Source organism: Nocardia sp. GCM10030253, from assembly GCF_042675075.1.
In the GTDB taxonomy this organism is placed as follows: domain Bacteria; phylum Actinomycetota; class Actinomycetes; order Mycobacteriales; family Mycobacteriaceae; genus Nocardia.
Window position 1 is genome coordinate 400,304 of sequence record NZ_JBHTDL010000004.1, and the last position, 228,482, is coordinate 628,785.

Consider the following 228,482-nt stretch of genomic DNA (forward strand, 5'->3'; position numbering starts at 1 on the left):
GGTCCGTCTTCCAGCAGCAGCTGAACGATGGACGCTCGCGTATGCCCCTCGCCGCCCGCGACGAGGGTCGCGGGGCCAGCCGAAAACGCGGCGCCGGTACGGCGACCGGCCCCCGAGTCCTCGTCATGCGGCAAACCCACGGTTTTCACAACACCAGTGTGGCGGAATTCCTTCCTGGAATCTAATAAGGGTGCCCTGACCCAGGGTGCTTATGACCTGCGAATGAACCCCTCCGAGCCCGACAATCGCCCGATTCTTCGGATTCCAGAAGTTTGCTCAGGGCCTCTACCTGCCCTCTGTGTGATCGAAAACACTGCACTACTGCAACCAATATCAGCGTCGTAAACTGCCAAGACTGCGAATCAACTCAATAGGGAATCATCGGTATCTAAAAGTTTGCCACTCACTCGGTGAGTGCGTCGGCGATGATCATTGCGACAATGACCACAGCATTTGCACTGGGCTCCCCAGCGGTGGCTGGTGCGACTGTTCCCTATACCGCGCCGACCAATGATTACGCCATGGGCGACACGGTCGACTACTACAGGAACTTCGAGGCCCGGGTCGAGCACGACGACGCCCGCCCCGAATCACCTCACCGCACCGCAACAAGTTTGAGGGGCGTCTCCAGCAGCGCGTCGACAGCCTCGTCCCACTTGGCCGTCGCCGTGGTCACCAACGATGGGTCGAAACGGCCGGTGGCGACGAGATCGAGGACGGCGGGGATGGCTGGGCGGACATGGGCACGGCCGGTGTGGAATGTGCAGCAGCGCATATACATGTCGAAGATCGGCAGCGGCACATCACTCAGCTGCACACTCACGCTGGTGCACCATCCGTCGTATCCGGCCGCATTGATCGCAGCCCGCAGCGCCGTGGCGCCACCGGCCGCCTCGACGACGATCGGGAAGCGACCCACCCGAGCATCGCGGGCGCCCTCGATGACTTCGGCGCCCAACTTCCTCGCGATTTCCAGCCGCGCCGGATCCGTATCCAGGTAGACGGCTCGCGCGGCTCCGAGGGCTACTGCGAGGCCTGCCGCGTACAGACCGATCGATGGGGCGGCAGGGCCGCCGATCACCAGCACCTCCGCGCCCGGGTAGTCCGCCAATTGTGGTGCGACAGAACGGTATGCGTCGGGGATGTTGTCGCTGGCGCTGGCAACGGCAACTGGATCGACACCGGCAGGAAGCGGCACGAGCATCGCATCAGCATGCGGGATCAGCGCGAGGTCGGCCCACAGGCCGCCCCAGCCGAGTCCGCCGACGGTGCCGAGCCCGAAGGTGGACAGCGGTGGATGGTCGGCGCAATTGCCGGTTCGGCCGCGCAAGCAGGGGCCGCAAGTACCGCAAGAGATTTGAAACGGCACCACGACGAGGTCGCCGACCCTTACGGTGCGGACTTCGTCGCCGATCGCGACGACCTCGGCGACACCCTCGTGCCCGAACGGGTAGGGCCCAGGCAGCGGGAACGCCCCGCGCAGCACCGCCGGGTCGATATCGCAGGTGGCCAGCGCCACCGGTCGGACAAGGGCCTGACCCGGCTCGGTCAGCTCGGGCTCAGGCACCTCTTCCCATCGCATCGCGCCGGGTCCGGACAACGTCAATCGCTTCATCGTCCGAGTCTGGCTAGAACGTTCTTTCTAGTCAATGCCACTGCGGCGAGTCGTACCGAGGCCATTCGAAACACCCGCATCCGCCAGCGTCATCCGGATCAACCGCTCCATCGCCACCGCAACGGTCCGCAACGGGGCATCCGAGCGGCGCACCCGAGCCAGAATCGTGGCGCCCTCATAAGCGGCGACCACCGTGGTAGCCAGCTCCTCGGCCTCCCCCGCGGCCAAACCCAACTCGGTCAGCAGGCTGGCGAACGCGCGCTCGATCTCCTCGAAGGCTGCGCCGCAGGCCGAACGCACCGCATCCACGTCACTGCCGCCGTCGAGGGCGGGCGTGCCCACCGCGCAGCCGTCGGTCCAGTCCGAACCGGCCAGCTTTGCGACCATGAATTCGAACATCGTCGCTGTAGTCGCGAACACATCCGTCGGCGCCTGCGCGATCAGCCGCCCGGAGACCACCCCGGTCCCCGTGATCGCCGCGACCGCGATCTCTTCCTTGCCGCCCGGAAAGTGGTGATAGATCGACCCGTACGGCAGGCCGGCCGCCTCACTCAATGCCTTCAAGCCGAACCCGTGATACCCGCGCCGCGCAAGCAACCCGGCCGCCGCGACCTCGATCCGTCGCCTCGATTCCGAAACCATGCCGCCAATTCTGCTCCACCGACGCTGGTCAACGACTCGGGATCGTCGGCTACCGTCCGCCACGGTGGCAGCACCCGCATTCCTCTAGGCTTCGTCTCGTGGCGGTACTCGAGCGCGCGCGGCGCGGCACAAAGGCATTCGGACGCCGGGTACTCGGACTCGACGCGCCAGCCGCCGATCACTCTGTCGCGGTACTGCATCGCGACGAATCGGAGGTGCCCGAGCTCGACCGCAAGGAGATGGCGCAGCTCGACCGGATTCGCCTGCTCGGCGCGACCGGGACGGTGCTGATGGTGATCAGCGCGCTCGGCGTCGGGGCACAACCGGTGCTGCAAAATCCCACCTCGGGCATCCGCATCATCGCGATCTTCGGCCGCGCGCACACCGGATCGCTCGCCGTGTGCATGGTCGGCACCACGATGGTGGTGCTCGCGTGGTTGCTGCTCGGCCGTTTCGCGGTAGGCGGTTTGGGTGGTTCGCCGATTCACCGCCTGACCCGTTCGCAGCTCGACCGGACACTGCTGCTGTGGATCGTCCCGCTCTGTATCGCGCCGCCGATGTTCAGCAACGACGTCTATTCCTATCTGGCGCAAAGCGAGATCGCCGCCCGCGGCATCGATCCCTATGAGATGGGACCCGCCCAGGCGCTCGGGAACGACAATGTGCTGACCAGAAATGTCCCGAACATCTGGCGCGAGACGCCCGCCCCGTATGGCCCGCTGTTCTTGTGGGTTGGACGCGGCGTCGCCGAGTTGACCGGTGACAACATCATTCTGGGCGTCTGGATGCACCGGATCCTCGCCCTGGTCGGTGTCGCGCTGATCGTCTGGGCGCTACCGCGACTGTCCGCACGCTGCGGGGTGGCACCGGTGAGCGCGCTGTGGCTGGGTGCGGCCAACCCGCTGGTGCTGTTCCATCTCGTCGGCGGCGTGCACAACGACGCGTTGATGCTCGGGCTGATGCTCGCCGGACTGGAGCTCTGCCTGCGCGCGATCGACATCGAACCGTTCGACGGACGCGCCTACGCTTTGTTGATCGGCGGGGCGGTGGTCATCACGTTGTCCTCCTCGATCAAGGTCACCTCGATTGTCACGATGGGATTCGTCTGGGTAGCGCTGGCCCGCAAGTGGGGCGGCGGTATCCGATCGCTCGTCATCTCGGCCGCGCTACTCGGTGCGATCGCCCTCAGCACCACGGCTCTGATCAGTTCACTGAGCGGCCTCGGGTTCGGATGGATCCATACGCTCAATACCGCGAGTGCGGTACGCAGTTGGATGTCGCTACCAACCGCTATCGGCATCGTCACCGGATTCGGCGGCGTGCTGCTCGGCCTCGGCGACCACACCACGGCTCTGCTCAGCATTACCCGGCCGATCGCGGCGGTGGTGGCGGCCTTTGTGACGGTGCGCATGCTGGTCGCGACCGGTACCGGGCGACTGCATCCGGTCGGGGCGCTCGGTGTCTCGCTCGGCGCGATCGTGCTGCTGTTCCCGGTGGTACAGCCCTGGTATCTGCTCTGGGCCATCGTGCCATTGGCGGCGTGGGCGACCCGCCCGATCTTCCGCGTGCCCGCCATCCTGTTCTCGGCGATCGTCAGCGTCCTGCAGATGCCGCGCGGGGGTGAATTCGAGGTCTTCCAGATTGTCGGCTCAGCGATCGTCACCGTGATCGTCTGCCTGCTGTTCATCGTGATCACCCGCAATGCGCTGCCGTGGCGCGGCCAGTCGGGGGTGTCGGCTCCGTCACAGCAGCCGACGTCCTACGGTGTGTCATCGTGACCGCAGCCTCCGGACCCGCCGTACGCATCGACGGTGTCGTCAAGCGCTATGGCGAGATCACCGCGGTCGACGGGATCTGCTTCGATGTCGAACGGGCGCAGGTGCTCGCGCTGCTCGGCCCGAACGGCGCGGGCAAGACCACCACCGTCGAAATGTGCGAAGGCTTCGTGACGCCCGACACCGGATCGGTGCGCGTACTCGGCCTGGATCCGATCGCCGACTCCGATCGACTTCGACCACGCATCGGCGTGATGTTGCAGGGCGGCGGCGCCTACCCGGGCGCGCGCGCAGGCGAGATGCTCGACCTGGTCGCGGCCTACTCCGCCGACCCGCTCGATCCCGAATGGCTGCTGAAAACCCTAGGCCTACAGGACAACCGGCGCACGCCCTACCGCCGACTTTCCGGCGGTCAACAGCAGCGGCTCGCGCTGGCCTGTGCGCTGGTCGGCCGTCCGGAGATCGTGTTCCTCGACGAACCCACAGCGGGTCTCGACGCACAGGCCCGGCTCATCGTGTGGGAACTGATCGACGCGATGCGTCGCGACGGGGTCACCATCCTGCTCACCACCCACCTGATGGACGAGGCCGAGCAACTCGCCGACCAGCTGGTGATCATCGATCACGGCAGCATCGTCGCCTCGGGCACGCCCGCCGAAGTGACCGCGCACGGCGCCGCCGGGCAGCTACGCTTTTCCGCCCCACCGAAACTCGATCTCCAGCTGTTGAAAACGGCCCTGCCGGAAGGCTTCTCGCCACGCGAGACCACGCCGGGTTCGTACCTGGTGGAGGGTGAAATCGATCCGCAGGTGCTCGCGACGGTGACGGCGTGGTGCGCCAGGGTCAACGTGCTGGCCACCGACATCCGAATCGACCAGCGCCGCCTCGAAGACGTCTTCCTGGAACTCACCGGACGGGACCTACGCGGATGAACCAGCCCGACCTTGTCGAAAACCGGTTCACGCCCGGCACCTTCACCCCCGACCCACGCCCGAACAGCTGGGTCTCGATGATGCGGGCGCAGACCAGGCTCGAACTGATCCTGTTGCTGCGCAACGGCGAACAGCTGCTGCTGACCATGTTCATCCCGATCACGCTGCTGGTCGGGCTGAGCCTGTTGCCCTTCGGCGATCTCGGCGACGATCGGGTGAACAAACTCGTGCCAGCGGTCATGATGGTGGCCGTCATGTCCACCGCGTTCACCGGTCAGGCCATCGCTGTCGGCTTCGACCGTCGATACGGCGCGCTCAAGCGTCTCGGCGCAACCGCGCTGCCGCGCTGGGGCATCGTGGGCGGCAAGTGCGCGGCAGTGCTGATCGTGGTGGTGTTGCAGGCCGTGCTGCTCGGCGCCATCGGATTCGCGCTCGGCTGGCGGCCGGACCTCGGCGGACTCGCGCTCGGCGCGCTGGTGATCGCTTTGGGGACAGCGACTTTCGCGGCGATGGGACTGCTGCTCGGCGGCACCCTCAAGGCGGAAATCGTGCTCGCCCTGGCCAACATCCTGTGGTTCGTGATGCTCGGCATCGCCAGCATCGTGTTCGCCTCCGATGATCTGCCGACCGCGGTGAACGTGCTGGCTCGGCTGGTCCCTTCGGGTGCGCTGGCCGTCACCCTCGAAGACGCGATGCGCAGCAGCGTCGACTGGTTCGGCATCGCCGTGCTCGCCGCGTGGGGCGCGATTTCCGCATTACTCGCGACGCGCTTCTTCCGCTTCGACTAACGCGCAGCCGACCAACGACGGAATGTAGTAGACCGGGTGCTCGGCCCCCAACCTGTCCCGCTACCATCGTTGCGTGCTGTATCGCGCATTTTTGCGACTCGTCGACAAGCTTCCGCTCCCCGCTCTGCAGGTGCAGCGTTGGATCGCGTTCGCCGTCATCCTGTCGCAAGCAGGCATTGCGGTCACGGGCGCGATCGTCCGCGTCACCGCCTCTGGTCTAGGGTGCCCGACTTGGCCGCAGTGCTTTCCTGGCAGCTTCACACCGATCGGCGTCTCCGAGGTCCCGGTACTGCACCAGACCGTCGAATTCGGCAACCGCCTGCTTACCTTCGCGGTGACCCTGTGCGCCGCACTCATCGTGCTCGCCGTCACCCGCGCCCGTCGCCGCCGCGAGGTGCTGGTGTACGCGTGGTTGATGCCGGGTGGCACCGTCCTGCAGGCGATCATCGGCGGCATGACCGTCCGCACCGGCCTGCTGTGGTGGACCGTCTCCGTGCACCTGCTCGTGTCGATGCTCATGGTCTGGGTTTCGGTCGTGATGTTCGCGAAGGTCAGCGAGCCCGACGACGGCATCGAAGTCATCCAGACCCCTGCGCCACTGCGCTGGCTCACCATTCTGAGCGGCGTCGCCCTCGCCGCGGTACTTATCGCGGGAACCCTGGTCACCGCCGCCGGACCACACGCTGGCGACAAGAGCATCGAGCGGCAGGTCGAACGGCTCCAGGTCGAGATCGTCACCCTGGTCCACCTGCACTCGCAACTACTGGTCGGCTACCTGGCCCTACTCATCGGCTTGGCGTTCGGGCTGTTCGCGGCCGGCATCACCCCCGCCGTTCGCAGCCGCCTGTTCGTCCTGCTCGGGCTGGTCGGCGCCCAGTCGCTTATCGGCATCGTCCAGTACTTCACCGACGTGCCCGCCGCCCTTGTGGCGATCCACGTCGGTGGCGCCGCCGCCTGCACCGCAGCTACCGCCGCCCTCTGGGCGGCGCTGCGCAGCCGCGAACGCGTCCCGGCGACTGTGCCCGAATCCGCCGCTCAGTCGGCGTAGCCCGACCGGTGGCCGGGTGCTGAAGCGGATCATCGTCCGCTCGGCGGGAATCTCGGCTTCAGTCGGCGTCCGGTGCTCCAGGTAGCCGGACACCATGCCGCGATCGTGGTTCCGGCGCGCCATCCCGAGCTATCAGAATTTCGATGTCTCTTATCGCCAATCCTATTGGTGCTCCGATGATTGGCTGCCTACCGTGGTCCTAGCGACGAACTGACGATCTGTCTACGAAATGTCAGCACGTCGACCGAATCACCGAACAGGAGGCACATGATGTCGAAGATCCTTTTCGTCATGACCGGCGTCGACTACTGGACGCTGGCAGACGGCACCAAGCACCCGACCGGCTACTGGGCCGAAGAAGTGGTCGCACCGTACAAGGCGTTCAAGGCGGCAGGCCACGAAATCGTGGTCGCCACCCCGGGCAGCGTGGTACCGACGGTCGACAAGGGCAGCCTGGCGCCCGAGGTGAACGGCGGCCAGCAGGGCGCGGCCGAGATCGCGAAAGTGCTCGACGAGGCATCCGAACTGCGGCAGCCGATACGCCTCGAGGACGTGGCCCTCGCCGATTACGACGCCGTCTACTACCCCGGCGGGCATGGCCCGATGGAAGACCTGGCGGTGAACACCGACTCCGGCGCGCTGCTCAATGCTGCGCTGGCCTCGGGCAAGCCGCTCGGCGTCGTCTGCCACGCACCTGCCGCACTGCTCGCGACCGCCACCGACGGCGACTCCCCGTTCGCGGGCTACCGGGTCACCGGTTTCACCAATGCCGAGGAAACACAGGCCGGCCTCGCCGACAAGGCCAAGTGGCTGCTGCAGGATCGGCTCGTCGACCTGGGCGTGGACTTCCGCGAGGGCGAGCCGTGGGCTCCGCACCTCGAGGTCGATCGCAACCTCTACACCGGCCAGAACCCCGCGTCGTCGGCGCCACTGGCGGCAGAACTCCTCAAAGCACTGGACTGACCGCGATGGCCGCCGACCGGACCGACGAGGTGCTCGACGCGACGCGGCGCTGCCTAGCGCGCTACGGCGTGCGGCGCACCACGATGGACGACATCGCCCGTGAAATGGGCATGTCACGGTCGGCGGTCTATCAATACGTGCGCAACAAGGAGGACGCGGTCCGCCAGCTGAGCGCACGCCTGCACAACCAGGCATTACAACGGGCAAAGGTTGCCGCGGCCGGGCACACCCCCGTCGCGCATCGCGTGTACGGGATCCTCTCGGCCAAGCTCGATCTCGCCACCGGCCCGTTCGCCGACTCCCCGCACGCCGCCGAATTGCTCGATGAGCAAGCACGATTGAGCGGTGACATCTGCCGCGACTTCACCGCCGAACTGCTCGCGATGCTCACCGACGTGTTCGCTGAGACGGACGTACCACGCCCCGGCGACGCGGCCGAGATCTGCTTGGCCATGCTCGTCGGACTGATCGGCACAGACCGAACCGAACTGCTGCGCCCTGCCGTCGAGGCCGCGGTCTCCGGGCTCGGCGCATCGACCGATGTCGCCTTCACCACCAGAGGATCGTGACTAACGGCCCTGGGCGCCTTCGGGTTCGGACCATTTGGATATCCAGCCGTTGTTCTCGGTGGCGATAACGTCCTCGCAGGAGCGAACGAACCCGTGCCAGTCGGCCGCGGCGCCGAGCCGCCAGTCCTCGACAAGTCTCTGCAAGCGACTGGCGGTGGCGAGATAGGTGATGATCATGTAGTCATATCGCTTGGCGACAAGATGGGCAGCGACACCGCCACTCAGCGTCGTGAGTGCGGCAACCCATGGCGCGAGCGCCGTCGCGCCGCTACCCGGCACTACCGACGCGACCGCCGCGACGATCGTGCCGAGGAGACCGAGCGCGAAGCCGACCCGACGCAGCCGCCGGGAACGAACAGCACTCGCGCGCGCCATCGGACGGTAGTACGAGTCGATCTGGGCCTGCACCCGATCGCTGATGTATTCCTCAGGAGTCAGCGCCCTCGGCGCCGCTTCGACAACGACGGCGGTCTGCACGAACTCCGGCAGCAGATCCGCTGCCGCGGTGTGGATTTCGGTGACACTGCCGCGCAGCTCGGCAATACCGGATCCGGCACTCGCACGAAACTCATAGACGGCGCGCTTGATGCCCTCCGATCCGGCTCGTGCTCGCGTCCAGTCGCGGACTGCCGTGGGAGTCAGAAAATGCGCGGCCGTGATGGTGGCGCACGCCAGGCAGACGGCACCGACAATACCGACGATCGTTCGGGCGACGCCCGCCGAACTCAACAGTGTCGCGGTCATCGTCGTCGCGATCGCGCCGAGACCGCTGAGGATCAACGCCGCCGCGCGTGCCGTGTCGACCCGCTTCTTCAGCCGATCGGCCGTCCTCGACCAGCAGACACGAGTCGCCCAGATCTCTTGAACGATCTCATCGTCGTTCGTCATGCGTCCTACTCATTCGATTGCCACAAGAAATACAGTTACGGCTCGTCGGCGGCGATGGGCAGCCCCGGACATGCCGAGACATAGTCGCTCTCGGAAGAGATCCATTCCTTCCACTGTTTCCTACTCATATTGGCCGACAGTTTCGCGCACAAGATGTCGCGCCACTTGCCCGGCACCGGCCACACGATGACGGCGTGATCCATTCCAGCAGAGGCGAAGACATCGCCCTTAGGACTGAACGAAATGTTGAACACCGGCATCGAGTGGCCTAGTTCGCCGGTATCGACATTCCACACCTCGATCGCAGTGCCGACGCCGCCCGCGACGCGCTGCCCGTCGACACTGAATGTCGCCCGTCGGTTGCGAAGTGCTGGAATGCTGGTGATCTTTCGCAGGTGCGGCGTGCCGACGACGGCGGCCAGCATTCCGCTTTCGGTCGACTCGGGATGCAGCGTGTAGGCGGTCAGCATTTCCTGTAGACCCCGCAGGTCACCGCCTGGCAGATCGCCCTCGATCATGCGCGGTGCTCGATCGAGCAGACGTCGCGCGATCGCTTCGCGGGTACGCGCGTCGGCGTTGTCGCGTGCGTTGCTCGCCTGCACGAATCCGACGACAGCGGTGGCCGCGACAAGAACGATCACCGCTACGACGGTGCGGCCGATCAGCATTCGTCGGCGGGCCGACTTTCGCCGCCTGTGCTCCCGCCGACGCGACGCCTCCAGCAGCTTCGGGACCGCGGGAAACCGATCGCCCAATCGTGCCTTCGTGGCCAGCCTTTCGGCCTCGCTCAGACGCGGATCTTCCAACAGCCATATGCCACAGTGTTGTTTGCGCTGCCAAAAGGAGGCGATACGGGGCAGATTGTCGACATCCGACAGACAGACCGACTCGACAGCCTGACGGGTCATGTCGGTAAGTTCGAGCTCCATCCGCGTTGCGTGGATCGCCGCTGCGAGCCCGTGATCGCCTGTGACAGCGGCGCGTTCGGGTCGGACGATATCCAGGACCAGAAACCGCCGGTCGTAGTGCTCCGCGCCGATCCCGGCGTCGGACAACCCTTTCCGCAGCCGCAGCACACCATCTTCGAGGAAGCGAACATGGTCGCCTCCAACCGTCACCGTGATCGACTTTCCGGTGCCGAACAGGTCGACTTGCTGCCACTCCCCGGTCTTTTCGCGGCTCGTGAGTGGCTCGAGTCGCGCACAGAAAATCGGCTTGTGCAGATATTCGGCGACTCGATACTCCGCGATACACTCGCCCGAAGACTCCCACTCGGGCGATAGCAGCACGATCACCGCCTCGCACCTGGTGTTCGCGTCGCGCAGGGCGTCCTTCCACTTCACACCGGTCGAGATCCCGGTATCGACATCCACATCGAGGAAGATGTCGTCCGCCAGACTCGGATCTTGCTCGATCAACCACTGCTTCAGCGCGCGCGCCCGCAGCGAATCGCGGCTCGAATGACTCAGGAAGATACGCGACACCACACCCCCGTGAATTAGGTCGACGAGATGCGAGCATATCGCCAACCGCGGCCGCCTGCGGGCCACAATCGACATCCGATCCGTCGCTGGATCTCGGCTCGACCTGATGCCACACCGAGTTCCGGGCATAGACGAGGCCGACAATGCGTTCTGGCAATGGTGCACCGTGCGATCCACGCCGCTCACACCACGACATACGCGCGACATTCGATGAATCGACGACTTGATCAGGGAGTTACCGTATGACCGCACAGACAACGTCTCGCCCGGCCGACGCTTCGGGCACCTTCACCATCGGCGGCGACCTGCCGATCAATCGCCTCGGATACGGCGCCATGCAGATCACCGGCCCCGGCGTCTGGGGTGACCCCAAGGACCCGGCCGAAGCCGTTCGCGTCCTTCGCCGCGCCGTGGAGCTCGGCGTCAACTTCATCGACACCGCGGACTCCTACGGCCCGTTCGTCAGCGAGAGCCTCATCCGTCTCGCTCTGCATCCGTACGCCGACGATATCGTGATCGCCACCAAGGGCGGTCTGACTCGCTCCGGTCCCGGCGACTGGCGGCCGGTGGGCCGGCCCGAATACCTGCGCCAGCAACTGCATTTGAGCCTGCGCCACCTCGGCGTCGAGCGCATCGATCTGTACCAGCTGCACCGTATCGATCCGGCCGTCCCGCTCGCCGATCAACTCGGCGCGCTCGTCGAGCTGCAGCAAGAGGGCAAGATCCGCCACATCGGCGTCTCGGAGGTGACCGTCGAGCAGTTGAAGCAGGCCCGCGAGATCGCCGATATCGTCTCGGTGCAGAACCTCTACAACCTCGCCAACCGCAACGCCGAAGACGTGCTGGATTACGCGACGGCCGAGAACATCGCCTTCATCCCGTGGTTCCCCATCGCGACCGGTGAACTCGCCCGGCCCGGCGGCCCGCTCGACACCTTCGCCACGGAGCACGGCGCGAGCCCGTCCCAGCTGGCGCTGGCCTGGCTGCTGCGCCGGTCGCCGGTCATCCTGCCCATTCCGGGTACCTCGAGCGTTGCCCACGTCGAGGAAAACACGGCGGCCGCGACCATCACTCTCACGGACGAGGAGTTCGCGGCGCTGAGCGCGGCCGTCTGAGTGTCCAGCCCCTCCTGAACGCGGGGGCGGCGCCGCGAGGCGTGGGCGCCGGGTTGATCATGGTTGAGCAGCGGACCCCGCCGACTGCGGGTGCGGCTGTCGGCCCGGTTCGACGTCGGCCCGGTGCCTTCTCGGCATCGGGCCGGTGTTCGTCAGGCCATCGCCCCCACATCCATTGGGGGCCGTCGGCCTGATGTTCATCTGGACCATCGGGCCGGCTCTGCCGCACGAGAACGATCCGCTGTCCACAGAATCGAGCAGGTATGGAAATCGGGTTCAGCACGTTCCTGACCGACGAGGGCATCAGCCCGACAGAGTTCGGCAGGGCCGTCGAGGAACGCGGTTTCGCGGCACTGTTCCTGGCCGAGCACACGCACATTCCAGTCGCGCGGGAGACGCCCTACGGCTCCGGCGAGCTGCCACGCGCGTACTTCCGTTCGCTGGACCCTTTCGTCGCGCTGTCGGCTATCGCGGCGGTGACCGAACGCGTACGGATCGGGACGGCGATCGCGCTTGTCGCCCAACGTGATCCGATCATTCTGGCCAAGGAGGCGGCGACTCTCGACGTGATCAGCGGTGGCCGATTCGAGCTCGGGGTCGGTGCCGGGTGGAATATCGAGGAGATCCGCAACCACGGCACCCGCCCAGGGACGCGGACGCGTCTGCTGCGCGAACGGGTTCTGGCCATCAAGGAGCTCTGGACGCGGGAACAGGCGGAATTCCATGGCGAATTCGTCGACTTCGATCCGATGTTCCAGTGGCCCAAACCGATACAGCACCCGCACCCGCCCGTGCTCATCGGCGGCATGGGCCCCACCGTGCTCCAGCGCGTGGTCGACTACGCCGACGGATGGATGCCGTTCGTGTCCTCGGTCGCCGCCATCGACAAGCTCGCGCACCGGATCGCCGAGTTGAACGACCTCGCCGAGCAAAAGGGGCGCGGGCAGATGCACGTTTCCGTCGTCGTGACCACCGCTGTGCCCGCCGACGACGCCTCGAAAGCCCTGGACCGGCTGGCCGATCTCGGCGCGCACCGCGTGATCTTCAACCTCGACGCACTACCCACCGATGAAACCCACTCGGTGTTGGACAAATACGCTGCTGCCGCGAATCACCTCGACTCGACCGAGTCGCACACCATGGGGTGAGCTGCGCCCGCATCTGCCAGTCCCTCATCAGTGCTTGCGCCTATTCACGAACTCGACTGCGGGCGGGGAACTCCCGTCGATCGGTTTACTGTCGGAACTATGGCAACCCCCGACTTCATCCACACCATCCGGGCCGACGCGGGCCAGCAACTGCTCTGGTTGCCCGGGGTCAGCGCCGTTGTCCTCGATGACCAGGACAGGGTCCTACTGGGGCGGCGGGCCGACACCGGTAAGTGGGCGGTCATCGCAGGGATGCCGGAACCCGGCGAGCAGCCCGCGGCGTGCGCGGTTCGAGAAGTGTACGAGGAGACAGCTGTTCGCTGTGTCGCCGAGCGCATCGTGATCGTCCGCGCCATGCCGCCGCACACCTACCCGAACGGCGATATCTGCCAGTTCATGGACATCACGATGCGGTGCCGAGCCATCAGCGGCGAGGCACGGGTCAACGACGACGAGTCGCTGGAAGTCGGCTGGTTCGACGTGTCCGCGTTGCCGGAACTGCCCGACTACGAACTGCTGCGCATCGAGCAGGCACTGGCGGATGGGTCGGTGTGGTTCGAACCCGCACCCTGAAACCAGCGTTCCGCCCATCGCGCACAGTTGCCCGATTGTCTGCGCTTCCGGTCGCTGATCAGCGCGTAGCGGCGGTCCCCTGCAATACGAGATCGACTGCGCTGCTGAGGTATTCCGGAGTCATCGGCTGATCGCGCAGCAGGATCCGGAACCAAATCGCGCCGGCGAGCAGATCCATGATCATGGCGGGATCCACCGAGGGTTGCAGTTCGCCACGTTCGATCGCGCGCTGGAACATCGGCTGTTCACGTGTGAGCCGTTCGGCAAAGAACGTGTGCGCGACTGCCGCCAGTTCTGGCCTGCGGGGTGCGGCGGCGAGGACGGTGGCAACGATCGGCGCGGTCTGCTCTCCGGTGAGCAGTTGGGTGATCTCCCGCGTCAACGCGAGGAGGTCGCCGCGCAGACTGCCCGTATCCGGCATTGCGAAAGCAAGCAGATCGGAGTGCACCAGCGCGGCGGCCAGTACCGCGTCCTTGGAAGGCCACCACCGGTAAATGGTGGTCTTGTTGACACCGGAGCGGCTGGCGATCGACTCGATCCCCAGACCTTCATAACCCTGTTCTGCCAGCAGATCGAGGGTCGCGGCGAAAATCGCCGAGGCTTGCCGGGGCCCTCCTGAGGCACGTGCTCCTTGTTCGCTCACCGCTCGATACTACAACGCAACGTTGCGTTGCACTGCCCGACGTTATACCGTCAAATGCAACGCAACGTTGCGTTGTTGATTGGAGTTGGGATGAGTCTTCCTTTGATATTCGTGCACGGCATTCGGCTCAGCGGTATGTCCTGGTCGGTGGTACGTGAGCAGCTCGGCCAGCACCCGTCTGCCGCCGTCGATCTGCCCGGCCACGGCGCGCGTCGCGGCGAACAGTTCACCTTGGCCGCCGCCATCGATACCGTCGCCGAAGCAGTGGACAACGTGGGTGGCCGCGCCGTGGTGGTCGGACATTCTCTCGGCGGATACGTGAGCATCGCCGCAGCCGCTCGCCATCCAGAGCGGGTAGCGGGGCTGGTAGTTGCAGGAGCGAGCTGCGTGCCCAATCGAGGATTTACGACTCCGTTCACGCTGATCCATCGAGTACTCTCCAGGCAACCGGACGGTGGCGAGCGAGCCAGCGGCCGCATCTTCGACGCCATGCTCCCACCGCAGGTGGCCGCGGCGATCAAACTCGGCGGGATCGCCACCGAGGTCATCCCCGATGTGATTCGAGCAAGCACCCAGTTCGACCCGCTCACCAATCTCGCCGCGTACCCCGGTCCCCTGTGGCTGATCAACGGCAGTCGCGACCACTTCCGCTCCCACGAACGCAGATTCCTGGCCGCGAGCACCAACGGCCGACTCCTCATCACCCCGCGAGCGGGTCACTACTTACCCCTGGCCCACCCCGCCGAATTCGCGCGGTCCGTCCTCGACATTTCCCATGCGGTGGCTGGGCAACGCAGCAGTACGTGGCCACCGGCAGCATCCACTCGGTGACGGCCAGGTCGACACCGAACGGCGGCAGCGATGTGCACGGCATCCTTCTTGCAAGGCGGAGGTCCCAACGGGGCCACGGTGCAATGCATTTCGCCCATCTGTGAGGGCGGCGGTGGCGGCAGTGTCGTTGCCGTGCGGTGCTGACGTGCGTTGTGAACGTAGGTGATTGGGCCCGACGACATCGGAGTGGTGGAGTGGCCTACGGTGAGCCGATGACGAATCCGGAGCCGCTCTCGCCGCAGTCGGTGAGCGCCCGCCGACAGAGCAAACCTCCCGGCCCGCGACTCGGGGGCTTCGCGGCCCTCTCCATCGGTGTGTTGGTCTGTCTCTACTACGACTGGTGGCCCTCCCGATTCGGTGACCTGAACTGGCTGGACCCCCTGCTGTGCGGGGGGCTCGCTCTGCTCGTCCTCACCGGGTCGATGCTGATCTGGGCGATTCGCACACTGTACGTCCTGGGATACGACCGGCGATGGTCGTGGTGGATCGTGCCGATCCCGGCCGTGGTGCTCATCGCCGCAACGACCGCGGCGTTGATACCGCCACGGAGCTTCACCGACCTGCGCCCGCAGTTCGAGCAGGTGGCAGCCGAACTCCTCGCCGGGCCGGAAACAACGCGCCAGGACCTGGAAATCGGCCCCATCGACATCATCTCGGTCCGTGAAACCGATGACGGCGTCGTCTACTTCATCGACGCCGACGGCGCCGGATACACCAACAGCAGCGGTTGGGCGTACGCACCCAACGGCCTCCCCGCGCCCGGACTCGCGAACTTCACCTGGATCCACATCGACGGACCCTGGTACGAGATCACCTCGACCACATGAGATCGACCGCCTTGGACAAGCTGACCACGCCGGTTACCTTCGCACCACGCGGCGCTCACGCGACGGAGTCCGTGCGCCCCTCGGCGGTCACTGCGCTGAGGACCTCCGACAACGTGTGGCACGGCATGCCGATCCAATCAGCCCAGGCGCCGAACTCGCGAGTGTCGTTCAACCGCGTCTCGCCTACTCGTGTGGCATTACCTGCCACACGTGAGTACGCGACTGGACCAGGCTCAGGAGTCGTTGCGCGCCTTCGGGAAACGCGTCTGGCGGGCGACCCAGCCTGCCATCTTTGCCCAGTGGCCCTTGCGCGGCGTGACGATGGACGTCAGCTCGCGGTTCCATTCGTCGGCCTCGGTGAGGCCGTCGATGGTGGCGATCAGCTCCTTGGCGGTGGCGAGGTCGGGGACGACCTGGTCGCCGAGGATGCCGTCGGAGCCGACGAGGGTGACGCGGACGCCCAGTCGGCCGATCGGCTGGAGGACGGCGGTTGCGGAGCCGCCGTGCTCGGCGACGAATCTCTTGACGGAGTCCACGAGGGAGCCCGACAGCTGCACTGGGGTCGGGGCGACAGGAGCACTCATGGGAGTTAGTTTACTGACCGGTACGTTCAGGTCCAGCGGCTGTGGGTGTAGAACGGATCTCATGCGCGCGATTCAGGTTTCCGAGCACGGCGGTCCCGAGGTCCTGCAGTTCGTCGAGGTTCCGGACCCGCAGATCGGCCTAGGTCAGCTGTTGGTCGACACGGAGGCCATCGGGATCAACTTCATCGACACCTATATTCGCACGGGGCGATACCCCCAGGCAGTGCCTTATATACCGGGCGCGGAGGGCACCGGGGTCGTGGCCGAGGTCGGCGCCGACGTGACCGAATTCGCCATCGGCGACCGGGTCGCCTGGGCGGCGGCGCCGGGTAGCTACGCCCAACGTGTCGCGGTGAATGCCGCGGTCGCGGTGGCCGTGCCCGACGGGGTCGACCCGCCGGTCGCCGCCTCCGCCCTGCTGCAGGGCATGACAGCGCACTACCTGATCGAGTCGGTCTACAAGCCCGAACCCGGTGAGACTGTGCTGGTGCACGCGGGCGCGGGCGGTGTCGGCCTGCTGCTCACCCAGCTTGCGGCCAACCGCGGGGTTCGAGTCATCACCACGGTTTCGTCCGATGCGAAGGAAAAGCTGTCCAGGGAGGCAGGGGCGGCGGAGGTCCTGCGCTACGGCGACGATCTCGCCGACCAGGTGCGGGCGCTCACCGGCGGTGTCGGTGTCGCCGCCGCGTACGACGGTGTCGGCGCGGCGACCTTCGAAGCCAGCCTGGCCTCATTGCGCATACGCGGCATGCTCGCGCTGTTCGGCGGGGCAAGCGGGCCGGTGCCGCCATTCGATCTGCAGCGTCTCAATCCCGCGGGCTCGCTGTTCGTCACCCGCCCGAGCCTGGTCCACTACACCCGCGATCGCGCCGAATTGCTGTGGCGCGCAGGCGATATCCTCTCCGCGATTGCCGACGACGCACTGCACGTCCGGATCGGTGCGACCTATCCCCTTGCCGAGGCCGCCCGGGCGCACCGCGATCTCGAAGGACGGAAGACGACCGGCTCTATCGTGTTGCTGCCGTAACCGAGCGTGTCAGCGCCCTGACGTCGCGCCGGCCGGGCGTGCGGGCGTATACGGTGGTCCGCCCGGGCGACATGGCGACCGGCCGTTATGTGGTGGATGTCGACGGCCACGCATTTGCCGCCTACGACGCGGTCGACGGCACTATCGTCCAAGTCCGGCCAGATGGATACATCGCTCGGCACGCCGCTGCCGACCGTTAGACGACTAGCCGAAGAAGCTGCCGATGGTGTCCCAGCCGAGCACCGAGTCCACCGCAAGACCGCAGAACACCACGGCCAGGTAGTTGTTCGACTGCAGGAACAGTCGCAGCGGCTTCACCGATTCGCCGCGCCGCACGCCTGAGTACAACTGGTGGGCCATGAGCAGGAACCACGCTCCGGCCACCAGCGCGACGGCGGTGTAGATCACGCCGGTCGCGGGTGCCAGGGCGAGCGTGGTGAGCACGGTGAGCCAGGTATAGATGACGATCTGCTTGGTCACCACCTGCTCGGTCGCGACCACCGGCAGCATCGGCACCCCGGCCGCGCGGTAGTCCTCCTTGTAGCGCATGGCCAGCGCCCAGGTGTGCGGCGGCGTCCAGAAGAAGATGACGCCGAACAGGGCGATCGCGGGCCAGCCGATGCTGCCGGTGACAGCGGACCAGCCGACCAGGGCGGGCATGCAGCCTGCGGCGCCGCCCCACACCACATTCTGCGAGGTGCGGCGCTTGAGACCGAGGGTGTAGACGAAGACGTAGAACAGGATTGTCGCGACAACAAGCACGCCACTGAGCAGGTTCGCCTGCCACCACAGCCAGGCAAAGGACCCGATGCCGAGCACTACACCGAAGACGAAGGCGTGCGAGGTGGGCACGGCTTCTCTGGCGAGCGGGCGTTTCGCGGTCCGCTTCATCACCTTGTCGATGTCGGCGTCGGCCACACAGTTCAGCGTGTTCGCGCTGGCCGCGCCCATCCAGCCGCCGAACAGCGTCGCGAGGACGAGGCGAATATCGATCGTGCCCCGGTCGGCAAGCAGCATCGTCGGAATGGTCGCGACGAGCAGCAGTTCGATGACGCGCGGCTTGGTGAGCGCAATGTAGGCCAGCGGTTTCCGCAGGATTCGGGACAGCAGACCATCACCAGTGAACCGGTCGGCCAGCGCCGTCGCGGAGGAGCCGTGCGCACCATTGCCACCCGGCTGTTGCCCAATCCGCACTGTCTCTCCTCGCACGCTGTGCATCACATCCGGCAATGGAACAAGCAGCGCGCGACCTGCACGGCGCGGCTACTACTACAGAGGATGGTAGACCCACGCCGGTGGTGTTCCCCCCATCGCCCCCTCGCGCGGCCGCGCGCAAAGCCCGGCGCGACCGGTCGGTACACGGCCGCGAATCGACCCCTTCGACGGCACGAAATGGCGCACGCCGGGATCGGAGCGCCCGATTCAGGACCCGTAAGCCGGGTTCCCGCCCAGCCGGTCATCGGGCACATCTAGGGTAGTTGGGGTACACCGGTGCGCATTCGCCGCCGCCGCGCGTCATCGCCGCCGCCAGTAACCACCACCGTCGACGAAACCAATGTCAGGAGAACCTCGGTCGTGTCAGTCACAGACGACATCCGCGCCCTCACTCAGCCGAACTACCCGGACGACTGGACGGATCTGGACACCAAGGCCGTCGACACAGTACGGGTGCTGGCCGCGGACGCGGTACAGAACGCCGGAAACGGCCATCCCGGCACCGCGATGAGCCTGGCGCCGCTCGCGTACACCCTTTACCAGCGCACGATGCGGATCGACCCCACCGATCCCAGCTGGGTCGGCCGGGACCGTTTCGTCCTGTCCTGCGGACATTCCAGCGTGACCCAGTACATCCAGCTCTACCTGGCCGGTTTCGGTCTGGAGCTGGACGATCTGAAGCACCTGCGCAAGTGGGGCTCACTTACCCCGGGCCACCCCGAGTTCCGGCACACCGACGGCGTCGAGATCACCACCGGCCCGCTCGGCCAGGGTCTGGCCTCCGCGGTCGGCATGGCGATGGCCTCGCGGCGCGAGCGCGGCCTGTTCGATCCGGATGCCGCGCCGGGCGCCAGCCCGTTCGACCACTTCATCTACGTGATCGCCTCCGACGGTGATATGGAGGAGGGCGTCACCTCCGAGGCGTCGTCGCTCGCGGGCACCCAGCAGCTCGGCAACCTCGTCGTCATCTACGACGACAACAAGATCTCCATCGAGGACGACACCACCATCGCGTTCACCGAGGACGTGGCCAAGCGCTATGAGGCGTACGGCTGGCACGTCCAGGTGGTCGAGGGCGGCGAGGACGTCATCGCGATCGACGCGGCGCTGGACGCGGCCAAGGCGGAGACCGGCAAGCCGTCGATCATCGTGCTGCGCACCATTATCGGCTACCCGGCACCCACCAAGATGAACACCGGCGCCGCGCACGGTGCCGCACTCGGTGCCGACGAAGTGGCCGCCACCAAGAAGATCCTCGGCTTCGACCCGGAGCAGAACTTCGAGGTCACACCCGAGGTCATCGCGCACACTCGCGCGGTCATCGAGCGCGGCAAGCAGGCGCATCAGGCCTGGCAGCAGCAGTTCGACGGGTGGGCGCAAGCCAACCCGGAGAACAAGGCGCTGTTCGACCGGCTCGCCGAGCGGAAGCTGCCGGCCGGCTGGGCCGCGAATCTGCCCACCTACGACGCGGATCCGAAGGGCATGGCCACCCGCAAGGCGTCCGGCAAGGTGCTCGCCGCGCTGGCACCGGTGCTCCCGGAGCTGTGGGGCGGTTCGGCCGACCTCGCCGAGTCCAACAACACCACCATGCCGGACACCGCGAGCTTCGGCCCCGAGTCGATCTCGACCGGTATGTGGAAGGCCAACCCGTACGGTCGCACGCTGCACTTCGGTGTCCGCGAGCACGCTATGGGCTCGATTCTGAACGGCATTGCGCTGCACGGCCCGACCCGCCCCTACGGCGGCACCTTCCTGGTGTTCAGCGACTACATGCGCCCCGCGGTCCGCCTGGCCGCGCTGATGCGGATTCCGGTCACCTACGTGTGGACCCACGACTCCATCGGCCTCGGCGAGGACGGCCCGACGCACCAGCCGATCGAGCACCTCGCCGCGCTGCGCGCCATCCCGGGCCTGAACGTGGTCCGCCCCGGCGACGCCAACGAGACCACCTACGCCTGGCGCACCATCCTCGAGCGCGACAGCAGCGAGCACACCTCGCACTTCTCGGTGTCGGAGCTCCCGCACCAGGACGGCCCTTCCGCGCTGGCACTGACCCGTCAGGATCTGCCGATCCAGGAGGGCACCAGCTACGAGGGCGTCCGCAAGGGCGGTTACATCCTGGCCGAGGCCTCCACCGGCACCCCACAGGTAATCCTTATCGCTACCGGTTCGGAGCTTCAGCTCGCGGTCGAGGCCCGCACTACGCTGGAGGCGCAGGGCATCGGAACCCGCGTGGTCTCCATGCCGTGTGTGGAGTGGTTCGACGCACAGGACAAGGCTTACCGGGACGAGGTGCTCCCGCCCGCGGTCGCCGCTCGGGTTGCCGTCGAGGCCGGTATCGCGATGCCGTGGCACCGGTTCACCGGTGACGCGGGCGAGATCGTGTCGATCGAGCACTTCGGCGCCTCGGCCGACCACAAGACCCTGTTCCGCGAGTTCGGCTTCACCACCGAAAACGTCGTTGCCGCCGCGCAGCGCACGCTCGAGAACGTGAAGGGATAAGCGCTCATGGCACAGAACGAAAACACCGCAGCTCTTTCTGTGGCCGGTGTCTCGGTGTGGCTCGATGATCTGTCCAGGGACCGGATCCAATCCGGCAACCTGGCCGACCTGATCGCCACCCGCAGCGTCGTCGGCGTCACCACCAATCCGACGATCTTCCAGGGTGCGCTCAGCCAGGGCCACTCCTACGACGCGCAGGTGAAAGAGCTTGCCGCCCAGGGTGCGGACGCGGACGCCGCGATCCGCACCATCACCACCGACGATGTGCGCGCCGCGTGTGACGTGCTCGCCGGAGTCTTCGAGGCGTCCGGTGGTGTCGACGGCCGCGTCTCCATCGAGGTCGACCCGCGGCTGGCGTTCGACGCCGAGAAGACGACGGCCCAGGCCGTCGAGCTGTGGAAGATCGTCGACCGGCCGAACCTGTTCATCAAGATCCCGGCGACCGAAGCCGGCCTGCCCGCAATCTCCGCGGTGATCGCGGAAGGCATCAGCGTGAACGTGACGCTGATCTTCTCCGTGCAGCGCTACCGCGCAGTGATGGGCGCCTACCTCGACGGCCTCGGCAAGGCCAAGATCGCAGGCCACGATCCGGCCAAGATCCATTCGGTCGCTTCCTTCTTCGTGTCCCGGGTGGACACCGAGATCGACAAGCGCCTCGAAGCCATCGGCACGCCCGAGGCCCTGGAACTGCGCGGCAAGGCGGCAATCGCCAACGCCCGCCTCGCATACGCCGAGTACCAGGATGTGTTCGACGGCGGCGCGCACACCTCCACCTACGCCCACCTGGCTGCCTCGGCAGGCGCGAATCGGCAACGGCCGCTGTGGGCATCGACCGGTGTGAAGAACCCGGAGTACTCCGACACCATGTACGTCACCGAGCTGGTGGCGCGGAACACGGTGAACACGCTTCCGGAGAAGACCCTCGAGGCCGTCGCCGACCACGGTGAGATCCGTGGCGACACCATCAGCGGCACCGCCGCGGCCGCCAAGGGCGTCTTCGACAAGCTCGCCGCGGTCGGCGTCGACCTCGACGACGTGTTCGACGTGCTGGAGCGCGAAGGCGTCGACAAGTTCGAGAAGTCTTGGGCGGAGCTGCTTTCCGCCACCGCCGAGGAGTTGAACGCCGCAACCTCCGGAAGCAACTGATCGGGATGGCCGGCACAGCAGCGGCAGGAAAATCGGCGGCAGCGGTCTGGAAGAACCCGCTGCGCGACGAACGGGACAAAAGGGTCCCCCGCATCGCGGGACCATGCAGCATGGTCATCTTCGGCGTCACCGGTGACCTGTCCCGCAAGAAACTGATGCCGGCCATCTACGACCTCGCTAACCGGGGGCTGCTGCCCCCCGGCTTCGCGCTGGTCGGCTTCGCGCGGCGCGACTATGCCGACGAGGATTTCGCCCGAGTCGTACTCGAGGCGGTGAAAGCGCACGCGCGCACACCCTTCCGCCAGGAGGTCTGGGACCACCTGGCCGAGGGAATCCGGTTCGTGCAGGGCACCTTCGACGACGGCGCGGCCTTCGCCAAGCTCGCCGATACGCTGGCGACGCTGGACAAGGAGCGCGGCACCGGCGGCAACCACGCCTTCTATCTCTCGATTCCGCCGAATATGTTCCCGGTCGTGCTGGACCAGCTCTCCGAGCACGCACTGGCCAAACCGTCCAGCACCGATGTCAACGGCCACAAGCCGTGGCGTCGAGTGGTGATCGAGAAGCCCTTCGGGCACGATCTGGAAAGCGCTCAGGAGCTCAACGCACTGGTGAACGGGGTGTTCCCGGAAGAGACGGTGTTCCGGATCGACCACTACCTCGGCAAGGAAACGGTGCAGAACATCCTGGCACTGCGCTTCGCCAACCAGCTCTACGATCCGATCTGGAACGCCAACTACGTCGACCACGTCCAGATCACCATGGCCGAGGACATCGGATTGGGCGGGCGCGCAGGCTATTACGACGGTATCGGCGCCGCCCGCGACGTCATCCAGAACCATCTGCTCCAGCTGCTCGCGCTCACCGCGATGGAGGAGCCGATCAGCTTCCAGCCCGACCAGTTGCAAACCGAGAAGATCAAGGTGCTCTCGGCGACGAAGCTGGTCGAGCCGCTGGACGAGACCACAGCCCGCGGGCAGTACGCGGAGGGCTGGCAGGGCGGCGAGCATGTGGTCGGACTGCTCGACGAGGAGGGTTTCGACCCGCAGTCGCGCACCGAGACCTACGCCGCGATCACCCTCGAGGTCGATACCCGGCGCTGGGCAGGCGTGCCGTTCTACCTGCGCACCGGAAAACGGTTGGGCCGCAGGGTCACCGAGATCGCAGTGGTGTTCAAGCGGGCGCCGCACCTGCCGTTCGACCAGACGATGACCGAGGAGCTCGGTCAGAACGCCCTGGTCATCCGGGTGCAGCCGGACGAGGGCATCACCACTCGATTCGGCTCGAAGGTGCCGGGGTCTGGCATGGAAGTGCGCGACGTCAATATGGATTTCAGCTATGGCGAGGCATTCACCGAGTCCTCCCCCGAGGCCTACGAACGCCTGATCCTCGACGTGCTGCTCGGGGTGCCGTCCCTGTTCCCGGTGAACGCGGAGGTCGAATTGTCTTGGCGCATTCTGGATCCGGTGCTCGAGCATTGGGCCGCTGACGGGAAGCCGGAACCGTACGAGGCGGGGACCTGGGGTCCGTCGTCGGCCGACGAGATACTCGCCCGCACCGGGCGCGAATGGCGGCGGCCATGATCGTCGACATGCCCGAAACCACCACCTCCGAGGTCACCAAACGGCTGGTGCGGCTGCGGGAAAGCAACGGTGTGATCACCATGGGCCGGGTGCTGACCCTGGTGGTGTGCACGCTGGACAGCTCCGAGGCCGAAGACGCCATCGACGCCGCCAATGACGCCAGCCGCGAACACCCTTGCCGGGTGGTTGTTCTTGCCCGTGGCGATCGTGAAGCCGAGACGCGCCTCGACGCCCAGATCCGTGTCGGAGGTGACGCGGGCGCCGCCGAGGTGATCGTGCTGCGACTGCAGGGCGAACTGATCAACCACGAGAGCAGCGTCGTCATCCCGTTCCTGCTCCCCGACACGCCCGTGGTCGCATGGTGGCCGCGCGGCGCCCCGGAGTTCCCGTCCAAGGATTCGGTGGGGCGCTTGGCTACTCGCCGCATCACCGATGCCACCTTCGCGCCCGATCCGCAAGCGACGATCAAGAAGCGGCGCGATTTCCACGCCTCCGGCGATACCGATCTGGCGTGGAGCCGGATCACTTACTGGCGGGCGCTGCTCGCAGCCACCATGGACGAACCGCCCTATGAACCGGTCGAATCGGTAACGGTGTCCGGGCTGCGCGAGGAACCCGCGCTGGACATGCTCGCGGGCTGGCTGGCCGCACGGCTCGGTTGCCCCGTGCAGCGGCGCACCGGCGAGCTGCGAGTGGAGGTGCACCGGCCGTCGGTTTCGATAGCCATCGCAAGGCCACAGACCGGCCGCACCGCGACACTCACCCGCACCGGGGATCCCGTCCAGCGAATCGCCTTGGCCCGCAGGGAAACTCGCGACTGCCTCGCGGAGGAGCTGCGACGGCTCGATGCCGACGATATCTACGCGGAGGCGCTCGCCGGAATCGAGAAGGTGACCTATGAGTGATACGGTCGAAGTCCTCTCCGACACCGACGCGCTGGTGACTGCCGCCGCGACCAGATTCGTCGAGGTCGTCGCGGCGGCCCAGGCTGCGCGCGGATCAGCATCGGTGGTGCTGACCGGCGGCGGTACCGGCATCGCATTGCTGGAACTGGTGCGCAAGTCGCCCGGCGCCATCGACTGGTCGAAGCTCGATGTTTTCTGGGGCGATGAACGATTCGTCCCGGCAGGCGACCCGGAACGCAACGACCTGCAGGCCCGCCGTGCCCTGCTTGATCACGTCCCGGTCGATCCCGCCCGCGTCCACCCGGTCGCGACCTCCGACGGCGAATACCCCGATCCCATCGAGGCCGCTGCCGAGTACTCCGCTGCGGTACACGCCCATCTGGCCGAACACGGCGCGTTCGATCTGCACCTGCTCGGCATGGGCGGCGAGGGTCACATCAATTCTCTCTTCCCACACACCGACGCGGTCCGCGAACAACACGAAGTCGTTGTCGCGGTGACGAATTCGCCGAAACCGCCCCCGGTCCGAGTAACCATCACGCTGCCCGCAATTCGCCGCACCCGGCACGTTGTGCTGGTCGTCGGCGGCGCGGCCAAGGCCGAAGCGGTCGCGGCGGCGCTCGCGGGCGCCGACCCGGTAGATATTCCCGCAGCGGGCGCCAAGGGACTCGAATCCACCACCTGGCTGCTCGATGCCGACGCGGCGGCGAGGCTGCAGTAGTCCGAGCCCGGAAAAATACCGCCGAATGAGTCGACCGAGCGGCGCCGAGTCCGGGATGATCGTTCGATGACCGAGCAGGGAGTCGACCTCGATGGCCGGTTTCGCACCGAGATCGCGGCGCTGACGTCGAGTCCGAGTCGTCCGGCTGAGCAGCCGATCGACCCGGGTGGGCAGGTTACGGGCGCGTTGTGCCTGGAACTGTTCGAATCGCAGGCGACGAGCAGGCAGCTCGATCTCGCGGCGCGCAGGCTCGGCAGCGCCCGACGCGGCTACTACAGCATCGGATCGTCCGGACATGAGGGCAACGCGGCTGTTGCCGCCGCGCTGCGACCGACCGATCCCGCGTTACTGCACTATCGTTCCGGGGCGTTCTTCGTGCATCGCGCACGCCAGGTGGCCGGTCTCGACCCGATCCGCGACGTGTTGCTCGGCGTTGTCGCGGCGGCCGCAGACCCGATATCGGGGGGCAGGCACAAGGTCTTCGGGAGCAAGGCGGCCGGTGTGATTCCGCAGACCTCGACGATCGCGTCCCATCTGCCGCGCGCGGTCGGGCTCGGATTCGCGATCGGTCGCGCGGCCCGACTCGGGGTCACCAGCGAATGGCCGACAGATGCCGTCGTGCTGTGCAGCTTCGGCGACGCGTCGGCCAATCACTCCACCGCGGCGGGCGCGATCAATACCGCGATTCATACTGCCCACCAAGGGATCCCGATGCCCGTCCTGTTCGTCTGCGAGGACAACGGGATCGGCATCAGCGTACCGACCCCACCGGACTGGATCGAGGACGCCTACGGCCTGCGCCCCGGTCTGGAGTACTTCTGCGCGGACGGCTGGGATGCGCTCGACGCGATGACAACCGCGAACGCCGCCGCGGACTGGGTTCGTGAAACCCGCAAGCCGGCCTTCCTGCGCCTGCGCACGGTGCGGCTGATGGGACACGCCGGCTCCGACGTCGAAGCCGCATACCGCCGCCCCGCCGATATCGCCACCGATCTCCTGCGCGACCCGGTCACCGAAACGGCCCGACTGCTCGTCACCGTCGGCGTGACGACACCCGACCAAGTCATCGACATCTACGACGACATCCGCGGCCGCGTCGCCGCCACGGCCGAATTGGTCTGGCGCGAAACCAAACTGACCTCCGCCGCCGCGGTCATGGCGCCGCTCGCGCCATCGCATCCGGACGTTGTACAAGCCGATGTGCTTCGGCGAGATCCTATCGACACCGATGCAAAAGCTCCCGCACTACACGGCCGGCAAACGAATCAGGACGCGACGGCTGTCGATTCGATGACGCTCGCGCAAGCGATCAATCACACCCTCGGTGCGCTGCTGGCGCGCGACCACGACGTGCTGGTGTTCGGTGAGGATGTCGGGCGGAAGGGTGGCGTGTACGGCGTCACCAAGGGACTGCAGAAAGCGTTCGGCGCACGGCGAGTCTTCGACACGCTGCTCGACGAGCAGAGCGTGCTCGGCACCGCCCTCGGCACCGCGCTTGCCGGTTTCGTCCCGATTCCGGAGATCCAGTATCTGGCTTACCTCCACAACGCGGCCGATCAGCTGCGCGGCGAGGCCGCTACGCTGCAGTTCTTCTCGCAGGGGCAATACCGGAATCCGATGGTGATCCGCATTGCCGGCTATGCGTACCAGAAGGGTTTCGGCGGGCACTTCCACAACGACAACTCGATCGCGGCATTGCGTGACATCCCCGGCATCATCCTGGCGTCTCCGTCCCGTGCGGACGATGCTGCCGCGATGCTCCGCACGTGCGTCTCCGCCGCCCGCGTCGACGGGCGCGTGTGCGTCTTCCTCGAGCCCATTGCGCTGTACCACACCCGTGACCTGCACCAGCCCGGCGACGGCGGCTGGCTCGCCGAGCCCGCGGCCGATCACGTCGAGATCGGCCGCGCTCGCGTCTACGGCGACGGCACCGACCTCACCATCGTCAGCTTCGCCAACGGTGTGCCGATGAGTCTGCGCGTCGCCCGGCGACTCTCCGAACGCGGCATCGCTACCCGGGTACTCGATCTGCGCTGGCTGGCGCCGCTGCCTATCGAAGACTTACTCCACCACGCCCGCGCCACCGGCCGGGTCCTCGTCGCCGACGAAACCCGCCGTTCCGGCGGCGTCTCCGAGCCCATCTGCGCCGCCCTCATCGACGCCGGTTTCGCCGGTCGCCTCGCCCGCGTCACCAGTGAGGACAGCTTCGTCCCCCTCGGCCCTGCCGCCGATACGGTCCTGCTGGACGAAGACCACATCGAAGCCGCAGCCGGAAAACTCCTTGCCGAGCCCTGATACCACCTGGCTAGGCTGAAGCCGTGCCACTAGTCGAGGTCACCTACGCTCCCCACGTCCCAGAGTCCGTCCTGCGCGACCTCGGAAAGCACCTGCCGCATATCGTGTCGGTGGCCGTGGAATGCCCGGAAGAGCCCTACGACGGTGACCTCCAGCCCGGCGACATCGAAATCCGCTTCCGCCAACTCGGCCCCTTCGACCAAAGCGGCCTCGACGCCGTCATCGAGGTCCGCTCCAAGTGGTTCCAGAGCCGAGCCGAAAACCGCCAAGACCGCTGCGACCTGCTCCACCACCTGGTCTCGGAAGCCACCCTCCTCGAAGACTTCGGCGTCTACCTGAACTTCCCCGTAGCCGCCTGGACCCAAACCGACGACTGACCTCCCCCACCTCGACCATCCGCATCCTTTGTCGGGTTCCGCACTCTCCGCGGGCACTTGGGTACGGACCTCGAGAAGGGATGCGGTTGTTTCCAGACTGTTGGGCGATTCGGATTCGGTTGGTGGCAACTGGAAATACAGTGGGTAGAACGGTAACCGGCAGTGGGAGGGCACGGCGATGACCACGATGTCCATGCTCGGCGAGGTGCGGCCCGAGCACGATCGCGCGACCGACGGCGATTTGGTGTTGCTGCATTACTTGCGGTCGTTTCGTAGGCCGGTGTTGGAGGTGTGGTCGGCGTGCACGGAGCGGCGGCAGTTGGGGCGCTGGTTCGGGACCGTGTCGGGGGCGGGTGGTGACCTGACGATCGAGCCGATCGATGGCCCGGCGATCGGGCCGATCACGGTGCACGTGGAGGAGTGCACCGCGCCGCACGAACTGGTCGCGCGGATCGACGGGTGTGTCCTCGAGGTGCGCATGACCCAGGTCGGCGTTGTCACGAATGTCGAGCTGATCCGCCGACATGTGTGCCCCACCGACGCCGGCACGATCGGGCCGCGCTGGCAGTACCTCCTGGACCGCCTCACCGCCTACCTGGACCGGCAGCCGCTCCCCCAGTGGCCCGAATATCCGGAACTGGCCTCCGAATACAAGTAGTCATCCTTCGGACTTGTCGGCCTGATCAGCCATTCGGGGCTCAGGCGCGGCGCGGCGCGCGCCGAACCGTCCGGCCGCACACGGCCTACACTCTGGCCGGCATCGGAGTCGTGGGAGCGTTGGGCGCCGCATTTCTCCCCGATCGTCACTCCGGAACAGGTACCGGAGCGAGCTCGCGCAGGTGGGCGGTGATCAAGGCGTTGACTTCTGCCGACCGCTCCAGCTGAACCAGGTGGCCAGCGCCGTCGATCTTGGTGACATCACGGAGGTCCGGGACGTTGTCTCGCAGGGTGGCCAATGGGTCTCGCCCGCTGAAACCCTCCATATCGGGGTCGCGGTCGCCGTAGAGGAAGTAGGTGGGCGGGGTTACCGTGGCTTCCGCGTAGTCGGCGGTGAGTTCCCAGTTGCGGTCGAGGGCGCGGTACCAGTTCAGGCCGCCGGTGAAGCCGGTGCGTTCGAAATCCTTTGCCAGGATGTCCAATTCGTCGCCGGACAGCCAGCCCCACGGCAGCGGTGGGGCTTCGGGCAGCACGTCGAGGTAGCCGGTGCCTTCCGGTGGGAAGCGCCAGGTGTCCAGATAGTGATAGTCGGCGCTGAGCGAGTAGTAGACGCGGGCCAGGAATGCCCTCGGGTCGGCGCCGAGTTCAGCGTCGGCGACACCGGGCGTTTGGAAGTAATGCAGGTGCAGGAAGTGGCGCTGCGCGGCTTTGGCCCACAGTTGCGACGGCGCGCGCGGTGGGCGCGGGGCAAAGGGGTTGTTGAGCACAATGATGCCGCGCACGCGTTCCGGCGCGCGTAATGCCAGCTCCCAGACCAACGCGGCGCCGAAATCCAAGCCGACGAACACGGCCTCCTCCGCGCCGATATCGTCGAGCAGGCCGAGGAGGTCGTCGATCACCGCGCGATTCGTGTATGCCTCCAACTCGGCAGGGGCTTCGGTGCGGCCATAGCCGCGCAGGTCCGGCGCGATGGCCCGGTAGCCCGCCGCCGCGACCGCTGCCAGCTGGCGATGCCAGATGAACCACGTATGCGGGAAGCCGTGGCAGAAGATCACCGGATGCCCTTCGCCCTGTTCGGCGACGTGCATTCGAATGCCATTGGTCGCCACGAACCGATGGGTCAACTCCACTGCGGCCTCCAAAGCATAGAACGTGTTCTTATTTCAAGGTAATGTCCCGAGATCGTGAACGGAATACCTCACTTACTCGGCGGCCGCGTAGCCGTCGTCACCGGAGCCAGCCGCGGAATCGGCAAGGGCGTCGCGCTGGAACTGGGCGCGGCAGGCGCGACGGTGTATGTCACCGGGCGCTCGGCCGCGGCCGGACGGCTGCCGGGGACGGTGCATGAGACGGCCGCAGAGATCGATGCCCTCGGCGGCCACGGGATACCGTTCGTGTGCGACCATCGCGACGACGACGCGGTCCAGCGCCTATTCACTCGCGTGCGCGATGAGCGCGGCCGACTGGACGTGCTGGTGAACAACGTCTACAACTCCCCTGCCGCCGCCCGCTGGCTCGGCAAACCATTCTGGGAGGTGCCGCCGACCGCGTGGGACGAGACGTTCGATGTCGGCGTCCGATCCCATTACGTGGCAAGCGCATTCGCCGCGCCACTGCTGATCGAGTCGGCGGGATTGATCGCCAACATCTCCTCGCCGGGTTCGCAGCGCTACATGCACAATGCCGTGTACGGCGTCGCGAAGACCGCACTGGACCGGCTCACCGCCGATATGGCCCACGATCTCGCCGATACCGGCGTCACCGTGGTCTCGCTGTGGCCAGGGATCGTGAATACCGAACTACTGCAGCTGGTTCCGGCAGATGAGCAGGGCCGGCGCTTGGTCACGCTGCCAGGCGAAGGCACCTTCGACCTCGACGCCGCCGAATCCCCCCGATTCCCCGGCCGCGCGGTCGTCGCCCTCGCCACCGACCCCGACCGCCGCGCCAGGACCGGCCTGACCTGGCGGATCGCCGATCTCGCCGAGCAGTACGGATTCACAGACGTGGACGGCCGCATCCCGCGCGCCGACTGACTCCCGGACCAGCGCACCTCACCTGCGCATCCAGACCCTCGAAGGCGCGGTACGAGCACGGACGCACTGTGCGTTGCCACAGTCGTAATACTCTGCGGCAGTGTTGCCCGTGTCTCGACTGGCGTTGCCTCTCAAGCGATCCCGAGAAAACGCTGCACCGACCGCGACGGGGCCGGCTTCGCGCGCCAGGTGAGATAGATATTCGAAGGTGGGGCATCCGGGATGTCGCGATAGACCACGCCGGGGTGCGGAGCGCGGGTGCGAGCCAGTGTGGGGACGCCGCCGATGCCCCGGTCCGCCGCAACGAGTTCGATCCATTCATCGAAATTCGTGCAGGTGATGATGGTGCGATCCGGGTCGGGTGGATCCCACGAACCAGCGTGGATCGTGCCCGATACGACATTGACGACCAACGGGTAGCGGGCGAGATCTGCCCAGCGCAGGTCGTCGGCGTGTGCGAGTGGGGAGTTCACCGAGACCGCGAGCATGCGGTCCTCGGTCCCGATGACACGCGACGCTAGGTGGCGCGGGAGTCGAATCTCCTTGCGGTGGATCGCTATGTCAATCGAGCGGTCCTCCAGCGCGGCCAACGGATCCTCGACGCGATGCAGCGAGATGCGGCCCCCGAGTGCCTCATAGCGAGTTCGTGTCTGCGCGAACCAGATATCGGGAAGCAGCCAGGAGAAACCGACGTCGAGGGTGGCACGCGAGCGCAGTTCGTCACGGACGGTGTCGATATCGGCGATGATCCTTCTACTGTGCGTCAGTAGTTCCGCACCTTCTTCGGTCAGCTCGAAGCGCCGCGACGAACGTTCGATCAACCGGCATTCGACGAGCCGCTCCAGCTGTTGGATAGTCCGGGTGAGCGCGGGCTGGCTGAGGTGCAGACGGGCTGCGGCGCGGGTGTAGTTCGCCTCCTCGCACAGCGCGAGATACGCCCTGAGGTGCCGCAACTCGATATCCATGCATCGAGCGTATACATCGTGCGTAGAAAGCATTTCACGGCCTGGTCGGCGGTCCGTACGGTCAGGTGGTGTGACCGATACAGCCGTAGCTCCCGCATCACGTAGCACCGTCGGACCGGCACTTGCGGCAGGCGCCGGATTGGCCGCGGCGGTGGGAGTCGGCCGCTTCGCCTACACCCCGCTGATGCCCGCGATGGTCGATGCGCACCGGATCGACGCACACGAAGGAGCGCTGATCGCCGCCGCCAACTACGCGGGCTATCTGGCCGGAGCCCTTCTACTGGCTCGGCGACCAGATCTGAACAACGCCAGATCTTTTCGCCTCGCCGCCTTAACTCTGGTGATGAGCGAAGCGCTGTTGGTGATGCCGGGACCGACGGTGCTCCCTACCGCGCTTCGATTGATCGCCGGGGTGGCCAGCGCGGTGCTCTTCGTCGGCTGCGCCGGGGCGATCGCCCGGCTCGGCGGGCACGGGCACGCGGCGGGCATCGCGTTCGGCGGCGTCGGCCTCGGTATTGCGCTGACAGGTCTGCTTGCCCTTGCCGCCCGGCCGGTGCTGCCGTGGCAGGCGCTCTGGCTGGGAGCGGCGGGATTGACGGCGGTGCTGCTGGTTCCCGCACTCCGACTCGACATCCATCCGGGTCATCGGGCCACCGAGACCTCGAGCAGACAACGATCGACGCGGGCTTGGCGTGCGTTGCTCGTCGCCTATTCCCTCGAGGGTGTCGGCTACATCGTGATCGGCACGTTCCTTGTCGCCGCGGTCGGCGCATACAGCGGCCCGACCGTTGGCTCGGCGATGTGGGTGATCGTCGGTGCGGGTGCGGCGCCGGTTGTGCTGTGGGGCATGGCCGCCCGCCGCTGGACACCGGCGGCGGCCTTGGTTGTCGCGCTCCTGGCGCAGTGCGGATCGGCAGCCCTGCTCACTCTGTCGACCGCGATCTGGCCCGCCATTGTTTCCGCGGCACTGTTCGGCGGCACCTTCATGGGCATCACCATGCTCGCGATCCGAGTCGGCACCGAACTGTCGGACCACCGAGCCGCGGCGACGCTGACCGCGGGCTACGGATCCGGGCAGATGCTCGGACCGCTCGTGGTTGCGCCGGTCATCGGCGACGGTTACACGGTGGCATTCGTGATCGCGACGGTAGTGCTCATCGCGGCTTCGGCCGCGGCCGTCGTTGTCGTACGGGAGGCCAGCCGACTTTCGCTTCGCAGCACAAATCGCCGCAGCTCACTCGAATTGTGAGCTGCGGCGTAAGACCGGCGTGCCGGTCAGGCGAACTTGATCTCCAGGCCGATGCCGAGGATGGCGATGAGCCAGACCAGGCCGGTGAAGATGGTGACGCGATCGAGGTTCTTCTCGACGACAGTGGATCCTGACAGGCTGGACTGGACACCGCCACCGAAGAGGCTGGACAAACCTCCACCCTTGGCGCGGTGCAGCAGCACCAGCAGCACCAGCAGCACGCTGGTGACGATCAGGAGGATATCCAGGAACATCCGCATGTCGGACAGTCTATGGGGTAGCCCCTGCCGTACCTAATGCGGCTCCACCGCGACGAGATGGGTGATCTTGTCGTCGCCGTTGGTGAACGCCGCCACGGCGCGTTCCCGCAGTTGATCTTGGGCGGTGAGCCGCACTTGATGCTGGTGCATGTGTTCGGCCCAGGAGCGCACCACGAACGCCTCCACATAGCGGTCGAGCACACCGACGTCGCGATACAACCGCCACTCCATCGCGCCGGTGCGCTGCCGCGAGCGCCCGACGAAGGCCATCGCAGCCATGAACTCGTCGACGTTCTCGGCGGGCACGTCATAGGTCCGCAACACCAGTACCGGGCCGTCGGCCGGATCCGGCTCGACCACGAGCTGCGGCTCGGGCCAGAAGGCCGACGGCGTCAGGTCCAGTTCTTCGGCGTTGTGCCGGATCGGCAGCCAGAGCGTGCTAACCGCGCAACAGGCGAGCAGCGCGGCAGAAATGAGCATGGTCGACACCGAGCCGACAGCACCGGCGACCAGACCCCAGACCAGCGACCCGATCGCCTGACCGCCCATGAACACCAGCATGTACACCGACAGCCCGCGCGCCCGGACCCACGCGGGTAACAACAACTGCATGGTCGAGTTCAATGTGGCCATCGCCATCAGCCAGGCCAACCCCGCGCCGACCAGCAGGACAAGCACCACCGGCACCGAGTGCAGCAATACCGTGCCCACCGTCGCTGCGCCGAACAGCACCGCGGCCACGGCCAGCCGGTGCGTCGGGGTCAGCATCGAGCGCAATCGCGACAACGCAAGTGCGCCGAGCACCGCGCCGATGCCGAGGGCGCCCAGCATCAGCCCGTAACCGGACGCGGACAGACCGAATCGGTCGCGCGCGATGACCGGAAGCAATGCCCACAACGCACTCGCCGGCGCGATGAAAAGGATCGCACGCAACAGCACGCGGCGAATCGCGGGAGCCGCTCGAATAAAGCGGGTGCCCGCCTGCAACGCCGCCAGCGGGCGCTCGGTCGGCAGGCTCTGGCCGGTCCGCGGGCGGCGCCACAGTGCGAGCGCCGCGACGATCCCACCGAACGACACCGCGTTGAGCGCGAAGACCAGGGTCGGCCCGGACACCGTCACCAGCACACCGGCCACCGCGGGACCGACCGCCCGGCCGATGTTGATATTCATGCTGCCGAGCGCGGCGGCGGACGTAATCTGTTCGCGCGGAACCAGTTCCGGCTGGATCGCCTGCCACGCGGGCGCGGTGAGGGCCTGCCCGCAGCCGAGCAGGAACAGCAGCGTCAGCAGCACCGCGGGCGTGGTATGCCCGGTCGCGGTCGACACCGTGAGCAACGCGGCGAGCAACGCCATCGCCGACTGCGCACCGAGCAGCAGTCTGCGCCGATCGACCAGATCGGCGAGCACCCCCGACGGGATGGACAGCAACATCACCGGCAGCGTGATCGCGGTCTGCACCAACGAAACCAGCGTCGCCGCATTCGGCTCGTCCACCAGAATCCACTGCGCACCCACGGTCTGCATCCAGGTGCCCAGGTTCGACACCAGCTGCGCGATCCACAGCGCCCGATAGACCGGCGATCGCAGCGGTGCCCAGGTGGATAGCGGGATCGTTGCGTCGGCGGTGGTCACGGGGCTGAGCTTAGCTGCGCTCGCCGAGCGCACCAGGACAGGGATTGCGCCTATTCACCAGTCGCGCCAGACGCATTCGGCTAGGCACGAAGCAGTGGGTCGGCCGCGATTCGGACTGCGGTCTCGGGGTCCGGCGGATAGGGGCGGGCGGTGAGAAGCCACTCGCGGCGCAGCTCGGGGATGACGACCTGGGGTTGGTCCCAGTCGTTTTCCAGTTCAGGACCCCAATTCATGGGTGCGGCGCCGGCTGTGAAGGCGGGACCGTCCGACAGACCGCTGGTGCGCAGGAGGTCCATGGTGACGCCGAGGTAGTCGTTCCATCGGGAGTACGAGGTGGTCAGGGTCTGGGAATCGGGGACGTCGAGCTTCAGCAGCCAGACGCCGTGCGCCCACTGGTCATCGCCGAGCAGCGAATTCGCCTGCTGCCGGATTCGGTTGCGCCGCAGCGCCCGACCTGGCCAACACCATATGGGCGGCGGCGCGCTATCGGAGATGATGTCCCGACGCCGCATCTCCGCGACCATCGCCCGGAACGCGGGCCGCCAGTTGACGATCACTCGATCCCATTCGGCCAGGTAGCGCCCATCGGACCGCACCGCGGCGACGACTTCCGGTGCTTGCAACGTCCACAACCGCATCAATGCCCTCCAGCTATCGCCGATCGCTCCGTGCGGGCACGACGCTCGCTCCAGCCGATTCCACCGGCACGCCCGCTTGCCCGAGGTGCTGCTTGCCCGATCGAACGACCGTAGCCCCTGCTCAATGTGGGGGGCACGCCATTTTCGCCATGCGCGGATCGCCCGCTAGTCCTCACTGGGCAGGGAATCGGCGTACGTCGTCAGCATGTCCTCGACCAATGCCAGCATCGATGCCTCGAGGTCGGGGCGCGAGTACACCGGACGAACGATTGCCTCACCCGAAAACAGGTGCAGGACAAGGAAGAACATGGCCTCGCGAAGGTGCGGCGGGAACCGGCGCAGTACGCCGGTTTGTTCGACGCCCGCGATGACCTCGGCGTAGTAGCTCGCTACCGTTGGCTCGATCCTCGTACGCAGCTCCGCGTCGGAACGGGCCGCCAGGTAGATCTCACGCAGCGCGTAGGTGAGGTAGGACGATTGCGCCTCACGCAGGAAGCGCAGCGCGACATCGAGTGAATCATCCTGTGCCCCAAGGTGTTCCATCAACGCCCGGTAAGCATCCAGCTGCCGAGCGAAGACCTCCTCCGAGGTCCGCACGATCAGATCCAGTCTGCTGTCGAACTGCCGGAACATCGCACCGACCGAAAGCCCTGCACGCCCGCAGATCTCCTGCACCGTGGCACGCTGATAACCCATATCACCGATCGCGGCGATGGTGGCGTCGACCAGCTTGGCCACTGTCGCGGCGCGGCGTTCCTGCTGGGTGCGACGCGGACGCGGGGATTCGGCGCTACCGGTCATGGCTGACCATCCTGCCCGGTGGGTCCGGCCAGGGTGCGCAGCGGGTCTACGTGATCGTTGATGCAGTGTCGCCCAGCACTTTACAGTCGACCCGCCTGTCAGGAAACGACGACCTCTTCTTATCGAGAGCCGATCGCGCAATCGGCGCGTTCGTCGACGCACTCGGTCAGACCCTTGCCTCGGCGCCGGGAATGCCGGTCCGGCGGTACACAATCGGATCGCACCCGGTCCCCGGCCACCGACAATATCCCGGTCGGCGAGCTGGATCGGAATGCCCGGCGGGGTCGCGAATACCGGTTTCGGCACCGTAACGTCGGTAGGATCGCAACATGTCGGCTAACTTCGTGCGTTTCGGTCCGATCCTCTTGCTCGCATTGTGGGCGGCTGCCTGCACCAGCGACTCGGAGAAATCTCCAGAGCATGCGCCGACCCCGATGGGCCACACCTACGTCTCCACCGATGTCGAAGGTGTGCCCATCCCTGGTGGCGGCCCGCTGACGCTCACGTTCGCGGCCGATCGGATCTCGGCCGCCGCAGGGTGCAACTCCTACAGCGGCGCGGTCGCCCTCGACGACCACAAGCTGAAGGTATCCACCCTGGCCGGCACCCTGATGGCCTGCGCGGGTGACCGCGCCGGCACCGACGAATGGCTCACGAACCTGCTGAACTCGTCGCCCGGCTGGCAATTGGACGACACCCAACTCACCCTGCACGGCGCCCACTCCACCGTGCACCTGCTCGACAAGAAGGTCGCCCAGCCCGACAAGCCGCTGACCGGCACCACCTGGATCGTCACCGAGACCATCACCCCCGACGCCAGGACCCGATCGCAGACCATCGACGAGGTGAAACCGACCCTCACCATCGCCCCCGACGGCGCCGTCTCCGGAAGCGGCGGCTGCAACCGGCTGACCGGCAGCGCCACCATCACAGGCGCTGACGTCACCTTCCAGGTCGCCAGCACCAGGATGATGTGTCCGCCAGAGGTGATGGAGGTCGAGACCGCCGTCCTCGAGGCCCTCGACGGCAAGACCACCGCCACCATCGACGCGGACACCCTCACCCTGCGCAACGACAAGGGCAACGGCCTGGCCTTGCGCGCCGAATAGGGCCGTCGAAACGAAGAGCCGGGCATCATATCGATGCCCGGCTCTTCGTCACGAAAACGCTTACGGCAGTGGGCCGCCCGCGGCGATCGCCGACAGGGTGGCGAACTCGTCACCCTTGAGCGAAGCGCCACCGACCAACGCGCCGTCGATGTCCGTCTGCGAGACGAGCTCACCGACGTTCTTGGCGTTCACCGAACCGCCGTAGAGCACGCGCACACCCGCCGCGACCTCCGGGTTCGCCAGCTCGGCCAGCTCGGCCCGTATCGCGCCGCACACTTGCTGCGCGTCGGCTGGCGTGGCGACCTTGCCGGTGCCGATCGCCCATACCGGCTCGTAGGCGATGACGACCTTCGAAATCTCTTCGACCGTCAGACCTTTCAGCGATCCGCGCAGCTGCTCGAGGTTGTACTCGACGTGTGTGCCTGCCTCTCGGACGTTGAGGCCCTCACCTATGCAGACGATCGGGGTGATCCCGTACTTCAGCGCCTGCTTCGCCTTGGCGAGCACCGTGGCGTCATCCTCGAGGTGGTACTGCCGCCGCTCCGAGTGCCCGACGACCACGAAGGTGCAGCCGAGCTTGGCCAGCATGGATCCGCTGATCTCGCCGGTGTATGCGCCTGCGTCGTGCGTGGATACGTCCTGCGCACCATAGGTGAGCAGCAGCTTGTCACCCTCCACCAGCGTCTGCACGCTGCGCAGATCGGTGAACGGCGGGACGACGGTGACGTCGACCTTGGCGAAGTACTTCTCCGGCAACGCGAATGCGATCTTCTGCACCAGAGCGATGGCCTCGAGGTGATTGAGGTTCATCTTCCAGTTGCCCGCGATGAGCGGCTTGCGTGCCATAGTGTCAGTCCTCCAGAACCGCGATGCCCGGAAGTTCCTTGCCCTCCAGGTATTCCAGCGACGCGCCGCCGCCGGTGGAGATATGCGAGAAACCGTCCTCGGGCAGCCCGAGCGCCCGCACGGCCGCGGCCGAATCGCCACCGCCGACAACGGTGAACGCGCCCTTGCCGGTCGCGGTCACGATCGCCTCGGCAACACCGCGGGTGCCTGCCTCGAACTTCTCGAACTCGAACACACCCATCGGGCCGTTCCAGAAGACGGTGCGCGCCTCGGTCAGCAGTGCCGCGAACCGGTTTACCGACTCGGGGCCGATGTCCAGACCCAGCCAGCCGTCCGGAATCTCGTTGGCCGCAACGATCTTCGTGTCCGCATCGGCGGCGAACTTGTCCGCGACGACGATGTCACGCGGCAGGTGGATGACGTCGGCGTAGCGCTCGAGCAGACCCTTGCAGGTGTCGATCATCTCTTCCTGCAGCAGCGACGCTCCCACCGGAAGTCCTTGTGCGGCAAGGAACGTGAAGCACATTCCGCCACCGATGACCAGCGTGTCGACCTTCGGCGCGAGCGCCTCGATGACGGCGAGCTTGTCGGAGACCTTCGAGCCACCGAGCACGACGGCGTACGGGCGCTCGGAGTTCTCGGTCAGCTTCGCGAGCACCTCGACCTCGGCGGCGACCAGCGTGCCAGCGTAATGCGGCAGCAGCTTCGCGACGTCGTAGACCGAGGCCTGCTTGCGGTGCACGACACCGAAGCCGTCGGAGACGAACGCCCCGTCGTCGCCGACCAACTCGACGAGCGCCGCGGCGAGCTTGGCCCGCTGGGCGTCGTCCTTGCTGGTCTCACGCGGATCGAAGCGGATGTTCTCCAGCAGCAGCACGTCGCCGTCGGTGAGGCCTTCCGAACGCGCGAGCGCGTCCTGGCCGACCACGTCACCGGCGAGCTGGACATTGCGGCCCAGTTCCTCGGCGAGCTTGGCGGCCACGGGAGCCAGCGACAGCGCCGGGTCCGGCTCGCCCTTGGGGCGGCCGAGGTGCGCGGTAACGACCACTTTGGCGCCGGCCTCGACCAGTGCCTTGATGGTGGGGACCGAGGCGATAATGCGGCCGGGGTCAGTGATCTGTCCGCCGCTAGCGATCGCTTGCGGGTCGCTCGAAACGGCACTGTCGAGGGGGACGTTCAGGTCGGAGCGCACCAGCACACCCCGACCCTCGACACCCTCGCTCAGCAGATCCTGGAGTGTCTTGACAGTCATGCGGTTCAGAGCGACTTGCCGACGAGACCGATGAGGTCGGCGAGGCGGTTGGAGTAGCCCCACTCGTTGTCGTACCAGCCGACAACCTTCACCTGGTCGTCGATGACCTTGGTCAGCGGCGCGTCGTAGATGCACGAGTGCGGGTCGGTGACGATGTCGCTCGACACGATCGGGTCCACGTTGTACTTCAGGTAGCCCTTCAACGCACCCTCGGCGGCAGCCTTGTAAGCGGCGTTGATCTCGTCGAGCGAGGCCGACTTCGACAGCTGCACCGTGAGGTCGGTGACCGAACCCGTCGGGACCGGCACGCGCAGCGCGTAGCCGTCCAGCTTGCCGTTCAGGTCCGGGAGCACCAGACCGATGGCCTTCGCGGCGCCGGTGCCGGTTGGCACGATGTTCAGCGCGGCAGCGCGGGCACGACGCAGGTCGGCGTGCGGGGCGTCCTGCAGGTTCTGGTCCTGGGTGTACGCGTGGATGGTGGTCATCAGGCCCTTGACGATGCCGAACTCGTCGTTGAGGACCTTCGCCAGCGGCCCGAGGCAGTTCGTGGTGCACGAGGCGTTGGAGATGATGTTCTGGCTGCCGTCGTACTTGTCGTCGTTGACGCCCATGACAACGGTCAGGTCCTCGCCCTTGGCGGGCGCGGAGATGATGACCTTCTTGGCGCCCGCGGCGATGTGGCCCTTGGCCTTGGTCGCGTCGGTGAAGATGCCGGTGGACTCGACGACCACGTCGACGCCCAGGTCACCCCACGGCAGGGCCGCCGGGCCCTCCTTGATGGCCAGTGCCTTGATCCGCTGCTCGCCGACCACGATGGTGTCGTCGCCGTCCAGCGACACGTCCTGCGGCAAACGGCCGAGGATCGAGTCGTACTTGAGCAGGGTCGCGAGGGTCGCGTTGTCGGTGAGGTCGTTGACCGCGACGATCTCGATGTCGGTGGTGCCGAGCGCCTTCTGCGCCTCCACCGCCCGGAAGAAGTTACGTCCGATACGACCGAAGCCGTTGATGCCTACCCGGACAGTCACGTTATCGCTCCTCAGCTTTCAAGCGGATTCATTCCGATGCCATAACCACACTAATGCCCGCCCGTAACCTCTCCGACACGCACCTTGGATTTGTGAGCTCGGGATACCTCACGTAGCACGACGCACTCGCCGTTGCGGCGGAAGCCGGAACCCAGCGGCAACCCGCGGGCACGAGTGCCGACAGGCGGTGTGCTCGGCCGAGCGCGGACTGTCGAGGGACTCCGTCCGGCTGTACCGAATCGGTACCGGCGGACGCCGGGTGCGGCAGAGCGTCGAATCAGGCGTCGTCGAGTAGCTCGGCGGTGACGGCCGATTCGGTGTCGGGCACGCCCAAATCCTTGGCACGTCGGTCAGCCATCGACAGCAAACGCCGAATCCGGCCCGCCACAGCGTCTTTCGTCATCGGCGGGTCGGCAAGCTGGCCGAGCTCCTCCAGCGACGCCTGGCGATGCTGGACGCGCAACTTGCCAGCGGCCGCCAGATGGTCGGGCACGTCCTCGCCGAGGATGTCCAGCGCGCGTTCCACTCTGGCCGCGGCGGCAACCGCGGCGCGGGCCGAGCGGCGCAGGTTCGCGTCGTCGAAGTTGGCCAGCCGGTTCGCGGTGGCACGCACCTCACGGCGCATCCGGCGCTCCTCCCAGGTGAGCCTGGTGTCCTGAGCACCCATCCTGGTGAGCAGCGCGCCGATCGCCTCGCCGTCGCGGACGACGACCCGATCGGTGCCACGCACCTCACGCGCCTTCGCCGTGATGCCGAGCCGCCGCGCGGCACCGACCAGCGCGAGCGCCGCCTCGGGACCGGGGCAGCTGACCTCCAGCGCCGACGAACGACCCGGCTCGGTGAGCGAGCCGTGCGCGAGAAACGCTCCGCGCCAAGCCGCTTCGGCGTCGCCGATGCTGCCGCCGACCACCTGGGCGGGTAGTCCGCGTACCGGACGACCGCGCACGTCGAGCAGCCCGGTCTGCCGGGCCAGCGCCTCGCCCTCCTTGGACACGCGCACCACATAGCGCGAGGTCTTGCGCAGACCACCCGCACCGAGCACGTGCACATCGGAGCCGTAGCCGTATAGCTCGAAGATCTCCCTGCGCAACCTGCGCGCAATGGAACCCATGTCCACCTCGGCCTCGACGATCACCCGCCCGCCGACGATGTGCAGGCCGCCCGCAAACCGCAGCAGCGCCGACAGTTCCGCCTTGCGAGAACTCACCTGCGAGACCGTGAGCCTGCTCAGCTCGTCCTTCACTTCGGCTGTCATCGCCACGAGACGCGCTCCTTTCCACCCAACCCGGAACGCACATCCTGACCCATGTGACGTCCCTCGACTCGAAGCCCTGCCATGTGTGGCCGAGGTTGCCGGATCAGCTGATCCAGTGCGGCGGCAAGCTTTCCGGGGTGATGCCGGTCTGTTCCCGCTTCGGCGACATCGGAGAAGGTTACTCGCGCCCGCAATTGTTCGGCAGCCCTGGCCACATGTTCTCTTTCGCGACCTTCCGGCACCGACCCGGAATCGACCAATACCTCGTCGACCACGAATTCCGGTGCGTGCTGGGACAATACATGCAGGTGCCGCTCCGCGGAGAACCCCGCCGTCTCACCTGGCTCGGCGGCGAGGTTGAGCACCAGCACTTTTCTGGCCCTGGTGTACACCAGCGCGTCGCGCAGCTCGGGCACAAGCACGTGCGGAATCACGCTGGTGAACCACGATCCCGGCCCGAGCACAATCACATCCGCGTGCTCGATGGCCGAGGTAGCCTCCTGGCTCGCGGGCGGATCCGACGGAATCAGCCGCACCCGCCGCACCTTGCCCGGTGTCGTCGCGATGGCAACTTGCCCGCGAATACAGCGGCTGACCCGCGGATCCGCTTCCAGCCCAGAGACATCCGCCTCGATGTCGAGCGCGATGGGTGACATCGGCAGCACTCTGCCGGTAACCCGCAACATCTTCGCGACCTCGTCGAGCGCGGCCACCGGATCACCGAGCACCTCGGTGAGACCGGCCAGTATCAGGTTGCCGACCGAGTGTCCGGCCAGCGCGCCGGTACCGCCGAACCGATGCTGGATGGTCCGCGTCAGCACGTCGTCACTGTCGGCGGCCAGCGCGGCCAGCGCCATCCGCAGGTCACCCGGCGGCGGTACACCTAGTTCGGCGCGCAGCCTGCCCGACGAGCCACCATCGTCGGCGACGGTCACCACCGCGCAGATCTTCGTCGTCAGCCGTCGCACCGCCGTCAACGTCGCGTACAGGCCGTGCCCGCCACCCAACGCAACGATGGCGGGATTCGATTCCCACCCGGTCATTCGCGCCCCAGATCCCGATGCACGATCCGCACGACATCGGCGGGACCGGATTCACCGGTCGCCGCGCTCATCAATTCGCCCAGCGCTTCCGCAATCGCGACGCTGCGGTGCTTACCTCCGGTGCAGCCCACTGCCACCGTCATGTATCGCTTCCCCTCTTGGCGGTAACCATTCGTCGTCAGGTCGACCAGGTGGTGGCAGGTGCGGAGGTAGTCGTCCGCGCCGGGGCGGGACAGCACGTACTCGCTGACCACGGTCTCCTGTCCCGAATGTTCCCGAAGTTCCGGTATCCAATGTGGATTAGGTAGAAAACGCACATCCAACACCATGTCCGCGTCCAGTGGAACCCCGTACTTGAACCCGAAGGACTGCACGGTCACCTGCAGCGCGGTGGGCGCGCCGCCGCCGTAGGCTTCTTCCAGCTTGCGGTGCAGTTGGTGGACCGACAGTTCGGTGGTGTCGATGACGAGGTCGGCGGCCGTTTTCACGGTGGAGAGGCGGACCCGCTCCGCGGCGATACCCGCCGAAAGGGTGCCGTCTGTGCTTTCGCTCTGCAGCGGATGGCGCCTGCGGGCAAAGCCGAAGCGTCGGATCAGCACGTCGTCGGAGGCCTCCAGGAACAGCACCCTGGTCCGCACGCCACGGGCCTGCAACTGTTCGGTGACAACGGAAAGATCACCGGTGAAGAACCGGCTGCGTACGTCCATGACCAGGGCAAGCCTGCGGATCGGCGGCTGTGCGGACGCGCCGAGTTCGACCATCCGCCCGATCAGCTCGGGCGGTAGGTTGTCCGCGACATACCAGCCGAGATCCTCCAGCACCCGGGCCGCGGTACCGCGGCCCGCACCAGATAGGCCCGTCACAATGACGGCCTCCACCTGCGGCAAACCCCCCTCGACCGGTACGGCTTCAGCATCCATCGGGCCGGCCCGCCCAGCGGTCGGCCGCGGGCTGCCCGCACTGTTGTTCGATTCGACGCGTGTCATGTCCTACCGGATCTGTTTCAGGTGCCTGTCGATCATCCCGCACCGGTTCCGGTATCGGGCGCAGACACACAACGTAGGCGACACGGAACTTCCGGCGGTTCCGAGGACGCTGTTCCTTATTACTCCTCTCGAAGCGCCGCAAGTACCGCTTTGGCAGTCGCCACGCCGATACCCGGCACTTCCGTGATCTCCTCGACCGTCGCCTCCTTCAACTTGGCCACCGAACCGAAGTGGGTAACCAACGCGGTCCGCCGCGCCGCGCCCAGACCACGCACCGAGTCCAGGGCGGACGCGGTCATCCGCCGCGAACGCTTGCTGCGGTGGAAGGTGATCGCGAATCGGTGTGCCTCGTCGCGGACTCGCTGCAACAGATACAACGACTCACTGTTGCGCGGCATGATCACCGGGTCGGTCTCCCCCGGCACCCACACCTCCTCCAGTCGCTTGGCCAGGCCGATCACCGCGACATCGGTGATGCCGAGTTCGTCGAGCACCTCGGCCGCCGCGGCGACCTGAGGTGCACCACCGTCGACGACATAGAGGTTCGGCGGGTAGGCGAACTTCTTCGGGCGTCCGGTGCGCGGATCGATGCCGGGTCGCGAGGTGGGTTCAGCTTCGGCGTCCTCGGATTCGAGGTCGATCATCATTGCTTCGAGGTCGACGACCGTGCCGGACGCCGAGACCTCCAGCTCAGTGCGTTCCGCCACGACGACGGTGCCCGGGGCGGCGTCCAGTTCGCTGCGCTCGGCGGCGTCCCGGTCGCGGCGCAGCCGGAGGAACCTGCGGCGGGTTACCTCCGCGATGCTGCCGACATCGTCCGAGCGGCCGTCGCCCGCGGCCTCCTTGATCGCGTAGTGGCGGTACTCGGACTTGCGCGGCAGACCGTCCTCGAACACCACGAGCGACGCCACCACATCGGTCCCCTGCACGTGGCTGATATCCACACATTCGATTCGTAGCGGCGCGCTGTCGAGATCGAGTGCGTCTTGAATATCTTGCAGAGCTTGGGATCTCGACGTCAGATCCCCCGCGCGCTTGAGCTTGTGCTGGGCGAGCGCCTCCATCGCGTTGCGCTGCACGGTCTCGGCAAGCGCCTTCTTGTCCCCACGCTGCGGCACCCGCAGGTGCACCGCCGATCCGCGCAGCCTGCTCAGCCATTCCTGGATCTGCTCGGCGTCGGCGGGCAGATCCGGGACGAGCACCTCGCGCGGCACCACGTTCGCGGGCTGCTCGTCCTCGCCCTGCTCGACCTGCGCCACCTGCTCGCCGTAGAACTGGGTGAGGAACTGCTCCACCAGGGCGGCCATTTCGCCACCGAACTCCGGTGCGTCGATGGCATCGCCGGACTTGTCCACCACCCAGCCGCGCTGGCCGCGCACCCGACCGTCGCGGACATGGAAGATCTGCACCGCCGCCTCCAACTCGTCGGTGGCGAAGGCGATCACGTCGGCGTCGGTGCCGGTGCCGAGCACGACGGCCTGTTTCTCCAGCGCCCGGCGCAGCGCTTGGACGTCATCACGCAGCCGGGCGGCGGTCTCGAAGTCGAGATCTTCGGCGGCGTCGAGCATGCGGCGTTCCAGTTGGCGCACCATCCGGTCGGTGCGTCCGGCGAGGAAATCGCAGAAGTCATCGACGATGTCGCGGTGCTCCTCGGCGCTGACCCTGCCGATGCACGGCGCCGAGCATTTGTCGATGTAGCCGAGCAGGCACGGGCGTCCGATCTGGTTGTGCCGCTTGAAGACTCCATTGGAGCAGGTGCGCGCCGGGAAAACCCGCAACAGCAGATCGAGCGTCTCGCGGATCGCCCAGGCGTGCGCATACGGGCCGAAGTACCGCACGCCCTTGCGGCGCGCGCCGCGATAGACGAACAGCCGCGGGTACTCCTCGTCGAGAGTGACCGCCAGCACCGGATAGGACTTGTCATCGCGGTAGCGGACGTTGAAGCGCGGATCGAACTCCTTGATCCAGTTGTATTCCAGCTGCAGCGCTTCGACCTCGGTCGAGACGACCGTCCACTCCACACTCGCGGCGGTGGTGACCATCTGCCTGGTCCGGGGGTGCAGTGAAGCGACGTCGGCGAAGTACGAGTTCAGCCTGCTGCGCAGGCTCTTGGCTTTGCCGACATAGATGACCCGCCCGTAGGAGTCCCGGAACTTGTACACGCCGGGTTCGACGGGAATCGTGCCGGGCGCAGGCCGGTACGTCGCTGGATCTGCCACCCATCAAGCCTATCGAGCGGGTCCGACAGGCCGAGCGGGGCCGACACCCACCAACCGCGCCACCGTCGCTACGAGAGGAATGGCCCGATCAGACCGCCGTGCGGAAGAACCATCCGGTCGACGCGGAACGGAACAGCAGCGCGACGATCGCGCCCGCGCCCAGGACGACCGCGAGCACCGGGAGGACTCCCACCTGAGACGGCAGCCCGGTGATGATCGTGAAGATTCCGATGAAAATCTGCACACTGGCGAGGATCACGGCGGTCACCCAGACCCAGAGTTCCCGCAGCCCGAAGATCAGGACGTTGGCGGCGAGCACCCAGCTGGCGAAGAACTCAGCGGAACTGGCACTTGCGGATTCGACATTGTCGAGCAGGCCGAGCAGGAAATGGCCGAGGGTGAAAGCCACCAAGAACCCAGCCCCCAGCCGCACCCTGCGCACCGCATCGGGCATGTTCGAGGTGACGACGGCGAATCTGAAGAAATGGCGGATCGTGGTGCTGGCATCGACCATTCGGCGAACCTTGGACAAATCCCCGACTACCGGAACAGCTTTCGCGTTGTCCACGACAGCAACATTCGAAACCACGATCACTCCTCATCGAGCTTTGTGCCACAGCCTTACCGACGTGCAAATCGGACGCTATCGGAACGTTCGCTCTGCTTACAATCGAGTAAGTGCGCTTATGATGAGGCCCACAGCGACGTTCAACGGGCGACATAATGTGACCCACGTGACATATCTCCGCGCAGCGGCAAGAAGATCGCCCACCGATTCGCCACGAAATACAAGCCCCACAATGTGTCCCGTGTCGCGACGGAAGCTGCCGCTATGACACTCGCCGACGAGGGCGCTGAGCGGCGGAAACCCTTCGCTCAGCACATCGGTCGTGAGACACCCGTGGCAAACCACGCTTTTGCCACGGGTCGCCGAAGCAAATAGGCGATGGCCGCGCAGACACCCATGGAGTACAGCACCGTCGCAATCCAGAGCAGGGATGGAATGGCGTCGTCGTGGGCTCGCAAGCAGACGACGGCCTGCAGGATCGCCAACACCATCGCGATGGTGTCCGCCCGGTACCGGCGGCCCGCGAATCCGAAGGCGACAAGCCCCAATATCCAGCTGAGGGAGAACTGGATCGACGCCGCCCTTGCCGCGTCGGCACCGATGATCAGGCCCATGATCGCCGGATAGGCGATTCCGAATCCCGCCATGCCCCAGGCGGCCTCACGGGCTTCACGAACCTGCACGGGCGTGCCACCCAGCATTCGGATGGCCACCGCGATGGCATGATTCTCCGCAGAAGAGTCCGCGTACACGGCGCTCCCCCATTTCAACGATGAAACCAGCGACACCCCCGACGGGCACGCAATTCGCACGGTAAATCTGTGCGGTGGCCCAGGCATTGCTATCCCGCACTACTGTGACGCAGGACACATTCAAGCTGGTCTGTCTATATCACCCGCACACGGGCCCCGATAGCGAGCGTTCGATCAGCCGAGTTCGTAATGCTCCAGAACCCGCAGCAGCGCGTCCCGGCGCTGGGCTGTCGGCAGTGGGTCGACGAGGGCGAAGCGGCATCCGAGGGTGGTCGCGCCGCCGTCGGCCTCCGCGCTGTCACCGACCATCAGCGTCGCGGTGGCAGGCGCACCGAGCTCGTCGAGCGCGGTGCGGAAGATTCGTGGATCCGGTTTGACCGCACCGATCTCGAAGGACAGCGCGAAGCTGCCGACCAGCCGGTCCCAACCCCGCGCGGCGAAGGCGGGGCGCACGTCGAAGGCGATATTACTGACCAGGCCGACCGGAATATCCCGTGCCGCGAGCGTTTTCAGGACATCCTCGGTATCGGGATACGGTGTCCACGACATCGGGTCGACGAGCCTGCCGTACAACCGCTCCGCTTGCCGCACCGTCGGCACCCCGGACTGCCGCAGCACCTCGAAATAGGCCTTCCGATGCAGTTGTGGATCCAGATCCCTTTGCTCCCAAGCGATCTGGCCTTCGGCATCGAACTGCACGTACTGCTCGACCGGGGCCGTCATCCGCCGCATGATCTCGGCCGTTTCGTGCACATCGAACGGTTGCCCATCGGTGTCGATCAGGTCATCGGCCCAGGATTCGTCATCCTCCAGCCGAAACAGCGTCCCGGAAAAGTCGAAGAGCACCGCGGCTACCGTCACCGAGCCAGCCTACCGACCGTCACGACCTTCCCAGCGGCGGGGAAAACCGCGCTGTGGGCGGCGGCGGGGCGATACAGTCCGTGGATGCGCGTGCGACACATCTGGACTGGGGCCTGCGCGGCCCTGATCCTCACGGTGGGACTGGTGACAGGTTGTTCGTCCGATAGCGGCAAGGCGGCGGCATGTGCGAGTGTGCCGAATGGGACGCCGGTGACGGCCGCGCCCGGCGCAGCGGGTGCCACCACCTCGCAGAACATCAGCACCAACCCTGAGATCGCGTCCGGGTACCGCAGCAATATGACCGCGGTGCGGACCAGTTCGTACGCCGTCGCGACAGCCAACCCCCTCGCCACCGAGGCCGCGTGTGCGGTGCTGAACAACGGCGGCACCGCGGCCGATGCGCTGATCACCGCGCAAACGGTGCTCGGTCTGGTGGAGCCGCAGGCGTCCGGGATCGGTGGCGGCTCGTTCCTGCTCTACTACGACGCGGCGGCCAAGACGGTCGATGCCTATGACGGGCGCGAGGTCGCGCCCGCGGCCGCCACCGAGAACTATCTGCGCTGGGTCAGCGACACCGACCGGACCGAACCCAAGCCGAACACCCGCGCCAGCGGCCGCTCCATCGGAGTCCCCGGTGTGCTGCGCATGCTGGAACTCGCACATCAGGAACACGGCAAGACCGGCTGGCGCGAGCTGTTCGATCCCGCCGTATCGCTGGCCGATCAGGGATTCTCGATCAGCCCGCGACTGGCAGGGCAGATCGCCGATTCGGCCAAGGATCTCGCCATCGACGAGGCCGCGAAGGCGTACTTCCTCAACCCTGACGGCTCCGCCAAACCCGCCGGTACCAAGCTGGCCAACCCGGCGATGGCGAAGACCTTGAGCGCCATTGCCTCCGAGGGCGCGCAGGCGTTCTACACCGGCGCTATCGCCCGCGACATCGTCGATGCGGCCACTTCCGCGTCGGGCGGCCGCACCCCGAGCCTGATCACCGCGAACGACCTGGCCGGTTACCAGCCCAAGAAGCGGTCCGCGCTGTGCACCGGTTACCGCGCCCACGAGATCTGCGGAATGCCCGCACCGTCCTCCGGCGGCATCGCCGTCGCCGCCACGCTCGGCATTCTGGAGAACTTCGACCTGGCCGCACTGCGGCCGGACAGTATCGACCGCAACGGCGGTAAGCCGAAGGCCGAGGCCGTGCACCTCATCTCGGAGGCGGAGCGGCTCGCCTACGCCGATCGCAACAAGTACGTGGCCGATACGGATTTCATTCCGCTGCCCGGCAATTCACCCCAGACGCTGCTGAACAAGGACTACCTGAAGCAGCGTTCTTCGCTGATCAATCCCGGTCGCAGCATGGGCACCGCGCAGCCGGGTGATTTCGGCCCGGTCCCGGTCGGCGTCGGCCCGCAGCCGCCCGAGCACGGCACCAGCCACATCTCGGTGGTCGACAAGTACGGCAACGCCGCCTCGATGACGACGACGGTGGAAGCGGCGTTCGGCTCGTTCCATCTGGTCGACGGATTCGTTCTCAATAATCAGCTCACCGATTTCTCCGCCGATCCGCTCGGCACCGACGGCGCGCCGGTGGCCAACCGTGTGCAGCCGAACAAGCGTCCACGCAGTTCGATGAGCCCCACCCTGGTCTTCGATCGCGCCGCCGACGGCTCCCGCGGTGACCTCACCCAGGTCGTCGGCTCCCCCGGCGGCTCGGTGATCATCCAGTTCGTGCTGAAGTCCCTCATCGGCGTGCTGGATTGGGGCCTCGACCCGCAGCAGGCGGTATCCGGCGTCGACTTCGGCGCGGCCAACACTCCGGCCACCAACGTCGGCGGCGAACACCCGGCCATCAACGCCACCGATAGCGGTGACCACGACCCGCTGGTGCTCCGCCTACGCGAACTGGGCCACCAGGTCTCGGTTGCGCCACAGACCAGCGGGCTCAGCGCCTTGCAGCGCGACGGGACAAGCGGCTGGGTCGGCGGCGCCGACCCCCGCCGCGAAGGCGCTGTCCTCGGCGACACACACTGACCGATCGGTGTCCGAGTTCGGGGAGCACTTCCCGAACTCGGACACCAGCTTTCGGAAATCGCAATCCGCCGACCTCAGCATAGGAAACGCAAGAGCGCGAGCAGCTCAGACCGGCAGCTCGCGCTCTTCTTGTCTCGGTTGCCGGCACCGAGTGGCACACAGTTGTGCCACTCGGCGCCAGCGGTCTGCTGGCCACCAGGTGAGTTCGCAGGTGTGCGCCGGAATCGTTGCGGCGATCAGTGACGCAGCATTATTCGGCGGGCGGGGCGGTGTATTTCGCGCCGAGTTCGCGGAGGCGATCCAGGGCGCGGGCCGCGTGCTCTTTGTCATTGGACCGGATGGCGAGCAGGGGGACGTAGTCGTCGTCGATCAGTTCCAGGCGGGCCCAGGACTTTTTATCCTGGAAGGAGACGCCGCGGATGTGTTCCCAGGGGAACTCGGTGTCGCCGAGGATGTTTCGGACCGAGACTCCGCGCGCACCGACGCGCAGGCGGGGCCTGGTCAACAGCAACACCGCGGCGGCGGCGAGCAGGCCGATGCCCATCATCGCCAATTGATCGGCGGGTCGAAAGTTCACGCCGGTCGAGCCGGTGCGCAGCCAGATGCCGCCCGCGATGAAGAACGCGGCCAGTAGCACCGCGACGATCCAGGCGGTGCGGACCGAGCGACGCGGGCGCACCTCGAGTTCCCACTCGGGTGTGTCGCCCTGTGCCGCAGCCGAAGCGGCGTGCGTGGCTTTCCCAGCGTGCGGGTTCCTTCGCCAGATCCGGACGACTGGCATCGGCCTACGCGGACTGACGCAGGGTGCGCAGGGTCAGCGCGGCGTCCAGCGCGGCCGCGGCGGCCTGTTCACCTTTGTTCTCGGCGGATCCGGGCAGCCCGGCCCTGTCCAGGGCTTGCTCCTCGTTGTTGGTGGTCAGTACACCGTTCGCGACGGGCTTGCCCGCGTCCAGCGAGACCCGGGTCAGTCCGGCGGTCACCGCGTCGCAGACGTACTCGAAATGTGGCGTGCCACCGCGGATGACGACACCGAGGGCGACCACCGCGTCATGCGTGCGGGCCAGCTCCTGGGCCACCACCGGCAGCTCCATCGCGCCCGCGCAACGCACCACTGTCACGTGTGCGACGCCGGCTTCCTTGGCGACCCGCTCCGCGTTCGCGACCAGCGTGTCGCAGATCTGGGTGTGCCAGCGCGACGCGACGATGCCGAGCTTGAGCTCCTTGGCATCCTCGAGCGCGAATGTCGGTACGCCGGTACCACTCATCGAAGTCCTTTCGGGCTCTCGTCGACAGCGTGGGTCACTGTGCGGTCTCGCCGAGGTCGAGCTCGTCGAGGCCGATCAGGTCATGGCCCATCCGGTCCCGCTTGGTCCGCAGGTACCGCAGGTTTTCCGCGTTGGCGCGCAATGGCATCGGGACGCGGTCGGTGATCTTCAGCCCATAGCCGTCCAGGCCGACGCGCTTGGCCGGATTGTTGGTGAGCAGCCGCATCGACCGGATACCGAGGTCGACCAGGATCTGCGCGCCGGTGCCGTAATCACGGGCGTCCGCGGGCAATCCGAGTTCCAGGTTCGCATCGACGGTGTCGTGACCGGAATCCTGCAGCTGGTAGGCCTGCAGCTTGTGCATCAGGCCGATGCCACGGCCCTCGTGCCCGCGCATGTACAGCACCACACCGCGCCCCTCCTGGGCCACCATCTCCAGCGCGGCGTCGAGCTGCGGACCGCAGTCGCAGCGCAGCGAGCCGAACACATCACCGGTGAGGCATTCCGAGTGCACCCGCACCAGCACGTCCTCGCCGTCGGTGATGTCGCCGCGCACCAGCGCGACATGCTCGACCTCGTCGTAGATGCTCTGGTAGCCAACGGCCATGAACTCACCGTGCGCCGTGGGGATCCGCGCCTCGGCGACCCGAATCACGTGCTTCTCGTGCTTGCGCCGCCAGGCGATCATGTCGGCGATCGAGATCAGCGCCAAGTTGTGCTCGTCGGCGAAGACGCGCAGCTCCTCGGTGCGGGCCATATGGCCCTCGTCCTTCTGGCTGACGATCTCGCAGATCACACCGGCGGGACGCAGGCCAGCCATCCGGGACAGGTCGACCGCGGCCTCGGTGTGGCCGGGACGACGCAGCACCCCACCGTCCTTGGCGCGCAGCGGCACCACGTGGCCGGGCCTGGTGAAATCGTCGGCCTTCGCTTCCGCCGCGGCGAGCAGCCGCATGGTTGTTGCGCGGTCCGCGCCGGAGATGCCGGTGGTGATGCCTTCGCGGGCATCGACCGACACGGTGTAGGCGGTGCCGTGCTTGTCCTGGTTCATCGCGTACATCGGCGGCAGGCCGAGCCGATCGCAGTCGTCACCGGTCAGCGGCACGCAGATGTAACCAGAGGTGTAGCGAATCATGAAGGCCACCAGCTCGGGCGTCGCCTTTTCCGCCGCGAAGATGAGGTCGCCCTCGTTCTCGCGATCCTCGTCGTCCACGACGACGACCGCTTTACCAGCGGCGATATCGGCGACTGCGCGCTCGATGGTGTCGAACCTGGTCACGTCTGCTGTGCTCCATCTCGAAAAGGGTGCGTCACTAACACTACGGCCTCGGCCGTATGTCTCCGGCGGCGCATACGCGCCCGGCCGGTCAGCCGCGTTGCTGGAGGCGCTCGACGTATTTGGCGATCACGTCCACTTCCAGATTGACCGTGGTGCCTACCGTCGCGGCACCGAGGTTGGTCATCGAGAGGGTGGTCGGGATCAGGGAAACCTCGAACCAATCACGATTGCCGTCGGCGGCCGGTTCATCCGAGAGGCCGAGGCCGGAGACCGTCAGCGAGATGCCGTCGACGGTGATGGAGCCCTTCTGCACGACATAGCGGGCGATCGGGTCCGGCAGCGAGATCCGCACGACCTCCCAGTTCTCCGAGGGAGTGCGCGCGAGCACGGTGCCGGTGCCGTCGACGTGTCCCTGCACGAGATGCCCGCCGAGCCTGCTGTCGAGCGCCGCGGCCCGCTCCAGGTTGACCCGCGAGCCCGCGCCGAGGCCGCCGATGCTGGAGCGGTGCAGCGTCTCCTGCATGACGTCGACGGTGAACGAGTCGCCGTCGACCACGTCGACCACGGTCAGGCAGACCCCGTTCACGGCGATCGAATCACCGTGTCCGGCATCGGAGGTCACCAGCTTGCCCCTGATCGTCAGTCGAGCGGCGTCGGCCAACTGCTCGGTGGCGACGATCTCGCCGAGTTCCTCGACGATGCCTGTGAACATGCCTTGACTCCCTGTCGCGTCGTTTCTACCGGTTGCGGAACAGCTCGGACCGGGCCGCTATTCCCGCGGTCGGTGCGCTCCCAGCCTAATGTGCGCAGCAGATCGCGCCCGTCGTCAGTCCTGCGCTTGGACGAGCAGGCGAGGGCACCGCGCGATGAGGCAGGATCGGCGCGGCCACCACGGTTCCATCCAGCGGCCGGGCGAAACCTCGACCCGGCAGCACCTGACAGAAGCAGACCACGAGGCTGGTGCGATCGCCTCGAACACGACGCCCGCGGTTGTTCGCGACCAGATGCTGAATAAGCATGCGGAAATATCGCCATTTACCTATCGGCGATGAATATTGAGTCGCATTTCCCATACCGAGCGGAAGAATTTCACTCACGGCTCATAATGTCGGATTTGGATGGGTACCCAGCCGACACTCGCTTACACCGCGAGCTTGCGTCGGAGCAAAATTGGATGCAATATTGTTATGTAGCTGATTCCTTACGTTCAACTTCGACCCGAGCAGTTCAGTGCGGAGCGGTTCGACCCGAGGTCCGTTGCGGCCCCAGGGAGTTCGATCCAGGGAAATCCACCACTCGAGGAAGACGAAACAGCGCCGTGGGTCAAATAGACAGCACATTGGGTCAATTCATGTTCAACACACTTGGGGGTGTTGCGTGACCACACTTCTCGATTCGACGCTGGAAGTTCGCTGCGTGCAGTATCGGCGCGAATTCCATATGCCGGCATCAATCGATCCGACGTCGCGCCGCATATTGCTGCACATAGGCACGCACTACGGTGCCATCACGATGCCCGCTGATCTCGGCGAGCGAGTACAGCAGAAGCTCACCCAATCCCAGATCGCCGCGCCGGTCGTGCACCACCCGCGCGCCAGACGCTGGACGTTCATCACCGGACCCACCCGGCCCGACACACTCAGCACCGCCGTGTCCGCCGAGCTGTTCCGGCTGTACGCCACCGTCGCCTGCACCGGAAGCCAGGTCGTGCTTCCGTCACCGGATGACGAGCGCACCGGCTACCGGACCTGGATCCAGCCGCCGGAGAACGCAACCACGCTGCCGCCGCTCAGTGCGGTCGTCGAAGCGACCCGCGCCCTCGGCGCCATGAAAGTTCGCGCATCGTAAAGAGATTCGGGCGCCGTGAGACCGGACGCCCGAGCGACTAGACGCGCAGCGCGGCAGCCCGTTGCCGCAGCGCTGCCACGGTGGCGGCGGGATCGGCCGTGTTGTAGACGGCGGACCCGGCGACGAAACAGTCGATTCCGGCCTCGGCCGCCGCTTCGATCGTGTCGTTGTTGATGCCGCCGTCGATCTCCACGATCAGCCGCAGTTCACCCGCGTCGACGAGCCTACGCACTATCCGCGCCTTCTCCAGCACGTGCGCGATGAAGGACTGCCCGCCGAAACCGGGTTCCACGCTCATCACCAGCAGGGTGTCGAACTCGCGCAGGATCTCCAGGTACGGCTCGATCGGAGTGTTCGGCTTCACCGAGAGCCCGGCCTTGGCCCCCGCAGCACGAATGTCGCGGGCCACCGCGATCGGATCGTCGGTCGCCTCGGCGTGGAAGGTGACGTTATGCGCGCCCGCCTCGGCATACGGCGGCGCCCAGCGGCCCGGGTCATCGATCATCAGATGGCAGTCGAGCGGAATGTCGGTCGCCTTCAACAGGCTCTCCACCACCGGGAGCCCGATCGTCAGGTTCGGAACGAAGTGCGCGTCCATCACATCGACGTGCAACCAATCGGCGCCCTCCACCGCTTTTACCTCGTCAGCGAGGTGCGCGAAGTCGGCGGAGAGGATGGACGGGGCGATCATCGGAGCGGCCGGGCGTGAAAACGTCGAAGGGGACACACCGCGGGAGTCTAACGGTAGTGAGGGTTGCCTCGGCCGGGAGTGGGTAGCCTGCATAGGGTGATCAACATTTCGGCGGAACAGGGGCTTTACAGCACCCCGGTGGAGATTCGGGTGGCTGCGTCGGTGACACAGCTGCCCATTGTGCGTGGGCTCGCCGAAACCCTCGTCCTGCTCAGCGATTTCACCCTGGACGAGGTAGCCGACATCAGGCTCGCGGTGGACGAGGTGTGCTCGACGCTCATCGCGGTCGCGGCGCCGGACACCAGCCTGCACTGTCGGTTCACCGTCGGTGAGACCGAGTTGCTGGTGCGGGTCAGCGGAGTGGCGGGCAACGAGGGGCTGCCGGATCAGCGCAGCTTCGGGTGGCATGTACTGCGCACGCTCACCGATGCGGTGGAGGCAAAACAGGATTCGTACGATTCGACCGTCTCCGGATATCCGACGACGGTGGAGTTCCGTCGGGTCCGGGGGAAAGCGTAGTGGCGGACGAAAACGCTGTGTCTGACAAGAGCAACGCTGTGTCGGACAAAACCGCTGTGTCCGACGAAGGCGCCGTGTCGGATGAGAAGGTTGCGCCGGACGAGAACGTTGTGTCGGATGCCGAGGACAAAGACGAGGAAGAGGTCGAACCCGCCCCGGTGGAGGATTCCGCCGAGGTGGCCGAAACCCTCCAAGAAGCCGGATCGAGCGGCGGATACGACGACGTCGCCGCACTCTTCGAGCAACTCTCCGCAAGCACGCCAGGCACCGCGAGACACACCGCGCTGCGCGCTCAGCTGATCGGCCGCTGCATTCCGCTCGCCGATCACATCGCCCGCAAATTCAGTGGGCGCGGTGAACCGTTCGACGATCTGACCCAGGTCGCGAGAGTCGGGTTGGTGCATGCGGTCGACCGATTCGACGTCTCGCGTGGCTCGAACTTTCTGTCCTTCGCCGTACCGACCATCATGGGCGAGGTCCGTCGGTACTTCCGCGACAACACCTGGGCGATGCGGGTGCCGCGCCGGGTGAAGGAAACGCATCTGCGTATCGGCGCCGCCATCGATGCACTCTCCCAGTCGTTGGGTCGGTCCCCCACCGCGAAGGAGATCGCGGCGGAGCTCGACGTGGATCCGGACGAGGTGACCCAGGCTGTGATCGCGGGCAACGCCTACCAGCCGAGCTCCATCGATGCCGCCTCGCTCGGCCGCGACACCGATGCCTCGCTACTGGACACCCTCGGTGAGGAGGAATCCCAGTTCGACCGGGTGGAGGAATACGTCGCCATCCGGCCGCTGCTGGCCGGCCTGCCGGAACGCGAACGCCGCATCCTCACGATGCGGTTCTTCGAGTCGATGACGCAGACCCAGATCGCCCAGCGCATGGGCATTTCACAGATGCACGTCTCCCGTATTCTGGCGAAAACCCTTGCCCGGCTGCGTGAGCAGTCCGCACGGGACTGAACACGCCACATCGGATTGTTCCAGCCCACAAGCTCATAACGTCCAGTGCGATGAGGCGGTTGGTTGTCGAGCCGCCGCCCGGTTGTGGGGCGGCGACTCGGCCCACTCGGGTTGCTACTCGACTGGTTTGCGCAGTGCCGCAAGGAACATCGCATCGGTGCCGTGGCGATGTGGCCACATTTGCGCGCCGGGGCCGTCACCGAGGTCGGTGACGCCGGGGAGGAGGTCGCGGGCATCGAGCTGGGTTGCTCCGGTGCGGCGTACGGCGTCGGCGACGATCGCGACGGTTTCCTGCAGGTGTGGCGAGCAGGTCGAGTAGACCACGACGCCGCCGGGTCGCAGGAGATCCCATGCGGCGGAGAGCAATTCGCGTTGCAGGACCACCAGGTCGGCCACGTCGGAGGGGGTGCGGCGCCAGCGGGCTTCGGGCCTGCGCCGCAGGGCGCCGAGGCCGGTGCAGGGTGCGTCGACCAGGATGCGGTCGTATCCGGGAGTCAGACCGCTGCTGCGACCATCGGCTACGTGCACGTCGACGGGGAGGTTGTGCACGGCCTTGCGGACGAGCTCGGCGCGGTGTTCGGCCGGCTCGATCGCGTCGACGCGGTGGCCATCGATGGCGGCGAGAGCGCCGAGCAGCGCCGCCTTGCCGCCCGGACCCGCGCAGAGATCGAGCCAGCGGCCGTTGTCGGGACCGTCCAGCGGGGCGCGGGTGAGGGCGAGTGCGACCAACTGGCTACCCTCGTCCTGCACGGTCGCCATGCCCTCGCGCACCGGCTCCAGTTTCCCGGGGTCGCCGCCGCCCTCGAGGTACACCGCGTAGGGCGACCAGCGGCCCTCTTCGCCGCCGGTCACCAGCGCCAACTCCTCGGCGGTAATCTCACCGGGGCGCGCGACCAAGTGCACGATCGGGCGAGCATCGTCGGCCGCCAGGACCTCTCGCAGCTCGCCGGCCTCGGCGCCGAGCGCATCCGCGAACGCCTGCGCAATCCAGGTCGGATGCGCGAACTCGAAGGCCAACCGGCCGATCGGATCTCGCGGTGCGAGCGTGTCCACCCACTGGTCGACGGATTTCTCGCCCGCCCTGCGCAGCACCGCGTTGACGAATCCCGCCTTGCCCGCACCGAATTCGGCACGCGCGAGCGCCACGGAGGTGTCCACCGCCGCATGCGCCCCGATCCGAGTGCGCAAAAGCTGATACACACCCAACCGCAGCACATCGAGCAGCGGACCATCGATCTCGTCGACCGACCGACCGGCACCGCTGACGATCACCGCATCCAGTAGACCCCGCGACCGGCAGGTGCCATACGCGAGCTCGGTGGCCAGCGCGGCATCCCGACCGGAGATCTTGCGCTCCCTGAGCAGCGCTGGCAGAACGAGATTCGCGTACGCGTCGCGCTCACGAACCGCCCGCAGCACATCGAGCGCAACGAGCCGCACCGGATCCACCGCGGCGGCCCAAGCACGCTCATCTCGACCGGCCTTCGAGTCCTTCTGCCGCGCAGTACCTTTCGATGCGGGACGCCCAGCCGCACGGTCCGCGCCGCCTTTGTTCGATTGCGCACGCCCGCCCACAGACCCGGCGGCCTGCACCGCGCCCCGGTCACCGGTCCGCGTTCCGGTGCGTTTACCGGCCGCCTCGTTCGCGGGCCCACCTCGGGTTTCGCGCTGCTTCGATGCATCCGCCTGCCTACGAGAGCCCTTGGGCTGCGCCGAATCCCTCGGCTGCCTGCGTGGCCCACCTTTCCCCTGCGCTGAACTGTCGCCCGGTGCCGCGGTCTTGCGCTCTGCAGTCATATTCCGCCGCTCTGGTCGGGTCCGAGACGACTGGCCTCGGTTCTCATCGGTGCGTGCCCGCGGCGCTGTGTCCTGTTCCCACGCCGCCTTCCGCTGCGCCGGGCTGTTCATCGGCAGTGCGTCGTCGCGACCGGTTCCGCCGGTCTGGCCTGCCCGCCTGCGTTCGGCTGCCCGCCTGCGATCTTGGGCGGTCATTCGACCACCGCGCCGGGCTGCAGGCGCGCGCCGCGTGCCCAGTCGAGCGCCGCCATTACTCGTTTGCCTTGCGGCTGGACCTGATTCAGGCGGACCGCGGTGGTCGCGGTGCCCACGAAGACGCCGGACTTGCGAACCTCGATCACCCGCGGCGGCAGTTCGTCCTCGACCATTTCGACCGGTCCGACCTTCAGGCGGGCGCCACCGATCTCGGTGAAGGCGCCCGGGGCCGGGGTGACCGCGCGGACCCGCCTGCTGATGGCGAGCGCAGGCTGATCCCAGCGGATGCGACCGGCCTCGACCGCCACCTTGGGAGCGTAGGAGACACCGTCGGTCGGCTGCGGAACCGCCTGCAGCGTCTCGTCTTCCACACCGTCGAGGGTCGTCTCGAGCAGGTGCGCACCACTGACGGCGAGCTTCTCGAGCAGCGTTCCCGCGGTGTCGGTCACCGCGATCTTCTCGGTGATCACGCCGAAGACCGGTCCGGTGTCCAAGCCCGCCTCGATCTGAAAGGTGGAGGCGCCGGTGAACTCGTCACCGGTGTCGATCGCCGCCTGCACCGGCGCCGCGCCGCGCCAGGCGGGCAGCAGCGAGAAGTGCAGGTTGATCCAGCCGAACCGAGGGATGTCGAGCACCTGCTGCGGCAGCAGCGCACCGTAGGCCACCACTGGACAACAGTCGGGCGCCAACGCGGTCAGCTGCTCGATGAATTCGGGCTCTGACGGGCGGCGCGGGGTCAGCACCTGGATGCCGTGCTCGTCGGCCAATCGGCCGACCGGCGACCTTGTCACCTTGCGCCCACGCCCAGCCACCGCGTCCGGGCGGGTCAGCACGGCGACCACCTCGTGGCGCGGAGAATCTATGAATCGACGCAGCGACGGCACCGCCGGTTCGGGTGTGCCCGCGAAGACGATGCGCATCAGCGACCACGTCCGAACGGGCCGGCCTGGCCTGTCCCGAGCGCGCGCGAGCTGCGCACCGTGATACCCGCTGTGAACCAATCGGATTCGCGGATAGTGCGCATCGCCTCCTTGCGCGACGCCGGATCCAGTCGGTCGAGGAACAACACCCCGTCCAAATGGTCGGTCTCATGCTGCACGCACCGGGCGAGCAGGCCCTCGGCCGCGAATTCGATCGGCGCACCGTCCACATCGAACCCGGACGCACGCACTCGCAGCGCCCGCCGCGTGTCGTAGCGCACTCCGGGAATCGACAGGCAGCCCTCCGGCCCGACCTGCTCCTCCTCGCCCTCCACCACATACGTCGGGTTCACCAGATGACCCGCGGCGTCGCCGGTGTCGTAGACGAACACCCGCAGGCCGACGCCGATCTGCGGCGCGGCCATCCCGACCCCGCCGTCGTCGTGCATGGTGTCGATGAGGTCGGCGACAAGCTGACGCAGCTCACGATCGAACTCGGTGACCTCCGCAGCACGGGCGCGCAAGATGGGGTCGCCGAAGAGGCGAACGGGCTGAATGGTCACGGCGAACTCCCGGAAACGAATGAACACGGTCGTCTCATTCTAGTGAGGCGCCCCGATTATCCCGACGTCCCCGACACACGCGTCGAAAGCTGGTAGAACTCCAGTGCGGTCCGGGCGGGGTGTCAACCCCTCCGCCCGGCCGCCTGAAGATGACGATCAAAGTGCTCACCTGGTGTCTTCGTTCGGGGCTTGACCTTGCCCCAGGGGCAAGGTTCGACGATGGTGTGCATGAACAGCAAGCTGCACATCGTCGAAGCCCAGATCCGCGAGCAGGCCGCCGCCTACTGCGAGTCCAACGATGTCCCCGGTTTCGTCGCCGGCGTCTATCACGCCGGCGAGCAGATCGTCGTCGCACACGGCACCGCGAACGTCGCCACCGGCACACCGATGCTCCACGACACCGGATTCCTGTTCGGCTCGGTCACCAAGGTCCTGACCACCACGCTGGTCCTCCAACAGGTCGACCGCGGACTCCTCGACCTCGACACACCGGTAGTGAAGTACCTACCCGAATTCGCCATGAACGCACCGGACGCGGCGGACAAGATCCTGGTCCGGCACCTGATCTCGCATACCAACGGCATCGACGCCGACCTCTTCTTTCCCGATGCCAAGGGTCGCGACGCCGTGCGGACCTACGTCGAGGGCCTCGCGAAAAGCTGCGGCACCCTGTTCGAACCCGGCGAGCAGCTCAGCTACTCCAACGGCGGCATGATCGTCGCGGGCCGCCTGCTGGAAGTGGTGACCGGCCTGTCCTTTCCCGACTTGCTCGAGCGCGATATCTACGCACCCGTCGGCATGAAGGACTCCAGCACCTCCGCCGAGCAGGCCATCCTGCGCAGCACCGCTGTCGGGCACTTCCCGGACCCCGAGACCATGGCGGCCAAGCCCACCGCCATGTTCACGCTGCCCGACACCTGGGGGCCGGCCGGCGGCACGCCGATCGGCACCATCGCCGACCTGCTCGCCTTCGGACGCACCCATCTCGCGGGCGGTGTGTCCCCCTCCGGCGCACGCGTCCTCTCGACCGAGTCGACCGCGCTGATGCAGCAGGTCGCGTTCGATATGGCCAGCCCGAACGTCCCGCCGATCGGCCTGGGCTGGGTGCTGTATCCGTTCGGCGACACGACCGTCCTCGCCATGTCGGGCGCATCGCCGGGCGGCGGGTCCATCCTGTGCGTCATACCCGAACACGACCTGGTTTTCACCGCGTTCGCCAATACTTCGGGGGCGAGCATGCTGCACGACCAGATCCTGCAGCGGCTCCTGAGCGACCATCTCGGCATCCAGATCCCCACTCTGATCACCGAATCGGAGCCCGACGTCGACCTCACCCCCTACGTGGGCGTCTACCGTTCCAATCAGCTCCGCATCGACGTCAGCATCGTCGACGGTCAGCTCGAGGAGCGGGCGACCTACGAACCGGCCGACGAAACGCAGGAACACATCTTCACCCAGTTCGCCGGCGGCATGACCGCCGCCCCGCCGCAGCGCTACGTGCCGATCCGGCCCGGCCTTTTCGCGCCCGCCGGGTACCCACTGGAGACTTTCGACGGATACCTGCGACTGCTGCTTGTCTCCTACCACGACGTCCGCGACGGCCAAGCGCGCTTCCGCAACTGCGCCGACCGCCTGACCAGACGGGCCTGACCGTTCCGGCTGACCTGACCGCCGAGTGGAAAGATGTCGAGCATGCTCACGATCGGCCAGCTCGCGGACTACGCCGGAGTGACCAGCAAAGCCATCCGCCACTATCACGAGCGCGGTCTGCTCGCCGAGCCCGACCGCGACGCGTCGGGCTATCGGCGCTACACCGCCCAAGACGCCATCACCCTCGTCAAGATCAGGACACTGTCTAGTTCGGGCGTGCCACTGGCTCGCATCAAGGACCTCCTCGACGCCAACCCGGACGCGCTCACGGCAGCCATCGCCGAGATCGACCACAACCTCCGAGACCGCATCGCGCAGCTGGGGCGAACCCGCGATCAACTCGCCCAGTTGCGTGGCGGCGACCGGCTTTTCGTCTCCCCGGAAGTCGCCGACTATCTCGACGACTTACGCGATTTCGGCGTCAGCGAGCGCCAGATCCACCTGGAACGCGACGGCTGGATCCTCATGCAAACAGCCTCACCCGAGGACGCCGCGGTGTGGATCGCCGAAAACGCGAGCTCATAGCCCATCCCGAATTCCGGGCCATCTACCTCGAACATGACGCCGCCTACGACTGGTCGCCGAACGACCCCCGCCTCCCCGCTCTCGCGGACCGTACCCGGAACTGGTTCGCCAACCACCACACCCGATCCGAGACCCGCTCCGTCCACAACCCGACCATCGCCCGGCTGGCAGCGCTGTCCCAGCCCGGAGCCTCATCCCCAGCTTGGGACCGCCTCTCCCAACTCAGTATCGGATTGTCGTTTTGAACACAGGACGCTTCCGGTGCCGCCGCCGCCACTCGTGGATGAAACGCCGGCCCGCGCCGGATGGGTTAGCCAACTGTTTCCGGTAGCGACCGAGTGGTCGGAGCAGGGCGAGGTCACCCGCCGACGTTCCCGCTCCGGGATCAGTGCGGACCTTTCGACGCACACGGCTGAATCAGCACAGAACTGGTTCGATAGTGCACGTTTGCTATGGCCGGGCAACCGAGACCAAACCTGATCGCCGGTTTGCTGCGGCGCGGTAAATACTTGCCAGCGAAGGAGTTCGATTGATGCTGGATGGACGGTTCACAGTCCTGGGGCCGGTGGCGGTGACCGTCGAAGGCCGCGAGCTAGCGGGGATGGCGCCCCGTCATCGCGCGGTGTTGGCCTATCTCCTGATCAACGCCAGGACCGTGGTGGGTTTCGACCGGCTCATCGACGCCATGTGGGGACCGACGTCGCCCGACAGCGCACGAGCCCAGATCCACGCGGCGGTGACCGCGGTTCGCCGGGTACTGCGCGAGGCGGGTGTCGAACAGGTCATCGACACCCGAGCTGGTGGATACATGATCAGCCCGGTGGCCGGGCAACTGGACCTCGACGAGTTCAACACCCTGGTGGCAACGGGCGACAGCACAGATCGCGAGGATGCCGCTGCGCAGATCAGGGCGGCGCTCGAACTATGGCGTGGCGAACCACTCGCCGATGTGAAGGCCGACTACGTATTCAGCGCTCGGGCGCGGCTGATCGATCGCAGGCTGACCACGGTCGAACGGCTCGCCGAGCTCGAACTGGCCCTCGGCCGCAACGAGGAACTCGTCGACGAGTTGAGTGCCGAGGTCGCGGCGCATCCCCTCCGGGAGAAATTGGTCGGTCATCTTGTCCTTGCGTTGTATCGCGCGGGACGGCAGGCCGACGCCCTTGCGGTCGCTCGCACGTTCCGCGAGGCGCTGGCCGACCAACAGGGTCTGGATCCCGGGCGAGCGTTCGCCACCCTCGAAGCGGCAGTACTACGCGATGACCCCGGACTGACTCTCGACGCGGTCAGCGTCGAGAGCCGAACCTCTCGCGCCGAACCCGCGATCCGACCGGCGCGGCGGGCGAACTTCCTGCCATATGACACACCCGATTTCGCCGGGCGGTCGACAGAACTCGACCGATTGGCCGGCGAACCCGGCGACCGGGCGCAGATTGCGGCACTCGACGGAATGGCGGGGATCGGAAAGACCACGCTCGCCGTGCATGTCGCGAACCGATCGAGCGACCGCTTCCCCGATGGGCAGTTGTTCGTCGACCTGCAGGCACACACCAGCGGGCAGCGGCCGGTGGCGCCGAGCGAGGCGCTGGAGACATTGCTGTTGCAGCTGGGTGTGTCCGCCGAACGCATTCCGCCGGAACTGGTCGACCGCGCCGCGTTGTGGCGAGCCGAGCTGACCGATCGGCGGGTAGTCGTGGTCCTCGACAACGCCTTGGACACAGACCATCTCAAGCATCTGCTACCGGGGACGTCGGCGAGTCTGTTCCTGATCACCAGCCGCAGACGGCTGATCGGCCTCGACGGCGCCCGTGCACTGTCGGTCGACGTGCTGCCCGCCGAGGACTCCATCGACCTGTTCACCAGGATCGTCGGGGAGCGGGCGCACGCGGAACCTGTTGCCGTCCTGGATGTTCTGCAACTGTGCGGGTTTCTCCCCTTAGCGGTTCGGATCGCCGCAGCCCGCCTGCACCATCGGCCGCGCTGGACTGTCAGATACCTGGCTGACCGGTTGCGCCAGCAACGTGGCCGGCTCTCGGAGCTGTCCACCTCCGAACGCAGCGTCGCCGCCGCGTTCACGCTGTCCTACCGACAACTCGATCCCCTCCAGCAGCGCATGTTCCGGCTGCTCGGACTGCATCCCGGCCGAGACATCGACGCGCAGGCCGCCGGGGCGTTGGCCGCAATCTCCACAGAGCGTGCCGAACAAGTCCTCGAAGATCTCTTGGATGCGCACGTCCTGGCCCAGCACGAGCCAGCCCGCTACACCTTTCACGACCTGCTGCGCGAGCATGCGCACAGTCGCGCCGACGAACAGGAGAGTCCAGAAACCAGGCATGCGGCCAAGACCAGCCTGTTCGACAGCTATCGGTATCGTGCGGCAGCCGCGATCGACCTGCTCTACCCCTATATCCGACACCGAATGCCGAAACTCGCACAGCCGGACCCACCGGATGAAGTCCCGCGCGACCAGGACGCGGCAGTCCGCTGGCTGGAAGCCGAACGGGCCAACCTGCTCGCGGTCGCCACGCATTGCGCCAGGACCGAATGGCCCTCCCACGCAGGCGATTTCGCCACGATCCTGTTCCATTTCCTGGACCGGCGCGCGCATCACTCCGATGCCATGGTCCTGCATACCGAAGCGCTGCACGCCGCCCGCAGCCGGGGCGACACCGCCGGTGAGGGACGTGCGCTGATCGATCTCAGCGAAGTTCATTGGCGCCAGGGCAGGCCCGAGCAGGCCATGGCGGATGCGCGGTGCGCCTTGGAGTTGTCACGCGCGACAGGCGATCGGCTCGGTGAGGCGTTGGCGCACAACCGCCTTGCCTTCGGGGCATGGCGCCAAGGTGACTACGCCCAAGCGCACGACCGATATACCCGCTCGCTTGCCCTGTGCCGCGAGATCGGTGACCGGGTGGGCGAGGCCGCTGGGCTGGACAACTTGGGGACCGTTTTCGAGCGGCAGGGACGCTACGCCGAAGCGCTCGACCATCATCGTGGGGCCAGGGATATCTACCGCGAGATCGGCAGCACGCACGGCGAAGTCGACGCGCTGGACAATCTCGGGCTGGTGTACCGGCGGCTCGGTCAGTACGAGCAGGCTCGCACCCACCATCGGCAAGCGCTCGAGCTGTATCGCGAGCTCGGCTACCGCAGCGACGAGGCCGAAGCCCTCAACGGGCTCGGTGCGGTGGCTCGGGCGACCGGTGACGCAGCCCAGGCGGTAACCGATCACGGTGCGGCGCTGACGTTGGCGCGCGAGGTGGGCAATATGCCCGAAGCGGCATGCGCCCACGATGGACTCGCACATGCCCACCGCGCGTTGGGCCGAATAGACACTGCGCGTGAGCACGCCACCCACGCGCTCGACCTCTACGTCGAACTCGAACTTCCCGAAGCGCACGAGGTTCGGGTTCTGCTCTCGTCACTGCCAAGGAAAGGCGAGTGATATCCCGATCGATGTCTGCGCCCGTCTCTGTCGACCGGCCGGAAAGCGACCCAACGGCCGCGCGCGGTATGTCGAGAAGCCGCATCACGGTCGCGTCGTTCTCCGGCGCCGCAGTCGAGTTCTACGATTTCTACCTCTACGGCACAGCGGCGGCGCTCGTCTTCGGTCCGCTGTTCTTTCCGTCATTCGCACCTGCCACGGCGACGCTGGCGGCCTTCGCCTCGTACGCCGTCGGCTTCCTTGCACGGCCGGTCGGTTCGGTGTTGTTCGGCCACCTCGGCGATCGTCACGGGCGACGGCCGGTGCTGCTGATATCCCTGCTGCTGAGCGGGCTCGCCACGATGTTGGTGGGGCTACTGCCGACCTACGCTCAGTTGGGCGTCACCGCGCCGGTTTTGCTGGTGACATTGCGGTTGATCCAGGGCCTCGGGCTCGGCGGCGAATGGGGTGGCGCGATCGTGCTCACCGCCGAGTACGCGCCCGCGCGACGGCGCGGACTGTGGGTCGGATTGGTACAGGCGGGACCGTCTTTCGGCTTCCTGCTCGCGAACGGTCTGTTGCTGGTGTTGTCGGCGGTGCTGGCCGACGACCAATTCCTGTCGTGGGGCTGGCGGATTCCGTTCTGGCTTGCGGCAGTGCTGACCGTGCTGGTGGCGTTGCTGCGGCTCACGATCGAGGAAAGCCCGGTGTTCACGGCGTTGGCCGAGCAGCGGGCGACGGTGCGCGTCCCATTGGTCGAACTGTTGCGCGAGCATTGGCGAGTCGTTTTGCTCGGCGCCGGCGGTGTCGCAACGGGATTCGTGGTTTCTTACGCGATCACCACCTGGTCGCTGTACTACGGTACGAAGGAGGTGGGCGTTGGCAGGGGGACGATGCTCGGCTGCGTGATGGTCGCGATGGCGGCCAAGGGCTTCGGCACACCGCTGATGGCTATGCTCGGCGACCGCTACGGGCGCAAACGAATGTGCCTGGTCGGCACGGCGGCCATGGGGGCGTGGGCCTTCCCGATGATGTTCCTGCTGCAAACCGGCGCACCGCTATTGATCGGCTTCGGCTTCATCGTCGCCATGCTCGGCCTGATCACGATGCTGTCCGCCGTCGGCGCCTACCTGACCGAGTTGTTCGAACCCCGGGTCCGTTGCACCGGTGCCGCAGTCTCCTACGGCCTCGGCGGTGTACTCGGCGGTGCTATGACTCCGATCGTCGCCACCGCGCTGACCCAGAACAGCGGCAACGCGTGGCCGGTCGCCGGTTATATCGGCATGGCTGCGTGCCTGAGTGTGCTGTGTTTCTGGGCGCTTCCGGAAACCGGTGAGTCAGTTCAGCCGGTCGCCCATGCCGCTGACGCCGGAAAAGACTACGGCGAGGCCTTGGGCGGCAAGTACGTGACTTCGCGCGCGACAGCGTCGTCGACCTGCTCCGGGGTCAATAGAGCCACGGTGTGTGAGACCGCTGCTCCAGATGCCGCCGTGCGGATTGCGAGTGCGGCGGCAGCGACCTCGTCCGGAACATCGCCGATCACAAACAGGTCGTCTTCACCGAACGCAAAATAACAAGCGTCTACCTTGCCACCCACGCTTTCGACCATCTCCGTGATGGCCGCTCGGCGGGCGCTGCCGCCTTGCGCGAGCAGGCCACGCGCTCCCTCCTGGGAGTAGCTGACCCGCCACAGATACTTGGGCATCTCGCGTCGCCTCCTCCTCGCAGGACGTCGGCGTCCCGCATTCACTCGGCGAGCCCGAGACTACGGTCTCCGCCGCCGAATGAGCGGCCATGCCGAAGCAATACCAGCAATGATGCAGCAATGTAATGGTGACGATACAGCAGCGTCACCGAGGCGGTGCCCGAACCCAAGAGCGCGATGACATCCAGCGGCGACTTCAGGACGAGATGGTCGTGTACGAATCCTATTACACCCCAACCGAAGTCGTTCACTTTCTGCGGCATCGCCATGGATTTACGGTCGAGCTCACCGCACACCACGCCACGCTGGCATGCGGATGCCGCATCGGCGTGGTCGACTGCCCGCAGATCTCGAATGCCGGATCTAGTTCCTATTCAGCAACCAACGGGCGTTGCCGGTAGGTGTCTGCGGGTTTCGAGGTCGAAGTCAAGCCGCGGCTGATTTGCTAGACCACTCGCTGAAGCGCGCGCAGGTCTGCATCCAGCTTCCTGAACAACCAATAAACGGCGACGAACGCCAGCCCGGAGGCCGCGCACAACCCCAGAACCGAATCGCGCACGAGCGGAAGCTCCGCAGGTTCGAGGGCGCTGAAACCGGCCAGCACCCCGACCAGCGGCACCGACGCCGTTACCGCAAGGTAGACCGTGGTTCTTCGACGCAGCGCGCGCAGAACGGCGAAGTCGTGCGCCGTCGTGAGGCCGTGGCGCAAATAGATGGGATAGACACAGCGGACGACGTAGAACGTGGAAAGGAAGAACGTGTAGGCAACGGAGATGGTGCCCGCTACCAGAACGGTCGTCGCCGCATGCACCAGCAGCCGCGCCGGAAGGTCGGTGAACCAGCGAAGCAACATCACCCCCGTCACGGTTGCGCAGACCGCGGTCAGAAGGGTGTTCAGCGCACACAGGTCGCCCCAAAATAGTGTTCGCGACCGCACCCGCGCGAGCATTGCCTCGTCGTAGCGTCTGCCATCGCGCAAGCCGCGAGGAACCGCGAGCAAATCACGCGACATGTATGCGTAGATGAGGACGGCCAGCGGCAGGGCACAGAGGATGAAAACGATGACGCCCCTGTCGAGCTGCGAGTTGGTGGCATCGGACAGGCGCTCTCGCATCAGTTCCTGCACATGCACAGCCATATAGACCGTAGCCAGCCCGACGCCGACCAGCGAAGATAACCACAGGACGGGGGTGGGCCATCGCGAAAGTCGCGCCCGCCAACTGTTCGGCGGCGGATAGACAAGGTCGCGGGCCCTCTCCTCGAGGCACAAGTCGAGCTGCTGGGCCAATTCCGAACCGCACGAGTAGCGGTCTTCGCGGTCGGGCGACAGACACTTGAGAAGCACTCGGCGCAGCGCCATCGGGCAATCCGGCGGAAGCTCCGACAGGAACTTCGACTCGACGGGTCTGCGCCGCAGTTCGAGCATGCGGGCCAGCGACGTCTCCGACTCACCGGCAGAGGTTTCATCCGCGAATGGGCGACGTCCGGTGAGCAACTCCCACAGCATGACACCCAGCGCGAAGATGTCGCTTCGAGTGTCGAGGTCGGCGGCGGTCGCCGGCAGGTCCGGATGGCAGGCTTCGAGCTGTTCGGGCGACATGTACGCCAGCGACCCGCCGAAGTACGCCAGGGGACTTGTGCCCTTGATGCGTTTGCTGGAGCTGACGTTGAAGTCGGCCAACTTCGGAATTCCCTCGGCGCTCAGCAGCACGTTCGCGGGTTTGATGTCTCGATGCAACACCCCTCGTTCGGATGCGTGCTGAAGCGCGTCCGCGAGTCGGCGGCCCAGCCAGGCGACAGTCTCCGGCCATGTCAGTGCGGCGGTCCGTGTTCGAACAGCTGATTCGGCGGGCCGAACCTCGCCCCTATCGGCAAGTACCTCGTCGATGGCATCGAGCAGCAGTTGCCCACTGCGGTGCTCCGAAGGCGTCGAGCGCAGTAAGCGCACCACGTCGAGCAGCGTTCCCCCCGGTAGGTACTGCATATAGAGCAGCTTCAGCTCGCCATCGGCGATGAGTCGCTGGTCGAAAATGCGCACGATGTATTCGTGGTCCAATTGGGCGAGGGTCTGCGGCTCGATGCCGTGGTTGTGGGAAATCTTGACCGCGACCAGTCGCTGCATTGATTGTTGCCGAGCGAGATACACCTGGGCGAAGGCGCCGGCCCCGATCCTCATGAGGAGGTCGAAATCGTCGACATGGTCGCCGACATCGATGGCGTCGAGAACAACTTGGGCACTTGGACGAGCGATTATCGTGCTGCGGTAGTCGCTCGTGAGCTCTGCGAGCTCAGGGCCGGCCGCCTTGGCGGTAACCTCAGTGACCGTGGCAGCCGCATCGGCTGCGTGCGAACCGCGGCGTAGGGCGTGGAATTCCTCGTAGACCAGCTCGGCTGGAAGCGGACCATCTTGCAGCTCTGCAAATTCCGCTCGGTATTCGATCAGTCGTTTGGGAAAGTGATAGCGAAGCCAGCGGTATTCGAGGTCGATCTTGATCAGTTCGATCAGTATCGTGCGCCGCTCAGCCGGTTCGCGGGGTAGATATCCTGACAGGTCGGGTGGGGACCCGGACGCCCAAGCCTCTGAAAACCGTGCCACGACAGTGGCAAGCGCTGAGCGGGTTCGTTCAGCTGTATCGACCAGATCGATCGGCTCGTGCATCGGTAGCTCGGAGATCAGCCCGAGGCGATCACATGGCGGCTACGCGCGATGCGGCCTTGTATCGTAGTTGCCCCACATTATTTCCTTTCCGCCGAACCTCCCTGCTCAAGGGTATCGCTCCGGTACGAGGGCATGGGCGTCAACAGCGAGGATCGGCCGCGGCAGGCGGGAGCATGAGAGCCGCCGTTGTAACCAGCCATGAGAACCGCTACCCAGCTACCTAGGCCGTTTCCGCAGTACCTCGGTCAACTGCTCGCCGATCTCCGGTGTCAACCTGCCCGTCAGCTCGAACCCGAGCTGGTTGGCGACGTCCCAGGCGTACAGGTCGACCGAGGCCTCCACGAGGTCCGCGTATACCCCCACCGCACGGCGGATCCGACGGCGTGACACCAGCAACGCACACACCCCCGACACGAGCGCTGGCCACCAGTACACACCGACTGCCAGATAGGCCAAACCCCACACCGGGGTGCGGGCGGCGGAGGCACACCGTTCCTGGACCGCCGTCACCTCGGTCCGCGCCGCGTCGGGCAGCACCAGCCACAACCGCGGCCACGTCGTGGTCAGGTCGAGTCCCGTGCCACGGCTGACGCGGTCGTCCACGGTCCGCAGCCGGTCGCCCGCCCACGTCGGGCATGCCGGTTCGATCTCGGAGATCGCGTCGCGCCGCAGCACGGCCCGACGCGCTTCACTCTTGGCTCGCCGGTCCGATCGGTCGGCCAGCACGGCCTTGACCGCGGCGTCCGCCTTCGCCGCCGCATGCCGCCAACGGCGGTGGCGCAGCGCGACGAACGGCCTGCCGGCACCCGTGCCTGTCGCTCCCCACGCGGCGATCACGACGCCGCCGAGCGCGGTCATCGCCAACCCCACCACCGCGGTCGCGGCGAGGAACGCCGCCGCGGCCCACACCAGCGCGGGCCCGGTCGACACCGCCGTCACCCGCGTCCGCAACAGGTTGACATCGAGTGCGTGAGAGGGCCCGAGCACGACCGCCACAACCACAACGGCAACGAACACGGCGGCGGGTAGCGCGAGCGCGGAAGCCCAGCGGGTAGCCAGGTTCTTGCCGAGCTCGGTGAGAACAGGTTCACAGGTCAATCCTGGTCTCGCGGAACGGCTGCCCGATGAGCCGGCAGAACGCACGTTCGTCGGTCGCGGCACGCGTGCACGCACTCGTGGGGCACACCCATGCGGTGACCACGACGCCCCGCGCTCCCTTCCATGGCTCGAAGCCGCGGTGCGCCCGCGTCAGGTTGTCGATGCCGTGCCGGGCGAAGGCGCTGTCGAGCAGGTCGAGGTCTGCTTCGGATACTTCGCCTCGTTCGGCCGCCGCGACGATTCTGGCCAGCACGTCCGCGACGCCGTAGCGGGAAGCGCGTTCGGCCAGCGCCTCTCCGGCCTGCTCGCACAGGACTTCGACCCGAGGACCCGTCGTTGGTGCCATGCCGGCTCCGAACCTCCTTCTCCGCGAACCAGATCACGCTACCGTGGACCGAAAGGGATTGGGGGCGGCGCGTGTACGACGACGTCCGGTTGATAGTCGAGAACTTCGAGGACACCGGCGACGTCGGCGCACTGCTCGCCGCCGGCCTGCCGCCACCGCAGCAGTGCCCTCGGCACCTGCTGCCGCACCTCGCCCAAGCGCACTGGCACCGGTTCCAGGCGCAGAGCGGGTTCACCGGCTTGGTCGACCGGGAGATCGCGGCCGCCATCGCCGGCAGGCCGGGTGATCCCACAGTCGCGCGCGTCACCGCCATGCCGCAGTACCGGGCGCTGGACGAGGCACGCGAGGAGTTCCAGGACTACCAGGACCGCGAGTCGCTGGCGCTGTTCGCGAACGCCTACACGACGTTGATGAACGCGCTGGACGACGAGCGAATGAAGGCCGCGCTCACCGCCGACCACGCCGAGTTACTGCTCATGCTCGACGAGCACGACGGTACGGACGCCTACCGCGAGATCGTCCTCAACGGGCTGAACTGGACGATCGCACACACACCCCGCGACGATCCGCAGCGCGCCCGCAGGCTGGTCGACCGCGCCCGAGCACAGGTGAACGCGGGCAGGCGGCCGGGGAAGATCCTCGCCGACTACCGGGCCGCTGCCCAGCTGGCGCTGCGAGAACGCCCGGTGTGGCGCGACATCGTGCTCGAGTTCGCCCAGTACCAGTCCGATCTCTACGCGGGCGGTGGGGCGCCCATCCACCTGGCAGGTGCGCTGGTCGCATGCCGTGACCTCGCCGACGCGTTGGAGCGGGCCTTCGGCGACACGGCTACCGTGCCCGCGCTCCAGCCGCTCGAGCAAGAGGTAAGCAGCCGGATCGGTCCCGAAATAGCGCGGTTCCTGCTGACATGCCATCGCGATCCCCGCGCTCTCCAGACGCAGTACGACCTGATCGGGAGCCTGCAGCAGCAGTCGGTCACGCTCGATGTACTCATGCAGCGACGTGACCAGGCATGGGTGCTCGCCATCGGGCTGCCGCTGGACCACGACGGCAGGCTGGACGCACTGCTGGACCTCTACCACGCGCACAACGACCTCTGGGAGATCGGCGGCGACACCGATGCCATTGCGCTCGCCTACGACACGGTGACCGAAGCGCTGCTCACCACGTCACCGGAGGACGCAGGCCGAGCGGAGCTGTTGGAGGCACTCGCCAACTCCGCGACGACGGCCGCCATGCGGACCGGCTCCCGCGACGAGGCGAAGCATGCGGTCGACGCCGCCCGCACCGCGCTGGACTTGCCGACCGCAGACCATGGCCAGCGCGCACTCCGGCTCGCCACACTCGCGTCCGCGCTGATCATGCAGTTCCAAGTCGGCGGTAACCCCGCGGCGGGCCAGGAGGCCGTCACCGTCGCGGAGGAGTCCGTCGCGCTGACCCCACCCGGCGACTCGAACCTCCCGTTGCGCTGGTCGACGCTGTCCAGTGCGGCCGAGAAGGTGGCCGAGGCCGGTGACCACGGCATGTTCACCAAAGCGGTCGACGCGGGTGCGTCCGCCGTGGCCACCATCCCGGCGGACGATGTACGCCGGATCGGCATGCTCTACAACTACGCTGGCGCCGTGCAGACCCAGGCGGTCCACACGAACGTGACCGACGCGGAACCGTTCCGCGAGGCCGAACGCGCCTACCGGGCCGCACTCGCGCTGGTTGGTCCCGATCACCCCGACGTTCCGCGGATCGAGAGCACCATCGCCGACGTGCTGTACCACCGGTACCGGCAGTGCGGCGACCTAGACGCGCTGGACGACTCGCTCGAGCTCGCGGAGAAAGCCGTCGATCAGACACCGCAGGCCCACCACTGGTGGCCGTTGCGGGCGATCGCACTCGCGCGCTCGGCCCGTGAGCTCGCCATGTTCGGAGGGCCGCGTGCCGACCAGCTGCGCCAGCTCGCGATCACCCACTACCGGGCCGTCTCCGCGCACCCGGCCACCAGCGCGCAGCACCAGATGATCTGCGAACAGGCCCAGGCCGCGATGCTCGCCGAGGCAGACCCGGCGACATGGCTGGACGCGCAGGAACGCGTGATTGCCGCCATCCCCGCGACGGTCAGCCGGGCGCTGTCGCGGTACCGCAGGCTGGAGGCCGTGCGGCAGCTGGACGGACTCGCCGACCGGGTGGTGGACGCGGGCGTGCGGTCGGGCCAGCTCGACCGGGCGCTGGAGCTGGTCGAACAATGCCGCGGCGTCCTGTTCGGCGACGCGTGGGGTATCCGCCGCGGCTGGGCACGACTGCGCGAGACAAGGCCGCAGCTGGCCGATGAGCTCAGTGAGGTCGAGCGCAAGCTGGCTGATGCCGACGGGTACGCCGACGTGCAGTTCCACATCGAGGTGGAGTTCGACGGCCGGACTTCCACCCGAGACTGGGACCCGCGACCACAGGCCGTCGAACAGATCCGGCAGCTCGCGGTGCGGCGAGACCGGCTGCTCGCCGAGGCGCGGGCGATGCCGGGGTTCGAGGATCTGCTGGCGCCGCCGAACCTCGAAGTCCTGCGCACGCGCACGGCCGGGCACACCGCGGTGGTCGCCAGCGCCGCGGGCACCGCGCTCGTGGTTCCCGCCGACTACTGGCAGCCCGTCGAGGCTGTGCCGCTACTTCAGATGACCGAGACCACCGCCCGCGCCCAGGTCAGGCGGCTGCGAGCGGCGCTCCCCGACGTGAAGGACCCGGCGTGCTCGTTCGACCGGCGCGAGCAGGCCCAGCTGGAGGTGCACGCCGTGCTGGAATGGCTGTGGGACACCATGGCCGGGCCGGTACTGGACCGGGTCACGACGACACGGCTGTGGTGGTGCCCGATCGGAATCACGGCCCAGCTGCCATTGCACGCGGCAGGCAGGCACCGCGACGATGCGGGGCAGACCGTGTTCGACCGCGTCGTCTCCTCGTACACGCCGTCGCTGACCGCGCTCGCCGACACGTTGACTACGCCTCGGCCGCAACATGCCCGCCACACCGCTCTCGTCGTCGGTGTCGGCGAGCGGAAAGGCGTGCCCGTGCTGCCGAGCGCCCGCGCCGAGGCCGAGGCGGTGGCGAGGTTGCTGCCCGGCTCCACTGTGCTCATCGACTCCGCAGCCGACCTGAAGGCCATCAAGCAGGGCTTGCACGAGCACGCGATCGCCCACTTCGCCTGCCACGGCCAGGCGGTCAGCTCGGCCAAGCACCCCGACCAAGGTGGACTGGTGCTCAGCGACGGGATGTTCGTGCCCTCGTTCGTGCGCGACCTGCGCACCACGCAGGCACAGCTCGCGTTCCTGTCCGCGTGCGACACCGCGGGCCCCGACCCGGCACTGCTGGACGAGCCGCTGAACCTGGCGTCGGCGTTCCACCTCGCGGGCTTCCGCGGCGTCATCGGCACGCTGTGGCACACCGCGGACAGCACCGAGACCGCCGAGGCGGTCTACGGGGCGCTCACTGCGCACGGCACCCGCCCTGCCGACACGGCCGAGGCGGCCACCGCGCTCACCGAAACGTTGCGCCGCATGCGGAACGCCTATCCAGCTGTGCCGACCCGGTGGGCCGCCCACGTGCACGTCGGCGACTGAGCTACCCGCGGTGGTGGAACGCCTCGGCCACGAGCAGCCCGCTCTCGAAGGTCGGGGTCGCCGTAGTCGGGCCAACCAGCAGTCGGCGGGATCAGCAACTCATCGACTGTTGGTTAGCCGGGTAGCAGCACGGCATCAGGTTCGCAAGCCGAGCCCAATCCGTCGCCGCGACCAACGCCGACAGCGGGTCCGGCAAGAAATACCAACAGCCACAACCATTTACGTGATGCCCTGGGATCTGACCCCGTGAATCACGCTGCCGCTGAGCCCGCCGTGCATCGGGCGGCTCGGCTGGCCCGTGCCCGCCGCGAACTTCCTGGTGGATGCGGGCCGACGGCGGGCGACATCGAGAATGGCGTGGCCGGAGCGGATTCCGTGTCGTAGCGGTGTGCGTGGCCGCGGTGGCGTCGGGGTGGCCGGTGCCGGTGCACGCCGACGGTCCGGGGTCCGCTCCTCGGGTCGCTCACTTATGCGCGATTACTTCCACGGTTCGGTCGGGCTGACAATTCGCAACGTAAACATGATGGGTTGCCGTATCCACGGCGATTCCCCAAGTGCAGTGTCCGGACCGACCGGAGCGGCGCACGGCGGTCACCTTGCGGGTATTCGTGTCGATCATCGTGACGCTGCCGAACGCACCCCGACAGCCACTGCAAGGCCGATACCCCCGATGAGCCTTGTCTTGGAGCACATTCGCTGAAATCTAGCACCGGCGAGGTCGTGCCGGGATCTTCGCCCGCCGTGGGTGATCAGGTGGATCACCCACGGCGGGAACGGATTCCGGCGTCAGCCGGGACCGCCGCCGAGGGGACAGGATGCCGTCCGACTCCCCGGACAGCGGCTGCGGCAGCGCCAACGCAGAGCCCAAACCCTGCTCCTGTCAGCGGAACTCGATCCAGGGCAGGGCATCTGTAGCGACAGACATCACCGTCGCGATCACGCCGCACGGACACCACGCGACGCCCGCTGCCCATTGCCCGCTGTTTCGTGTCAGCCCGATGAACCGGCCGCCCAGCTGAACATTCTGAGCGGAGCAGTCAAACCTCGGCGGACCATCGCCGGCCGGCCCGGCGAAGGGTCGTGCCGTGGGGGTTCAGCCACAGTAACGGCGCACGCCGAACGCTTCCCGAATCGAACGAGTGCCGGCTGCGATGATCTGCGTATGCGCGTACTCATGCCCGTTCCCGACCACGACTTCGACGTCACCGAGGTCGCCGTGCCTTGGCGGATCCTGACCGACGCCGGACACGAGGTCGTATTCACCACCGAGCAAGCGGGTACGGTGCCCGCGGCGGATCCGCGGCTACTGACCGGAGTCATCTTCGGTCAACTCGGTGCCGAAGCCGAGCCCCGGACCTTCTACCAGCAGCTCACCGGCACACCGGAGTTCACCGCCACGGTCTCCTGGTCGGAGGTCGACGTGGACGACTTCGACGGACTGCTCCTACCCGGCGGACATGCACCCGGCATGCTGCAGTACCTGGGCTCGGAGACACTGCAGCGGCAGGTCGCAAAGTTCTGGACCCTGGGCCGGCCGGTGGGCGCCATCTGCCACGGTGTCCTCGTCCTCGCCCGGTCCGAAGATCCCGCTACCGGCCGTAGCGTGCTCGCCCAGCGCCGCACCACCTGCCTGCCCAAATACATGGAGCGCATCGCGTATTTCAGCACCGCATGGCGACTCGGCCGCTACTACCGCACGTATCCGGCCTATGTCGAGGACGAGGTCCGCGCGGCTCTCGACAACCCGGACACCCAATTCCAGCGCGGCCCACTCGAACTCACCAGACGCGGCACCGCCACCGACAACACCCCCGCCTTCATCGTCGAAGATCGCAACTATCTCTCCGCACGCTGGCCAGGAGACGCCTATCTTTTCGGACGCCGGTATCTTGCACTGCTGGAAGGCACCGAACGCTGAGATCATCAATGTAGTGACTGCGCAAGGTCGCCGACCGCCTCGAAGCCCTCATCAACTCCGACGGCACCTACACCGACATCGACCGCGCCCTCCGCGATAACCCGTTCACTTCCGGCCAGCTGTAGGTGGTCCCACGAGTGGCAACGTGGTGGTCCCACGACGGGGCACCGACACTCCGCCAGCGAATCCTGCCTCGAGGTGCACCCAGATGGTCTACACGACCTCGATCTGCGCAGGCTCGGGCAGCGTCTGTGGACGCACGTCCGTGTACCAGGCGTACTCGATTCCACTGAGCCTGCCGTGCTCGACCCATAGAATGACCTCGCCGATCGGTGCCCCGTTGCGGTCGGTGACCGCTCCACTGGCGAAGATTCCGTCCGCCGAACCGGATGCGGTCTCCACGCCAGGGGGCACCACCACATCGACGCTGGGCGAACCGACACCCCAGGTGGCGTTGACCTGTGCAAACGGAATCTGCGCCAGATAGTCGCCAGCACCAGCCTTGCCGGAGGACAGCAGTTTGGTGACGACGCCGGTTTCGAGCTCGGTCAGGGCCCGCGGCTCAATCGAGGTAATACTCATCGCCTCTCCTCGGTTCTCGCGCTACGTCACGGAATGTACGCGGTGCCGATCTTGAAGACACCGTTGATCATGGCGCCGCGAATTTCGACGGTCTGGCCGTTGATCGTGCACAGAACAGCGGTGTCCGCGGGGGGCACCCGATCGGCTTGCCGGGAAGGATGTCGATGTGACCGAGTTGCTCGACGACGCTCGCTTGGAACGGACTGCGGTAGTGGCGAACTCCGAGATGAACCGCGAGCGCCGCATCGCCGCATATCGCCGAGAGCTCGGCTTCGACCCGACAGCATGGCTGGCAGCGCGGCCGGCACCGCAGCGGTGGCTGGATGTGGGATGCGGTAGTGGTCGTGCTCTTTTCGACGCGGCAGCGTCGCTGTCCGGGCATGTCGAGATCATCGGCCTCGACCTCGTCGACTACTTCGCCGGACCCGACCACCCCGAAGTCGACCTGATCACCGGGTCGGTGCTGAGGTGGCAGCCGCAGGCGCCAGTGGACCTCATCACTGCCGTCCACGTCTTGCACTACGTCGGTGACAAGATCGCTGCGCTGACCCGGATGGCGTCGTGGCTCACCGCCGACGGACAGCTCGTCGCCAACTTCGATGCCTCCTCGATCCGGTGGGCCGACGGCTCCCCGATCGGTCGGCCATTCACTACCTCGCTGCGTCGCAACGGATTCCAGTACGACGCCAGGAACCATCGACTCACTCGTACGGGACACGGCGTGCCTCGCTGGGAGTTCCGGTACCTCGGCGCCGACAACCATGCAGGACCGAACTACACCGGACAGGACTCCGTCACCTCGCACTACCGCCGATGACCTTTGAGGCTGCGCCCGGCACAGGATGCAACAGCGCCGTGGTCGGGCGACACGCGGAAATGCCGAGTCAGGATGCTCGGTCCGGCTGCTGCGCGGATCTGTCAGGTCGGCCTTGTCCCAACTCCACAATCCAGGGATGGGCCCCGTCAAAGTGTTCCCACGCTCTCGAGTGGCGTGACGCACGTCACGCCGCGACGTGTCACGTTTCGGCGGTCCGCGGTGTCTCGAAGGCATGCCTGAACAAGACACACCCCACAAGGTCGTCGTCGTCGGCGGCGGTTACGCCGGAACGCTCGCGGCCAACCATCTGCGGATGCGTACCGATGTCGACATCACGCTGGTCAATCCGCGCCCGAAGTTCGTCGATCGAATCCGGCTGCACCAGTTCGTGGCCGGCACCGGCGACACGACGGTCGACTACGGCACTCTGCTCGGCGAGGGCATCCAGTTGGTTGTCGACAGCGCCACGCGCATCGACACCGCCGCCCGTAGGGTGCAGCTGGCGGCGGGTCGCGCGCGCTGGATTACGACCACGTCATCTACGCGGTCGGCAGCACCGCAGCGATACCGTCTACGTCCGGCGCGGCCGAGTTCGCTTTCTCCATCGCTGAATTCGAGTCCGCGCAGCGACTGCGCGCCAGGCTGGACGAGTTGCCCCTCGATCGCAAAGACGACACCGCGGTGAACCTCTACGTCGGCGGCCGCATGGGCGCGAGGATCAAGGAAGTGACCTGCAAGGTCGGGGTGGGCAAGATCCGCCGCGAGGCCCTCGAGCCAGGTTCCCTGATCTGGCCCAAGGGGGGCCCGCGGCCCGAGCAGCCGACCGGCGCTGCGCCGGTGGTCCCGTCCCCATGACAACCGACGAGCATGCCGAGCGGTTCACCCTGCTGCGGCCGCTGCTGTTCACGATCGTCTACGAAATCCTCGGCTCGGCAACCGAATCCGACGACGTGCTGCAGGACAGCTATCTGCGGTGGGCCGCGGTGGAGCTGGTGACGGTGCGGGACACCAAGTCGTATCTGGCACGGCTGGTGACCCGTCAGGCGCTCAACGCCTTGCGGGCCAGCGCGCGCCGTCGCGAGGACTACATCGGCCCGTGGTTGCCCGAGCCGCTGCTGCTCGACGAGCACGACGCGTCGGCTGACGTGGTGCTCGCCGAGTCGGTATCCATGGCGATGCTCGTGCTGCTCGAAACACTCACTCCCGACGAGCGTGCGGTGTTCGTGCTGCGCGAGGTGTTCGGCTTCGATTACAACGACATCGCCGCAGCGGTAGGCAAATCCACGATGACGGTGCGCCAGGTGGCGCACCGCGCCCGCGAGCACGTGCAGGCGCGACGTCAACGCTTCGAGCCCGTCGACGCGGCGAAGATCGCGCAGATCACCGAGCAGTTCATGACAGCGGCGACCACCGGTGATACAGAGGGGCTGCTCTCGCTACTCGCTCAGGACGCCACCTGGATTGCCGACGGCGGCGGCAAGGCCATCGCGGCGCGCCGGCCGGTGGTGGGCGCGGAGAAGGTGGCCTGGTGCCTCACGGACCTGTTCCACCGGGCGAGCAGGACGCCGAACCTGCGGATCGAGATGGTCAACTGCAACAACATGCCCGCGATAATCGTCTACAGCGACGACCACCTGGAAGGCGTCTTCCTGATCGAGATCATCGACGGCAAGATCACCAACTTCTACGCCATCCGCAACCCGGACAAACTCGTCACCGTGGCGGTTCCGCGTCAGATCAGCCGATAGGGAGCCGACAAGCCGCAGTGAAGTGACCCGACCCCGGCGGACTGCCGCACGCAAGCAACCAAGCCCGCTGTGAACAGCGATAACCACCCGAATGTTCATGTCAACCCGAGGAGTAGCCACATGTCGACAGCCCGAGCAACAAGCAACAAGGCGACGTTCAGCCGCCTCCATGACGCCGTCAACAGCGGCGACGCGGAGGTCATCTCGAAGACGATCGACGAGGTCGTCGAGCCGGACATGCTGTTCCACGCGCCGGTACCGATGGGTGCGACGGGGGCGCAGGCACTGAAGCAAGTGTGGGCGGTGCTCCTTCGCGCGTTCCCCGACATTCACGTTGCGGTCGAGGATGAGATCGCCGACGGCGACAAGGTCGTCTTCAGGAACACGGTTACCGGGACCCACCAGGGCGAGTACAGGGGCCTGCCGCCAACCGGCAAATCCGTCACGTACAACGAGATCTTCATCGTCCGCTTCACCGACGGCCGAATCGCTGAGATCTGGGGGGTCGTCGACGTCTTCTCACAGATGCAACAACTCGGCGCCATTCCGACCTGATCTCGTCAGGGTTGGTACTCGGACAGGCCAGTTCTCATTGGTTATGCCGTCGCATCTCATGAGCTGTGGCATAGAACGTCTTTCTATGCCACCCATCGCGCGGTCCTGAACGCGCGCACATCCGATTACCATGCAGGCTGGCTCGGTACCCGGTCAGGGGCGATTGTCGGTGAGATGTTCGCCGGCGACGGCAAGCATGTCGGTGGCCAGTTCGACGAACGGGCAGGCGCGCTGCTGGGACAGGCTGAATCCTCCTAGCAGCTGGCCAGACCGAAGGCGCTGGTCAACTCCGTCGCCATCGGCGTCGCGCCGCGCCCGAGAACCGAATCTGCGAACATTGCACTGGCCGAACGGATGTCCAGGGAAGCTGAATCCGGACTTCCGACGAACCTCATCCAGGGGACCTCCGCTGCTGGGGGTGGGTCATGGTTTTGTCGGCACATTCCGGTCGGCGACACCGCAGAGGGTGTAACTGAAGACGAATGGCACCGCACCATCGTTGAACCATGCGTGTGGTGTGCCGTTCTGGATCAAGCAATCGCCCGATCGCAGCGAGACATCGACACCGTCGCCGAGGCGCATTCGGCCTTGGCCGCCGAGCACGACAATGAAATCGATGCTCGCGGTGCTGTGCATGCCGGGCGCAGCGGGGTCGAAGGCCGCCATCATCCCAGGTAGTTTCGTCTCCGCTTCCGTGGTGACGGCGGCTATTGCTTCCTCGGACAGGTCGGCGTCGGGCTCATAGGTCAGCCCAGGAGGTATGGAGATGAATCCGAAACGCAGCCCGCCCGGGACGGGGAAGTAGCGCGTATCGGTCTGCGAAGGCATCCGGTCGACCGGCAGATCGGGTAGCTCGTCGAGTTCCCACATCCGATGTATCTCAGCGCCGGGCAGCAGCGCCAGTGTGAGCGGGTCGATACTGTCGTCTGCCAGTACCCGCCCCTGTCCGGTTCCGTCGTCGCCGACCACGATTCTGCGCATGTGAACTCCTTATTATCGTCCGCAACCAGCTGAATCGGGTCGGCACCGATAGCCACACCTGCCGATCCGGGCATCAGCTATTCGGACCGTAGCCACCGCTCACGCATACCCGCTTGTCTCGGAACGCACGAGCATTGTCCGAGTGCGTAGAACTCGAAGAGCGGCGGTGCTGATCCGGCTGTGGTCCGCGCGGGTTCCGCCGTACACTTCTGCTCGAATTGGGTTGGTGCCCAGGCCACCCATGATCGCCGAGCCGGGAGACGGTATTCATGGACCAAGCGGCTATTGCCGACTCGGCCACGACAAGTGTGGTGGATCCACATGAGCGCGCCGACTACTGGGCCCACTTGATTAACATGTACCACTGCCGACTGGGCTACCGGTTCCCGAGCCGCACCGACTTCCAGGGGCACACTCGACTGCGGCGCACGGACGCCTACCAGCTCGTCGGATGGGAATCGGACGCCGTCACCTACCTTCGCAACCCGAAGCTCATCCGTGCCGACCCCGATGACGACTATCGGCTGATCGTTCCTCTCGCCGGGCGGCTGACCTTCGGCTCCGACGACGGGCACGGGATCCTCACTCCGGCAACGATGTGCCTGGTGGCCATCGACCAGCCCTTCGCGATGTCCATGTCCGACGGCACGCGAGGGCTGATCATCACCATTCCGCGGCAGGAGATGCGGCATCGTCTCAACCACGTCGCGCCGCCCACCCGCCCGCTGGATCTCACGACCGGACTCGGGCGCGTGACGGCCGGGATGGTCAGCGGCCTGTACACCGAATGCGCCGCACTCACCGACCGCCAATTCGACACGGTCTCCGAACGGTTGGTAGATCTGCTGTGCATGCAGATTCTCGGCGATCCGGCGAGCTCATCCACCCAGCTCGCCGATGTGGAAGCGACCGCCCGCCGGTATATCCACAACCATGCCGGCGACCCGGACCTCACCGGCACGCGCGTGGCCGGTGCGCTCGGCTGGTCACTGCGTCAAATTCAACTGGCGTTCAGCGCCGCAGGCACCACGCCGAGCGAAGTCATCCGGGAAGAACGCCTGCAGTTGGCGCGCGACCGCCTGCGCAGCCCCGCCTACCAACGTTGCAGCATCACCGATATCGCCTCGGACCTGGGCTTCGGTTCGGCCAGCAGCTTCAACAAGGCCTTCCGTCGACGCTTCGACACCACGCCGAGCCAACTCCGCGGGGGACTGGCGGGCCACGTCCCAGGCAGCCGCACCCCAGGCACTATTTCTAGGGACAAGTAGCTGGTGTCCTGCGCCTGAAATCCGTTGAACGAGTAATTCGAGGATCTCTTCGGCGGTCTCTGTGCTCCGGTGTGACCCTGCTCCGCAATTAGTTCCAGGGTCTGGACATGCACCCTCCAACCGACGAGCAACTACGGGCAATGGATGTACGAACGCCGAATACGACTGGGATGTCAAGGGCTTCGGCCGACCGATGCCGTCGAACACCTTCCCGGTCTATTACGACGACGCCTACCAAGAGACCCTCGCAGCGCTGTTTCGGGAGCTGGTGGAGCACCGCAGGAAAGCGCGCAGAGACCATCTCGTCGAGGAAGCCGTGAATAACCGACCACAAGCTACTGTTACTACCCCGAGGTCGCCACGAAGCCTTCCTCGGCCTCACCACCTGCGTCATCTGCTACCGCCATGTCCGACGATTTTGTCAGGACCAGTTTTGTCCGATGAGCGCCGATGAGTTCGAGCGCGTAGGAGGTCTACCCGGTCATGAGGAAACTGATCTATGGGTTAAGTGTGTCCCTGGACGGCTACATCAACGACCGCGACGGCAACATCGACTGGACCAATCCGGACGAGGAACTGCACCAGTTCCACAACGACCGTTACCGCGAGATCGAGGTCTCGCTGCACGGCCGTCGCCTGTACGAGCTGATGGCCGAGTACTGGCCGCACGTGCCCGAGGACGCGCCGCGCATCGAGCGTGAGTTCGGCAGGCTCTGGACGGAGAAGCCGAAGGTCGTCTTCTCCCGGACGCTCACCGAGGTCCATTGGAACAGCACGCTGATCAGCGAGAACGCGGTCGAGGAGGTCCGCAGGCTCAAGGCTGGAGGCGATGGCGTCATCGAGGTCGGTGGCGCGAGCCTCGCGGCCTCGCTGATGCCACACGGGCTCATCGACGAGTACCAGCTGTTCCTCTTGCCCGTAATGCTCGGCGGCGGCACACCGTTCTTCCCATCGCTGAACACCCGCATCCAGCTCCGATTGGCCGAGACGAGGCATTTCAACACCGTGGTGATGCTGCGCTATCTCGCCGACTGAGATCCGTTCAACCGCAGCAGCCCCTGCTACGCTGCGGCGACCGTACCGGACGCAGAGCGAGAGTTCGGCGGACGCCCTCCTCCAATATTGCGTGTCGCGCGTCCAGCGGACGAAACATGCTGCGGGTCAATACATTCCGCAATATCGGACACCGAAGGTTTGCACGCACCACACCTTCCCCATCGAGCCTCCCCGGAGATGCAGGGCCATGTTCAGCGGCAACGCCTCGTTCGATGGGGCCACGTTCAGCGCCACGGCCAAGTTCAACGGGGCCAGCTTCAGCGGGAACGCCTGGTTCGGCAAGGCCACCTTCTGCGGCACCACCGAGTTCTACGGGGCCACGTTCAGCCACAACGCCGGGTTCCGGCGGGCGACGTTCCGCAGCATCGCCGAGTTCCGGCGGGCCACGTTCAGCGGCAACGCCTCGTTCAGCGAGGCCACGTTCAGCATCGCTTGGTTCGGCGGGGCCAGGTTCAGCGACATCGTCGAGTTCGGCGGGGCCGCATTCCGCGTCGACACCGAGTTCGACAAAGTTACGTTCGCGGGCCGGACCAGTTTCGCCGCGACCAACTTCGGTTCCGGACGAGTCGTTTTCACCGAGCCTCGAGCAGTGGGGCCGCCGCCACCGGAATTCGATTGGCGCGACGACGGTGTCGGCAAGCCACCGAATGTCGAACCCCAAGAGTGGCCGCCTTCGGTGTCGACACCGTGACCAGCGGCCAGGCAAGCTCCGAACGACACCGGTTTCGTTCGGAGCTTGCGTCTGGTTCCAGTTAGCCTCTAGCTCAAACATTTTCAACGGCTACGGAGGTCAACAATCATGCATGCATCGCAGGATCCTGCTTCCCCGACAGCTGGGCCGATTGCACCTGATGCCGCAGATTCCTCCGCGGCAATGCTGAAGCAAATAGTGGACTCGATCGGTGGACGAACCTGCGCAGCAACGGTTTTCGGCGAACCGATCACGGCCGACGGCATCACCATCGTCCCCGTTGCGCGCGCGGGCTTCGGATTCGCTGGTGGGGGCGACGGCGGAGGCGGAGGCGCTGATGTACGCCCAGTGGGCTACATCGAAATCAGTCACGGCGTCGCGCGCTACCACCCGATCCATGGCATATGGGGTCATGTCATCGTGCCGCTGACCGCGATCACTGCCGGGCTCGCCGCGCCGTGGATGATCCGCTCCGTGATCAAATTTCGCCGCACTCGTCATCGATAGCACCGCTGGACCTGAACCTGGGTGGGGACCGAGCAGGCGTGGAGGAATCGTTTGAGCTGTTCGACTCCTGATCAGCTCAGTGCGACCGGTAGCGATTGCAGCCCACGGAAGGACAGCCCCGATCGCCATATCTGTTCTCCCGCAGGCGCTATGGCGGGGAACCGGGCCAGCAGGCGGGGGAAGAGTTCGATGCCCTCCATGCGGGCCAGATGTGCGCCGAGGCAGAAATGGATGCCCGAGCCGAACGCGAGGTTCGGGGAGCCGGAGCGGGTGAGATCGAGGCGGTCGGGATCGGGAAAACGATCCGGATCGCGATTGGCCGCGCCGAGCAGCATGAGGATGGTGCGGCCCGGCTCGCACTCGATACCCGCCACGGTCGTCGGCTCCAGGACGGTGCGGCCGTCGGTCTGGACGGGGGCGTCGTAGCGGAGCAGCTCCTCGACCGCGCCGGGGGCGAGTTCCGGTCTGCTGCACAGGAGTTCGCGTTGATCTGGAAAGGCCAGCAGGGCGGCGAGGCCATTGCCGATGAGGTTGGTGGTGGTTTCGAATCCGGCGGCGAAGAGCAGGATGGCGCTGCCTACACATTCGTCGTCGTCGAGCACGTCGTCCCCGAGCGCGGTGGCGAGGCGGCTGAGCAGATCATCGGCCGGGTGGCGGCGTTTGGCCGCGAGCAGGTCGGCGAAGTATGCGGCCAGTTCGTCCTCGGCGTCGGCGGAGCGGGCGACGGCTGCGGCGTCCGAGCTCGGCTCCAGTGGCGCGAGCATGGCGCGAATCAATGGCGCGGCGGCGGCGCGGTCGCCCTCGGGTACGCCGAGCAGGTCGCCGATGACGCCGACCGGAAGGGGAAGCGCCAGTTCGGAAATGATGTCAACGGTATCGTGCTCGGCCAAGCCGTCGAGCAGTGTCTCGATCTGCGTGACCACGGCGGCACGCAATTCCTCCACGTGACGTCCGGTGAACGCGGAGGACACCAGCCGACGCAGCCGCGTGTGATCCGGCGGATTGCGAAACAGCATTGTCCGGCGGAAGCGGTGCGCGGCCCGCTGCCGCAGTTCCTCGGGAATCGGCGAGAGCCGGAAGCCGAGCGACTCGTCGGCCTTGCCGATCGCCCGATTACGTAGCACGGCATCACAATCCGCGTATCGGGACAGCACGAGTGTGCGACCACCGGTAATCAATACCGGGGCCAATTCCCGCAATCGCCGATAGCCGTCATAGGGTCCCGCGGCGCCGAAGTCGGTGAGCAGCACCTCCGCCAAGAGCTGTCCCGCCGGGGATTGCGGCTGATCGGTAGCGGTCATCGCGCATGCTCCTTCTCCGACAGCGCGGCCAATCTGTTGACACACCATGCACTGTTGTTAACAGACAGACTCGGTCCACGAACGCGGCGTGTCAAGCCCTCATCGGACAGACGCCCAGCCGGTCACATCGAAGCGCCGGGACCAATCAGCCCGCGCACCAGCGCCGTTACCACCTCGCGGCTCTCGGCGACATCATCGAAATCGACACTCACACGCGGCGTGAGCGCGACCGAGGCGACGAAGCGCGTGAGCATCTCGGCCGCCCGAACCGCCCGCCCCGGCGGCACACTCCATTCGATCATCTGGCTGGCAAACCACCGGCTCGACGCCTCCAACAGCGGCCCGGCCTCCAGCGTCAGATACGGCAGCAGTGCCGGTTCGGCCACCAGAAGTTTGCGCAGCAGAACACTATTCCGCAGGTAGGCAATGGTGTGCAGGATATTGCGTGCGGCACCCTCGACCGCGTCGCCGGGCTGCGGCAGTCGATGCAGTTCGGCATAGAACCGGAACAGCTCGCGGGCCAGCAGGTCGCGCACGACCGCGTCCCGGTTCTCGTAGTGACGGTAGAGCAGTACGCGGGAGATGCCCGCCTCGGCCGCCAGCTGTGACATCGACGTCGCCGAGACGCCTTGGGCCACCACCAAACGCCATGCGGTGTCCAGGATCTGATTCTTGCGATCCTCTGCGGGCGGGTCCGCCGCCACCGGACCCCACGGGGTCATCGGCACCGACACGGTTCACCTCCGGTTGACATCGCACTGCGCCGAACCCATGCTATTCCATTACAAACTACGCAAGACTGTTAACACAATGGAGGAACGGCGTGGCACGTGTGCTGATCGAGGACTACCCACACCGCCTCGGCGGCCACTGCGGCTCCGGGGCCCTGCGCGGCCTCATCGAATGGGCCGGACTCGGCTGGGCCGGGCCGCCCAGTGAGGCGCTGGTCTTCGGCATGGGCGGCGGGCTGAGTTTCCAATACCTGCAGATCCCCGGCCTCATGCCGCCGCTCTACTTCGTCGGCCGCACGGCCGATATGGAGCTGGATCTGTGCGCCCGCCTCGGCATCGACACCCGCCGCGACCAGACCGACGATCCCGCCCTCGCCTGGTCATGGGTCACCGGTGAACTCGACGCGGGCCGACCGGTCATGGTCTGGGCAGACATCATGGAACTCCCCTACCTGCGCGTCCGACTCTCCAATACCCGCCACGACATTGTCGTCATCGGCTACGACACCGACGCCGAGATCGCCTACATCGTCGACAACGACCGCGACGAAGTACAGACGGTCCCCCTACAGGCACTCGCGAAAGCCCGCTACTCCAACGGCTTTCCGGACCCCAACCAGCACGCCACCTATCCGATGCGCTTCCCGGACCGGCTCCCCGACCTGCTCTCGGCCGCCCGCGACGCCGCGGCGGCCGCCGTCGCGAACCTGCACGGCATTACCCAGGAACCGATCGGGACGGCCGAAGCGGCCCTCCCGCCCGGCTCCACCCGCACCCTCGGTCTGGCCGGAGTCGAGAAGTTCTGCCACGACGTCGCCCGATGGCCTGCGGACCTCACCCCCGACGAACTCGGCATCGCATTGCGCACCGTCCGCATTTTCGTCGAGAAGGCAGGCACCGGCGGTGGCTTCTTCCGCCGCCTGCAATCCGACTTCTGCAACGAAGTCGCAGACCTGACCGGCGACAAGCCCTACCGCGCAGCCGCTGACGCATACCGCGACTGCGCCAACATCTGGAGCCGCTTCGCCGCGCTCGCCACCACCGACTCCCCCGACCTCAACGCCCTGGCAGCCTGCGTAGCCGACCTACCCGCGGCCGAACACCGCGCCGCCGACGCCCTGGCCCTCGCCGCCGCACCCTGAGACGATCGCGACGACGCCGCAATCCGTCAGCCGGCCGCCCCGACCCGCGTTCAGGAGTTTCCTGCGATGATCACTTCCGGAATGCCGGTGCCGAGCGCGACGGGCATGCAGGTCGGCGCGGGGGCGTGCGCCGGATCAAGAACGGTGAGCAGGAGTTGCTGCACGAACGGGTCGTAGACCATGTGGAAGTGACCGGTCAGATTCTCCGCGCACAGGTCCTGCAGTGCGATATTGCGCGCACCGGGACCGCGCAATGCGATGTTCTCGAAGGGCTGGATCATCTCGTCGACCCGGCTGCCGATGGTGACGTACTGCACCCCGGGGACAGTGTCACCGCCCGCGTTGAGTTCGGTCATGATCGGCGAGCCCTGCGCCTGCTCTACCGCTGCGAGCGAGGTCACCAACTGGAACGCCTGCAGCCCGCCGGGAATCACCTGCGCCACCGGCACCAGCCCGTACATCACACCGCCGTAGCTCGGGGAGGCGATGCCGACCCACTGGCCGACCTTGGGTGCGCCGCCGAGCTTGTTGACGAAGAGGCGAGTCACATTGGCGCCCTGCGAGAATCCGACGAGGTCGACCTGCGTGGCACCGGTGGCGGCCAGCACGTCGTCCACGAACGCGCCGACCTGGTGCGCGCTCAACCACAGGTCCTCGGTGCCGTAGCTGTCCGCGCCCAGCTTGCCACCGTAGTTGAGCGCGAAGACGCAGAAGCCTGCCGCGGTGAGCTGCGGCGCGATGGCCGACCAGTCCGAATACGCGGTGGAATCGGTGCCGTGCGCGAGCACGACCGGCCGGGGGTGGGTGGCGCTCGGGGCGCAGTCGAAATTGTTGGTGCCCGCGGGAACCGCGTTCGGATGGGTCTTCAGATACGCCGCGGCGGCCAGGTGATCCGGCTGCGGCGGAGCGGCTGCGGTGGGCACGTTCGGCGGCCGATAGCCGGCCGGTTCGGCCCTCGCGACCGTCGGTGCCGCGCCGGAGCCGACGATGATGGCGCCGGCGAGCGCGCAAACGAGCGCGACTCGGCACAATTGTGAATAACCCCAACCCCACAATCCACGTGACTGTTCCATCTCACAATGATCTACCCGAGAGGGGGTGAAATGCGCGCCGGGAAGGGGTGTTTCACACTTCTGTTACGCACCGAGGGCTATGACTTCTCAGGGCTTTCGTCCTCCGCGAGGATGCGGTATAACGCCTTGCGCGCCTCGGTGAGGACCTCGGCCGCTTTGGTCGCCTGCTCGGGAGTGCCCGCCGCCGCGACCTGGCCGACCGCGCCCATCAGCTGACCGATCAGCCCGCGCAGATCGATGGCCTGTGCGCCGACGTCTTCCTTGATGTCCGCCCACGGGTCACCCAGCTCGTCACGATTCGCTGTGACGTACTCGGTGCCGGTTTCGGTGAGCTTCGCGGTCTTGCGACCCGCCACTTTCTCGATGAGCACCAGACCCTCGTCTTCCAGCTGCGCCAGCGCGGGGTAGATGGACCCGGGGCTCGGCCGCCAGACGTCGTCGCTGCGCTCCCTGATCTGCTGGATGAGTTCGTATCCGTGCATCGGCCGCTCAGTGAGCAGCAGCAGCACTGCCGCACGCACGTCGCCACGCCGACCTCGGCCACCTCGGCCGCGCCCACGTCCGAAATGCGGTCCGAATCCGGGACCGAAGCCCGGCCCGAACTCGGGGCCGAAGCCGTGCCGTCCGCCGCGCCGATGCTGACGCTGATGCCGCTCGGGCCCGCACTCTTCCGACCCCGGCCGGTTCCACCGGCCACGCCGTCCGAAATCTCGATTTTCCATGTTTTCCATGATTGCCTCCTCAGGCCTTCGTGTTCGTTTCATGTTATCGACGATATATCGTCAATGCATCGAAGACAAGAGTGGGAACGGACACAAACCACCGGACGGAAAGACCGAAGGCCGCGCACCGTGTCGATGCGCGACCTGCTAAGTGACACATGATCGACTACCCCACGGCGTATCAGCCGGGCGGAGCCGTCGACCGGAACGAGATCATGGCTGTAGTGAATCGATCCAATGCTCGAGGCGACGGCCCTCGGTGCGCATGAGCTCGGGGTCACGGAAGGCGTTGGTAAGCAACGATATTCCCTGATATGACGCAATCAAGGCCACCGCGAGCTCCCCCGCATCGCTACGACCCAGCGCCGCGAATTGCCGCTCGACCCATTCGATCAGCGCCCGCATATTCGCCGCCGACTCACGATCGAGGCCATCGGCACGCTTGCCCAGCTCGGTGGCCAATGTTCCGGTGGGACAACCGAACTGCGCTGCCACCTCACGTTGCTCGACCCAGCCCCGCACCAGCGCTTTCAGCCGATCTTGCGGCGCTTCGTGCTGTTCGAGCACGAGGATCAGATCCCGCAGCGACCGCGCGTGCGCGCCCAGCGCCGCCTGGACCAGCTGATCCTTCGTCTTGAAGTAGTAGTACACATTGCCGACCGGCACCTCGGCTGACGCGGCGATGTCGGCGATCGTCGCCTTCTCGACACCCTGCCGGTGAAACACCTGGGCCGCCGCGGCGGCCAGCCGCTCCCGCTTGCCTGCCGCCGGCGTCATGCGTCCTCCTTCGACTGAGTTAGTCATTCAACTAACTATAGACAGACCGGCGGTCCGTCGACTAGGTTCCTGTTAGTCAGTCAACTAACTCAGGAGTGAACGTGATCGTAGTGACCGGAGCAACCGGCAATGTCGGACGCACCCTCGTGCAGACCCTCGCCGCGGCGGGCGAACAGGTGACCGCCGTGTCCCGCGGAACCGAGCCCGCGCTGCCCGACGGCGTACGCCACCAGCAGGCCGACCTGACCCAGCCCGAAACCCTCGCCCCCGCCTTCGCTGGCGCGACGGCGCTCTTCCTGCACGACACCGGTACCAGTGCACATTTGATGGACCCCCGTGCCATCCTCGAGCTCGCGAAATCCGCTGGCATTCAACGAGTTGTGCAACTGTCGTCACAAGGAGTCGCCACCCGGCCGGAGTCGGCCTCGCACGGGCAGTTGGGGCGGTCGTTCGAGGAGGCCGTCCGAGCGTCAGGCCTGGAGTGGACGATCCTGCGGCCCGGCGCCTTCGCTTCCAATGCGTACGCATGGGTGGAGTCGGCGCGTAGCCAACGCACCGTCGCGGCGCCGTTCGGCGACATCGGCTTGCCGGTGATCGATCCGTCCGACATTGCCGAGGTTGCCGCTGCGGCCCTGCGCCAGGATGGCCACGCCGGGCAGATCTACACGTTGACCGGCCCCGCGCTCAGCACACCTCGACAGCGGGCCGATGATCTCGGCGCCGCACTCGGCGAGCCGGTTCGGTTCGTCGAGCAGACCCGCGCGGAGGCGCACGCGCAGATGGTGCAGTTCATGCCCGAACCCGTCGTCGAGACCACGCTGACCATCATCGGCGCGCCCACCCCGGCGGAGCAGCAGATCTCCCCCGACGTCGAAAGGGTGCTCGGTCGCGCACCGCACAGCTTCGCGGACTGGGCTCGGCGAAACATCGTCGCGTTCAAGTAGTTCGGTGCGTTGACGGTGTTCGCGCCCGCGAACACCGTCCACCTGCCGTGTGGCGCCAGGTCAGCAGACCGGGCAGGTGCTGGTCAGAAGACCCCGGCAGTGCCGGCATGCAATTCGCAACTGTTGGCGAAGGTCCGCTGCCATTGGACCGGCGTGCCGCGCCAGGTGCCGGTGGCTGCAACAGTCACCGGGTCGTAGATCTGAATGCAGACGGCGGTGGGATCGGCGGGAAGATCGCCGAAGGAGCCGTTTACCTTGTCCAGGGCGGCGCACGCAGCCTCCGGGCGCTCGTGCGTGCCGCCTGCCGGTTCGCACGTCACGGAGATTCGCTGAGCATCGGGCTTTGGCTGCTCACCCGTGCTGATAGTCAGCTCCAGGCTGGATTTCGGCAGTTCGGGGTCGGCGGTAGCGCAGGATCCCGACGTGATGGACGCCGCGATCGCAACGCACGCGATCGTGATGATCCGGTACTGCGGGTGAGTCGTCATTTCCCCACTCAACCACGAGATTTCTGCGAACCGTCGACGAACTCGCTCGACGCGCGTCTATCAGCCGATGTCGACCGGGTCTATTTGGACGCGCAGAGGTGCGTCGGAGCGATGGGTGCTCCGGACCGCCTGGGCGGCGGTGAGGGCTCGGGACAACGCGGCGCCCGAGATGCGGTCGACGCGCAGGAGCATGCGTTCGACCTCGGCGGGGCTGTCGCCGCCAAAGGGTTTGCGGGCGCCGGGCGGGAGCGGGACCGGGCCAAGTACGTCGACACCGTCGGGAAGGTTTGTGGCAGCGAGCAATTCGGCGACGGCATCGGCGGATCCATCGATGGCCGCCATACGAACCGCGGGCGGGAAGCCGACCTCGGTGCGACCGGCCATCTCGGCGTGCGCATGGCCGACCGGATCCCAGCGGAGCAGGGCCTGCACGGTGGGAATCGACGGCTCGGCCATGACGACGACTTGACCGTGCGCACGAACCAGGGTGGCGGCGGACATCCACCGGCGCAACGTGTCCTCAGCGGCGCGCAGGTCCGCGCGGCTCAACAGCGCCCAGCCGTCGAGCAGCAGCGCGACACCGTAGCCGCCGGGCAGCACCGGTTCCGCGCCGACCGTCGCGACCACGACCTGCGGCCCCGGCTCGACGGTATCCAGCATCGCGCCACCGCCGGAACCACGAATCGGCACACCGGGGAAGGCGCGACCGAGTTCCTCCGCGGTGCGGGCGGCACCGATCACCACCGCACGCAGGGCCCGCGACCCACAGCTCGCGCAGCGGAAGGCCGCCTCGACGATGCCGCACCAGCGGCAGCTCGGACTGTGCGCGACATCGTCGCGCGGCGACCGGACCTCCGGGAGTGCAAGCGGACCGTTGCAGTGGCGGCATCGCGCCGGCGTCCGGCATTTCGCACAGGCCAGCGACGGGATATAACCGCGCCGAGGCACCTGCACCAGGACCGCGGCCCCTTCTTTCAGCGCCTGACGCGCGGCCGCGAACGCCACCCCGGGGATCCGCACCGCGCGCGCGACCGGATCGCGCTCCATCGCCATGTCGGTATCCCCCGGAGCGCTGATCCGCGGCGAGAATTTGCGCACCAGCCCACGGTCGGGTATCAGATCGTGCGCCCACCCCGAATCGACGACGGACTGCGTCTCGGCCGTCCGCGCGAAACCCGCCGCGATGAAGGCCGCACCCGTCTCGTGCGCACGCAGCATCGCGACCTCACGCGCATGCGGGTACGGCGCTCTCGGCTCGGCATAGGTGTCGTCACCGTCATCCCAGATCGCGATCAGACCCAGATCGGTGGTGGGCGCGAACACCGCGCTACGCGTCCCGACCACCACCCGTGCGTTCCCGCGCAACGCTGCAAGCCACCGCCGATACCGCGCGGCCGGGCCCAACCCGGCAGCCAGCCCCACCGCCGAATCTCCCACCAGCCGAACACATTCCGCCAACACGCGATCCAGATCCCGCTGATCGGGCACTATCAGAATCGCACTGCGCCCACCCGCGACAACCACAGCGGCCAACTCCGCCAACCGCCGCGCCCACTCCTCCCCCGGCAGCGCCTGCCACACCGCCCGGGGCCCTCTGCCCTGCCCGAGCGCGGTCAGGAACGCGGTGCCATGGATGTACCGCTCCCACAGCGCCGGATCGACAGGCAACGCGGCAGTGGATGCTGCTACACCAGCTGTCCCGGCCACATTCCCGCCATCACTGTCGCCGGGGTCAGCACCCTGCGCTCGACGGATATCCGGATCCACGACCGCAGCCGGATCGGCGGAAACGACACCTCGTGCGCGACGGCGCGGCAGATCGGCGGACTCGGCCTCCGCCGCACCGTCTACCTCGGCTACCTGCGCACTTGTCGCGGTAGCAGTGCTCGCCGACCGCGAATCCGGCACGGAGGCAGACGAATCCGTCCGAAAAGTGACCGAACTCTCACCGGGCGAACTGCCGACCATCGGCGAATACGGCTGCGGCGCTGAAGTCTCAGCCGAGAGTGGCGCCGCATCGGACCCTGCGGCACCTGTGGGGGAATTCGTTTGCACACGAGCCGAATCCGTGGCGGCGGGCGTGCTGTCGACCACTGCGGGTGCATCGTCAGGCGTGGGCGCTGCGGCCGTGGTGGATCCACTGATCGCACCGGCGTCTTCGTCCGAACCGGACTCGGCGGCAACAGATGTCGCGATCGTTGTCGGGGCCGCGACATTCGGTGCGGGCGCTTCGGACGTCGCGGCTCCCCCGATCCGACCGGCGTCATCGGCATGCCCTGGCGTGGCCGAGTTCTCCGATTGCGCACCAGCGGGCGCGGGCGAATCTGCTTGTGCCGCTACCGGGTCGGCGGACTTCTTCGAACCGCCGGTTTCGGTGCGGGCGTGGCGAGGTGGGATGGCCAAGCGCAGCACGTCGGCGCGAGTGCCCGCGTAGCGGGCGGCAACGGTGGTTGCCAGTCGCAGGATTTCGGGGGTCAGGACTCGTTCGGGGGACACGACGCGTTCGAGTTTGACCAGCTTGCCGGAGTGGTCGCTGCGGGGCAGTCGAGCCAGGAGGTAGCCGTCGACGAGGCGGCCCGCGAAGCGGACGCGGACTCGGACGCCGGGTTGGGCGATGGCGTCGAGCTCAGGGGGAACCAGGTAGTCGAAGTCGCGGTCCAGGTGGGCGGGCGACAACAGCGGGAGCACCCGTGCGATGGGTGCTCCCGCTGCTGTCGAATCGTGTGCCGCCCTTGCTCCCGTGGAAACGGCGTCCGTGGGAGTGGCGGGGAGGTCCGCCGTGGGTTGGTTCACGCGGGCCAGGTCGACTTACAGGCCGATTGCCGCGCGCAGTTTGTCGGCACGATCGGTGTGCTCCCAGGGCAGGTCGACGTCGGTGCGGCCGAAGTGGCCGTACGCGGCGGTCGGCGCGTAGATCGGGCGCAGCAGGTCCAGGTCGCGGATGATCGCGCCGGGGCGCAGGTCGAAGACCTCGGTAATGGCCGTCGAAATGCGAATCGGGTCGACCTTCTCGGTGCCGAAGGTCTCCACGAACAGACCGACCGGAGCGGCCTTGCCGATGGCGTAGGCCACCTGAACCTCGACGCGCTCTGCCAGCCCGGCCGCGACGACGTTCTTGGCGACCCAGCGCATGGCATAGGCGGCCGAGCGGTCCACCTTCGACGGGTCCTTGCCGGAGAACGCGCCGCCACCGTGGCGTGCCATGCCGCCGTAGGTGTCGACGATGATCTTGCGGCCGGTCAGGCCCGCGTCACCCATCGGGCCGCCGAGCACGAACTTGCCGGTGGGGTTGACCAGCAGCCGGATGTTCGAGATATCCAGGCTCGGCAGGTCCAGATCGGCGAGCACCGAATCGAGGACCTTCTCGCGGATATCGGGAGCGAGCAGGTTGTCCAGGTCGATATCGGCGGCGTGCTGGGTGGAGATGACGACCGTGTCGAGGCGAACCGGGCGGTCACCGTCGTATTCGATGGTGACCTGGGTCTTACCGTCCGGACGCAGGTAGGGCAGCACGCCGGACTTACGGACCGCGGTGAGCCTGCGCGCGAGGCGATGCGCCAGCGCGATCGGCAGCGGCATGAGCTCGGGGGTATCGGTGTTCGCGTAGCCGAACATCAGGCCCTGGTCGCCCGCGCCCTGGCGCTCGATCTCGTCATCCGAACCCGCGGTGCGCGCCTCGTGCGAGGTGTCGACGCCCTGCGCGATATCGGGCGACTGCGCGCCGATGGCGATATTGACGCCACAGGAGTTTCCGTCGAAACCCTTTGCGGACGAGTCGTATCCGATCTCGAGGATCTTCTCGCGCACGATGTGCGGGATGTCCGCGTACGCCGACGTGGTGACCTCACCCGCGACGTGGACCTGACCGGTCGTCACGAGGGTTTCCACCGCGACCCGGCTGCGCGGATCTTCCGCGAGCAAAGCGTCGAGAATGGAATCGCTGATGGCATCACAGATCTTGTCCGGATGACCTTCGGTCACGGACTCACTGGTGAATAGCCGGCTGCCGGACGTGCGCACAGTTCTTCCCTCTCCCTCAACGGGTTACTCGTATCGGTTTGCGACAGTAGCGTGATGCCACCACCGCGCAAACCTTCATCTCAGACTATTCCAAACCACCGACGCGATGGACTCGCGCCCAGACGCTGTCTCAGACTATTCGGCGATCGACGCGAACTACCGGATCTTCATCCCGACATCGCGTCACTTACCTGAATATCTGCACCGCGACCAACCAGTCCGCGTCGGCGATTACCTCGACGCCGCAATCCGTACGGCCCCGCAACAAGACTCGAACGCTCCGAAGAATCGGCGCACGAAGGCTCAATGCAACAGCGGACCGAGCGCGTCGAGCACCCGACTTGCCAACAGCGCCTTCGACCCGTGATCGAGTGCCTGTTCGGTGCCATCCGCACCGAGCAGCCAGCCGTCGTTGGTATCGACCTCGAACGCCTTGCCCTCGCCGACCGCGTTCACGACCAGCAGATCGCAACCCTTGCGGGCTAGCTTTGCTCGCGCGTGGGTGAGCACGTCGCCCTGTTCGTCACCGGTCTCGGCGGCGAAGCCGACGATCGTGGTGCCCGCCAGCTGGCCGTCGCGTCGCGATTGCACCAGACCGGCAAGAATGTCGTCGGTCTTGGTCAGCGCGATCACATCCGGCTCGCCGGCACCCTTTTTGATCTTGGCCGCGGCAACGTTGGTCGGCCGGAAATCGGCAACCGCCGCCGCCATGATCACCGCGTCGGCGCCGACCGCGTGCTTCTCGACGGCGGTCTTGAGCTGTTCGGCGGTGGTGATGTGCACCAGGTCGACGGCAGCGGGAGCGGCCATCTCGATCGTGTTGCCCGCGATCAGCGTGACGTGGGCGCCGCGCTGAGCGGCGACCCTTGCCAGCGCATAGCCTTGTTTGCCGGAGCTGCGGTTGCCCAGGAAACGCACCGGGTCCAGCGGTTCCCTGGTACCGCCCGCGGTGATCACCACGCGGCGGCCTTCCAGATCACGCGGGATCGCGTCGGCCCGCTCGAGCAGCAACGTGGCAAGCCCGAAGATTTCCTCGGGTTCGGGCAACCGGCCTGGTCCGGTGTCGGCGCCGGTGAGCCGGCCCGACGCGGGCTCCATGACGATCGCACCGTGCGCACGCAGCGTCGCGACATTGGCGACGGTGGCCGGATGCTCCCACATCTCGGTGTGCATCGCGGGCGCGAACACGACCGGACATCGGGCCGTCAGCAGCGTGGCGGTCAACAGGTCGTCGGCGCGGCCGCTCGCGGCGCGCGCCATCAGATCGGCGGTCGCCGGGGCGATGACTACGAGGTCCGCCTCCTGGCCGAGCCGCACATGGGGTACCTCGGGCACATCTGCGAACACACCGGTGTGCACCGGGTTCCCGGACAGCGCCTCGAAGGTTGCCTTGCCGACGAACTGCAACGCCGACTCGGTGGGGATCACCCGAACCTGATGCCCGGTCTCGGTGAACCGGCGCACTATCGAGCAGGCTTTGTAGGCGGCGATCCCTCCGCCGACGCCGACGACGATCCGTGTGGTGGTCACTACGCCTCCGGCCTAGATGTGGTCACTGCGTCTTGCTCGAATTACTCGCCTTCGGCGTGCTCGAGCAGATCGGAGTGGATTTCACGCATCGCGACCGACAGCGGCTTCTCCTGCAGACCCGGCTCGACCAGCGGACCGACGTATTCGAGAATGCCGTCGCCGAGCTGGTTGTAGTAGTCGTTGATCTGACGGGCCCGCTTGGCTGCGTAGATGACCAGGGCGTACTTGGACGAGGTGCGCTCCAGCAGCTCGTCGATCGGCGGGTTGGTCAGGCCGATCGGAGTGTCGTATGCCGGGGCGGGCTTGATGTCCGTACTGCTCACTAGGTGCGCTCCTGCGGGGGTGGGGGGTCACGAACTCGAATTTGTGCTAACAAACAACGATACCAACTGCTCACACGCGCTGGTCACCTCGTCGTTCACTATGACGATGTCGAACTCGTCACAGGCCGCCAATTCCGTCCTGGCGGTTTCCAGCCTGCGCTCGATTACTTCGGGCGATTCGGTGCCGCGCGACCGCAGCCGGGCGACCAATTCGTCCCAGCTGGGCGGGGCAAGGAACACCAGCAGCGCTTCGGGAATGGCCTTGCGCACCGACCGCGCACCCTCGAGATCCACCTCGACGAGCACCGGCAGTCCGGCGGCCATTGCCTCACGCACCGGACCCGCGGGGGTACCGGAACGTTGCAATCCTCCGTGGATGTCCGCCCACTCGAGTAGTTCGCCCGCCTCGATCATGGCGTCGAACTCTTCTCGCGTGACGAACCGATAGTCCCGGCCGTCGACCTCCCCGGGCCTGGGGGCCCGGGTCGTTGCCGACACACTGAAGACCAAGTGGGGCAGCCGCTCACGGACGCAGCGCACCACAGTGGACTTACCCACGGCCGAGGGGCCGACCAGTACAACCAGTCGACCCTTCCGCGTGTGTCCGATCACCTTCGTTGTCAGGCGAAGTCGAATCGGGCGAGCAGCGCCTTGCGCTGCCGGTCACCCAGTCCGCGCAAACGCCGGGTGGGGGCGATCTCCAGCTCGCTCATGATCTCCGCCGCCTTGACCTTGCCCACCTTGGGCAGAGCCTCGAGCAGTGCCGACACCTTCATCTTGCCGAGAATCTCATCGGACTCGGCGTCGGTGAGGACCTGCTTCAGGTCGGTGCCGCCACGCTTCAGGCGCTCCTTGAGCTCCGCCCGAGCACGGCGAGCGGCAGCCGCCTTCTCCAAAGCAGCGGCGCGCTGCTCGTCAGTCAGCTGGGGAAGGGCCACGGTTCCTCCGTCTCATCGTTCATTGCATTAACTCCTGCCGGTAACCCAGCAGTCTCAGCGACCGTACCCACGACGTCCGCCGATTGCGAACCCACCCCCCAGGTCAGCGCATGATTCGCCGATGTCGTAGGGGCGGACCCGGCCGGATCCGTCCGGCCTCTCGCTCGCTGCGCTGATACTACCGCCGAATCACCGAAATGCCCCGTACGCAGGGCGTTTTCAGTCTCACATAGGGATAGCGGGGAGATTGCGACGGCACGACGTGTGGCCCCAGCAACTGGGCGCCCGTCCGACCAGGAACTTTCTCGGATTTTTCCGCGTGTCGCGCCGCCTTTCGCGTGTCGGGGCGCTCCGAACGCCGAGAACAGGGCTATGAGTCCGCCCGCGAACCGCCGAAATCGATCGCAGAGCCGCCCGATCCCGGCGACCACATCCGTGTGCCCCTTCGGCCCGAAACCGGCGTAGCCGGGCGGCCAGCCGCCCACACGCCCCATCTCGGCACCGGACCGATCACATCGCGGCGGCGTCGGCACGGAGATACTCGGGAATGGCAAGCACGCGTCGGTTGTGCGCCGCACTCGGGCAGGTCGAGCTCGGTGAAGACGGCGTCGATGCGCTTCGCACAGCGCTACGGGTGACGTACGACTCATCGCAGATCACCTCGGCGCTCACGCAGCAGTGTCGAATCGTCGGCCGGCGTTATGCGCATGGCACCTCCACGAGCAGCGCTCGGATCACCCTGATCAACACGCCGAGCACGACGCGCACTGCGAGTCAGCTTGCCGCGCGGTGACCGGACGGCCGGCGACGCAGCGCCATTCCCCATCACATCCACCGCCCAATCTGCGATGCCTGTGAGTTCGCTGCCGTTCGAATCCATTGTCGTATCCATGTCCTCGACGCTGGGAACACAGCGGCATCCGGACAGTAGAGCCGACCACCCTGGTCCGGTCGGTCCGACCGCAGCAAGGGGTGCGGCATCCGCAGCACATCGCGGGGATTACCGCATCGTCGTGGTGTTTCGGTCGGCCGGAGCGTCGAACACCATGCACAAGAAACCGATTCGAATCGCGGCGGTGCCCGGCTCGCTCATCTTCGTGTCGGCACTGACATTCGCGCAGGTCACGGCGTCGCCACGGGAGGAAGCCATGGCCGCTGGCGCGGCGCGGGTCGCGGCAACGTCGGCAACGGATGTCGTACTGCGAGTGTCGGATACGGCGGGCGCACGGGTGGGTGCGGCAAACACGGCTGGTCTCGCCCATCGTGGACAGCTCGGCACGAACAGTCACTTCCGAATCGGCAGCGTCGCAAAGACATTCGTCGGGACAGTAGTGCTACAGCTGGCGGACGAGGGCGGATCCGACTGGACGGACAGATCGCCGAACAGTTGCCCGGCGTCGGTCCTGACCGTGGTGGTCGCCTCGGCCGGAGCCTCGGACCTGCCGACCCGGTGGCGGCCACCACCGCCACGTTCGGCCTGACCTGATGTCAGCCGGTTCAGCGCTGCAGGAACGCGAAAGCTTCCTGGAGCTCAGCCGTCCTCGCGCACAGCGCCGAGACGGACGGACCCGCCGCGAGCACTTCACGCGAGGCAGTGGGCACGACCGCACCGAGGCTCGCGGCGGGCACCAGGGCGCGGATGGAGTCAGCTCCCCCGCCCTGCGCGCCGACGCCCGGCATGAGGATCGGCCCGTTGAGCTTGCTCAGGTCGGGGGCCTCGGTGAGGGTGGCACCGACAACGACTCCGACGGAACCGAACTCGGCGCCCGCATTGCGTTCGGCCGCCGCATCGACCATGGCCTGGGCGATGGTCCGGCCGTCGGCGGCGGTAATGCGCTGCAGCTGGGCGCCTTCGGGATTCGAGGTGGCCGCGAGGACAAAGACGCCGCGGTGGTTCTGCTCGGCCAAGCCGAATGCCGGGTCGAGCGAGCCGAATCCGAGATAGGGCGACACCGTCACCGCGTCCGAGCCGAGCGCGCCGTCGCCGAGCCAGGCACGGGCATAGGCGTCCATGGTGGAGCCGATGTCACCGCGCTTGGCGTCGGCCAGCACCAGGGTGCCGGAGGCACGCAGCACGCTGATCGTGCGCTCCAGCACCGCGATACCACCAGACCCATAGGCCTCGAAGAACGCCACCTGTGGTTTGACCAGCGCAACGCGACCGTCGAAGGCCTCGACACAGGTCTCGGCGAACGCTTCGAGTCCGTCGACATCATCGGTCAGGCCCCACGCGTCGAGCAGTTGCGGATGCGGGTCGATGCCGACGCACAGTGGCCCGAAATGCCGCATCGCGTGCCGCAGCCGGGTACCGAACGTCTTCATCGCACCGTCTCCTTCATCATTCGAGCGATCGTCAACCACGAAGCGCCGAATGCAGTTCCTGCAGGGAGCGCACCCCGATGCCACCGTTGATGGTCGCCTCGATGCCCTGCACGGCGGCGGCCGCGCCCTGCACCGTGGTGATGCACGGAATATTCACACCGACCGCGGCGGTGCGGATTTCGTATCCGTCGACGCGGGGTCCGGAATTGCCGTAGGGGGTGTTGAACACCATGTCGACCTCGCCGTCGCGGATCTGCTCCACGATCGACGCGATCGGCACCTCGCCTCCGGATGCCGGGTCCGAGTGCTTGCGCACCTGTTCACACGGAATTCCATTGCGGCGCAGCATTTCCGCCGTACCCTCGGTGGCCAGGATACGGAAGCCCAGGTCGTGCAGGCGTTTCACCGGGAACACCATGGCGCGCTTGTCGCGGTTGGCGATCGAGACGAACACGGTGCCCTCGGTGGGCAGCGAGCCATAGGCGGCGGCCTGGCTCTTGGCGAACGCGGTGCCGAAGTCGGCATCGATGCCCATGACCTCGCCGGTGGACTTCATCTCCGGCGAGAGCAGCGAATCCACACCGGTGCCATCGGCCTTGCGGAACCGGTGGAACGGCAGCACCGCTTCCTTCACCGCGACCGGCGCGTCCAGCGGGACGTGCCCGCCGTCGCCCTCGGCGGGCAGCATGCCTTCCTTGCGGAGCTCGGCGATGGACGCGCCCATCGTGATTCGCGCGGCGGCCTTGGCCAGCGGCACCGCCGTGGCCTTGGACACGAACGGAACCGTACGGCTGGCACGGGGATTGGCCTCGAGCACGTAGAGCACGTCGTCCTTGAGCGCGTACTGCACGTTCAGCAGGCCCTTGACGCCGATACCCTTGGCAAGCGCGATCGTGGACCGGCGGACGGCCTCGATATCGCTGCGGCCCAAGGTGATCGGCGGCAGCGCGCAGGCGGAGTCGCCGGAGTGGATGCCCGCCTCTTCGATGTGTTCCATCACGCCGCCGAGGTAGACCTCCTCGCCGTCGCACAGTGCGTCGACGTCGATCTCGATGGCGTCTTCCAGGAACCGGTCGACCAGCACCGGATGCTCAGGGCTGAGCTCGGTGGCGCGGGAGATGTAGCCCTCCAGGGACTGCTCGTCGTAGACGATCTCCATGCCGCGCCCGCCGAGCACGTAGGACGGTCGAACCAGCACCGGGTAGCCGATGCTCGCGGCGATCTTCTTGGCCTGGGCGAAGGTGGTCGCGGTGCCGTACTTCGGCGCGGGCAGGCCCGCGGCGACGAGCACGTCACCGAACTCGCCGCGGTCCTCGGCCAGGTCGATGGCGGCGGCGCTGGTGCCGACCACCGGGACGCCCGCGTCGGTGAGCCGCTGCGCGAGCCCGAGCGGGGTCTGCCCGCCCAGCTGCACGATGACACCGGCGACGGTGCCGGATTCGGACTCCGCGTGGAAGACCTCGAGCACATCCTCGAAGGTCAGCGGCTCGAAGTAGAGCCGGTCGGCGGTGTCGTAGTCGGTGGAGACGGTCTCCGGGTTGCAGTTGACCATCACCGTCTCGTAGCCGGCCTGCGACAGGGTCGTCGCCGCGTGGACACACGAGTAGTCGAACTCGATGCCCTGGCCGATCCGGTTCGGGCCGGAACCGAGGATGATCACCTTGTCGCGCTCACGCTGCGGTGCCACCTCGGACTCGGCGGCGGGATCCAGCTCGTAGGTCGAGTAGTGATACGGGGTCTTGGCCTCGAATTCGGCGGCGCAGGTGTCGACGGTCTTGAAGACCGGCCGGATACCGAGCCGGTGGCGCAGGGTACGCACGCCGGTCTCGCCCGCGAGTTCCGCACGCAGCGCGGCGATCTGACGGTCGGAAAGGCCGTAGTGCTTGGCACGCCGCAACAGCGACTCGTCGAGCACGGGTGCGTCGATGATCTCCTGGCGCAGCTCGACCAGTCCGGCGACCTCGGCGACGAACCATGGGTCGATGCCGGAGGCCTTGGCGACGTCCTCGATATTCGCGCCGAGGCGCAGTGCGCGCTCCACCTGGTAGATGCGGCCCTCGGTCGGGGTGCGCAGATCCTCCAGGATGGACTCGACATCGGTCCACTTGCCGTCTTCTTGTGTCCAGAAGCCCGCGGCCTTGGTCTCCAGCGACCGCAGCACTTTGCCGAGAGCCTCGGAGAAGTTGCGGCCCAGCGACATTGCCTCGCCCACCGACTTCATGGTGGTGGTCAGTGTCGGGTCGGCGCCGGGGAACTTCTCGAACGCGAACCGCGGCGCCTTGACGACCACGTAGTCCAGGGTCGGCTCGAAGCAGGCGGGGGTTTCCTTGGTGATGTCGTTGACGATCTCGTCCAAGGTATAGCCGATGGCCAGCTTGGCGGCGATCTTTGCGATCGGGAAACCCGTTGCTTTGGAAGCCAATGCAGACGAACGCGAGACGCGCGGGTTCATCTCGATGACGATCAGACGGCCGTCACGCGGGTCCACCGCGAACTGGATGTTGCAGCCGCCGGTGTCGACGCCGACCTCGCGCAGGATGTCGATGCCGAGGTCGCGCATCTTCTGGTACTCGCGGTCGGTGAGGGTCATGGCCGGTGCGACGGTGACCGAGTCACCGGTGTGCACGCCCATCGGGTCCACGTTCTCGATCGAGCAGACGATCACGACGTTGTCGCGACTGTCACGCATCAGCTCGAGCTCGAATTCCTTCCAGCCGAGGATGGATTCCTCGATGAGCACGTTCGCGGTGGGCGAGGCGGCGAGGCCGCCGCCGGCGATACGGTCGAGATCCTCGTCGTTGTAGGCCATGCCGGAACCGAGGCCGCCCATGGTGAAGGAGGGGCGAACGACGACCGGGAAACCGAGCTCGGCGACGGTGGCACGCACCTCGTCCATGGTGTGGCACACCGCGGAGCGTGCGCTCTCGCCACCGACCTTGGCAACGATGTCCTTGAACTTCTGGCGGTCCTCACCGCGCTGGATGGCGTCGAAGTCGGCGCCGATCAGCTCGACGTTGTACTTCTGCAGCACACCGCGCTCGTGCAGGGCGACAGCGGTATTGAGCGCGGTCTGCCCACCGAGGGTGGCGAGAATGGCGTCGGGGCGTTCCTTCTCGATGACCTTCTCGACGAACTCCGGCGTAATCGGTTCCACGTAGGTGGAATCCGCGAACTCCGGGTCGGTCATGATGGTCGCCGGGTTGGAGTTCACCAGCGAAACCCGAAGGCCCTCGGCCCGCAGCACCCGGCACGCCTGGGTGCCGGAATAGTCGAATTCACAGGCCTGGCCGATAACGATCGGGCCCGAGCCGATCACCAGGATGTGCTTGAGATCCTCGCGGCGAGGCATCAGGCTCCTTCCATGAGACCGGCGAAACGGTCGAAGAGATAAGCGGCATCGTGGGGTCCCGCGGCGGCCTCCGGGTGGTACTGCACAGAGAACGCGCGGCCGTCGATCAGACGGACACCTTCGACGGTGCCGTCGTTGGCACAGACGTGGCTGACCTCAGCGCGGCCGAAGGGCGTGTCGAACTGCTCCCCCGCTTCACCCTCCAGCGCGAAGCCGTGGTTCTGCGCGGTGATCGAGATGCGGCCGGTTTCCTTCTCGACGACCGGGATATTGATGCCGCGGTGGCCGAACTTCATCTTGTAGGTCTTGCGACCGAACGCCCGGCCGAGGATCTGGTTGCCGAAGCAGATGCCGAACAGCGGCAGGCCTTTCTCCAGCACGCCCTGGGTGATCGCGACCGCACCGTCCTGGGTGGCCGGGTCACCGGGACCGTTGGACAGAAAAACCCCGTTCGGGTTCAGCGCCAGAATCTGGTCCAGCGAGGTGGTCGAGGGCACCACGTGCACCCGCATCCCGCGCTCGGCGAACATGCGCGGGGTGTTGGTCTTGATGCCGAGATCGACCGCGACCACCGTGAAGCGGGGGTCGCCGACCGGCTCGATGGTGTAGAGCGCATCGGTGCTGACCTCTTGGGCCAGATCCGCGCCGAGCATCGAGGGCTGACCGTTCACCCTGGCCAGCAACTGGTCGGTGTCGGCAAGCGCGGCACCGGAGAAGATGCCCGCCTTCATCGAACCGCGGGTGCGCAGGTGGCGCACCAGAGCGCGGGTGTCGATGCCCGCGATGCCGACGACGCGCTGACGATCCAGCTGGTCCTGCAGTGTCCCGGTGGCGCGCCAGTTCGACGCGATCCGCGACGCGTCGCGGATCGCGTAGCCCGCGACCCAGATCTTCGAGGACTCGTCGTCCTCGTCGTTCCATCCGGTGTTGCCGATCTGCGGAGCCGTTGCCACCACGATCTGCCGGTGATAGCTGGGGTCGGTGAGGGTCTCCTGGTACCCGGTCATCGCGGTGCAGAACACCGCCTCACCCAGCGTCTCACCCACGGCGCCGTAGGCCGTGCCGCGGAACACCCGCCCGTCTTCCAGTACCAGAGCTGCTGCTTCGGCCGGCCCTCCCGTCGCCGGACCACCGCCCCCCGTCGAATCGCTGCGCGATCCTGCATTCATTCGTCTTCTCCCGTCGTCGCGCTGGTCGGATCCGCTCGCCAAGCCGGGTACACCGTCTTGTCGTCGCCCCGGAAACCGGTATCTACCTCGGTTCCGGTGGGCAGCTTCCAGCGAATTACCAGCACACCATCTTCCGTCATGACCTTGCCCGCGTGCCCGCGTTCGGTGCGCACGGCTGTGATGGACTCCTGTGGAATCCAGATCACCGTCGCACCGTCGCGTTCGAGCAGAATTCCGCGTTCGAACCTCGTGAGTTCCGCTGTGGCCCGGAAGCCCAAGTCGCCTACCGCAATCCGGTTCTGCCAGCTGGGCGCGAAGGTGCTGCCGAGATACATTCCGGTGGTCGGCTCCAGCAGTTGCGCGCCGCAGTCGGCCGGCACGCTCGGCAGCTCACCGATGCTCGCCGCTTGGCGCTCGGCCCGGCTCTGCCAGCCTCGGTACATCAGCCAGACACACAGCGCGAACAGCGCAAGCAGTCCGACCACCCACAGCGTTCTTTCCACTTACGGACCTCCTCGGTTCCCCACCGCTTTGCCCTCACGGGCAGTCACCACGCCCCGGAGCAACGTCGTTGTCACTCGGGCCGGGAACGTCATCGCCTCGAACGGTGTGTTGTTCGAGATGCTGGCGAGCTCGGTAGCTCGCACCGTCCAGGTCGCCTCCGGGTCGACCAGCGTGAGATTCGCCGGTTCGCCGACCTCGATGGGCCTGCCGTGTTCGTCTAGTCCGACGATTTCGGCGGGGCGCTCGCTCATTACGCGGGCAACGCCGCGCCAGTCCAGCAGCCCCGGCTCGACCATGGTCTGCACGATGATCGACAGCGCGGTCTCCAGGCCGAGCATGCCGGGACGCGCGGCGGCGAATTCGCAGCACTTGTCCTGTTCGGCGTGCGGGGCGTGGTCGGTGGCGACGCAGTCGAGGATGCCATCGGCCAGCGCCTGACGCAGCGCCGCCGCGTCGGAAGCCTCACGCAGCGGCGGGTTCACCTTGTTGACCGCGTCGTAGGTTTCCAGCCGCGAATCATCGAGCAGCAGATGGTGCGGGGTGACCTCGGCGGTGATCGAAATGCCTTGCGCCTTTGCCCATTTGACCAACTCGACGGTGCCGGCGGTGGAGGCGTGGCAGATGTGCACGCGGGCACCCGCATCGCGGGCGAGCAGCGCGTCGCGGGCGACGATCGACTCCTCGGCGGCGCGTGGCCAGCCTGCCAGGCCGAGCCGGGCGGCGGTCGGGCCCTCGTGCGCGACCGCACCCTGGGTGAGCCGCGGCTCCTCCGCGTGCTGTGCGATGAGCACGCCCAACGAGTTCGAGTATTCGAGCGCGCGGCGCATCAGCAGTGGGTCGTACACGCAGTGGCCGTCGTCGGAGAACATGCGCACCGCGCCGACTCCGGCGGCCATGGTGCCCATCTCCGCGAGCTGCTTGCCCTCCAGGCCGACGGTGACCGCGCCCACCGGGTACACGTCGACGAGTCCGACCTCTCGGCCGCGTCGCCACACGTGGTCGGTGACGACCACCGAGTCGGCGACCGGGTTGGTATTGGCCATCGCGAACACCGCGGTGTATCCGCCGAGTGCGGCCGCGGCCGAACCGGATTCGATGGTCTCGGTGTCCTCACGCCCTGGTTCGCGCAGGTGGGTGTGCAGGTCGACGAAGCCGGGCAGCAGAACCTGACCCTGCGCCGAAATCACCTCGGTGTCGTCGCCCGTGTCGAGATCGGTACCGATCGCGGCGATCACACCGTCGCGCACCAGCACGTCGACCGGCTCCCCCTCGCCGTACGGACGAACACCCCGCAGCAGCAGCTCTGTCATGCCACCGCCTCCTGGGTGCCGACCAGCAGCCGGAAAAGCACGGCCATCCGCATATGCACTCCGTTCGTCACCTGTTGCAAGATCGCGGACTTCGGTGAGTCCGCAACGGGCGAGGCGATTTCCATGCCACGCAGCATCGGCCCCGGATGCAGGACGACCGCGTGTTCGTCCAGCAGCGCCATCCGCCGCTCCGAGAGTCCGTAGTTCACCGAGTACTCGCGGGCCGAGGGGAAGAACCCGCCGTTCATCCGCTCCGCCTGCACGCGCAGCATCAACACCGCGTCGGCGCCGGGCAATTCGGCGTCGAGACTGCTCGAGATCCGCGCGGGCCAACTCTCCGCACCGACCGGCAGCAACGTGCGCGGCGCGACCAGCACCACCTCGGCGCCGAGCGTGGCAAGCAGGAAGACATTCGACCGGGCGACCCTGCTGTGCAGGATGTCGCCGACGATCACCACGCGCTTGCCCTCGATGTCGCCGAGGCGCTGCCGCAGCGTCAGCGCATCCAGCAGCGCCTGGGTCGGGTGTTGGTGAGTGCCGTCGCCTGCGTTGATGATCGCCGGACCCGAGCCACGGCCCGACTGCACCGCCCAGGCATCCATCCAGCGCGCGATCTGATGCGCTGCGCCGGAGGCCGGGTGCCGCACGATGAGCGCGTCGGCGCCCGCCGCGTGCAGTGTCAGCGCGGTGTCGCGCAACGATTCTCCCTTGGAGACCGAGGAGCTGCTCGCGCTGACGTTGATCACGTCGGCGCTCATCCACTTGCCCGCGACCTCGAACGACACCCGGGTCCTTGTGGAGTTCTCGTAGAACACCGTCATGACGGTGCGACCGCGCAGCGTCGGCAGCTTGTGCACCTCACGGCCGAGCAAGGCCTGCTCGAAACGTTCGGCCTCGTCCAGCAGCTCCGTCGCGGTGACGCGATCCAGATCGGTCACCGTCAGCAGATGCCTCACGCTTCTGCCTCCTGATGCAAATAGACGCCATCGCGGCCGTCGTGCTCGGTGAAAAGTACGGAGATGTCCTCGCTGCGCGAGGTCGGGACGTTCTTGCCGACGAAATCGGCGCGGATCGGCAGTTCGCGGTGGCCGCGGTCGATGAGCACCGCCAGCTGCACGCTGCGCGGCCTGCCGAGATCGCGCAGCCCGTCCAGTGCGGAGCGCACGGTGCGGCCGGAGAACAGCACGTCGTCGACAAGCACGACCAGCGCGTCCTCGATGCCGCCTTCGGGCACGGAGGTGCGTTCCAGCGGCCGGTGCGGGCGGCTGCGCAGATCGTCGCGGTAGAGGGTGATGTCGAGTGACCCGAGCGCCGGGCGCACACCGGAGAATTCCTCGATCTTCTCGGTCAGCCGGGCGGCGAGCGTGGTGCCGCGGGTGGGGATTCCGATCAACACGACGCGCGGGGCGTCGGGATCGCCCGAATCCAGGGCGGTCTTCTCGATGATTTGATGCGCGATACGTGCGACGGTCCGGCCGACATCCGACGGCGACAGCAGCTCGCGTCCCGCCTCCACCCACTCGGGTGCGTGTCGCTGCGATCCCTCGCCAGCGCCGGACTTGGCGGCCCGATCTTCGGGCACGGCCATGCCGACCTCCTTCCCCGCCTCACCGGACGGTCCGTTAAAGGATGTCTTACGGCAAGCAGCCTAGCAGCGCTCCGAGCACCGCTTTCACCAGGCATATCGGGCTGTGAGCCCGGCCACGACGCCGCTGTGGGCCCGGCCACGGAAACGACTTCCCGGCACGGACAATTCGGTCGGCGTCGCGGGCACCCGCGGCGCTGCGCCGCCCGACGGGTATCCCGATACAACCGTCGACGAGATATGACGGTCGAGTTCGGCGTCGCCGGCGCCCGCGCGCGACGCACCGTCCAGCACCTTTCCATACTGCGACATTCCGAGCATGGAACTAGCACATACGTTCGATTCGACGTAGATTCGACGTCATGTCGACACCATTCCAGGGTTCGCTGCTCGACGGGTTCGATGATGTCCACGTCGGGACGCTCGACCGGATCCGACGGACACAGCTGAGCAGCGGGGCCTGGGTGGATGTGCTGCCGGGTTGGCTCAGCGGTGCGGACACATTGTTCGAGCGCCTGGTCGACGAGGTGCCATGGCAGGCCGAGCGGCGACCGATGTACGACCGAGTGGTGGATGTGCCGCGGCTGCTCTGCTTCTACGAGGAAGACCACGCGCTGCCGGATCCGATACTCGACGATGCGCGCGACGCGTTGAGCAAGCACTACCGGCGCGAACTCGGCGAACCTTTCCGGACGGCGGCCCTCTGCTTCTACCGCGACGGACGTGACAGCGTCGCCTGGCACGGCGACACCTCCGGCCGCGGCGCCACCCACGACACGATGGTCGCGATCGTGTCGGTCGGCGCACCTCGCGCTCTACTGCTGCGGCCACGCGGCGGCGGCGAGAGCCTCCGCTACACGGTGGGCCACGGCGACCTCCTGGTCATGGGCGGCTCCTGCCAGCGCACCTGGGAACACGCGGTCCCCAAGACCCGCAAGCCTGCGGGACCGCGAATCAGCATTCAGTTCCGCCCTCGCAATGTGCGCTGACTCCGGGCCGGAAGGTTGTGGTGACTAACGGATCTCGACGCCCGTATGCGCGCTCGGCCGCCGCATCACCTGGCATCCGCCGATCATCGGCTGTGATCCAGACAACCGCGACCACATTTGACCTCAACCATAGTTGAGGTAGAAGGCTGATCGCCATGAGCACACCCACGATTCAACCGCCGGTCGTCGCGGACACCACCGTCGACCACACCTCCGACATCGCCGCGATAAGGCAGATCATCACCAATGTCGAGACCGGTTACAACACCAATAACGCCGAGTTGATGACCGCCGATTTCACTGCCGATGCGGCTGTGGTGAATGCAGTCGGCGTGCAGATCACCGGAACAGCGGCGCTGCTGGAAGCGAATCGGCAAGGGTTGGCGGGATTCCTGAAGAACGAGTATGTGCACTACGAGGTCACCGACATCGTGTTCCTACGGCCCGATGTCGCGATCGCGCACAAGGTCGCGCGGGCGACGACCGCGGACGGCGAGCTCATCGATATCGATCCCGCGATGATCGCGCTGTATGTGCTGGTGAAGCAGGAAGGCCGGTGGTGGACTGCGGCCAGGCAGAACACCTTGGTTCCGCAGGCGGGATAAGGACGGATCCAGTGCGGACCGCGCTGGCCTGGTCGTTGCGCAGATCGCCTGTCGTGCTGCCCGTTCCAGGCATTTCGTCGGTGGATCATCTGGCGGAGAACCTTGCCGGCGGTCGCATACAGGACAGCGCCGCAATAGATTTCGCTGTTGCGGCGCTGTTCGCGCTGGAGCGTGATCAGTCGACTACCGTGGGTTCCTCGATTGCCGGGAAGCGGCGGCGCCGGACTGTCGCGGCGTGCGACCATATGGCGCTGTCCAAATCCTCGATATTCCCGTTCCCGCGCGCGAGCACCTCGGCCCGAGCTTGGCTCGCGATGTTCACCTTCCGCCGATACTGGCGGAATATCTGGACCTCGCCGTTGTAGTCGGCCTCGTCCAGGTATGTGTAGTCCATGCCGTCGTAGGCATAGGTGCCGAGTGTCGCGAGATCGGTTGCCCAACTACGCAATTGATCGGGTGCACCGAAGATCGTGATCTGCCCGCCGAGGCGATCGACCCAGGCCGATCGGGGCGAGCGATCCCGGTGCGGCCAGATCCGCTCACCGGGGGCGCGCGATCGCCATTCCCGCAATTCGTCAACGGCCTGCCGCAGGCCGAAGGTCTGCCAGCGCACGGTGCCCTCCGAACGCTGCCGGAACGGCAGTTGCCGGTGCAGCGCTACCGCGGCGGCGCGCGTGAATACCGTCAGCTCCGAGGGCACCAACACGATCGGATCGGCGGGTGCCGCGTCGAACGGGTTCGGATCCAGGTGTTCCGGATCGATCACCACCACAGTGCCGGGCCGTCGCTGATACGCCAGACCCCACAGCAGCCTGGCCAGCACGCGCGAACCCCGCCAGTCCGACAAGACGTGCCAGGTGTCGTGAAAACGATTGGTGGAGAAGCGGAAATCGCTGCCGGGGCGCAGGCTGATCACCGTATAGACCCGTCCGTCCAGCACCATGGTGCGGCGGTGCAATTTCAACATCTCGTCGGTGGCCGAACCTCGTCGCGGCCGTTTGTCGTGCGCGGCCACGGTCACCTCCAGTTCCTGCCTCGCGTGCCTGACCAGAACACCACGAGTCACAGGAACCGGCAACGCATTTTTCGGCGACTCCGCCGGAGTGGCACAGAGCACAGCGCCGTCCACAGCCGCACCGATAGATTGACCGTATGAGCAATCCTGGGGCGGGGGTTTTGGCCGTGATGCCGCTGCATACGATCAGCGAGGTCTACGGCGAATCCGGACTGCGTGAGCGACTACTACTGGAAATCGCGGAGCTACCCGAGGCCGAACGGCTCACCCGAGCCCTCGACCTGGCCGACGAGCTGCACCGCGACGACCGCTACGGGCGGGAACCGTATCTCAATCATCTGCTGCGCGTGGCGATTCGGATCATCAGCCACTATGAGGTCCGGGATGCCGATCTGGTGGCGGCGGGCCTGTTACACGATGCGGTCGAGGATCACGCGACCGAGCTGGCAGGCGACCGCCTCGGCCCGGCGACCACCGCCGCGCTGGCCGAGCTGTCCGAACGATTCGGCGCTCGGGTGGCCGACATCGTTGCCGCCGTGACGAATCCGGAACCGGATCCGTCGATCGACCGGCACGTCCAGTACCGAGCACATGTCGCGGCCAATCTCGATCGGGCGCCGTGGGCCCGGGTCGTCAAGCTGTCCGACTTCACCGACAACGGCGTGGGCATCCTGTACGCCGACGGCCCCCACATGGCGAAGCTCGCCACCAAATACCGCCCGCTGACCGACGTTTATCGTGAGCTCGTCACCCGCGCGGATACCCCGCTCGCCGATCACGTCAAACGCCACATCCTCGACCAGCTCGACCGTGCCGACGAACGTTTCGACGCCATCCTGGCGCACGACTGAGCCACCGGGTTGCGCAATCCGGACCCGATCGCCGCTACCGAAGTCGGTTTTCGGCACGAACCTGGCGCACGACCGAGCGGGAACCGACGCGACGGGATGCGCGGTTCAGACCCGAATCGCGACTGCCGCAGTCTGTTTCGCCTCGAGTAGGACAAGCGGCGACGCTCACGGTATGCGCAGTACCGACTCGACCAGTTCCCGCACCGCAGCGCGCAGCCGCTCCGTTTCGCCGGAGCGGGCCATCTGCGGCACATTTGCGCCGCCTAATGCTCCGAGCAGCAGCCTGCCGACCACCTCGGCGTCCACGTCCGGGCGCGCCTCGCGCAGCAGTGCGGTGATGTGCGCATCCCAGAATTCGTGGATCTCGGCGGCCTGCGGGTGCGGCGGACCCTGCAGGTAGGCGACCGTCACCTCGATGTTGTCGGTCATCAATCGCACGAACGCGTCGAAGAAGGCCACCAGCCTGACATCGGCTGGAGCCCCTGGCCCGAGCGGCGGCGGACCGGTACGAACGGCGTCCATCAGCGCGAAGGTGCTCTCGGCGATCATCTCGTGCAGCAGTCCCGCGCGATTGCCGAAGCGATGGAAGATCGTGCCCTTGCCCACCCCCGCCGCGGCCGCGACCCGATCCATGGTCAGGGCGTCGGCACCGTGTTCGGCGAGCAGCGCGGCAGTCGCTTCGAGGATCGCCCGCCGGTTACGCGCCGCATCCGCTCGCTCCCTTGGGCGTTCGTCGGCCATTCCACCACCTTCATTGACAAGTTGACCGCCGGTCCATATCGTTGCCAACATCTGGACCGACAGTCAACTTATGGAGTTATCGATGAAGGCAATCGTAATGACGGGCATCGGCGGACCCGAGGTACTGGTCGCCCGCGAGGTTCCCGCGCCGCGGCCGGGACCGGGTGAACTGGTGATCCGCGCCGAGGCGATTCCGGTTCTCTTCCCGGAGACCATGCTGCGCTCGGGACAGTTCCCGATGCCCGTCGAGCCGCCGCTGGTGTTCGGCTTTCAGGCGGCAGGCGTGGTCGTCGAGGTCGGGCCCGGAGTCGATGCCGACCTGATCGGACAGCGAGTTGCCGTGGAAACCATGGGTTTCGGGGCCTATGCCGAACTGGTGTGCGCGCCCGCGGGTTCCGCGGTCCGAATTCCGGACGGCGTCTCGGCGGTCGACGCGGCATCGGTGCTGATGAGCGGATCGGTAGCGCTGCCGCTGCTGGAGACCGCTGCCCTCACCGGCACCGAGACGGTGCTGATCGAGGCGGCCGCGACGGGTGTCGGCAGTGCGCTCACGCAACTCGCCAAGGAGTACGGTGCGGCCCGCGTGATCGCGACCGCGGGCGGCCCCGAAAAGTCCGCAAGGGCTCGGGAACTCGGCGCCGACGAGGTGATCGATCACAATGATCCGCAGTGGCCGACCCGGCTGCGCGAAACACTCGGCGACGCCACGGTCGACGTCGTCTTCGACTCGATCGGCGGCCCCACCGCCGTCGACGTACTCGCCGCCATGACACCGCTGCGCGGCCGGATGCTCAGCTACGGCTGGCTCTCCGGTGCACCTGCCCAGGTCGGCGTCGCAGACCTCCTCACCCGCGGCCTGACCCTCACCGGCTGCGCAGGCCCGGATTGGCTGGCCCGAGTCGCGCAAGCCCGCACCGCAACGCTCGAGCGTGCGGCCTCCGGAAACCTCCATGCGCTCGTGGACGCGGTCCTGCCACTGAGCGAAGCGAGCCGGGCCCATCAGCTGGTTGACGATCGCTCCCCCGTCGGCAAGATCATCCTCCGCCCCGAGTCGATCGAGGCATGAGCCCGTGGTGGGCCATTGCCTGGCAATGGCCCACCGCATCACGCGACGCCGCCGAGACAATTCCGGATTCCGATCGCGGCACTCACTATCAGCTTCGATGGGCCACGTCGCCCGACACCGGGTGGCAGCGCGAAAGCGCCGGACGGATTCGGCGAATATCGTGGGTGCGGTGCAGACATCTGTGGTGCCGCATGTAGTCGCGGCCAATGATCTGACCGCGCGGTGGTGCGCCGCGGCAGGTGACGACGACTTCGTCGTGTCCGGCGCCGGTTTGTGGCCACTGTTGGCGCTGCTGACCGCTGCTGCGGAGGGTCGGGCGCGGTCCGAACTGGAAGCCGCTATCGGGGTGTCTGCCGACGTGGCTACCACCGCGGCGCTGGAGCTGCTCGGGACACTCGCCGCCGCCGAGGACGTATCGGCCGCCCTCGGACTCTGGGTCCGTGCTGACCTACCACTGCACGAGGATTGGGCGCGACAGCTACCTGTGGGCACCATCGACCGACTCGGAGAGCAGGGCGCCCTCGATGAGTGGGCCGACAAGCACACCGGTGGACTCATCGAGAAGTTCCCGCTGCGCATCGACCGCGACACCGTGCTCGTCCTCGCCACGGCCCTTGCGGCGAAGACCACGTGGGAAACACCGTTCGATGCGGTCGAGTTGGCGTTCGAAACCGGCCCTTGGCACCGGCACCGTGGGCCCGGTCTCGAACGCGTCACCAGCCGCCTCGCCGATGCCTCGATCCTCCATGGACCGACTCCGATCACCCGGGTGGTCGTGACCGGCACGGCCGACGTGGACGTGCACCTGCTGCTCGGCGCGGCGACCCCGGATGTCGTTCTCGCGGCCGGTCTCGGTGCGCTGTGCGGTGCGGTGCCGATCCGCACCGAGCTGCCCGAGGGAACCACCGGCCCCGGCCTCACAGTGCGCACGCACACCGGGCGGTCGCGGCGAGATCTGCTAGAAGTTCGCCTGCCGCCCTTCGAGATCCGATCGGCGCACAACCTCTGTGCACAGCCCGAGTTATTCGGTCTGGCAACAGCGACCGACAGCACCCACGGCCATTTCCCCGAGATCTCCCCCGACCCGCTGTACGTGACGCAGGGCGCACAAGAAGTGCTCGCGCGATTCACTCGAACCGGTTTCGAGGCCGCCACCGTCACCGCGTTCAACATGGCACGCGCTGCAAGCCTCCCTCCCGAACGCCTCGTCACCACCGTCTCCGTCGTCTTCGACCGCCCATTCGGTTTTGTCGCGGTGCACCGCCCGACCGGGCTGGCCGTCGTCGCGGGCTGGGTGGCCAACCCAGCCACGGAACCGATCGGCTGACTGAACCGTCCGACAACCTGTCCGGGGTACCTCGCACCCGGTCGCGGGATTCACACCCGCCCTTGGCTTGTGATCGACGGACCGGGTAGTCGTGCACCGAGTGTCGGCGCGGCGCGGCCGAGCGGATCAGGCTTCGCGACGGGCGAAGTCAGGGGCGTGTTCGGGCAGTATGCCGCGCGCGAGCAGGAACGGCAGAATGCCGCGGACGAAGGGGGTACGGCGGAATATTCGCAGTGGCAACGGCGCTCGGGCGGCGTTGGCGATGTCGATTCGTCCTGCCACTGCCGGTCGGATCACTCTGGCGTGCAGAAAGCGTTGCAGGCCTTGGGTTACCACGGTCGGTGCGGTGCGACGGCGTTGCACCGCGGCCAGCTGCGCTTCCGACACGGTGCCCGAACACAGCGGCGCGGCAAGAATTCTCGCGGCGGCGACAGCGTCTTGGACGGCGAGGTTGATGCCGACTCCCCCGGCCGGGGACATGGCGTGAGCGGCATCGCCGATACACAGCAGGCCGTCGGTGTACCACCGTTGCAGGCGATCGAGCTTGACGTCGAGTAGTTTCACCTCGTCCCAGCTGTGCAGGGCGTGTACGCGATCCCGCAGCCAGGGCGCGGCGTCGGCCATGCTGCGCACGATCTCGGAGACCGGGCCGCCGCGGACCGCCTGGTCGCTGCCCTTGGCGATGAGGGTCGCGCACTGCCAGTAGTCGCCGCGGTCGAGTAGCACCGCCGCGCGGTTGGCGTTGACGACGGCGATCGCGCCCGCAGGGTCGATGTTGGTGCGCGGCAAGCGGAACCACCACACGTCCATCGGCGTCGGCCAACTGTGCGAGCGCAGGCCCGCGGCAGCGCGCAGTATCGAGTCGCGGCCGTCGCAGGCCACGGTGAGGTCGGCGCGGATTTCTCCGGTGTTACCGTCGGCGGTCCGGTAGCCGACGCCGCATATCCGGCCGCCGTCCCGGATCACTTCCATCGCTTCGGTATTCATGCGCAGCCGGAAACTCGGCTCTTGGTCGGCCGATCGGGCAAGTAGGTCGAGCAGATCCCATTGCGGCACCATGGCGATGTATTTGTGCTTGCCTGGCAGATATTTCAGCGTGGCCAGCGGCTGTGTCGACCCGCCGATCGGCAGCTGGATCTGATCGAGCTTGCGTGCGCGCAGTTTCGCGAATTCCTCGCCGAGTCCTAGTTCGTCGAGTAGATCGAGGGTCGTGGGATGCACGGTGTCGCCACGGAAATCGCGCAGGAAATCCTTGTGCTTCTCGAGCACCATGACGTCGATACCGGCGCGAGCGAGGAGCAGTCCCAACACCATTCCAGCGGGGCCACCACCGACCACCAAACATGTCGTGCGATCCATCGACCGGCCTCCTCCGTGCTCACGCGCCCGAAGACATGTCACAGGCGCCGATGTGCAAACGTGTCGGTGATAACGCTCAGCCTGTGATCGATCGTAGTGCGGGTCGCGCGGCGGGAGGCCACAATCGTGCTGGTAGCGGCCGAACGTCGAGTCAGACGGTCTCTCGGCGCAGCACGAAGAAATACGGTTCGGTCATGCCGCGCAGATCCATCACCCCTAGCAGGGTGCGTTCGTCGACGCGCCGGAAGTGATCGATGATCGGCAGATGGTCGTAGATCATCCCGGCACTCAGCACGCCGCGATACTCGATATCGCGCAAACGTGCTGCGGGCGTGCGGGTTCGGAGCACCGATCCGACGACGCGCAGCGATTTGCGGACCATACGCACGCCCGCCAACGGCACTCGACCGGCGAGGCCGAGCGGGACCCGGCGCGGATCGACGGGGAACACGGTTCCGGACTCGTCGGCGAACAACAGCGGGTGGACGGTATCGGCGGTATCGAACTGCTTGCCGTACCAGCCCGATGCGACCAGCACACCGGCAAACGGATGCCGGGTGTCCAATTCTTCGCCACGCCAGCGTCCGGTCGTGATCTCCGCGGTCCGCACGGCGGGGAGGCGATCGAAGAGCTGCCACGCCTGCTGTGGCGTGCACCCGCCGGCCTGCAGCGCCGCCAACTCGGCGGTCCCCGACTCTGTGCGCTTCGTCTCGGCCATTCCGGATCTCCTCACCCGCGGCAACGTTGCAAGAAGGAGACTATCTCTCTCTCAGGCTGCCGTGTCGGTTACCCCGCCGGATCGATTCAGCGCCTCGGCTCACCCGCCGCGTGACGATCGGATGCCATCTCAGTATTTCGCCATCAAGTACGAGCCGACGATGATCATGGCGCACGCGGCGATTCGTTGGGCATTGATCCGGCGACGCGGGAACCCCATCACCCCGTAGTGGTCCATCGCTGTTGCGAGAAACATCTGACCGCCGATGATCAAGGCGTTGAACGTGCCGATTCCGACACTGGAGGCGACGGTGATCATTGCGAAGATCGCCGCGCCGCCGGTAAGGCCGCCGAAGGGCGCCCATTTGGGCATGGCCGCGAGGTCGGCTCGGGTCGGCCACTGTCGATTCGACGAAACCATAAGCGAGACAACGAGAATGATACCGACACCGATGAGGGCCACCGCATAGGAGACCACGCCGCACAACCACACGTTCTTCAGCGCCAACTTCAACGTGTTCTGACACCCGGCCTCGATGGACCGCAGCGCGCCGCCGGCCAGCAGGAACACGAAGACCAGGGCAAGTGCCGAGCGCGGCAGCGTCGGGCGGGTCTCGACCTCGGTCGTGGTTGTGGTTGTGGTAGTCATCGGGCGATCCCTTCGACAGGAACTGTGGTGCTGGAGGTGGGTTCTTGCTTCGCCGAGTCGCTGGCCATCACATAGACCGCGACCGTGATCAATATGGCGCCCACCACGCGGGGTGCCGTCAACTCCCTGGTGGCGAACCCCATGAGACCCAGGTCGTCCATCACCAGTGCGACCAGCATCTCGCTCACGATGATGACCGCGTTGAACGTTGCCACGCCGACATACTTGGCAACGGTGATCATGCCGACCACGGCCACACCGCCGATCAGGCCACCGAACGGCGCCCACCACGGCATGTTTCGCACGTCATCGAGGGTTGGCCACGCCGACGGTGCCACCACCCTCGATACCGCCAGGAAAATCAAAAACCCAGCCAACGCAACGCCATATGAGAACACCGCGCACAGCCACACGTTCCGCACATAGATCTTCTGCGTGTTCTGACACCCGACCTCGATGGACCGCAGCCCACCGGACACCAGGATGAATAGAAATATGAGCCCAAGGCTAATGGCGACCATGACGAGACACGTCCTTTGGTTCGGGAGCAAACGCCATCACGAACCGAGCGATGATCGGCTCGACCGACCCCTAGTTGGGAACCGCATCGCCGATTGCTATCGACACCACCAATCGTGACCCACATAACGTACCGTTAGTTAGTGGCACCGTCAATGGCGGGCCGTGGTTTCAGGCATACTACTTGCCCGCACTTGGCCCGCACGAAAACCCTTGCAGGAGAACCGTGATCGTCGAACTGGATGGGGGCACGCGATACCGGACCGGCGACCACCCGGCCCGCAACCAGCTCGTTCGAAAACAGAACCGCGGCCGTCATTGCCCTTTCTGAGAGGATGGCCAGCGTGCACGGCCAGATCGTTTCCTCCGCACCACCCCCTCTTTCGACGACGCCACCGCCGCGATGGCGACCGACCACCCTGGACTGGGTCCGGCTCGGACTGTTGCTGGCCGGCCTACTGTGCGTGCTGACCGGACTGCTACCCCGGGACGAGGCCGCCGACAATATGCGTCGCATCGGTCCACTCCTGCTGTTCCTCGGCAGTGTGATCGTGCTTGCCGAACTCACCAGACAGGCAAAGGTTTTCGATGTGATCGCGCACCGCATCGCCATCCTCGGCCGCGGCTACTATCCGGCATTGTTCGGGCTGTGCGTGCTGTTCGCGTCGGCCACCACCATCCTGCTCAATCTGGACACCACCGCGGTGCTGCTCACGCCGGTCGTGCTCGCGCTCGCGACGCCCGCCCGGATTCCCCCGCTGCCGCTGGCCATGACCACGCTGTGGCTGGCCAACACCGCGAGCCTGCTGCTACCGGTTTCCAATCTGACCAATCTGCTGGCGGCGGACCGGATCGCATTGGGCGCCACCGGTTTCGCCGCACGCATGTGGGCGCCACAGCTGGTGTCGATCGTCGCGACGATGATCTGCCTGTGGGTCTGGTACTGGCGGCGCGGCCGACGCGATGCCGATCGCTATGTGCCGCCGCAACCGGTCCGCCCGGAGAATGCCGAGCAGCGCGCGCTGCTACACACGACGGCGGGCGCCTGTCTGCTGTTCATCGTGGCCATTCCGTTCGTCGGCGATCACATCGGCGTCGCCGCCACCCTCGCCGCGGCCATCGCGGTGGCGGCCTTCGCGATCTTCGACCGCTCCGCACTGCGGCTATCGCTGATCCCTTGGCAGCTGCTGGTTTTCGTGGTCGGACTGTTCCTCGTGGTGCCAACCCTGAGCAGGCTCGGACTGTCCGACGCGATGCACTGGCTGATCGGCGCCGACCCGGGCGCCCTCGGTGCGTACCGCGCCGCGGGAGCAGGCGCGGCGCTGTCCAACGTGGCCAACAACCTGCCCGCCTACACCGCGGGTGAGGCCGTCATACCGGACGCGAATCGAAACCAGTTGCTGGCCTTGCTCATCGGCACGAATATCGCCCCACTGGTCACCCCCTGGGCGTCTCTCGCCACACTGCTGTGCCTCGAATTCTGCCGCACCCACGAGGTGCGCGTCCCCATGCTCCGCTTCGTCCTCACCGGCCTCGCCCTGGCAACAATCGCAACAACGGGTGCAGTGACAGCCCTGCTACTCACCAGCTAGCTCAGACCAACGCCCGACTACTGTCGCAACTGGCACATGACTGCGGGAAATCGCGAGAAGCCCCCATGCCACTCGTGGCGAACGACAGGTGGGGTGCCTGGCGGCTGCCGCACCGTGAGCTAAGGGGTTCGCGCCGGTGGGGAGATGGCGAATGCCCGACGCGGGGTGGCCTGCCCCACATCGCTTGACCTCGAGCGCAGTTGAGGAATGAAGATCGACACCGTGCGCAAGGCCGAAGGCACGGCATGAACCAGTCATGGTGAACCGACCTCGACCGCACACCCGAATCCGCGATCGTCGCATCGACGACTCGCGGTTCGCTCCCGCTGGGCCCGTACACCCACCAGCGGGAGCGTAGGGTGCGGCACGCCGATATAGCCATAGTCGCCGACCAGCCCAACTACCGAGCGGGTTTTCATCTTCTGCCTCCACAAGATCGGCAGGTGATCGGAGTCCGTTCGACTGGCCTCCGAAACAGCAACAGCCGCACACCTTTCCGGTGTGCGGCTGTTACGGACGTTCGGGTCAGGCGGAGACGGCGATTTCCCACTCGTAGACCGTGAGTTGCGACGACCCGGTGGTGTGCACCGGGTCGGTGAACGCGATCTCGCGGGCGGCATCGAGGCTGTCGGCGTGGATGACGTACGCGCCGCCGGTGCCGTCGGTGAAGCGGCCACTCTCGACCAGCTGGCCACGTTCGAGCAGATCCGCCAGGAACGCGCGGTGCTGCTCGACGACGGCGGGGTCGAAGTTCGGCGTGCGCATAGCCATGACCAGGTACTTGTTCACCATGTCAGGCCTCAGGCTCCGGCCGAGGAGCCAGCGTCGCCGCGGCGGCGGCGCGCACCTGTGGGGCGACGAGCACGACCTGGCCGAGCACGCCGTTCACGAACGACGGAGAGTCGTCGGTGGACAGTTCTTTGGCCAGCTCCACTGCCTCGTCGACCGCGACCACCGGCGGAACATCGTTGGCGTGGAACAGCTCCCACACCGCGATCCGCAGGATGGCCCGGTCCACGGCAGGCAGCCGGGACAGCTCCCAGTCCTTGAGGTAGGACTCGATGGTGCCGTCCACCCGGTCGAGGTCGTCGGCGACGCCTTCGACGAGGGTCTTGGTGTAGGCGTGCACCGGGGCGACGGCTTGGTCGTGGGTGGACAGTTCGACGCGCTCGGAGACGAGGTCGGCCGCGTCGACGTCGCGGGCCTCCGCCTCGAAGAGCAGGTCGACCGCGCGACGCCGGGCCTTGTGCCTGGCGCCGAGCTTCTTGTACGTGGGCTTCTGTTCGGCCACTGTCACATCATCCCCGTCTGTACCCGATGGCGGCAGTAGTTGGTCGTTACTGTCGCGCCGAAACAGGCGATCAGGAGTTCACCCGGCCGAGGTAACTGCCGTCGCGCGAGTCGATGCGCAGCTTGTCGCCGGTGTTGATGAACAGCGGGACCTGCACCTCGGCGCCGGTCTCCAGAGTGGCGGGCTTGGTGCCGCCGGTGGAGCGATCGCCCTGCAGGCCGATGTCGGTGTGCTGCACCTCGAGCTCGACCGTGACCGGGAGCTCGACGTAGAGCGGCGCGGCCTCATGGGTGGCGACCTGCACGGTCATGTTCTCCAGCAAGAAGCGGGCGCCGGGGCCGATGGTCTCTTCGGTGATCGAGATCTGGTCGAAGGTATCGCCGTCCATGAAGACGTAGTCCGAGCCGTCGTGGTACAGGTAGGTCATGTCGCGGCGATCGACCGTGGCGGTCTCGACCTTGACACCCGCGTTGAAGGTCTTGTCGACAACCTTGCCGGACAGCACGTTCTTCAGCTTGGTCCGCACGAACGCGGGGCCCTTACCCGGCTTGACGTGCTGGAATTCGACGATCTGCTGGAGCTGACCGTCGATCTTCAGCACAAGGCCGTTCTTGAAGTCGCTGGTGTCCGCCACTGTCCTCGGATCTCCTCGTTCGTAATATCTACGGTCTCGGCAACCGGCGTCATTCGACGACGGTCAGGTCTTTGCTGGTGTTGGTGAGCAGTTCCGGGCCCCCCTCGCGCACCACGAGCGTGTCCTCGATTCGGACCCCGCCGCGGCCGGGGAAGTACACACCTGGTTCGACGGTCACCGCCACGCCAGACAGAAGTGTACCGGTTCCGGTTTTGGCGATTCCCGGCGCTTCATGGATCTGCAGTCCCACTCCGTGCCCGAGACCGTGCACGAACAACTTCCCGTGTCCGGCCGACTCGATCACCGCGCGCGCCGCCGCGTCCACGTCGGCCACCTGCGCACCCGGCTTCAATGCTTCGCGTCCGGCCCGCTGCGACTCTTGGACCAGTGCGTATACCTCGCGGTGCCAGTCCGTCGGGGCGCCGAGCACGAAGGTGCGGGTCATGTCCGAGTGATAGCCGCCGACCACCGCGCCGAAGTCGAGCTTGACGAAGTCGCCTGCGGCGAGCACGGCCGCGGTCGGCCGATGATGCGGGACAGCCGAATTCGCGCCCGTGGCGACGATCGTCTCGAAAGCCACCGCCTCGGCGCCGTGCTCGAACATGGCCCACTCGAGGTCCCTTGCCACCTGGCTTTCGGTGCGGCCAGGGCGCAGCGCGCCGCGTTCGAGCAACGCGGCAAGCCCGGCATCGCCCGCGGCACACGCGGCGCGCAGCTGCGCGACCTCGTAGGCGTCCTTCACCATGCGCAGCTGTTCGACAAGACCCGGAGTGGCGACGAATTCCAGGCCGCTGCGCTGCTCGACGAAACCATGGTGCTGGTCGACGGTGACGACGTGACTCTCGTAGCCGACCCGGCCGAGCTGCCACTCCCCCGCGAGCTCCACGATGCGTCGGGCGGTGGCCCGTGCGATCTCGGCCCGCAGGTCCGGCACCTGTTCGGCAACCTGGGTCAGGTACCGGCCGTCGGTGCCGATCACCGTGCGCTCCTCGGCATTGCGCATATCCCAGGAGTGCACGAGCAGCGCCGCGTTGGACCCGGTGAACCCCGTCAAGTACCTGATGTTCACCAGATCGGTGACCAGCAGCGCATCGACTTCGTTCTCCACCAGCAGACTCCGCAGCGCACCGCGACGCGCAGCGTAGTCGGGCACACGGCCCGCGTGATCAGCAGACATGTGTCAAAGCTACCGCCGACACACCACAACACGACACGCAACACGTACACCCGCAATCGGTGGATCCCCCTCGGGTGACGCGGTGGCCGGTCGACCACACCCGGGATACGGACAAACGCCGCAATAGGACGCGAACGAAATCCGCTCTGCCCCGCACAATTACGCACCGGCCGACTCGAAATGCCGGGTTGCGGCGCCGAGCGGACCGATCGTTGTTCACATATCGATCGGCTATCAACATTCCGTGCACGATGCTTGATCGGCGGCCACTCCCGACAAAGGCTGGTAGCCATGGACTTTGCCGCATTCTCCCTGCTCGTGGCCTGGTGCGGGGTGCTCACCGTCATCGATATCCGACACCGCAGGCTGCCCGACGCGCTCACCGGATCGGGTGCGCTGATCGTCTTCGGATACGCGCTGTTCACAACACAATTCACAACCGCGCTGCTCGGCGCGGCGCTACTGGCGATCCCCTACCTGATGGTGCATCTGATGACGCCGCGGGCGTTCGGCGCCGGAGACGTGAAACTCGCGATCGGGCTTGGTGCGGTGGCCGCGCTCGGTGGCGTGCAGGCGTGGGTGTGGGCGGCGCTCGGCGCGCCGATGCTCACCGCCGCGCTCGGCGTGGTGGCGCTGGCCGTCCGAAGGATGCGCACCGACGCCGACCGCGGGGAAGAACTCACGCTGCCGCACGGGCCTGCGATGTGCCTGGCGACAACGCTGGCTCTGCTCGTGGCACACGGCAGCTGACGCGACCGCAGACACGCCGGTCCGATCCACTTCGCCTCGGGCTCGGCGGCAATCTCGCGGCGACAACCTGGCCGGTGGCAGCGGGTGGTCCAGTGACCATGTCGCCGGACGGCCGACCGTGCCCGTGATCACGTCGGGCCGCGTGCCGGAGCAGCCGCGCCGACATGGGAAGATGGACAGCGTGTTGCGCTGGATAACTGCCGGAGAATCCCATGGTCCCGCTCTCGTCACCATCCTCGAGGGGATGGTGGCCGGTGTCGAGGTGACATCCGACGAGATCTCCGCGCAGCTCGCGCGCCGCAGGCTCGGGTATGGGCGCGGCGCGCGGATGAAGTTCGAAGCCGACAAGGTCACCATCGTCGGTGGGGTGCGCCACGGCCGCACCATGGGCGGACCGGTCGCGATCGAGATCGCCAACTCCGAGTGGCCCAAGTGGACAATCGTCATGTCCGCCGACCCGGTGGACGAGACCGAGCTCGCCGATCTGGCACGCAATGCGCCACTCACCCGCCCACGCCCCGGGCACGCCGACTACTCGGGCATGCTCAAGTACAACTTCGACGACGCCCGCAATGTGCTGGAGCGGGCCAGCGCCCGCGAGACGGCCGCGCGTGTCGCGGCGGGCACCGTCGCCCGCAACTTCCTACGGCAGGCGTTCGGTGTCGAGGTCGTCTCGCACGTCGTCTCCATCGGAACCGCCGCGAACACCACCGGCCTGGTCCCCACCGCGGGCGATCTGGCCGCCATCGACGAAAGCCCGGTACGCGCGTTCGACAAGGACGCCGAGGCCGCGATGATTGCCGAGATCGAGGCCGCCAAGAAGGACGGGGACACCCTCGGCGGCGTCGTCGAGGTCGTCGTGGCGGGTCTACCCGTCGGGCTCGGCTCCTTCATCAGCGGCGAGAATCGACTGGATTCGCGACTGGCCGCGGCGCTGATGGGCATTCAGGCGATCAAGGGTGTCGAGGTCGGTGACGGTTTCGAAACCGCGCGCCGCCGCGGCAGCCAGGCGCACGACGAGATGCAGCCGGGTCCCGATGGTGTGCTGCGCTCGACCAACCGGGCAGGCGGCCTGGAAGGCGGCATGACCAACGGCGAAGCCCTCCGGGTCCGCGCCGCGATGAAGCCGATCTCGACGGTGCCGCGCGCGCTGGCCACGGTCGACATGACCACCGGCGACGAAGCTGTCGCCATCCACCAGCGCTCCGATGTGTGCGCCGTGCCCGCCGCGGGCGTGGTCGCCGAGTCGATGGTCGCGCTGGTCGTCGCGCAGGCCGCGCTGGAGAAGTTCGGCGGCGATTCGCTGACCGAGACCCTCGACAACATCACCAGCTACGTCAAGCGCATCAGCGCCCGCCCACACGTGCCGCAATGATCGTCCAGACCGATCCGCGCGCACCGCGCGTGGTGCTGGTCGGACCGCCCGGAGCAGGGAAATCCACGATCGGCCGCAAGCTCGCCAGGGAACTCGGTGTCGAGCTGTATGACACCGATGTCGGAATCGAGCGCGAGACCGGGCGCACCATCCCCGAGATCTTCGCCACCGACGGTGAACCCGAGTTCCGCAAGATCGAGGAGCGGGTGGTGCGCCGCGCCATCCTGGCCGAACGTGGTGTGGTGTCGCTCGGCGGCGGCGCTGTGCTGTCCAAGGACACCAGGGCGCTGCTGCGCAACCGCACCGTGGTCTATCTGGAAATCAGTGTGGCCGAAGGACTTCGCCGCACCGGAGCCAGCACGGGCAGGCCGCTGCTCAATGGCGCCGATCCCGGCGCGAAATACCGGGAGCTGATGCGCAAGCGGCGGCCGCTGTACCGGGAGGTGGCCTCGGTCCGGGTGCGGACCGACGGTCGCAGCCCGGGGCGCGTGGTGCGAATGATCATGGCGAAGCTGGGCATGGATTCTGTCCTGTCCCAAGACGCGGAGCCCGACACGGCGGCGACCACGCCGGCAGACATCGCAACAGCTCGGGCCGCGGCACGCGCCCAGGGCACCGGAAATCCGCAGGGCAGCAACAGGTCACGTGCCCGGCGCGCGGCACGGGCGCGCGCCGCGGCTCGCCGCAAGGCCGCACAGGGCGAGCCGCAGCAGCAGAACACGACCGAGGCGACACCGGCGCCGCCGGAAACGTCCGGCGACACACCGACACCAGGCAGCCGGTCGCGGCGTGCTCGCGCCCGACGCGCCCGCGCACGAGCGATCAATCAAACGGCACGAACAGAATCGGAGCACACATGACCGAGCCGACTCGTCTCCAGGTCCGCACCGCCGACCCCTACCCCGTGATCATCGGCCGCGGGTTGCTCGGCGAACTGGTCGAGGCGGTCAGCGGCGCGACCACCGGCGTGCGGACGGTCGCGATCTTTCACCAGCCGCCGCTGGCCGAAACCGCGGAAGCCGTACGGAAGGCCCTGGCCGACACCGGCATCGACGCGCACCGCATCGAGATCCCGGACGCCGAGTCGGGCAAGGACCTGGCCGTCGCGGGCTTCTGCTGGGAGGTGCTCGGCCGCATCGGTCTGACCCGCAACGACGTCGTGGTGAGCCTGGGCGGCGGCGCCGCGACCGACCTCGCCGGGTTCGTCGCCGCCACCTGGATGCGCGGGGTCAATATCGTGCACGTGCCGACCACCCTGCTCGCGATGGTCGACGCGGCCGTCGGCGGCAAGACCGGCATCAACACCGAGGCTGGCAAGAACCTGGTCGGCTCCTTCCACGAGCCCGCCGCGGTGCTCGTCGACCTGGTGACGCTGGAAACGGTGCCGCGCAACGAGATCGTGGCGGGCATGGCCGAGATCATCAAGGCCGGTTTCATCGCCGACCCGGTGATCCTGGAGCTGGTGGAGGCCGACCCTGAGGCCGCGCTCGATCCCAAGGGCGAGGTTCTTCCCGAGTTGATCCGCCGTGCGATCCAGGTGAAGGCGGACGTGGTCGCCGCCGACCTCAAGGAGGCCAGCCTGCGCGAAATCCTCAACTACGGCCACACCTTGGGCCACGCGATCGAGCGGCGTGAGCGCTACCGCTGGCGCCACGGCGCTGCCGTCGCCGTCGGGCTGGTCTTCGCCGCCGAACTCGGCCGCCTTGCCGGTCGCCTCGACGATGCCACCGCCGACCGCCATCGCGCCATCCTGCAGAGCGTCGGCCTGCCGACCAGCTACGACGCCGACGCGCTCCCGCAGCTCCTCGACGCCATGCAGACCGACAAGAAGACCCGCTCCGGCGTGCTGCGGTTCGTCGTCCTCGATGGCCTGGCCAAACCCGGCCGCCTCGAAGGCCCCGACCCGACGCTGCTCGCCGCCGCGTACTCGGCGATCGCGAAGGAAGGCAGCCCGAGCAGCGGCGCGATTCTGCTGTAGCCGAAGACGCTGAACGGCGCATCTCCCTGTGGAGGTGCGCCGTTTCGTTGTGCCTGCCGATGTCCGGGTCAGGCCGGGGTCGGCTCCTTGGTGAGCGCGGTGGGTGGCGCGGACTGGTTGTCGTGACGGCCTGCCAGCATGCGGCCGATGGCGACACCGAGCAGGGCGGGCACGAAAATCAGCAGGACGATGAAGGAGGCGGAGGCGGTCAGTTCGAAGAGCAGTCCGTTGTCGCCGAGGTCGAAGCGGGGCAGCCAGTCCAGGATCCAGGCGACGAGACTGCTACCGAGGCCACCGGCCACCCCGGCCTTCAGCCACAGGATGGTCAGGTCGGAGCCGCGCTCGGGGTCGGGGTGGGCGGCGCGATCCTTGCGACCGTCCAGCACGCCCCAGCACACGATGACGCCGAGCAGGACGACCAGGGCCAGCATCCGCATCCACCCCCCGTGGGTCGGCCAGTACACCATCGCGAATCCCAGCACGGTGCGCAGGACGACAACCAGCGCACCGAGCACTGTGGCTCGCAACACCCAAGCATTCATGCCCAACACAATAACCTGCGCCGCGCGGATCCAAACTAGAACCGGTGTCAGATTTCGCGCGGCTCGAGAGACGCGGCCATTTCGGCGCGCGGAGCGGGACGCCCGGTGAACTGTTCTACTTGGCCGTAGGCCTGGTTCAGCAACATCTCGAGGCCGCTGACCACGGTGTGGCCCGCACGGGCGACTGCCGCGGCGAGCGGGGTCGGCCATGGGTTGTAGATGGCGTCGAGCACAACGGGGGCGGTGGCCACCTGGTCCGCGACGCCAGCGGCGGCCTCGGCGGGGATCGTGCTGACTACGGCGCCCGCTCGCGCGCACGCCGCGCCGATCGCGGCGGGGTCGAATCCGAGCACCGTGGCCGTCATACCGAGACGTTCCGCGAGATCCAGTGCGGTGCGTGCTCTTCCGGCGTCACGCGCGATAACGGTGACCTGCTGCGCGCCGAGCTCGGCGAGTGCCAGCAGGGCCGGGCGCGCGGTGCCGCCCGCGCCCAGCACGACAGCTTCGGCGAGTTCGGTGACGCCGCCGCCGCGCAGGGCGCCGATGACACCGTCCACATCCGTGCAGTCAGCGCGCCAGCCGCCACCGCTAGCGACTGCTTGCAGGTCGCTCGAAACAACACCGATTCGGACCAGCGTATTGGCCGAACCCACCAGGACCGCGCGCTCCGTGCGCTCGGTCGCGTACGCCAGGGCGGCCTCCTTGCCCGGCATGGTCACCGAGAGACCGACCCATTCGGGGCCGAGACCGTCGACCAGGCCGGGCAGCTGTTCGGCAGTGCATTCGATGCGGTCGTAGGTCCAGTCGAGGCCGAGCGCACGGTAGGCGGCCAGGTGTAGCTGTGGGGAGCGGGAATGCGAGATCGGCTTGCCGAGCACCGCTGCCCTGCGGACCGACGGCGCGGCCGATTCACCGCCCACTGTCGAGAATCCCGCTCTGCCTGGCCTTTTCGATATTCCGCAGGTGCTCGTTGTAGCTCTCGGTGAACAGCGTTGTCCCCTGCTTGTCGACGGTCACGAAGTACAGCCAGGTGCCTGCTTCCGGATTCTCCATGGCACGCAGCGCGTTCAGCGACGGCGCGGAGATCGGCGTCGCGGGCAGGCCAGGCATCGCGTAGGTGTTCCACGGCGTGCGCTTGGCCCGGTCCGTGTCGGTGGTGGCCACCTCGGTGCGATCGAGGGCGTAGTTCACCGTCGAGTCGAACTGCAGCGGCTGGTTGACTCGCAACCGGTTCACGATCACCCGCGCGACCTTGCCCATATCCTGTGGCAGCGCTTCCCGTTCCACCAGCGAGGCGGCGATCAACGTCTGATACGGATTCAGTTTGGTCTCGGCGCCCGATTGCAGCAGCCCGGTCGATTCGTAGCTGCGCGCGCTGTCGGTCACCAACTGCTTCAGGATCTGCTCCGGCGATCCACTCGGGTCGAAATCCCAGGTGCCCGCGGAGATCAGACCCTCCAGCTGCCGGCTCCGGTCGGGCACGTCCCGGACCGATTGCTCCGCCCAGGACGGCACACCGAGCGCGGCGAAATCCATGCTCGCACCCGCGGTATCGAGCTGTTCGTAGGACACGCATTTCTTCGCGGACCCGGTGCCGACGCAGCTGGCATCGGAGATCTTGCGGTAGATGCCCTCCTTGCGGGCCCCGGTGTTCACGTCCTGCTGGTCGTGCAGCTGCCGACCTTCGGAGACGACCAGGTTGCCGACCCGCGACTCCTTGCCGACCAGCGCGGTCACGGCCTGCATGGCCGGACTGTGGCTCGGTATCGCGTAATAGCCCGGCTGCACCGCGTTCATGTTCGAATTCCGTACGGCCGCCTCGATGAAGGCGGCACTGCTCGCGACGACGCCCTTGGCCAGCATCGCGTTGGCGATCTGGTTGGAGGTGTCGCCCGGCTGCACCTGCACCACGACCAGCGGTCCAGCCGGTCCCGCGAAATCCTCGGCGGGCCCGAATGCCGATTTCACCCACTTGTACCCGGCGAAGCCCGCGGCGGCGACGAACAGCAGCACGAAGACGCTGGCGATAGCCCACAGATTCCGGCGGCGCCGCTTACGCTCGGCCGCCTTCCTGGACGCGACGCGGGTGCCTCGCCTCCGCGATCCGCCACGTTGGTTCGCCGCCCGAGACTCCGCACCACGCGGTTCCGAACGACGGCCACGTGACCGCTGCGGCTCCTGGTCGTCACTCTCCGGCACCGCGCGGCGCGCACGCTGGCCACCGCCACGTTTCGGCGCGGGAGGCTCCAGCGGCTCCTCGTCGGTGTAGCGCGGGATGACCGTCGTGTCGTCCTCGTAGGCAGCCCAGGCGGCGTCGTCTCGCTTATAGCGGCGCGACTCGACCTCACGCTGTCGGAAGCGTTCCTCGGCCCGCGTCCATCGATCCGTCATGCATCGTCCCCGGACGACGCGGGACGCACCGCTCCGTGCCGCGAGCGCGGCACATCAGACGCAGTTTCGACCGACCTCAACACCGCACTCCGTTCGTCCAACCATCCTTGCAGGATCGATACGGCCGCCGCCTGATCGATTACCTGCCGCTGGCCACGCGCGCGAACTCCACTGTCCCGCAATGCACGTGCAGCTGACACCGTAGTCAAACGTTCGTCGGAAAGTCGGATAGGCACGGGGGCAATCGCCATCCGCAAATAATCCGCGAATGCCATAGCAAGGGTAGCCGCGGAGCCTTTTTCCCCGCGCAAAGTCCGTGGCAGACCCACGATGACCTCGACGGCCTCGTACTCCCGCACAATTTCGGCAATTCTGGCAATGTCAGGTGCCGGACCGCCGCCGCGGGTGTTCTGCTTCGCTCGAGGAACAGTTTCCACCGGCGTGGCGAGGATGCCGTCCGGGTCGCTGGCGGCAACGCCGATCCGGACACTGCCGACATCGACGGCAATCCGCCTACCGCGACCGGGATCAGTCGCCGCGGCGGGCCGGTCGGCTCCGGGACTCTCCGAGTCGGCCATCACCCGGCGAGTTCGGCCACCCGAGCACGGACCGAGACTAGGCCGACTTCGATACCCGAGGGATCCGAGCCCGCGCCCTGAGCCATCTCCGGCTTGCCGCCACCGCGTCCCGCGATGCTCGGCCCGAAGCTGCCGACCAGATCTCCCGCCTTGAAGCCGAGATCCTGTGCGGCCTTGTTGACGGTCACCACGAACGGCACCTTGCCGTCGGCGTTACCCAGCAGCACCACGATGGCGGCGTTGCTGCCGAACCGGCCGCGAATATCGGTGGCCAGTGTGCGCAGATCGCCCGCGGCGACACCCTCCGGCGCGGCGGCGGCGACCAGCAGCACGCTGCCGACCCGCTCGGCCTCTTCGACGAACTTGCCCGCGGCGGACAGCACGGCGGCGACCTTGGTGCGCTCGAGTTCCTTCTCGGCCGCCTTCAGCCGCTCGACCAACTGCTCGACGCGCGCGGGCACCTCCTCCGAGGGCACCTTCAGCGACGACGCGACACCGGCGAGCAGCGCACGTTCCTTGGCCAGATACTTGTACGAGTCGAGGCCGACGAAGGCCTCAACGCGACGCACGCCGGAACCGATCGACGATTCGCCGAGCAGCGTGATCGGGCCGATCTGCGAGGAATGCTGCACGTGGGTACCGCCGCACAGCTCCATCGAGAACGGGCCGCCGATCTCCACGACGCGGACTTCGTCGCCGTAGTTCTCGCCGAACAGCGCCATCGCGCCCATCTGCTTGGCCTTGGTCAGGTCGGTGACGAAGGTGTTCACCGGGAAGTCCGCGCCGATCGCGTCGTTGGACACGGCCTCGATGTCGGTCTTCTGCTGCTCGGAAAGCTGGCCCTGCCAGTTGAAGTCGAAGCGCAGGTAGCCGGGCTTGTTCAGTGAGCCGGCCTGCACCGCGTTCGGGCCGAGGATCTGCCGCAGCGCGGCGTGCACCATGTGCGTGCCGGAGTGGCCCTGGGTAGCGCCACGCCGCCAGGCCGGATCGGCCTGCGCAAGCACGACGTCACCCTCGGTGATCTGGCCCTGCTCGACGGTGGTCTTGTGCACCCACACCTTCTTGGCGATCTTCTGCACGTCGTTCACACGCAGCTTCACGCCGGAGGCGGTGATGGAACCACGGTCGGCGATCTGACCGCCGGCCTCCGCGTACAGCGGGCTGCGATCGAGGATCACCTCGACGTCCTGACCGACGGTGGCGACCGGAACCCGGACGCCGTCGGCGATCAGCGCGAGCACGTGCGCCTCGGAGGTCAGCTCGTCGAACCCGGTGAATTCGGTGGCGCCGCGGTCGACCAGTTCCTTGTAGACCGAGAGGTCGGCGTGCGCGTGCTTGCGAGCCTGCGCGTCGTCCTTGGCACGCTTGCGCTGCTCGGCCATCAGCGTGCGGAAGCCGTCCTCGTCCACGGCGAGGCCCGCCTCGGCGGCCATCTCCAAGGTGAGGTCGATCGGGAAGCCGTAGGTGTCGTGCAGGGTGAAGGCATCCGAGCCCGCAATGGTCTTGCTGCCCTTGGCCTTCACGGCCGCGGCCGTGTTGTCGAACAGGGTGGAGCCGGTGTTCAGGGTCTTCAGGAACGCCGTCTCCTCACCGACCGCGACCGTCTCGATCCGGCGGAAATCGGTGGCGAGCTCCGGGTAGGACGGAGACATGAGGTCGCTGACGACCTTCATGAACTCGCCCATGACCGGCTTCTCCGCACCGAGCAACCGGGCCGAGCGCACGATTCGGCGCAGCAGGCGGCGCAGCACATAGCCGCGACCATCGTTGCCCGGGTTGACGCCGTCGGCGATCAGCATGGCGCCGGTGCGCGCGTGGTCGGCGATCACCCGGAACCGCACGTCGTCCTCGTGCGTGACGCCGTAGGACCGGCCGGTCAGTTCCTCGGCCTTGTCGATGATCGGGCGCAGCAGATCGGTCTCGTACACGTTGTCCACGCCCTGCAGCAGGAACGCGACGCGCTCGACACCCATGCCGGTGTCGATGTTCTTCTTGGGCAGCGGGCCGAGGATCTCGAAGTTGTCCTTGCCGGTGCCCTCGCCACGCTCGTTCTGCATGAACACGAGATTCCAGATTTCGAGGTAGCGGTCCTCGTCGGCCTCGGGGCCGCCCTCGATGCCGTACTCGGGGCCGCGGTCGAAGTAGATCTCCGAGCACGGGCCGCACGGGCCGGGGATGCCCATCGACCAGTAGTTGTCGGCCATGCCACGGCGCTGGATGCGCTCGGCGGGTACCCCGACCTCCAGCCAGATCCGCTCGGCTTCGTCGTCATCGAGATAGACGGTGGCCCACAGGCGTTGTGGATCGAAGCCGTAGCCGCCGTCCTCGACGCTGTTGGTCAGCAGTGTCCAGGCGAAGGTGATCGCCTCGCGCTTGAAGTAGTCGCCGAAGCTGAAGTTGCCCGCCATCTGGAAGAAGGTGTTGTGCCGGGTGGTGACGCCGACGTTCTCGATGTCACCGGTGCGCACGCACTTCTGCACGCTGGTCGCGGTCGCGTAGGGCGGGGTCTGCTGACCGAGGAAGAACGGAACGAACTGCACCATGCCTGCGTTGACGAACAGCAGGTTCGGGTCGGCCAGGATCAGCGAGGCACTCGGCACCTCGGTATGGCCGGCACGGACGAAATGGTCCAGGAAGCGCCGTCGAATCTCGTGGGTCTGCACAGGTATCCAGCCTACCGGTGTGCCGCATCCGAATTTTCAGGGACCGGGGTGGTCCCCGCCACCATTCGGCTATCCCGGCGAACTGGTCACCCCGTCGGCGTCGCGACCGGGCTCCACCGGGTCCAGTACGGCCCACCGCAACGCTTGCGCCGACCACCCGTCGCCTCGGGCCGGACCGTCGCAGGCCTGCCCAGCACGTCGATCTGCCGGGACGCAGCCGACTGCTCGAATCGGCACCGGCTCCTGGTCCATCGCCGCCGTCCAGCACTATCCGCACCTCGAGGCCACAGTGCTCGAACTGCCCGCAATCGCGGCGGTCGCCCGCACGCATCAGCGTGGCCGGGCTCACCGATCGAATCTCGGTGCGCGAAGGCGATGCGATGTCCGGCGACCTGCCGACCGGTTTCGACACGTTCCTGGCGGCCGATCTCGTGCACTACTGGACCTCCGAGCAGAACCGATCGCTGCTGCGCCGTATCCGGGATGGCGCCCGTCCAGGCGCTTGGTTGCTGGTCGCCGATTTCTGGACCGATCCCACGCATACGGAGCCGGTGGCCGCCACCCGGCCCTATCGGCCGCGAACGATCTTGCGCAGCTTCTCGACCCGGCGTTGGATATCGCGTTCGACGCCGTGGTTGGTCGGGGCGTAATAGTCCCGGCCGACGATTTCGTCGGGCGGATACTGTTGCGCCAGTACGCCGTCAGGGTCGTCGTGCGGGTACTTGTAGCCCTTGGCGTTGCCCAGGGCGGCGGCGCCCGCGTAGTGGCCGTCCCGCAGATGCGGGGGCACCGAGCCCGCCTTGCCTGCGGAGATATCGGCGACAGCGGCACCGAGGGCGGCCGGCACCGCGCCGGATTTCGGGGCCGTTGCGAGGTGAATTGTCGCGTGGGTCAAGGTGAGTTGCGCCTCTGGCATGCCGATGAGCTGCACGACGTGCGCGGCCGCGACGGCGGTCTGCAGCGCCGTCGGATCAGCCATGCCGATGTCCTCACTCGCCGAGATCACCAGGCGACGGGCGATGAAGCGAGGATCTTCCCCCGCGCTGATCATCCGCGCCAGATAGTGCAGGGCCGCATCGACATCCGAGCCGCGGATCGATTTGATGAAGGCGCTCACCACGTCGTAGTGCTGATCGCCCGCACGGTCGTAGCGCACGGCAGCCTTGTCCACGCTCGCCTCGACAAGATCCACGTCGACGGTGCCGTCGAGCGAGGATTCCGCCGACGCCTCCAGCGCGGTGAGCGCCCGGCGCGCATCACCGCCGGCAATCCGCACGATGTGGTCCAGCGCGGCATCGGTCACCGAATACGCCCCGCCATAACCACGTGGGTCCGTGATCGCCCGGTCGAGGACGAGACGAATGTCGGCCTCGGTCAGCGACTGCAACTGCAACACCAGCGAGCGCGACAGCAGCGGCGACACCACCGAGAACGACGGATTCTCGGTGGTCGCGCCGACCAGCAGCACGATCCGGTTCTCCACCGCGGCGAGCAGTGCGTCCTGCTGGGTCTTGGAGAAGCGGTGCACCTCGTCGATGAACAGCACGGTCTGCTCACCCGCGCTGAGCCTGCGCCGCGCCACGTCGATGACCGCACGCACCTCTTTCACGCCGGCCGACAAAGCCGACAGCGCCTCGAAGCGCCGACCGGTGGACTGCGAGATCAGCGAGGCGAGGGTTGTCTTCCCGGTGCCGGGCGGCCCGTACAACAGCACCGACGCCGCGCCCGACCCTTCGATCAGCCGCCGCAGTGGTGACCCGGGGCCGAGCAGGTGCTGCTGACCGACCACTTCGTCCAGCGAGGCGGGCCGCATCCGCACCGCAAGCGGCGCGCCGGCATCGCGGCGCACCACGCTATCGATGGTGTGCTCCGAGGGCGCAGTGTCGCCGGGCACGTCGAACAGGCCTTCGCTCACGCTGAGCAGGTTACCGAGACGCACCGACACCGCTGCGCGGCAGCCGCGACAGCCGGTGTCCGCTGTGGCGGCGGGCGATTCGATTTGCTTGTCGACCACACTTCGGATGTGATCACTACCCGTGGCTGAAAACACGGTCGTTTCAGACCCTGGCTCCCTCGGTTCCCTTGCCCGGCGCACCCTGCTGAAAGGTGGTGCCGTGGCAGCGGCCACCGCCACCACGATGGTGGTGGCCGCACCGGCACGCGCCGCCGCTGCACCGGTGTTCCGGCACGGCGTCGCCTCCGGCGATCCGCTGCCCGACGGCGTGATCCTGTGGACGCGCGTCACCGTCTCCGACGACGCGACCCCGGGTTCCGGTGTCGGCGAAGCGGCGGCGGTGCGCTGGGAGATCGCCACCGACGAGCGATTTGCCTCACTCGCCGCGTCCGGAACCACCACGGCCGCTGCCGATTCCGATCACACGGTCAAGATCGACGTGAGCGGTCTCGCGCCCGACAGCGGCTACTTCTATCGCTTCACCGCCTTCGGCGTGAAATCCCCGGTCGGTCGCACTCGCACCGCACCCGCAGCCTCCGCCACACCCGACCGCCTGCGGTTCGGCGTGGTCTCCTGCTCGAACTGGGAGGCCGGATACTTCGGCGCCTACCGGCACCTGGCCGCGCGCACCGACCTCGACGCGGTCGTCCATCTCGGCGACTACATCTACGAGTACCGGCGCGGCCACTACGGCGGCCGCAACGGCTCGGTCCGCCCGCACGACCCGGCGAACGAGATCGTCACGCTGGCCGACTACCGGATCAGGCACGCGCAGTACAAAACCGATCCCGACCTGATGGCGCTGCACGCACTGGTGCCGTTCATCTGCACCTGGGACGACCACGAGTCCGCCGACAACTCCTGGTCCGGCGGTTCCAGCCACCACGACCCCGCCGTCCAGGGCGATTGGCAGGCCCGGCGTGCCGCGTCGGCCCGCGCCTACCTGGAGTGGATGCCGGTCCGCACGAGCGGCTCCGGCGGCGACGTACAGATCTACCGGCGGCTGCGTTTCGGCACTCTCGCCGAACTATCGATGCTCGACCTACGCAGCTACCGCGACCAGGAGACGAAGCCGGGCGCGGGCTGGCGCGAGGCGGACAACCCGGCGCGCACTATCACCGGCAAGGCCCAAATGGATTGGCTGACAGCAGGTTTGGCGTCCGCGCCGGTGCGTTGGAAGCTGGTCGGAAACTCGGTGATGATCGCGCCGATTGTCTTCCCGCCGCTGGAACCGGTAACCACCGCGGCCATTACGACCATGATGGGCGTGCCGCAGGCAGGCATTCCGGCCAACGGCGACCAGTGGGACGGCTACACCGCCGATCGGCAACGCTTGTTCCGTGCGATCACCGACCAGCAGGTCGGCGATGTGGTCTTCCTGACCGGCGACATCCACTCATCCTGGGCCGCCGACCTGCCCGTCGACGCCGCGAACTACCCGGGTGGACCCACCGTCGGCGCGGAATTCGTCGTACCGTCCGTCACCTCGTCCAGCCTCGGCGAAATCATGAAGGCGCCCTCGCGCACGGTCGCGATCCCGGTGGAAGAGTCGATCAAGGGCGCCAACCACCACCTGCGCTACGTCGAACTGGATTCGCACGGCTACGGCGTCCTCGAGGTCAACCCCGAGCAGACCCAGATGGACTGGTTCTATCTCACCGACGTCGCTGACCCGAATTCCGGCGTCCGCCATGGCGCCTCCTACGCCGTCCGCTCCGGCGGCCGACTCGAACCGCGTCGCCCATTGCTGCCCTGACGGCCGTCGCACCGAGGTCGGCCCGGCAAGTCGCGGCACGCGAACCGCGAATCGGGGCAGAATTCTTGCCGACGGTTGTCGATTTCCGTCGAACTCGCTCGTCGGGATGAGTACGGGACCCGAACGGCGGGTCCTGCTACCGAAGGAGCGCTGCCATGAGTCAGTATTTGGTGCTGATCTACGAAGACGAGAACGCGTACGCGACCGCTTCGCAGGAGGTGATGGGCGCGATCTACCAGGACCATGTGACGTTCCAGGAGATCGCGGGTGAGGCGCTGCAAGGCGGCAATGCCCTGCAGCCGACCCCCACCGCTACCTCGATCCGCAAGGGCGACACCGGCGATTTCTCCGTGACCGACGCGCCGTTCGGCGAGGCCAAAGAGGCGCTCGGCGGTTACTACCTGCTCGAAGCGCCGGATCTGGATGCCGCGATCGCGCTGGCCAAGCAGGTGCCCGCTCGATTCGGCGGTGTCGAGGTCCGGCCGATCATGGTGTTCGAATAGACCGATGTCGATCGACACCGAAGCGGCCGAGCGGGCGGCCGCGGCCGTCGAGCAGGCGCACCGTCGCGAATGGGCCTTCGTGCTCGCCGCGACGGTGCGGCTGGTCCGCGATTTCGACCTGGCCGAGGAGTGCGTGCAGGACGCATACGCGAAGGCGCTGACGGATTGGTCGACCGACGGTGTGCCCGCGAAGCCCGGCGCCTGGCTCACCACCGTCGCCCGGCACCGCGGCCTGGATCTGCTGCGCCGTGATTCGACCATGCGGCGCAGCCTGCCGTTGTTGGTCACCGACCAACTCGACGGCGACACAGCCGATCTCGCACTCGCCGCCCTCGACTGTGCCACCGATATTCCCGACGACCGGCTCCGGCTGATCAGCACCTGCTGCCACCCGGCGTTGGCCCGCGACGCTCAGGTGGCACTCACCCTGCGCCTGGTCTGCGGCATCACCACCGCGGAGGTCGCGCGGGCGTTCCTCATCAGCGAGTCGACCATGGCGGCCCGAATCACGCGCGCCAAGAAGAAGATTGCCCTGGCCCGCATCCCCTACCGGGTGCCGTCGGTGCGGGAACTCCCCCAACGCCTCGATGCCATTTGCGCCGTCATCCATCTGCTGTTCACCACCGGCCACACCGCACCCTCCGGCGACTCGCTGGTGCGTACCGATCTCGTGGAGCGCGCACTGCAGTTGGCGCGGATGATGCACGCGCTCGTTCCCGACGATCCGTCGATGACCGGCTTGCTGGCCCTGATCCTGCTCACCGACGCCCGACGGGCGGCACGGGTGGATTCGGACGGCGGACTGTCCACCCTCGCGCATCAGGACCGCTCCCGCTGGGACCGCGCGGCCATCGCCGAGGGCGTCGCATTGGTGAAACACGCGCTGCCGCATACCGATCGGTACACGCTGCAGGCCGCGATCGCCGCGGTGCACGACGAGGCGCCGAGCTGGGAGCAGACCGACTGGCGGGAAATCACCGGCCTGTACGTGCTGCTGCTTCGAGAATGGCCGTCTCCGGTGGTCCGCCTCAACTATGCGGTGGCAGTGGGGCTTTCCGGCAATCCCAGCCGCGCACTCGCGCTGTTGAACGACCTCGCGGTGGAGCCGGCGCTGGCGACCTATGGCTACCTCGAGGCCTCACGGGCGGCGTTTCTTGCCCAACTCGGCCGCACCGCCGAGGCCGCGACGGCCTATGAATCGTCGCTGCTCCTGACCGAGAACACCGTCGAGCGAGCCTATCTCGAAAGGCGTGCGGCCGAACTCGACCCGTAGCCATCGCACGGTCACCGCCGTACTCGAATGCCGGGCACATCGACCCCGACATTCGCCGACGAATCCTTTTCGCTCCAACCCTATTCGGACCGGACCGCTATTCGGACCAGCGCTCCTCGAGCATGGCCGAGACATCCTCGGCGAAGTCGCCGACGGCGTCGTCGCCTGTGCAGCGGGCATCCTCCGCGAGTGCCGCCCAGCGGTTGATCAACGCCTCCGAGCGCGGCACGGAGAGCCCGTGCTCACGGGCCGACGCGATGCGGGCGTGGTCCGCTGGCAGGAACCAGTAGGTGGACAGCCACACCCAGATCAGGCGGGCCTCCAGGATGCGCTCGGCGAGCACCTCGTCGTCGGCCAGTGACTGCCAAACGCCGACGACCTCCGAACGCCACGCCTCGACCATCTGCCTGGCGCGTTCGCGCGACAGTTCGAAGTCGCACAGGCAACCGGGGAACGACACCAACGCGTACGCGATGTCCAGGGTGGCATCGCGGAAGCCGCCCCATTCGTAGTCGAGGAAGCGCGCGCCCTCCTCGTTGAGGATGACATTGTCGGGGCACAGATCCGACGGGCTGAACGCGCGGAAGCGCCCCGCGGAGAACAGGCGGTTGCCGCGCACAATCCGCTCGGCGATCTCACCGGGCACCTCGATGCCGAGTTCGCGCTGCAGCATGCCGGGCACCTCGGAGATGGCGGCCTCGGCCTGCTGAGCGATGCCGTCGACCCGATGCACCACATCGACCCGGCGCAGCAGCGCGACGAAATCCGCTTCGCGCCCAACGGTTGCCGCGTGCATCCGGCCGAGCGCCTGTGCGAAGGCCATCAGCCCGTTGCGGGTCGCCGGTTCCGCGCCGGACTGCAGGACCGCTGTGATACTGGAGTTCTCACCGAGGTCGCTGAGGATGAGCAGCCGGTCCGGCAGGCTGTGCGCGATCAGGTACGCGCCGGGGCGCTGCTCGCGACTCAGCGCGGTGGTGAACTGGTAGGACACCGCCTCGCGCAGGAATGCGGAATCGATGCTGGCGACGCCGGGGGCCAGGCCACCGGTGTGGCGATCCTCGGCGGAGCCGCGGACCTGCTTGACAATCAGCGTCCGCGGCAACGAAAAGGCGTTCTCTGAAACACGTACGCGTAGGACTGTTGTCCTGCCACTGCCGCTGAGCTCGATAGGATCGCTCAGCTTTACCGGAGCACCCATTCGCTTGGAAAGCAACTGTTGCGCTGCGGACACGACTTCGGCGGCGCGTTCGGCCAATAGTGCGGTCATCGCCATTCAAGCTACTCGCACCGGGTCACTTCTAGCGAGCAGTTACACAACCTTTCCGCGTCGTTCGGCGTGTCTCGGTCGAGGTTGCGGAACGAGCGCTCCTTGCTTGACACCATTGCGCGCGTCCGGTTTTCTCATCGTCAACTGCCGTGCGCCACACCGCAAACCAGTTGCGTCGAAAGGTCTACGACAATGGCCGACACACCGTCTTCCACACCGAACGATCCAGCTGGCAAATCTCCCGAGCAGAGCGGTGGCGAGCAGTTCGCCGCACGGCCGGGTCAGCACGAAAGCCCCGACCCACAGTCGCCGGACACCGGCGCTGGACACGGCCGCCACGAGATGGCGGGTCCGGCGGGATACCCGCAGTTCGAGGGCCCGGGCGCGGCCCATTACGGCAGCGAACCGGTGGAGCCACCGCCGCCGGTGACACAGACGCCACACACCGCGGCGCCGCCATTCGCACCGCCGCAACAGCCCGCGCCACACCCGAGCTACGGTCCACCGGGAACCGGTCCGGCGGGTCCGCCGCCCGGTACGATGGCGCCGCCGCTCGGGATGGCGCCGTCATATCCCGGCGCCACGCCGCCACCGCCCAGCATCATGCCGACTCCGCCCGGTGGCCCACAGCCGACCTACGGTTACCAGGCCGCCGACGTCCCGCGCAGTCTCGACGTCGGCAACGCGTTGAGCTATGGCTGGGAGCGGTTCCGGGCGAATCCAGCGCCCTGGCTCGGTGTCACGGCAGTCGGGGTGCTCATCTATCTCGCCTTCGTGCTCCTCGTCCGGATCGTGAACCCGACGTCGCTGCTGTCGCTGCTGATGATCTTCCTGGTAGTGATGGTCGGGATCTGGCTGCTGCAGGCCGCGCTCGTCCGCGGCGCGCTGTACGAAACCGACGGCTACAAACCAGTTTTCGGGTCGTACTTCCATTTCGTGAACGCGGGCAATGTGTTGCTGACCGCGCTGCTGGCGTTCGTGCTCACCGGGATCGGGTGGGCGCTGTGCGTCGTGCCCGGGCTGATCGCCGGGTTCCTGTGCATGTTCGCGCTGCATTACGTCGTGGATCAAGATCTCGGCCCGTTGGCCGCGATCAAGGCCAGCGCCACCCTGGTCGTCACCAATATCGGGCCGGTGCTGCTGCTCGGTCTCGCGGTCATGGTGCTGACCTTCGTCGGCGCTGTCCTGTGCGGTCTCGGGTTGTTCGTGGCGGCGCCGGTGGCGACGATCGCGGTGACCTACGCGTACCGGACATTGACCGGCGGCATGGTCGCACCGCTCTGACCGCAACACCCGCGGTCGCTATCCGATCAGCGGCCGCATTCCGATCCACTGCTTGAAGCGCGCGATGGGTCCGCCCTCGCTGCCCGCGCGAGGGCGCAACTCCAGCACGATCACACTGGCCGCGACGATGCCCGCCAGGTTCACCGCGAGTTGACCCGCCGACATGAACGCGATACGCCATTCCCCCATGGTGGCCGCGACCACCGCGAATCCGGCGGCGGGCACCGTCGTCACCGAAATGAACACCCCGATGAGCGCGGCCGACTTCGCGGTGACCAGCGAGAGCATCCCCGCCCCACCGGCGAGCAGCGCGACAACGAGCGAGAATGGACCGACTTCGTAGATGAAGTCGACGTTCTTGATGTCCTGGATCCCGGCCAGGGTGATCCAGCCGAATTTGTCCCACGCCAGCGTCGCCGCCAGGGTGAACAACATGGCCACCGGGAATCCGATCGCCAGCGCGAGCGCCGAACGGCGCGCGAGCCGAAAATCGCGGCGCACCAACCCCACTGCGAACGCCGCCAGCGGACCGAACTCCGGGCCGACGACCATAGCGCCGACGATCGTCACCGCCGAGTCCGTCGCGACGCCGATGGCGGCAAGCAGGCAGGCGATGGTGAGAAAGGCGACGAAGGTGGAGTTGAGCGCAGACTCCTCGTGCACCTGCCCGAGCAGTTCCTCCCACACCACCGCATCGGTCGGAACCCCCGGTGCCTCGTCGATCGCGCGGTCCCCGGCATCGGAGAGCACGGTCTCCACCGGCCCGAGGGTGATACCGCCGGAATGGGTGATGCCGAGCGCGGTGAGGTCGGCCAGCACATCGTTGGCCGCCTCACGCGCGACATCGGCCTGCACCAGATCGCCCGCGGGCTCCAGCGCGGCCGCCCGAGCCAGGGTCACATGCGTGACGCCCGGGTCGGCGGCCAGCACCGCGAGCACCTTGTCGGTCGACTCCGGCGGACTGATCATGCGCAGGTGCAGCAACGGATTCCCCTCATGGTCGACGTCGGCCGTCGGATCGACGGAGCGAACTCGACCAGAAGGTACCGTTCCGGCGAGCACGGCCGCTATCACGGCCGCGTCGGCGCCGCTACGCGTCGGCGCCCTTCACTGCGTCGCTCTTGGCTGCGTCGCTCTTCTTCTGCTCCGGCTTCGCGTCCAAGCCCGCTTCCTTGCGCTGCTGCGGGGTGATCGGCGCGGGCGCGTCGGTCAGCGGGTCGACGCCGCCACCGGTCTTCGGGAAGGCGATCACATCGCGGATCGAGTCGAGTCCGGCGAGCAGTGCGGTGATACGGTCCCAGCCGAAGGCGATGCCGCCGTGCGGCGGCGCACCGAAAGCGAAGGCGTCCAACAGGAATCCGAACTTCTCCTGCGCCTCCTCATGGCTGATACCCATCACCTTGAAGACGCGTTCCTGGACGTCCCTGCGGTGGATACGGATGCTGCCGCCGCCGATTTCGTTGCCGTTGCACACGATGTCGTAGGCGTAGGCGAGCGCGGAACCCGGGTCGGTGTCGAAGGTGTCGATGGACTCCGGCTTCGGCGAGGTGAACGCGTGGTGCACCGCCGTCCAGGCCGAATAGCCGAGCGCCACATCGCCGCTCGCGGTCGCATCGGCCGTGGGCTCGAACATCGGTGCGTCCACGATCCACACGAACGCCCACGCGTTCTCGTCGATCAGGCCGACCTTGCGGGCGATCTCGCCGCGAGCCGCACCAAGCAGCGCGCGCTGCGCCTTGGCCGGACCGGCCGCGAAGAACACACAGTCACCAGGCACCGCGCCGACGTGCTTGGCCAGGCCCTCGCGCTCGGCGTCGCTGAGGTTCTTGGCGACCGGACCGCCGAGGGTGCCGTCCTCCTGCACCAGGACGTAAGCCAGACCCTTCGCACCGCGCTGCTTGGCCCATTCCTGCCAAGCGTCGAGCTGACGCCGCGGCTGGCTCGCGCCGCCCGGCATCACGACCGCGCCGACATACTCCGCCTGGAACACCCGGAAAGGCGTGTCCTTGAAGTACTCCGCGCACTCGGTGATCTCGACACCGAAACGCAGATCCGGCTTGTCGCTACCGAAGCGACGCATGGCCTCCGCGTAGGTCATGTGCGGAATCGGGAACGGGATCTCGTAGCCGACCAGCTTCCACAGCGCCTCCAGGATCTCCTCGGCGACCAGGATCACGTCCTCCTGGCGCACGAAGCTCATCTCGAGGTCGAGCTGCGTGAACTCGGGCTGACGGTCGGCGCGGAAGTCCTCGTCGCGGTAGCAGCGTGCGATCTGGTAGTAGCGCTCGATCCCGCCGACCATCAGCAACTGCTTGAACAGCTGCGGGCTCTGCGGCAACGCGTAGAAGTTGCCGGGCTGCAAGCGTGCGGGCACCACGAAGTCGCGGGCGCCTTCGGGCGTCGAGCGGGTCAGCGTCGGGGTCTCGACCTCGACGAACTCGTGGGAGGCCAGCACCGTGCGGGCAGCGGCGTTGACCTTCGACCGCAGGCGCAGTGCCTTGCCCGGCGTCTCACGACGCAGGTCGAGGTAGCGGTACTTGAGGCGGGCCTCGTCACCCGGCTGCTCGTCGAGCTGGAACGGCAGCGGAGCGCTCTCGTTGAGCACCTCGAGCTCGGCGACATTCACCTCGATGGTGCCGGTCGGCAGCTCCGGGTTCTCGTTACCGTCCGGCCGCAGCTCGACCACACCGGTGACCCGCACGCAATACTCGGCGCGTAGCCGGTGCGCCTGCGCGGCGGGCTCGCCTTCGCGGAACACCGCCTGCGCAACGCCCGACGCATCGCGCAGATCGATGAAGATCACGCCACCATGGTCACGCCGCCGGGCCACCCAGCCGGTGAGCGTGACGGTCTGACCGGCGTGCTCGCTTCGCAGCGAACCAGCCAAGTGGGTGCGCAGCACGGGATTCCTTTCGACGAATGTGACACCGGAAAGGCCACCCGGTGCGGTTGCCATCGTAGTGAGACACATTCCCCGAGTGAAAACCGATATCGCCGGACCCGTGCCAAGCTATACCGGCGGGGCATGACCGAGGCGGACGGACGAGCAGAAAGCGACGGCGATGACCTTCAACGAGGGCCTGCAGATCGACCCGGACCGAGCTTCGTCCGGCGGTGGGCCCGGCATGGGCGGCAAGCTCGCGCTGGGTGGCGGCGCGGGTGGTCTGATCCTGCTCGTCCTCGGTCTCCTGCTCGGCGGGGATCCCGGTTCGCTGCTCGGTCAGTTGAACGGCACCGAAAACGTGCAGGTGCAGCCGGGCACGGCGGGCACTCCGGAGCATTGCAAGACCGGCGCGGACGCCAATAAGTACGTCGACTGCCGCGTGGTGCTCACCGCGCAGAGCCTCGACTCGGTGTGGGGCGCCGAACTACCCAAGCAGACGGGCAAGCGCTACGTGCAGCCGAAGTTGGTGCTGTTCTCCGGCGCCGTCTCGACCGGCTGCGGCAATGCGACCAGCGCGGTGGGGCCGTTTTACTGCCCGGCCGACCGGACCGCATATTTCGACACCCGCTTCTTCCAGGAATTGGTCGACCGCTTCGGTTCCAGCGGCGGCCCGCTCGCGCAGGAGTATGTGGTCGCGCACGAAATCGGCCACCACATCCAGAACCAGCTCGGCGATATCGGACGCGCCCAGCGCGACCCGCGTGGACCGGAGTCCGGCGCGGTCCGCACCGAGCTGCAGGCCGACTGCTACGCCGGTATCTGGGCGCATTTCGCCGATAAAATGCCCGCGCCCGGCGGCGGCCAGCCGTTCCTGAAGCCGCTGTCCGAGAACGATATCCGCGACGCCCTCTCGGCCGCTTCGGCGGTCGGCGACGACCGGATCCAGCGCGCCGCGCAAGGCCGGGTAAACCCGGAGGCATGGACCCACGGGTCCTCCGATCAGCGCCAGAAGTGGTTTCTCACCGGCTACCGCACCGGCGAGATCAAGGCCTGCGATACGTATTCCGCACCGGACCTGAGCAATCCGCCCGCCCTGCGCTGAACGAACCCCGCTGACAACAACTCTCACCGATGACGGATGATCGACGCCACAGCACGTGTGGGCTGTAGCAAGCCCGCACGCTGCGATGACCGATGGCAGATTGCCTGTGGCACAACTACGATGGAGATTTCATGCGAAAAATGAAGTCGGCACTGCTGTTTCTCGTAGTGACACTGGCCGGCGGCTGGGGGGTCGCCGCGGCCGAGCCCGCACCCCCGACGCCCGCGGTACCCGCCATCGCGCTACTCACGCTGACCACCATGCCCACCGGCTGGCAGAGCCGGGTCGACCTGCGTCCGATGCTGGAGGTGTACCCCGACGGCCGCGCGGTCAAGACGCCCGACGCCATCGCCGCGGACCGTGCCCCCGACACCCCACCGCAGCGGCTGAACGGCGCTGTCCCGCTGGATGTGCTGAACGCGGCACTCGGCGAGATCAGAGCGCTGTCGACGGTGGACCTCGGCATGCCGAGCGCGACCGATCAGGGCAGCCAGATCATCGACGTCATGCCGGAGCAGGCGGACCAGGACGTGCACCTGATCATGTACGCGCCTGAGCTCACCGAGGGCCTGACCACCGAGCAGCAGACAGCCAGGCAGCGCTTCACCGACCTCTATCGCAAGCTCGTGGACTCCTTCGTACAGAGCTGATCCGACACCGCGTTCCCGGCCTCCCCGATTCCCTCGGCGGCGGCCGGTAGCGTTCCGCTGGCAATCGCAACGACAAGACCACCGAGGCCACGGCCGAATGATGGGGCAGGCCTACCTGCGACGGCAACAGCCATACCAACTCGGCCGCCATCGCCCCGCCGCCGACTCGAAGGCGAGTTTCTACACGGGCGGCAGTGTGACGGTGGTCGTCGTATTCCTCGACGACGAGGGCGAACCGCTCGAAGACAGCAGGCAGACCGCCCAGCTCACCCTCACTCGGAACGGTGCCCTCCGCCCGGACCGGGAATAGGGCACCGTCGTGAAATCACTTGCCTGCGTTCGGGTTAGAACTGGTCCTGCTCGTAGTCGGAGCTGACCATCTCGTCCGAGTGCGTCGCACCGATGACATCCGGCGTGGACTCGCCGAGCGGTCCGGTGAGATCGTCGTTGCCGGTCCGGCTCTGGTACGGGTCCACGTTGCGCGAGTGTTCCTCGTTGTCATTGCCGCGCTGGCCTGCCGCGGCGGGGCCACCACCCATGAAGTTGGAGCTGCCGGCACCGGCCGGGGTGGTGCCCAAGCCGGAACCGAGCGACGAACCAGGCATGCCCGCGACCGGACGCAGCGCCGGCGGCACCGCCGCGCCGGGCAAACCGCCCGCACGTGGCGTCGAGGGCGAGCTCGGGCTGCCCGGCGAGCCGGTCCGGCTCGGACTGCCGGAGCGGCTCGGACTGCCGAGCGCGCCGAGCGGGCTGCCCGTGCCGGAACCGCCCGGCGTGCTCGGATTCGCCGAGGCGGGGTTGGTCGGGCTCCCCAGACCGCTGCCGCTCGTATCGAGCGCGCTGGCCGCTTGCGTCGCGGTGTCCTGCGCCTGGGCCACGATCGGCTCGCCGATGTTCTGCATCACCGCCTGTGCGACCTCTTGCGGCTGCGGCAACCCGCCAGGTGCGATCAGCTGGTTGACCAGACCGGTCAGCTCGGCTGTCTTGCCCGCCAGGTCGCCGCGGGTCGCGTTGGCGACGCTCACCGCTTGGCCGAGGTGCTCGGTGGCGGTGGCGATCAGCGAAGCCTGCGCGGGCGGCGTCAGGATCAGCGGCGCGAGCGCGGTGGCCTGGGTAGCGAACGAGGTCGCGATCCCGGTCAGCTGCACGTTGCCCTGCTGCACTACGGCAGCGGCCTTGGTGGTCAGGTCGGAGATGTCGAAGCCGCGCTGGCTGGTGTCCTGACCCTCGGTATTCGCCTTCTGGCCCGCGACCTGCGCGTTGCGCGCGGCCTGCCCCTGCCACAGCTGGTCGACGGTCGCCATGCTGCCCTTGCCCACCTGCATCGCCGATTCGATGACCTTGGAGGACTCGCTGAGAATCTTGGTCGGGTCGAGGGCGCCGAGGATCCCGGTGCCGAAGCTGCCGAGCAGGTCGAGAATCGGCTTGAACAGCATGTCGACACCGGGCAGTGCGGGCAGCGACAATCCGCTCATCAGCGCCGCGACCGGGTCGGCGGGCAGAGCGGGCAGGGCGGACATGTCAGGCAGCGCCGCAGCGGCAGGAGTCGCGGCTGCCGCAGCGCCGCCACCGCCGCCGAGCGCACCCTGCGCCTGACCGAGCACCCCCTGCGCCGCGCCGAGCACGGGAGCCGCGGCGTGACCGATCGCGGCGTTGGCGCCATCGAGCAGACTCGACACATCCGACGGAATGCCCGCGAGGATGTCGTTCGGGTCGGATGCCGGATTCCCGGACAGGCCAGGCACTCCGGCCGGGACGGTGCCCAACGTCGGCGAGTCTTCGCTGATCTTGCGCGCGAGGTAGAACTCGGGCGCCTCGACCGGCGGCATATCGGCGGGCAGCTGCCCCAGCGGCACATCCACCAAGCCCTGGGACGGCACGCTCTGCGCAGCATTGATCGCCGACTGCTGTGCGGCGGCCGCGGTGTGATCGACCGCGGCGGCGGCCTGGTCGGCCGGCGCGATCACACCCGAATTCGCTGAGTCCAGCGGCTTCATACCGCGCCTCCGATCTGGTTGGCGATCGCCGCCATCGAGCCCGCGTTGCCGAGATCGGTACCGTTGATGGTGGCGACCGTACTGAAGGTGGCCTCCGACAACTTGGCGTACTTGCCCGAGAGATCATTGATATCCCTGGCCTGCAATACCTGCGCGGCGGCGAACGCCACCAGATAGTCGGCGCCGATCAAACCGAAGACCGGCGTCATCGCGGCGACATTGCCGACCGCGTCGAAATTACCCGCTCCCGCGATCTCACCGGCGATCCCGGCGTTCGTCGCGGCGAACGTCGCGACCCCTTCGGTCTCCATCGAGAAATCACTCATCGAGCTGCCCCCCAATCATCGTGAACATCAGCTTCGTGCACTCCCTGCCCGCGCGACCACGCCGCTTCGGATGGGCCCCAATATAGCGGACCCTACCGGCAAGTTTCGAGTCCAACGGGCCCTCGGAAACGAACCGGCCGCCACCCGAAAGTAACTGGAACGTGTTGCAAATTAGAACAAGTTCTATATTGTCGGTGCCATGAAGGTCGCAGTGACCGGCGCAGCCGGCTACCTTGGCACGAATCTGCTCAGCCTGCTCGTCGGGCAAGGGCACGAAGTCGTCGCCATCGACCGCGTGGCTCCCGAGCGCCCCGCGGATCCCCACGTCACCTGGGTGTCGGGCAACGTACTGGATCCGGAGTCGATGCGTACCGTGCTCGCCGGTGCGGAAATCGTGTACCACCTGGTCGCCGTGATCACGCTGGCCGAGAAGAACGACCTGGCCTGGAAGGTGAACACCGAGGGCGTTCGGGTCGTCGCCGAGGCCGCGCTCGACCTCGGCGTGCGCCGGATGGTGCACGCCAGCTCCATCCACGCCTTCAACCAGTACAGCTGCGGCGGCCGCATCGATGAAGGCTCGCTGCGGTCCACCGACGAGAGCCTGCCGGTCTACGACCGTTCCAAATGGGCGGGCGAGGTCGAACTGCGCAAGGTGATCGACAAGGGCCTGGACGCGGTGATCTGCAATCCCACCGGCGTGTTCGGCCCGGTCGATCACGGCACTCCGCTCTCGCGCATCAATCGCACCCTCAAAGACGCCGCGCGCGGCCGGGTACCCGCGATGATCGCCGGCGGTTTCGACCTGGTCGACGTGCGCGATGTCGCGCAGGGCCTTATCCTGGCCTCGGAGCGCGGCCGCACCGGCGAGAACTACCTGCTGGGCGGGTCCATGATCTCGATGCTTGACCTGTGTCACCTTGCCGCGGGCCACGGCGGAAGGAAAGGACCGAAGTTCTCGATCTCACCCCGCCTGATCGGCGGCCTCATTCCAGTACTCGAGCCGATCGGAAAGCTGCTCGGCACCGACATCATGTCGCGGGCCGCGCTCGGCGCGCTGGTCTCCGCACCGGTGGTCGATCACGGCAAAGCGGAGCGGGAAATCAACTACCAGCCGCGCCCCATCGACGAGACCGTGCGCGACCTGGTGGCCTTCTTCAACGATCCGAACCAGCTGACACCACCCGACACCAGGCAGATCGCCTGACACCCGTCGCTTGACAGGCATTAGAACGCATGTTCGACTGATGGGGTGCGGTGGCAAAGCCAAACCCTGGATGCCGACGACGGCGCCTTGCCCGGTCTCGACCGGGCCGGTTTCGTGCGCACCGTTCAAACGCCGGAATTCGAAGGCATCACCTTTCACGAGGTGCTGTGCAAGAGCGCGCTGAACAAGATGCCCGAGGGTGCGAGTCTGCCGTTCCATTGGACGATCAATCCGATGCGCGGCTGCTCGCACGCCTGTCGTTACTGTTTCGCCCGCGGCACCCACGAGTATCTGGAGCTGGACGCGGGCCGCGATTTCGATTCACAGATCGTGGTGAAGACCAATATCGCCGCGGTGCTGCGTAAGGAACTCGGTAGACGGTCCTGGCACCGGGAGCCGGTCGCGCTCGGAACCAATACCGATCCTTATCAACGAGCGGAGGGTCGATATCGGCTGATGCCCGGAATCATCCGCGCTCTCACCGATTCGGGCACGCCGTTCTCCATCCTGACCAAAGGCACACTGCTGCGCCGGGACCTGCCGTTGCTGACGCTGGCGGCGCGCCAGGTGCGGGTGAGTGTCGCGGTGTCCATCGCGATCCTCGACATCGATCTGCACCGCAGTCTCGAGACCGGCACGCCATCACCGAAGGCGCGCCTGGATATGGTGCGCGCACTGGCCGACGCCGGATTCGACGTGAATGTCATGGTGGCGCCGGTGATTCCGTACCTCACCGACAGCCAGGCCCACCTCGACGAACTGTTCGGCGCGATTGCCGCGGCGGGGGCTGCCTCGGCGATCGCGTTTCCGATGCACCTGCGCGGCAGCACCCGCGGCTGGTTCCTCGGCTGGCTGGCCGAGGCGCATCCGGCGCTGCTGCGCCGTTACCGGCAGTTGTACGGGCGCGGCGCGTACGTCACGCCCGAGTACTCGACCTGGCTACGCGGACGCACCGATCCGCTGCTGGAACAGCACGGCCTGACCCGCGAACAACCCGCGCAACCGCAGGCACGACCGGAGAGCCCGCGCGCGGCCGACGAACAACTGTCGCTGTTCGCCTGAGTACATTCGCCGCCCCCACCGAACAATTCTCATCGGACCGCGCGCTTCGCGGTCAATCGCCCGCACAGCGGAGTAGGTTGGCCAATGGCACCCTCTCACCGACGAGGAAGTGAAGCAGGCACATGGTTTCGCACCAAAATGATGTCGGCACAGCGAAATTGGAAAAGGTCGTAATTCGGTTCGCCGGGGACTCCGGGGACGGAATGCAGCTCACCGGTGACCGTTTCACGCATGAAGCGGCCGCATTCGGCAACGACCTCGCCACCCAGCCCAACTTCCCGGCGGAGATCCGCGCACCACAGGGCACGCTACCGGGCGTCTCGTCCTTCCAGATCCAGATCGCCGACTACGACATCCTCACCGCGGGCGACCAGCCCGACGTGCTGGTGGCGATGAACCCGGCGGCGCTGAAGGCCAACGTCGAGGACCTGCCGCGCGGCGCAACTCTTATCGTGAACACCGACGAGTTCACCAAACGCACCCTCGCCAAGGTCGGTTACACCGCCGACCCCCTCGAGGACGACTCACTGTCGGATTTCGTGGTGCACCGGGTGCCGATGACGTCGCTGACCATGGGCGCCACCGAACCCACCGGGGTCGGCAAGAAGGACGGCCAGCGCGCGAAGAACATGTTCGCGCTCGGGCTGATCTCCTGGATGTACGGGCGCCCGACCGATGGCACCGAGCGGTTCGTCCGCGATAAGTTCGCCGCCAAACCCGATATCGCCGAGGCGAACCTGCTGGCGCTACGAGCGGGCTGGAACTACGGCGAGACCACCGAGAGCTTCGCCACCACCTATGAGGTGGCGCCCGCCGCGCTGCCGCCGGGCACCTACCGGCAGATCACCGGCAATACCGCACTCGCCTACGGACTCGTGACGGCCGGGCAGCTCTCCGGTCTGCCCGTTTTCCTCGGTACCTACCCGATCACGCCGGCCTCGGACATCCTGCATGAACTCAGCAAGCACAAGAACTTCGACGTCATTACCTTCCAAGCGGAGGACGAGATCGCCGGTATCGGCGCCGCGCTGGGCGCCGCGCTCGGTGGCGCCCTCGGCGTCACCAGCACCTCCGGCCCAGGATTGGCGCTCAAAAGCGAGACCGTCGGGCTAGCGGTGATGACGGAGCTGCCGCTGATAGTCGTCGATGTACAGCGCGGCGGCCCGTCCACAGGTCTGCCGACCAAGACCGAGCAGGCCGATCTGCTGCAAGCGCTCTACGGCCGCAATGGTGAATCGCCCGTCGCGGTGCTCGCGCCCCGCTCTCCCGCCGACTGTTTCGCGACCGCGGTGGAAGCGGCGCGGATCGCACTCACCTACCGCACTCCGGTGCTGCTGCTCTCCGACGGCGCCATAGCCAATGGCTCTGAGCCGTGGTCGATTCCGAACGTGTCAGAGCTGGCTCCGATCGATCCGGCGTTCGAGCCGGACGCCGACGACGAGGGCGGGTTCCAGCCCTATGCGCGCGACCCCGATACCCTCGCCCGGCCACTGGCCGTGCCGGGCACCAAGGGGCGTGCCCACCGCATCGGCGGACTCGAAAAGGCCGACGGCAGTGGCAATATCTCCTACGAACCGGCCAACCATGAGCTGATGGTGCGCCTGCGCCAGTCCAAGATCGATGCGATCGCCGTTCCCGACGTCGAGGTCGACGATCCGGACGGGCGCGCCGAACTCCTGCTGCTGGGCTGGGGTAGTTCGTACGGGCCGATCGGTGAGGCGTGCCGTCGGGCGCGCCGTCGCGGTGTCCCGGTCGCGCAGGCACACCTGCGGCATCTGAATCCGTTGCCCGCCAACCTCGGTGACGTGCTGCGGCGCTATCGCACCGTGGTGACGCCCGAGATGAACAGCGGCCAGCTCGCGCTGCTGCTGCGCGCGAAATATCTGGTGGATGTGCAGCCCTGGACCAAGATCGCGGGCACCGCGTTCTCCGCCCAAGAGCTCGTCGGGGTGATCGATGCGGCGCTGGACGGCTCGATCGAGGATATGGAACTCGACAAGGCCTTCGCCGCGCGAGCGCGGGCCACTTACCGCACCGCCGGCGACGGGTCGCAGGTCGCTCGAAACAACACCGCTAGCACTGGGGGCAACGAATGACCATCGTGGAGACCTCACTTGTCGGAACAGATTTGGGGCTGACCGGACTGTCCGGTGTACCCACCGCCGACGGCCCGCAGAAGGTGAAGGAATTCACCACGGATCAGGAAGTCCGCTGGTGCCCCGGCTGCGGCGACTACGTGATCCTGGCGACCGTGCGCAGCTTCCTAGCCGAACTCGGGTTACGCAGGGAGAACCTGATGTTCGTATCCGGGATCGGCTGCTCCAGCCGCTTCCCGTACTACCTGGAGGCCTACGGCATCCACTCCATCCACGGCCGCGCACCCGCCATCGCCACCGGTCTCGCGGTGACCCGCCCGGATCTGTCGGTATGGGTGGTCACCGGTGACGGTGACGCGCTGTCCATCGGCGGCAACCACCTCATCCACGCCCTGCGCCGCAACGTAAACATGACGATCCTGTTGTTCAACAATCGGATCTATGGCCTCACCAAGGGCCAGTACTCGCCGACCTCCGAACCAGGCAAGATCACCAAGTCGACACCTATGGGTTCGGTGGACCACCCGTTCAACACGCTGTCCGTCGCGCTCGGAGCGGAAGCCGGTTTCGCGGCGCGTGCCTTGGATTCCGACCGCCCCGGCCTCACCGAGGTGCTGCGCGCCGCCGCCGAACACCGGGGCACATCGTTCGTCGAAATCCTGCAGGACTGCCCCATCTTCAACGACGGGTCCTTCGATGTGCTGCGTCGTGGCGACGCCGAATCCCGCCTGATCCGGCTGCACCACGGCGAGCCGATCCGCTTCGGCGCCGATGGCGAATTCGCCGTGGTACGAAACGGTTTCGCCCTCGAAGTGGCACGCACCGACGCGGTCGCGGAATCCGACATCGTCGTGCACGACGCCTACACCGACAATCCCGAATACGCCTACGCCCTGTCCCGCCTCTCCGACCAAGACCTCGGCCACGTGGTCACCGGCATCTTCCGCGCCGTCACCCGCCCCACCTACGATGACGGCGTCCGCGCCCAAGCGGCCACGGCCCGCGAACGCAAACCGGTGCACCAGGATTCGCTGCAATCGCTGCTGAACGGCCCGGAAACCTGGACGATCGTCGACTAACCGTTCGACCCGACGAGCCGGGCGCGCGGGCGGTCGGCTGGCCGGCGGGGGGAGCGACGTAATCCCGCTCGCGCCGAAATGTGGCTGGGTTTACGAAATGCGAATAGCCCCTGCACTTCTCACTGCCCTGCTGTTGACCTCGGTAACCGCCGCCGAGGTTTCGGCGCAACCCCCGTTGCCGTCGGGTTCTGCGCTGCTCCGACCGTAGTGGGACCTGCCCGCAGATACCGGTGCCGCCGTTGCGGCCGCCGGGCTACCGTTGCCGACAACGATCATGACGACGTTCCACTACCACGCCCACCTCGAGGTCATCGTGTACGGGCACCCGGTGACGGTTCCTGCCTTGGTCGGTATCGATGAGGCGCGAATGATGGGTTCTCCCATGCATACTCACGATGCGAGCGGGATCGTGCACCTCGAGTCCGGCGAGGACATCCCGTTCACCCTCGGGCAGTTCTTCACCCAGTGGGGCCGATTCAGTTGACCCCGCTCGAGATCGTTCACCTCTACATCAACGGTCAGCGCTTTCCCGGTGACCCCGCGTCCTATCGATTCGGCGCACACGATCAGGTCGTGCTGGTCGTCGGCAGCCGCTGGATGACTCCGGAGGTGCCCGCGAGCTACGAGTTCCCACCTGGACTCTGACCGGTACACGTCAAATCAATTGAGTCGCAACCCAGTTCATGTATCAGCTCCCACAAATGGGAGGGTTCACTCCTTGACGAGTGACCTGAAACACACCAAACTCTAATTGCTCCAGTAGTTCTGGAGACTTGTCGGCCGACATGGTGAGTTCTTAGCGAATCGAGGAACCGGGCTATGACGACGAGCATCGCGGCCGTATCGGCCGAAACCGAGGTACCCGCAGCGGATTTCGACACGACGCATCTGAAGGAGAACCTGCGCTGGGGCCACCTGTTCTGGCCGGGTTCCGCGGCGTTGACCGAGGAGCAGATCGACGATCGAGTAGCCCGCTACCAGCGGTCACTGGAGCGCTTCCGGGCCAGCGGCATGCAGGGCAACTACCTGCCCGACGATCTGGAAGTGGACTCGGCGTGGCATGCGCACCAGTGCGATCCGGTCGGGTACGCGGAGTTCTGCACCCACTATTTCGGCGGCATTCTCGCCCACACGGTAACGCTGTGTGTCTGCAAGTTGGTCGATCTCGACAAGAAGTGATACGCGCTTCGTGGTAGCCGAAACACATATCAACTGCAAGAATTGATCCGTTCGGCGTAGCTCCCCTGCCGGGGAGCTACGCCGTCGGCGGCATATATCCGACCGTACGTGCGTCCGGTGGCGACCGGACAGCTCGCTGCTCGCGTGGACCGACCGCGCTGTTTCCGCAGCAATGAATTGCAATACGGCCGTTCAGCTTTCGAGGAGCGAGCAATGAAGATCTCGATCGAGCAGCCGACGAGCCCGACCTCGGGCATGCGTCGCGCTCCGTTATCGGAACTGATCGACCCGCTCGACGTGGCGGGTCGCGCTCTCGATGAGGCGCTGGAGCAGATCGTCCCGAAGGACGGTGGTGCGATCCCGTCGCCCCGCCGTGGCTCATGTCGGGTCGCAGACTTTCCCGGCCGGTCACGATGACCACTTCCGGACGCATCACCCGAGAAAACTGGGCAGATGACTTCTTCGACGAAGGTTTCCGCGAAACATTCTCCATCCTGGGTGTCTACGATGACACCGATAGCGAGATCGAGGCGATTGTCGCTTTGCTCCAATTGCCCCTCGGAGCACGAATACTCGATGTCCCTTGCGGCTTCGGCCGTCACGCCGGACCGCTCAGTCGGCGCGGCTATCGCGTAGTCGGTATAGATAACTCGCCGAAACAACTCGACGACGCCCGCGGTCGATACCCTGACTGCACCTTCGTCCTGACAGATATGCGAACGCCACCTGCAGGTCCCTACGACGCGATTCTGAACCTGTGGACAAGCTTCGGCTTCTTCGACACCCCCGAGGAAGACCTTGCCACCCTCGCGGCCTGGGCCGACGTTCTCGCGCCCGGGGGCAAACTCGTCATGGAAATCGATACTCTCGAATGCTTCGAGCATCGTGTACGCAACGGTAGCGAATTGATCAGTACGCAGCTCATTCAACGGTCCGATCTCGTTGGTCACGCCCGATATGATTGGACCAACCAGGAACTCAGCCTCCACTGGAAGCGCCCTGGATGGTCCCGACAGTGCCGGCTCCACATGTACTCCCGCCCACAACTCGAGACAGCAATCTACGAAGCCGGATTCGGCCACGTGGCATTCGCAGGCGACTTTCATGGCCGTCCGGTGGACCTGGACAGAAGAACCGTCATTGTCGTAACCAAGTAGCGCGGCACCTTTCCCTCAGTCCGCAATGGGAGATGTGCTGAACTCGGATCCACTACAGTTCTGCGCGCGGTGCGGGCTCCACGATGGTCACCTACCGCTGTTCCGTCTCGAACACCTGTCGATGCCTGTAGAACGACTCTTCTTGCGACCTCATACCTCGGATACGCCCGAATGTTCGATTGGACCAAAGGTGTTGGGGCAATCCGGTTGTCGAAGGATCACGCTGTGCGATGGGTTGGCGTGCGGCTTGTTCGTGGCGGGCAGCGAGACGCGGCGGTCTCATTGCGTGGGTTGCCTCCGCACGGCGCAGGCCAGGTGTCCCGAAGACCCGGATCTCCTGCGTCTTATCGCCGAGCTGCGCACGGGCAGTGAACGGTTCGATGATCTGTGGCGCTCGGTGGGCACCTGCTGACGATGCCCACCGGCCTGGCGGATCGCCTACTTCTTCTCCATGGTCCTGGCGAGGATGCCGAGCGTGGCCCGCAGCCCGGATTCGGGAATGAGCGGGAAGATTCCCATTTCGCGGTAGGGCGCTGCGATCTGGCTCCAGTCGTAATACGACGTCACCAAGGTGCCGATTTCGCTGGGTTCCACGCGGTAGCCGTAGCGGTGTTCGACCGGCGCCTCGGTCACTCCGGTGACCGTCCACTCGATATGGGCGTCCTGTTCGAATGCGGTGATGATCACCGTGACGTCGTACCTTCCCATGGGAAAGTCATTGAGCGATTCACGGTCCATATGCACGACGAATTCGTCTCCGGCGGCGGTGACGGCTTCGCCTTCCGCGGACTGCAGCATGCCCGAGCTGTCGATCGTCACATGCCCTTCGGGCGAGCACAGCAGGGCGAAGATCTCGGCCGGCTGTGCCGCGATCTCCCGTCGGACCTCGAACCGTTCTTCACTCATGGGATCCATCCTCGCATAATCGTCGCGGGGACGCTGACCGAAATAGGCTTTCGTACAACGTATTTCGCTGAACTTCACCGCCTTCAGCTCTGTAGTTCGGATATCGTCCCCGCACACTGCCCGGCCTACTCCGGGCCGACCCGAAGCGGGCGGTGCGGGCAAATCCGGCACCGCCTCCTTTCACCGGGCAGTTCACGAAGGAATCGTCGTGGATAGCGAAACCTCTTCGACCTCAACCTCTTCAGTGTCGTATGGGCCACCTGAGCGGCGCTGCCGAGTCTGCTGGAACGGCGCGGATCGATCGTGAACATCTCCTCGATCTTCGCCCTGACCCCTACCCCCGGCCCGATCGGCTACAGCGAGGCCGAAGCCGCGCTGACTGCTCTCGGCAAACGACTCAGCGACGGGTTCGGCCCGCGCGGGGTGCGCGTCAACACCGTATCGCCGGGCGTGGTGCGTAACCCGCTGTAACGTGGTGCGGAGAGCATCGGAGCCAATGTCGCAGCCGCGCAGGGGGTTTCCCATGCCGAGCTGCTGGAGATCCTCGTTGATATCTTCCATGTCGCTTCCGGCCGGATCGCCGAGCCGGACGAGTAGCGGCACTGATCACCTTCCTCGTTTCCGATAAGTCCGCCAACATCGTGGGGGCGGACTTCGTTATCGACGGCGACACCATCAAGACTGCCTGATATCGGCACGAGCCGACCGAGGTGGGTGGCGGGATCATCGAAAGGGCGGCGGCCCGCATCCTGGGCAGGATGCGGGCCGCCGCCGAGATCGCCCTGTGCGGGGCAGTTGTGCTGCCTTCACGGCTGATGTCAGCCCTTGCCGTATCTGAGTTCACGTTTCAGGATCTCGCCGCTCCCTGCCTTGGGGAGATCACCGACGAACTCGACGATCCTCGGGCGCTTATAACTGGCAAGCCGACCCTCGAGCCAGCCGAGCAGTTCCGTCTCGTCGAGCTCCTGACCGCGGCGTAGCACCACGACCGCTTTCACGGTCTCACCCCAGTGCGGGTGGGGTACGCCGACGACGGCGGCCTCGAGCACCGCAGGGTGCGCGCCGATCGCGTTCTCGACCTCGACCGAGTAGATGTTCTCTCCGCCCAAGATGATCATGTCCTTGAGCCGGTCGCGGACGTAGAGGAATCCGTCGTTGTCGATCATCCCGATATCGCCGGTACGGAACCAGCCGTCGGCGGATATCGCGGCCGCGGTCTGCGAGGGTTTGTTCCAATATCCGATGGTCAGTTGCGGCGTCCGCAGCCAGATCTCGCCGTTCTCACCGGTGCCGACGTCGCGGTCGGTGGAAACGTCGACGATCCGGCACTCGCAGTTGGGCAGGATGCGGCCGACGCTACCCGGATGCTGGTCGACCTCCCCCCGGCGGAAGATCGGCGCGATCGCCACCCCGGCACAGGTTTCGGTCAAGCCGTAACCCTGCGAAAAGCCGGTCTGCGGCAGCATCTCCATCGCCTCGTCGATCAGCGAGCTGGTCGAGGGCGCCGAGCCGTAGACGATCACCTCGAGACTGGACAGGTCGAAGGCCTCGGCGGCGTTCTCGGCAACCAGACTGGTCAGCAGGGTCGGCACCAGGCTGGTGTGGGTGACACCTCGGTCCTCGACGGCGCCGGCGATCTCGGCGACCGAGGTCCCCGACGGGATGACCACCTCGCCGCCCAGGTGCACGCAGCACACCACCGAGCTCATCCCGCTCATACGAAACAGCGGCAGGCAGGCCATGTACCTCATCTCCGGGTGCAGCGCCCAGGCTGCCGCCGCCTGCTGGGCCATCTCCCGCAGATTTCGCTCGACGAGCTGGATGCCCTTGGGCTCGCCGGTGGTGCCGGTCGTGTAGGCCAGCAGCACGACGGACTCGTCGGTTTGGTCGACATCCGGCGCGTAGCCGGAATCTCCTGCGGCATACCAGCGCTCGAAGTCGGAGCCTTCGGGTCCGTCCAGCCGGACCACCGGGCACCCTGGGTCCAACCCCGATGCCAACTCCCGCTCGGCGAAGAGCAGGGACGGGTTGCAGTCCTCCAGAACAGCCCGGAGCTCGGCCGCCGTCAGCCGCCAGTTCAGACCGACCAGCACAATACCGGCCCAGGAGGCGGCGTAGACGAGCTGGACGTAGGCCAAGTCGTTGTGCGCGAGCACCGCCATCCGGTCTCCCCGGCGTAGACCGGCAGCGTGCAGCCGGTCCGCGATTCGCGCCACGTCCCCGGTGAACTCCGCATAGGTCTGCGACCCCGAAGGCGCGCTGACCGCGCGGTATCCGGCGCGGTCCCGGGCATGCCCGGCCAACAGGCCGGCCAGAGTCGGGGGGTGAGAGATGGTCATCGGCGTCTCCCTAGATCCTGGCCGCGACCGCAGCCATCTGCCCGGCGTACCGGATGGTCGATGTCCCATGCGTGCCAGATCACGTGGCCAGCGGCTCGATCTCGTCGACGACGAACTGCCGCACCCAGGCGACCCCTCGAGCGAACCCCAGGTCGGTCTCGAAGCTCGAGGACCTCCTGCTCCCTCTTCTGCATTCTTATCTCTCGCTGGTCGGAACGGTGCAGGCACTGATGCTCGGGCTCCGGGAAAGGTGACCACCGCGCAGGTGCCCACCGTCCCGCGATCAGTCGCGGGTCGTCGCCGGTCCCGAAGATGCTGTCGGGGATCGTATCCAGGAAATAATCGAGTTGTCACGCGATTCGAAAGGACGCTGGTTCCTCTGGGGTTCCCGGAACTGGCGGGGTTCCGGCTGCGACTTCCGTTGTGATACGGCGGTATTCGCGCCTCGCTTCGCTATGGGTGTCGTAAGTGAAGCGCTGACGGTCCCGGCTCCCATCCGGTTTGGGGCCCACATCGACCTGAAACCAGTACGTCACCTTGCCGCTGTTTGGCGATGCGATTGTTGTCGGTTCAGCACGACGGGCCGCCTTGGGGGCATTGCTTCGGTCATGTCGGGGTACATCAAGGTGGGCACCAAACCCAGGGCGATTCACCTGTCGATGCCTGTAGAACGACCGCTCCGAACGAGGACTCAGCCGTTCTTGGCGAAGCCGAGGTCGATGACCGCTTCCCGTTCCTGCTCCAGCTCGGCCACGCTGGCATCGATGCGGGCGCGGGAGAATTCGTCGAGGTCCAGTCCCTGGACGATGGAATATTCGCCCTCGGCACAGGTCACCGGGAACGAGCTGATGATCCCCTCGGGGACGCCGTAGGAACCGTCCGACGGGACGGCCATCGACGTCCATTCGCCGTCCGGGGTACCGAGCACCCAGTCGTGGATGTGGTCGATAGCGGCGCTGGCCGCACTGGCCGCCGATGAGGCGCCACGAGCCTTGATGATGGCGGTACCGCGCTGCTGCACGGTCGGGATGAACTCCTCGCGCAACCAGGCGTCGTCAGCGATGAGGTCGAGAGCACGCGTGCCCGCGACGGTGGCGTGCGTGATGTCCGGGTATTGGGTGGCCGAATGGTTACCCCAAATCGCCACGCCGGAGATGTCGGCTCCCGGCGCACCCGTCTTCTTGGCCAGCTGCGCGATCGCCCGATTGTGGTCGAGGCGGGTCATCGCCGTGAAACGCGCGGCAGGCACGTCGGCGGCATTGCTCATGGCGATGAACGCGTTGGTGTTGGCGGGATTGCCTACCACGAGCACCTTCACATCGCTTGCGGCGCTGGCATTGATGGCCGCGCCCTGATCGGTGAAGATGGGGCCGTTGGCGTTCAGCAGATCCGAGCGCTCCATCCCAGCCGTCCGCGGTCGCGCTCCGACCAGCAATGCGACGTTCGCGCCCTCGAAACCCACCCACGGGTCGTCACTGATGTCGATCGATTCGAGCAGCGGAAACGCACCGTCCTCGAGCTCCATAGCGACACCCTCCAGCGAAGCGACAGCCGCGGGAATCTCCAGCAACCGCAACCGCACCGGCGTATCCGCACCGACCATCGCCCCGGACGCGATCCGGAACAACAGACCATAGGCGATCTGCCCCGCAGCTCCGGTAACAGCGACAGTGACGGGCGCGGTGCTCACGACGAACTCCTTGCGGTAGGCGGACACTCGATCTCCACCCTATCGAGTCTCACCGCCCCCGAACCCGGGTGGTGAGCTACCCGACAGTTGCCCCCTGGAGGCGCTGCATACGTGACCTCTAGAGGCTTTGCGCACATCTGCCCGGTTCACACTCAAACGCTCGGTGCGCGCTGGCCTACGCCACATCGAGGCAGTGACGCGAAGGCCGGCACGTACCGCTCGACCGAATCGAGTCGCTACGTGCCGCGCGTTTCCATGGTGCACGTGAACGTCCGCTCACCAACTACTTGCCGATGCATCCCATACAACTCGTCGAAGTCAGCACACCTGGCCGGAGCCGGCGCAATTCAGCACAACGCCGCGACTTCCCCATCGGTCAGCACGATCGGCGACACGTAGTCCTTCTCCCGCGCCAGCTGCACCGCCCGATACAGCGGACGCTCCGTCAGTCCCGCATCGCGCGCCTCGGCGCGCAGCTGGTGGACCAGCATGGTCGAAACCGCGACGGCCGCGGCCAATGGGCATGCGGCCAGGGCGTCGGCCAGTTTGCGCAGGCCGATCAGGTGCAGTTCGCGACCGCTGCCCGTGTCGGTGTACATCGCCAGCGGAATGATCTGTGTGTCGGCTCCCGCGGTCACCCGCAGCACGATGCGGCTGAGGCGGGCCGGAAACACCAGGACCTCGACACCGGTCGCCGCGGCGATGTCGACCCGCTGCTCACCGAACAACCGGCGCGCGTGAATCATGGTCCCGGCCAGCCACATTCGCCGTCGGCGCAATGCCATCGCATATCCGACGGTCGGCACGCTGACGACAAGACCGATCACGACCGCAATCGGCCAGCTCACCAGGAACGCCGCCAACAGCGCGGCCCCGAGTCCGACCCCTATCGCGGCGAGGGCTAGTCGCCGCAGCATGGGCGCATACATCTCGGGTGCGACGAGGTCGAGTCCGACCGGTGAAACAGGCTGAGAATCCCCAGGATTCGACGGTTCTACAGTCACGGCAGCGCATTCAGACAGGTGTCGGTGTATCGGGGCACCGTACTACTCGGCGCGGGTCAGCGCGGCCGCGACGGCGGTAACCGTCTCGTCCAATGGGATCTGGCGTTGATCACCGGTCGCCATGTCCTTCATACCGATCGTGCCTTCGGCCAGGTCACGGTCACCGAGGACCAGCGTGAGCTTCGCCCCGGACTTGTCCGCCGCCTTCATGGCGCCCTTCACACCGCGCCCACCGTAGGCCAGATCCACCCGAATGCCCGCGGCCCGCAACTGCGCGGCCAGCACCACCAACCGTTGTTTGGCGGCGTCACCCAGCGACACACCGAAGACCTCGCAGCGTGCCGGGTCACCCGCCGACTTGCCCTCGGCGGCCAGCGCGAGCACGGTGCGGTCGACGCCGAGCCCGAAACCGATGCCCGACAGCGGTTGTCCGCCGAGTTCGGCCATCAGGCCGTCGTAGCGACCGCCGCCGCCGATACCGGACTGCGCGCCGAGACCGTCGTGCACGAATTCGAAGGTCGTCTTCGTGTAGTAGTCCAGACCGCGGACCATGCGCGGGTTCACCACATAGGGCACGCCGAGCGCCTCTAGATAGCCGAGCACCTGCTCGAAGTGCGTCTTCGCCGATTCCGACAGGTGATCGATCATCAGCGGCGCGTTCGCGGTCATCTCCCGCACCTCGGGGCGCTTGTCGTCGAGCACGCGCAGCGGGTTGATCTGCGCCCGCCGCTTGGTCTCCTCGTCCAGCGGCAGCTCGAGCAGGAACTCCTGCAGCAACTCCCGGTATTGCGGACGGCAGGTCTCGTCGCCGAGCGAGGTGATGTCCAGCCGGAAGCCTTCCAGCCCGAGCGCACGGAAGCCGGCATCGGCGATCGCGATCACCTCGGCGTCCAGCGCCGGATCGTCGACACCGATCGCCTCGACGCCCACCTGTTGCAGCTGCCGGTAGCGGCCGGCCTGTGGCCGCTCGTACCGGAAGAACGGTCCCGCGTACACGAGCTTCACCGGCAACTGGCCGCGGTCGAGGCTGTTCTCGATCACCGCGCGCACCACACCCGCGGTGCCTTCGGGCCGCAGCGTCACGCTGCGGTCGCTGCGATCGGAGAAGGTGAACATTTCCTTGCTCACCACATCGGTCGACTCGCCGACGCCGCGCGCGAACAGTTCGGTGTCCTCGAAGATCGGCAGCTCTACATGCCCGTACCCGGCGAGTCGGGCGGCGCGAAGAAGGCCGTCGCGCACCGCGACGAACTCGGCCGAGCCGGGTGGCACGTAATCCGGTACCCCCTTCGGGGCGGAGAAGCTGCTGGTCTTGGTCACGATGGTCCAGTTTCCACCACCACCGCCCGCCAAGTCCAACCGGTTAGCGCGCAACGCCGCGTCGGGCGCCACGCTCGACCATGTCCGCGTCGGCGTGGTGCAAGTCGCCGAAGCGGTTGCTGTGCTCACGAACGAGCCTCCCGCACGACGCTCCCGTCACATGCGGTCACACCAAAGCGCCTCATGGCCCCCAGGATGCTGACGGTATGGTGACCCCCATGAACACTCGCATGCAGCGAATTCGCCGCATGCCAGGTGTTCCTATTCCGGAAGTGACGGATACGGGAGGAACGTGGTAGTGCCGAGCAACGAACAGCGGCGAGCAGCGGCGAAACGCAAGCTGGAACGCCAGCTCGCCAACCGGGCCGATCGGGCGCGCAGGCGCAAGCAACTCACGATCGCCGGGTCCGTGCTCAGCGTCGTCGTGGTGGTCGCGGCGGTCACCGGCGTCTATTTCCTGACTCGCGGCGACGACAGCGAGAACAGCGCCGCCTCCGAGACCAAGGACGCCGCGCTCTCCGCCGCGGCGCCCCCCGCAGCGCAGGCCAAGCCCGCCTCGGTGAACTGCGCCTACCGCGACGGCCAGCGGCCCGCGGACAAGCCGGTGAACAAGCCCCGCACCGAGGGCATCCTGACCGACGGCCCCAACGCCAAGCTGAGCGTCAGCATGGAAACCAGCCAGGGCCCCATCGGCCTGACGCTGAACAACGCTGAATCGCCGTGCACCGTCAACAGCTTCGCGAGCCTGGCGAGCCAGGGCTACTTCGACGGCACCAGCTGCCACCGCATGACCGCGGGCGAGGGCTTGAAGGTGCTGCAGTGCGGTGACCCGACCGGCACCGGAATGGGCGGCCCCGGTTACGAATTCGCCAACGAGTACCCGACCGATCAGTACGCGCCCGGGGATCCGGCCGCGGAGTCGCAGCCGGTTGCCTACAAGCGCGGCGTGCTCGCCATGGCCAACGCGGGCCCTGGTCCCGACGGCGGCGGCACCAACGGCAGCCAGTTCTTCATCGTCTACGGCGATTCCGAATTGCCGCCGCAGTACACCATCTTCGGCACCGTCGACCAGGACGGACTCGCGACGTTGGACAAGATCGCCAAGGGCGGTCAGGACAATGCGAACGGCCCCGGAGACGGCAAGCCGACACTCCCGGTGACCATCTCTTCGGTGCGCCTGGACTGAGTCACACTGGCTGCCAACGGCTCGGGCCCACCGCCCTCGGCGGCGAGCTCGAGCCAGCTAGGGTAGGCGATCCTAATCATCCGGTAAGGGTGGGCTAAAACAGGAGATCCTACGGCGCTTTGCACTACGTGCCGGAATTGTGCGATATATGCTGTTAAGCGGCACGCCCGTACGGTTGTGTCGAGCTTTCTCGGGTAATCTCAAAACAAGGAGTTCCCGTAGCGTAGTAGGGAATGCCACGCCACGAGTCCTCTTGGTGTCCGCGTTTGCAGGCGGGGCATCGTGCGGCGGACTACAGTTCGCGTGGCGGTGTCCGTGACGAAACACCACAACATCCATAGTGATCACTGCAGCATCGGGGAGCAGCCATGTCCGAGGAACTGGACGACATCGGCCGGGAAACCGCGGCCATGATAAGGACTATGTTGCAGCTTGCGACTCTGGTCGCGCTGAAGACCCGTGAACGTGGTCAGAAAGAAGCCGAAGCCCGCGTCAAGGTGACCGAGGCCCGTATCAAGGAAGCCAGAGAGCTTCAAATACGTGAGGCCCGCGACTCCAAGGCCAAGGATCCGCGCAACCTGGAACTGGCCAGGATGGTCGAGAAGACGGTGCCCGCCAAGGGAATCTCCTTGGAGAAGGACCGATTCGCGGCGCAGGCCGAGGCCAGTCGTATGGCCGCGACCGCTTCCGCCATGGCCAAGCCGCTCGTCAGATACGACTCCGCCGAACGGCGCACGGCCATCGCGGCGCATCTCGCCAGGATCGGCATCTCGCCGGAGTTGGCGGCGGTGCGGATGCTGATCGAGGTCGGGCAGGCACAGCCACCGGAAGAAGCGGTCCGCATCCGCAATGAAGAGGCCGGAGCGGCCGCAACCCGGGGTCGGGAGCAGGAAGCCCGCGGCCTGGAGCGCGTCCGACAGTAAGAAACGAGAAAACGCCCGCTGATCCAGCGGGCGTTTCGTCATTCCGCGGACGGTATGTCCACGGTGCCTTCAGGATTCGCTCACATGCGGAAGTCGCCGACGGTCGGATCACCGAACAGCCCCTGGGCCGGGGATTTCAGCGGCAGTGGGCTCAGCATGTCCTTGTGCCCGTTGCGGACGCTGCAGTACTTGAACGGCCCACGAGGATCGAACAGCTTCGTCATGTGCGGGTCGGCATGGTCGAGGAACCAGACGCTGAGCCCGGTGCTCGGCTGCAGCCGGTAGTGCTCCCACGCGCGCCACAGCGCATCCAGCCGCGCCACCGCCTCGGCATGCTTCCACCATTCGGGGCACCACACCGTTTCGCTGATGTCGGTCACCTGGCGGCGGTAGACGAGACTCAGATAGTTCTCGACGAATTCCACCACGCTGGTGTAAATCATCGGCTGTTGCTGCTGTTCGGTCACAGCGGCCGGACCTCCTCGACTTGGCCGTATTCCGGTGGTGGGGTGACCTTGGTCAGCGAAGGCGAGCCGATCAGGTCAGCGATCTCGGTCTTGCGCCCTGGGAGATGGTGCTCGATCGACTTCTTCACGTCGGCAGAGTACTCGCCCTCCCACCACGGCACCGTGCGGATCAGCACCGCGGGCTGGCCGGAGGTGAATACGATCGCCCGGCCCTGTGGCAGGGTCGCCAACCCGTGCACGGTGAAGGTCTTCGAAGAGCCGAGCGAGCGCGAATAGCTCTTTCCACCTTTGGATTCGGAGACCGACGAGGAGATTGCTTCATATTCGCCGATCGCTTCGGAGCGGTCCCGCAGGAAGTTCATGTCGTCCACGCCGGGGCCGAGCACCTTGACATTCGCCGCCGACCACAGCGCGAGCATGCCCGCGTCACCCCAGCAGCGCGCACCCTGGGCCCACGACTGCAACACCGTCATCACCACAATGCCGCGCGACCCGAAGTGGCTGTACTGCTTGGGCAGATCCTTCCAGCGCACCACGTTGGCGGCCTCGTCGAGCACGGCGAGCATCGGAATGGGCAGGCGACCGCCCGGCGAGCGCGACGCCCGGCGCATGGCCACGTCGATCACGGCCTCGGTCAGCGCACTCACCAGTGGCGCCGCCGAGCCGCGGCCCTCCAGCGAGAGGCTGTAGAGGGTGCCGTTGGCCTCGATGAAGGCCAGTTCGTCGAACTGCTCCCTGTTGTCGCCGGGCAGGATCCAGGAGTGCACGTTCGACAGCTGCAGGCACCGGATCATCTTCTTGGCGGTACCGAAAATGCCGCTCTTGGTTCGTGGGTCGGCGTTGTACTGCATGGCAAGGCCCGACGCCGTGTAGTGCTTGCTGGCATTACGCAGCAGCTCGATGGGCTCCGAGTCACCGGGATTCGTCACCCAGTCCCACACCTGGACAATCGGCAGACCGCCGAGCGCGGCCGCCAAGAACAGCCCGGCGAGCAGATCCTCGGCCTCGGGGTCGAAGAACACATCGGACTTCGTTGAGTCCGAACCACTGTCGGCATCGGCGAAGTGTCCGGCCAGCCGCGCGGCCCGCATTTCGGCGCCGTCGTGATGAGCATCCACCCAGGCCAACGGATCCCAGTACCAGGTGGGTTCCTCGCCCGCCACGCCCTGCGGATCGAAGACAAAGGTCGGACTTCCCTTGGCCTTGCGCACATCCCGGGTCGCGTCCACCACGTCTCGTTTGTTCGAGGTGGCCAATACCGGCCCGATCGCGGTCAGGATCGCCGGAATCACCCGTGAGGTCGACTTACCCTGCCGTGGACCCCAGATATCCAGGTGCAGGTCCTCGTAGGAGCCGTAGAGCATCACCCCGTCGGCGACGCCGATGCCGATCGGCACACCGGGCGCGTCGTTGTAACCGAGCCGCACGCCGAGCATTTCGGCCTTCGCCCGCACCCCGGCCTCGGTGAGCGAGGCGATGGCGCCGCCGTTGCCCATTACGTCGGCCTTGTCGTCGATGGCCAGGCGTCCTTTGCCCTGCCGCTTCTTCAGCTGCTTACGCACATAGAAGTAGACGAGGATGGACACAACCACCAGCAGCACGAGCACCGTGGACGCGCGCGGCCACTGCAGGTCGCCGCGGGCGAGGTCGGCGACGATGGCGATCGGATTGATCGGGATGTCCTGATGGGTCACCGCCATCGCGTTGCCGAGATGCAGTGCGATCCACAGAGTCCCCAAGATCGCGAAACCGGCGTAGATCATGTACAGGGTGACATCGGGTCCGATCGCGGCCGGATCCTGCACCTTCTTTTTCTTCGCCATGTCTGCCTCCTGTCGGGACCGTGCGGTGTGGTCTGCGCTGTATCAGCGGAATGCGTCGAGCCGCCAGCCGTCCGGTGTGCGGACGACGGTAGCGATGACCGTGGCGGGCGGCAGCTTTTCCTTGCGCCCGTTCGGGTAGACGACGGTCTGCTCGATGCCGATCTTGAATTGTTGGATATTCGGGTCCGCGCCCGCGGGCGGCTTGTCCCCGGAGGCGAAGGTGAACGCCTCGACACGCGCCTTCGCCTTGGCCCAATCCGCCCACTGCAGTGTCGTCTTCGGCGTCTCCAGCCCGGTCGGTGAGCTGTCCAGCATCCGAATCATGCTGGGGCCGAGCCATTTTCTAGCCCTGGTCAACGAGGCGCCTTGATCCTCGGTGACAGGCTGCCAGGTATAGATCTCCTTCAGCGCGGCCACCGCGACACCATCGGGTGTCACCGGATCGGGCGCGGGCGCATCCTCCAGCAATCTGGTCGTGGACGTGGGTGGGTGCGACACACCGGAACCCGCGTCGTCACGGTCTCCGCGACTGCAGGCGACGCCCAGCATCGCGACGCTCACCACCAGCATCACCACCAGTTTCGCGCGGGCTTTCGCTTTGTCGTTCAAGACTAGTCGGTCATTCAAGGCTAGCCGCCGTGACCGACACATGGGCGCTCCGACAGCCTCGGGCGCTTCGGCGTGTTCATTCCCCCTGGTGGTCCCGGTGCTCACAGTACCCTCCTGGCCCGCGCGTCGCCCGGCACCGCGACCTCGGTCACGCCGCCGCGTGAGCGCGCATCCACACCGGGCACCGACTGGATCATTTGTCCATTGCCGGAATAGATTCCGACCTGCGCGGGACCCCGCGGACCGAACGAGCTGAACACCAGATCGCCCGGCGCCAGTTTGCCCATCGGCACCTCGACACCCGCTTCCCACTGTTGTTCGGCCGTCCGCGGCAGCGTCACGGTGCCGGAGGAAGCCGCGAACACCGCCGCCGAGGTCAGGCCGGGACCGTCCAGACCGCCACCGCTCGGCCCCTGCGGCCCGCCACCACCCCATACATACGGCTGGCCGAGCCATTCATGCGCCGCCTCGACGACATTCGCGCCGCTGGACCCCGCCTGCGGCGTGAAACGACCGAGCGAACCCGGCGCGCGGTACTGCGGCTCCATCGCGAGGATGTTCGCGACGTAGGGCTGGGTCTCGGAGTAGTGCGCCGCGAACTGATTCGGCATGCCACCTGAGGCGAGCACCGCGCCCTCACCGGCGTTGTAGGCGGCCAGAGTCAGCGCGGTGATGTCGCCGTGCACGCGGCCTTCCGCTTGCCAGGCCATGATCTTGTGCGCGATGGCGCACATATAGCGGCCTTGCCCGATGATCGCGTCACCGTCGTCCCACACGCTGGCGATACCGTTGCCGTCGGCGTCGATGACATAGGGCTGGCCGTCGTCGGGGTTCGTGCTCACCGCGGTGCCCGGCAGGAACTGCGCGAGCCCCTGGGCACCCGCGGGCGAGTTCGCACCGCGCTGGAACCCGGACTCCTGCCTGCCCTGGGCGGCCAACAGCGACGGGGTGACCTGCGGACACAGCGATCCTGCACGGCGATACCAGATTTCGAGCTCCGGTGGGACCTTGCCCGCGGCCAGCGCGCCACCGGCGGTACCGAAACCGCGGCTGCAGCGTGGATCGTTCGAAAAGGCTCGCGCACCACCGACATCCGGCGTCGGTGCGCCATCGAGCCACGGCAGCGGGTCGATCTGGCGTCCGCCGGTGAAGCGGCCGCCGGGAACGATCTCGAAATGCAGGTGTGGACCACTGGATTCACCCGCCGAGCCGACCTGCGCGATCGGCTGACCCGCGGTCACCGTGTCGCCGACGCGCACGTGCACGCCGCTGTCCCACATATGGCCGTACACCGCCGAATACGAACGGCCGTTGGTGTCCACCGAGTCGACGACGACCCAGTTGCCGAAACCCGATGCCGGACCCGCCGCGACGACGCGGCCGTCGGACACCGAGTAGATCGTGGTGCCGTCGGTGGCGGCCATGTCGACACCCAGATGCGCGCCACCGCGCGCACCGAAAACGTCCGATACGGTGAACGTGCCCACCGCGAGCGGCAGCGTGCGGCGAATCGGCCCACTACCGGCCGCCAGCGACGGCGTGCCGGTGACCGTCGACTTCGTCTGTGTCACGGAAGAATTCGGCGGCGTCGCCGTGGCGGTGCCGATCGCGGCAGCGGCTCGGGGATCACCCGGCGCGTAACTACCCAGCGAGGGCAGCATGGTCTGCGACGGCCCGAGCACCGAGTAATCCTCGCAGGCGTCGTCCACCGCGGGCATCACGACGACCACGACCAGGGTTATCAGCGCCAGTACCGCGCCGAGGGCGAACCATAGGATGGAGCGACCGGTCACCGCGGCACCGCCGCCTCACGGGAAATCGGCGCGGGCACCACCTGCTCAGCCGAATTCGACACCCGCGAAGGTGGATTCGGCACTGCTTGCGCAGATCGCAGACGGACCCGCACGCAGTGGCAGGTCACCGTTGGCGCCGGGATTCATTGAGGGTGTCGGCGAGTGTGCGATTCATTTCGGCGGCCGCGGCCAATTGCTGTTGCAGCAGCGCCACTTTGCGGCGCAGCGCTGTCGCGTCCAACCGCTCCAGGCTCGGTCCTTCGGCGGCACGCACCCAGTTGCGCACCGAATTCGTATGCACGCCGATCTGTTCGGCGACCACCCTGCATGCCTCCGATTCGCTGCGCAGCTTGCCGGTCAACGCCATGACCTGCTCCACCGCGGCATTGCGCACCTCCGGCGACACTCTCCGATAGGACCGATGCGGCATCATGCGACCCACCTCCCGCACGAACGCACAGGTCTGCACCGTCTCATGGCCATCGCATCCACTCTCATGCGGCACTCCCGCTCGGCGAATTAGAGCCACGCGCAGTGGATTCGGTGAACTCACTGAACCGCTGATTAGTGTCGTGGATTCCACTTTCCTTCTCCGAGAGGGTGAATTCCATATGGAATGGGATGCCGGGCCGCCGATCCTCACCGATCTTCAAGAGGAACTTGCCGGTGCCCGGCGGTGACGGCCGTTGCTGGCCGGGCTTGAGTGCCTCGCCCGTCAGCGCTTGCGGCGCGGACCATCCGGTCACCATCTCCTCCTCGGCGGATGTGAACGGAATGGTGCTGTCCAGTCGCTTGATCTCCTCGCCGGGCAGCGCGCCGAAAATCTTCGCGCGCGCCCGCTCCAGAAAACCGAGGGCCTTGGCAATCGCCGCTTCCGATCCGAGTGCTTGCAGGTCCTTGATGGTGTGGCTGATCATGATCAGCGCGGTGCCGATGCCGCGCTGCAGGCGGGTGAGCTCGTCGACCCGATCGATCATGAAGTCGCCGAGGCCGAGCACCTGCCATAGCTCGTCCATCACCACCTGGAAGTAGCGCTGCGAGCCGAGTTCGGCGTCGGCGAGCACGTGCGCGGCCTCCACCGAGGCGAATCCGTCGGCCCAGCAGGCCAGCATCACGGCCGCCTTGAGCTTCTTGTCGCCGGTGGGGATGTGCGAGACGTCGATACAGACCGCGACGGCGCTGGTGTCGATCGGCACCGTGGTCTGGCCGTTGAAGATCGCGCCGAACGGACCCTGGGTGAGCGCGCGCAGCGAGCGGCGCAGACCCTTGATCGCCACCTGGTATTCCTCCGGGTTGTCGGCGCCCGCGTCGAGCATCAATTCCTCACCGCCACCGACGATCACCTCCAGCAGGTGCTCCATGATGGGCGGCTGGTCCGGGGTGTAGCCGCTGCCCGGCCGGTACAGCACGCGCAGCGCGGTCGAGATCAGCGTCTCCTCGTAGTCGCGCACCCTGGCACCGCGCACCAGCTCGACCAGACCGGCGACCAGCGTAACCTGCCTGGCCCGCAGATCCTGGAGCACCTGTGTCTGCAACGCGGGCAGTTCGTCCAGCATCGGGACCACCGAGCCGAGCACGCCTGCGGCGAGCGGGTTGAGCTTGCCGTGTCCGTAACCGAGGTCGATCACCTGGCCGCCGACCAGTTCCACCATCTTGCGGTAGTCCGGTTTCACGTCGGCGAGGATGAGCGGGGTGATGCCCTGGGCGATGCCGCCGAGCACAATCCGGCGCACCAGCGACGACTTGCCGAAACCGTTGAGCCCCAACACGAAGAGGCTCGGTGCGGTGATGAAGCTGCCGCGCATGAACCAGTTCATCGGGTCGAAGCAGACCGGCGCGCCGGTGTGCAGGTGCGAACCGAGGGGGGTGCCGATCAGCGGCGCGCCCGCGCCGACCGACCATGGCCACAGGCCGGCGACCTGAGCGGTGGTAGCCCGGTACTCGACAGGCCGGCCGACCACGTTCATCCGGCCGCCACCCGGGCCCGCGTAGCCGCGATCGGTGAGTTGCGCAGTGCTGCGGTCGAATCCGTCCTCGAAGGTCTGTTCGGCGCGGGCGGCGTAATTGCGGCGGCGGATCTCGTCGGTACGCAGCCGGAAGGTCGCCCATGCCGCGCGTAGACCCGTCTGCTCGCGGCTGATCCCCTCCAGCCTGGTCCTGGTGACATCGTCGAGCAGCTGCGGACCGGACTGTTTGCGCTTGTCCGCCTTCAGCTTTGCCCGTTCCATCTGCGGCGTGCCCATCGCCCGGTCGGCGACCCGGTCGGCCTTGACCGGCCGCGGCACACCGCGCCCGTTGCGCGCACTGTTCCGCTCGCCCCGTACGCCACCGCGGTCCGCCCTGACACCGGTCCGCTCGGGCGGCACCGGCCGATTGCCGCGCACCGGACGTTCGCCCGCGCCGTCGCGCGGCGGCCGCGCGGTCCGGCCCTCGGCACGACTCGCGGAAGTGCGCTCGCCACGGCCGTTCTCGGCATGCGGCCGATCGGCGCGAGCACGGTCGGGATGTGACCGCTCGGGGCGGGCGCCGTCGGCGCGACCGGCGCCGGCCCGCGCGCGACGCTCGGCCGCCTCACGGGATGCTCGCCGTTCCCGATCGGCCATTTCCTCCAGGCCCGACCGATCGTCGCCAGTCACCCGCGACGCGTCCCGTGCGGGACGCCGAGGGCGGTCGGGCGTGTCCTCCAAGCCGTTGCGTTCACCGCCACGTGGCCGCGTGCCATCCGCATCGCGCGCTTGTGCGGCGTCCCCAGCTGGACGCTGCGGGGTGGCATCGACCGCGGGCCGGTGCGCCCAGTCGTGCTCCCCCTCCGGCTGCCGCGTGTCGCGGCGCGCCGGCACCCCGTCCCGTTCCCGTACGGGTGGCTCGTAGTCACGTGCCATGAATCGCTCACCCCGCCAGTGCTTTCGGAATTGTCGCGTGTTCCGGCAGGATCACACCACAGCCGAGCGAGGCCGCGAAGGCCGCCGACTGATAGCGGTAACAACGCCGGATCTTCAACCGCGCCTGCGTGGACAGGTCGCGCGTGATGGCTTCGATACGCGGCAGATCGCCGCGCAGGGGTTCGGTGATGGTCACCAACGCCCCGAAGCGGGTCACACCGTGACCCCGGGCTTGCTCCTCACGGGCCTGCTGGGTCGCGCCGACCCGCAGGGTCGCGGCCGCCGAGACGACCCCTCGTTCGCTCTGCTGAGCGACCAGTGCGTTCTTGAAATCGTCGTCCACGATCTCGGCGGCGTCAGCGGCCGAGTGCGGACGATAGACGATGGCGATGCGCTTGCGCGGCACTTCGGGATTCGGCGCGAGCAGCCGTTGCAGCACACGCTCGTCCACCGCGCCCTCGGGTGCGGCATCCATCTCCCAGGTGACCGAGCGGCCACCGTCGTGCACCAGGTGATCCCACTTCTCGTCGTGTGAGACCGGCCCGGCGTCGGCCCAATCCAGGCCGTGCCCTTCGGGTTCGCCCGCCGCGACCTCGAGGTCGGCCTGCGAGGCAGGGTCGTAGCTGCGTCGGATGAACGAGATGACCTCGTCGGCCGACATCGGCTGTGCGCGCACGCCTGCCTCGGCCAGCGCGGCACAGATACCCGGCAGCCTGCGTCCGATCTCGACCGCCTCTTCGGCGGGGTTCTTGCGGCGCTCGGCGGTGGTCGCCTTGAAGGTGATCGCCACCCGCGGCAGCAGTTGCACCCGCTCCTGCGGCAGCTCGGTGGCAAGCTCGTACATCACCTGCTGGGCCAGCTCCGGCGCATCGGGCCTCGTAATGGTGGAAACCTCGGTGAGCAAACGGTTTCCGGTCTCCGGCACGGTGTCGATCACGGGGACGACCGCGACGATGTCACTGGTCTGACCCACCGAGGCGAGGAAGGTGCCCCAGGCCGATACCCAGCGGTCGATGACCGGCTGGTCGACCGCCTCGTGGCCCTGCGGCCAGGCCCGCAGCACAACCGTGTACTGCGCGAACTGTGGTAGGTGGATCATGCCGAAGCTGTAACCGCCCGCATCGATGCCCTCGTATAGCTTCGAGGGCGCAAGCAGTCCTGGTAATCGGGTGACACCACCGGGAATTCGGGAGAACCGGCCGCCGCGGTACACGTGCTCGCCACGCTTACGCGAGCGCATCCAGTTGAACATCATTATTCCGTTCTCGTAGCCGGAGCGGCCCCCCGTCCGCCACACCAGTGGAACCATCACGACAACACCGGCGCCGCCCACGATCAGACCCCATTTGAACCCGCCGACCATGGCGCAGATCAGGGCCGTGATCACAACGACGAAGCCGAGCACGGTCTCCTCCCAGCGCAGACCGAAAAGGCCTGCGCTGCGAGGTTTCTGCCACAATCCGTATGCGCGGCGCTCGTAAGTATCGCTCGTCGTCATCGTCATCGCGGAATGGTGCTCCTCCCGAGGTCGGGTGAACGATTGGCCCAGCGATCGCCTGCCACGTCACCCATTGCTTGATCGGCTCCGGTCAGCGGGGCCGTCATGGCGCGCGCCGCACCGACCCGGCCCGCCGCTCTGGCCGCACCGGACGGTACTCCCGCCGCGCCCGCGGGCCCGGAGGCGCGCGGTGCGCCGCCCGGGGCACCACCGCCACCGCCACCGCCACCGCGTGGCGGCGCCGGACGCGGACCGCCGCCACCGCCACGAGTGGGCGGCGGACTTCCCGCACCACCGACGTAACCCGCCGAGCCGGGAGCCGCCGCGCTCTTGACCGCGACGGCCTTGGTGCCCATGGCGCCGAGGCCCGCGACGGCAAGCAACGTACCGCCGGTCGCGGTGAGACCGGAACCGCCGCTACCGACGACCGCGATCGCGGGCGTGACCAGACGCATCAGTGCGGGCAGCACGAACGCGACGCTACACAGCAGCACGATGGCTACCAGCATCCGTTGCGCCTGTTCACCTTCCGGAAGTCCGGAGGTGTCGGTCAGCGAGTCCACATGGCCCGCGGTGGTGAACGCGATCATGTAGACGATAGCCGCGACCGGTTTCCACAGCATGAACGCGATGATCCAACCGACCAGCTTCTGATAAGACGTCTTGCCGACATTCATCCCGGAAGCCGCTGCGGCCAAGGGCAATACGCCCGCCGCAATGATCAGCAGACCCTGCCTGACTATCGCGAGGATGATCTGCGCGAGCGCGCCGAGCAACCCGACGATCGCGATGATCAGTACCAGACCCGGCGAAAACGCCTGCAGCTTACTGGTCTTCACCATCAGCTCGGCCAGGTCCTTGGCATTGCCGTTGGTCGAGTCGTTGATGATCCACTCGGAGAACTTGTCCGAGGCCTGGGTGCCGGCGACGATGACGGCGCCGAGCATCCACGAGCTGAACACCACTCGGGCGAACATCCGGAATGATTCGGCCGCCTCGTTCATCGCTGCGCCACGTCTGGCCTCGGCCAGTCTTGCGCCGGACAGGATCACCGAGGCTATCAAGAGCAGTATCTGCGCCTGATAGGTGTAATCGTTGATCTTGGTGAACAGCGAACCCCCATCGCTGGCCACCTCGTTGGGCACCTTCATCCAGAACGTCAACGCCAGAATGATGGCCTCGCCGAGGCCCTTCATCAGCGAATCGACGACCTTGCCGAAGGTCGAATCCCAGGCCTTGTCCTTGACCGCGGTGGCCGCGCTGCCGGGATGCGAGGCGGCATTGCCCGCCTTGCACGCAGCCGACGCGGCATCACCGAGCGAGATCCCGGGCAGGCCGACGTTGTCGAGCGTGTCGTGCAGTTCGTTGCACGTCTCGTCGAAACCGTAGGAGGTCTGGCCGTAGGCCACGGTCGGCGTCGCGATCATCACCGTGAAGATGACCGCGAAAATTGTGACGATTCGCCTCACCATTGTGTCCACCCCTCGATGCTTCGCAGGGAATCGATCTGGACTTGCTGTTCGCCGCTCACCGCGGTGAGCTTCCAATCTCCGTCTCGCCACACGACTGCCAGACGCATGCCCACCCATGTTGGTTGGCCATCAACTGTTTCTCGGGCCTTTCTCGCAAACTGAATGAGCGCGGTATCTTCCGTATAGCTTTCGATTCGGAACGCATCCGAAGCGAACAGCAGCGGTCTCAACTTCTCGGGTAGCCGATCCGAGACTTTTCCTTCGGCGACCAGCCGGTCGTAGTCCGCCAGATAGTGCGGCGTCACCTGAACGAGGCGCACCAGCATGTCTCGATCGCGCGGGTTCGCGTTGGTACGCCAGTAGATCTGTTCGGCCGCCAGCGCGGCGCCCTGCGGTGTATGGGCGAATCCGACGGCGGCCCTGCCTTCGATGCGGGTGGGACCGTCGGATGTCGAGAACCGCACCACAGGTCCGCCGAACACTCGCTGCCACACGGCTTCTCCCTTCGCGGGGTGCGGCGCGGCCGTCAACCAGCCGGGTGTGCCCTGCTGCTGTTGACCGGCCGGATTCTGTTCCAGCGCAACACCTGCCGGGTTGCTCGGAACGTCGACGCGGCGGCCGAACACGTCGACCTCCGGTGTGCCGAATCCTGCGGAGCCGTTCGGTTCCGCGGCGGGAGCACCCTCCGACGTCGTCCCCGTCTTCGACACCTGGTCACCCTCGGCGGCGTTGTTGCGCACCGCTCCCACGGTCACCGCGACCGCGATCAGCACTGCGAGCACCGCATCCAGACCGGCCAATGCCAACGGCGAACGCGTGCGCTGCGGCCCGGATCCGGGCCCGATGGTCACCATTTCGTCCACCCCGACAGTGATTCGATGTATTCGGTCTGCGCGCTGCTGGAGGTGGCGGGTTTGAGCCGCCAGTCCCCCGCGTCCCACACCATCACCAGTCGCAGTGCCGCCCACAGTTGCTTGCCGTCGACTACGGGCCCGCGCGAGGCGAGCCGAATGATGGCCAGGTCGTCGGCGTAGTTCTCCACCTTGAACGCATCCGAGGCGACGAAGTACCGAGTCACCTTCTCCGGCTGCTGTTCCGGCAGCCGGTCCTGTGACAATGCCTTGTCGTAGGCGGCGATCTGCTGGGCCGAGACGCGCACCTGCCGGACGTACAGGTCGCGGTCGGCGGGTCTGGCGTTGAGCCGGTAGGTGATCTGCGCGGCGGCCAGCACCGAACCCTGCGGGGTGTGCGAGTAGCCGACAGCGAGGCCGTCTTCGATGCGGGTGGGACCGTCGGAGGTCGAGAACGGCACCGAGGCGCCGTACACCCGCTGCCAGCCGTGCGGTGCGGCCGTTCCGGTCGGCGCGGCGGTCAGCCAATCCGGGTCCGTCGACTTGCGCTGATCGCTCGGTTCCTGCGCAAGTGGTTGTCCGGCAGGGTTGTTCGGAACATCGACCCGCCTGCCGAAGATATCGACCTCGGGATCGGCGAACCCGGCCGCGCCGGAACCCGCGGCGGCGGCGGGCCCAACGGCGCCCGAACCCGAATCGTCGCGGCCGAGATACACGACAAGGCCGACGATCACGATGAGTGCGAGCACCGCTGCGGACGCGACGGCACCGAAGGAGACGCGATCGCGCGCGTACGGCTCCTTCTCGGTCACGACTCCGCCTCGCTGACGCTCGGCTCCGTCATGCCCGAGGGCCGCTGCGGCATGGCTAGCTCGCTGCGCTCCCTCATGTAGGTGCCTCCAATTTCACGATGTCAGTGGGCATTGCGTCGACCGCCTCGATAGGGCGCGCGGTCGATTCCGGGTCGGGCAGTCGTAATCTCCAGTCGTTGCCGAACCACTCCACGCTGGTGTGGTTCACCGCTCTCGAGTTGTCCGAATATTCGGTGTAGACGTCTACGCCAGACCTCTGGTCGGTGTATTCGGTGATCTTGTAGCCGAGCAGCCGCGGTGCGTATTCGGCCGACGCGGGCCCGGTGATCGAAAGCTGCACCCGGTTGACCGACCACTCGTCTCTGGCTGGGCCCGGAACAACCTCCAGGGCAACCACTTTCGACCACTGGTTGTCCGCGGCTACCGACAATCGCACCGTGTGGATGATCGCGGCGAGCGCCGCACCGGGTGGTGAATGCTCGAAACCCGTTGCGGCGCCATCGGCTTCCTTCTTCGGACCTTGGTCCGCGTGCGGCAATGCCACACCCTGGAACGGCTGCCACCGCACGTGTGTCGGCGCTGCGGCCAGATTCGGGCCGGGATCGCCGTCGCCACCGCAACCGACCGCCGCCATCAGCAGCGCGACACCGACCGCGCCCGCGGCGGGCCCGCGGGCGCCCCGCCGCAGCCCGGTACCGGTCATGGTTCGCTCGCTCACGTCGGCAGGAACGCCAGCGCGATCCCGGACGCGGTGCTCGCCACCGATGCGCCGAGCAGGCTCATCAATACCCCGTGCGAGGCATCGTTCATCGCCAGATCGCTGCGGAAAGCGATCCACAACCGGCCCGCGGACACGATCATCCAGGCGAGGCACACCAGCAGCACAAACCAGAGCAGCCAATTCAACAGGTGCATCAGTGGTTGCAGTACCTCGGCAGGCATCTGCTTGTACGCGAGGACCTCGCCTGCCGACATTCGCACGGTAGACATCGCCGACATCAGGTGCCGATGACGGCGTTCATGATGGTGCCGGCACTGGTGGCGACGACGCCGCCGATCATGGCTCCCGCGACCATCTTCGGCGACTCGAGCCCACCACCGGTCCACTTCTCCCATGCGAACTTGCCGCCCGCGTAGGTGATGCCGCAGATGCCGGACAGCAGGACGAACCAGGTGAGGTACCGAACCAGCTGCAGGATTTTCTCCGAGCCGGGAGGCGCCTCCGGTGTCGGGTTACCGACTTGAGCGAGGACAGTGCCGTACGTGTCCTGCACGGCGAGGAGGATCGTGCTCATCGGGTGCCTTTCTCGAAAAGTGTGCTGTCAACGGTCCGGTACGGCGCTGAATATGAACATTATTCTGGCCCTTCGTCGAAAGATGAAGCGGCATCCAGGTTTTCGCGCACTGCGGCGACGATGTCGGTGCCGAGATCCCGGACCTCGAGCGGAACTTCCTCGAGCGGGTCGATCTTTCGCTTCTTCTGCGGGAGCGCGTCACCGGGCGCCCACACCGGCAGCTTCTCCGGCTCGACGAGCGTCCACTCCTCGTACCACGGCACCTGCCACACCTGGCCCGCCAGCGAACCGACCACCTCACGGTAGCGCCGGATCTCGGCGGGCAACCGGCCCGGCCTGGCCGCCACCGTGATGAGTCCGAGCACCTCGGCGGCACCGGCAAACCCCGAATGATGTTGGCGCAGTAAGTCGTGGGCGCGAGTCAGTCCGGCGATGGTCTCTCTGGCCACCAGGACGACAAAGGGAGATTCGCGGTCGAAGACGCCGGGCCAGCGGCGGCCCGAATCCGCCGCGGGCGCAAGCACATGCGCGAGGGTACTGGCTCCCGCACCACCGTGCACACCCAGCAACCACACCAGCGGCGCTCTGCCGATACCCGGCACCGGACGGTCCCAGATCAGCGCGCGACGCGACTCCGGTGGGGCGACCACTCCGGCTTGCGCGGCCACGGGTTGACGATGAAGTTTCATAGCGGCGGTCATGATGCCACCCCGGCCAGCAGGCTCGCATACGCCCGGCGCGTCTCCGCGGCCAACGACGCGTGCTGGACGAGTTCACCACGGGCCAGGTGCGGGTCGTACGGGATCTCCCTGATGTCACGGACCCACCCGGACAGATGCGAACGCAAATGGTCGGCAACCCGGGCCTCACCGCCCGGCTGCTGGTGCGAGACAACGATCGTCGTGTCACCGACTATGCCGCTGCCCTGCCCCTCCGCCGCGTCGCCGAACTGGTCATCGAGCCATTCCAGCGTCACCCGCAGTCTGTTGGCCGCGTCGGCGCGCGCCGGAATGGCAAGCACCAGAGCAACATCCGAATCATCGAGCAGCGGCCGCAGCTGACGTCCGGCAATCGGGCTGCCACCGTCGTAGACACCGGTGAACCCGGCGTCGTAAATCGCCCGCGCCACAGTCAGATAGGTGGCCCTGCGACGCAGCGGTGCGGCATCACGCCACAGCAGGCCGATCCCGGAGCTCCCCTGCGACATGCACTCCTTCAACGGCGCCGGTTCGTCATTGCCGCGGCCGTACAACCACGACTGCAGGCTGATCGGGTACAGGTGCTCGTCGGCGCCGCGCAGCGCCAGATCGCTGCCTGCCGCCGTCGCGTCCACCGCCACCGTCGGGTTACCCGCCGAGGCCAGCTCGCCCGCGATCCCGAGCACCGTCGTGGTGGTTCCCGCGCCGCCGCAGCCGCCGACAACCAGAATCGGACGCTGCGTCGGTTCCGCGGCCACCGCACCGCTCTCCGCACGCTTGCCGCGCCGTAACCGCACTACCGGAGCCCTCGTGCGCGCAGGGCGACCCGCCGATTCGCCCTCTTCGGGCGCCTCGTCGAGCCAGCGGCTCCAGTCCTCTCCCATCGCCTCAGCTCTCTCTTTTATCCGGCCGCGATACCCGTGATGAGGGTCTGGCCGCCGACCACCGCTGTGGTGACCATCTGCTGGTTGTACGTGGCAGGCACACCACCGGGCCGATACTCGGTGATCTCCACCGAGTATCGGTTGTCGGTGATCGTCACGATGCGCACGCAGTGCCTGGTGCCCACCGGAATGGAGTCGATACCGCGCTGGATCACCGGGGCGGGCGACACGGTGGCCTCCGGCGCGACCACTTCCCTGGCCCGCTCACCGGAGCGTTCCACGTAGTAGCCGTACTGGAACGACAGCACCGCGTCCGGCCCCGAGCTGGTGCCGCCGGATTCGGCGCTGCGCACAACGTGATCGGCACGTTCGGTGGGGCACGCGGTGGACTCGCTCGCACCGGTGCCCGGTTGGGGCCTCGTCGCATAGTTGGGCTTGGCACCCACATCGGCCTGAGCGCTGCCCGCGGCGAAGTGCATCGGCGACGGAGCGGGTCCGGCCGCGCGGCGGTCGCCGGAGGAGCGCAACAGGAACACCACGCCCGCCGCGGTCACACCGAGCAGTACCACGGCAACGACCAGCACCACGATCACCCTGGCGCGGCGCGAGGACGGGTGAGCGCGCGCCTCCTGACGCAGTGCGCGAGAGGACGACACGGCGGCGCGCTCCTCGCGGTCATCGCCGAATTCGTCTTCGGGCCAGGGGAAACGCACGACGCCACTGTCACGCGGCGGTGCGTAGTCGTCATCCGGTCCCGGTGCGCGGCCCGCCACCCAGTCCGACCAGCCGCCGGTGAATTCGCTACGGCCCGACGGGAGATCGGTCGGTACGTCCGCGCGAGCGCGGACCTCGTCGGGATCGTCGTCGAGAATGTAGTGCGGATATCGGGCGGGCCCGTCGTCGTCGCCGAGCGCGGACGCACCCCCCTCGTCTGCATAGGCCGGGGTGGCCGAACCCGTCTCCGGCTCCAGCGGGCCGTACCAGCGCGATAGCTGTTTGTACGACTTCAACATTCCCCCCTTCCCGCGGAGCGAGCCACATGGCGCATCGTCAGACCCTCTCGGCGATCAGTTCGTGGAGAACGGGTAGGTGTTGGCGGTGCCGGGTCGATCGGCGGGCGGTATCGAAGTCTCGCCTCCGGATGAGGCGCCATCGGCTCCCGTCCCAAACGGAAATTGTCCCGTACCGGACGAATTCGGCACAGGCGACGCGCCGGAGCTTTCGCCGAAGAATCCGGTCGGCGGCCTGTCGCTGCCACCCTGCGGCGTGTCGCCACTGCCGAACTTGCCCGCGACGTCGCGCGCCACCGCGGCGAACCAATCGGCAACGAACTGGGTCGGCGCCGCACCGTTGGCGGACACTGCCGCGGTGCCGTACCCGGTGTGGCGCTGGACGGTGTCCCAGTAGCGCGTCCACGTGGTGATGTCGAGCAGTTCGCTGTTGTCGGTGATGTTTTGTACAACCGCGTCGAATGCCTGGGTGACAAGGCGAACGCCGGTGGTCGGCGGAATCAATTGTGGAATGGCACCGAGCAGCCTCGTCCCAAGCAACAACAGTCCGGCCACCGGATCCGCCAGCCCCGCGGTGGCGAGCTGCCCGATGGACGCCGGGTTGATGATGGCCTTGACCACGGTGACGACCGAGTTCAATCCGATCATGCCGACCTTCAGCAGGCCTTGGATCGCGGCGGGGATGTCCAGCGGGGTGCGCGGATCGGCGGCGTCGGCCAGCCGCTGGGAGATCGACTTCTTCGGCGAGAGTGACAGATTGGCGATCGAATTGCCCTGGATGTCCTCGCCTGCGACCTTGGTCACCGTCTTGATAGAGGTGAACGCCAGCGCCTGCGAGATCGACACCAGCGAGGCGATCGGGTCGCCGCCGCTGAGTTCGACCTGGCCGACGACATTGGCGACGGCCTTCAGGATCGGCGCACCCTGCGGTGCGTCGCACGCAAGGTCACCTGCCATACAGAAGCTCGCAACGCGACCGGTCAGCGCGCCGAAATTCGCCGCCTTGTCCCGCTCCGGACCGATACCGCCGCCCGCCGCGGGCGCCTGCGGCAATGCGGCGAGCGAGGCCAACTGATCGCCCGCGGTGCCAGGCGCCGCATCGGGCGCCGCCTTGCCGGGCGCGCCGGGAAACAGTGGCGCGCCGGGATTGCGCGTCGGATCGCCGAACAGCGCTACCGCCGCGACCTTCTCGGCGGGCAGCTCGCCACGTCCCTGGCCGATCTCCTGCGCGAACATCGATGCGACATGTGCGCCTTGGGAATACCCGACCACCGCGAACCTGGTGTTCGCGCACCGATCGGCAACGGTCTTGGCCATGCTCCGCAGCCGGGTCAGGCCGCCGGAGACGGACTCCGAATACGGCACCGCGCCACCGGCGGTCACGCCACCGAATCCGGCTTCGTACGGTACGTAAGCCCGATCGACCAGTCCGGGATCGGATGCCTTCGCCAGCATCGGCCGGAAGACCGTCGACAGCATCCCCGTGTCGGTGGTGGGCGCCGCGTCGGGCGAGGACTCCCCCGTGCCCTGAATTCCCAACGCGTACAGCGCGGGACAGCTATCGATCGGTACGTTTGTTGAGGGGCCTGCGGGATTCGACGGCGCCGCGGCCGAGGTGCCGGTGGTAGCGGTCACCACAGCAACGGAGAACGCGACCAGCATCCCCGAGATTCGAGCCGTGTACCTTGTCATAGCGATCCGCAATCAATCCGTGTTGCCGCAGTTATCCTCAACGCCATGAAACGCACTAAACCGTAACAGAATCCGGCAAACATCGCTGAGCCCGCGGAAAGTTTCCGGGAACCGCCGGACGACCCAGCACGCGCCCTGGCGTGGCGTGCCGGACCGGCCGACAACTTTCCGATCATGGTCACCCGAAGGCAATCGCCCGGCGACCTCCGGCAACTCGAATCATCAACCTGGACTTCACATTCCGGCGAACGCAGCAGCCCCGCGAACATTCATGCCCGAAAAATAGCCAGGCCACCGGTCGAACCCGGTGACCTGGAGCGATGTTCAGCTTGCTTGACGACCGTCGGCCACTCAGGTGGCCGAGGTGACGCGGTAGACGTCGTACACGCCTTCCACATTGCGCACCACGTTGAGCAGGTGACCCAGGTGCTTCGGATCGCCCATCTCGAAGGTGAACTTGCTGATCGCGACCCGATCGCCGTGCGTGGCCACCGAGGCCGACAGGATGTTCACCTTTTCATCGGCGAGCACCTTCGTCACGTCCGACAGCAGGCGGGTGCGATCGAGCGCCTCGATCTGGATGGCCACCAGGAACACCGACGACGGCGACGGCGCCCATTCCACGTCGATGATGCGCTCGGCCTGCTCGCGCAGCGAACCGGCATTGGTGCAGTCGGTGCGGTGCACACTGACCGCGCCACCGCGCGTCACGAAGCCCATGATCTCGTCGCCGGGCACCGGGGTGCAGCACTTGGCCAGCTTGGCCACCGTGCCAGGAGCGCCGGGGATCAGCACACCCGCATCGCCGGTGACACGTTGCCGGCTGGGTGTGGTCGATGGGGTGGAACGCTCCGCGAGCTCGTTCTCCACGTCACCGATGCCACCGAGCTGCGCCATCAGGCGTTGCACGACATGATGCGCGGACACCTGGTGCTCGCCGACGGCGGTGTAGAGCATCGAGATGTCGGTGTAGTGCAGTTCGTGCGCGACCGCGGTCATCGCGTCCACGCTCATCAACCGCTGCAGCGGCAGCCCGACCCTGCGAACTTCCTTACCGATCTGCTCCTTGCCACTCTCCAGCGCCTCCTCGCGGCGTTCCTTCGCGAACCACTGCCGAATCTTGGCCTTGGCGCGCGGGGACACCACGAAGTTCTGCCAGTCGCGGCTCGGTCCGGCGTTCTGCGCCTTCGAGGTGAACACCTCGACAACCTCGCCGTTCTCCAGCTGGCGTTCCAGCGCGACGAGCCTGCCGTTCACGCGGGCACCGATGCACTTGTGCCCGACCTCGGTGTGCACCGCGTACGCGAAATCGACCGGGGTCGACTTCTGCGGCAGCGTGATCACATCACCCTTCGGGGTGAACACGAAGATCTCCGGCGACTTCAGGTCGAAGCGCAGTGACTCCAGGAACTCGGCCGGGTCGGCCGCCTCCCGCTGCCAGTCGAGCAGCTGGCGCATCCACGCCATGTCGTCGACCTCGGTGGAGTCGTTGGAGTGCTTGCCGCGGGTCTCCTTGTAGCGCCAGTGCGCCGCGATGCCGAACTCGGCGGTGCGGTGCATGTCCTGAGTGCGGATCTGCACTTCGAGTGGCTTGCCGTCCGGTCCGACGACAGTGGTGTGCAGCGACTGGTAGACGCCGTAGCGCGGCTGGGCGATGTAGTCCTTGAACCGACCCGCCATCGGCTGCCACAACGAGTGCACCACACCGACCGCGGCGTAGCAGTCACGGACCTCGTCGCACAGGATGCGGATGCCGACCAGGTCATGGATGTCGTCGAAATCCTTACCTTTGACGATCATCTTCTGGTAGATCGACCAGTAGTGCTTGGGCCTGCCCTCGACGATCGCGTTGATCCGGGAGGCAGCCAGGGTGTTGACGATCTCCGCGCGCACCCGTGCCAGGTAGGTGTCGCGCGAGGGCGCCCGGTCGGCGACCAAACGCACGATTTCGTCGTACTTCTTCGGGTGCAGGATCGCGAACGCGAGGTCCTCCAGCTCCCACTTGACCGTGGCCATACCGAGGCGATGCGCCAGCGGCGCGATCACCTCGAGGGTTTCCTTGGCCTTCTTCGCCTGCTTCTCCGGCGGCAGGAAACGCATGGTGCGCATGTTGTGCAGCCGGTCGGCCACCTTGATCACCAGCACGCGCGGGTCCCGCGCCATGGCGATGATCATCTTGCGGATCGTCTCGGCCTCCGCCGCGGCGCCGAGATTGACCTTGTCCAGCTTGGTGACGCCATCCACCAGATGCGCGACCTCGGGACCGAAATCCGTGGTCAGCTGCTCGAGCGAGTACCCGGTGTCCTCCACGGTGTCGTGCAGCAGCGCCGCGACCAACGTGGTGGTGTCCATGCCGAGCTCGGCCAGAATATTGGCCACCGCGAGCGGATGGGTGATGTACGGGTCGCCGGACTTGCGGAACTGATGTGCGTGCCGTTCGTCGGCAACATCGAACGCGCGCTGCAGCAGCGTGAGATTCGCCTTCGGATACAGCTCCCGATGCACGCTGGCCAGCGGCTCCAGCACCGGCTTCACCGCCGCGATCCCGCGCTGGCCGGTCATCCGCCGCGCCAACCGCGCCCGCACCCGCCGCGACGCCGAAGTGGGCACCGCCGCCGACGTTCCCGGCTGCCGCATCGGAGCCGAATTACCGGCCGCAGGCTGCGCAGCAGGAGTGGCAGGCGTTGCCTTTCCTCCTGGGGTGGCCGCGGCACCATTCGTTGGCGAGGCCGCCGCCAATTGCTCGACATTCGCCTCGCCTAGATGCTGAGTCATGCCACCACCTCTCCACGCCGCGATCGGACCACCCTATCCGACGCCGCAACCGCCCCCATCAACTCTAGTCCCGCCCCGACTTCTCTGTCCGACCAGCGATTCCCAGGGACAACATAGGTGTCACCTGCGAGGAGCGAACCTCCGATTCCATTGAATACCTTTGCTCGCACAAAATCATCTGTGTGACCAGTGAGGAATTCGGACGGTACCCACGCTGGAACCGCGCTGATGCGGGGCGCACTATCCGACTGCTACAACTGCTCGACCGTCCCGAATAGTTCCCGGTGGGTGGGGAGCGTCGTTGCAGTCGGAGCCGGCGGCCGCCGGCGCTCGATCGACCGATGGCCTCGCAGGCGGACGCGCGTCAGTGGAGCCAGTGGGCGATTTCGGCGCCGGTCGCGGAATGCTAGCGGACCCCTTGCGACGTGACTACGTCGATAACCCCGGCATCGGCGTGGGGCCGGGTGCGCATGGAGTGGCCGTCGGAGGCGGGGTCGGGTGGAGCGCCGAGCAGGTCGAGCACGGTGGGAGTGATGTCGACCAGCGAGTAGCGGGTGCTGGTCGCGCCCGCGGGGAAGTCGGGGCCGCGCGCGATCACGAAATTCGTTGTCTCGTCGGGTGATTGGCCACCGTGACCGCCCTCGGGCAGATGACCGTGGTCGGCGGTTACCAGGATCGTCCAACTCTCGCCCGGATTCGCCCGTGCGCGAGCGTCGACGGCGGCGGCGATTCGGCCGACGAGAACGTCGATTCGCGTCACGGCATTGAGGTATTCCTCGGATGCGCCGCCGTGGCTGTGACCTGCACGATCGACCTGATCGAGGTGAGTGAAGAGGAAATCGGGCGCGAAACGGGTGATGGCGGTGACGACTGCGTTGGTGGTGACGACGTCGATCGTGGACTCGTCGGAGTCATTCGGGATCGGCTGAGTGGAAACGACCACGTCGGCGTGCGGGTCGCCACTCCCGGCCATCGTGGCAATCTGGTCCCAGGTGGCGATGGAGTGAGTTTTCAAGGCGGGGTTGGCGCGCGCGAGTTGCGTGAACACAGTCGGATACTTCGCAAACGGCGTGGCGTCGAACTGGTTGTTCCGGATGCCGTGCTTGTTATCCCACACACCGGTCAACACCGTGGCCCACGAGGGGCCGGAGATCGTGATGTGCGGTGCGATGGACGTGCGCCCGAGCATCCCTTCAGCGCTGAGCTGCAACAGATTCGGCGCCTGCACCCGCTGAATCTTCGAGTACATCAGCCCGTCCAGCCCGATCAGCACAACTTTGCGCACGCGAGCATCAGCGCGCGCGATACCGACCGCCCCACCGACGGGCAGCGCCGCAGCGGCCGCAACAGCAACAGCACCCAACAGCAACCGTCGACGGCTCGAGACTCCGCTGGTCCGCTCGCTGCGTTCCCTCATAATTCGAACCATGCGGCGCGGACGGGCACTCCGGAAGCCAGTCGCGCGACTGTTCATGGACGTTTCATCGGTCGCGCCACCGCACGTTGCCTCGCTGAACGGCCACTGAACATTCAATAGTGGGAAGCTATTCCAGCTGTTCGCAGCGGTTAACCTGCGCGACCGTTGCGAGATACCGATTGACACCCAGCCGGTCATGTGGCTGGCTGACGGACATGCAGTCAAGCGAGAACCGCAGCATCCGAGTCGCTGCCGTCGCAGATCTGCACATGCGCGACTCGGTGGTCGGAGCGTTCCGTCCTGCCTTCACCGACCTGGCCGCACACGCCGACGTGCTGCTGCTGGCGGGCGACCTCACCGAAGGCGGCACGCTGCGCGAGGCCGATCTGCTCTGCGCCGAAATCGCCGCGCTCCCAGTGCCGGTCGTCGCGGTACTCGGCAACCACGACCACGACCACAAGCAGGGCTACCGAATCGCCGCCATGCTCACCGCCCTTGGCGTCCACCTGCTCGACGGCGACGCCATCACCCTCGACGTAGCCGGCACCCAGCTCGGTATCGCGGGAGTAATGGGCGGCAGCGGCGGCTTTCCCCGCTACCCCGGCACCCCTGACGAAGGCACCATCGAACACCGCGCCCGGATGCGTCGCGGCCCCCTCGACGCCCTCCGCCTCCACCAGGCACTGGACACACTCACCTGCGAAACCCGAATCGCCCTCATGCATTTCGCCCCCGTGACCGACACCCTGGTCGGTGAGCCGCGCAAGATCTACCCCGGCCTCGGCTGCCACAACCTGGCCGAAGCAGTCGACGCGGGCCGCGCCACCCTGGCCATCCACGGCCACGCCCACGGCGGCACCGAATTCGGCCGCACCGCGGGCGGAGTCCCGGTCCGCAACGTCTCCTACCCCGTCATCGGTCGCAGCTACGCCGTATACAAAGTCGCGCCGGCCTAGGCGGACAATTTCCGCATCCTCGCCGCATACGGCGGCGTCTTCGTCGCGGGATCCCTCGCCTGGGGCATGGTCGTCGACAAATTCCACCCCCGACCGCTGGGACTACCTCGGCGCCACCATCTGCCTGGTCGGCGTAGCCATCATCATGTACACCCCCCGCAGCTGGCTCCGTCCACCAACTCACTCCCCGCCATCCGATACCACCAGAGCGCAAACCTTTCCGCGTCCTTGCGGCTTTGTGCAGTGCGGATTCTCGCGGACCGCACACTACTGTGGTGAGTTTATGCATAGATGCGCATATCCATGTATCGATATGCAATCGGCCGACCGCAAACGCCCTTCCGGGGTGCGCTCGTGCGGTGGTATCTATTCTCCGGCGGTGAAGGCCCAGACGGCGGCGGGGCGGCCGGTGGCTTTGACGCGGCGGCGTTCGGTGGTGCGTTCGAGGCCCGGAATGGCAGCCAGGGTGCGGTTCAGGTTTGCCGGGTCCGGGCGGGCGCCTTGCAGGGCGGTGCTGAGTTCGACGGCCCTGGTGGCGGGGAACTCGTCGCCGGTGAGCGCGCGTGTGAAAGATATGTCCTTCCACAGCAGGCGGGCGAGCAGGCCCTGTGCGGCATCGACGATTCGATTGTGGTCGAATGCCAACTGCGGCACGGCGTCGAACGACACCCACTCCGCCGGGCCCTCGTGCGGGCCGACCACCGCCCACATCGCAATGGACAAGGTCGGGCCGCGCGGGTCGCGATTCGGCTCATCGAAGGTGACCAACTGTCCGACCGCCCCGATCGCGGCCTCCGGCACCCCCAACTTGGCATGCACCGCCCGCCGCGCAGCACCGGCCAACCGCTCCCCCCGCCCCAACAAAACCCCGGGCAACGCCATCTCCCCGGTAAACGGCTCGAGCTCCCGCGGCGCGACACCGATCGTGACCCCCGCGTCCGCCCCCCAAAACCGCAACGCCACCACATCCACCGAAACAACAGATTGCTCCACGCCGACCCATCCTGCCCCAATCCCCCTCACCAGCCCTGCGGGGAGGGCCCCACCGACGAACGGGACACCAGCGCGGGCATTCTCGAGGCGGATTCACGCGGCCGACATTTGCCGCAGCCATGTCCCGCTCGCCCCTGGTTGCGGCATGGGCGCAGTGTTCAGCCGGGTGCGGTCGGTGCGCGCCGGGCCATGTGCGGTGAGAACGACGGGGGTGTCGAGTTGGTGTTCGAGCCAGGACACAGGGTCGGTGGGCATAGCTGTCAGTTGCGGGGTCACGGCGGCCAGCAGTTCGGTGAGGCGGTGCTGGCGGTCGAGGTCTTGCCATATCCCCGGCTCCAGGTTGGCGATGTTGCCGGTGGGGGTTGTGTATCCGGTTGCGGCATAGCGCGTTCCGGGCGCGTCCAGGTGGGTGACCGCGAGGCCATCGACGCCACCGGATACCGCGATGGCGTAGCGAAGCAGGATGGGATCGAAATGACCGAGGCGGAAGGGGCCTTGGTAGGGGCCGGTCGCGTTGTGCGACTCGGGGATCGCGAGGGTGCGATCCTCCGTCGGCAACGGGCCCGCCCCGTGGCGGGTCATGTAGGTGCGGGTCACGCCGAGCACGTAACCCTCGGCGCCGATGCCGGCGAGCATGGCACGGGCGTTGCGGGGTTCGACGGTCGACCAGGTGGTGTGCGGGTGGAAGCCGCGCCATTCGTCGAGCAGGATGCCCTGGGCGCCTTCGAAGATCAGGCGGCCCTGTCGCTCGAAACGGGCGAGCTGAGCGCCGTCGACGATCCGCACCGCGGCAGCGAACTCCCGGTACATGTCGACGAGGTCGCCGATCGGCTCGTATCGGTGCCGGCTCGGTGCGATCATCGGCGCGTAGTGCGCGGCCAGTGCATCGAGCTTGTCGCGAAGTACGCTGGGGCGCAAGCAGTCCGCCACCGTGGGCGCGCGATGATCGAGCGCGTACCAGGCTGTCTCTCCGATGCCACGCCCGCACGAACCGTGTCGCGAGGAACCCCTCGCGTCCTCGCGCGCACGATTGGCGGCAATGTGGATGGGAGTGGTGAGCAGCGCTCGCCCGTCCACGAACAGCAGCGAAAGCGGGTCAGGCACGCCGAGCGCCGCCAACTGCCGCGACTCCCCCGCCAGGGCGATCGGCTCGACGAGCATGTGCTGCGAAAGGACCGTCGGCACACCCGCGAACGTCCCCGACCCGAACTGTGCGAACGTGTGGTGCCGCCCGTCGGCAACCACATTGTGCGCCGCCTGCGCTCCACCGTTGAACCGCACGACCGCCGCCACATCCAACTCCGCCTCCGGCGAACACAACCAGTCCACCGTCGCCCCCTTGCCCGCATCACCGAACCCGAGATCGACCACAATGATGTGCGCCCGAGTCATGCTGCACCCCTTCATAATTCGTCCCATCATTCACCGAATCGGCGGCCGACACAGCCGCTGTCGACCGAGGTCCGGCCCAGCGCGGATCCCACACGCCAGCCACACCCACTGCCGTCGAGGACCTCGGTTGCCGAGGCCGACGGTCCGCATTCCTGCTACCGCAATTTGCCGCGACAGACCCAACCGCCAGGCATAGCGGCGGCCGCCGTGCAGGACCCGGATGGCGAGGCCGTTGGCGGCCAGCATTTTTCCAACCGCCGACGCGGTCTTGCGCGGCCGCGACCTGCCGCAACGCGGATCACACCAGTGAGCTCAACTGCGGCCGCTCGGCAAGGCCCGGATACCGGGGCGGTTGGTAGCCAGCGCTTTCCCGACGGAGTCCGCTTCGGCGGTCGAGCCGACGTCGCGCAGGTCGGCGAGACCGGCGGGTAGGTCGATGCGGTCTTCTTCCAGGCCGATCGTGAGTGCTATGAGTTCGCAGACGGCGCGGGGGTCGTCGAGCTTCAGGAAGTTCTGGCCGAGCAGGGCGCGCCAGTGGTCGGCGATTTCCGGGTCGTCGAAGTAGCTGGATTGGTTGGGCAGAATGTAGTAAATGTGCCAGCGTTCGGCGAGATCTCGATAGATGGATTCCACCGAAATGTCGCGCCGCACGTGGTCGCCGACGACTTCGCGGATGTGCCTGCTCGCCAGCTTCGGCTTGTTGAGCTCGTCGCCGATCAGGAACAGGTAGCCGCGCTTGCGCCGTTTCTCCCAGGCATCGGTCACGATGTGAGTAGCCATAAAATAGGCTGCCAGTTCATAGCTTTCGGATTTCTGTCCACCGCCGCCACCTTCCAGGAACACGGCGCGCAATTGCTCGTCCATCCGATTGTCCGACTCGAACTGTCCGACCTGCAGCGGCACTCGATCACTGTCCGCGTCACCGATGGCGCCGAACATAATCTGCGGGTCCTCCGCATACCCTTTGCGCTGCAATAGCCCGTGCAGCTTGCCGAGCTTGTCCTGCATGATGATCGGCACCTGTCCCATCGACCCGGTGACGTCGAACAACACCGCGATGGGCAGCGAATTCCCGTGCTCGGTCGAATCCCGGCATTCCCGCACGTCAACCCCCAGCGGATCGAGGTCAGGGTGTGCGCGCCACCTCGTTGACGGCTCGGCGCGCATCGTCGCGGTGTACCCGAAGTCGTCGAGCCCCCGGCTGGCACGGTAGGTCTTGGCCGCGCGATAGGCGGTGTCATCCCATTGTCCGTATCCCATGTCGATCACTTCCTCTCGTGAACGAGTTTTAGTGTATTCGACTAAAACAATTTCAGTCAAGAGCGCTTCCTACCTGGATGTCCGAAAAGCGTTAATGCCCAACAGCTCTAAGGCGATCCAGGCTTAGGCGGTGTGTAGCCTGTTGCACCCCACCTCGACTCCGGCCGTTCACCCGCCGGATGGAGCATCGCGGAACGGGAGAGTTCGAACACGAATGAACCGAAGTGCGGACTATCCCCGGAAGTGCGGTGATGACTGAGACGGGACCGTCCGCGCCGGGAATGTGGGTGCGGCGGCAGCATCATGGGGGGAGCCGACAAAGTTGTCGGCTGGCCACCTCGGCGTAAGAATACTTGCGCTACAACGCATTTCAGGAGGTGATAGGGACCGATGGGTAGACGAGAAAAGCCGATCGATACCCGATCCGGACCGGTCGGCGCCTTTGCGGGCGACCTCCGCAAGCTCCGTGCCGCAGCAGGAAATCCGTCCTATCGGCAGATGGCGAGTGCCGCGTTGTACTCCCCCTCGGTGCTATCGGACGCCGCGGGCGGCCACCGCTTGCCGACCCTCCCGGTCGCGCTGGCCTTCGCCCGCGCGTGCGGTGGCGATCCCCAGGAGTGGGAACAGCGCTGGCGCGAAGCCCGCGGCGGGGGCGCACCGACGGAACCGCTCACACCGATCGGTGTGGACGAGATGGCGGCGGCCGAGCCCGGACAACCGCGTCCCGCCCAGTTGCCGATCGGACCGCACGACTTCGTGGGACGCATGGCGGAATTCGACGGCGCCCGCGCCGCGATGGTGGGTATCGCCGACTCCCGCGTCCCGGTTATCGTGCGCGGACCGGTCGGGATCGGTAAGACGACATTCGCGCTGCGCTTCGCCCATCAGCTGACCGCGGAATTCCCCGACGGCCAACTCTTCGCCGATATGGCCACCCGGCGCGCCGACGATACCGCGCCGCTGGAAGTCATCACCGGCTTCCTGCACGCGCTCGGCGTACCGCCGGACCAGGTCCCCGACGACGACATGCATCGCATCGGCCTCTACCGGTCGATGCTCGCCGAACGCCGCGTCATCGTGTTGCTCGACAACGTCAAGGACGAACCACAGGTCAGACCGCTGCTGGCCCGCTCGCTCAACAGCCAGATCGTGGTGACGAGCCGCTCGCGGCTGCTCGGTCTCGACGGCGTCCGTCGCATCACCCTCGGTCCACTGTCTCGCGTCGAATCCATCGACCTGCTGCGCCTGCTGATCGGTAGCGACCGAGTACGCGCCGAGCACGCGGCGGGCTTGCGCATCGCCGAGTTCTGCGGTCACCTGCCGCTGGCACTCACCATCGCGGGGCGCAAGATCGCCGCACAACCGGGTCGCCGACTCTCGGAGATCGCCGGACGCCTCGCCGACGGCGTCAATGTGTCGAACTGGCTGCGCATCGGCGATATCAGCCTCGCGGACGTCGTTCTACCCGCCTACCTGGCACTGCCACCGCTGGCCAAGCATGTGCTGCACATGCTGGCAGGTGGCGCGGATGAGGTCACACCGACCACTTTGGCTCGCGCACTGCACATTTCGATCGAGTCCGCCGAGTACGCGATGGACAGCCTCATCGATGGCGGTCTGCTGCACCGCGTTTCGACGCCCGACCGCTATCTGATGTCGCCGTTGATCGGCCAGCTGGTCACCCAGGAGGCCGATCGGTTCGCCATCCGCCGCGATCAGGATCAGCTGCACACCGACCAGCTGCGCGCCGCAATCGGCTTCACAGAAGGCGGTTTCACGCATTGACCGGTTGTCCAGGGAGACCGGACACCGAGAGGTTGACCTGTGGCAACAGCGGCATTGTCGTTCGTTTGTCCGCAGTGCGCGTCCGCCTGGTCATCGAGCGGCTTTTCAGGGATACCTTCGTCGAGTTCGACCAGATCAGACGACCCGAGGAGCCGACGTGGCGGACGCTATCCCGAACACCGACGACAAGGCCGACATCCAGCGCACTCGCGCGACATCCTTGCGGAACCTGCACGCCGACGGCCTTTTCGTGCTGCCGAACGCGTGGGACGCGTTCAGCGCAGCCCTGATCGCCCAGGCGGGCGCGCCCGCGATCGCCACCACCAGTGCGGCCGTGGCCTGGTCGCTCGGCCACCCCGACGGCCAGCGGGTGAGCCGGGAAGAGGCGGTCGGCCAGGTGCGCAGGATCGTCGCCGCGGTCGACCTGCCGGTCACCGCGGACATCGAGGGCGGCTACGGGCCCGCGCCCGAAGACGTGGCCGCCACGGTCGAAGCGGTCGTGGCCGCGGGCGCGGTCGGGGTGAACCTCGAGGACTCCACCGCGCCCGGCGGCCCACTGTTCGACCGGGCCGCCCAGGCGGCCCGACTCCAGGCAGCCCGCGCGGCCACGGTTTCGGCCGGTCTGCCCGAGTTGGTCATCAACGCCCGCACCGATGTGTACCTGTTCGGCATCGGCGCGCCGGAAGACCGTTTCGACGACGTGCTCACCCGCGCCGCCGCCTATGCGGCCGCCGGGGCGGACAGCCTGTTCGTACCCGGCCTGCTCGACCTGGAAACGCTGAGCGACCTGGTGGGCAAGTCTCCGCTGCCGATCAATGTGATGACCGGCCCCGGCGCGCCGGGCATTTCGGAGTTCGCCGCGGTGGGCGTGCGACGGGTCAGCGTCGGTCCCGCACTCGCCCAGGCTGCCTACGCCCAAGCCAAGGCCGCCGCCGACGAACTCCTCGAGCACGGCACCTACACCGCTCTCGGCGCCGCGCTGGACTTCGGCGCCGTCGAGGCATTGTTCACGCACTAACGCGCGACGGACGTCGCAGCGAGCGCTCGGGCTGGTACATGTCCGGTCGTCGCACCATCCCGCGTCGCCCATACGCGGTCTCCGGCGAACAAGGATCATCTCGATGAACGCAACCCAGACAACTACTCGGACAGGCGTTTTCGCTGCCATAAGGGAAACACCACGCCCCGTCGTCGTTCTCCTCATCGGCGTGCTGATCAATCAGCTCGGCGCCTTCGTGCAAACCTTTCTGGTGCTCTACCTGACGCATCGAGAGTTCTCGATAGGTCAGGCCGGCCTGACCCTGACCGCCTACAGTGCGGGCGCCGTTTTCGGCACCATGCTCGGCGGTGAACTGACCCACCGGCTCGGCCCGCGTCCGACGATCATCACCGCGATGACCGGTTCGGCCGTGTTGTTGGCGCTCATCCCGCTGCTCAGCAAGCCCAGTCTGTTCGCCGCGCTGCTCGTGGTGGTCGCGCTGTCAGGTCTGGTTACGCAGTCCTACCGCCCGGCGGCGGCGGTCCTGCTGAGTGACCTGATGCCGGAAGAGCATCGGGTGATGGCATTTTCGATGATGCGCATCGCGCTGAACATGGGCGCTGCGCTGGCGCCGCTGGTGGCCGCCGCGGTCATTCTGATCGACTGGAACCTGCTGCTGTGGTTGGACGCGGGCACGGCGCTGGCCTACGCGGCACTCGCCTTGGTGCTGCTGCCGAATGTGGCCGCGCCCCGAGACGAAGACAAGGACGAGGACGAGAAAACGCCCGCACAGCACACCGGATACGGTGTGATCCTGCGCGATCGGCACTACCATCTATTCCTCGCTTCGGTACTGATCGGCTCGATCATCTACGTGCAGTACACCGTCGCACTGCCGCTGAACATCACCGCCGACGGCCATTCGACCGGGCTCTACAGCGCCGTACTCGTCACCGCATCGGTGGTGCTCATCCTGTGCGAGCTGAAGATCACCAGTTACGTGAAAAACCTGCGCCCCAACGTTGTCGGCGCGGTCGGTACCGCGATCATGGGACTCGGAGTGGCCGGGTACACGCTGGCCGGGCACGGGGCGGTACCGATCATCCTGTTCACGGTGTTGTTCGTGTTCGGCGTGATGATCAACGGACCGACCATGTTCGCCTACCCGTCCACCTTCCCCGCAGCGGTGAAAGCCCGCTACATCGGTACCCACCAGGCCACCTTCGGCCTCGGCATGGCACTGGGACCGACGCTCGGCGTGCTGGCCTGGGAGCAGTTGGGCAGCGGCATCTGGCCGCTGTGCGGCGCGCTCGGGTTGTTCGCCGCGTGGTGCGCGTACGCCGGTATCCGCGAGAACAAAGCGGCGGCGTGAGATCCGCGGAATCGGGCGGGCTCGGCTAGCCTCTAATCGGCGAGTATGTCGGCCTTCTCGACGACCGAAGTCGTCGAGAAGGCCGACATATCTTGCAGGACAGGCTCTTTCGCACATCCCCCGGAATGCAAGACAACCGACAGTTCAAATGAAGGCCGATATGAACCTGATAGCTCAGCTGCCTGCCGGGCGCCGCTCGCATGTCGAGGGTCGGCTCCGCAGCAACCTGATGGCGTGGCTGACGACGGTACGCCCGGACGGCAGGCCCGACAGTGTGCCGGTGTGGTTCCTGCTGCGCGATGACGGGACCATCCTGATCTACAGCCAGCCGAAGAAGATCAAGCTCCGCAATATCAGCGAGAATCCCCACGTGGCCCTCGGTCTCGACGTAACCGACATCGGCAGGGACATCATCCGCATCGAAGGCACCGCGGCACACGTCGACGACGTGCCGCCTGCCGACCAGCATCCGCAGTATGCGGCGAAGTACGCCGAACGCATCGGGGCGATGTTCGGTACGCCGCAGGAGTTCGCCGAGATGTTCACCGAAGCTCTGATCATCACGCCACTGCGGCTGCGCACCAGTGGTGGTGTCACGGCGCTCGACTGAGGCCGGACATGACAAAGGCGGTGGCGTTGAACGCCACCGCCTTTGTTGTGCGCCGAGCTGGTACGCAATCAGTGCACCGTCACCTCGAACAGGTCGAGCTGAAGCAACTGAGTGACGGTGACATTGTCCGTCCGAGTCGACCAGCCGGACTGCACCTTCTGATACCACAGCGGAATCGCGGGCATGTCCTGCAGAATCTGCCGCTCGGCCTGCTGATACAGCACCCACCCCTCCCGCTCGGACGGTGCGGCGTCGGCTCTGGCCAGCAGCGAATCGACCGCCGGACTCGAGTAGGTCGTACCGTTCACCGCCGCGCCGGTGCGGAAGATCGGATTGAGGAAGTTCTCAATGGACGGATAGTCGGCGACCCAGCCGGAGCGGAAGATGGTCGAAATCTGCCGATCATTGATCAGCTTCCGGAATTCTCCGAACGTCGGAACGGGTGCGTAGCGGCATTCGCGACCGAGCGCCTTGGTGATGGTCACACACGCCGCGTCGATCCACACCTGGTTCGCCGAGTCGTCGTTCGAGGTCAGCTCGATGGGGCCCTGGAAGTTTGTCGACTCGAACAACCGCCGCGCTTTGTCCGGTTGATAGGTGCACAAATCCCCGCATTGTCCGCTCGCGTAGCCGGGGACACTCGGCGGCACCAGTCCATCGGGCAGTAGCTTGTCCCCGCCGAATGCGGTGTCGACTACATACTTCCGGTCGATCGCCATCGAAATGGCCTGCCGCAGCCGCGGATCGCTGTACTTCGCATCGAACAGCGGGAACGAGATCGACTGGATGCCGAGGTAAGTGTGCGACACATTGCGTCCGGACAGCTCGGACTTGTATTTCCCGCCCGCCAGTGCGGAGGCCGGAACGAAGTCCAGGTAGTCGAGTTTGTTCGCAACCACATCGGCATACGCGTCTTCGAGCGCCTTGTAGAAGCGGAACTCGACACCGGTGATGTGCGGCTTGCGCGCACCGGCGTAGCCGTCGTAGCGGTGCACGACGATGTTCTTGCCCGCCGTGTGCGACACGAACCGGAACGCGCCATTGCCGACCGGATGTGCCTCGAACGCGGCCCGGTCACTGAAGAAGCTGCTCGGCAGCGGGAAGAACGCGGCGTATCCGAGTTCCGTCGCGAAGGCGGAGAACGGGGCGGCGAGGGTCACCTCGAAGACGTGATCGTTCACGATTCGCAGGCCCGACATCTGTGTCGTAGACGCGTTCTGGACCGTGTCGTAGCCCTGGATATGCGACAGATAGGTGGCGCCCTGCAGTTTGTTCGGGCCGTAGGCGGTGTAATTCCACGCGTCGACAAAGTTTTTCGCCGTGACCGATGTTCCGTCGTGAAAGGTCCAGCCGGGCTCGAGGGTGATCGTGTAGACGCCTGAGTCGGTCGTGGTGATCGAATCGGCGACGGCGTTGCGCGGTTGCGCGGTCACCGGGTCGTACTCGACGAGTCCGGTGAACAGCGCATCGACGATTTTCACGCTGTCACGTTCGGTCGCGTCCCCGGGAATCAGTGGATTCTCCGGTTCGGTTCCGTTGTAACTGATGATGCCCCGATCGGTATCGTCCGCGGACGAACTGCTGTCGCAGGCGACGGTGAGCAGCGCCGCGGACGCGACAGCGGTGATCCCCGCGGCGAGTCGAAGCCCAAGTGATCTGGTCATGACCCGCCTACCTGCGGGTTGTCCTGTGCGGTAGTCATCTCGCAAGCTCAGCAGATCGCCCGTTTGATCGGCAGGGTTGATCGGCAAGGCCATTCAAACGCAGAACGTGCGCGGTAATGCTGATCGAGATCGAGAACGTCGCCGCAGGCTGGCGCGGCTCTCCACCACCACGGCAACAATGCGCCGCTGAACCTCGCCCGCCGCAGAAGCCACTCGGCTAGATGACGGCAACCGGTGCGTGCCCTGATCCGTTGCGGCACAGTCACTTTTCGCCTCGAGCCGCTCACGTGCAGGAGTTCGTGTCGGTGAGTTGATGTTCGGTTCGCGCGAACGGTTTCGGACAACTCCGCCGGCGCATTCACTGGCTCTCAGTTCCGAAAAGAAGTTCTGAAAGAACCCGTCAAGACTCAGGTGGAAATGTGACCGATCACGAAGTCGACGTCCTGGCGATCGGCGCCGGCCCCGCGAATCTGGCCCTGGCCGTCGCGCTCGAGGAATCCGGCGCTCGGCGCCTTGCCGAGAATACGGTGCTGCTCGAACAGCACCCCGACGTGAAATGGCAGCGCAACCTCCTGCTTCCGTGGGCACGCAGTCAGGTATCGTTCTTGAAAGACCTTGTCACCCTGCGCAATCCGCGGAGCCGGTTCTCGTTTCTCAACTTTCTGTACGAGGGCGGCCGGCTGAACGAGTTCGTCAATCTGTCGACCTTCAACCCGTATCGGTGGGAGCTGTCGGAATACCAGCAGTGGGTGGCGCATTCGCTCGAGCAGGTGCGGGTGCGCCACGACGCCCGCTGTGAGCGGGTCGAACCGCGCCGCACCACCGACGGGCGACTGGTCGGCTGGACGGTCACCCTCAGCAACGGCGACACCGTCGACTGTCGGGATCTGGTCATCGGCACCGGCCGGGACCCGCACGTCCCCGCAGTATTCCGGGATCTGCCCGCCGACCGCGTCATTCACAGCACCCAGTACTGCACGAGGATCGCACAGCAGCCCACCGACCGGCCGATCCGTCCGGTAGTCGTCGGCGGTGCGCAGAGCGCCGCCGAGATGTTCATGGCCGTGCACAGCGACCTGCCGCAGAGCACACCGACGATGGTGATGCGCTCCATCGGCCTGCAGAACTACCAGACCAGCAAGTTCGTCAACGAGCTGTTCTTCCCGTCGTTCGTCGACGAGTTCTACAACTCCGACGTCGAGGTCCGCGGCCGCATCCTCGACGAGGTCCATCTGACCAACTACGCGGGCTTGGCGCCACCGTTCCTCGACGAGCTGTATTCGATGCTCTACCAGCAGCGGATGCTCGGCAAGGAGCGCTCAACCATCCGCTCGATGACCGAGGTGGCCGCCGCGCGCATGGACGGCGACGAAGTCGTGCTCGAGCTGCGTGATCTCAAGAGCGGCAAGGTCGAGCCGTTGCGCTGCGACGTGGTGCTGCTCGGCACCGGGTACGAGCAGCAGATGCCCGCGCTCGTTCAGGATCTCGCCGACCGGCTCGGCATCGCCGACATCGAGGTGAGCCGCCGCTACCGCCTCGACCTCGGCGAATCTGCTTGGGGCGCAGTCTATCTACAAGGCGTCAACGAGGCGACGCACGGCATCTCCGACACCTTGATCAGCGTACTTGCGCACCGCTCTCAGGACATCGTCGACGACATCCTCGATCGCCGTCATGTGGCCGCGGGCGCGTTCCCGGAAAGCAGGACGGCATGATCGAGATCCGCAGGCTGGACCGGGCCAACCTCACCGAGGCCTACGGCGTCGCCTCCGAGCGACTGCTGCCATGGGCCGCACTCAATGCGCCGTTCGAGGGCGCGTGGTGTGTGCTGCGTCCGGGTGACGTGTCCTCGGCGCACGCGCACCACGAGTACGAGTTGTTCATCGCGATGGCGGGACGCGCCACGCTCGAGGTGGACGGCGAGGAGCGCGAATTCGTCGCGGGTGACCTGGCGCATCTGATCCCCGGCACCACCCATCACGTCAGAAACAGCGGCGACACCGATTTCGAGTGGTACGCCATCTGGTGGGACACCGACATGTCGGCGACTTTCGTTGCCAGGCACGCGGATCCGGCCCTCGCCGATCCTGAGAACGCGGTTGCGCCATGACCGGCCCGACCATCGTCATCTCCCCCGCTCCGACGGCCAACGGTGACCTGCACCTCGGGCACGTGGCTGGTCCCTTCCTCGCCGCGGATGTCTACACGCGCTACGCCCGCTCCGTCGGCCGGAAGGTGTTGTTCGGCACCGGCGTTCAGGACACCTCCACGTATGTGCTGACCACCGCGACTCGGCTGGGCACCACACCGCAGGCACTCGTCGAACGTTCGGCGAAGGAGGTCGAGGCGACACTCGCCGCACTCGGCATCGCGGTGGACGCGTTCACCGGCTGGGAGGAGCGGTTCACCTCCTTCGTCGGCCGGGTGGTTGGTGAGCTGCGCGCGAAGGGCGCATTGCAGTTGCGGCCCATGCCGTTTCCGTACTCGCCGCGCACCGGCGAGTACCTCGTCGACGGCCACGTAGCGGGCACCTGTCCGGTGTGCCTGGCGGGCAGCAGTGCGGGCCTGTGCGAAAGCTGCGGGCACGCGGTCGGTGCGGGCGACCTGCTCGATCCCCGGTCTACCCGGCATCCCGAGGATCCGCTGGAGATTCGGGAGGTGAAGGTACTCGTCCTGCCGCTGGAGCAGTACCGGGATCGGCTGCGCGCGCACTTCGCCGAGGCCGCGGGTTTGTTGCGCCCCCACGCGGCCCAAGTCGTCGAGGAACTGCTGGCTCGGCCCTTGCCGGATTTCCCGGTCACCTATCCGATCTCGTGGGGTATCCAGGCTCCGGGTGACGATCTCGCGGGTCAGGTGGTGAACCCGAACGCCGAGCCGGTCGCGTGGACGATGTACTGCTCCATGCTCGCCGCCGAACGACGCGGTCTGGAACCGACCACCGAGGACGCATTGTGGCGGCCGGAGGCGGCCGCGCAGGTCGTGTACTTCCTCGGCATCGACAATATCCACCCGTTCGGAATCTCCGGACTGGCGATGCTGCTCGCCCTCGGTGACTATCAGCTGCCGAAGCTGTTCCTCACCAACGAGTTCTACGAACTCGATCACGAGAAGTTCTCCACCAGCCGCGGCCATCTGGTGTGGGGCCGCGATCTCGCCGCACAGGCCCCGCGCGACCTGATCCGCTTCCACTTGGCGGCCAACAGCCCGGAGCTCCAGCGCACCAGCTTCAACCATGCCGAGCTCGCCGCGCTGACCAGGACCCGACTTGTCGAACCATGGAATCGGGTGGCCGCCAAGGCCGATGCCTGGGTGTGGCGCGGTGCGCTTCCGGTCTCCGACCGTTCACGAAAGGCCGCGGCGCGCATCGTCGAACGGTTCCGCGTCGCCTATGAACTGCCGCGGTTCAGCCTGAACCGGGCCGCGGAAACCCTCACCCAGCAGCTGGCCCGGCTCGACCGCGTCGAGATCACGGCAGGCGGCGACTTCTGCCATGAGGTCGATGTGCTGTTGCGCTGTGCCGCACCGATTCTCATCGATCTGGCCGCGACGGCGCTGTCCGGCTCCGACATGCTGCCCGACAGCGACGTCCGAAAGGTCGTCCAGCGCAGGACGATCGAACCGGTGCGGCTGCCGCGCCTGCAACCGCTCGAGGTCTGAGATGAGCGTGGTCGTCATCGCCGGAGCGGGCGTCACCGGACTCATCACCGCGGTCCGCTGCGCCCGCGCCGGGCACCGCGTCACCGTGGTCGACCGGGGGCCGATCCCGAATCCGAGCTCGAGCTCGTTCGATCAGCATCGAGCGATACGGGCGCTCGCGCCCGGCGATGCCGCCGCCACCCGTACCTCCGCCGCGTTGCACCGGCGCTGGCTGCGGCTGCAAGCACTGCTCGGCGGCCAGTTCTATCGGCGGATCGGCGTGGTTACCGGTTGGCCCGCCGATCGGACCGACGATGTCGTCGACGTGGCACGGCGGGCGGATATCACCATCAGCCTGTTGGACCCGAATACCTTGCCGCACATCGTGCTACCCGCGGGCTACGTCGGCGTGCGGGAAACGGACGCGGGCGTGCTGCTTGCCGAACGGGTGCTGCACGCGGCCACCGCGTGGTTGCGCCGCCATCCCGCTGTGACCCTGCGGCCGTGGCGCGAGGTCGTCGCCGTCGACACCGATGCCACCAGGCTGGAGCTCGACGACGGCACTTCGCTCACCGGTGAGGTGATGTTGCTCGCCACCGGTGCCTGGACCGGACAACTCGTCGATGTACCGACGATCCTGCACCGCCAGACCACCGTCTATCTACGTCCACCCGACGACCTGCGGGCATGGTGGGACCGAGCGCCGAGCGCCGGCAATATCGGCGCCGATGCCACCGGCTGGCTGATGCCGCCGGGCGCGGGCACCCTGCTGAAACTCAGCTCGACCGAATTGTGCCGCGACGCGGCAACACTCACCGAACCGAACGAAGACCGCACCGCCGCACGGCAATACATCGATCGGATTCTCACCGATCCGCACCGCTACACCGTGGCCGCGATCAAACAGTGCCACTACACCGTCGACGCGGTGACCGGCTGCGGCGCGCTCGCGCAGCCGGGACCCGCGGTTTGGGCCCGCGCGGCCACCGGCGGCGACGGATTCCGTACGGCGCCACTGGTCGCCGACCACATTGTCGAGCTCGCGGCCGCCGGACTGGCCGCCTGATGTCGAAGGAAGAAGAGAAGGCATGACTAACACCCCCAACGACGTCCTGCTCGCGATCGGCAGCGGACTGAAGCTTTACCGCGAATATCTCGTGAAGTCGGTCGCGGCTCGCGCCCGTTCGCGCGGCCTGGACCTGGTGTTGCTCAACAACATCGAACCCACCTGGCAGCACGAGTACTTCGACGAGATCGTCGTCGCGAACGTCTTCGACCACCAGATTCTCGCCGACCGCGCCCGCGAAATCGCGGGCCGCCGCCACGTGGTCGGGCTGATGTGCTGGGACGAACCCCTCGTCCAGCCCGCAGCGGAAATGGCAGAAGAACTCGGTGTACCCGGCCTGAGCTCGCTCGGCGTGCGCGGCTGCCGCGACAAGAACCGCACCAGGCAGGTCCTCACCGCGGCGGGATTGGTGCAACCGCATTTCGAGCTCACCACCTCGCTGGAACAGGCGCGGACGGTGGCCGACCGCATCGGGTATCCGGTCGTGGTGAAACCGCAGGCGCTCGGCGCCAGCATGGGCGTCGTGCGTGCCGATGATCGCGCCGAACTCGACGCCGCCTTCACCACCGCGACCAGTGCGAGCGCCATCGGCGACGAACCCTTCCGTGGCACCGCGATTGTCGAGGAATACGCCGTCGGCCCAGAGATCAGCATCGACGCCGCCGTGTACAAGGGCGAGTACCTGCCGATGTTCCTGGCGCGCAAGCGAACCGGGATGGAGCCGTACTTCGAGGAGGTCGGTCACCTCGTCGACGCCGCGGACCCGCTGCTCGAGGACGAGGTCCTCTTGGACACCCTGGCCGAGGCGCACCGGGAACTCGGCGTGGAGAACGGCATCACCCATACCGAGGTCAGGCTCACCGCGCGCGGGCCACTGATCATCGAGGTCAACGGGCGGCTCGGCGGCGACCTGATCCCGTTCCTCGGCAAGATCGCCACTGGGATCGACCCCGGTGAGGTGCTCGTCGATGTCGCGACCGGACACCGCCCCTCCACCACACCGACGCAACGGGCCGCGGCGGGCATCAGATTCGGTTACCCCGAACATGATTGCGTCGTGCGCTCGGTCACCGTGCCCGAGCATGGACCGGGCCTGGTCACCGCCGCGGTGATGGTCGAGCCCGGCGCGGAACTGCGGCTGCCGCCCGGCGGCTACATCGCGCGGCACTCGTTCGTGGTGTGCGAGGCCTCTGATTCGCCGCGTTGCGACGAATTACTCAAGGCGGCAAGCGCTTCCGTCGAACTAGTCGGTGACCCGCTCGAACCGCTCGCGGCAGGCGCGACATTCACGCTGCCCGCCGGACTGTTGGACGCCGACAAATGATCGACTACGACGGCAGGCGATTTCGCAACCCGGACAACGACGATGGCGTCATCGCCCGCTATCACCAGCAGGGCGACCTGGTGTGGGCGGACTTCGCCGGTGGCAGGATCCGCCGCGGCATCGTCAACGGCACCTGTGACGCCGAAGGTGTCCTGCGCATCGGGTACACGATGGTGCTGCAGGACGGCGAGGTGATCTCCGGCTTCGCCCGCTCCGAACCCGAGCACACCGACGCCGGGCTGCGGCTGCGCGAGGAGTGGGAGCGCTTCGGGCCGAACGCCGCCAGCGGGATCTCCTATCTGGAGGAAGTCTGTTGAACCGGAAGCCAGTTCTCGCGCAACCACCGCGCCCACTTTTCCGCTCCAGCGACCTCGAGGACGATCAAATGACAGGGCCACACCTGCCCATTCGAGTTCCAGCACGCGACCCGCTCCTACCGGACGGACCGCAATGAAGGGGCTGGAACGGCTGGTCTACGGGCGCGTCCGCGTCGTGGGTGACGACGGGTTCGATACCGCGACAAGGCCGTTCAACAAGCGCTACGCCGATGTTCGCCCCACGGCGGTGCTGTCGGTGCGCTCCGCCGACGATGTCGCGCGGGCGATCACCTGGGCACGCGAGGAGAACATGTCGATCGTCGCGCGCGGCGGAGGACACAGCTACGCGGGCCATTCGGTCGGCACCGGTCTGGTGCTGGATCTGCGCGGACTCGATGACATTCGGGTCGACGCGGCGAACGGGCTGATCACCGTCGGTGGCGGCACCCGCAACGGCGCGATCTACGCCGCGCTGGAGCGGCATGACCTGGCGGTCCCACTCGGCAATTCCAACGAGGTCGGCATCGGCGGGCTGGTGCTCGGTGGCGGCGTCGCCGCGGTGTCACGCTCCTTCGGTCTCACCTCGGATGCGCTGGTGGAGACCGAGATCGTGCTCGCCGACGGCACCACCCGCGTATGCAGTGCCACCGAGAACGCCGATCTGTTCTGGGCCTGCCGTGGTGGTGGCGGGGGAAACTTCGGTGTCAACACGTCTTTCACCTTTCAGGCGCGGGCCACGGCACCTAGCTCGACCTGTTTGTTGCTCTGGTCGTGGCAGCACGCCAGGGAGGTCCTCGCGGTCATGCAGGAGGTGATGGCGCAGGCACCTGACGAATTCGCGGCCCGCATCGGCGCTAGCCGCGCGGGTGACGGCGAAGGCGTCGTCTCCGTCATCGGTCAGCATCTCGGGCCTGCTACCGAGCTGCGGGAGCTGCTCGCACCAGCCATCGCGGTCGCCACACCGGAGCGCGCCGACATCGCCGACCGCAGCTACTGGGAGGCGAAAGACTATCTGCACCACGAAACCTCGGGCGACCCTTTCGCGGTCCGCACCCGGTGCACTCCGAAACCGTTGGGCGACAACGGCGTCGAATCCATCGTCGCAGCCATCGACCGCTGGCCGGGTAGCGCCAACCCCGATGGTGCGGGCGTCGCCCTGTTCACCTGGGGCGGCGCCATCAATCGGATCCCGGTCGCCGACACCGCCTTTCCGCACCGCGACACGCTGTTCCTCATCTCGATGGACACCTCGTGGAGCACCACCGATCCCGCGCAGTCGGTGTGGAGCAATCTCGAATGGCTCGACGGTCTGCACGAGGACATGGGCCAGCACGCCACCGACGCGTCCTATGTGAACTTCACCGACCCCGCCCTCACCGACTGGCAGTCGGCCTACTACGGACCGAACTATCCCCGCCTGGCGCAGATCAAACGCCGTCACGATCCGGATCAGTTCTTTCACTTCCCGCAGGCGATCAACGCCACCAGCAAGGAGACCTCAGCATGACCCTCGTCGAAGAACCACGCACCGACCCGCTGCCACGCGCGGGCGCCGAAATCCTCGCCCGCGCACAGTCGCTCGCGCCTCGGCTGCGCGAACGCGCCGAGGAAATCGAGCGGGCCCGCAGACTGCCGAGCGACATCGTCGATCTGCTGCGTGACGCGGGCGTCTTTCGCATGGCCTTCAGCCACGCGTGGGGCGGCCCGGAGCTGACCTCTATCGAGCAGACCGAGGTCGTCGAGGCCCTCGCCTACGGTGACGCCTCTGTCGGCTGGTGCGCGATGATCGGTTCCGACACCGGCCTCTATGCACGCTTCCTCGACGAAGCGGTCGCCAAAGAGATGTTCCCCAGCATCGACATGGTCACCGCGGGCCTGCTCTTCCCCACCGGTCGCGCCGAGCGCGTCTCCGGCGGCTTCCGCCTGACCGGCCGCTGGCAGTTCGGCAGCGGCATCACGCACGCCGACTGGGTCGTCTCCGGCGCGTTCATCCAGCGCGACGGCCAGCCCGAACGCGACGCCGACGGCGCACCGGACTCGCGCCTGTTCATGGTGCCGCGCGCCAAGGTCGAGATCATCGACACCTGGCACACCACCGGCCTCGCGGGTAGCGGTAGCTGCGACTACACCATCACCGACATCTTCGTGCCCGAGGAGCACACCCTCGAATTCGCCACCGTCCGTGGGGAAACCGGCCCGCTGTCGCAGCCGGAGGTGCACATGCGCAATATGCCGGCGGTGCCGCTCGGTGTCGCGCGCGCCGCCCTCGACTACGCGCGCGCCGAATCCGTTGCGAAGGCGGACGACTACCGTCTGCAGGTCACCATCGCCGAATGCGAGGCCGACTTCCACGCCACCCGCGCCGGGGTTTATGCCGCCATGCGGCGGCAGTGGGAAATCCTGTCCACCGACGGCACTCTCGACGCCCTCACCCCTGACGAGCGCGCGGCCCTTCCGCTTTCCCGGCTGCACGCGTTCCGCACGGCTCGCTCGATCGTCCAGCGTCTGTACGACCTGCGCCAGACCTCGTCGATCTACCGTCCCTCTCCGCTGGATCGCTGGCTGCGCGACACCAACACCATGTGCCAGCACATCGTCGCCCAGGACCGCATCCTGCAGTCCGCGGGCGCCCATCTGATGGGTGGAGCACCGGGCTTCAAGCTCTGTATCGGTCTCGTGCGATAGCAGCTGCCGCGACCGTTCACGTGTTACGGAGTGTCGACGCGATCCGGGTAGAACGCGATGTGGTCCTTGATCTCGGCGACAGCCGGGTACGGCGACTCGTACGCCCATCCTGCGTCGACGCTCTGTTTGCCGTCGACCGACACGGTGTAGTAGCTCGCGTCGCCCTTGTAGGGGCAGTAGGTGGTCGTGTCGGTGCGCTCCAGCACCGAGTCTTCGGCATCGGCCAACGGCAGGTAGTAGACCGGCGGGTAGGACGCTTCCCGCAGCACCAGCGCGTTCCTCGTGTCGATGACCACGCGTCCGTGCACTCTGACGACCACGCGCTCCTGGTGCGGCGTAACGGTGATCGGATGATCCGGGCCTGGCTGTAGAACAGGTCTTGTCATGGATACTGCAACCGCCGCCGGCGATCGTCCTATTCCGGACGAAACGGCGTTCAGATGGCTTGACGTTCGCGCTTCATGGCCTCGCGGGCGAGGGCACGGTCACGTTGTTCCTCGAACTTGAGGACGTCCTTGCCGAGCTTTTCCAGAAAGGCGGCGAGTTCGTCGCGCCGCTGTTCGCCGCGGGGAGTGAAGTCGGTGCGATCGAAGATGTTCCAGATGCGCAGGACCGGGGTGATGACCTCTTCCAGATGCTGGCGCAGGTCGTAGATGCCGTGTTTGGCCATCAGGACGCCGTTGCGACGGAAATTGGGCATGCCGGCGCCGGGCATCTGGAAGTTCTGGATGATGAACGAGATGGCCTCGAGGGTCTGGTCGGGGGCCAGATCGAGGGCCGCTGCGCACAGGTTTCGGTAGAAGATCATGTGCAGGTTTTCGTCGGCGGCGATGCGTTGCAGCAAACGATCAGCCATCGGATCGTTGCAGACCCGGCCGGTGTTGCGGTGGCTGACGCGGGTGGCCAGTTCCTGAAAGGTCACGTAGGCGACGCCCTGCAGAAAACCGGTCTCGCCCATGCCGGTCGGGTCCGTCACCCCGTTGGTCATATGGATCATCCGCGCCTCTTCGAGGGCGACCGGGTCCACACCACGGGTGATCACGAGGTAGTCCCGCATGGCAATGCCGTGACGGTTCTCCTCGGCGGTCCAGCGGCCGACCCAGGTGCCCCACGCCCCGTCCTGGGAGAACGATTCGGCGATCAGACGGTGGTAGGACGGCAGATTGTCCTCGGTGAGCAGATTGGTGATCATCGCGGCCTTGGCCAGCTCGCTCAGCTTGGACTGCCCCGGCTCCCAGTCGACGCCGCCCATGGCGGCGAAATTCCGGCCCTCGTCCCACGGCACGTAATCGTGGGGGTGCCAGTCCTTCGCCATGGACAAGTGCCGGTTGACGTTCTGCTCGGCCACCGGCTCCAGCTCGATCAACAACTCCAGCTGACTCAAGGTCCTCGTCACCATCGTGTTCCTATCATCGAATCGAAGCGGGTTCCGCACTCCAGGCTATCGACGTTTGCTCGCAGAATGCTCTGGCACAGAGATCATTTCGACCAAGGCTGATGGGGCAATCATCCACTCGTAGAGCGATTGCAACAAGGGCTCGAATTGTTCGACGTGATGGTCAGAGGATCAGTTGGGTGCAGCGGAACAGAGCCATGGTCTTGCCGGAGCCGTCGCTGACCGCGGCATCCCAGACCTGGGTGCGGCGGCCACCGTGGACGAGGGTGGCCTCGGTGCGGATCAGGCCGGCGCGGGCGGTGGCGAGGAAGTTGGTCTTCAGTTCGATGGTGGTGAATCTGTCCGCCCGGCCGGGCAGGCCGAGGCGCACGCCGAGACCGCACGCGGTGTCGGCGAGCGCTACAACGGTGGCCGCGTGCAGGTAGCCGTTGGGGGCAAGGAGTTCCTCTCGAACCTCCATTTCCGCGGTGACGCGGGCGGCGTCGGCGGTGAGCACTCGCACGCCGAGCAATCCCGGCAGTCTGCCTTGCAGCAGCTCGGTGAGTTGGGCGGCGGCGTCTCCGTTGGTGATGTTCGGGGTTGCGCGGTGTGGTGCGACCGGTGCATCGGCCATGGGTCAACCTTCGGTGTCGAGGAGCTCGGCGCGCAGGTCGCGACGCATCAACTTGCCGACCGGGTTGCGCGGCAGTTGGGCGGCGAGCACAAGGCGTTCGGGAAGTTTGAACGAGGCCACCTCCGCGGCGCGGAGATGATCGGTCAGGTCCTGCAGTGTCACCGCCGATCCTGGCGCGGAAACAACCACAGCGCAACACTTTTCGCCCATCACCTCGTCCGGGTAGCCGATGATCGCGACATCGGCGACGAACGGATGATCGATCAGTAGCCCTTCGATTTCGGCGGGAGCGATATTCATGCCGCCGCGAATGATGATCTCCTTCACGCGATCCACGAACTTGAAGTACCTGCCGCCTGCCCCGCAGAGCTCGAAAACATCACCGCTGCACAGGAACCCGTCCGCATCGAAGGGGCTGGAACTCGCGGTGCCAGGCAGATAGCCGCCGAAAACCGTCGGCCCCTTCAGTCGCAACTCCCCTTGGCTGCCGACATCGGTGACCACTTCCCCGGTGTGCGTATCGACCAGGCGAACGGATGTGCTGGCACTCAATCGCGTCGCCCAGGTCCGGCTCGTTGTGCTGTAGTTGGGCAGGTGCTGCGCTCGCACCGTCGGGTCGGGGATATCGCCTGGCGCACCCATCAGGCATACGCCTTCGTTGGAGCCGAAGAAGTTCAGCACCTCGATACCGAACTTCTGCTGCCACTCCCGGACCACGCCCGGCGGCAACGGCGCGCCTCCGGAGCCGACGCGACGCAGCGACGACAGGTCGGCGGCCGCACGCAGGTCGGCGCGCTGCAGCAACATCGTGAGCAGGGCGGGCGGCATGCTGGTGTGGGTGACCCGGTGTGCCCGAATCTGCCGCAGGAAGACCGGCAGGTCGAGCGGCTGATGCTGCACGAGATGTCCGCCACCCAGCAGCCACGGCAGGAATGCGGCGGCAAAGCCCGCCATGTTCACCATCGGGAACGGGTTGAGGATCACCGACTCCTCGGTCGTTTCCAAACCGTCCTGCGGACCCCAGCCGATGGCGAGCCAGTCGGCGTGGCAGCGCGGTACGCCCTTCGGCGCGGACTCGGTGCCACTGGTCCAGCAGATGGTCACCCGGTCATTGATGGTGACGTGCAGACCCGCGACGTATTCGCGCAGGCGGTCGAGAGTTTCCGACGGGACAGCGGCCGGGCGCAGTACCCGAGTACCCGCGGCCGATAGCGCACGGCCGGTTTCCTGCGAGTGCGCGCCCCAGGCTTGCGCATCCGAGACCGGCGCGTCGGCCGCAGATGACGCGAAGGTGAAGACAGTCCGCAGAGTGGTGGAATCGTGTGCGAGCGCGACCATCTCGCGTGCCAGCGCCCGATTGTGCAGAGTCTCGACGGTGATGATGGCTGTCGCAGCGGAGGCGCGGGCAATGCCCGAGATCTCGTGCCTGCGATACGACACCGGCATCGGCGTAGCGACGGCGCCGAGCCGCCATAACGCCAGGTACGTCGCTACCAGGTCGACCGAATTCGGAAGCAGTACCGCGACCACATCCCCTTGCCGGATGCCGTAGTCGAACAGTGCGGCCGCGGTGCGTTCGATCCGATCATGCAGTCCGCGCCAGGTCAATTCGCTCGGATCGGCGCCGGTCAGGTCCCGAAGGTTGGCCGGGTCGGTGACCGCCACGGCATCCGGTCGCTGTTGCACCCATTGGTCGAAGACGTCGAGCAGGGTCTCGGGCTGCCACCATCCGCGCTCCAGATAGTCGCGGACCTGTTCGGCCGGATGGCAGGTAATCACCGAACGGCGGTCGAGTGGCTGTGGATCGGACATGAGATCCCTTCCGAGAGTTGATGAATCAGAGTCGCCGCACGACGACGGCGGACGCGAGCCCGAGTGCGGCGGGAATGGTCAGCAACGCGTACTCACCATCGATCAGCGTCAGTTGGTCGAGGGCGGTCACGAGGAGGTTGCCGCCGGTTGCGCCGAGCGGGTGGCCGACGGCGAGCGCGCCGCCGCACGGATTGACGTGATCCGGGTCAACGTCGAGCTCCCTGGTCAGCAAGATCGGTGTCACCGCGAAGGATTCGTTGACCTCGATCACGTCGAGGTCCGCGGCGGTGATCCCGGCGCGATGCAGGGCGAGGCGGGCCGCGGCGGCCGGAGCCGTGAGAAGTGGTGAGCGAACTGCCGCCTGGGCGGTGCCGACGATCCGGGCGATCGGGTCGCGGCCGAGAACGGCTGCGGCGCTTCGGCTGCCGATCACGGCCGCGGACGCACCGTCGGCGAGCTGCGGCGCGGTGGCCAGCGTGTGCAGGCCGTCGGCCGGGCGCGGCTGCCCCGGCAGCCGGCGCGCCACCCGTTGCCACGCTGGATCATCACCGAACAACGCTGGCAGCGAGCCGAATTCGTCGATCGTCGCGTTCGAGCGAACCCCCTCGTCGGCATCCAACAGCACCCGGTCGCCCTTGCGCACCCGAATCACCGAGGCCGAGCTCGGCGCACCGGCGGCACGCCGATGCGAGCGGACCGCGTAGGCATCGAGATCGGCGCGGCCGATGCCGTGCGCGGCGGCAGTGAGATCCGCCGAGACACCGATCGTGACGAACCCGGTGCGTTCGCCGAGGTCCGGATCGATCGCAATGGGCGGCCGGTCCGCAAGCATCGGCACCCGGGACATCGACTCGACACCACCCGCGACGATCACCTCGGCGAAACCCGCGCTGATTCGAGCAGCGGCGCCCTCTATCGCGTCGAGCCCCGAACAGCACAGCCGTGACACCACGCCACCCGGCACCGCGTCGGGCCAGCCAGCCCATAGCGCGGCCGCCCTGGCGAGATCACCACCGTGCTCACCGGTGACAGTGCTGATCCCGACGATGATGTCATCGACAGATCCCACCGGAAGGGAACGTAATTCGAGCGCCGTCAACAGCTGACCGAACAGCTCGTAAGGCGGCACATCGGCCAACGTCCCCCCGGCTCTGCGCACCCGTGCGCGGGGGATTCGGACAGCGTCGTAGATGTAAGCGTCAGTCATGGTCCAGAACCCCGGTTTCACTCATGGCCGAGCCGCGCAAGCATCTCGAGTGTCCGGATACCAGCCGGGTCGTCGGTAGCAGTGGCGGGGACGGCAACGATCTCGTCGGCGCCCGCGCTGCGGTATTCCGCGAGTCTGGATTTCACAGTTGCTTCGTCGCCGAACATTCCGATCGTGGCCGCGAGCGCGTCGGGAACAGCAGCCAGCACTTCGCGCGGATGCGCCCCGGAGCGGGCCAGCGCGACGACTTCGGAATATCCAGCCTCGCTGAACATGTCGGCATACCCGGGTGCGGCCAGGTAACCGACTATTCCGCGCCTGAGGGTAGCGAGCAGCTCGACCGTGGGGTCAGCAGCCGCGGTCACCCAGACCGCGATCCGCGGACATGGCCGTCCCGCCCGCTCGGCTACCCCACGCACGATTTGCGCACACCGCGCGACCTGTTCGGGGGTAACGAGGTTGAGCACGACTCGGTCGGCAACCCTTGCGGCACAGTCCAATGCGCGTGCACCGAACGCCGCGATGGTGATCGACGAACCAGGAGCGGGCAGCCGCAGCCGGTAGCCGCGGGTGCGCTCGACGACACCGAGGTAGTCGACTTTGCCGCCATCGAGCAGGCCACGCAGAATCCGCGCGGTATCTTCCAGATGTGCCGCAGTGCGCCGACGTTCACGTCCGTGCCAGTCTCCGACCACCACCGTGCTGGAGGCGCCGATCGCGACATCGACACGTCTACCGGTCAGCGCCGCGACGCTGGCCACGCCGATCGCGATCGTGGCCGGGGTGCGAATATCGACCGCGAGCGGCCCGACACACAGGTCGATGTCCCGAGTTCGTGACCCGATGGCGGTGGCCAGCGCGAAGGCGTCGAAAGTCGCCATCTCCCCGATCCACAGCTGATCGAAGCCGAGCTTGTCGGCCGCGTCGGCTACGGCCATGGTCTCGAGCGGATCCCGGTCCTGCCAGTACGGCAAGCTGACGCTCAGCCGTGCGGTCCTCGGGAATTCCGCCGACGCAGCTGTACCCGGACTCGTCTGTCCGCTGCTCATCTGTGCTCAGGACTCTTCGACGGAATCATCTGCCGCCGAACGCATCCGCTCGCCGCTCACCCACGTGGCGTGGAACCCGAGCGGTACCCGGGCGGGAATTCCGATGCGGCAGACCGGGCCCGCGCCGAGGTCGGCGGCGTCGTAGATCCACACCTCGGACTTTTGCGTGTCGGTATTGAAGGCGAACATGGTCAACCAGGCGTCGTCCTCGGCGGTCGCATCGGGTCGCGGGACGACGGTCAATTCGCTGCCCGCGATGCCGGGGCCGAACGGCTGCGTCTGCTTGGCGCCGGTGACCACGTCGTACTTGATGACCGCGTCGAAAAGCATGGTGTGGTCGACCGATAGGCGCATCTGATACGACCAGCGCCCGTGCCGACCGGTGCGGCCCTGATCGATGGCCGGGAACTCGGTGTTGACGTCATCCATCGGCTCCTCGGTCGTCGCGCCGGTGCGCAGATCGAACCGGTACCGATGCAGCGTCGCCTCGGGGCGCAGGTAGGCAAGCAACTGGGCGATCGGGTTGGCGCGGTCGGTGACGGGGCTCGGCTTGGACACCCGGCAGGCCACCATGACAATCTCCTCGCCCTCCTCCCACGCGTTGACCGTGTGATAGATGTAGCCGGGCGCCGCCTCGAACCAGCGCACCTCTGCGCCATCGCCGTAGCGCGGCAGCACGGCGAAACGGCTCGGCAGCTCGCGATCGAAGTACAGTTTGAATCTGCCCGCGGCCGCCGCGCGCGGATCGTTGTAGAGCGGCAGATCCATCAGGATCGAGTAATTCTCGGTGATCGCCATGTCGTGTGGCAGGCGCGGGCCGGGCAGATCGATGCCGGTGAAATGGGTGATGGTGCCCGACGGGTCGGCCACTCCGTAGCGCAGGTGCGGTGCGTGGATCCCGTAGTCGAAGAAGATGAACTCCTCGGTCCGCTCGTCGACCTTCGCGTGAGCCGAAACCTCGCAGGTGAGGGTGGCGTTGAAGGTGTCGATGCCCTTGGTTTCCAGGGTGATCGGGTCGAGTGCGTAGGGCTTGCCCGCGCGGTACCAGGTGGCGAGCAGGTTGCCGTGATGAAACACCACATCGGTGTTCGCGGCGTTGCGTTCGCGTCGATCGCCTGCCGGGTTGCCGTCCCACGGCTCGATCACACCGCGCCAGAGCGCGGTTCCCGCGGCCCGCTCCGCTTCGAACTCCGCGGTGCGGACATACCTGTTCCGGTAGGTGGCGCGGCCGTTCTCGAAGTGGACTGCGTGCAGCATGCCGTCGCCGTCGAACCAGTGGTAGCGGCCGATCGGCGCGAACTGCGGGTTCGGGCCGTTACGGACGTACACGCCGTCCAGGTCCTTCGGGATCGCGCCGTGCAGCACCGTGAGGTCGGTAGCGGTGATCTCATCCGGCTGCGGTGCGTAGGGGCCCTCCAGGTACGGGTTGGTCAGTGCCGCGGCGGCGGGTGCCACGAGTTCTTCGTTCAGGGACATCGAATGCTCCTCGAATGCTGGAGTGCGGCGCGCCGGACCGGAAGGGTCGATTCGGGACCTCAGTACATTTATTGAAGTGATACAGGTCGCAATCGAGGACTGTCAAGGGCACGCAAGGCACCGGGGCGTCAGGTCAGACGGTCGAGCAGCGTCCGCGGAATCGGCTCGAAATGCACGGCCGTGCGTTCGAGTCGGGCGTCGCAGCCGCGGCACCGCAGCGCGGGCACGAGCACGGCGCCGCACTCACGGTGCCGGATACGCAGACCGGGTTCCGATGCGTCCGGATACGCGGTAGCAGCCCAGGACAGCAGAAACGCATAGAAAGGGAAAAGCGCCCTGCCGCGCGGCGTGAGCCGATACTCGCGGCCGACACCAGCCTCCGGCCGAACCAGGATGCCTGCCGCGCACAACCGGGTCAGCCGGTCGGTCAGCGTGGTCGGCGAGATATCCACGGCGGCACGGAAATCGCTGAACCGACGGGTGCCCGCCAGCGCAAGCCCGGTCACCACCGCGCTCCAGCGGTCGCCGATCGCCGCCATCACCTCGACGAACTGCATCTCCACCCCGCGCGGTGAAGCATCCAATACTTTGCTGGAACGACGCCGACCGCTCGAGGCAACCGACCAGACAGCCTCGGCGTGCATCTCGACTTCCGTCTCGTGTGCGGTCACCGTCCGCCCGCAGCCCCGGCACATGACCACCGTCGGGCCGCGGTGGCCGCAGGCCTCGTGCAGCAGATCCGGCTGCAACGCGCCCTCGGCGGTCCATTCGCGCTGCCAACCCCACAGGCAGACCAGGATCTCCCAGGTCGCCAGGCCGAGTTCCGTGAGCCGATACTCGTGCCGGTCCGCGGATTGCGGTTGCGGCACCTTGATCAGTACGCCCGCATCGACAAGGGAATTCAACCGGGCGGCGAGCATCGCAGGCGGTGCGCCGGTGCGCTCCAGCCACTGGTTATAGCGGCGCGAGCGATGCAGGAAAGCGTTGCGCAGAATCATCAGGGTGAGCCGGTCGCCGAGCAGGTCGAAGGTGGCCGCGACCGGATTGACCGACTCGCTGCCCGGTACCGACACCACTTCGGTCACCGTCTCCGTCCGCCTCTCGCGCTCTGCCGGTCCGAGCCCTCGGACAAGGCGAATGTCCAGCCGCCGCATACCGGTCGGCTCCGCCATGTCGGACCTACCCGGGTATGGGCGGCCGCGACAGCGGCAGTCAATCACAACCGGGCGATGCGGACTCACTCTGAGCCCCGGCGCTCGCAGCCCTCAGGTCTTGCCTTCTCGAGACTCACGGTGTACTTCATTAACTGTACTCAATTCTCCGCAAGGTGGTGACCACTGATGAACTCGTCTCCGGTTTGGATTGCGGGCGGCAATCAGTCCGACTTCGCTCGCAACATCACCAAGGAGGGCGGCGACATCGGCACCCTGATGGCCGAAACCGTCGAAGGTACCTTCCGCGACACCGGGATCGACCCCGAGCTCGTCGATGTGATCCACATCGGCAATGCGTTCGGCCAATTATTCACCGGCCAAGGACATCTCGGCGCCATGCCGGCGACGATCGCCGATCGACTATGGGGCGTACCCGCCACCCGGCACGAAGGTGCCTGTGCCTCAGGATCTCTCGCTATCCTGGCCGCCATGGCCGACCTCGAATCCGGTCGGTACGATTGCGCGCTTGTCGTCGGCATCGAGCTGGAGAAGACGGTACCGGGCGATATCGGAGCCAGGCATATGGGCGCGGCGGCCTGGGTCGGTCACGAGGGCGAGCACGCAAAGTTCATGTGGCCCTATATGTTCAGTGAAATTGCCGATGCCTACGACCGGCGCTACGGCCTCGCCGACGAACACCTGTGGGCCATCGCGGAACTCAACGCCCGCAACGCCCGCGCCAACCCCAATGCGCAAACCCGCGGCTGGGACTACGGCCCGACCAGCTTCACCGACGACCCGCTCGCCAACCCCCTCGTCGAAGGCCGACTGCGCAAAGTCGATTGCGGCCCGATGACCGATGGCTGCGCCGCGGTAATCCTGGTGAGCCAACGATTCCTCGATCGCAACCCCACCACGCCCGCGCCATCCCGAATCCTCGGCTGGGGCCATCGCACCGTCGGCCTCGGGCTCGCCGAGAAGCTCCGCCGCAGCAGCGACGACTACCTACTCCCCCACGTCAACGCCACCATCATCGACGCATTCACCCGCGCGGGCATCACCACCGTCGACGATCTCGACCTCATCGAAACCCATGACTGCTTCACCATCAGCGAATACCTCGCCATCGACCACTTCGGCATCACCCCACCCGGCGAAAGCTGGCGCGCCATCGAAGACGGCGAGCTGGAAACCAGCGGCCGAATCCCCATGAACCCCAGCGGCGGCCTGCTCGGTGGCGGCCACCCCGTCGGCGCCACCGGCGTCCGCATGCTGCTCGACTGCCACCGCCAAGTCACCGGTCGCGCGACCGCCAACCAGATCCCCGACGCCCGCAGAGCCGCCACCCTCAACTTCGGCGGCAGCACAACAACGACGGTCAGCTTCGTCATCGGCGCCTGAGCGCCCACGCGAACCGCGCCTGCACACCCGTCCTCAGCTGGGCGAATAGCGCAGGGAACGCCAGGTTTCGATAGCCCAGTTCATCTCCGCGTCGGGGACGCTGATGGTGACAAGCAGTAGTTCGCCGTTGCGGTGGCTCGCGATGCCTTGGACACCGGCTTCGTCGGTTTCGCTGGAGGGCAACCACCAGCCGTCGCCGGGGCCGCCGAACACCGGCTCGCCGCGGTGGCCTTCGGTCGCGTTCGCGCCGTATTGCAGCATGGCCGCGGGTGGCGGACCGGTCTTCTCGTCGTCGACCCGGAGCACAGTGATGTCGATTTGGCGCTCGCCGTCCCATGCCCACCAGCGATCACCGTCCCAGCCGTAGGTGAAATCGCCTGGTATGCGCAGACTCCAGCCCGGCAGCAGTGAGGTGAACACCGGGCGGCGGCGATACCCGGGACGGGCGCCGAAGTCGCGAGTGGCGCGTTCATCCAGGTCTGCGGGTGCACCGTCGACGACCGGTTCCAGCATGCCGAGCAGTCCACGCAGCTCGTGCCAGGCCGCCCACGGCAGTTCGAGCGCAGGGTCGAGCCGACTCGCCTCGCCGAGCAGGGTGTCGGCCTGACGCAACGCGGGCGCGTCGTCCTCGTCCGACGGCACACGCCAGCGCACGTCGTTCCACATGATGCCGAGCGAGGTGTCACGGAAAGTCCGTGCCGTCCAGCCGTCCTCCCACCAGGGGAAGAACCGGATAGCCGCGGCTTCGTCACCAGCGGCGACGGCTCGGAACCAGTCGACGTCGCGCGGCCCGAGCCAGGTCGCGGCCAGACCCTCGTAGTCGAATTGGTCACTGCCGAGGGACAACCCGAGCGACACCACGTTGCCTTCGGCCGGCACCTCAGTCAGCACGGTGTGCGCAAGCGTTCGAATCCACACCAGATAATCCCGCTCTACTTCCGCACGATTGTCGGCAAGCCCGAGCGGGTCCTCGGTCCCCTCGTCCCACACGATGTCGAACTCCCTGGCCATCTCGTGCAGGACGGCGGCGACATGCCGGTGATAGCCGGGTCCGGCAGGCGCGCACCCCGCGGTCACCACGACCTGACCATGAGCCGCGCGCAGATCGACCGGCTCGGCCGCGGGATGCAACACGGCGAGCAGTTGGTCGCCGGACACTTCGACCGAATTGCGGAACGGCGCCGATGTCGAGGTCCAGTCGATCCGCGCACCGGCAGGACCGGTCCGCAACCACTGTTCGACCTGCTGCAGAAAGTCTTCAGCGGGCTCGCGGTACACCCCCGCGACGTTCAGCTCGATTCCCATGGATACATCCTTGTGTCCGCGGTCCAACGCCGAAAGTCGGGACACAACGTGTGTCCCGACCGGTGAGGTCGGGAGACACCATCCTTCTCGGACGTCCCCGACTCACATTTGTACAGCGTGAGCGTTGGTTCCCGCGTCATCCGGGCTTGTTTCATCCACACAGATGTGTGAGTCGGCGCCTTCCCGTCGGCGGACACTGATAACCGGGGCTCGTGTGTGCCGCGACAGCGCTGACGATTGGAAGACGCGCCTACACTCCGACCATGGGTCCGTTGATGCGGATACGGGCGATTTGCCTGGATTTTCCGGAAAGCAGTGAGCGACTCAGCCACGGCTTCCCCAACTTCTTCGTGCGCACCAAGACCGTGTTCACGATGTATTCCGAGAATGCCTACCGCGAGCAGGGGGCCACGATCTGGTGTCCGGCCCCCGACGGCGTACAGGCCGAACTGGTCGATGCCGAACCCGAACGTTTCTTCGTACCACCGTATGTCGGCCACCGCGGCTGGATCGGCGTCCGCCTCGATGTAGACCCCGACTGGACCGAGATCGCCGAAATCATCCGCGACGCCTACCGCAAGGTCGCCCCGAAAAAGCTCTCAGCACAACTGGACTGAGCGCGAACGGGACCTGCCACGGCAAACGTCGAGACGCCCGCTGTCATGTCCCGCTCGGCGAGGAGGGTGGCTGGATGTAGTCGCCGATGAGCATGGTGCCGGGGGCGCGGTGGGCGCCGGGGCCGTGGAGCCAGTGGACGTTGTCGGCGGTGAGGGGGGATCCGCAGTGGCGGCAGGTCACTACACCGGCGGTTGTTCGGCCGCAGTCGCGGTGCACTACCAGGGCGGGTGGGCCTTCGGTGGCCAGCCACTTGTCCCCCCAGGTGATGAGCATGGTCAGGACCGGGTACAGGTCGCGGCCCTGCTCGGTGAGCAGGTACTCGTGGCGGACCGGATTGGATTGGTAGGCCCGGGTTTCGACGATGCCGTGCTGCTGCAGCGCTTCCAGCCGGGCGGTGAGCACGTTGGTGGCGATGCCGAGGTCGCGGCGGATGTCTTCGAATCGGTTCAACCCGACGAACAGGTCGCGCAGGATCAGCGGCGTCCACCGCTCGCCGACCACGTCGAGGGTGCGCGCGATCGAGCAGACAATGTCGGACATGGCAGCCTTGGGCACCCAGCCATCGTAGTCCATTGCTTTTTACAAGTGACTGTGGATAGATTCGCTTCGACCGCACACAGCGCAGGAGAGGTGATCGAGGCCATGACGGATGCAGTGTCCCAATTCCGCAAAGCAACAGAGTCCGCCGACATCGACGCATTGATGGATACCCTCGCCCCCGACGCCGAGCTGGCGTCCCCGGTCTCCGGCCGGCTGGTGTTCCGCGGGCTCGACGATCTTCGGATCTTGTTGTCCGCGGTGTACAGCGGTGTGTCCGCGATGCGGTGGACCGATCAGATCGGCGACGGCCCGCGCCGAGTCCTCTTGGGAGAGGCAACAATCGGGCCGTTTCGGATGACCGAAGCAATGGTCATCGAGCTGGCCGAGGACGGCCGTATCCGTAGGCTGAACCCGCATGTCCGACCGTGGCTCGCGCTCACCTTCCTCGCCGTCAAGCTCGGACCCCGACTGATCCCGCACCTCGACGTGATGCGGCGAGCTCGCGCGCAGCCGCACACCCCCTGATGCACCGCACCCACATGGCAATGCGGGTGCGGCACACCGAGGGATGTGCGGTACCGCGAACGCATTAGCGGACCAAGGTCTCGACCAGGCCGTCGGCGGTGAGCTCCGCGCGCCGGGTCACCCCGATGTCATCGAGAAACCGCGGGTCGTGGCTCACCACGATCAGCGCTCCCTCGAAACTCGCGAGAGCCTGGGCCAGGTGTTCCAGGCTTGGCAGGTCGAGATTATTGGTCGGCTCGTCGAGCAGCAGTAGCTTCGGCGCCGGGTCGGCCAGCAACAGCATGGCCAGCGCCGCACGCAAGCGTTCACCGCCGGACAAGGCCGCGGCGGCGACGTCGGCATCGGTACCACGGAACAGGAACCGCGCCAGCTGAGCTCGGATCCGCTCCGCCGATGCGTGCGGCGCTGCCGCCGCCACGTTCTCGAATACCGAACGCTGCTCGTCGAAGACATCCAGGCGTTGCGGCAGCATCCGCCACGGAACCTTCGGCGATGCCGCGGCGATCCGGTGCAGCAGCGTAGTTTTGCCCACGCCGTTGCGGCCGGTCAGCGCGATGCGCTCCGGGCCGGTCACCCGCAGCGACACCGTTGGCCCACAAGCCAACTCGACCTCGTCCAGGGCGATCACGTCCTGCCCCGGATACAACCGCGTGTCGGGCAGGTCGACGCGGATCTCCCGATCGTCGCGCAACAACTCTTGCGCCTGCTGGAGCTGTTCCTTTGCGGTATCGACCTTTTCGATGTGGTTGTTGCGCAACTTGCCCGCCGACACCTGCGCTTGCCGTTTCCGTTCGCTCATCACGATTTTCGGTTCGCGCTTGTTGTCCCACATCTTCTGCCCATAGCGCAGTCGACGATCCAGTTTGATCCTCGCCTCCACGAGTTCGCGTGCCTGCTTGCGCACATCGCTGCGCGCATCGCGGATCGCCGCCCGCGCGGACTCCTGCTCGCCTTCGATGATCCGCTCGTACTCGCTGAAATTGCCGCCGAACAATCGCAATTCGCCCTGCCGTAGCTCGACGATCGAGGTCATCCGGTCCAGTAGCTCACGATCGTGGCTGACCGTGAGCACCGTGCCGGAGAACTGCGCGACCACCGCGTAAAGCCGTTCCCTGGCAACATGATCCAGGTTGTTGGTCGGCTCGTCCAGCAACAGCACATCGGGATCGCGCAGCAACTGCGCCACCAGTCCGAGCAGCACCGTCTCGCCGCCGGAAAGGGTTTCCAGTCGGCGATCGAGCTGCTCGGTCGAATCGGCCAGATAGTGCAGACCAAGCCGACCGAGCAGCGCGACGGCGCTCTCCTCGACGTCCCACTGGCCGCCGACGATGTCGAAGTCCGCGTCCTCGGCGATACCGGATTCGATGCGGTGCAACGCTTTCCGGGTGTCGGCAATGCCGAGCACCTCGTCCACGCGTTGCCCGTCACCGAGACCGAGATCCTGCCGCAGATAACCGAACCGGCCGGAGACCGTGACCGAGCCGCGTGCCGGGAGCAGTTCACCCGCGATCAGCCGCAGCAGCGTCGATTTGCCCACTCCGTTGCTGCCGACCAGCCCGAGGTGGCCGGGACCGAGCACGGCGTCGAGCCCGTCGAATACGGGCGTGCCATCCGGCCACGTGAAAGTGAGATCGGAAATAGAAAGATTGGTCATGTGTACCCCTGAGGTCGCAACGGAACGCGACGCGCGAGACGCGGGTCGCCCGAGTGGCTACCTCATGAGAGCAACGGCATGACTCCGATCAACGGGAACAAGGCTCGTCCAGGTTAGACAAAACTGCCCCGATTGCGCCAGTGATATTTGGATCACACCGTTTCCGCGGGTCCCGCCGTGCCCATCACCCTCCGGCGGCACCGGGCCGACATCCGTGACGCCTACCGCCGCGGGGCATCATCGATGGACTGCTCGGCGGCGTCGACACCCGAATTCGGCGTTCACCATCCGGACGCAAAAGGAAACCGCGAACCATCAGCTCGGAAGGCTGATGATCCGCGGCAATCTCCCGCCCCGTGCCGGGAGCAACACCATGACTGAATTCTTTGCGAGCAGATCTAAGGAACCCGCTCGCGCGAACCGCTAGACGCGAACCACCGAGGTCAGCGGGTAGTCGCCCTGACGCTCACGTCCGCCGAGGAAGCTCAGCTCCAGGACAACCGCGGCGGCGACAACTTCGGCGCCCGCCTCGGCGAAGAGCGCCGCGGCGGCGGAGAGGGTGCCGCCGGTGGCTAGGACATCGTCGAGGAGCAGGACGCGCTTGCCCTTCAGATCGATGCCGTCGGCGGGGATCTCCAGGGCCGCGGTGCCGTATTCGAGGCTGTATTCGCGGGTGATCACGGGCGGGGGCAGCTTGCCTGCCTTGCGGACCGCGAGGACGCCGGTGCCGAGAGTGGCCGCGACGCCCGCGCCGATGATGAAGCCGCGGGCATCGACGCCCGCGACAAGGTCGGCCTCCGGTGCGCAGTCCGCGAGGCAGTCGATGACGGCGCGGAACCCTTCCGGGTCGGCAAATACCGGGCTCAGATCAGCGAAACGAACTCCAGGAGTGGGAAAATCGTCGCGCCACCGGGTAAGACGCTCGACCAACTCGGCAGCCTTGGTGGTCCGCTCGGTTGCCAGATCGTCTGATTCGACCGCCGCGTGCTTGCTCATCGACACCTCTCCATGGTCCATCACCCACAACACCTTGTCACCGCTTCAACACCCAGCGGTCCATGTTCCAGCCGGTCCCGCCCTGTGTGGGGCCGGCGATGCCGTTCCGCAGACCGTTGCCGAAGGCGATGGTGCGGGGATTGGCGAACAGGGGGACGCTCGGCATCTCCGACCACAGCAGGTTTTCGGCCTCGGTCAGCAGATTCAGCGTTGTGGTCGAGTTGTCGTCGGCCGCAAGCTGATCGGTGATCGCATCGTATCGCCCGTTACCGAAGCGACCGAAATTGAGCCCGCTACCTGTGCGCAACGCGCTGGTCGCCGCGATTGCGGCCAGTGATCCGGCCGGACCCGGCGTCGAAGCGGTGCTCGCGAGGACGGCGTCGACCTTGCCCTCGGTGAGCTGGGATGGCGTGAAATCGGCGGAACCGGCGTCGACGACAGTGATGCCCGCGGTTTTGCACGCTTCGGCGATCATTGCCACGGTCTGCGTTCGCCGCTCGTCGGGCTGCAGGTAGCCGATGCGAATGGTGGGGTTGACGGTGCGGGCGGCGGCCAGCGCCGCAGTGGCGGCGGGGACATCGGCGCCGCGATACCTGTCGGCCGCACCGGTGGCCGCCGGGTAATACAGCGAGTCCTGCTGCACGATACGGGAATTCAGCGGCCCGGTACCGAGGCCGGTCTTCGGTGCATCCTTCGCCTTGCCGAGTTTGTCGAACAGTGCCTGCCTCGGCACACAGAGGGCGAACGCGCGACGCGCGTCGACCGAACCGAATACTCCCCCGGTCGCGAGCACCAACTGCTCGGCACCGCGGCCCGGCACGTTGTGCACCGAAAAGCCGTCCAGGTTCAGGTCTTTCACCGATCCGGCACCGACATCGACCACGCCGACGGCGTTGTCGGAGACCTTGGCCTTCAAGTCGACGGTCTTGGGCCACACCACGATGCGCCCCGTCTCGGCCTTGTTGCCCCACCACCGCTCGTTCGAGACGAGAACCAAACCGTCTTTGGCAGAATAGGATTCGATCCGGTAGGGCCCGGACGACGGGAACCTGGACAGGTCGAGGCCGCCCGAACCCATGGTCCAGCCGCTGTTCCAGAAGTCGGCCAGCCGCTGGATCCCGCTGGGATCACCGGTTTGCAAAGCCGACACCACGTTCGGCACGTTGGCCACCCGCGCCGCGACGTGCGCGGGCATCAGCTCACCGGCGGCGAACAGGGTGCGCCACGGCAGGAAATGCCGGTCGGGCCGGAACACCACGGTGGCGTCCTTGGAACCGGGCTGGCAGTCCACCCGCTCGATGTCGGCGTACCCGGCGCTGCTGGCCGCGTCGAACATCGGAGCACCGGGTTTGGTGAACCGGCCGCTGCGTGCGGCCCAGGCCAGCACCAGGTCGTCGCACGAGGTGGGCACCCCGTCGGAGTACACGCCGTCCGGGTTGAGCCGGTACTGAATCGTCTGCGCCTCGCCGGGCACCTCTTTCGCGGTACCCGCATCGGTGTCGGCGACCTGCTGGCCGTCCGGTCCGGTGTAAAAGAACCCCGTCAACACCCGCCCGAACACAGCGGCCGAGCCGCTACTCGCGCCGAGCGTGCTGCCACCGTTGTAGCTGGCGATCACGGAATCGACGGCGTAGCCGATGGACGGTACCTGGTTCTGACCGGAGCACCCGGCGACGAGCCCAGCCGCCAACGTGCCCGCCGCCAACGCTCCGATCAGACGTGTCGCTAGCGACTGCTTGCAGGTCGCTCGAAACAACGCAGCTTGCGACTGTCGCATGGAACGAAACCCCTGCCTGTTGTCAGTTCCTACGGTGCCGTTTCCCGCTCGGGCGGGCACCCGGACGTGGTGTCTGCGAAGCTTCCCGTTGGCGGTTGTTCACGCCCTGCCGGCCGGTTGCCGCCACAGCGCGACGCTCCGCCTCGGCACTGGCGCGCGCGCTCGCCGCCCCGGACCGCTTGGCCAACACCTTCTTGGTATGCGCCGCCACCGGTCCCCAGCGCTCCTTGATCGATACCAACAGCGGTACCGCGAAGAAGATGGAGGAGTAAGCGCCGACGATCATGCCGACCAACTGGACCAGCGCGAGGTCCTTCAAGGTGCCGACCCCGAGCAGCCACACCGCGATCACGAGCATGCCGATGATCGGCAGGATGCCGATGATCGTGGTGTTGATCGAGCGCATCAGGGTCTGGTTCGCCGCGAGGTTCGCTTGTTCGGCATACGTGCGTTTGTTCAGATGCAGTACGCCGCGCGTGTTCTCTTCGACCTTGTCGAAGACGACCACGTTGTCGTAGAGCACATAGCCGAGGATGGTCAGCAGACCGATCACCGCGGCGGGGGTCACCTCGAAGCCGACCAGCGAGTAGACGCCCGCGGTGACGATCATGTTGAAGAACAGCGAGCCGATCGCCGAGATGGACATGTCACGTTCGAACCGGATCGCGATGTAGATCATGGTCAAAGCGACGAACACGACGAGCGCGATCAGCGCCTTCTTGGTGATCTGGCCGCCCCAGGTCTCGCTGATCTCGGCGACGCTGATCGCGTTGCGGCTCGGGTTGCCGCTGGAGTCCTTCGACTGGAAGGCGTCGAACAGGGCGGTCTGCAATGCGTCGGTCTGGCTCGCGTTCAGCGTGTCGGACCGGAGCTGGATCGTCGCCGCCGCCCCCGACCCGACGCGTTGCACCGACACCGGATCATGGCCGAGCGTCTTGGCATAGACGTCTTCCACCTGTTCGTTGCTCACGTTCGCCGCCGCGGGCAGCTGGATGCGCGAGCCGCCCGCGAAATCGATCCCGAGGGTGAATCCGCGAACAACGATGCTCAGCAACGAGATCAAGACGAACGCCGCGGTCAGGCTGTAATAGAACTTCCGGCGCCCGACGATCTCGAAACCACCGGTACCGGTGTAGAGGCGCTCGAAAATGCTGTGATGGGGCGCGGATGCCTGGTTGTCCAGCTCGTCGGCGAACGCCGGCTCCAGGGTCGGGCTCGAGTTGTTCATCGTGACGACTCCTTCACCAGGACGCTGTCGGCCGCCCTGCGTTCCCTGGCTACCTGCTGGATCGCGCCGAGCCCGTTGACGGATGGCTTCGCCCAGAACGATGACCGCGACGCCAGCATCATCAGCGGCGCCGTGACGAGGTACAGCACGATCACATCGAGGACGGTGGTGACACCGAGCGTGAACGCGAAGCCCCTGACCTGCCCGGCAGCGAGCAAGTAGAGCACCGCGGAGGCGATGAGGCTCACCGTCTTACCCGACAGGTTCGTGCGCTGGGCCCTGGCCCAGCCGCGCGGCACCGCGGACCGGAAGCTGCGGCCTTCCCGCATCTCGTCCTTGATACGTTCGAAGAACACCACGAAGGAGTCGGCGGTCAGACCGATACCGATGATCAGACCGGCGATACCGGCCAGGTCCAGCGTGAAGCCGATCCATCGGCCGAGCAGCACGATGATGCCGTACACCGCGACACCCGAGGCAAGCAGCGAGAATCCGGCGAGGAAGCCGAGCATTCGGTAGTACGCCAGGCAGTACAGGAGCACCACCGCCAGTCCGATCGCGCCGGCAAGCAGACCAGCCCGCAATGACGACAGGCCCAGCGTCGCCGACACCGTCTCCGCCTCCGAGGTCTGGAACGACAGTGGCAGCGAACCGTACTTGAGCGTGTTCGCGAGTTCCTTCGCGCTGCTGGCGGTGAAGCTGCCGCTGATGGTGGTGCGACCACCCTGCTGCGGTCCCGCCTGCACGACCGGCGCGCTGACAACCTTCGAGTCGAGCACGAAAGCGACTCGCTTGTAGAGGTATTCGCCGGTGAGCGTAGCCCACGCGTCGCTACCGCCGGACTTGAACTCGAGATTGACCTCGTGCCTGGCCTGCTGCGTGTTCAAGCCCGCGGTAGCGTCCTTGATCTCCTGACCGTCGATACGGCTCTTGTCGAGCAGTAACACCTCGGTGCCGTCTTGCGAGCAGGTCACCAGCGGCAGGTTC

Annotated in this window: 213 protein-coding genes and 5 pseudogenes (2 of these 218 running past the window's edge); 93 read left to right on the forward strand and 125 right to left on the reverse strand. The window is 66.8% G+C overall.

Annotated features, from left to right (window positions below; translation table 11 throughout):
- The 3 genes from ACFQZZ_RS05900 to ACFQZZ_RS05910 all read right to left on the reverse strand — a co-directional run.
- Nucleotides 1–149: the beginning of a helix-turn-helix transcriptional regulator gene (locus tag ACFQZZ_RS05900; protein ID WP_378675052.1), read on the reverse strand. 673 nt of this gene lie to the left of the window's left edge; the window shows 149 of its 822 coding nt (coding positions 1–149); its start codon is at nt 147–149; its stop codon lies beyond the left edge, outside the window.
- Between the two features lie 446 nt (nt 150–595).
- Nucleotides 596–1,615: a zinc-binding dehydrogenase gene (locus ACFQZZ_RS05905; protein ID WP_378675055.1), complete on the reverse strand. Its 1,020-nt coding sequence runs from the start codon at nt 1,613–1,615 to the stop codon at nt 596–598.
- A gap of 27 nt (nt 1,616–1,642) precedes the next feature.
- Nucleotides 1,643–2,257 (reverse strand): TetR/AcrR family transcriptional regulator, encoded by a 615-nt coding sequence (locus ACFQZZ_RS05910; RefSeq protein ID WP_378675058.1) that lies wholly within the window; start codon nt 2,255–2,257, stop codon nt 1,643–1,645.
- Nucleotides 2,258–2,355: 98 nt separating this feature from the next.
- On the opposite strand from ACFQZZ_RS05910, the gene mptB reads away from it, so the two are divergent.
- From mptB to ACFQZZ_RS05940, 6 genes are all read left to right on the forward strand, one after another.
- Nucleotides 2,356–4,035: a polyprenol phosphomannose-dependent alpha 1,6 mannosyltransferase MptB gene (gene mptB / locus ACFQZZ_RS05915; RefSeq protein ID WP_378675061.1), complete on the forward strand. Its 1,680-nt coding sequence runs from the start codon at nt 2,356–2,358 to the stop codon at nt 4,033–4,035.
- Nucleotides 4,032–4,964 carry an ABC transporter ATP-binding protein gene (locus ACFQZZ_RS05920; RefSeq protein ID WP_378675064.1) on the forward strand — a complete coding sequence of 311 codons (933 nt, stop codon included), beginning with the start codon at nt 4,032–4,034 and terminating at the stop codon, nt 4,962–4,964. The genes mptB and ACFQZZ_RS05920 overlap by 4 nt, the downstream gene beginning before the upstream one ends.
- Nucleotides 4,961–5,752: an ABC transporter permease gene (locus tag ACFQZZ_RS05925; RefSeq protein WP_378675067.1), complete on the forward strand. Its 792-nt coding sequence runs from the start codon at nt 4,961–4,963 to the stop codon at nt 5,750–5,752. Before ACFQZZ_RS05920 ends, ACFQZZ_RS05925 begins: the two co-directional genes overlap by 4 nt.
- Nucleotides 5,753–5,825: 73 nt before the next feature.
- The gene (locus ACFQZZ_RS05930) at nt 5,826–6,800 is read left to right on the forward strand and encodes a heme A synthase (protein WP_378675070.1); all 975 of its coding nucleotides are present in this window, start codon (nt 5,826–5,828) and stop codon (nt 6,798–6,800) included.
- 270 nt (nt 6,801–7,070) lie between these two features.
- Nucleotides 7,071–7,763, forward strand: a complete 693-nt coding sequence (locus ACFQZZ_RS05935; RefSeq protein WP_378676402.1) for a type 1 glutamine amidotransferase domain-containing protein — start codon at nt 7,071–7,073, stop codon at nt 7,761–7,763.
- 5 nt (nt 7,764–7,768) lie between these two features.
- Nucleotides 7,769–8,332 (forward strand): TetR/AcrR family transcriptional regulator, encoded by a 564-nt coding sequence (locus ACFQZZ_RS05940; protein WP_378675073.1) that lies wholly within the window; start codon nt 7,769–7,771, stop codon nt 8,330–8,332.
- Here the strand turns inward: ACFQZZ_RS05940 and ACFQZZ_RS05945 are convergent, their stop codons facing one another.
- A complete protein-coding gene (locus ACFQZZ_RS05945) occupies nt 8,333–9,220 on the reverse strand; it encodes a DUF4231 domain-containing protein (RefSeq protein WP_378675076.1) in 888 nt (295 codons plus the stop codon).
- 35 nt (nt 9,221–9,255) lie between these two features.
- The gene (locus ACFQZZ_RS05950; protein ID WP_378675079.1) at nt 9,256–10,704 is read right to left on the reverse strand and encodes a toll/interleukin-1 receptor domain-containing protein; all 1,449 of its coding nucleotides are present in this window, start codon (nt 10,702–10,704) and stop codon (nt 9,256–9,258) included.
- 242 nt (nt 10,705–10,946) lie between these two features.
- On the opposite strand from ACFQZZ_RS05950, the gene ACFQZZ_RS05955 reads away from it, so the two are divergent.
- The 3 genes from ACFQZZ_RS05955 (at nt 10,947) to ACFQZZ_RS05965 (ending at nt 13,540) form a co-directional block, all read left to right on the forward strand.
- A complete protein-coding gene (locus tag ACFQZZ_RS05955) occupies nt 10,947–11,819 on the forward strand; it encodes an aldo/keto reductase (protein WP_378675082.1) in 873 nt (290 codons plus the stop codon).
- Nucleotides 11,820–12,082: 263 nt separating this feature from the next.
- Nucleotides 12,083–12,967, forward strand: a complete 885-nt coding sequence (locus tag ACFQZZ_RS05960; protein ID WP_378675084.1) for an LLM class F420-dependent oxidoreductase — start codon at nt 12,083–12,085, stop codon at nt 12,965–12,967.
- Nucleotides 12,968–13,066: 99 nt separating this feature from the next.
- Nucleotides 13,067–13,540: an NUDIX domain-containing protein gene (locus ACFQZZ_RS05965; protein WP_378675086.1), complete on the forward strand. Its 474-nt coding sequence runs from the start codon at nt 13,067–13,069 to the stop codon at nt 13,538–13,540.
- A 58-nt stretch (nt 13,541–13,598) separates the two neighbouring features.
- On the opposite strand, the gene ACFQZZ_RS05970 is transcribed toward ACFQZZ_RS05965, so the two are convergent.
- Nucleotides 13,599–14,183, reverse strand: a complete 585-nt coding sequence (locus ACFQZZ_RS05970) for a TetR/AcrR family transcriptional regulator (RefSeq protein ID WP_378675089.1) — start codon at nt 14,181–14,183, stop codon at nt 13,599–13,601.
- Between the two features lie 90 nt (nt 14,184–14,273).
- Between ACFQZZ_RS05970 and ACFQZZ_RS05975 the strand changes: the two genes are divergently transcribed.
- Nucleotides 14,274–15,014 carry an alpha/beta fold hydrolase gene (locus ACFQZZ_RS05975; protein ID WP_378675092.1) on the forward strand — a complete coding sequence of 247 codons (741 nt, stop codon included), beginning with the start codon at nt 14,274–14,276 and terminating at the stop codon, nt 15,012–15,014.
- Nucleotides 15,015–15,226: 212 nt separating this feature from the next.
- Nucleotides 15,227–15,841 (forward strand): DUF1109 domain-containing protein, encoded by a 615-nt coding sequence (locus ACFQZZ_RS05980; RefSeq protein WP_378675095.1) that lies wholly within the window; start codon nt 15,227–15,229, stop codon nt 15,839–15,841.
- Nucleotides 15,842–16,074: 233 nt separating this feature from the next.
- Here ACFQZZ_RS05980 and ACFQZZ_RS05985 read toward each other — a convergent pair whose 3' ends face one another.
- Nucleotides 16,075–16,425 (reverse strand): hypothetical protein, encoded by a 351-nt coding sequence (locus tag ACFQZZ_RS05985; RefSeq protein WP_378675098.1) that lies wholly within the window; start codon nt 16,423–16,425, stop codon nt 16,075–16,077.
- A gap of 61 nt (nt 16,426–16,486) precedes the next feature.
- Between ACFQZZ_RS05985 and ACFQZZ_RS05990 the strand changes: the two genes are divergently transcribed.
- Nucleotides 16,487–17,452, forward strand: coding sequence for a quinone oxidoreductase family protein (locus tag ACFQZZ_RS05990; RefSeq protein ID WP_378675101.1), 966 nt, complete (start codon nt 16,487–16,489; stop codon nt 17,450–17,452).
- 204 nt (nt 17,453–17,656) lie between these two features.
- On the opposite strand, the gene ACFQZZ_RS05995 is transcribed toward ACFQZZ_RS05990, so the two are convergent.
- Nucleotides 17,657–18,646, reverse strand: coding sequence for a heme o synthase (locus tag ACFQZZ_RS05995; protein ID WP_378675104.1), 990 nt, complete (start codon nt 18,644–18,646; stop codon nt 17,657–17,659).
- Nucleotides 18,647–19,027: 381 nt separating this feature from the next.
- On the opposite strand from ACFQZZ_RS05995, the gene tkt reads away from it, so the two are divergent.
- The 8 genes from tkt (at nt 19,028) to ACFQZZ_RS06035 (ending at nt 28,854) form a co-directional block, all read left to right on the forward strand.
- Nucleotides 19,028–21,169 (forward strand): transketolase, encoded by a 2,142-nt coding sequence (tkt, locus tag ACFQZZ_RS06000; protein WP_378675107.1) that lies wholly within the window; start codon nt 19,028–19,030, stop codon nt 21,167–21,169.
- A 6-nt stretch (nt 21,170–21,175) separates the two neighbouring features.
- Nucleotides 21,176–22,315, forward strand: coding sequence for a transaldolase (gene tal, locus ACFQZZ_RS06005; RefSeq protein ID WP_378675110.1), 1,140 nt, complete (start codon nt 21,176–21,178; stop codon nt 22,313–22,315).
- 5 nt (nt 22,316–22,320) lie between these two features.
- Nucleotides 22,321–23,898: a glucose-6-phosphate dehydrogenase gene (zwf, locus tag ACFQZZ_RS06010; protein ID WP_378675113.1), complete on the forward strand. Its 1,578-nt coding sequence runs from the start codon at nt 22,321–22,323 to the stop codon at nt 23,896–23,898.
- The gene (gene opcA / locus ACFQZZ_RS06015) at nt 23,895–24,803 is read left to right on the forward strand and encodes a glucose-6-phosphate dehydrogenase assembly protein OpcA (protein WP_378675116.1); all 909 of its coding nucleotides are present in this window, start codon (nt 23,895–23,897) and stop codon (nt 24,801–24,803) included. Before zwf ends, opcA begins: the two co-directional genes overlap by 4 nt.
- Complete coding sequence (gene pgl / locus ACFQZZ_RS06020) at nt 24,796–25,524, forward strand: 6-phosphogluconolactonase (RefSeq protein ID WP_378675119.1); 729 nt, start codon at nt 24,796–24,798, stop codon at nt 25,522–25,524. The genes opcA and pgl overlap by 8 nt, the downstream gene beginning before the upstream one ends.
- A 66-nt stretch (nt 25,525–25,590) precedes the next feature.
- Nucleotides 25,591–27,819, forward strand: coding sequence for a thiamine pyrophosphate-dependent enzyme (locus ACFQZZ_RS06025; protein ID WP_378675122.1), 2,229 nt, complete (start codon nt 25,591–25,593; stop codon nt 27,817–27,819).
- A gap of 23 nt (nt 27,820–27,842) precedes the next feature.
- Nucleotides 27,843–28,196, forward strand: coding sequence for a hypothetical protein (locus ACFQZZ_RS06030; RefSeq protein ID WP_378675125.1), 354 nt, complete (start codon nt 27,843–27,845; stop codon nt 28,194–28,196).
- A 178-nt stretch (nt 28,197–28,374) separates the two neighbouring features.
- The gene (locus ACFQZZ_RS06035; RefSeq protein ID WP_378675128.1) at nt 28,375–28,854 is read left to right on the forward strand and encodes a hypothetical protein; all 480 of its coding nucleotides are present in this window, start codon (nt 28,375–28,377) and stop codon (nt 28,852–28,854) included.
- A 145-nt stretch (nt 28,855–28,999) separates the two neighbouring features.
- Here the strand turns inward: ACFQZZ_RS06035 and ACFQZZ_RS06040 are convergent, their stop codons facing one another.
- The gene (locus ACFQZZ_RS06040; protein ID WP_378675131.1) at nt 29,000–29,983 is read right to left on the reverse strand and encodes an alpha/beta fold hydrolase; all 984 of its coding nucleotides are present in this window, start codon (nt 29,981–29,983) and stop codon (nt 29,000–29,002) included.
- Between the two features lie 54 nt (nt 29,984–30,037).
- On the opposite strand from ACFQZZ_RS06040, the gene ACFQZZ_RS06045 reads away from it, so the two are divergent.
- A complete protein-coding gene (locus ACFQZZ_RS06045; protein WP_378675134.1) occupies nt 30,038–30,886 on the forward strand; it encodes an SDR family NAD(P)-dependent oxidoreductase in 849 nt (282 codons plus the stop codon).
- A 131-nt stretch (nt 30,887–31,017) separates the two neighbouring features.
- Here ACFQZZ_RS06045 and ACFQZZ_RS06050 read toward each other — a convergent pair whose 3' ends face one another.
- Nucleotides 31,018–31,851 (reverse strand): LysR family transcriptional regulator, encoded by an 834-nt coding sequence (locus ACFQZZ_RS06050; protein ID WP_378675137.1) that lies wholly within the window; start codon nt 31,849–31,851, stop codon nt 31,018–31,020.
- Between the two features lie 70 nt (nt 31,852–31,921).
- Between ACFQZZ_RS06050 and ACFQZZ_RS06055 the strand changes: the two genes are divergently transcribed.
- Nucleotides 31,922–33,100 (forward strand): YbfB/YjiJ family MFS transporter, encoded by a 1,179-nt coding sequence (locus ACFQZZ_RS06055; RefSeq protein WP_378675140.1) that lies wholly within the window; start codon nt 31,922–31,924, stop codon nt 33,098–33,100.
- A 26-nt stretch (nt 33,101–33,126) separates the two neighbouring features.
- Here the strand turns inward: ACFQZZ_RS06055 and secG are convergent, their stop codons facing one another.
- The 4 genes from secG to ACFQZZ_RS06075 form a co-directional block, all read right to left on the reverse strand.
- Nucleotides 33,127–33,360 carry a preprotein translocase subunit SecG gene (secG, locus tag ACFQZZ_RS06060; RefSeq protein ID WP_328402986.1) on the reverse strand — a complete coding sequence of 78 codons (234 nt, stop codon included), beginning with the start codon at nt 33,358–33,360 and terminating at the stop codon, nt 33,127–33,129.
- A 33-nt stretch (nt 33,361–33,393) separates the two neighbouring features.
- On the reverse strand, nt 33,394–34,992 hold the full coding sequence (locus tag ACFQZZ_RS06065; protein WP_378675142.1) for an MFS transporter: 1,599 nt from the start codon (nt 34,990–34,992) through the stop codon (nt 33,394–33,396).
- Between the two features lie 80 nt (nt 34,993–35,072).
- Nucleotides 35,073–35,630, reverse strand: coding sequence for a hypothetical protein (locus ACFQZZ_RS06070; protein ID WP_378675145.1), 558 nt, complete (start codon nt 35,628–35,630; stop codon nt 35,073–35,075).
- A gap of 165 nt (nt 35,631–35,795) precedes the next feature.
- On the reverse strand, nt 35,796–36,431 hold the full coding sequence (locus ACFQZZ_RS06075; RefSeq protein ID WP_378675148.1) for a TetR/AcrR family transcriptional regulator: 636 nt from the start codon (nt 36,429–36,431) through the stop codon (nt 35,796–35,798).
- Nucleotides 36,432–36,760: 329 nt separating this feature from the next.
- Between ACFQZZ_RS06075 and ACFQZZ_RS06080 the strand changes: the two genes are divergently transcribed.
- Nucleotides 36,761–37,540 (forward strand): META domain-containing protein, encoded by a 780-nt coding sequence (locus ACFQZZ_RS06080; RefSeq protein WP_378675151.1) that lies wholly within the window; start codon nt 36,761–36,763, stop codon nt 37,538–37,540.
- Nucleotides 37,541–37,600: 60 nt separating this feature from the next.
- Here ACFQZZ_RS06080 and tpiA read toward each other — a convergent pair whose 3' ends face one another.
- From tpiA to ACFQZZ_RS06130, 10 genes are all read right to left on the reverse strand, one after another.
- Complete coding sequence (gene tpiA / locus ACFQZZ_RS06085) at nt 37,601–38,386, reverse strand: triose-phosphate isomerase (protein ID WP_378675154.1); 786 nt, start codon at nt 38,384–38,386, stop codon at nt 37,601–37,603.
- 4 nt (nt 38,387–38,390) lie between these two features.
- Complete coding sequence (locus ACFQZZ_RS06090) at nt 38,391–39,638, reverse strand: phosphoglycerate kinase (RefSeq protein ID WP_378675157.1); 1,248 nt, start codon at nt 39,636–39,638, stop codon at nt 38,391–38,393.
- Between the two features lie 5 nt (nt 39,639–39,643).
- A complete protein-coding gene (gene gap, locus ACFQZZ_RS06095; protein ID WP_378675160.1) occupies nt 39,644–40,663 on the reverse strand; it encodes a type I glyceraldehyde-3-phosphate dehydrogenase in 1,020 nt (339 codons plus the stop codon).
- 277 nt (nt 40,664–40,940) lie between these two features.
- The gene (whiA, locus tag ACFQZZ_RS06100; protein ID WP_378675163.1) at nt 40,941–41,924 is read right to left on the reverse strand and encodes a DNA-binding protein WhiA; all 984 of its coding nucleotides are present in this window, start codon (nt 41,922–41,924) and stop codon (nt 40,941–40,943) included.
- Nucleotides 41,915–42,961, reverse strand: a complete 1,047-nt coding sequence (gene yvcK / locus ACFQZZ_RS06105) for a uridine diphosphate-N-acetylglucosamine-binding protein YvcK (RefSeq protein WP_378675166.1) — start codon at nt 42,959–42,961, stop codon at nt 41,915–41,917. Before yvcK ends, whiA begins: the two co-directional genes overlap by 10 nt.
- Nucleotides 42,958–43,881: an RNase adapter RapZ gene (gene rapZ, locus ACFQZZ_RS06110; RefSeq protein WP_378676405.1), complete on the reverse strand. Its 924-nt coding sequence runs from the start codon at nt 43,879–43,881 to the stop codon at nt 42,958–42,960. Before rapZ ends, yvcK begins: the two co-directional genes overlap by 4 nt.
- Nucleotides 43,882–44,066: 185 nt before the next feature.
- The gene (gene uvrC / locus ACFQZZ_RS06115; RefSeq protein WP_378675169.1) at nt 44,067–46,166 is read right to left on the reverse strand and encodes an excinuclease ABC subunit UvrC; all 2,100 of its coding nucleotides are present in this window, start codon (nt 46,164–46,166) and stop codon (nt 44,067–44,069) included.
- An 88-nt stretch (nt 46,167–46,254) separates the two neighbouring features.
- On the reverse strand, nt 46,255–46,755 hold the full coding sequence (locus tag ACFQZZ_RS06120) for a hypothetical protein (RefSeq protein WP_378675172.1): 501 nt from the start codon (nt 46,753–46,755) through the stop codon (nt 46,255–46,257).
- 287 nt (nt 46,756–47,042) lie between these two features.
- On the reverse strand, nt 47,043–47,504 hold the full coding sequence (locus ACFQZZ_RS06125; protein WP_378675174.1) for a hypothetical protein: 462 nt from the start codon (nt 47,502–47,504) through the stop codon (nt 47,043–47,045).
- Between the two features lie 156 nt (nt 47,505–47,660).
- Nucleotides 47,661–48,347, reverse strand: a complete 687-nt coding sequence (locus ACFQZZ_RS06130; RefSeq protein WP_378675177.1) for an HAD family hydrolase — start codon at nt 48,345–48,347, stop codon at nt 47,661–47,663.
- 84 nt (nt 48,348–48,431) lie between these two features.
- Here ACFQZZ_RS06130 and ACFQZZ_RS06135 point away from each other — a divergent pair, with 84 nt between their 5' ends.
- Nucleotides 48,432–50,378, forward strand: a complete 1,947-nt coding sequence (locus ACFQZZ_RS06135; protein ID WP_378675180.1) for a gamma-glutamyltransferase family protein — start codon at nt 48,432–48,434, stop codon at nt 50,376–50,378.
- A 250-nt stretch (nt 50,379–50,628) separates the two neighbouring features.
- Here the strand turns inward: ACFQZZ_RS06135 and ACFQZZ_RS06140 are convergent, their stop codons facing one another.
- The 5 genes from ACFQZZ_RS06140 to ACFQZZ_RS06160 form a co-directional block, all read right to left on the reverse strand.
- Nucleotides 50,629–51,159, reverse strand: coding sequence for a PH domain-containing protein (locus ACFQZZ_RS06140; RefSeq protein WP_378675183.1), 531 nt, complete (start codon nt 51,157–51,159; stop codon nt 50,629–50,631).
- Nucleotides 51,160–51,163: 4 nt separating this feature from the next.
- The gene (ribH, locus tag ACFQZZ_RS06145; RefSeq protein WP_378675186.1) at nt 51,164–51,643 is read right to left on the reverse strand and encodes a 6,7-dimethyl-8-ribityllumazine synthase; all 480 of its coding nucleotides are present in this window, start codon (nt 51,641–51,643) and stop codon (nt 51,164–51,166) included.
- Between the two features lie 34 nt (nt 51,644–51,677).
- Complete coding sequence (locus ACFQZZ_RS06150; protein WP_378675189.1) at nt 51,678–52,922, reverse strand: bifunctional 3,4-dihydroxy-2-butanone-4-phosphate synthase/GTP cyclohydrolase II; 1,245 nt, start codon at nt 52,920–52,922, stop codon at nt 51,678–51,680.
- Nucleotides 52,923–53,010: 88 nt separating this feature from the next.
- Nucleotides 53,011–53,634 carry a riboflavin synthase gene (locus ACFQZZ_RS06155; protein WP_378675192.1) on the reverse strand — a complete coding sequence of 208 codons (624 nt, stop codon included), beginning with the start codon at nt 53,632–53,634 and terminating at the stop codon, nt 53,011–53,013.
- Nucleotides 53,635–53,719: 85 nt separating this feature from the next.
- Nucleotides 53,720–54,019 (reverse strand): hypothetical protein, encoded by a 300-nt coding sequence (locus ACFQZZ_RS06160; RefSeq protein WP_378675195.1) that lies wholly within the window; start codon nt 54,017–54,019, stop codon nt 53,720–53,722.
- Between the two features lie 280 nt (nt 54,020–54,299).
- On the opposite strand from ACFQZZ_RS06160, the gene ACFQZZ_RS06165 reads away from it, so the two are divergent.
- Nucleotides 54,300–54,770 carry a hypothetical protein gene (locus ACFQZZ_RS06165; RefSeq protein ID WP_378675198.1) on the forward strand — a complete coding sequence of 157 codons (471 nt, stop codon included), beginning with the start codon at nt 54,300–54,302 and terminating at the stop codon, nt 54,768–54,770.
- 37 nt (nt 54,771–54,807) lie between these two features.
- Here ACFQZZ_RS06165 and rpe read toward each other — a convergent pair whose 3' ends face one another.
- Nucleotides 54,808–55,461, reverse strand: coding sequence for a ribulose-phosphate 3-epimerase (gene rpe / locus ACFQZZ_RS06170; RefSeq protein WP_378676408.1), 654 nt, complete (start codon nt 55,459–55,461; stop codon nt 54,808–54,810).
- A gap of 96 nt (nt 55,462–55,557) precedes the next feature.
- Between rpe and ACFQZZ_RS06175 the strand changes: the two genes are divergently transcribed.
- Both ACFQZZ_RS06175 and ACFQZZ_RS06180 read left to right on the forward strand, forming a co-directional pair.
- Nucleotides 55,558–55,980, forward strand: a complete 423-nt coding sequence (locus tag ACFQZZ_RS06175) for an ATP-binding protein (protein WP_378675201.1) — start codon at nt 55,558–55,560, stop codon at nt 55,978–55,980.
- A 176-nt stretch (nt 55,981–56,156) separates the two neighbouring features.
- On the forward strand, nt 56,157–56,942 hold the full coding sequence (locus tag ACFQZZ_RS06180) for an RNA polymerase sigma factor SigF (protein ID WP_378676411.1): 786 nt from the start codon (nt 56,157–56,159) through the stop codon (nt 56,940–56,942).
- 114 nt (nt 56,943–57,056) lie between these two features.
- On the opposite strand, the gene ACFQZZ_RS06185 is transcribed toward ACFQZZ_RS06180, so the two are convergent.
- From ACFQZZ_RS06185 to def, 3 genes are all read right to left on the reverse strand, one after another.
- Nucleotides 57,057–58,517 carry an RsmB/NOP family class I SAM-dependent RNA methyltransferase gene (locus tag ACFQZZ_RS06185; protein ID WP_378676413.1) on the reverse strand — a complete coding sequence of 487 codons (1,461 nt, stop codon included), beginning with the start codon at nt 58,515–58,517 and terminating at the stop codon, nt 57,057–57,059.
- 413 nt (nt 58,518–58,930) lie between these two features.
- Entirely contained in the window at nt 58,931–59,854 is a 924-nt protein-coding gene (gene fmt / locus ACFQZZ_RS06190; protein ID WP_378675204.1) for a methionyl-tRNA formyltransferase, read from the reverse strand.
- On the reverse strand, nt 59,854–60,417 hold the full coding sequence (def, locus tag ACFQZZ_RS06195) for a peptide deformylase (RefSeq protein WP_378675207.1): 564 nt from the start codon (nt 60,415–60,417) through the stop codon (nt 59,854–59,856). The genes fmt and def overlap by 1 nt, the downstream gene beginning before the upstream one ends.
- 228 nt (nt 60,418–60,645) lie before the next feature.
- Between def and ACFQZZ_RS06200 the strand changes: the two genes are divergently transcribed.
- From ACFQZZ_RS06200 to ACFQZZ_RS06215, 4 genes and pseudogenes are all read left to right on the forward strand, one after another.
- The gene (locus ACFQZZ_RS06200) at nt 60,646–62,067 is read left to right on the forward strand and encodes a serine hydrolase domain-containing protein (RefSeq protein WP_378675210.1); all 1,422 of its coding nucleotides are present in this window, start codon (nt 60,646–60,648) and stop codon (nt 62,065–62,067) included.
- 42 nt (nt 62,068–62,109) lie between these two features.
- Nucleotides 62,110–62,592 (forward strand): MerR family transcriptional regulator, encoded by a 483-nt coding sequence (locus ACFQZZ_RS06205; protein WP_378675213.1) that lies wholly within the window; start codon nt 62,110–62,112, stop codon nt 62,590–62,592.
- A 532-nt stretch (nt 62,593–63,124) separates the two neighbouring features.
- The gene (locus tag ACFQZZ_RS06210; RefSeq protein ID WP_378675216.1) at nt 63,125–66,037 is read left to right on the forward strand and encodes a tetratricopeptide repeat protein; all 2,913 of its coding nucleotides are present in this window, start codon (nt 63,125–63,127) and stop codon (nt 66,035–66,037) included.
- A 68-nt stretch (nt 66,038–66,105) separates the two neighbouring features.
- Nucleotides 66,106–67,347, forward strand: a pseudogene (locus ACFQZZ_RS06215) (MFS transporter); the annotation flags it as partial.
- Between the two features lie 47 nt (nt 67,348–67,394).
- Here the strand turns inward: ACFQZZ_RS06215 and ACFQZZ_RS06220 are convergent.
- The 5 genes from ACFQZZ_RS06220 to ACFQZZ_RS06240 all read right to left on the reverse strand — a co-directional run bounded on the left by ACFQZZ_RS06220 (nt 67,395) and on the right by ACFQZZ_RS06240 (nt 71,824).
- Complete coding sequence (locus ACFQZZ_RS06220) at nt 67,395–67,721, reverse strand: GYD domain-containing protein (protein ID WP_378675219.1); 327 nt, start codon at nt 67,719–67,721, stop codon at nt 67,395–67,397.
- 41 nt (nt 67,722–67,762) lie between these two features.
- A complete protein-coding gene (locus tag ACFQZZ_RS06225) occupies nt 67,763–67,990 on the reverse strand; it encodes a hypothetical protein (RefSeq protein WP_378675222.1) in 228 nt (75 codons plus the stop codon).
- 176 nt (nt 67,991–68,166) lie between these two features.
- A complete protein-coding gene (locus ACFQZZ_RS06230; RefSeq protein ID WP_378675225.1) occupies nt 68,167–70,317 on the reverse strand; it encodes a serine/threonine-protein kinase in 2,151 nt (716 codons plus the stop codon).
- A 279-nt stretch (nt 70,318–70,596) separates the two neighbouring features.
- The gene (locus tag ACFQZZ_RS06235; protein WP_378675228.1) at nt 70,597–71,478 is read right to left on the reverse strand and encodes a hypothetical protein; all 882 of its coding nucleotides are present in this window, start codon (nt 71,476–71,478) and stop codon (nt 70,597–70,599) included.
- Complete coding sequence (locus ACFQZZ_RS06240) at nt 71,468–71,824, reverse strand: hypothetical protein (protein ID WP_378675231.1); 357 nt, start codon at nt 71,822–71,824, stop codon at nt 71,468–71,470. Before ACFQZZ_RS06240 ends, ACFQZZ_RS06235 begins: the two co-directional genes overlap by 11 nt.
- A 71-nt stretch (nt 71,825–71,895) precedes the next feature.
- Between ACFQZZ_RS06240 and ACFQZZ_RS06245 the strand changes: the two genes are divergently transcribed.
- Both ACFQZZ_RS06245 and ACFQZZ_RS06250 read left to right on the forward strand, forming a co-directional pair.
- Nucleotides 71,896–75,426 carry a CHAT domain-containing protein gene (locus ACFQZZ_RS06245; RefSeq protein WP_378675234.1) on the forward strand — a complete coding sequence of 1,177 codons (3,531 nt, stop codon included), beginning with the start codon at nt 71,896–71,898 and terminating at the stop codon, nt 75,424–75,426.
- 1,162 nt (nt 75,427–76,588) lie between these two features.
- Entirely contained in the window at nt 76,589–77,344 is a 756-nt protein-coding gene (locus ACFQZZ_RS06250; RefSeq protein WP_378675237.1) for a type 1 glutamine amidotransferase domain-containing protein, read from the forward strand.
- A gap of 213 nt (nt 77,345–77,557) precedes the next feature.
- Here the strand turns inward: ACFQZZ_RS06250 and ACFQZZ_RS06255 are convergent, their stop codons facing one another.
- A complete protein-coding gene (locus ACFQZZ_RS06255; protein ID WP_378675240.1) occupies nt 77,558–77,926 on the reverse strand; it encodes a hypothetical protein in 369 nt (122 codons plus the stop codon).
- 166 nt (nt 77,927–78,092) lie between these two features.
- Between ACFQZZ_RS06255 and ACFQZZ_RS06260 the strand changes: the two genes are divergently transcribed.
- From ACFQZZ_RS06260 to ACFQZZ_RS06275, 4 genes and pseudogenes are all read left to right on the forward strand, one after another.
- Complete coding sequence (locus ACFQZZ_RS06260) at nt 78,093–78,743, forward strand: class I SAM-dependent methyltransferase (protein ID WP_378675243.1); 651 nt, start codon at nt 78,093–78,095, stop codon at nt 78,741–78,743.
- 232 nt (nt 78,744–78,975) lie between these two features.
- A pseudogene (locus ACFQZZ_RS06265) lies at nt 78,976–79,397 on the forward strand (FAD-dependent oxidoreductase); the annotation flags it as partial.
- 197 nt (nt 79,398–79,594) lie between these two features.
- Nucleotides 79,595–80,491 carry an RNA polymerase sigma-70 factor gene (locus ACFQZZ_RS06270; protein ID WP_378675246.1) on the forward strand — a complete coding sequence of 299 codons (897 nt, stop codon included), beginning with the start codon at nt 79,595–79,597 and terminating at the stop codon, nt 80,489–80,491.
- 69 nt (nt 80,492–80,560) lie between these two features.
- Entirely contained in the window at nt 80,561–81,046 is a 486-nt protein-coding gene (locus tag ACFQZZ_RS06275; RefSeq protein WP_378675249.1) for an ester cyclase, read from the forward strand.
- A gap of 423 nt (nt 81,047–81,469) precedes the next feature.
- Here the strand turns inward: ACFQZZ_RS06275 and ACFQZZ_RS06280 are convergent, their stop codons facing one another.
- A complete protein-coding gene (locus ACFQZZ_RS06280) occupies nt 81,470–82,027 on the reverse strand; it encodes a hypothetical protein (RefSeq protein ID WP_378675251.1) in 558 nt (185 codons plus the stop codon).
- 269 nt (nt 82,028–82,296) lie between these two features.
- On the opposite strand from ACFQZZ_RS06280, the gene ACFQZZ_RS06285 reads away from it, so the two are divergent.
- The 4 genes from ACFQZZ_RS06285 (at nt 82,297) to ACFQZZ_RS06300 (ending at nt 85,549) form a co-directional block, all read left to right on the forward strand.
- Nucleotides 82,297–83,295 (forward strand): AraC family transcriptional regulator, encoded by a 999-nt coding sequence (locus ACFQZZ_RS06285; protein WP_378675254.1) that lies wholly within the window; start codon nt 82,297–82,299, stop codon nt 83,293–83,295.
- A 483-nt stretch (nt 83,296–83,778) separates the two neighbouring features.
- Entirely contained in the window at nt 83,779–84,330 is a 552-nt protein-coding gene (locus tag ACFQZZ_RS06290; protein WP_378675257.1) for a dihydrofolate reductase family protein, read from the forward strand.
- 208 nt (nt 84,331–84,538) lie between these two features.
- Nucleotides 84,539–85,042, forward strand: a complete 504-nt coding sequence (locus tag ACFQZZ_RS06295; RefSeq protein WP_378675260.1) for a pentapeptide repeat-containing protein — start codon at nt 84,539–84,541, stop codon at nt 85,040–85,042.
- Between the two features lie 183 nt (nt 85,043–85,225).
- A complete protein-coding gene (locus ACFQZZ_RS06300; protein ID WP_378675263.1) occupies nt 85,226–85,549 on the forward strand; it encodes a hypothetical protein in 324 nt (107 codons plus the stop codon).
- A 71-nt stretch (nt 85,550–85,620) separates the two neighbouring features.
- On the opposite strand, the gene ACFQZZ_RS06305 is transcribed toward ACFQZZ_RS06300, so the two are convergent.
- Nucleotides 85,621–86,850, reverse strand: coding sequence for a cytochrome P450 (locus tag ACFQZZ_RS06305; protein WP_378675266.1), 1,230 nt, complete (start codon nt 86,848–86,850; stop codon nt 85,621–85,623).
- 122 nt (nt 86,851–86,972) lie between these two features.
- Complete coding sequence (locus ACFQZZ_RS06310; protein WP_378675269.1) at nt 86,973–87,584, reverse strand: TetR/AcrR family transcriptional regulator; 612 nt, start codon at nt 87,582–87,584, stop codon at nt 86,973–86,975.
- A gap of 89 nt (nt 87,585–87,673) precedes the next feature.
- Between ACFQZZ_RS06310 and ACFQZZ_RS06315 the strand changes: the two genes are divergently transcribed.
- Nucleotides 87,674–88,723 (forward strand): BtrH N-terminal domain-containing protein, encoded by a 1,050-nt coding sequence (locus tag ACFQZZ_RS06315; protein ID WP_378675272.1) that lies wholly within the window; start codon nt 87,674–87,676, stop codon nt 88,721–88,723.
- A 50-nt stretch (nt 88,724–88,773) separates the two neighbouring features.
- Here ACFQZZ_RS06315 and ACFQZZ_RS06320 read toward each other — a convergent pair whose 3' ends face one another.
- The 3 genes from ACFQZZ_RS06320 to ACFQZZ_RS06330 form a co-directional block, all read right to left on the reverse strand.
- Complete coding sequence (locus ACFQZZ_RS06320; protein WP_378675274.1) at nt 88,774–89,796, reverse strand: esterase/lipase family protein; 1,023 nt, start codon at nt 89,794–89,796, stop codon at nt 88,774–88,776.
- Nucleotides 89,797–89,873: 77 nt separating this feature from the next.
- Complete coding sequence (locus tag ACFQZZ_RS06325; protein ID WP_378676416.1) at nt 89,874–90,518, reverse strand: PadR family transcriptional regulator; 645 nt, start codon at nt 90,516–90,518, stop codon at nt 89,874–89,876.
- 213 nt (nt 90,519–90,731) lie between these two features.
- Nucleotides 90,732–91,295, reverse strand: a complete 564-nt coding sequence (locus tag ACFQZZ_RS06330) for a TetR/AcrR family transcriptional regulator (RefSeq protein ID WP_378675277.1) — start codon at nt 91,293–91,295, stop codon at nt 90,732–90,734.
- Nucleotides 91,296–91,396: 101 nt separating this feature from the next.
- Here ACFQZZ_RS06330 and ACFQZZ_RS06335 point away from each other — a divergent pair, with 101 nt between their 5' ends.
- Nucleotides 91,397–92,239: an NAD(P)H-binding protein gene (locus ACFQZZ_RS06335; RefSeq protein WP_378675280.1), complete on the forward strand. Its 843-nt coding sequence runs from the start codon at nt 91,397–91,399 to the stop codon at nt 92,237–92,239.
- A gap of 83 nt (nt 92,240–92,322) precedes the next feature.
- Here the strand turns inward: ACFQZZ_RS06335 and ACFQZZ_RS06340 are convergent, their stop codons facing one another.
- From ACFQZZ_RS06340 to mihF, 7 genes are all read right to left on the reverse strand, one after another.
- Nucleotides 92,323–92,727: a subtilase-type protease inhibitor gene (locus ACFQZZ_RS06340; protein ID WP_378675283.1), complete on the reverse strand. Its 405-nt coding sequence runs from the start codon at nt 92,725–92,727 to the stop codon at nt 92,323–92,325.
- A 60-nt stretch (nt 92,728–92,787) separates the two neighbouring features.
- Nucleotides 92,788–95,415, reverse strand: coding sequence for a hypothetical protein (locus tag ACFQZZ_RS06345; protein WP_378676419.1), 2,628 nt, complete (start codon nt 95,413–95,415; stop codon nt 92,788–92,790).
- A gap of 120 nt (nt 95,416–95,535) precedes the next feature.
- Nucleotides 95,536–96,747, reverse strand: coding sequence for a methionine adenosyltransferase (gene metK / locus ACFQZZ_RS06350; RefSeq protein WP_378675286.1), 1,212 nt, complete (start codon nt 96,745–96,747; stop codon nt 95,536–95,538).
- A 303-nt stretch (nt 96,748–97,050) separates the two neighbouring features.
- On the reverse strand, nt 97,051–98,277 hold the full coding sequence (gene coaBC / locus ACFQZZ_RS06355; protein ID WP_378675289.1) for a bifunctional phosphopantothenoylcysteine decarboxylase/phosphopantothenate--cysteine ligase CoaBC: 1,227 nt from the start codon (nt 98,275–98,277) through the stop codon (nt 97,051–97,053).
- A 41-nt stretch (nt 98,278–98,318) separates the two neighbouring features.
- Nucleotides 98,319–98,600: a DNA-directed RNA polymerase subunit omega gene (rpoZ, locus tag ACFQZZ_RS06360; RefSeq protein WP_328403067.1), complete on the reverse strand. Its 282-nt coding sequence runs from the start codon at nt 98,598–98,600 to the stop codon at nt 98,319–98,321.
- Nucleotides 98,601–98,627: 27 nt separating this feature from the next.
- Nucleotides 98,628–99,212, reverse strand: coding sequence for a guanylate kinase (gmk, locus tag ACFQZZ_RS06365; protein ID WP_378675293.1), 585 nt, complete (start codon nt 99,210–99,212; stop codon nt 98,628–98,630).
- 8 nt (nt 99,213–99,220) lie between these two features.
- The gene (mihF, locus tag ACFQZZ_RS06370) at nt 99,221–99,538 is read right to left on the reverse strand and encodes an integration host factor, actinobacterial type (RefSeq protein ID WP_040692163.1); all 318 of its coding nucleotides are present in this window, start codon (nt 99,536–99,538) and stop codon (nt 99,221–99,223) included.
- 547 nt (nt 99,539–100,085) lie between these two features.
- Between mihF and ACFQZZ_RS06375 the strand changes: the two genes are divergently transcribed.
- On the forward strand, nt 100,086–100,331 hold the full coding sequence (locus ACFQZZ_RS06375) for a hypothetical protein (protein ID WP_378675297.1): 246 nt from the start codon (nt 100,086–100,088) through the stop codon (nt 100,329–100,331).
- Between the two features lie 253 nt (nt 100,332–100,584).
- Nucleotides 100,585–101,019 carry a serine hydrolase gene (locus ACFQZZ_RS06380; protein ID WP_378675300.1) on the forward strand — a complete coding sequence of 145 codons (435 nt, stop codon included), beginning with the start codon at nt 100,585–100,587 and terminating at the stop codon, nt 101,017–101,019.
- Between the two features lie 16 nt (nt 101,020–101,035).
- Here ACFQZZ_RS06380 and pyrF read toward each other — a convergent pair whose 3' ends face one another.
- The 8 genes from pyrF to ACFQZZ_RS06420 form a co-directional block, all read right to left on the reverse strand.
- Nucleotides 101,036–101,860 carry an orotidine-5'-phosphate decarboxylase gene (gene pyrF / locus ACFQZZ_RS06385; RefSeq protein WP_378675303.1) on the reverse strand — a complete coding sequence of 275 codons (825 nt, stop codon included), beginning with the start codon at nt 101,858–101,860 and terminating at the stop codon, nt 101,036–101,038.
- Nucleotides 101,861–101,891: 31 nt separating this feature from the next.
- On the reverse strand, nt 101,892–105,209 hold the full coding sequence (carB, locus tag ACFQZZ_RS06390; protein ID WP_378675306.1) for a carbamoyl-phosphate synthase large subunit: 3,318 nt from the start codon (nt 105,207–105,209) through the stop codon (nt 101,892–101,894).
- Complete coding sequence (gene carA, locus ACFQZZ_RS06395; RefSeq protein ID WP_378675309.1) at nt 105,209–106,378, reverse strand: glutamine-hydrolyzing carbamoyl-phosphate synthase small subunit; 1,170 nt, start codon at nt 106,376–106,378, stop codon at nt 105,209–105,211. Before carA ends, carB begins: the two co-directional genes overlap by 1 nt.
- The gene (locus ACFQZZ_RS06400) at nt 106,375–106,881 is read right to left on the reverse strand and encodes a transporter (RefSeq protein WP_378675312.1); all 507 of its coding nucleotides are present in this window, start codon (nt 106,879–106,881) and stop codon (nt 106,375–106,377) included. The genes carA and ACFQZZ_RS06400 overlap by 4 nt, the downstream gene beginning before the upstream one ends.
- Complete coding sequence (locus ACFQZZ_RS06405) at nt 106,882–108,192, reverse strand: dihydroorotase (RefSeq protein ID WP_378675315.1); 1,311 nt, start codon at nt 108,190–108,192, stop codon at nt 106,882–106,884.
- The gene (locus tag ACFQZZ_RS06410; RefSeq protein ID WP_378675318.1) at nt 108,189–109,148 is read right to left on the reverse strand and encodes an aspartate carbamoyltransferase catalytic subunit; all 960 of its coding nucleotides are present in this window, start codon (nt 109,146–109,148) and stop codon (nt 108,189–108,191) included. Before ACFQZZ_RS06410 ends, ACFQZZ_RS06405 begins: the two co-directional genes overlap by 4 nt.
- Entirely contained in the window at nt 109,145–109,780 is a 636-nt protein-coding gene (gene pyrR, locus ACFQZZ_RS06415) for a bifunctional pyr operon transcriptional regulator/uracil phosphoribosyltransferase PyrR (protein WP_378675321.1), read from the reverse strand. The genes ACFQZZ_RS06410 and pyrR overlap by 4 nt, the downstream gene beginning before the upstream one ends.
- A gap of 84 nt (nt 109,781–109,864) precedes the next feature.
- A complete protein-coding gene (locus ACFQZZ_RS06420) occupies nt 109,865–110,089 on the reverse strand; it encodes a hypothetical protein (protein WP_378675324.1) in 225 nt (74 codons plus the stop codon).
- 50 nt (nt 110,090–110,139) lie between these two features.
- Between ACFQZZ_RS06420 and ACFQZZ_RS06425 the strand changes: the two genes are divergently transcribed.
- Together ACFQZZ_RS06425 and ACFQZZ_RS06430 are read left to right on the forward strand one after the other, a co-directional pair.
- A complete protein-coding gene (locus ACFQZZ_RS06425) occupies nt 110,140–110,766 on the forward strand; it encodes an alpha-ketoglutarate-dependent dioxygenase AlkB (RefSeq protein ID WP_378675327.1) in 627 nt (208 codons plus the stop codon).
- A gap of 155 nt (nt 110,767–110,921) precedes the next feature.
- Nucleotides 110,922–111,371 (forward strand): SgcJ/EcaC family oxidoreductase, encoded by a 450-nt coding sequence (locus ACFQZZ_RS06430; RefSeq protein WP_378675329.1) that lies wholly within the window; start codon nt 110,922–110,924, stop codon nt 111,369–111,371.
- A 175-nt stretch (nt 111,372–111,546) separates the two neighbouring features.
- Here ACFQZZ_RS06430 and ACFQZZ_RS06435 read toward each other — a convergent pair whose 3' ends face one another.
- Nucleotides 111,547–112,392, reverse strand: coding sequence for a hypothetical protein (locus tag ACFQZZ_RS06435; protein WP_378675332.1), 846 nt, complete (start codon nt 112,390–112,392; stop codon nt 111,547–111,549).
- 131 nt (nt 112,393–112,523) lie between these two features.
- On the opposite strand from ACFQZZ_RS06435, the gene ACFQZZ_RS06440 reads away from it, so the two are divergent.
- Entirely contained in the window at nt 112,524–113,237 is a 714-nt protein-coding gene (locus ACFQZZ_RS06440) for an HD domain-containing protein (protein ID WP_378675335.1), read from the forward strand.
- Between the two features lie 165 nt (nt 113,238–113,402).
- Here the strand turns inward: ACFQZZ_RS06440 and ACFQZZ_RS06445 are convergent, their stop codons facing one another.
- The gene (locus tag ACFQZZ_RS06445) at nt 113,403–113,978 is read right to left on the reverse strand and encodes a helix-turn-helix domain-containing protein (protein WP_378675338.1); all 576 of its coding nucleotides are present in this window, start codon (nt 113,976–113,978) and stop codon (nt 113,403–113,405) included.
- 82 nt (nt 113,979–114,060) lie between these two features.
- Here ACFQZZ_RS06445 and ACFQZZ_RS06450 point away from each other — a divergent pair, with 82 nt between their 5' ends.
- Together ACFQZZ_RS06450 and ACFQZZ_RS06455 are read left to right on the forward strand one after the other, a co-directional pair.
- Entirely contained in the window at nt 114,061–115,044 is a 984-nt protein-coding gene (locus tag ACFQZZ_RS06450; protein ID WP_378675341.1) for a zinc-binding alcohol dehydrogenase family protein, read from the forward strand.
- A 169-nt stretch (nt 115,045–115,213) separates the two neighbouring features.
- Nucleotides 115,214–116,371, forward strand: a complete 1,158-nt coding sequence (locus ACFQZZ_RS06455) for a serpin family protein (RefSeq protein WP_378675343.1) — start codon at nt 115,214–115,216, stop codon at nt 116,369–116,371.
- 126 nt (nt 116,372–116,497) lie between these two features.
- On the opposite strand, the gene ACFQZZ_RS06460 is transcribed toward ACFQZZ_RS06455, so the two are convergent.
- The 4 genes from ACFQZZ_RS06460 to ACFQZZ_RS06475 all read right to left on the reverse strand — a co-directional run bounded on the left by ACFQZZ_RS06460 (nt 116,498) and on the right by ACFQZZ_RS06475 (nt 119,617).
- Entirely contained in the window at nt 116,498–117,730 is a 1,233-nt protein-coding gene (locus ACFQZZ_RS06460) for an FAD-dependent oxidoreductase (RefSeq protein ID WP_378675346.1), read from the reverse strand.
- 151 nt (nt 117,731–117,881) lie between these two features.
- Nucleotides 117,882–118,448, reverse strand: coding sequence for a DUF4334 domain-containing protein (locus tag ACFQZZ_RS06465; protein ID WP_378675349.1), 567 nt, complete (start codon nt 118,446–118,448; stop codon nt 117,882–117,884).
- Between the two features lie 129 nt (nt 118,449–118,577).
- On the reverse strand, nt 118,578–119,096 hold the full coding sequence (locus ACFQZZ_RS06470) for a DMT family transporter (protein ID WP_378675351.1): 519 nt from the start codon (nt 119,094–119,096) through the stop codon (nt 118,578–118,580).
- The gene (locus tag ACFQZZ_RS06475; RefSeq protein ID WP_378675354.1) at nt 119,093–119,617 is read right to left on the reverse strand and encodes a DMT family transporter; all 525 of its coding nucleotides are present in this window, start codon (nt 119,615–119,617) and stop codon (nt 119,093–119,095) included. The genes ACFQZZ_RS06470 and ACFQZZ_RS06475 overlap by 4 nt, the downstream gene beginning before the upstream one ends.
- A 342-nt stretch (nt 119,618–119,959) precedes the next feature.
- On the opposite strand from ACFQZZ_RS06475, the gene ACFQZZ_RS06480 reads away from it, so the two are divergent.
- Entirely contained in the window at nt 119,960–121,207 is a 1,248-nt protein-coding gene (locus ACFQZZ_RS06480) for an SLC13 family permease (RefSeq protein WP_378675357.1), read from the forward strand.
- Between the two features lie 525 nt (nt 121,208–121,732).
- On the opposite strand, the gene ACFQZZ_RS06485 is transcribed toward ACFQZZ_RS06480, so the two are convergent.
- From ACFQZZ_RS06485 to ACFQZZ_RS06500, 4 genes are all read right to left on the reverse strand, one after another.
- Nucleotides 121,733–121,999 carry a YciI family protein gene (locus ACFQZZ_RS06485; RefSeq protein ID WP_378675359.1) on the reverse strand — a complete coding sequence of 89 codons (267 nt, stop codon included), beginning with the start codon at nt 121,997–121,999 and terminating at the stop codon, nt 121,733–121,735.
- 1 nt (nt 122,000) lies between these two features.
- On the reverse strand, nt 122,001–122,498 hold the full coding sequence (nusB, locus tag ACFQZZ_RS06490; protein WP_378675362.1) for a transcription antitermination factor NusB: 498 nt from the start codon (nt 122,496–122,498) through the stop codon (nt 122,001–122,003).
- Between the two features lie 70 nt (nt 122,499–122,568).
- Nucleotides 122,569–123,132 carry an elongation factor P gene (gene efp / locus ACFQZZ_RS06495; RefSeq protein WP_378675365.1) on the reverse strand — a complete coding sequence of 188 codons (564 nt, stop codon included), beginning with the start codon at nt 123,130–123,132 and terminating at the stop codon, nt 122,569–122,571.
- Between the two features lie 49 nt (nt 123,133–123,181).
- Nucleotides 123,182–124,309 (reverse strand): M24 family metallopeptidase, encoded by a 1,128-nt coding sequence (locus ACFQZZ_RS06500; protein WP_378675368.1) that lies wholly within the window; start codon nt 124,307–124,309, stop codon nt 123,182–123,184.
- 291 nt (nt 124,310–124,600) lie between these two features.
- On the opposite strand from ACFQZZ_RS06500, the gene ACFQZZ_RS06505 reads away from it, so the two are divergent.
- The 4 genes and pseudogenes from ACFQZZ_RS06505 to aroB all read left to right on the forward strand — a co-directional run bounded on the left by ACFQZZ_RS06505 (nt 124,601) and on the right by aroB (nt 128,412).
- Nucleotides 124,601–125,059 (forward strand): prepilin peptidase, encoded by a 459-nt coding sequence (locus ACFQZZ_RS06505; protein WP_378675371.1) that lies wholly within the window; start codon nt 124,601–124,603, stop codon nt 125,057–125,059.
- A 181-nt stretch (nt 125,060–125,240) separates the two neighbouring features.
- Nucleotides 125,241–126,434 carry a chorismate synthase gene (gene aroC / locus ACFQZZ_RS06510; RefSeq protein WP_378676421.1) on the forward strand — a complete coding sequence of 398 codons (1,194 nt, stop codon included), beginning with the start codon at nt 125,241–125,243 and terminating at the stop codon, nt 126,432–126,434.
- Nucleotides 126,431–126,949: pseudogene (locus ACFQZZ_RS06515) on the forward strand (shikimate kinase); the annotation flags it as partial. The gene aroC and the pseudogene ACFQZZ_RS06515, both read left to right, overlap by 4 nt.
- A gap of 341 nt (nt 126,950–127,290) precedes the next feature.
- Nucleotides 127,291–128,412, forward strand: a complete 1,122-nt coding sequence (gene aroB, locus ACFQZZ_RS06520; RefSeq protein WP_378675374.1) for a 3-dehydroquinate synthase — start codon at nt 127,291–127,293, stop codon at nt 128,410–128,412.
- Nucleotides 128,413–128,480: 68 nt separating this feature from the next.
- On the opposite strand, the gene ACFQZZ_RS06525 is transcribed toward aroB, so the two are convergent.
- The 5 genes from ACFQZZ_RS06525 to alaS are packed head-to-tail and all read right to left on the reverse strand — an operon-like array spanning nt 128,481 to nt 134,586.
- On the reverse strand, nt 128,481–128,954 hold the full coding sequence (locus ACFQZZ_RS06525) for a B-4DMT family transporter (protein WP_378675376.1): 474 nt from the start codon (nt 128,952–128,954) through the stop codon (nt 128,481–128,483).
- Nucleotides 128,955–129,001: 47 nt separating this feature from the next.
- The gene (locus tag ACFQZZ_RS06530; protein WP_378675378.1) at nt 129,002–129,874 is read right to left on the reverse strand and encodes a shikimate dehydrogenase; all 873 of its coding nucleotides are present in this window, start codon (nt 129,872–129,874) and stop codon (nt 129,002–129,004) included.
- Nucleotides 129,864–131,345 carry an endolytic transglycosylase MltG gene (gene mltG, locus ACFQZZ_RS06535; RefSeq protein WP_378675381.1) on the reverse strand — a complete coding sequence of 494 codons (1,482 nt, stop codon included), beginning with the start codon at nt 131,343–131,345 and terminating at the stop codon, nt 129,864–129,866. Before mltG ends, ACFQZZ_RS06530 begins: the two co-directional genes overlap by 11 nt.
- The gene (ruvX, locus tag ACFQZZ_RS06540; RefSeq protein WP_378675384.1) at nt 131,342–131,923 is read right to left on the reverse strand and encodes a Holliday junction resolvase RuvX; all 582 of its coding nucleotides are present in this window, start codon (nt 131,921–131,923) and stop codon (nt 131,342–131,344) included. The genes mltG and ruvX overlap by 4 nt, the downstream gene beginning before the upstream one ends.
- Nucleotides 131,923–134,586, reverse strand: coding sequence for an alanine--tRNA ligase (gene alaS, locus ACFQZZ_RS06545; RefSeq protein ID WP_378675387.1), 2,664 nt, complete (start codon nt 134,584–134,586; stop codon nt 131,923–131,925). Before alaS ends, ruvX begins: the two co-directional genes overlap by 1 nt.
- Before the next feature lie 380 nt (nt 134,587–134,966).
- Between alaS and ACFQZZ_RS06550 the strand changes: the two genes are divergently transcribed.
- Nucleotides 134,967–135,236 (forward strand): hypothetical protein, encoded by a 270-nt coding sequence (locus ACFQZZ_RS06550; RefSeq protein WP_378675390.1) that lies wholly within the window; start codon nt 134,967–134,969, stop codon nt 135,234–135,236.
- Here ACFQZZ_RS06550 and ACFQZZ_RS06555 read toward each other — a convergent pair.
- A complete protein-coding gene (locus tag ACFQZZ_RS06555; RefSeq protein ID WP_378675392.1) occupies nt 135,155–136,501 on the reverse strand; it encodes a replication-associated recombination protein A in 1,347 nt (448 codons plus the stop codon). The two genes, ACFQZZ_RS06550 and ACFQZZ_RS06555, sit on opposite strands and share 82 nt — an antisense overlap.
- Before the next feature lie 223 nt (nt 136,502–136,724).
- On the opposite strand from ACFQZZ_RS06555, the gene ACFQZZ_RS06560 reads away from it, so the two are divergent.
- The 3 genes from ACFQZZ_RS06560 to ACFQZZ_RS06570 all read left to right on the forward strand — a co-directional run bounded on the left by ACFQZZ_RS06560 (nt 136,725) and on the right by ACFQZZ_RS06570 (nt 140,072).
- Nucleotides 136,725–138,296, forward strand: a complete 1,572-nt coding sequence (locus tag ACFQZZ_RS06560; protein WP_378676424.1) for an alkaline phosphatase D family protein — start codon at nt 136,725–136,727, stop codon at nt 138,294–138,296.
- A 155-nt stretch (nt 138,297–138,451) separates the two neighbouring features.
- Complete coding sequence (locus ACFQZZ_RS06565) at nt 138,452–138,799, forward strand: YciI family protein (protein ID WP_378675394.1); 348 nt, start codon at nt 138,452–138,454, stop codon at nt 138,797–138,799.
- Between the two features lie 4 nt (nt 138,800–138,803).
- Nucleotides 138,804–140,072 carry an RNA polymerase sigma factor gene (locus ACFQZZ_RS06570; RefSeq protein WP_378675397.1) on the forward strand — a complete coding sequence of 423 codons (1,269 nt, stop codon included), beginning with the start codon at nt 138,804–138,806 and terminating at the stop codon, nt 140,070–140,072.
- A gap of 97 nt (nt 140,073–140,169) precedes the next feature.
- Here the strand turns inward: ACFQZZ_RS06570 and ACFQZZ_RS06575 are convergent, their stop codons facing one another.
- Nucleotides 140,170–141,339: a phosphotransferase family protein gene (locus ACFQZZ_RS06575; protein WP_378675399.1), complete on the reverse strand. Its 1,170-nt coding sequence runs from the start codon at nt 141,337–141,339 to the stop codon at nt 140,170–140,172.
- A 192-nt stretch (nt 141,340–141,531) separates the two neighbouring features.
- Between ACFQZZ_RS06575 and ACFQZZ_RS06580 the strand changes: the two genes are divergently transcribed.
- Nucleotides 141,532–142,623, forward strand: coding sequence for a hypothetical protein (locus tag ACFQZZ_RS06580; protein WP_378675402.1), 1,092 nt, complete (start codon nt 141,532–141,534; stop codon nt 142,621–142,623).
- An 18-nt stretch (nt 142,624–142,641) separates the two neighbouring features.
- On the opposite strand, the gene ACFQZZ_RS06585 is transcribed toward ACFQZZ_RS06580, so the two are convergent.
- Nucleotides 142,642–143,607: a DUF389 domain-containing protein gene (locus ACFQZZ_RS06585; RefSeq protein ID WP_378675405.1), complete on the reverse strand. Its 966-nt coding sequence runs from the start codon at nt 143,605–143,607 to the stop codon at nt 142,642–142,644.
- A 106-nt stretch (nt 143,608–143,713) separates the two neighbouring features.
- Nucleotides 143,714–145,525: an aspartate--tRNA ligase gene (gene aspS, locus ACFQZZ_RS06590; protein ID WP_378676427.1), complete on the reverse strand. Its 1,812-nt coding sequence runs from the start codon at nt 145,523–145,525 to the stop codon at nt 143,714–143,716.
- Nucleotides 145,526–145,685: 160 nt separating this feature from the next.
- Between aspS and ACFQZZ_RS06595 the strand changes: the two genes are divergently transcribed.
- The 3 genes from ACFQZZ_RS06595 to ACFQZZ_RS06605 all read left to right on the forward strand — a co-directional run bounded on the left by ACFQZZ_RS06595 (nt 145,686) and on the right by ACFQZZ_RS06605 (nt 147,569).
- Entirely contained in the window at nt 145,686–146,609 is a 924-nt protein-coding gene (locus ACFQZZ_RS06595; RefSeq protein WP_378675408.1) for a neutral zinc metallopeptidase, read from the forward strand.
- 131 nt (nt 146,610–146,740) lie between these two features.
- Nucleotides 146,741–147,259, forward strand: a complete 519-nt coding sequence (locus tag ACFQZZ_RS06600) for a hypothetical protein (protein ID WP_378675411.1) — start codon at nt 146,741–146,743, stop codon at nt 147,257–147,259.
- Between the two features lie 97 nt (nt 147,260–147,356).
- A complete protein-coding gene (locus tag ACFQZZ_RS06605; protein WP_378675413.1) occupies nt 147,357–147,569 on the forward strand; it encodes a hypothetical protein in 213 nt (70 codons plus the stop codon).
- A gap of 34 nt (nt 147,570–147,603) precedes the next feature.
- Here the strand turns inward: ACFQZZ_RS06605 and ACFQZZ_RS06610 are convergent, their stop codons facing one another.
- Complete coding sequence (locus ACFQZZ_RS06610) at nt 147,604–149,256, reverse strand: hypothetical protein (RefSeq protein WP_378675416.1); 1,653 nt, start codon at nt 149,254–149,256, stop codon at nt 147,604–147,606.
- Nucleotides 149,253–149,582 (reverse strand): type VII secretion target, encoded by a 330-nt coding sequence (locus tag ACFQZZ_RS06615; protein ID WP_378675419.1) that lies wholly within the window; start codon nt 149,580–149,582, stop codon nt 149,253–149,255. The genes ACFQZZ_RS06610 and ACFQZZ_RS06615 overlap by 4 nt, the downstream gene beginning before the upstream one ends.
- A gap of 199 nt (nt 149,583–149,781) precedes the next feature.
- Here ACFQZZ_RS06615 and ACFQZZ_RS06620 point away from each other — a divergent pair, with 199 nt between their 5' ends.
- The 10 genes from ACFQZZ_RS06620 (at nt 149,782) to ACFQZZ_RS06665 (ending at nt 157,771) form a co-directional block, all read left to right on the forward strand.
- On the forward strand, nt 149,782–150,786 hold the full coding sequence (locus ACFQZZ_RS06620) for an NAD-dependent epimerase/dehydratase family protein (protein ID WP_378675422.1): 1,005 nt from the start codon (nt 149,782–149,784) through the stop codon (nt 150,784–150,786).
- Nucleotides 150,787–150,831: 45 nt separating this feature from the next.
- Nucleotides 150,832–151,848, forward strand: a complete 1,017-nt coding sequence (locus tag ACFQZZ_RS06625) for an Rv2578c family radical SAM protein (RefSeq protein ID WP_378675425.1) — start codon at nt 150,832–150,834, stop codon at nt 151,846–151,848.
- Between the two features lie 122 nt (nt 151,849–151,970).
- Nucleotides 151,971–153,944, forward strand: coding sequence for a 2-oxoacid:acceptor oxidoreductase subunit alpha (locus ACFQZZ_RS06630; RefSeq protein ID WP_378675428.1), 1,974 nt, complete (start codon nt 151,971–151,973; stop codon nt 153,942–153,944).
- Nucleotides 153,941–155,023 (forward strand): 2-oxoacid:ferredoxin oxidoreductase subunit beta, encoded by a 1,083-nt coding sequence (locus tag ACFQZZ_RS06635; protein WP_378675431.1) that lies wholly within the window; start codon nt 153,941–153,943, stop codon nt 155,021–155,023. Before ACFQZZ_RS06630 ends, ACFQZZ_RS06635 begins: the two co-directional genes overlap by 4 nt.
- 274 nt (nt 155,024–155,297) lie before the next feature.
- Nucleotides 155,298–155,507 carry a hypothetical protein gene (locus ACFQZZ_RS06640; RefSeq protein WP_378675434.1) on the forward strand — a complete coding sequence of 70 codons (210 nt, stop codon included), beginning with the start codon at nt 155,298–155,300 and terminating at the stop codon, nt 155,505–155,507.
- Nucleotides 155,504–155,668 carry a hypothetical protein gene (locus tag ACFQZZ_RS06645; protein ID WP_378675437.1) on the forward strand — a complete coding sequence of 55 codons (165 nt, stop codon included), beginning with the start codon at nt 155,504–155,506 and terminating at the stop codon, nt 155,666–155,668. The genes ACFQZZ_RS06640 and ACFQZZ_RS06645 overlap by 4 nt, the downstream gene beginning before the upstream one ends.
- Before the next feature lie 174 nt (nt 155,669–155,842).
- On the forward strand, nt 155,843–156,202 hold the full coding sequence (locus ACFQZZ_RS06650) for a hypothetical protein (protein WP_378675440.1): 360 nt from the start codon (nt 155,843–155,845) through the stop codon (nt 156,200–156,202).
- A gap of 213 nt (nt 156,203–156,415) precedes the next feature.
- Complete coding sequence (locus ACFQZZ_RS06655; RefSeq protein WP_378675443.1) at nt 156,416–156,619, forward strand: hypothetical protein; 204 nt, start codon at nt 156,416–156,418, stop codon at nt 156,617–156,619.
- A complete protein-coding gene (locus ACFQZZ_RS06660) occupies nt 156,616–157,359 on the forward strand; it encodes a class I SAM-dependent methyltransferase (protein WP_378675446.1) in 744 nt (247 codons plus the stop codon). The genes ACFQZZ_RS06655 and ACFQZZ_RS06660 overlap by 4 nt, the downstream gene beginning before the upstream one ends.
- Before the next feature lie 121 nt (nt 157,360–157,480).
- Nucleotides 157,481–157,771, forward strand: a complete 291-nt coding sequence (locus tag ACFQZZ_RS06665) for a hypothetical protein (protein ID WP_378676429.1) — start codon at nt 157,481–157,483, stop codon at nt 157,769–157,771.
- 26 nt (nt 157,772–157,797) lie between these two features.
- Here the strand turns inward: ACFQZZ_RS06665 and ACFQZZ_RS06670 are convergent, their stop codons facing one another.
- Nucleotides 157,798–158,265 carry a polyketide cyclase gene (locus tag ACFQZZ_RS06670; protein WP_378675448.1) on the reverse strand — a complete coding sequence of 156 codons (468 nt, stop codon included), beginning with the start codon at nt 158,263–158,265 and terminating at the stop codon, nt 157,798–157,800.
- 303 nt (nt 158,266–158,568) lie between these two features.
- On the opposite strand from ACFQZZ_RS06670, the gene ACFQZZ_RS06675 reads away from it, so the two are divergent.
- Entirely contained in the window at nt 158,569–158,736 is a 168-nt protein-coding gene (locus tag ACFQZZ_RS06675) for an SDR family oxidoreductase (RefSeq protein ID WP_378675451.1), read from the forward strand.
- Nucleotides 158,737–159,083: 347 nt separating this feature from the next.
- Here ACFQZZ_RS06675 and ACFQZZ_RS06680 read toward each other — a convergent pair whose 3' ends face one another.
- The 5 genes and pseudogenes from ACFQZZ_RS06680 to ACFQZZ_RS06700 form a co-directional block, all read right to left on the reverse strand.
- Nucleotides 159,084–160,604, reverse strand: coding sequence for a class I adenylate-forming enzyme family protein (locus ACFQZZ_RS06680; RefSeq protein ID WP_378675453.1), 1,521 nt, complete (start codon nt 160,602–160,604; stop codon nt 159,084–159,086).
- 691 nt (nt 160,605–161,295) lie between these two features.
- On the reverse strand, nt 161,296–162,294 hold the full coding sequence (locus ACFQZZ_RS06685; protein WP_378675456.1) for a malate dehydrogenase: 999 nt from the start codon (nt 162,292–162,294) through the stop codon (nt 161,296–161,298).
- A 347-nt stretch (nt 162,295–162,641) separates the two neighbouring features.
- Complete coding sequence (locus ACFQZZ_RS06690) at nt 162,642–163,298, reverse strand: hypothetical protein (protein ID WP_378675459.1); 657 nt, start codon at nt 163,296–163,298, stop codon at nt 162,642–162,644.
- 42 nt (nt 163,299–163,340) lie between these two features.
- On the reverse strand, nt 163,341–164,618 hold the full coding sequence (gene hisS / locus ACFQZZ_RS06695; RefSeq protein ID WP_378676432.1) for a histidine--tRNA ligase: 1,278 nt from the start codon (nt 164,616–164,618) through the stop codon (nt 163,341–163,343).
- Nucleotides 164,619–165,058: 440 nt separating this feature from the next.
- Nucleotides 165,059–165,187 (reverse strand): annotated as a pseudogene (locus ACFQZZ_RS06700) (hypothetical protein); the annotation flags it as partial.
- Between the two features lie 98 nt (nt 165,188–165,285).
- Here ACFQZZ_RS06700 and ACFQZZ_RS06705 point away from each other — a divergent pair.
- Nucleotides 165,286–165,804, forward strand: coding sequence for a peptidylprolyl isomerase (locus ACFQZZ_RS06705; protein ID WP_378676434.1), 519 nt, complete (start codon nt 165,286–165,288; stop codon nt 165,802–165,804).
- A 368-nt stretch (nt 165,805–166,172) separates the two neighbouring features.
- Complete coding sequence (locus ACFQZZ_RS06710; RefSeq protein ID WP_378675461.1) at nt 166,173–166,727, forward strand: hypothetical protein; 555 nt, start codon at nt 166,173–166,175, stop codon at nt 166,725–166,727.
- A gap of 80 nt (nt 166,728–166,807) precedes the next feature.
- Here ACFQZZ_RS06710 and ACFQZZ_RS06715 read toward each other — a convergent pair whose 3' ends face one another.
- The 19 genes from ACFQZZ_RS06715 to ACFQZZ_RS06805 form a co-directional block, all read right to left on the reverse strand.
- Nucleotides 166,808–167,194: a DUF4913 domain-containing protein gene (locus tag ACFQZZ_RS06715; RefSeq protein ID WP_378675464.1), complete on the reverse strand. Its 387-nt coding sequence runs from the start codon at nt 167,192–167,194 to the stop codon at nt 166,808–166,810.
- Nucleotides 167,191–169,017, reverse strand: a complete 1,827-nt coding sequence (locus ACFQZZ_RS06720) for a type IV secretory system conjugative DNA transfer family protein (protein ID WP_378675467.1) — start codon at nt 169,015–169,017, stop codon at nt 167,191–167,193. The genes ACFQZZ_RS06715 and ACFQZZ_RS06720 overlap by 4 nt, the downstream gene beginning before the upstream one ends.
- Nucleotides 169,018–169,059: 42 nt before the next feature.
- On the reverse strand, nt 169,060–169,626 hold the full coding sequence (locus ACFQZZ_RS06725) for a hypothetical protein (RefSeq protein WP_378675470.1): 567 nt from the start codon (nt 169,624–169,626) through the stop codon (nt 169,060–169,062).
- Nucleotides 169,627–169,727: 101 nt separating this feature from the next.
- Complete coding sequence (locus ACFQZZ_RS06730) at nt 169,728–171,419, reverse strand: peptidoglycan DD-metalloendopeptidase family protein (protein ID WP_378675473.1); 1,692 nt, start codon at nt 171,417–171,419, stop codon at nt 169,728–169,730.
- Nucleotides 171,420–171,543: 124 nt separating this feature from the next.
- Nucleotides 171,544–171,852 (reverse strand): transposase, encoded by a 309-nt coding sequence (locus ACFQZZ_RS06735; RefSeq protein ID WP_364901592.1) that lies wholly within the window; start codon nt 171,850–171,852, stop codon nt 171,544–171,546.
- Between the two features lie 61 nt (nt 171,853–171,913).
- The gene (locus tag ACFQZZ_RS06740; protein WP_378675477.1) at nt 171,914–174,301 is read right to left on the reverse strand and encodes a hypothetical protein; all 2,388 of its coding nucleotides are present in this window, start codon (nt 174,299–174,301) and stop codon (nt 171,914–171,916) included.
- 7 nt (nt 174,302–174,308) lie between these two features.
- Nucleotides 174,309–175,799, reverse strand: a complete 1,491-nt coding sequence (locus tag ACFQZZ_RS06745; protein WP_378676437.1) for an SCO6880 family protein — start codon at nt 175,797–175,799, stop codon at nt 174,309–174,311.
- Nucleotides 175,800–175,801: 2 nt separating this feature from the next.
- On the reverse strand, nt 175,802–177,271 hold the full coding sequence (locus tag ACFQZZ_RS06750; RefSeq protein WP_378675478.1) for a hypothetical protein: 1,470 nt from the start codon (nt 177,269–177,271) through the stop codon (nt 175,802–175,804).
- Complete coding sequence (locus ACFQZZ_RS06755) at nt 177,265–178,125, reverse strand: hypothetical protein (RefSeq protein WP_378675481.1); 861 nt, start codon at nt 178,123–178,125, stop codon at nt 177,265–177,267. Before ACFQZZ_RS06755 ends, ACFQZZ_RS06750 begins: the two co-directional genes overlap by 7 nt.
- Nucleotides 178,119–178,934, reverse strand: a complete 816-nt coding sequence (locus ACFQZZ_RS06760) for a hypothetical protein (protein WP_378675484.1) — start codon at nt 178,932–178,934, stop codon at nt 178,119–178,121. The genes ACFQZZ_RS06755 and ACFQZZ_RS06760 overlap by 7 nt, the downstream gene beginning before the upstream one ends.
- Before the next feature lie 73 nt (nt 178,935–179,007).
- Nucleotides 179,008–179,652, reverse strand: a complete 645-nt coding sequence (locus tag ACFQZZ_RS06765; RefSeq protein WP_378675487.1) for a hypothetical protein — start codon at nt 179,650–179,652, stop codon at nt 179,008–179,010.
- A complete protein-coding gene (locus tag ACFQZZ_RS06770; RefSeq protein WP_328403197.1) occupies nt 179,649–179,924 on the reverse strand; it encodes a hypothetical protein in 276 nt (91 codons plus the stop codon). The genes ACFQZZ_RS06765 and ACFQZZ_RS06770 overlap by 4 nt, the downstream gene beginning before the upstream one ends.
- Before the next feature lie 8 nt (nt 179,925–179,932).
- Nucleotides 179,933–180,229 carry a hypothetical protein gene (locus ACFQZZ_RS06775; protein WP_014351788.1) on the reverse strand — a complete coding sequence of 99 codons (297 nt, stop codon included), beginning with the start codon at nt 180,227–180,229 and terminating at the stop codon, nt 179,933–179,935.
- Nucleotides 180,230–180,288: 59 nt separating this feature from the next.
- Nucleotides 180,289–180,930 (reverse strand): DUF6668 family protein, encoded by a 642-nt coding sequence (locus ACFQZZ_RS06780; protein ID WP_378675490.1) that lies wholly within the window; start codon nt 180,928–180,930, stop codon nt 180,289–180,291.
- Nucleotides 180,927–181,811 carry a MinD/ParA family protein gene (locus tag ACFQZZ_RS06785; protein ID WP_378675492.1) on the reverse strand — a complete coding sequence of 295 codons (885 nt, stop codon included), beginning with the start codon at nt 181,809–181,811 and terminating at the stop codon, nt 180,927–180,929. Before ACFQZZ_RS06785 ends, ACFQZZ_RS06780 begins: the two co-directional genes overlap by 4 nt.
- A 17-nt stretch (nt 181,812–181,828) precedes the next feature.
- Nucleotides 181,829–182,824, reverse strand: a complete 996-nt coding sequence (locus ACFQZZ_RS06790; protein ID WP_378675495.1) for a hypothetical protein — start codon at nt 182,822–182,824, stop codon at nt 181,829–181,831.
- 54 nt (nt 182,825–182,878) lie between these two features.
- Nucleotides 182,879–184,513, reverse strand: a complete 1,635-nt coding sequence (locus tag ACFQZZ_RS06795) for a cutinase family protein (protein WP_378675497.1) — start codon at nt 184,511–184,513, stop codon at nt 182,879–182,881.
- Nucleotides 184,514–184,864: 351 nt separating this feature from the next.
- On the reverse strand, nt 184,865–187,150 hold the full coding sequence (locus ACFQZZ_RS06800; protein WP_378676439.1) for a RelA/SpoT family protein: 2,286 nt from the start codon (nt 187,148–187,150) through the stop codon (nt 184,865–184,867).
- Nucleotides 187,151–187,694: 544 nt separating this feature from the next.
- The gene (locus ACFQZZ_RS06805) at nt 187,695–188,705 is read right to left on the reverse strand and encodes an alkaline phosphatase family protein (RefSeq protein ID WP_378675499.1); all 1,011 of its coding nucleotides are present in this window, start codon (nt 188,703–188,705) and stop codon (nt 187,695–187,697) included.
- Nucleotides 188,706–188,920: 215 nt separating this feature from the next.
- On the opposite strand from ACFQZZ_RS06805, the gene ACFQZZ_RS06810 reads away from it, so the two are divergent.
- Together ACFQZZ_RS06810 and ACFQZZ_RS06815 are read left to right on the forward strand one after the other, a co-directional pair.
- Nucleotides 188,921–189,661: a metallophosphoesterase gene (locus ACFQZZ_RS06810; RefSeq protein ID WP_378675502.1), complete on the forward strand. Its 741-nt coding sequence runs from the start codon at nt 188,921–188,923 to the stop codon at nt 189,659–189,661.
- A 12-nt stretch (nt 189,662–189,673) separates the two neighbouring features.
- Nucleotides 189,674–189,821, forward strand: a pseudogene (locus tag ACFQZZ_RS06815) (hypothetical protein); the annotation flags it as partial.
- Nucleotides 189,822–190,027: 206 nt separating this feature from the next.
- Here the strand turns inward: ACFQZZ_RS06815 and ACFQZZ_RS06820 are convergent.
- The 3 genes from ACFQZZ_RS06820 to ACFQZZ_RS06830 all read right to left on the reverse strand — a co-directional run bounded on the left by ACFQZZ_RS06820 (nt 190,028) and on the right by ACFQZZ_RS06830 (nt 193,306).
- Nucleotides 190,028–190,654, reverse strand: a complete 627-nt coding sequence (locus ACFQZZ_RS06820) for an NUDIX hydrolase (protein WP_378675504.1) — start codon at nt 190,652–190,654, stop codon at nt 190,028–190,030.
- 93 nt (nt 190,655–190,747) lie between these two features.
- Nucleotides 190,748–192,046: an adenylosuccinate synthetase gene (locus ACFQZZ_RS06825; protein ID WP_378675506.1), complete on the reverse strand. Its 1,299-nt coding sequence runs from the start codon at nt 192,044–192,046 to the stop codon at nt 190,748–190,750.
- Between the two features lie 312 nt (nt 192,047–192,358).
- The gene (locus tag ACFQZZ_RS06830; protein ID WP_378676442.1) at nt 192,359–193,306 is read right to left on the reverse strand and encodes a hypothetical protein; all 948 of its coding nucleotides are present in this window, start codon (nt 193,304–193,306) and stop codon (nt 192,359–192,361) included.
- 390 nt (nt 193,307–193,696) lie between these two features.
- Here ACFQZZ_RS06830 and ACFQZZ_RS06835 point away from each other — a divergent pair, with 390 nt between their 5' ends.
- The 4 genes from ACFQZZ_RS06835 to ACFQZZ_RS06850 all read left to right on the forward strand — a co-directional run bounded on the left by ACFQZZ_RS06835 (nt 193,697) and on the right by ACFQZZ_RS06850 (nt 198,052).
- Nucleotides 193,697–195,091 (forward strand): helix-turn-helix domain-containing protein, encoded by a 1,395-nt coding sequence (locus ACFQZZ_RS06835; RefSeq protein ID WP_378675509.1) that lies wholly within the window; start codon nt 193,697–193,699, stop codon nt 195,089–195,091.
- Between the two features lie 157 nt (nt 195,092–195,248).
- On the forward strand, nt 195,249–196,109 hold the full coding sequence (locus tag ACFQZZ_RS06840) for an isocitrate lyase/phosphoenolpyruvate mutase family protein (RefSeq protein WP_378675512.1): 861 nt from the start codon (nt 195,249–195,251) through the stop codon (nt 196,107–196,109).
- Between the two features lie 103 nt (nt 196,110–196,212).
- Nucleotides 196,213–197,442, forward strand: coding sequence for an MFS transporter (locus ACFQZZ_RS06845; protein ID WP_378675515.1), 1,230 nt, complete (start codon nt 196,213–196,215; stop codon nt 197,440–197,442).
- Nucleotides 197,443–197,602: 160 nt separating this feature from the next.
- Nucleotides 197,603–198,052: a TIGR03667 family PPOX class F420-dependent oxidoreductase gene (locus tag ACFQZZ_RS06850; protein WP_378675518.1), complete on the forward strand. Its 450-nt coding sequence runs from the start codon at nt 197,603–197,605 to the stop codon at nt 198,050–198,052.
- A gap of 68 nt (nt 198,053–198,120) precedes the next feature.
- Here ACFQZZ_RS06850 and ACFQZZ_RS06855 read toward each other — a convergent pair whose 3' ends face one another.
- Nucleotides 198,121–199,716, reverse strand: a complete 1,596-nt coding sequence (locus tag ACFQZZ_RS06855) for an ABC transporter substrate-binding protein (RefSeq protein WP_378675521.1) — start codon at nt 199,714–199,716, stop codon at nt 198,121–198,123.
- A gap of 419 nt (nt 199,717–200,135) precedes the next feature.
- Here ACFQZZ_RS06855 and ACFQZZ_RS06860 point away from each other — a divergent pair, with 419 nt between their 5' ends.
- The 8 genes from ACFQZZ_RS06860 to ACFQZZ_RS06895 all read left to right on the forward strand — a co-directional run bounded on the left by ACFQZZ_RS06860 (nt 200,136) and on the right by ACFQZZ_RS06895 (nt 208,744).
- Complete coding sequence (locus tag ACFQZZ_RS06860; protein ID WP_378675524.1) at nt 200,136–201,431, forward strand: lysine N(6)-hydroxylase/L-ornithine N(5)-oxygenase family protein; 1,296 nt, start codon at nt 200,136–200,138, stop codon at nt 201,429–201,431.
- On the forward strand, nt 201,428–201,826 hold the full coding sequence (locus ACFQZZ_RS06865; protein ID WP_378675527.1) for a cupin domain-containing protein: 399 nt from the start codon (nt 201,428–201,430) through the stop codon (nt 201,824–201,826). Before ACFQZZ_RS06860 ends, ACFQZZ_RS06865 begins: the two co-directional genes overlap by 4 nt.
- Nucleotides 201,823–203,373 carry a class I tRNA ligase family protein gene (locus tag ACFQZZ_RS06870; RefSeq protein WP_378675529.1) on the forward strand — a complete coding sequence of 517 codons (1,551 nt, stop codon included), beginning with the start codon at nt 201,823–201,825 and terminating at the stop codon, nt 203,371–203,373. Before ACFQZZ_RS06865 ends, ACFQZZ_RS06870 begins: the two co-directional genes overlap by 4 nt.
- A gap of 1 nt (nt 203,374) precedes the next feature.
- Entirely contained in the window at nt 203,375–204,418 is a 1,044-nt protein-coding gene (locus tag ACFQZZ_RS06875; protein WP_378675531.1) for an NAD(P)/FAD-dependent oxidoreductase, read from the forward strand.
- Nucleotides 204,419–204,440: 22 nt separating this feature from the next.
- The gene (locus ACFQZZ_RS06880) at nt 204,441–205,742 is read left to right on the forward strand and encodes an ATP-grasp domain-containing protein (protein ID WP_378675534.1); all 1,302 of its coding nucleotides are present in this window, start codon (nt 204,441–204,443) and stop codon (nt 205,740–205,742) included.
- A complete protein-coding gene (locus ACFQZZ_RS06885) occupies nt 205,739–206,059 on the forward strand; it encodes a hypothetical protein (RefSeq protein WP_378675537.1) in 321 nt (106 codons plus the stop codon). The genes ACFQZZ_RS06880 and ACFQZZ_RS06885 overlap by 4 nt, the downstream gene beginning before the upstream one ends.
- Nucleotides 206,060–206,192: 133 nt before the next feature.
- Complete coding sequence (locus ACFQZZ_RS06890) at nt 206,193–207,566, forward strand: FAD-binding oxidoreductase (RefSeq protein WP_378675540.1); 1,374 nt, start codon at nt 206,193–206,195, stop codon at nt 207,564–207,566.
- Entirely contained in the window at nt 207,563–208,744 is a 1,182-nt protein-coding gene (locus ACFQZZ_RS06895; protein ID WP_378675542.1) for an acyl-CoA dehydrogenase family protein, read from the forward strand. Before ACFQZZ_RS06890 ends, ACFQZZ_RS06895 begins: the two co-directional genes overlap by 4 nt.
- 23 nt (nt 208,745–208,767) lie before the next feature.
- Here the strand turns inward: ACFQZZ_RS06895 and ACFQZZ_RS06900 are convergent, their stop codons facing one another.
- The 8 genes from ACFQZZ_RS06900 to ACFQZZ_RS06935 all read right to left on the reverse strand — a co-directional run bounded on the left by ACFQZZ_RS06900 (nt 208,768) and on the right by ACFQZZ_RS06935 (nt 217,382).
- Nucleotides 208,768–209,130 carry a DUF427 domain-containing protein gene (locus tag ACFQZZ_RS06900; protein WP_378675545.1) on the reverse strand — a complete coding sequence of 121 codons (363 nt, stop codon included), beginning with the start codon at nt 209,128–209,130 and terminating at the stop codon, nt 208,768–208,770.
- A gap of 50 nt (nt 209,131–209,180) precedes the next feature.
- A complete protein-coding gene (locus tag ACFQZZ_RS06905; protein ID WP_378676444.1) occupies nt 209,181–210,140 on the reverse strand; it encodes an acyl-ACP desaturase in 960 nt (319 codons plus the stop codon).
- Between the two features lie 163 nt (nt 210,141–210,303).
- Nucleotides 210,304–210,753: a PaaI family thioesterase gene (locus ACFQZZ_RS06910; protein ID WP_378675547.1), complete on the reverse strand. Its 450-nt coding sequence runs from the start codon at nt 210,751–210,753 to the stop codon at nt 210,304–210,306.
- 3 nt (nt 210,754–210,756) lie between these two features.
- Complete coding sequence (locus tag ACFQZZ_RS06915; RefSeq protein ID WP_378675550.1) at nt 210,757–212,565, reverse strand: class I adenylate-forming enzyme family protein; 1,809 nt, start codon at nt 212,563–212,565, stop codon at nt 210,757–210,759.
- Nucleotides 212,566–212,590: 25 nt separating this feature from the next.
- Nucleotides 212,591–213,772, reverse strand: a complete 1,182-nt coding sequence (locus ACFQZZ_RS06920) for a thiolase family protein (RefSeq protein WP_378675552.1) — start codon at nt 213,770–213,772, stop codon at nt 212,591–212,593.
- 17 nt (nt 213,773–213,789) lie between these two features.
- The gene (locus ACFQZZ_RS06925) at nt 213,790–214,821 is read right to left on the reverse strand and encodes an LLM class F420-dependent oxidoreductase (protein ID WP_378675555.1); all 1,032 of its coding nucleotides are present in this window, start codon (nt 214,819–214,821) and stop codon (nt 213,790–213,792) included.
- A 6-nt stretch (nt 214,822–214,827) separates the two neighbouring features.
- Complete coding sequence (locus ACFQZZ_RS06930) at nt 214,828–216,297, reverse strand: carotenoid oxygenase family protein (protein ID WP_378675557.1); 1,470 nt, start codon at nt 216,295–216,297, stop codon at nt 214,828–214,830.
- Between the two features lie 128 nt (nt 216,298–216,425).
- Entirely contained in the window at nt 216,426–217,382 is a 957-nt protein-coding gene (locus tag ACFQZZ_RS06935; protein WP_378675560.1) for a winged helix-turn-helix transcriptional regulator, read from the reverse strand.
- Between the two features lie 255 nt (nt 217,383–217,637).
- On the opposite strand from ACFQZZ_RS06935, the gene ACFQZZ_RS06940 reads away from it, so the two are divergent.
- A complete protein-coding gene (locus tag ACFQZZ_RS06940) occupies nt 217,638–218,852 on the forward strand; it encodes an acetyl-CoA acetyltransferase (protein WP_378675562.1) in 1,215 nt (404 codons plus the stop codon).
- 33 nt (nt 218,853–218,885) lie between these two features.
- Here the strand turns inward: ACFQZZ_RS06940 and ACFQZZ_RS06945 are convergent, their stop codons facing one another.
- Nucleotides 218,886–220,157 (reverse strand): hypothetical protein, encoded by a 1,272-nt coding sequence (locus ACFQZZ_RS06945; RefSeq protein ID WP_378675565.1) that lies wholly within the window; start codon nt 220,155–220,157, stop codon nt 218,886–218,888.
- 263 nt (nt 220,158–220,420) lie between these two features.
- Here ACFQZZ_RS06945 and ACFQZZ_RS06950 point away from each other — a divergent pair, with 263 nt between their 5' ends.
- Entirely contained in the window at nt 220,421–220,774 is a 354-nt protein-coding gene (locus ACFQZZ_RS06950; protein ID WP_378675567.1) for an MmcQ/YjbR family DNA-binding protein, read from the forward strand.
- 43 nt (nt 220,775–220,817) lie between these two features.
- Here ACFQZZ_RS06950 and ACFQZZ_RS06955 read toward each other — a convergent pair whose 3' ends face one another.
- Nucleotides 220,818–221,330 carry a winged helix-turn-helix transcriptional regulator gene (locus ACFQZZ_RS06955; RefSeq protein ID WP_378675570.1) on the reverse strand — a complete coding sequence of 171 codons (513 nt, stop codon included), beginning with the start codon at nt 221,328–221,330 and terminating at the stop codon, nt 220,818–220,820.
- 87 nt (nt 221,331–221,417) lie between these two features.
- On the opposite strand from ACFQZZ_RS06955, the gene ACFQZZ_RS06960 reads away from it, so the two are divergent.
- Nucleotides 221,418–221,840, forward strand: a complete 423-nt coding sequence (locus ACFQZZ_RS06960; protein WP_378675572.1) for a nuclear transport factor 2 family protein — start codon at nt 221,418–221,420, stop codon at nt 221,838–221,840.
- Nucleotides 221,841–221,904: 64 nt separating this feature from the next.
- Here the strand turns inward: ACFQZZ_RS06960 and ACFQZZ_RS06965 are convergent, their stop codons facing one another.
- From ACFQZZ_RS06965 to secD, 5 genes are all read right to left on the reverse strand, one after another.
- Nucleotides 221,905–223,494: an ABC-F family ATP-binding cassette domain-containing protein gene (locus ACFQZZ_RS06965; RefSeq protein ID WP_378675574.1), complete on the reverse strand. Its 1,590-nt coding sequence runs from the start codon at nt 223,492–223,494 to the stop codon at nt 221,905–221,907.
- Between the two features lie 423 nt (nt 223,495–223,917).
- Nucleotides 223,918–224,490: an adenine phosphoribosyltransferase gene (locus ACFQZZ_RS06970; RefSeq protein WP_378676447.1), complete on the reverse strand. Its 573-nt coding sequence runs from the start codon at nt 224,488–224,490 to the stop codon at nt 223,918–223,920.
- 37 nt (nt 224,491–224,527) lie between these two features.
- Complete coding sequence (locus ACFQZZ_RS06975) at nt 224,528–226,267, reverse strand: ABC transporter substrate-binding protein (RefSeq protein WP_378675577.1); 1,740 nt, start codon at nt 226,265–226,267, stop codon at nt 224,528–224,530.
- Between the two features lie 22 nt (nt 226,268–226,289).
- The gene (secF, locus tag ACFQZZ_RS06980) at nt 226,290–227,495 is read right to left on the reverse strand and encodes a protein translocase subunit SecF (protein ID WP_378675580.1); all 1,206 of its coding nucleotides are present in this window, start codon (nt 227,493–227,495) and stop codon (nt 226,290–226,292) included.
- Nucleotides 227,492–228,482 carry the 3' portion of a protein translocase subunit SecD gene (gene secD, locus ACFQZZ_RS06985; RefSeq protein ID WP_378675583.1) on the reverse strand. 704 nt of this gene lie beyond the right edge of the window, so the window shows 991 of its 1,695 coding nt (coding positions 705–1,695); its start codon lies off the right edge, out of view; its stop codon occupies nt 227,492–227,494. Before secD ends, secF begins: the two co-directional genes overlap by 4 nt.

What these genes read in the sequence shown, in the direction of transcription:
- ACFQZZ_RS06070 (WP_378675145.1), bottom strand. Translation starts at nt 35,630, where the DNA reads ATGCGGTTGTGGACGTTGCAAGCACCGGAAGTCGTCGCCGCGGTGCGG.
- ACFQZZ_RS06915 (WP_378675550.1), bottom strand. Translation starts at nt 212,565, where the DNA reads ATGTCCGATCCACAGCCACTCGACCGCCGTTCGGTGATTACCTGCCAT.
- ACFQZZ_RS05955 (WP_378675082.1), top strand. Translation starts at nt 10,947, where the DNA reads ATGACCGCACAGACAACGTCTCGCCCGGCCGACGCTTCGGGCACCTTC.
- ribH (WP_378675186.1), bottom strand. Translation starts at nt 51,643, where the DNA reads ATGAGTGGTACCGGCGTACCGACATTCGCGCTCGAGGATGCCAAGGAG.
- ACFQZZ_RS05980 (WP_378675095.1), top strand. Translation starts at nt 15,227, where the DNA reads ATGACGAATCCGGAGCCGCTCTCGCCGCAGTCGGTGAGCGCCCGCCGA.
- ACFQZZ_RS06380 (WP_378675300.1), top strand. Translation starts at nt 100,585, where the DNA reads ATGCACAAGAAACCGATTCGAATCGCGGCGGTGCCCGGCTCGCTCATC.
- ACFQZZ_RS06460 (WP_378675346.1), bottom strand. Translation starts at nt 117,730, where the DNA reads ATGGATCGCACGACATGTTTGGTGGTCGGTGGTGGCCCCGCTGGAATG.
- ACFQZZ_RS05935 (WP_378676402.1), top strand. Translation starts at nt 7,071, where the DNA reads ATGTCGAAGATCCTTTTCGTCATGACCGGCGTCGACTACTGGACGCTG.
- ACFQZZ_RS06155 (WP_378675192.1), bottom strand. Translation starts at nt 53,634, where the DNA reads ATGTTCACAGGCATCGTCGAGGAACTCGGCGAGATCGTCGCCACCGAG.
- ACFQZZ_RS06025 (WP_378675122.1), top strand. Translation starts at nt 25,591, where the DNA reads ATGACCGAGCAGGGAGTCGACCTCGATGGCCGGTTTCGCACCGAGATC.
- ACFQZZ_RS06250 (WP_378675237.1), top strand. Translation starts at nt 76,589, where the DNA reads ATGCGCGTACTCATGCCCGTTCCCGACCACGACTTCGACGTCACCGAG.
- ACFQZZ_RS06445 (WP_378675338.1), bottom strand. Translation starts at nt 113,978, where the DNA reads ATGGCCGACGAACGCCCAAGGGAGCGAGCGGATGCGGCGCGTAACCGG.
- ACFQZZ_RS06880 (WP_378675534.1), top strand. Translation starts at nt 204,441, where the DNA reads ATGACTAACACCCCCAACGACGTCCTGCTCGCGATCGGCAGCGGACTG.
- carB (WP_378675306.1), bottom strand. Translation starts at nt 105,209, where the DNA reads ATGCCTCGCCGCGAGGATCTCAAGCACATCCTGGTGATCGGCTCGGGC.
- tal (WP_378675110.1), top strand. Translation starts at nt 21,176, where the DNA reads ATGGCACAGAACGAAAACACCGCAGCTCTTTCTGTGGCCGGTGTCTCG.
- ACFQZZ_RS06950 (WP_378675567.1), top strand. Translation starts at nt 220,421, where the DNA reads ATGGGTCCGTTGATGCGGATACGGGCGATTTGCCTGGATTTTCCGGAA.
- ACFQZZ_RS06945 (WP_378675565.1), bottom strand. Translation starts at nt 220,157, where the DNA reads ATGGGAATCGAGCTGAACGTCGCGGGGGTGTACCGCGAGCCCGCTGAA.
- ACFQZZ_RS06920 (WP_378675552.1), bottom strand. Translation starts at nt 213,772, where the DNA reads ATGACTGACGCTTACATCTACGACGCTGTCCGAATCCCCCGCGCACGG.
- ACFQZZ_RS06870 (WP_378675529.1), top strand. Translation starts at nt 201,823, where the DNA reads ATGACCGGCCCGACCATCGTCATCTCCCCCGCTCCGACGGCCAACGGT.
- ACFQZZ_RS06035 (WP_378675128.1), top strand. Translation starts at nt 28,375, where the DNA reads ATGACCACGATGTCCATGCTCGGCGAGGTGCGGCCCGAGCACGATCGC.
- ACFQZZ_RS06565 (WP_378675394.1), top strand. Translation starts at nt 138,452, where the DNA reads ATGAGTCAGTATTTGGTGCTGATCTACGAAGACGAGAACGCGTACGCG.
- ACFQZZ_RS06440 (WP_378675335.1), top strand. Translation starts at nt 112,524, where the DNA reads ATGAGCAATCCTGGGGCGGGGGTTTTGGCCGTGATGCCGCTGCATACG.
- ACFQZZ_RS06875 (WP_378675531.1), top strand. Translation starts at nt 203,375, where the DNA reads ATGAGCGTGGTCGTCATCGCCGGAGCGGGCGTCACCGGACTCATCACC.
- ACFQZZ_RS06775 (WP_014351788.1), bottom strand. Translation starts at nt 180,229, where the DNA reads ATGAGCACGATCCTCCTCGCCGTGCAGGACACGTACGGCACTGTCCTC.
- ACFQZZ_RS06320 (WP_378675274.1), bottom strand. Translation starts at nt 89,796, where the DNA reads ATGGAACAGTCACGTGGATTGTGGGGTTGGGGTTATTCACAATTGTGC.
- ACFQZZ_RS06705 (WP_378676434.1), top strand. Translation starts at nt 165,286, where the DNA reads ATGGAAACCAGCCAGGGCCCCATCGGCCTGACGCTGAACAACGCTGAA.
- tpiA (WP_378675154.1), bottom strand. Translation starts at nt 38,386, where the DNA reads ATGGCACGCAAGCCGCTCATCGCGGGCAACTGGAAGATGAACCTCAAT.
- ACFQZZ_RS06290 (WP_378675257.1), top strand. Translation starts at nt 83,779, where the DNA reads ATGAGGAAACTGATCTATGGGTTAAGTGTGTCCCTGGACGGCTACATC.
- ACFQZZ_RS06505 (WP_378675371.1), top strand. Translation starts at nt 124,601, where the DNA reads ATGGACTTTGCCGCATTCTCCCTGCTCGTGGCCTGGTGCGGGGTGCTC.
- ACFQZZ_RS06200 (WP_378675210.1), top strand. Translation starts at nt 60,646, where the DNA reads ATGAACAGCAAGCTGCACATCGTCGAAGCCCAGATCCGCGAGCAGGCC.
- ACFQZZ_RS06835 (WP_378675509.1), top strand. Translation starts at nt 193,697, where the DNA reads ATGGGTAGACGAGAAAAGCCGATCGATACCCGATCCGGACCGGTCGGC.
- ACFQZZ_RS06850 (WP_378675518.1), top strand. Translation starts at nt 197,603, where the DNA reads ATGAACCTGATAGCTCAGCTGCCTGCCGGGCGCCGCTCGCATGTCGAG.
- ACFQZZ_RS06975 (WP_378675577.1), bottom strand. Translation starts at nt 226,267, where the DNA reads ATGCGACAGTCGCAAGCTGCGTTGTTTCGAGCGACCTGCAAGCAGTCG.
- ACFQZZ_RS05960 (WP_378675084.1), top strand. Translation starts at nt 12,083, where the DNA reads ATGGAAATCGGGTTCAGCACGTTCCTGACCGACGAGGGCATCAGCCCG.
- ACFQZZ_RS06255 (WP_378675240.1), bottom strand. Translation starts at nt 77,926, where the DNA reads ATGAGTATTACCTCGATTGAGCCGCGGGCCCTGACCGAGCTCGAAACC.
- ACFQZZ_RS06475 (WP_378675354.1), bottom strand. Translation starts at nt 119,617, where the DNA reads ATGGTCGCCATTAGCCTTGGGCTCATATTTCTATTCATCCTGGTGTCC.
- ACFQZZ_RS05965 (WP_378675086.1), top strand. Translation starts at nt 13,067, where the DNA reads ATGGCAACCCCCGACTTCATCCACACCATCCGGGCCGACGCGGGCCAG.
- ACFQZZ_RS06965 (WP_378675574.1), bottom strand. Translation starts at nt 223,494, where the DNA reads ATGACCAATCTTTCTATTTCCGATCTCACTTTCACGTGGCCGGATGGC.
- ACFQZZ_RS06830 (WP_378676442.1), bottom strand. Translation starts at nt 193,306, where the DNA reads ATGGGATACGGACAATGGGATGACACCGCCTATCGCGCGGCCAAGACC.
- ACFQZZ_RS06090 (WP_378675157.1), bottom strand. Translation starts at nt 39,638, where the DNA reads ATGACTGTCAAGACACTCCAGGATCTGCTGAGCGAGGGTGTCGAGGGT.
- ACFQZZ_RS06075 (WP_378675148.1), bottom strand. Translation starts at nt 36,431, where the DNA reads ATGACCGGTAGCGCCGAATCCCCGCGTCCGCGTCGCACCCAGCAGGAA.
- zwf (WP_378675113.1), top strand. Translation starts at nt 22,321, where the DNA reads ATGGCCGGCACAGCAGCGGCAGGAAAATCGGCGGCAGCGGTCTGGAAG.
- ACFQZZ_RS06575 (WP_378675399.1), bottom strand. Translation starts at nt 141,339, where the DNA reads ATGACCGCACTATTGGCCGAACGCGCCGCCGAAGTCGTGTCCGCAGCG.
- ACFQZZ_RS06755 (WP_378675481.1), bottom strand. Translation starts at nt 178,125, where the DNA reads ATGGTGACCATCGGGCCCGGATCCGGGCCGCAGCGCACGCGTTCGCCG.
- yvcK (WP_378675166.1), bottom strand. Translation starts at nt 42,961, where the DNA reads ATGACCGGGTGGGAATCGAATCCCGCCATCGTTGCGTTGGGTGGCGGG.
- ACFQZZ_RS06305 (WP_378675266.1), bottom strand. Translation starts at nt 86,850, where the DNA reads ATGACCGCTACCGATCAGCCGCAATCCCCGGCGGGACAGCTCTTGGCG.
- ACFQZZ_RS06825 (WP_378675506.1), bottom strand. Translation starts at nt 192,046, where the DNA reads ATGACTCGGGCGCACATCATTGTGGTCGATCTCGGGTTCGGTGATGCG.
- ACFQZZ_RS06710 (WP_378675461.1), top strand. Translation starts at nt 166,173, where the DNA reads ATGTCCGAGGAACTGGACGACATCGGCCGGGAAACCGCGGCCATGATA.
- ACFQZZ_RS06580 (WP_378675402.1), top strand. Translation starts at nt 141,532, where the DNA reads ATGGCCGACACACCGTCTTCCACACCGAACGATCCAGCTGGCAAATCT.
- ACFQZZ_RS06890 (WP_378675540.1), top strand. Translation starts at nt 206,193, where the DNA reads ATGAAGGGGCTGGAACGGCTGGTCTACGGGCGCGTCCGCGTCGTGGGT.
- ACFQZZ_RS06240 (WP_378675231.1), bottom strand. Translation starts at nt 71,824, where the DNA reads ATGGCACCAACGACGGGTCCTCGGGTCGAAGTCCTGTGCGAGCAGGCC.
- pgl (WP_378675119.1), top strand. Translation starts at nt 24,796, where the DNA reads ATGAGTGATACGGTCGAAGTCCTCTCCGACACCGACGCGCTGGTGACT.
- ACFQZZ_RS06910 (WP_378675547.1), bottom strand. Translation starts at nt 210,753, where the DNA reads ATGGCCGATGCACCGGTCGCACCACACCGCGCAACCCCGAACATCACC.
- ACFQZZ_RS06615 (WP_378675419.1), bottom strand. Translation starts at nt 149,582, where the DNA reads ATGAGTGATTTCTCGATGGAGACCGAAGGGGTCGCGACGTTCGCCGCG.
- ACFQZZ_RS06635 (WP_378675431.1), top strand. Translation starts at nt 153,941, where the DNA reads ATGACCATCGTGGAGACCTCACTTGTCGGAACAGATTTGGGGCTGACC.
- ACFQZZ_RS06895 (WP_378675542.1), top strand. Translation starts at nt 207,563, where the DNA reads ATGACCCTCGTCGAAGAACCACGCACCGACCCGCTGCCACGCGCGGGC.
- fmt (WP_378675204.1), bottom strand. Translation starts at nt 59,854, where the DNA reads ATGCGCATCGTCTTCGCGGGCACACCCGAACCGGCGGTGCCGTCGCTG.
- ACFQZZ_RS06960 (WP_378675572.1), top strand. Translation starts at nt 221,418, where the DNA reads ATGACGGATGCAGTGTCCCAATTCCGCAAAGCAACAGAGTCCGCCGAC.
- ruvX (WP_378675384.1), bottom strand. Translation starts at nt 131,923, where the DNA reads ATGGCCGACTCGGAGAGTCCCGGAGCCGACCGGCCCGCCGCGGCGACT.
- ACFQZZ_RS06340 (WP_378675283.1), bottom strand. Translation starts at nt 92,727, where the DNA reads ATGACGACTCACCCGCAGTACCGGATCATCACGATCGCGTGCGTTGCG.
- mltG (WP_378675381.1), bottom strand. Translation starts at nt 131,345, where the DNA reads ATGACGGATCGATGGACGCGGGCCGAGGAACGCTTCCGACAGCGTGAG.
- ACFQZZ_RS06745 (WP_378676437.1), bottom strand. Translation starts at nt 175,799, where the DNA reads ATGACGACGAGCGATACTTACGAGCGCCGCGCATACGGATTGTGGCAG.
- ACFQZZ_RS06785 (WP_378675492.1), bottom strand. Translation starts at nt 181,811, where the DNA reads ATGGGAGAGGACTGGAGCCGCTGGCTCGACGAGGCGCCCGAAGAGGGC.
- ACFQZZ_RS06800 (WP_378676439.1), bottom strand. Translation starts at nt 187,150, where the DNA reads ATGCGGCAGCCGGGAACGTCGGCGGCGGTGCCCACTTCGGCGTCGCGG.
- ACFQZZ_RS06620 (WP_378675422.1), top strand. Translation starts at nt 149,782, where the DNA reads ATGAAGGTCGCAGTGACCGGCGCAGCCGGCTACCTTGGCACGAATCTG.
- ACFQZZ_RS06205 (WP_378675213.1), top strand. Translation starts at nt 62,110, where the DNA reads ATGCTCACGATCGGCCAGCTCGCGGACTACGCCGGAGTGACCAGCAAA.
- ACFQZZ_RS06970 (WP_378676447.1), bottom strand. Translation starts at nt 224,490, where the DNA reads ATGAGCAAGCACGCGGCGGTCGAATCAGACGATCTGGCAACCGAGCGG.
- ACFQZZ_RS06750 (WP_378675478.1), bottom strand. Translation starts at nt 177,271, where the DNA reads ATGGTGAGGCGAATCGTCACAATTTTCGCGGTCATCTTCACGGTGATG.
- ACFQZZ_RS06600 (WP_378675411.1), top strand. Translation starts at nt 146,741, where the DNA reads ATGCGAAAAATGAAGTCGGCACTGCTGTTTCTCGTAGTGACACTGGCC.
- ACFQZZ_RS05925 (WP_378675067.1), top strand. Translation starts at nt 4,961, where the DNA reads ATGAACCAGCCCGACCTTGTCGAAAACCGGTTCACGCCCGGCACCTTC.
- ACFQZZ_RS06940 (WP_378675562.1), top strand. Translation starts at nt 217,638, where the DNA reads ATGAACTCGTCTCCGGTTTGGATTGCGGGCGGCAATCAGTCCGACTTC.
- ACFQZZ_RS06485 (WP_378675359.1), bottom strand. Translation starts at nt 121,999, where the DNA reads ATGGTGAACAAGTACCTGGTCATGGCTATGCGCACGCCGAACTTCGAC.
- ACFQZZ_RS06450 (WP_378675341.1), top strand. Translation starts at nt 114,061, where the DNA reads ATGAAGGCAATCGTAATGACGGGCATCGGCGGACCCGAGGTACTGGTC.
- ACFQZZ_RS06050 (WP_378675137.1), bottom strand. Translation starts at nt 31,851, where the DNA reads ATGGATATCGAGTTGCGGCACCTCAGGGCGTATCTCGCGCTGTGCGAG.
- ACFQZZ_RS06270 (WP_378675246.1), top strand. Translation starts at nt 79,595, where the DNA reads ATGACAACCGACGAGCATGCCGAGCGGTTCACCCTGCTGCGGCCGCTG.
- ACFQZZ_RS05905 (WP_378675055.1), bottom strand. Translation starts at nt 1,615, where the DNA reads ATGAAGCGATTGACGTTGTCCGGACCCGGCGCGATGCGATGGGAAGAG.
- ACFQZZ_RS06655 (WP_378675443.1), top strand. Translation starts at nt 156,416, where the DNA reads ATGAAGATCTCGATCGAGCAGCCGACGAGCCCGACCTCGGGCATGCGT.
- ACFQZZ_RS06295 (WP_378675260.1), top strand. Translation starts at nt 84,539, where the DNA reads ATGTTCAGCGGCAACGCCTCGTTCGATGGGGCCACGTTCAGCGCCACG.
- ACFQZZ_RS06465 (WP_378675349.1), bottom strand. Translation starts at nt 118,448, where the DNA reads ATGGCCGAGACGAAGCGCACAGAGTCGGGGACCGCCGAGTTGGCGGCG.
- ACFQZZ_RS05945 (WP_378675076.1), bottom strand. Translation starts at nt 9,220, where the DNA reads ATGACGAACGACGATGAGATCGTTCAAGAGATCTGGGCGACTCGTGTC.
- ACFQZZ_RS06595 (WP_378675408.1), top strand. Translation starts at nt 145,686, where the DNA reads ATGACCTTCAACGAGGGCCTGCAGATCGACCCGGACCGAGCTTCGTCC.
- ACFQZZ_RS06405 (WP_378675315.1), bottom strand. Translation starts at nt 108,192, where the DNA reads ATGACAGAGCTGCTGCTGCGGGGTGTTCGTCCGTACGGCGAGGGGGAG.
- aroB (WP_378675374.1), top strand. Translation starts at nt 127,291, where the DNA reads ATGACCGAGCCGACTCGTCTCCAGGTCCGCACCGCCGACCCCTACCCC.
- ACFQZZ_RS06285 (WP_378675254.1), top strand. Translation starts at nt 82,297, where the DNA reads ATGGACCAAGCGGCTATTGCCGACTCGGCCACGACAAGTGTGGTGGAT.
- ACFQZZ_RS06855 (WP_378675521.1), bottom strand. Translation starts at nt 199,716, where the DNA reads ATGACCAGATCACTTGGGCTTCGACTCGCCGCGGGGATCACCGCTGTC.
- ACFQZZ_RS06780 (WP_378675490.1), bottom strand. Translation starts at nt 180,930, where the DNA reads ATGACCGCCGCTATGAAACTTCATCGTCAACCCGTGGCCGCGCAAGCC.
- ACFQZZ_RS06425 (WP_378675327.1), top strand. Translation starts at nt 110,140, where the DNA reads ATGTCGACACCATTCCAGGGTTCGCTGCTCGACGGGTTCGATGATGTC.
- ACFQZZ_RS06885 (WP_378675537.1), top strand. Translation starts at nt 205,739, where the DNA reads ATGATCGACTACGACGGCAGGCGATTTCGCAACCCGGACAACGACGAT.
- ACFQZZ_RS06640 (WP_378675434.1), top strand. Translation starts at nt 155,298, where the DNA reads ATGACGACGTTCCACTACCACGCCCACCTCGAGGTCATCGTGTACGGG.
- secF (WP_378675580.1), bottom strand. Translation starts at nt 227,495, where the DNA reads ATGAACAACTCGAGCCCGACCCTGGAGCCGGCGTTCGCCGACGAGCTG.
- ACFQZZ_RS06680 (WP_378675453.1), bottom strand. Translation starts at nt 160,604, where the DNA reads ATGACCATCTCTCACCCCCCGACTCTGGCCGGCCTGTTGGCCGGGCAT.
- ACFQZZ_RS05910 (WP_378675058.1), bottom strand. Translation starts at nt 2,257, where the DNA reads ATGGTTTCGGAATCGAGGCGACGGATCGAGGTCGCGGCGGCCGGGTTG.
- ACFQZZ_RS06650 (WP_378675440.1), top strand. Translation starts at nt 155,843, where the DNA reads ATGACGACGAGCATCGCGGCCGTATCGGCCGAAACCGAGGTACCCGCA.
- ACFQZZ_RS06735 (WP_364901592.1), bottom strand. Translation starts at nt 171,852, where the DNA reads ATGATGCCGCATCGGTCCTATCGGAGAGTGTCGCCGGAGGTGCGCAAT.
- pyrR (WP_378675321.1), bottom strand. Translation starts at nt 109,780, where the DNA reads ATGGCCGTGCCCGAAGATCGGGCCGCCAAGTCCGGCGCTGGCGAGGGA.
- ACFQZZ_RS06810 (WP_378675502.1), top strand. Translation starts at nt 188,921, where the DNA reads ATGCAGTCAAGCGAGAACCGCAGCATCCGAGTCGCTGCCGTCGCAGAT.
- ACFQZZ_RS06790 (WP_378675495.1), bottom strand. Translation starts at nt 182,824, where the DNA reads ATGTTGAAGTCGTACAAACAGCTATCGCGCTGGTACGGCCCGCTGGAG.
- ACFQZZ_RS06560 (WP_378676424.1), top strand. Translation starts at nt 136,725, where the DNA reads ATGGTGGTGGCCGCACCGGCACGCGCCGCCGCTGCACCGGTGTTCCGG.
- ACFQZZ_RS06605 (WP_378675413.1), top strand. Translation starts at nt 147,357, where the DNA reads ATGATGGGGCAGGCCTACCTGCGACGGCAACAGCCATACCAACTCGGC.
- ACFQZZ_RS06500 (WP_378675368.1), bottom strand. Translation starts at nt 124,309, where the DNA reads ATGTCTGCTGATCACGCGGGCCGTGTGCCCGACTACGCTGCGCGTCGC.
- ACFQZZ_RS06795 (WP_378675497.1), bottom strand. Translation starts at nt 184,513, where the DNA reads ATGACAAGGTACACGGCTCGAATCTCGGGGATGCTGGTCGCGTTCTCC.
- ACFQZZ_RS06805 (WP_378675499.1), bottom strand. Translation starts at nt 188,705, where the DNA reads ATGAGGGAACGCAGCGAGCGGACCAGCGGAGTCTCGAGCCGTCGACGG.
- ACFQZZ_RS06865 (WP_378675527.1), top strand. Translation starts at nt 201,428, where the DNA reads ATGATCGAGATCCGCAGGCTGGACCGGGCCAACCTCACCGAGGCCTAC.
- ACFQZZ_RS06330 (WP_378675277.1), bottom strand. Translation starts at nt 91,295, where the DNA reads ATGACGCCGGCGGCAGGCAAGCGGGAGCGGCTGGCCGCCGCGGCGGCC.
- ACFQZZ_RS05985 (WP_378675098.1), bottom strand. Translation starts at nt 16,425, where the DNA reads ATGAGTGCTCCTGTCGCCCCGACCCCAGTGCAGCTGTCGGGCTCCCTC.
- ACFQZZ_RS06900 (WP_378675545.1), bottom strand. Translation starts at nt 209,130, where the DNA reads ATGACAAGACCTGTTCTACAGCCAGGCCCGGATCATCCGATCACCGTT.
- ACFQZZ_RS06135 (WP_378675180.1), top strand. Translation starts at nt 48,432, where the DNA reads ATGCGCGTGCGACACATCTGGACTGGGGCCTGCGCGGCCCTGATCCTC.
- ACFQZZ_RS06550 (WP_378675390.1), top strand. Translation starts at nt 134,967, where the DNA reads ATGTCCGGCGACCTGCCGACCGGTTTCGACACGTTCCTGGCGGCCGAT.
- ACFQZZ_RS06420 (WP_378675324.1), bottom strand. Translation starts at nt 110,089, where the DNA reads ATGTCGCAGTATGGAAAGGTGCTGGACGGTGCGTCGCGCGCGGGCGCC.
- ACFQZZ_RS06470 (WP_378675351.1), bottom strand. Translation starts at nt 119,096, where the DNA reads ATGACTACCACAACCACAACCACGACCGAGGTCGAGACCCGCCCGACG.
- ACFQZZ_RS05940 (WP_378675073.1), top strand. Translation starts at nt 7,769, where the DNA reads ATGGCCGCCGACCGGACCGACGAGGTGCTCGACGCGACGCGGCGCTGC.
- ACFQZZ_RS06375 (WP_378675297.1), top strand. Translation starts at nt 100,086, where the DNA reads ATGGCAAGCACGCGTCGGTTGTGCGCCGCACTCGGGCAGGTCGAGCTC.
- ACFQZZ_RS06610 (WP_378675416.1), bottom strand. Translation starts at nt 149,256, where the DNA reads ATGAAGCCGCTGGACTCAGCGAATTCGGGTGTGATCGCGCCGGCCGAC.
- ACFQZZ_RS06720 (WP_378675467.1), bottom strand. Translation starts at nt 169,017, where the DNA reads ATGGCGAAGAAAAAGAAGGTGCAGGATCCGGCCGCGATCGGACCCGAT.
- ACFQZZ_RS06140 (WP_378675183.1), bottom strand. Translation starts at nt 51,159, where the DNA reads ATGCCAGTCGTCCGGATCTGGCGAAGGAACCCGCACGCTGGGAAAGCC.
- ACFQZZ_RS06210 (WP_378675216.1), top strand. Translation starts at nt 63,125, where the DNA reads ATGCTGGATGGACGGTTCACAGTCCTGGGGCCGGTGGCGGTGACCGTC.
- ACFQZZ_RS05975 (WP_378675092.1), top strand. Translation starts at nt 14,274, where the DNA reads ATGAGTCTTCCTTTGATATTCGTGCACGGCATTCGGCTCAGCGGTATG.
- ACFQZZ_RS06430 (WP_378675329.1), top strand. Translation starts at nt 110,922, where the DNA reads ATGAGCACACCCACGATTCAACCGCCGGTCGTCGCGGACACCACCGTC.
- ACFQZZ_RS06630 (WP_378675428.1), top strand. Translation starts at nt 151,971, where the DNA reads ATGGTTTCGCACCAAAATGATGTCGGCACAGCGAAATTGGAAAAGGTC.
- ACFQZZ_RS06280 (WP_378675251.1), bottom strand. Translation starts at nt 82,027, where the DNA reads ATGCGCAGAATCGTGGTCGGCGACGACGGAACCGGACAGGGGCGGGTA.
- ACFQZZ_RS06325 (WP_378676416.1), bottom strand. Translation starts at nt 90,518, where the DNA reads ATGGAAAATCGAGATTTCGGACGGCGTGGCCGGTGGAACCGGCCGGGG.
- ACFQZZ_RS06080 (WP_378675151.1), top strand. Translation starts at nt 36,761, where the DNA reads ATGTCGGCTAACTTCGTGCGTTTCGGTCCGATCCTCTTGCTCGCATTG.
- secG (WP_328402986.1), bottom strand. Translation starts at nt 33,360, where the DNA reads ATGCGGATGTTCCTGGATATCCTCCTGATCGTCACCAGCGTGCTGCTG.
- carA (WP_378675309.1), bottom strand. Translation starts at nt 106,378, where the DNA reads ATGAATGCAGGATCGCGCAGCGATTCGACGGGGGGCGGTGGTCCGGCG.
- ACFQZZ_RS06740 (WP_378675477.1), bottom strand. Translation starts at nt 174,301, where the DNA reads ATGGCACGTGACTACGAGCCACCCGTACGGGAACGGGACGGGGTGCCG.
- ACFQZZ_RS06220 (WP_378675219.1), bottom strand. Translation starts at nt 67,721, where the DNA reads ATGCCCAAGTATCTGTGGCGGGTCAGCTACTCCCAGGAGGGAGCGCGT.
- opcA (WP_378675116.1), top strand. Translation starts at nt 23,895, where the DNA reads ATGATCGTCGACATGCCCGAAACCACCACCTCCGAGGTCACCAAACGG.
- ACFQZZ_RS06925 (WP_378675555.1), bottom strand. Translation starts at nt 214,821, where the DNA reads ATGAGCAGCGGACAGACGAGTCCGGGTACAGCTGCGTCGGCGGAATTC.
- ACFQZZ_RS06300 (WP_378675263.1), top strand. Translation starts at nt 85,226, where the DNA reads ATGCTGAAGCAAATAGTGGACTCGATCGGTGGACGAACCTGCGCAGCA.
- ACFQZZ_RS06660 (WP_378675446.1), top strand. Translation starts at nt 156,616, where the DNA reads ATGACCACTTCCGGACGCATCACCCGAGAAAACTGGGCAGATGACTTC.
- ACFQZZ_RS06570 (WP_378675397.1), top strand. Translation starts at nt 138,804, where the DNA reads ATGTCGATCGACACCGAAGCGGCCGAGCGGGCGGCCGCGGCCGTCGAG.
- ACFQZZ_RS06770 (WP_328403197.1), bottom strand. Translation starts at nt 179,924, where the DNA reads ATGTCTACCGTGCGAATGTCGGCAGGCGAGGTCCTCGCGTACAAGCAG.
- pyrF (WP_378675303.1), bottom strand. Translation starts at nt 101,860, where the DNA reads ATGAAGACGTTCGGTACCCGGCTGCGGCACGCGATGCGGCATTTCGGG.
- ACFQZZ_RS06525 (WP_378675376.1), bottom strand. Translation starts at nt 128,954, where the DNA reads ATGAATGCTTGGGTGTTGCGAGCCACAGTGCTCGGTGCGCTGGTTGTC.
- ACFQZZ_RS06665 (WP_378676429.1), top strand. Translation starts at nt 157,481, where the DNA reads ATGCCTGTAGAACGACTCTTCTTGCGACCTCATACCTCGGATACGCCC.
- rpe (WP_378676408.1), bottom strand. Translation starts at nt 55,461, where the DNA reads ATGATCGCCCCGTCCATCCTCTCCGCCGACTTCGCGCACCTCGCTGAC.
- rapZ (WP_378676405.1), bottom strand. Translation starts at nt 43,881, where the DNA reads ATGGATGCTGAAGCCGTACCGGTCGAGGGGGGTTTGCCGCAGGTGGAG.
- ACFQZZ_RS05990 (WP_378675101.1), top strand. Translation starts at nt 16,487, where the DNA reads ATGCGCGCGATTCAGGTTTCCGAGCACGGCGGTCCCGAGGTCCTGCAG.
- ACFQZZ_RS06225 (WP_378675222.1), bottom strand. Translation starts at nt 67,990, where the DNA reads ATGGCGATGCCGCAGAAAGTGAACGACTTCGGTTGGGGTGTAATAGGA.
- ACFQZZ_RS06930 (WP_378675557.1), bottom strand. Translation starts at nt 216,297, where the DNA reads ATGTCCCTGAACGAAGAACTCGTGGCACCCGCCGCCGCGGCACTGACC.
- ACFQZZ_RS06845 (WP_378675515.1), top strand. Translation starts at nt 196,213, where the DNA reads ATGAACGCAACCCAGACAACTACTCGGACAGGCGTTTTCGCTGCCATA.
- ACFQZZ_RS06670 (WP_378675448.1), bottom strand. Translation starts at nt 158,265, where the DNA reads ATGAGTGAAGAACGGTTCGAGGTCCGACGGGAGATCGCGGCACAGCCG.